The organism is Cellulosimicrobium funkei, assembly GCF_004519295.1.
GTDB lineage: Bacteria > Actinomycetota > Actinomycetes > Actinomycetales > Cellulomonadaceae > Cellulosimicrobium > Cellulosimicrobium funkei.
This window is the reverse complement of the sequence record NZ_SOZH01000003.1, coordinates 56,248-285,239: the sequence shown is the minus strand read 5'-3', so window position 1 is coordinate 285,239 and position 228,992 is coordinate 56,248. Positions and strand designations below refer to the sequence as shown.

Sequence of the window (228,992 nt, the reverse complement as noted above, 5' to 3'; positions counted from 1 at the left end):
CGCAGGAGGCGCACGACGCGCTCGTCCGTCGCGGTCGCGCCGACGGTCGCGTCGACGACGAAGAGCACCGCGTCGGCGAGGGAGATCGCGACCTCGGCCTGCTCGGCGACCTTGGACTCGATGCCCGCGACGTCGACCTCCCAGCCGCCGGTGTCGACGAGCGTGAAGCGGCGCCCGGCCCAGTCGGCGGGGTAGCTCACGCGGTCGCGCGTGACGCCCGGCTTGTCCTCGACGACGGCCTCGCGGCGGCCGAGGATGCGGTTGACGAGCGTCGACTTGCCGACGTTCGGGCGCCCGACCACGGCGAGCACGGGCAGGGGCGCCTCGGGCGCCGCGCCGTCGAGCGCGTCCTCGTCGGCGTCGAGCAGCGCGAGGTCGGCGTCCTCGAGCTCGTAGTCGTCGAGTCCGGCGCGCAGCGCGCGCTCGCGCGCCTCGTCGTCCGCGGCGTCCGCGGGCGCCAGGGGCTCCTCGGCCTGACCGACGGCGTCGGTCCGTCCGGGCGTGCCGGGCTGGGCGGGGTCGGGTGTGGTCATGGGGTCCATTCTCCCAGGCCGCGGGCCAGGCTCCGAACCGGGCCGCGGGCGCGTCGTGCGGGTGCCCGTCCGGCGCGCCCGGCGTCAGCCCGCGGCACCGTCCCGGCGTGCGGCGAGCCGCGCGACGACGGCCCGCACGACGTCGTCGGGCACGGGCTCCGCCAGCGGGAACCGCAGCGTGCCCTTGCCGTCCTGGTAGCGCGCGATGCGGCGCGCGAGCGCGTCGTCGACCTCGGGCACGGGGTAGAGCGAGACGTGGTGGGCCCAGCCCGCGAGGTAGACGACGTACCGGCCGTCGCGGGTGAAGGTCGGGATGCCGTAGCTGATGCGCTCGCCCAGGCCGGGCACCGTGTCGTGCACCACGGCGCGCAGGTGCGCGACGACCTCGCGCGCGTCCGGGGCGAGCGTCGCGAGGTACTCGTCGACGGTCGTGGGCTTGCCGGGCGGCTCGGCCATGCGTGCTCCCTCCCCCGCGGGCGGCGCCTGCCCGGCCCTGCGACGGGGCGTCGGCGCCTGAGCGCGAACCTACCGCGCGGCGGGCGTGCCCGCGAGGCGCACGAGCACGACCCCGGCGACGACGAGCACGCCGCCCGCGGCCTGCACGAGGCTCGGCACCTCGCCGAGCAGGAGCCACGCGATGGCGACGGCGAACAGCACCTCGGACAGCCCGACGAACGACGCGAGGCGCTCGCCCATGCGCACGGTCGCGGCGACGCCCGAGACGTAGGCGAACGCCGTCGCGACGAGCACGACGACCGCGAGCGGGACGTACCAGGGCGCGGGCGAGCCGAGGAGCGTGACGTCGACGAGCGGGGCGGCGAAGGGCAGCACGCCCGCGAGCGCCGCCGCGCCGAGCGCGAGCGCCCCGACGCCGAGCCCGCTCGCGGCGAGCGCGACGGGCGGCAGGCGCGTCGGGCGCGCGGACAGCACGAAGTAGGCGCCCAGCCCTACTGCAGCACCGAGCGCGAGGAGGACGCCGAGGAGGTCGGGGCGGGCGCCGCCCGGGTCGACGACGAGCACGAGCCCGAGGACCGCGACGGCGCAGCCCGCGAGCGTGAGCCGGGGCGGCACGTGGCGCGTGCGGGCCCAGGCGAGGCCGACGAGCAGCACGGGCGCGAGGTACTCGACGAGCAGCGCGATGCCGACGGGCATGCGCGCGACGGCCGCGAAGTAGCACAGCTGGGTCGCCGCGACGGCGACGAGGCCGAACCCGAGGACGAGCCGCCACTCCTCGCGCAGGAGGCGGTGGCTGCCCCGCAGGGCGACGGCCGCGACCGGGGCGAGGACGAGCGCCGAGCACAGGGCGCGCGCGAGGACGGCGGCGCCGGGCGTCCAGCCCGCCTCGAGGAGCGGCTTGACGAACGGGCCGCTCGCGCCGAACGCGAGGGCGGACGCGAGCCCGACGAGCAGACCCGTGCCCGGGCGGTCGCCCACGACGTGCGCCACCGGGCGGTCCGCCCTCACGGCGTCGGCCGGTCCCGGCGCGGGTCGTCCAGCGGCAGCGCCACGCCGGTCAGCGCGACGGTGTCGGCGACCAGCTCGGCGAGCGCGGTGCGGATGCGCTCGTTCGCGTCCTCGAGCGCCTGCTTGCCGCTCACCCCGGGCGCGCGCTCGACGGTGAGCGGCTCCCCGAAGCGGACGACGAGCCGACGGCGCAGCCCGGGGATCCGGTTGACGCCCTCGCCCGCGCGGCGCGTGCCGAGGACGGCGACCGGCACCACGCGGGCGTGGCCGTTGAGCGCGAGCCACGCGGCCCCGGCACGCGCGGAGGTGGCGTCGCCGCGCCCGCGGGCGCCCTCGGGGAAGACGCCGACCGCGCCGCCGCGCCGCAGCACGCCGAGCCCGGCCGCGAGCGCGGGGCGCCCGCCGGTGCGGTCCACGGGGATCTGCCCGGCCGCGCGCAGCACCCAGCCGACCGGCCCGGTGAACATCTCCTCCTTGACGAGGACGTGCAGCGGGCGCGGCGCGACTCCGAGGACGAGCGGCCCGTCGACGACGCCGGTGTGGTTCGCGGCGAGCACGACGGGGCCGTCGGCCGGGACGTGCTCCGCGCCGATGACGTCGGTCGCCCACGCGACGCGCGCAAGGAACCGGCCCACCCAGCGCGACCACGCCGGTCCGGCGGGCGACGGGACGCCGTCTCCCGTGCCGCGGCTCACGAGCCCTGGCGCGGGCCGACCACCCGCCCGGTGACCTGCTCGACCACGGAGAGCACCGCGTCGATCGTCTGCTCCAGGTCGAGCTCCGACGAGTCGACGGTCACGACGCCGTCGGCCGCGACGTGGAACTGCGAGACCGTCGCGTCGTCGCGGTCGCGCCGCAGCACCTGGTCCTTCGTCGCCTCGACGGCGGCCGCGTCGGCCGTCCCGTGCACGTCGAGCGAGCGGCGCGCGAGGCGGGCCTCCTCGCTCGCGGTGAGGAGCACGCGTACGTCGGCGTCGGGGGCGACGACCGTCGTGATGTCCCGGCCCTCCGCCACGACACCGCGACCGCCGGCGAAGCCCGCGGGCGTGCGCTCGGCCTCGATGACCCCGCGCTGGAGACGCCGCAGCTCCGCACGCACCGCGAGGTTGGTCGCGACGGCGCTCACGGCCGTCGAGATCTCGGTCGAGCGGATCGCCTCGCCGACGTCCGTCCCGTCCACGTGGACGGTCGGACCGGACGGGTCGAGGCCCATGACGAGCGGCATGACGCGCACCGCGTGCGCGACGGCGTCCTGGTCGGCGAGGTCCTCGCCGCGGTGCAGGCACCACCAGGTGGCGGCGCGGTACATCGCGCCCGTGTCGAGGTAGGCGAGGCCGAGGCGGCGCGCGACGCCCTTCGACACGCTCGACTTGCCCGAACCCGACGGCCCGTCGATCGCGACCGTCAGCGCGCCGTCGGCGCGACCCTCCCCCGCGCCCGACGTCCCCGCGCTCACTGGGCGAGGTCCTTGCGCAGCGCCGTCGCCCCGTGCAGGTAGACGTGCTGGACCGCCGCGCGGTCGACGTCGAGCTCCGCGTGCGCCATGAGGCGCACCACGCGCGGCAGCGCGCCGGGCACCGCGATCTCCGTCGCGCACATGAGCGGCACGTCGCCGAGGCCCATCTCGCGCGCCGCGGCGGCCGGGAAGTCGGCCACCAGGTCGGGGGTGCACGTGAAGAGGATCGAGATGAGCGCGCCGGTGTCGACGGCGTTCGCGTCGAGCACCTCCTGGACGAGCTCGCGCGTGCGCGCGAACAGGTGCTCGCGCTCGTCGGCGTCGAGCTGGGTCGCGCCCCGGATCGCCCGGACCGGCATGGATGGTGCTCCTTCGTGCGGGACGGCCCGCCTCGCGGCGGTCCGTCGGGGTGGTGGTGCGGGACGCGCGGGCCGGGCCTAGAGCCCGACGCCCGCCATGAGCGTGCCGAGCTCGGTGCGCCCGAGGACACGCGTCGTGCCGGGGCGCAGGTTGCCGAGCGCGATCGGCCCGATGCGCGTGCGCACGAGGCGCGTCACGGGGTAGCCGACCTCCTCGAACATGCGCCGCACGACCCGGTTGCGGCCCGAGTGGAGCACGACCTCGATCATCGTCTGGTCCGCGACCTGGTCGACGACCCGGTACGCGTCCGCCTGCACGACCCCGTCCTCGAGCTCGATCCCGTGCAGGAACTTGTTCGCGACGTTGCCCGCGACCTTGCCGCGCACCGTGACGAGGTAGGTCTTGGCGACCTCGTGCGAGGGGTGCGCGAGGTGGTTCGCGAGCTCGCCGTCGTTCGTGAGCAGCAGCAGGCCCTCGCTGTCCGCGTCGAGGCGGCCCACGTGGAACAGGCGCTCGGGCCGGTCGGCGACGAGCTCGGCGATGGACGGGCGGCCGTCCGGGTCGTGCATCGTCGACACGACGCCGCGCGGCTTGTTGAGGGCGAGCGTCACGCGCGAGGAGTCGAGCTGCAGGCGCATCCCGTCCACGTGCACGACGGCGCGCGCCGGGTCGACCCGCACGCCCAGCTCGGTGACCCGCACGCCGTCCACCTCGACGCGGCCCTGCGCGATGAGGTCCTCGCACGCGCGGCGCGACCCGAGCCCGGCCGACGCGAGCACCTTCTGGAGGCGCACGCCGTCCTCGACGTGGACGTCGCGCTGGGGCTCGCTGGGCTTCCCGCGCACGGGACGGCGCGGCCGGGCCGCCGCCTGACCGGCGCGGGGTGCCGACGTGCCGCGACCCGCGGCAGGGCGACCCCGACCGGCGCCCTGGCCACGACCGGCGCCCTGCTCCCGCCCGTCGCCCGCGCCGCGGCCCGCGGACGAGCCCTGCGCGGACGAGCCGCCGCGCCGGGGCGCGCCGCCCGCGCGTGCGCCGTCGCCGCCCCGCGGGCCGCCACGACGCGCGTCGCCGTTCCCGCCGCGGCGTGCGTCGCCCGCCCCGTCGCGGGGCGTGCGCCCGCGCCCTCCGTCGCCGGAGCGGCGTCCGTCCTTCGAGCTCATGCGTGTCCTTCGTCCGTCGGTTCCTGCGTGACGTCGTGCGTCACGCGGGGTGTCGTGGCGGTCGGCGCCGGTGCGCCGTCCGCGTCGTCAGCCGCGACGTCGGGAGCGTCCGTCGGCGCCGCGACGCCCGTCGGCCGCGCGGGAGCGCGCAGGTCGGCGAGACCGTCGAGGCCCTCGAGGTCGTCCATGTCCGGCAGGTGCGGCGCGAGCGGGGGGAGCTCGTCGAGCGACGTGAAACCCATGCGCTCGAGGAAGTACCCCGTGGTGCCGAAGAGGCCGGCGCCGGTGTGCGGGTCCTGGCCGACCTCGGCCACGAGCCCGCGCGCCACGAGCGTGCGCACCACGCCGTCCACGTTGACCCCTCGCACCGCCGACACCTGGCCGCGGCTGACCGGTTGACGGTACGCGATCACGGCCAGAGTCTCCAACGCCGCCTGCGTGAGCCGAGCCGTCTGGCCGCCCTGGACGAACCGGCCCACGACCTCGGCGTGCGCGGGCGCGGAGTACACGCGCCACCCGCCGCCCGCCGCGCGCAGCTCGAACCCGCGGGGCCGACCGCCGTCGTCGCCGCGGTACTCGGCCGCGAGGTCGTGCAGCGCGTCCAGCACCTCGTCGACCGGGACCGCGAGCGCCGCCGCGAGCTCGACCGGCGGGATCGGCTCGTCCGCGACCATGAGCACGGCCTCGAGCGCGGACGGCAGACCGCCCGGGAGGTCGTGCACGGCGGGCGGGCGGGTGTCGTCGGGGGCCGGGCCGTCGTCGGGCTGCGTCACGCGGGGACCTCCTGGTCGGTGGCGGCGAGGGCGGCCGCCGGGTCGGGCTCGTCGCCCTCGTCGAACTCGCTGCCGACGTCGGCGAGCGGCGGCTCGGCCGCGTCGTCGTCGCCCGACCACCGCACGGTGAGCTCGCCGAGCGGCGTCACCTGGTCGAACGCGACGAGCGCCTGGCGGAACAGCTCGAGCAGCGCGAGGAACCGCGCGACGACCACGGCGGTCTCCCCCGCGTCGGCGACGAGGGCGCGGAACGTCGTCGTGCCGTGGGTGCGCACGCGGTCGACGACGATCCCCGCCTGCTCGCGCACGCTCACGGCGGGGGCGTGCAGGTGGTCGAGCGAGACGCCGGGCGGCGGCGCCTTGGGAGCGAGCGCGCGGGCCGCGAGCACGGCGAGCTGGTCGGGACCCATGGTCCACACGAGCTCGGGCAGGAGCGCGGCCAGGTGCGGCTCGAGCTGCACGACGCGCGGGAACCGGCGCCCGGCGCTCTCGAACCGCTCGGCGAGCAGGCCCGACACGTCCTTGTACGCGCGGTACTGCAGCAGCCGGGCGAAGAGCAGGTCGCGGGCCTCCAGCAGCGCCAGGTCCTCGTCGTCCTCGACGCTGCCCGTCGGCAGCAGCCGGGCGGCCTTGAGGTCGAGCAGCGTCGCGGCGACGACGAGGAACTCGCTCGCGGTGCCGAGGTCCCAGCCGGGGTGGTCCTCCCCCGCGGCCCGCGCGACGGCGGCGGCGCGCTCGGCCGCGCGGATGTACGCGATGAAGTCGTCCGTCACGCGCGCGAGCGCGACCTCGGTGATGTCGAGCTTGTGCTTCGTGATGAGCGACAGCAGCAGGTCGAAGGGCCCGCTGAAGTTGTCGAGCCGGACCTCGAACCCGGCCCGCGCGGGCGGCTCCGTCGGTGGTGGCGGCTCAGGCGGCGTCGCCACGGGCGACCAGCTCCCGGGCGAGCTGCCGGTACGCGACGGCGCCCGGGTGGTTCGGCGCGTACACGGTGATGGGCTCGGCCGCGACGGACGCGTCCGGGAACTTCACGGTGCGGCCGATCACGGTGTGGAGCAGCTTGTCGCCGAACGCCTCGTGCACGCGCGCGACGACCTCGCGCGAGTGCAGCGTCCGCGAGTCGAACATCGTGGCGAGGATGCCGTCGACGTCGAGGCGCGGGTTGAGCCGGTCGCGCACCTTCTCGATCGTCTCGACGAGCAGCGCGACGCCGCGCAGCGCGAAGAACTCGCACTCGAGCGGGATGAGCACGCCGTGCGCGGCGGTGAGCGCGTTGACGGTGAGCAGGCCGAGCGAGGGCTGGCAGTCGACGAGGATCACGTCGTAGTCGTCCACGACCGGGCGCAGCACGCGCGACAGGACGGACTCGCGCGCGACCTCGCCCACGAGCTGCACCTCGGCGGCCGAGAGGTCGATGTTCGCGGGCAGCAGGTCGAGGTTCTCGACGTCGGTGCTCACGAGCACGTCGTGGATGTCCGCGCCGCGCTCCATGAGCAGGTTGTAGACCGTGCGGTCGAGCTCGTGCGGGTTGACGCCGAGGCCGACGGACGCGGCGCCCTGCGGGTCGAAGTCGACGAGCAGGACCTTGCGCCCGTACTCGGCGAGCGCGGCGCCCAGGTTGATGGTGGTCGTCGTCTTGCCGACGCCGCCCTTCTGGTTGCACATGGCGATGATGCGGCCCGGGCCGTGCGCGGCGAGCGAGGCCGGGACGGGGAACTCCGGAAGGGTGCGGCCGACGACGTCGACGCGCGGCTCGGCGGCGGCACGGTCCTCGGGCTGCTCGACGGGGCGGTCGGCGGGAGGCGCCGCGTCCCCCTCGGCGGAGGTCTGCGGGACGACCGGACGGACGGCGTCGCCGTGCGAGCCGTGTGCGCCGCGCGTCTCGGGCTGGGTCTCGGCCTGGCTGCTCACGTCCGCCACGGTATCGCAGGACCTCGCCGGGGCCGGTGCGTACGCGCCCGCGCGCCGCGTTCCGGGAGGACGTGGGGCGGCAGTACTCGCGGCGGTACTCGCGGCGGTGCTGCGACGGTGCTGGGGGGCGCCATGGCCCCGTCGCGGCGCGGGATCAGCCCAGCGCGCGGGGGTGCGCGGCCGCGTAGACCTCGCGCAGCGTGTCGGGCGTCACGAGCGTGTAGATCTGGGTCGTGGTGACCGACGCGTGGCCCAGCAGCTCCTGCACGACGCGCACGTCCGCGCCGCCGGCGAGCAGATGGGTCGCGAACGAGTGCCGCAGCGTGTGCGGCGAGATGCGTTCGGGGTGCTCGATCCCGGCGCGCTCGGCCGCGGTGCGCAGCACGGCCCACGCGCTCTGCCGGGACAGGCGCGCGCCGCGCGTGTTGAGGAACACCGCGGGCGTCCCCCGGCCGTTCGCGCCGAGCGCGGCGCGCCCGCGCACGAGGTAGGCGTCGAGGGCGCGGCGCGCGAACGACCCGACGGGCACCACGCGCTCCTTGCCGCCCTTGCCCAGGAGACGCACCGCGCCGCTGTCGAGGTCCAGGTCGTCGACGTCGAGGCTCACCGCCTCGGTGATGCGCGCGCCGGTCGAGTACACGAGCTCCAGGAGCGCGCGGTCGCGCAGGGGGCCGGGCCCGTCCCCGGCGCCGGACGCCTCGAGGATGCGTGCGACCTCGTCGGTCGAGATGGCCTTCGGCAGCCGTCTGCCCTGGGCGGGCGGGCGGACGTCGGCCGACGCGTCGGCGTCGGCCAGGCCCTCCGCCGCGCAGAAGCGGTGCCAGCCGCGCACGGCCGCCACCGACCGGGCGGTCGAGGACGGCGACAGGGCCGCGCCGCCGTCGGCCCCGGTCCGCAGCGCGGTGACGTAGTCGGCGACGTCGTCCGCCTCGACGTCGCGCACGGCGTGGTTCCCGCGCGACGCGAGGAACGCGACGTAGCGCGCGAGGTCGCGGCGGTAGGCCGCGACCGTGTTGGCGGACAGCCCGCGCTCGACGGCGAGGTGCGCCAGGTACTCGCGCGCGGCGCGGTCCAGCGCCTCGGGCACGTGGGCCTCGCCGGGGCTCATGGCGTCACTGCCCGCCCGGGACGACCGGGCTCACAGCGGCAGGAAGACGTCGACCGCCACCGCGACGAAGAGCAGGGTCAGGTACGTGATGGACGCGTGGAAGACCTTCATCTCCCCCACCTTGCCGCCCTTGCCGTCGGCCTTGTCGCGCGCCCGGCGCAGCATCGTCACGCACGACGACAGGAACCACGCGCCCAGGGCCGTGGCGACGACGCCGTAGACCCAGGTCATGCCGGCGAGCGGCCACAGCGCGAGGGACGAGGCCACCATCGCGACGCCGTAGAGGATCATCTCGCGCGCGACCCGGCTGTCGTCCGCGACGACGGGGAGCATCGGGACGCCCGCGTTCGCGTAGTCGCGCTTGAACTTCATCGAGAGCGGCCAGTAGTGCGGCGGGGTCCAGAAGAAGATGACGAGGAACAGCGCGAGCGCCGCCCAGCTCAGCGAGCCCGTGACCGCCGACCAGCCGATGAGCACCGGCATGCAGCCCGCGATGCCGCCCCACACGATGTTCTGCGGGGTGCGACGCTTGAGGATCATCGTGTAGCCGACGACGTAGATCGCGATCGCCCCGAAGGTCAGCCACGCGGAGACGACGTTGACCAGCAGCGCGAACCAGACCAGCGACACCACGCCGAGGACGGTGGCGAACACGAGCGCCGCGCGCGGGGTGATCTCGCCCGTGACGAGCGGGCGCCGCTTGGTGCGGTTCATGACCTCGTCGATGTCGCGGTCGAGGTAGCAGTTGTAGACGTTCGCGGAGGCCGCGGCGAGCGTGCCGCCGACGAGCGTCGCGAGGATGAGGCCCAGCCCGGGCAGCCCGCCCTGCGCCAGGAACATCGTCGGGACCGTCGTGACGAGGAGGAGCTCGATGATGCGCGGCTTGGTGAGGGCGACGTAGGCGCCGACCCGCTCACGCAGGGCGCGCGTCGCGCGGGCGGCCTCGGCCGTCGGGGCGACGGGGGTCGCGGGGGCCGTCGGGGAGGACGGCTGCTGGGTCGACGCGGCGCTCGACGGGCTTCCGGTCCCGTCGATCGGTGCCTGGCTCGTGGTGTGCACGCGCTTCGGTGTTCCGTTCTGAGGTGGGGGGCGAGCTGGGACGGACCGCCGGTCGTCCTCGCTCATCGTACGTCCCCGCCTGCGTGGGGGCCGACCGGACGGGCCGGGCGATTGTGTGACATCCGACCGAAATCCAGCACGTGGGCACCGCCCGGCCGGGAACGGCGCGCGCGTATAGGCTGGTGCCCGCGACCGTCCCGCGTCGGACCGCCCGCCACGGACGTGGCCTCCGGGCCGCGACGGGCACCGGGCCGCCCCGCCCCCAGAGGCGTGAGGCCGGGAAATGTTCAACGGTTGCTTCGAGTTGTCGCGAGGATCCGGGGCGCGCGCTCCGGACGGGAATGAGGTTCGGTGAACGCGTTGTCCCCTGCTCACACGCCCCTGGACTGGACGGACCTGGACGACCGGGCCGTCAAGACGATCAAGGCGCTCGCCGCCGACGCCGTGGAGAAGGTGGGCAACGGCCACCCGGGCACCGCGATCTCGCTGGCCCCCGCCGCGTACCTGCTGTTCCAGAAGGTCATGCGCCACGACCCGTCCGACGACCACTGGGTGGGTCGTGACCGGTTCGTGCTCTCCGCGGGCCACTCGTCGCTGACGATCTACCTCCAGCTCTTCCTCGCCGGGTACGGCCTGGAGATGGAGGACATCGAGGCGCTGCGCACGTGGGGCTCCAAGACCCCCGGCCACCCCGAGTACAAGCACACCCGCGGCGTGGAGATCACGACCGGCCCGCTCGGCCAGGGCCTCGCGTCGTCGGTCGGCATGGCGTTCGCGGCGCGCCGCGAGCGCGGCCTGCTCGACCCGTCGACCACGGCGGGCGAGTCGCCGTTCGACCACCACGTCTACGTCATCGCCTCCGACGGCGACCTGCAGGAGGGCGTGACGAGCGAGGCCTCCTCGCTCGCGGGCCACCAGCAGCTCGGCAACCTCGTCGTGATCTGGGACGACAACAAGATCTCGATCGAGGACGACACGGACATCGCGTTCACGGAGGACGTCCTCGCGCGCTACGCCGCGTACGGCTGGCACACCCAGCGCGTCGACTGGACCAACGGCGGCACGGGCTACGCGGAGGACGTCGACGCGCTGCACGCCGCGATCGAGGCCGCCAAGGCCGAGACGGGCAAGCCGTCGATCATCGCGCTGCGCACGATCATCGGGTACCCGTCGCCCACGAAGCAGAACACCGGCGGCATCCACGGCTCCGCCATGGGCGCCGACGAGATCAAGGGCCTCAAGGTCGAGCTCGGCCTCGACCCCGAGGCGAGCTTCGCGATCGACGACGAGGTGCTCGCGTACACGCGCGCCGTCGGCGAGCGCCAGGCCGACGCCCGCGCCGCCTGGGACCGGGCGTTCGAGGCGTGGAAGACGGCGAACCCGTCCGGCGCGGAGCTGCTCGACCGCCTCTCGCGCCGCGAGCTCCCGGCCGGCTGGGAGGACGCGCTCCCCACGTTCGAGGCGGGCAAGGCCGTCGCGACGCGTTCCGCGTCCGGCAAGGTCCTCACCGCGCTCAAGGACGTGCTGCCCGAGCTCTGGGGCGGCTCCGCCGACCTCGCGGGCTCGAACAACACGACGATGGACGGCGAGCCGTCGTTCGTGCCGGCCGAGCACGCGACGAAGAAGTTCCCGGGCCACGAGTACGGCCGCACGCTGCACTTCGGCATCCGCGAGCACGCCATGGGCGCGATCCTCAACGGCATCGTCCTGCACGGCGGGACGCGGGCCTACGGCGGCACGTTCCTCCAGTTCAGCGACTACATGCGTCCCGCCGTCCGGCTCGCCGCCCTCATGGAGATCCCGACGACGTTCGTGTGGACGCACGACTCGATCGGCCTCGGCGAGGACGGCCCGACGCACCAGCCCGTCGAGCACCTCGCGGCGCTGCGCGCGATCCCGGGCCTCGACGTCGTGCGCCCGGCCGACGCGAACGAGACCGCGTGGGCCTGGCGCACCGTGCTCGAGAACACCGAGCGCCCGGCGGGCCTCATCCTCACGCGCCAGAACGTGCCGACGTTCCCGCGCGGGACGGACGGCTACGCCGACGCGTCCGGCACGGCGCGCGGCGGCTACGTGCTGCTCGACACCGAGGGCACGCCGGACGTCATCCTCATCGGCACCGGCTCCGAGGTGCAGCTCGCCGTCGAGGCGCGCGAGATCCTCGCGGCCGAGGGCGTGCAGGCGCGCGTCGTGTCGCTGCCGAGCCGCGAGTGGTTCGACGGCCAGGACGACGCCTACCGCGAGTCGGTCCTGCCGTCCGCCGTCCGCGCGCGCGTCTCGGTCGAGGCGGGCGTCGCGCAGGGCTGGCGCGAGCTCGTCGGCGACGCCGGCCGCTCCGTGAGCCTCGAGCACTACGGCGCGTCCGCGGACTACCAGGTGCTGTACCGCGAGTTCGGCATCACGTCCGAAGCCGTCGCGACGGCGGCGCGCGAGTCGATCGCCGCGGCGCGCGGCGGCGACGCCCCGGGCGCCGAGCCCACCCCCTCGGAGGGCGGCACTGGCGACCTGCGCTGACCCTTCGTAGATTCCGAGGTGGGGCCGTGCACGCGGCCCCACCTCGGGGCACCCCGGACGACCGTCACGAGCGGCGACCCGGGCGCACGTCCGCAGCGAGAGCACCACGAGAGGAAGTCCGATGACGCAGCCCACCACCGTCCCCGGCCCCATCGAGCAGCTCACGGGAGCGGGCGTGTCGATCTGGCTCGACGACCTCTCCCGAGAACGGCTGCGCACGGGCAACCTCGCCGAGCTGGTGGCGACGCGCGGCGTCGTCGGCGTGACCACGAACCCCACGATCTTCGCGTCGGCGCTCGCGAAGGGCGACGCCTACGACGCCCAGCTCGCCGACCTCGCGGCCGCGGGCACCGACGACGCTGCCGTGGAGGCCGCCGTCGAGCGCATCACGACGGACGACGTGCGCGCCGCCGCCGACCTCCTGCGCCCCGTCTACGACGCCACCGACGGCGTCGACGGGCGCGTCTCGATCGAGGTCGACCCGCGCCTCGCCCACGACGCCGACGCGACGGTCGTCACGGCGGAGCGCCTGTGGCGCACGATCGACCGCCCGAACGTCTACATCAAGATCCCGGCGACCGTCGCGGGCCTCGACGCGATCACGCGCACGCTCGCGCAGGGCATCAGCGTCAACGTGACCCTCATCTTCTCCCTCGCGCGCTACCGCGCGGTCATGGAGGCGTTCGCGATCGGGCTGGAGCAGGCGCGCGCCGACGGCGTGGACCTCGCGCCCGTGGGCTCCGTCGCCTCGTTCTTCGTCTCGCGCGTCGACACCGCGGTGGACGCCGCGCTCGAGAAGGTCGGGACGCCCGAGGCGCTCGACCTGCGCGGGCAGACCGCCGTGGCGAACGCGCGCCTCGCGTTCGAGGCGTACGAGGAGTTCCGCCAGACGGACCGCTGGCGCTCGCTCGTCGCGTCCGGCGCGCAGCCCCAGCGCCCCCTGTGGGCCTCGACGGGCGTGAAGAACCCCGAGTACCGCGACACCATGTACGTCGACGAGCTCGTCACGGACGGCGTCGTGAACACCATGCCCGAGGCGACGCTCCAGGCGTTCGCGGACCACGGCGTCGTGACGGGCGACACGATCACCGGCACGGCGACCGCGTCGCGGCGCACGATCGAGACCGTCGAGTCGTTCGGCGTCTCCCTCGTCGAGGTCACCGACCGCCTCGAGGCCGAGGGCGTGCGCAAGTTCGAGGACAGCTGGACCGAGCTCCTCGCCACGACGCGCGCCAACCTCCGCCGCCTCGCCTCCTCCTGACCTCCGGCGCGCGGCCGGCGTCCCGGCCGCGCGTCCGACCTGCGGGAACGGCGGCGCACCCCGTCGCGACGCCCCTATGATCCGCAGACGCCCCAGTCCTTCTGCAGTCCTCCGACCCCTCCCCGAACGGAACGGTGCCACCAGGTGAGACCGGCCAAGATCACGCCAGAGCACAACCCTCTGCGCGACCCCCTCGACCTGCGCCTGCCCCGGATCGCGGGCCCGTGCGGGCTTGTCATCTTCGGCGTCACGGGCGACCTCGCCCGCAAGAAGCTCATGCCCGCGGTCTACGACCTCGCCAACCGCGGCCTGCTCCCCCCGGGCTTCGCGCTCACGGGCTTCGCGCGCCGCGACTGGGAGGACCAGGACTTCGCGCAGGTCGTGCACGACGCCGTCAAGGAGCACGCGCGCACGCCGTTCCGCGAGGCGACGTGGCGCCAGCTCTCCGAGGGCATCCGGTTCGTCCAGGGCTCGTTCGACGACGACGAGGCGTTCGAGCGCCTGCGCGAGACGGTCGAGACGCTCGACGCCGAGCGCGGCACGGGCGGCAACCACGCGTTCTACCTGTCGGTCCCGCCGAGCGCGTTCCCCGTCGTGTGCCGCCAGCTCGCCGAGTCGGGGCTGTCCCGCTCGGCGGAGGACGCCTGGCGCCGCGTGGTCATCGAGAAGCCGTTCGGCCACGACCTCGCGAGCGCGCGCGAGCTCGACGCCGTCGTGTCGGAGGTCTTCCCGCCCGACTCGGTCTTCCGCATCGACCACTACCTCGGCAAGGAGACGGTCCAGAACCTCCTCGCCCTGCGCTTCGCCAACCAGATGTTCGAGCCCATCTGGAACGCGAACTACGTCGACCACGTGCAGATCACGATGGCCGAGGACATCGGCATCGGGGGCCGCGCCGGCTACTACGACGGCATCGGCGCCGCGCGCGACGTCATCCAGAACCACCTGCTCCAGCTGCTCGCGCTCGTCGCGATGGAGGAGCCGGTGTCGTTCGACGCGCCCTCCCTGCGGGCCGAGAAGATCAAGGCTCTCTCCGCCGTGCGGCTGCCGCGCGAGCTGTCCCGGCACACCGCCCGCGGGCAGTACGCCGCCGGCTGGCAGGGCGGCGAGGAGGTCATCGGCTTCCTCGAGGAGGACGGCATCCCCGACACCTCCACCACGGAGACGTACGCGGCGATCCGCGTCGACATCGACAACCGCCGCTGGGCGGGCGTCCCCTTCTACCTGCGCACGGGCAAGCGCCTCGGGCGCCGCGTGACCGAGGTCGCCGTGGTGTTCAAGAAGGCCCCGCACCTGCCGTTCGAGAGCTCGCAGGCGTCGGACCTCGGGAACAACGCGCTCGTGATCCGCGTCCAGCCGGACGAGGGCGTGACGATGCGCTTCGGCGCCAAGGTCCCGGGCACCGCGATGGAGGTCCGCGACGTGACGATGGACTTCGGCTACGGGCACGCGTTCACGGAGTCCTCGCCGGAGGCGTACGAGCGTCTCATCCTCGACGTCCTGCTCGGCGACCCGCCGCTGTTCCCCACGCGCGAGGAGGTCGAGCTCTCCTGGAAGATCCTCGACCCGATCACCGCGCACTGGGCCGTGAAGGGCAAGCCCGAGCCGTACCGGTCGGGCACGTGGGGGCCGGAGTCCGCCGACGCGATGCTCGCGCGCGACGGCCGCGCCTGGCGGCGCCCGTGACCGCGCCGGCGCCCGCCGAGCGGGCCGCGCGCACCCGAGAGACCCCCCGACCCCGTCGTGCGCCGGTACGCGGCACGACCCTCCGACCGGCGAGGACCCCGCGATGATCATCGACCTGCCCGACACGACGACGAACGCGGTGAACAAGCGCCTCGTGCGCCTGCGCGACGAGGGCGGCGCGATCGCGCTGGGCCGCGTCCTCACGCTCGTCGTCATCGCGCGCGAGTCCGACGTCGAGACGTCGATCGAGGCCGCGAACGACGCGAGCCGCGAGCACCCGTGCCGCGTCATCGTCGTCGCGCCGTCGGGGCGCAGCGCGACGCCGCACCTCGACGCGCAGATCCGCGTCGGCGGCGACGCGGGCGCGTCCGAGGTGGTCGTGCTCCGCACCGCCGGGCCGCTGCTCGAGCACGCGGACACGCTCGTCATGCCGCTCCTGCTGCCCGACGCGCCCATCGTCGTGTGGTGGCCGGGCCAGCCGCCCGCGTCCCCCGACGACGACCCGGTCGGCGCCATGGCGCAACGGCGCATCACCGACTCGATCACCGCGAAGGACCCCGAGGCGACGCTCGCGCAGCTCGCGCAGACGTACGGACCGGGCGACTCCGACCTCGCGTGGGCCCGCGTGACGCTGTGGCGCGGCCTCATCGCCGCGGCGCTCGACCAGCCGCCCTACGAGCCGGTGACGAGCGTCGTCGTCGAGGGCCAGGCGAAGCACACGTCGCTCGACCTGCTCGCCGCGTGGCTGGGCTCGCGCCTGCGCTGCCCGGCCCAGGTGGTGCGACGGCGCGGCGCCGAGGCGATCACGCGCGTGACCCTCGAGCGCAAGAGCGGCCCGATCGTCCTCGACCGCCCCGACGGCCGCACGGTGACGATCAGCCAGCCGGGCAAGCCCGACCGCCGCGTCGCGCTGCCCATCCGGACGCTCAGCGAGGCCCTCATCGAGGAGCTCCGCCGCCTGGACCCTGACGAGATCTACGGCGAGGTGCTCACCAAGGGCCTGCAGAAGGTGGGCGCATGACCGCCGCGGGGCCGGGCACCCCGGCGCGCCTCGTCGTCGTGCACCCCGACGCCGGCGTGCTCGCCGAGGCGGTGGCGTCGCGCCTCGTGACCCGCCTGCTCGACGTGCAGTCGGTCCGCCGGCCCGTGCACGTCGTGCTGACGGGTGGGACCGTCGGGATCGCGAGCCTGACCGCGCTCGCGCGCCACCCCGCGCGCGACGCCGTCGACTGGTCGGGCGTGCACGTGTGGTGGGGCGACGAGCGCTTCCTCGCGTCCGGCGACGGCGAGCGCAACGAGACGCAGGCGCGCGCGGCGCTGCTCGACCACCTGCCGCACCTCCCGCCCGAGAACGTGCACCCGATGCCGGCCGCGGGCGCGGCGGCGACCCCCGAGGAGTCGGCGACCGCGTATGCGGCGACGCTCGCGGAGCACGCGCCGGACGGCGAGCAGGTCCCGGCCTTCGACGTCCTGCTGCTCGGCATGGGCCCCGACGGCCACGTCGCGTCGCTCTTCCCCGACCACCCCGGGCTCGACGTGACGGGCACCCCGACGGCGGGCGTCCACGGCTCCCCCAAGCCGCCGCCCGAGCGCGTCACGCTGACGTTCGAGGCGATCGCGCGGGCCCGTCAGGTGTGGGTGGTCGCGGCGGGCGCCGAGAAGGCCCCCGCGGTGGCGTCGGCCCTCGCCGGCGCGCCGGTGCGCGAGACCCCGGCCGCCGCGGTCGCGGGGACGGAGGCCACGCTGTGGCTCGTCGACGTCGCCGCGGCCGGCACCGGGACCCCGACCGAGACGGACGAGGGGCGCGCGTGACGACCGGCGGCGAGCACCCGGCGGACCCCGCGGCCACGTGGGACGCCGTCGACGCGTACTTCGCGCCCCTGGTGGCCGAGGACGACGTGCTCGCCGCCGCGTCGGCGCGCGCCCGGGACGCCGGGCTCCCGGAGATCCAGGTCTCCCCCGCCCAGGGCCGGCTGCTGCAGCTCCTCGCGCTCGGGTCGGGCGCGCGGCGGATCCTCGAGGTCGGCACCCTGGGCGGCTACTCGACGATCTGGCTCGCCCGGGCCCTGCCCGCCGACGGCACGCTCGTCACGTGCGAGATCGACCCGGCGCACGCCGCCGTCGCGCGCGAGTCGCTGGCCGCGGCCGGCCTCTCCGGGACGGTCGACGTCGTCGTCGGCCCGGCCGCCGACACGCTGCGGGGGCTCGTCGCGGACGGCGCCGCGCCGTTCGATCTCGTGTTCGTCGACGCGGACAAGCCCTCGAACCCGGTCTACCTCGACCTCGCGCTGCGGCTCTCGCGCCCCGGGACGCTCCTCGTCGTGGACAACACCGTCCGCGGCGGGGCCGTCGCGGACGCGGCGAGCACCGACCCGAACGTGCTCGGCGTGCGGGAGATGGCGGACCGCGTCGTCGCGGACCCGCGCCTCGACGCCACGGCCGTGCAGACCGTCGGGTCCAAGGGCTACGACGGCTTCGTGCTCGCGCGCGTGCGCGGCTGAGCCGCTACCCGTACCGCCCGGGCGGGGTTCAGCGGCCGCGGCGGGCGCGCAGCGCGGCGAGCGCCTCGTCGAGGATCGCGACGCCGTCCTCGTCGCTGCGCCGCTCCTTCACGTACGCGAGGTGCGTCTTGTAGGGCTCGTTGCGCGACGGCGTCGGCGGGTGCTCCTGGTCCTGACCGGCCGGGAACCCGCACCGCGGGCAGTCCCAGGTCTCCGGCGCCTCGATGCCCGCCTCCGACGAGAAGCTGGGTCGCGTCTCGTGGCCGTTGGCGCACCAGTACGACACCCAGAAGCGCGGCGCGATCTCGCCGCGCTCGGACTCCCCGAGCGGTCCCGCCCCGACGCGCGACCCTCGGATCGCGTTACCACCTGCCACGTGCTCTCTCCCCCGTCCGTGCCGCCGTCGGCACTCGTTCCTGCCCGGACCGCGCGACCGTGCGCGGCTTGCCCCCTGCCGACTGCGGACTCTCCTGCCGTCCCGACGACGCCCCGGTGGGCGCGTGCGGTCAGACGACCTTCTGGAGGAGACCCAGGAGCACGATGACGACGGCCCAGACGAGGGCGAACGCCACGGTGATGCGGTTGAGGTTGCGCTCGGCGACGCCGGAGCTGCCCACGGAGCTCGAGATCCCGCCGCCGAACATGTCGGAGAGGCCGCCGCCCTTCCCCTTGTGCATGAGCACGAGCAGGGTGAGGAAGGCGCTGGTCAGCACCAGCAGGATCTGGAGGATGATGCGCAGCACGTCCACGAGTACGTCCTTGAGGCTCAGGGCCGGCCCGACCGATGTCGGGACCGACCGCACGGTTGTCGTGCACGGGCGTGACCCGCGGCACAGGGGACAAGAGTAGGCGACGCGAGGCCGCCGCGGCCAACCCCGTCCGCCGTCGTCCCCGGACGGCGGCCGACGGCCCCAGGATGCGGTCCCGGGGCCGTCGGTGCGGGGTGCGAGGCGGAGGTCAGGCGCCGGTCGCGTGCGACTGGTAGCGCGCGATCTTCGCGAACTCCTCGGGGTCGAGGCTCGCGCCGCCGACGAGCGCGCCGTCGACGTCCGGCTGCGCCATGATCGCGGCCACGTTCGACGACTTCACCGAGCCGCCGTACAGGACGCGCGTCGCGTTCGCGAGGTCCGCGTCGTAGAGGTCGCCGAGGGCGCCGCGGATCGCACCGCAGACCTCCTGGGCGTCCTCGGGCGTCGCGACCTCGCCCGTGCCGATGGCCCACACGGGCTCGTACGCGATGACGAGCGTCGCGAGCTGGGGGGCGGGGATGCCCGCGAGGGCGCCCTCGACCTGGGCGAGCGTGTAGGCGATCTGCTCGCCGGCCCTGCGCACGTCCAGGCCCTCGCCCACGCACAGGATCGGGGCGATGCCCTGACCCACGGCGGCGACGATCTTCTCGTTCACCAGGGCGTCGGTCTCGCCGTGGTACTGTCGGCGCTCCGAGTGCCCGACGGCGACGTAGCTCACGCCGAGCTTGGCCAGCATCGACGCCGAGATCTCGCCCGTGTACGCGCCCTCGGCGTGCGCCGAGACGTCCTGCGCGCCGTACTTGAGCTCGAGCTTGTCCGCGTCCACGAGCGTCTGCACCGACCGGAGGTCGGTGAACGGCGGCAGCACGGCGACCTCGACGGCCGCGTAGTCGTGCTTCGCGTCCTTCAGGGTCCACGCGAGCTTCTGCACGGTGTGGGTCGCCTGGTGGTGGTCCAGGTTCATCTTCCAGTTGCCCGCCATGAGCGGGGTGCGGGTGTTCGCCACGGGTCCTTCTTCTCTCTGTGGGGCCCGCGCCGCCCGCGGGAGCGGGCGGCGCGGAGGGGTACGGGGGGCGGTCAGCCCTCGAGGACGGAGATCCCCGGCAGGTCCTTGCCCTCGAGGAACTCGAGGCTCGCGCCGCCACCGGTCGAGATGTGGCTGAAGCCCGCCTCGTCGAAGCCGAGGATGCGGACCGCGGCGGCCGAGTCGCCGCCGCCGACGATGGTGAACGCGCCGTTCGCCGTCGCGTCGACCAGGGCCTGGGCCACGGCGCGCGTCCCGCCCGAGAACGCCTCGAACTCGAACACGCCGGCGGGGCCGTTCCAGACGACGGTCTTCGCGTCGACGATCTTGCTCGCGAAGAGCTTGGCCGACTCGGGGCCGATGTCGAGGCCGATCTTGTCGGCCGGGATCGCGTCCGCGGCGACGACCTCGTGCGGCGAGTCCGCGGCGAACGCGTCGGCCACCACGATGTCCGTCGGCAGGACGATCTCGACGCCGTTCTTCTCCGCGTCCGCGAGGTAGCCCTTGACCGTGTCGATCTGGTCCTCCTCGAGGAGGGACTTCCCGACTCCGTAGCCCTTCGCCGCGAGGAACGTGAACACCATGCCGCCGCCGATGAGCAGGCGGTCCGCCTTGGTGAGCAGGTTCGCGATGACGCCCAGCTTGTCGGAGACCTTCGAGCCGCCGAGCACGACCGCGTAGGGGCGCTGCGGGTCCTCCGTCGCCTTGCGCAGCGAGTCGACCTCCTTGAGGACGAGCTCGCCCACCGCGGACGGGAGCACCTGCGCGACGTCGTAGACCGACGCCTGCTTGCGGTGCACGACGCCGAAGCCGTCGGAGACGAAGACGTCCGCGAGCTGCGCGAGGTCGCGGGCGAGCGCCTGGCGCTCCGCGTCGTCCTTCGACGTCTCGCGCGGGTCGAACCGGATGTTCTCGAGCAGCGCGACCTCGCCGTCGCCGAGTGCGGCGACCGTCTCGCGCGCCGAGTCGCCGACGACGTCCTGCGCCAGGTGCACCGGCACGCCGAGCAGCTCGCCCAGGCGGGCCGCGACGGGCGCGAGGGAGTACTTCGGGTCCGGCTCGCCCTTGGGGCGGCCGAGGTGCGCGGTGACGATCACCTTCGCGCCCGCGTCCGTCAGCTTCTTCAGCGTCGGGAGCGCGGCGCGGATGCGCCCGTCGTCCGTGATGGTCGTCCCGTCGAGCGGGACGTTGAAGTCGGAGCGGACGAGGACGCGCTTGCCGCGCAGGTCGCCCAGGGAGTCGATGGTCTTCATGCGGTCTCCTACGGTTCTGTCGCCGTCGTGCGGGACGCCGGCCGGCAGCCGGCCCGGCCCGCACATGAGGACGTCCGCGTGCGCGTCACCGGGCGGTGCCGGGACGCGCACGCGGACGCATGGTGCTACGCAGGGCTGTGCTGCGTCAGCAGGTGGCTCAGAGCTTCTCGCCGACCAGGGCGGTCAGCGCAACGAGGCTGTTCGAGTAGCCCCACTCGTTGTCGTACCAGGAGACGACCTTGACCTGGTCGCCGATCACCTTCGTGAGCTTCGAGTCGAAGATGCTCTGGTGCGGGTTGGTGACGATGTCGCTCGACACGATCTCGTCGTCGACGTACTCGAGGATGCCCTTGAGCGGGCCGTCGGCCGCCGCCTTGAGCGCGGCGTTGACCTCGTCCACCGTGACCTCGCGCGAGGCGGTGAAGGTGAGGTCCGTCGCCGAGCCGGTGATGACCGGGACGCGCAGCGCGTAGCCGTCCAGCTTGCCCTTGAGCTCGGGCAGGACGAGCGACACGGCCTTGGCCGCACCCGTCGAGGTCGGGACGATGTTCTGCGCGGCGGCGCGGGCACGACGCAGGTCGCGGTGCGGGCCGTCCTGGAGGTTCTGGTCACCCGTGTAGGCGTGGATCGTGGTCATGAGACCACGCTCGATGCCGATCGAGTCGTTGAGCGCCTTGGCCAGCGGGGCGAGGCAGTTCGTGGTGCACGACGCGTTCGAGATGATGTGGTGCGCGGCCGGGTCGTACTGGTCCGAGTTGACGCCCATGACGAACGTGGCGTCCTCGTTCTTGGCCGGGGCCGAGATGATGACCTTCTTGGCGCCGGCGTCGATGTGCGCCTTCGCCTTGGTCGCGTCGGTGAAGAAGCCGGTCGACTCGATGACGATGTCGGCGCCCAGCTCGCCCCAGGGGAGGTTCGCGGGGTCGCGCTCCGCGAGCGCACGGATCTTCTTGCCGTCGACGATGATGTTGTCGTCGTCGAAGTCCACGCTCAGCGGGAAACGGCCGAGGACCGTGTCGTACTTGAGCAGGTGCGCGAGCGTCTTGTTGTCCGTGAGGTCGTTGACGCCCACGATCTCGATGTCGGCGCCCGACTCGACGATGGCGCGGTAGAAGTTCCGTCCGATACGACCGAAGCCGTTGATACCGACGCGGATGGTCACAATGCCCTCCTCAGGGCGCGCCGGTTGTCCCGACGCACACGGTTGATGCCGAACGATCACGTACGCCGTCGTACGCAGGTGGTGATCGCGCCCGTGCCCCGCTGCCCGGATCCCGGCACAGCACCCTCCGTGCTCGTGGACCGTCACGGCGACAGCCGGGACCACCCACGCCCACGAGGGGTGTCAGCGAAGGAGCACGTCGTTGTCACCTGACACTGACGAGCCTATACCAACACCACTCCGTCATGTGACCTGAATCCCATGCTTCGGGACCATCGTCCCGCTGGTGCGTGACGTCCAGGGGGCGGGCGCCGCCGCGCCCGGCTCGCCGGCACACGGGGTTCGGACGGCCGCCCGCGCTCCTCAGAGGTCGAGCAGCTCGGGGCTCAGCCCTGCCTCCGTGTCCGGGATGCCGAGCTCGGCCGCGCGCTTGTCGGCCGTGGACAGCAGGCGGCGGATGCGCCCCGCGACCGCGTCCTTGGTGAGCGGCGGGTCGGCGAGCTGGCCGAGCTCCTCGAGCGACGCCTGCTTGTGCGCGAGACGCAGCTCGCCCGCCTCGCGGAGGTGCTCCGGCAGGTCCGGGCCCAGGATCTCGAAAGCCCGCTCGACCCGGGCGCCCGCGGCGACGGCGGCGCGCGCCGATCGACGCAGGTTGGCGTCGTCGAAGTTGGCGAGCCGGTTCGCCGTGCCGCGCACCTCACGCCGCGCACGACGCTCCTCCCACACGAGGACCGCCTCGTGCGCGCCGAGGCGCGTCAGGAGCGCGCTGATCGCGTCGCCGTCCCGGATCACCACGCGGTCGATGCCGCGGACCTCGCGCGACTTGGCGGACACCCCGAGGCGCCGCGCCGCGCCGACGAGCGCGAGGGCGGCCTCCGGACCGGGGCACGTGATCTCGAGGGCCGACGAGCGCCCGGGCTCCGTGAGCGACCCGTGGGCGAGGAAGGCGCCGCGCCACGCGGCCTCGGCCTCCTCCACGCCGCCGGAGACGACCTGCGGCGGCAGCCCGCGCACGGGCCGGCCGCGCTGGTCGAGGAGGCCGGTCTGACGGGCCAGGGACTCGCCGTCGCGCACGACCCGCACGACGTACCGGCTGCTCTTGCGCAGGCCCCCGGCGGACACCACGATCAGCTCGCTCGTGTGCCCGTAGACGTCCGCGATGGTCTCCCGGAGGCGGCGCGCGGCGATGGCGGTGTCGAGCTCGGCCTCGATGACCACACGACCCGAGATGAGGTGCAGGCCGCCGGAGAATCGGAGCATCGCGGACACCTCCGCCTTGCGGCACGAGGTCTTGTCCACCCGCAGTCGTGCCAGCTCGTCCTTCACCTGTGCCGTGAGCGCCATGCGGGACATCCTGCCACCGATGGGAGCGTGTCGCGGCGGCGTCCCGGAGCGCGGGGGCGGTCCCCGCGGTGTCCGGCGAGCACCCGGGCCAGGCCCCTCACGCACGCGCCCGCGAGGGGCGCAGGAGGCGTCGAGGTCTCAGCGGGCGGGCGAGCCGACGTCGCCGAGGACGTCGTCGAACACGTCCCGGTAGGCGGCCGCGAGGCGCAGCGCGTCGTGCCGCGGCGTGCCGTCCCCCCGGCGGACCTGGCGCAGCAGGAGCCGGGCGCCCATGCGCGCCGCGGCCTCCGCGAGCTGCTCGGTGTCCTCGACGGCGGACGGGTCGGCCACGACGGCGTCGATCCGCAGCTCCGGCGCGTGCTTGTGCAGCACCTCCAGGTGTTCCGTCGCGGTGAGACCGAACGTCTCCCCCGTCTCGCTCGACAGGTTGAGCGTGACGCACCGGCGTGCCGAGGTCTCGTGCAGGGCTCGCGCGAGCTCGGGCACGAGCAGGTGCGGCATCACCGACGAGAACCACGACCCGGGGCCGAGCACGACCCAGTCCGCCTCCTCGACGGCCCGCACCGCCTCCAGGCACGCGGGCGGGTCGGCGGGCACGAGCCGGAGCTGCTCGATGCGGTCGTGGGTGACCGCGACGCGGCTCTGCCCGACGACCGTCTCGAGCCGGCCATCCGCCCAGACGTCCGCCTCGATCCGGAGCGGCACCGCCGCCATGGGGAGCACGCGCCCCCGCGCCCCGAGGAGCTTGCCGACCCAGTCGAGACCGGCCACCGGGTCGTCGAGCAGCTCCCACAGCGCGACGATGAGCAGGTTGCCCACCGCGTGGTTGTCGAGGTCGCCCTGCGACGTGAACCGGTGCTGCAGGAGCGCGCTCCACGTGCGGCCCCACTCGGAGTCGTCGCACAGGGCCGCGAGCGCCATGCGCAGGTCTCCCGGCGGCAGGACGCCGAGCTCCTCGCGCAGGCGTCCCGAGGAGCCGCCGTCGTCGGCGACGGTGACGACCGCCGTGAGGCGGTCGGACATGAGCCGCAGTGCCGACAGGCTCGCGGAGAGCCCGTGGCCGCCGCCCAGGGCGACGACGGCGGGGTTGCGCAGGTTGACCACGGCGCCGGTCACTCCTTGCCGAGGTCGCGGGCCGTGACGATGACGCGCTGCCCCTGGGCGCGCAGGCGTGCGGCTATCGCCTCGCTGATCGCGACGGACCGGTGCTTGCCGCCCGTGCAGCCGACGGCGATGGTCACGTACCGCTTCTCCTCCCCCAGGTAGCCGGCCAGCACGGGCTCGAGCGCGTTCACGTACCGGTCGACGAACTCGAGCGCGCCGGGGCGCCCGAGCACGTAGTCGCGAACGGGCGCGTCCCGGCCGGTGAGGTGGCGCAGCTCGGTGATCCAGTAGGGGTTGGCGAGGAACCGCACGTCGACCACGTGGTCCGCGTCGAGCGGCAGCCCGTACTTGAACCCGAACGAGACGACGTTGATGCGCAGCGTCTCCGGCGTTCCGTCGGCGACGGCGGCGCGCACCTCGCGCGCGAGGTCGTGCACGGTGAGCTCGGACGTGTCGATGACGACGTCGGACCGCTCCTCCAGGCTCGCGAGCAGACGGCGCTCCTCGCCGAGACCGTCGAGGATGCGCCCCTCCCCTTGCAGCGGGTGCGGGCGCCGGACCTGCTCGTAGCGCCGCACGAGCACCTCGTCGGACGCGTCGAGGAACAGGATGCGGTAGAACACGCCGCTCTGGCGCAGGTGGTCGAGCACCTCGACGAGGTCGGTGAAGAACTCGCGCCCGCGCACGTCGACGACGGCCGCGATGCGCTCGAGCGTCGAGCCGGACCGAGTCATGAGGTCCACGAGCGGGACGATCATGCGCGGCGGCAGGTTGTCGACGACGTACCAGTCGAGGTCCTCCAGCACGGCGGCGGCCCGGGTGCGGCCGGCACCCGACATGCCCGTGATGATGAGCACCTCGGCCTCGCTCGGCTCGGGGGCGTGGGTCGCGGCCTCGATCGCGGGGATGCCGCTGGGGACGGTGGTCGGGGAGGGCTCCGGCACGCGGGCGGGCTGGCCCTGCGGGCTGAGGTCCGGGGTCGGCTCCGAGGTCATGCCCCCAGCATGCCAGCCGTCACGCGCGGGCCGCGGCCTCGTCCTGCGCCGGAGTGTCCTGCGAGGGCCGGTCGTCCGTGGTCCCGCCGCCGAGCGCCGCGACGACGGCCTGCGCCGTCCGCTCGCCCATGCCGCGGACGCTCGCGATCTCCTCGACGCTCGCGGCGCGCAGCCGCTTGAGGGAGCCGAAGTGCTTGAGCAGCGCGGTGCGTCGCGCCGGGCCGAGGCCGGGGACGTCGTCGAGCGCCGAGGCCGTCATGCCCTTGCTGCGCTGCCTGCGGTGCTGGGCGATCGCGAAGCGGTGCGCCTCGTCGCGGACGCGCTGGAGCAGGTACAGGCCCTCGGAGGAACGCTGGAGGATGACGGGGTACTCCTCCCCCGGCAGCCAGACCTCCTCGAGCCGCTTGGCGAGGCCGCACAGCGCGACGTCGTCGATGCCGAGGTCGGCCAGGGCGCGCGCTGCGGCGGCGACCTGCGGCGGCCCGCCGTCGACGACGACGAGGTTCGGCGGGTACGCGAAGCGCGCGCGCCGGTCCACGGGGGCGTCGGGGTCGACCTCGCCGCTGCGCGGCACGTAGCCCGCCGCCTCCGCGGCACGCTCCGCCCGGCGCGCCGCGGCGTCGGACCCGTCGGCGACGTCGTCGGCCTCGAGGTCCAGCTCGACCTCGCCCGAGCGCGAGCGGTCGGACAGGTAGCGCTTGAAGCGGCGCGAGATCACCTCGTACATCGCCGCCGTGTCGTCGGCCGCGCCGTCACCGTCCGGGCCGCGGACCGTGAAGTGCCGGTACTCGCTCTTGCGCGCGAGCCCGTCCTCGAAGACCACCATCGAGGCGACCTGGTACGTGCCCTGGTTGTGCGAGACGTCGTAGCACTCGATGCGCAGCGGCGCCGTCTCGAGCTCGAGCGCCTCCTGGATCTCGCGCAGCGCCTGGCTGCGGGTCGTGAGGTCGCCCGCGCGCCGCGTGCGGTGCAGCGCGAGCGCGTGCTCCGCGTTGGCGCGGACCGTCGCGGCGAGCTCCTTCTTGTCGCCGCGCTGCGGCACCCGGACGTCGACCCGCGCGCCCCGCAGTCCGGAGAGCCACGTGGTGACCTGGTCGGTGTCCGGCGGCAGGACGGGGACGAGGACCTCGCGCGGCACGGCGTCGCGCGCGAGGTCGCGCCCGGCGCGCGTCCCGGCGTCCGCCGCCACGGCCTCCTCCGCCGCGCCGTACACCTGCTGGAGCAGGTGCTCGACGAGCTCGGCGTCCGTGACGTCCTCGACCTTCTCGACGATCCAGCCGCGCTGACCCCGGATGCGACCGCCGCGCACGTGGAACACCTGGACGGCCGCCTCGAGCTCGTCGCCCACGAGCGCGAACACGTCCGCGTCGGTGCCGTCGCCGAGGACGACCGCGTTCTTCTCCGTCGCGCGCTGGAGCGCGGCGATGTCGTCGCGCAGGCGTGCCGCGGCCTCGTACTCCATCGCGGCTGCGGCCTCGTTCATCTTGCGCTCGAGCCGGCGCACGAACCGCTGCGTGTCGCCCGCCATGAAGTCGCAGAAGTCCTCGGCGAGCGCCTTGTGGTCCTCGGGCGTGATGCGCCCGACGCACGGCGCCGAGCACTTGTCGATGTAGCCGAGCAGGCACGGCCGGCCCGTCTGGTGGGCGCGCTTGAAGACCCCCGCCGAGCACGTGCGCACGGGGAACACCCGCAGCAGGAGGTCGAGCGTCTCGCGGATCGCCCACGCGTGGCCGTAGGGCCCGAAGTACCGCGTGCCGGGCCGCTTCGCGCCGCGCATCACCTGGGCGCGCGGGAACTCCTCGCCCATGGTCACCGCGAGGTACGGGTACGACTTGTCGTCGCGGTACTTGACGTTGAACCGCGGGTCGAACTCCTTGATCCACGTGTACTCGAGCGCGAGCGCCTCGACCTCGGTGCCGACGACCGTCCACTCGACCGACGCGGCCGTCGTGACCATCGTCTGGGTGCGGTGGTGCAGGTTCGCGACGTCCTGGAAGTAGTTCGACAGGCGCGCGCGCAGGTTCTTGGCCTTGCCGACGTAGATCACACGGCCGTGCTCGTCGCGGAACCGGTAGACGCCCGGCGAGGTGGGGATCTCCCCCGGCGCAGGGCGGTACGTCGCGGGATCTGCCATGTTCTCCAGCCTAGGTCAGGCCACCGACGCCGGTGGCTCGGGTGTGGGGCGACGCGGGGACGCGGGACGACGGACGCGGTGGCGCGGGGACGGCGCCGTGTGACGCGCGTCACCGGCCGTTAGGGTGGCGGCCATGAGCGCACAGCACGGCTACGCCGCGACGACCCGCTGGACCGGCGCGGGCGACCGCGGCACCGCGTCCTACACCGCCTACAGCCGCGACCACGAGGTGCTCCTCGACGGGAGGCCGCCGCTGCCTGGCTCCGCGGACCCGGCGTTCCGCGGCGACCCGACCCGGTACAGCCCCGAGGAGCTGTTCCTCGCGAGCCTGTCGCAGTGCCACATGCTGTGGTTCCTCCACCTCGCGGCGGCGGCGGGCGTCGTCGTGCGCGAGTACGTCGACGACGCGACCGGCACCATGCGGGTCGAGTCCGGGGGCGAGGGCCAGTTCACGGACGTCACGCTGCACCCGCGCGTGGTGGTCGACGACGGACCCGGCACGGACGAGGCGGCGCTGGCGGCCCTCCACCAGCGCGCGCACGACCACTGCTTCATCGCGCGCTCGGTGAACTTCCGCGTGCTCGTCGAGCCGCCGCCCGCCCGGCGCGCCGCCGCCTGACGCCGGGCGCGGCGAGCACGCGGCGAGCGCCGAGCACGCCGCGCGGGTGCGGGCCTGGTCGACCCGCACCCGTGCCACTCCGTGGCTAGGCCGCAGACGCCTTGCGGCGCCCCGTCTTCGGCTTCTCGTCGGTCGCCCGGCGCGCCGCCGCGGACCGGCCCTTCGTCGATTTGGCGGCCTTCGCCGCAGGCGCCGACACACCGGAGGACGCCGACGGCGCGGGCCCGACGGGCACGGGGTCGTGCCCCTCGAGGATCTCCGCGAGGAAGCGCCCGGTGTGGCTCGCCTCCACGCGCGCGACCTGCTCGGGCGTCCCCTGCGCGACGACCTTGCCGCCGCCGGAGCCTCCCTCGGGTCCCATGTCGACGACCCAGTCCGCGCTCTTGATGACGTCGAGGTTGTGCTCGATGACGAGGACGCTGTTGCCCTTGTCGACCAGCGACTGGAGCACGCCGAGCAGCTTGCGGATGTCCTCGAAGTGCAGGCCCGTCGTCGGCTCGTCGAGCACGTAGATCGTGCGGCCCGTCGAGCGCTTCTGCAGCTCGCTCGCGAGCTTGACGCGCTGCGCCTCGCCGCCCGAGAGCGTCGGGGCCGGCTGCCCGAGCCGGACGTAGCCCAGCCCGACCTCGACGAGCGTCTTGAGGTGCCGCGAGATCGCGGGCACGGCCGCGAAGAACTCGGACGCCTCCTCGATCGGCATGTCGAGCACGTCCGCGACGGTCTTGCCCTTGAAGTGCACCTCGAGCGTCTCGCGGTTGTAGCGCGCGCCGTGGCACACCTCGCACGGCACGTAGACGTCCGGGAGGAAGTTCATCTCGATCTTCAGCGTGCCGTCGCCCGAGCACGCCTCGCAGCGGCCGCCCTTGACGTTGAACGAGAACCGGCCCGGCGTGTACCCGCGCACCTTGGCCTCGGTCGTCTCCGCGAACAGCTTGCGCACGTGGTCCCACACGCCGGTGTACGTCGCGGGGTTCGACCGCGGCGTGCGCCCGATCGGGCCCTGGTCCACGTGCACGACCTTGTCGAGGTGCTCGAGGCCGGTGACGCGCGTGTGGCGGCCCGCGACCTGCCGGGCCCCGTTGAGCTCGTTGGCGAGCACGGTGTAGAGGATCGAGTTCACGAGCGTGGACTTGCCGGAGCCGGAGACGCCCGTGACCGCGGTGAACGTGCCGAGCGGGAAGCTCACGTCGATGCCCGTGAGGTTGTGCTCGCGCGCGCCGACCACCTTGATCTGACGGCCCGGGTCCGTCGGGCGCCGCTGCGCCGGCAGCGGGATGCTGCGACGCCCCGACAGGTACGCGCCCGTGACGGACTCCGGCGCCTCGAGCAGGCCCGCGTAGTCGCCCGAGTGCACGACGCGCCCCCCGTGCTCCCCCGCGCCCGGGCCGATGTCGACGACCCAGTCCGCGGTGCGGATGGTGTCCTCGTCGTGCTCGACGACGATGAGCGTGTTCCCGAGGTCGCGCAGGCGCGTGAGCGTCTCGATGAGCCGACGGTTGTCGCGCTGGTGCAGGCCGATGCTCGGCTCGTCCAGCACGTAGAGCACGCCGACCAGGCCCGAGCCGATCTGCGTCGCGAGCCGGATGCGCTGCGCCTCCCCGCCCGAGAGCGTCGCGGCCGGTCGCTCGAGCGAGAGGTAGTCGAGGCCGACGTCGAGCAGGAACCCGAGGCGCGCGTCGATCTCCTTGAGGACCTCGGTCGCGATGGCGCGCTCGCGCGCTCCCAGCTCGAGCGACCCGAGGAACGCCGCGGCCTCGCGCAGGGGCAGGCGGCACACGTCCCAGATGGACCTGCCGCCGACCTTGACCGCGAGCACCTCCGGCTTGAGCCGGGCCCCCTGGCACACGGGGCACGGGACCTCGCGCATGAAGGCCTCGTACTTCTCCTTCGACCAGTCCGACTCGGTCTCGGTGTGCCGGCGCTCGAGGAAGGTGATGACGCCCTCGAAGCCGGTCGAGTACTGCCGCTCACGGCCCCAGCGGTTCTTGTACCGCACGTGCACCTGGTGGTTCTGGCCGTGGAGCACGGCCTTCTTCGCGCGCTCGGGCAGTGCGCGCCACGGCGTGTCCATGGAGAAGCCCAGGTCGTCCGCGAGCGCCGTGAGGACGCGCTCGAAGTACTCCGACGAGATCTGCGCCCACGGCGCGACCGCGCCCTCGCGCAGCGACTTCTCGTCGTCCGGCACCACGAGGTCCGGGTCCACCTCGAGGCGGAACCCGATGCCCGTGCACTCCGGGCACGCGCCGTACGGGGCGTTGAAGGAGAACGTGCGCGGCTCGATCTCGTCGAGCGCGAGCTCGTGGTCGTTCGGGCACGCGCGCTTCTCCGAGAAACGGCGCTCCCGGGCCGGGTCGTCCGCGTCCGCGTCGACGAGCTCGACGACGACGAGCCCGCCCGCGAGCCCGAGGGCCGTCTCGACCGAGTCGGTGAGCCGGCGCTGGACGCCCTCGCGCGCGACGAGGCGGTCGACGACCACCTCGATGTCGTGCTTGAGCTTCTTCTCGAGCGCCGGGACGTCCGTGAGGGTGCGCACCTCGCCGTCGACGCGGGCGCGGGCGAAGCCCTTGGTCTGCAGCTCCTTGAAGAGCTCGGAGTACTCGCCCTTGCGGCCGCGCACGACCGGGGCGAGGACCTGGTAGCGCGTGCCCTCGGGCAGCTCGAGGAGGCGGTCGACGATCTGCTGCGGGGTCTGCGCGGTGACGCGCTCGCCGCACACCGGGCAGTGCTGCGTCCCGGCGCGCGAGAACAGCAGGCGCAGGTAGTCGTAGACCTCGGTGATGGTGCCGACGGTCGAGCGAGGGTTGCGGTTCGTGGACTTCTGGTCGATCGAGACCGCGGGCGACAGGCCCTCGATGAAGTCGACGTCCGGCTTGTCCATCTGGCCGAGGAACTGGCGCGCGTACGCGGACAGCGACTCGACGTACCGGCGCTGCCCCTCCGCGAAGATGGTGTCGAAGGCGAGCGACGACTTGCCCGAGCCGGAGAGCCCCGTGAAGACGATGAGCTTGTCGCGCGGGAGGTCGAGGTCGACGTTGCGCAGGTTGTGCTCGCGGGCACCGGAGATGACGAGGCGATTGCTCACCGCAGCATCGTACGGCGGACCACCCACACTCGCACAGGTGTTCGACGTCACCTCCGCACGGCACCCGGCGAACGCACACGAGCGCCCCACGTCCGGGCTCTCCGCCGTGACCCGGGTCACCGCGGCCGGGGTCGCGGCGCGCTGCCCGCCGCGAGCGGACGGCACACTGGGCGCATGACGTACACCGGACAGGTCGCCGTCGGCGGCCCGCACGACCTGCGACGCCTCGACGAGGTCGAGATCCGCAAGCTCGCCGTCGGGCCGCTCGCCAACGACGTCTATCTCCTCACGTGCCGGCGCACCGGCGCCCAGCTCCTCGTCGACGCCGCCGACGCGCCCGACGACGTGCTCGGCCTCGTGCGGGCGGGCTCGCCGTCGGGACGGCTCGACGGCGTCGTCACGACGCACCGGCACGCCGACCATCTCCGGGCGCTCGCGCCGGTCGTCGGTGCGACGGGCGCGTGGTCGGCTGCCGGCGAGCCCGACGCGGACGCGGTCGCCGCGGCGTCCGGCGTACCCGTCGAGCGCCGCCTACGCCACGGGGACGTACTGCGGGTGGGCGCGATCGACCTCGAGGTCGTGGCGCTGCGCGGGCACACGCCGGGATCCGTCGCCCTCGCCTACCGCGAGCCGGACGACGTCGCCGAGCCCGAGGCCGCGCCCGGCCGGGTGCACCTGTTCACCGGGGACTCGCTCTTCCCCGGCGGGGTCGGGAACACCGACCGCGACCCGGCGCGGTTCGCGAGCCTGCTGTCCGACGTCGTCGAGCGGGTCTTCGACCGGTTCGACGACGCCACGTGGGCCTATCCCGGTCACGGCGCCGACACGACGCTCGGTGCCGAGCGGCCGCACCTCGCCGAGTGGCGTGAGCGGGGCTGGTAGCGCGTGGCCGGTGGCGCGGGACCGGTAGCGGGCGGCAGGCAGCACGGGGCGCAGCCGAGGCGCGGACCCCGCCCCGCGCCGTCGGGCCGGCCTGGTTCACTGGTTCCATGCCGATCCACGCCGTCACCTACGTCTACGCCGACCGCAGCGCCGAGCTCGACGCCCTGCGACCCGAGCACCGCGCGTTCCTCGCCGACCTCCACACCCGGGGCACGCTGCTCGCCTCCGGTCCGCTTCCCGCCCACGAGGACGCGCCCGCCGGAGCGCTGCTCGTCCTCGACGGGGAGACGCCCGATGCCGTCGCCGCGGTCCTCGACGAGGACCCCTTCGCGCGCGCCGGGCTGGTCGCACAGCGCGCGGTCCGCCCGTGGTCGCCGGTGATCGGCGACTGGGCGGACCGCGTCTGAGCCGGGCCGCGCGCTCGCCGGCACCGCCCTCCTGGCCGGGCGCTAGCGCGCGGCGCCCCCACGAGGGACCCCGCCGCTCTGCGGCGGGGTCTCCCCCGCGGCGGGCGCCTCGTCGGTCACGGTCTCCGTGGCGTCCTCCGTGACGTCCTCCGTGGACGACGCCGCGGTCCCGGGCTCCTCGCCGTCCGCCGGCTCGCTCCGTGCGTGCAGCGCACGGGTGCGCAGCAGGCTCGCGACGGTCGTGACCGCGAGCGCCCCGACGATCACCACGAGCGAGAGCCAGATGGGGACCGTCGGCACCGCCTCGAGGTGCTCGCCGCCGTTGATGAACGGCAGCGTGTTCTCGTGCAGCGCCTCGAGGATGAGCTTGACGCCGATGAACCCGAGGATGACGGCCAGGCCGATCGGCAGGTAGACCAGCCGCTCGAGCAGACCGCCCAGCAGGAAGTAGAGCTGGCGCAGCCCCATGAGGGCGAAGACGTTCGTCGTGAAGACGATGAACGGGTCCTGCGTGAGCCCGAAGATGGCCGGGATGGAGTCGAACGCGAACAGCAGGTCGGTGCTGCCGATCGCGAGGAACACGACGACGAGCGGCGTGAACACCCGCTTGCCGTCCTCGACCGTGCGCAGCCGGCCGCCGTCGTACCGGGTGCCGAGCGGCAGGACCCGGCGCAGCGCCCGGACGGCGCGGTTCTCGTGGTACTCCTCGGGCTCGTCGCCGCCCGCCACGAGCTTGATCGCCGTGTACACGAGGAACGCGCCGAACAGGTAGAACACCCAGACGAACTGCGAGATGATCGCCGCGCCCGCCAGGATGAACCCTCCCCGCAGGACGAGCGCGACGATGATCCCGACCATGAGGACGCGCTGCTGCTGCTCCCGCGGGACCGCGAAGCGCGCCATGATGATGACGAACACGAACAGGTTGTCCACCGAAAGGCTGTACTCGGTGAGCCACCCGGCGTAGAACTCCCCGGCCGGTGCCGCGCCCCCCACCGCTCCGACGACCGCCCCGAAGACGAGCGCGAGCGCGACGTAGAACCCGACCCACAGCGCGCTCTCGCGCATGGACGGGACGTGCGGCCGGCGCCCGACGACGAACAGGTCGACGAGGAGCAGGACGGCGAGCGCCGACAGCGACGCCCACTCGAACCAGACGGGAAGTTCGTGAACCATCGGTGGTTAGCCCTCCGAGATCTCGGCCTCGCGTCGACGGTCGGCGCGGTCCTTGGCAAGGCTCGCGACCGTGGTGATCGTGAGCACGACGACGATGAACCCGAGGGACAGGGCGGTCGGGATCTCCGGGATGACGGTGATGTGCTCACCGCCGTTGATGAACGGCACCTCGTTCTTGTGCAGCGCGTGGATGAGCAGCTTCACGCCGATGAAGCCGAGGATCGCGGCGAGGCCGTAGGCGAGGTAGACGAGGCGGTCCAGCAGGCCGTCGATGAGGAAGTAGAGCTGGCGCAGGCCGAGCAGCGAGAACGCGTTGGCCGCGAACACGAGGTACGTCTCCTGCGTGAGGCCGAAGATCGCGGGGATCGAGTCGACGGCGAACAGCAGGTCGGCGCTGCCGATCGCGATCATGACGATGAGCATCGGGGTGATGAAGCGCTTCCCGTCGATCTTGGTCGTCATCTTGTCCTCGACGTACGTCTCCGTCGTCGGGAACAGGCGGCGGGTCAGCTTGAGCGCGCCGTTCTCGTGAAACTCCTCGTCGTGACCGGAGCCCGCCTTCACCTGCGTCCACGCGGTGTACAGCAGGAACGCGCCGAAGACGTAGAAGATCCAGCTGAAGTTCTCGATGAGGGCGGCGCCCAGGAGGATGAAGACCGTCCGCAGGACGAGCGCGATCGTGATGCCGATCAGCAGCACCTTCTGCTGGTACAGCCGCGGGACGCGGAAGCTCGTCATGATGAGCACGAAGACGAAGAGGTTGTCGACCGACAGGCTCTTCTCGGTGATGTAGCCGGCGAAGTACTCGCCGCCGTACGTCGAGCCCCAGACGGCCCAGACGATGCCGCCGAACAGCACCGCGACGGCGACGTAGCCCGCGGACCACCAGCTGGCCTCGCGCAGGCTCGGGGCGTGCGGCGTGCGCACGTGGCCGACGTAGTCGACGGCGAGCATCGCGAGGATCACGCCGATGGTGACGAGCCAGGCCCAGACGGGGACGTCCATGCAGAAACCTCCGGTACGTAGCACTGAGTACCGAAGGTCTCTTCCGCCACGCACCGCCATGCGCGCGCGTCCGAGACGCGGGCTGGTGGTTGCGGGACCGGTGACACCGGGCCGACGACTGCGCCGACCGTGATGACGACATCACCGTGTGGGAATACTCCCCCTCGCTGAGGAGCCAGCATAGGCCATCGCTCCTGCACGCGTGACAACACCACGCCACCGTGGACTGTTCCGCGGGCGCGCCCGCGGCGACGCCCGGCCGGCCCCCCCCAGGACCGGTCAGGCCGTCGCGGCGTGCATCTGGCGCAGCTCCTTCTTGAGCCCCGAGATCTCGTCGCGCAGCCGGGCCGCGAGCTCGAACTGGAGCTCGCCCGCGGCCGCGTGCATCTGGTCGCTCAGCTCCTGGATGAGCTCCGCGAGGTCGCTCGCCGCGGCGCCCGCGAGCCGGTTGCCCGACGACGCGCCCTCCTTCGGCCCGCCCGGTACCGGGGCCTTGCCCTTGGCACCCTTGCCCGGCTGGCGGTAGCCGCCGGCCAGGAGCTCGGCGGTGTCCACGTCCTCGCGCGCGAGCATGTCGGTCACGTCGGAGATGCGCTTGCGCAGCGGCGTCGGGTCGACGCCGTGCTCGGTGTTGTACGCGATCTGCTTCTCGCGGCGACGCTCGGTCTCCTCGATCGCCGCGGCCATCGCCGGCGTGATCCGGTCCGCGTACATGTGCACCTGGCCGGACACGTTGCGGGCCGCGCGGCCGATCGTCTGGATGAGCGACTTGGGCGAGCGCAGGAAGCCCTCCTTGTCGGCGTCGAGGATCGCGACGAGCGAGACCTCGGGCAGGTCGAGGCCCTCGCGCAGCAGGTTGATGCCGACGAGGACGTCGTACTCGCCGAGGCGCAGCTCGCGCAGCAGCTCGACGCGGCGCAGCGTGTCGACCTCGGAGTGGAGGTAGCGGACCCGGACGTCCTTCTCGAGCAGGTAGTCCGTGAGGTCCTCGGCCATCTTCTTGGTGAGCGTCGTGACCAGCACGCGCTCGTCACGGTCGACCCGCTCGCGGATCTCGTGCAGGAGGTCGTCGATCTGGCCGGTGGTCGGCTTGACGATCACCTCGGGGTCGACGAGGCCTGTGGGGCGGATGATCTGCTCGACCACGCCGTCCGCCATCGAGAGCTCGTAGTCGCCCGGCGTGGCCGACAGGTACACGGTCTGGCCGATGCGCTCGACGAACTCCTCCCACCGCAGCGGGCGGTTGTCCATCGCGCTCGGCAGGCGGAACCCGTGGTCCACCAGGCTGCGCTTGCGCGACATGTCCCCCTCGAACATCGCGCCGATCTGCGGCACGGTCACGTGCGACTCGTCGATGACGAGGAGGAAGTCCTCCGGGAAGTAGTCGAGCAGGGTGTTCGGGGGCGACCCCGCCTCGCGGCCGTCGATGTGCCGGGAGTAGTTCTCGATCCCGGAGCACGTGCCGATCTGGCGCATCATCTCGATGTCGTAGGTGGTGCGCATGCGCAGCCGCTGCGCCTCGAGCAGCTTGTTCTGCCGCTCGAGCTCGTCGAGCCGCTCCGTGAGCTCGGCCTCGATCGAGGAGATCGCGCGCTCCATGCGCTCCGGGCCGGCGACGTAGTGCGTCGCGGGGAACACGTGGATGCTCGGCTCGGAGCGGATGACCTCCCCCGTGAGGGGGTGCAGCGTCTGGATGCTCTCGATCTCGTCGCCGAAGAACTCGATACGGACCGCGAGCTCCTCGTAGACCGGGATGATCTCGACCGTGTCGCCGCGCACGCGGAACGTGCCGCGCGTGAACGCCATGTCGTTGCGCGTGTACTGCATCGTGACGAACTGCCGCAGCAGGTCGTCACGCTCCACCTGCATCCCGACGTCGAGGCGCACCATCCGGTCGACGTACTCCTGCGGAGTGCCCAGGCCGTAGATGCACGACACGGACGCCACGACGACGACGTCCCGGCGCGTCAGGAGCGAGCTCGTCGCGGAGTGGCGCAGCCGCTCCACCTCGTCGTTGATGGACGAGTCCTTCTCGATGTAGGTGTCCGTCTGCGCGATGTACGCCTCGGGCTGGTAGTAGTCGTAGTACGAGACGAAGTACTCGACCGCGTTGTTCGGCAGCAGCTCGCGGAACTCCGTGGCGAGCTGCGCGGCGAGCGTCTTGTTGGGAGCCATGACGAGCGTCGGGCGCTGCAGCTCCTCGATCAGCCAGGCCGTCGTGGCGGACTTTCCCGTACCGGTGGCGCCGAGCAGCACGACGTCCTTCTCGCCCGCGCGGACGCGCTGCGAGAGGTCCGCGATGGCCGTGGGCTGGTCGCCCGACGGCTGGTACTCGGAGATGACCTCGAACGGAGCGGTGGCGCGCTGGAGATCGGTCACGGGACGCATGTGACCACGGTACGTCCAGCCACCCACATCGTTCGCGGGAGCGCTCGACGGGCTGCGCACCGTATACACCCGAGTTCACCCGCGCGCAATTTGGAAGGCGTGGTGCCGAACCCCTAGGGTTCCCTCGACCTGCCCGCTCCCCGACGCCCGTGGAGCTCCGGTGACCGGCCGGCCACGGGCGTGGAGGCCTGCACGCAGCTCTCGTCAGCACCGTCAACGACCCCTCGACCTGGAGCCCTCATGCACCTGCACCCCGCGCGCCCCCGCGGAATCCCCCTGATCGCCCTCACCACCCTGGTCCTGTCCGCCGGCTTCGTCGCGCCCGCGAGCGCGACGCCCGTCGTCGACGCCGACGACGTCTGCTCCGCGGACGCCACGACCCGCCCCGTCGGCGTGTACGAGCTCACCGCGGTGGAGGACGCGGGCGTCGGCATCTGGGCGGGCGGCGGGCTCACCGTCGCGACCGCGACCGAGCTCGAGGGCCGCGTCGTGGTCGGCAAGGACGCCGACCTCACGGGGGCCGGCTCCCTCAACGTCGGGACCGCGGGCGGCGGCGGGTCCGCGATCACCCCCGCGGGCGGGACCGACATGCTCGTCGTCGGCGGTGACCTCGCCACCGCGCGGAACACGCAGGTCGGGTTCCACGCGTCGCGCGGCGGCAACGTCGTGGTGGGCGGCGCGATCACCGGCTCGGCGCCGAGCACCGAGAGCGCGAACGCGCTCGGCACGCACGGGTCCGTGCGCCAGGGCGTCGGCCGGGACGCGGCGCTCGCGCCCTACGACGAGCTCCCCGCGCTCGTCGCCGGCATCGCCGCCGACGCCACCGACGGCGCCGAGCAGGTCGCCCCCGAGAACGGCGTCCTGACCGTCGAGGCGGGCGCGCGGTACGCGCTCACGGCAGAGGGTGCCGCATCGCTCCGCGAGCTGCACGTCACGGGCACCGGGCCGGTGCTGCTCAGCGTCAGCGGGTCCACGGTGCGCATCCCGTCCCTCGCGTACGTCGCGTACGACGGCGTGCGCCTCTACCAGGCGACGCAGTACCTGTCGTCCCACTTCCTCTGGGCGTTCCCGGACGCGACGCAGGTCGCGCTCGGCACGAACGACCAGTTCCCCGGCACGATCGTCGTCCCGCGCGCCGACGCGACGCTCACGGTGTCCACGTCGACGAACGGGCGCGTCCTCGCGAACGGCGCGGTCGCGTACACCGGAGGGGCCGGCATCGAGCACCACAACTACCCGTTCGCGGGCCCGTGCGAGCCGGTCCCGGTCGCCGCGGAGCCGGAGCCGAAGCCGGAGCAGACTCCCGAGACTCCGACCCCAGGTGGCACCGAGACGACGACGCCTTCGACGACCACCCAGACGCCCGGCGCCGAGGTGTCGGGCGAGCCCGCCGCGGAGAGCACGCCCGCTCCGGAGGCGACGCCCGTGGCGAGCACGGACCCGATGCCGTCGGCGCCCCCCAGCAGCGAGCCGACGCCGGGGGGCGGGCTGGCCTCGACCGGTTCCTCGGTCGTCGTGCTCGCCGTGCTGGCGGCGCTCCTGCTCGCCGGGGGCGCGGCCCTGCTCGTGGTCGTCACCCGGCGCCGCGCGGCGGGCTGACGGTCCGCGACGCCCGGGGGCCGGCAGGGCGACCTGCCTGCCCCCGGGCGCCCGCTCAGCTCTCGGTGCCCGCGGCGACCCGCGGCTCGGGGGCGCCGAGGAGCGCCTGCCGCACGACGGCCGCGACGGCGGTCACCTGGTCCTCGACGGGCACCGCGCCGGCGTCGGGCACGTGCACGAAGCCCGCACGGCGGCCCGGCACGGAGCCCCAGTGGTGCATGAGGGCGTAGAACACGTCGTTGCACACGTAGGTGCCGGCCGTCCCGGAGACCTCCACGGGGACGCCGGCCTCCCGGACGGCGACGAGCGACGCCTTGAGCGGGAGCGTGGACCAGTGCCCGACGGGCGCCCCCGGCACGACGGGCACGTCGACCGGCTGCGCCCCGGCGTTGTCGGGGATCCGGGCGTCGCGCACGTTGACGGCCACGCGCTCGAGGCGCACGCGCCCGTCGCCGCCCGCGAGCCCCAGCGCCACGACGACCTCCGGGTCGTGCTCCCGGACGACGGCGTCGAGCGCGGGCCACGCCCCGGCGAACGTCACGGGGAGCCGGACGGCGACCACGCGGTCCCCCACGAGCTCCTCACCGCGCTCGGCGAGGAGCTGGGCGGTCTCCCACGACGGGTTCGTCGCGTCGCCGCCGAAGGGCTCGAAGCCGCTCACCACGACCGTCACGCCTCGCGCTCCTCGAGCTCCGCGAGCACCTCCGCGTCGACCTCCGCGCGCACGCGCGCCCAGAGCGCGTCGACCTGCGCACGCAGCGCGTCGGGCTCGCCCGAGCCGTCGAGAGTGACGTCCGCGGCCGCGAGGCGCGCCGCGTCGTCGGCCTGGGCGGCGAGCCGCGCGCGCGCCTCGTCCTCGCTCAGCCCGCGCGAGGTCACGAGGCGGTCCACCCGGACGTCCTCGGGCGTGTGCACGACCACGACGCAGTGGAACCGCGCCGGGTCGCCCGTCTCGACGAGGAGCGGGATGTCGTGCACGACGACGGCCCGCGGGTCGGCCGCACCGGCCGCGGCCTCGCGCTCGGCGGCGAGCCGGCGCACCTCGGGGTGCACGATCGCATTGAGCCGCTCACGCGCGGCGTCGTCCCCGAACACCACGCGTCCGAGCGCGGGCCGGTCGAGCGCGCCGTCCTCACCGAGAACCTCGGGCCCGAAGGCCTCGACCACCTCGTCGAGGCCGACGGTGCCGGGCGCGACGGCGTCGCGCGCGAGGGCGTCGTAGTCGACGACCACCGCGCCCAGCTCGGCGAAGCGGGCGAGCGCGACGGACTTCCCCGCCGCCATTCCTCCGGTCAGGCCGATGCGAAACATGCGTCCCATCCTGCCAGCCGGCGCACCGCCCCGCGTCGGGAGGTGAGGTGGCCCCACGTGCGGCCACCGCTCAGCGGGAGGAACCCGCCCGCGGGGAGCCTTCGGCCGCTTCGCCGTCGTCGGGCCGCTCGCCCGCGACCGCGCGCAGCAGCCGGAGCAGCTCGGCGCGCTCGTGCGCGTCCAGGCGGGCCAGCAGGGTGCCCGCGCTCGACGACCTCTCCGCCCCGACCTGCTCGACGACCTCGCGCCCGCGCGGCGTCAGCTCGACGAGCGTGGCCCGACGGTCCTGCGGGTCGGGTGTGCGGCGCACGAGACCGGCCTGCTCGGCGTCGTCCACCTTCGAGGTGACCGAGCGCGGCGCGACGTCGAGCGCCGACGCCACCGCGCCGAGCCGGCACGGGCCGTCGCAGCGGGAGAGGAAGCGCAGCATCCGGAACTGGCCGGGCGTCGTGCCCGCGGGCTCGAGCCGCTCGCTCGCCTCGCGGCGCACGCTGCGCAGCGCGGCGTGCAGGAGCGCGAGGAACTCCCCCGCCTCGTCGGTGGAGGTGGCTCGGCCGCCCGGGGCTGCGCCCGGCGTGGCAGGCTGGCTCGCGTCGGTCGTCACGAGGCCGAGCGTACCGGGACCGGGCCCACTTGTGGTATCGGCTCATTGTGAGTTAGACTCACTATCGTTGTCGCGCGAGCGATCCTCGGACCGCGCCCGCCGGACGGCCACCGCCGCCGCGGACGACGCGCCCCTCCCCCACCCAGGAGGCCCCATGTCCTTCCCCTCATCCCTTCCCGGCGCCGGCGGCGGGCGCGGCATGCGCTCCTTCCGCCAGGACGCCTCCGTCACCTCCCGACGGCTGCACCGCGGCACGATCCGCCGGGTGCTCACGTTCGCCCGGCCCTACCGGCGCCAGCTCGCCGCGTTCCTCGTGCTCATCTCCGTCGACGCCGCCGCCGGTGCGGTCACCCCGCTCCTCTTCCAGCGCATCATCGACGACGGCATCACCGCCGGCGACGTCGGCCTCGTCGTCGCGCTCTCGGCGGTCGCCGCCGGCCTCGCCGTGCTCTCCGGCGCGCTCGGCGTCGCGCAGCGCTGGTTCTCCTCCCGCATCGGCGAGGGGCTCATCGTCGACCTGCGCACCGCCGTCTTCGACCACGTCCAACGCATGCCGCTCGCCTTCTTCAGCCGGACGCGCACCGGTGCGCTCGTCCAGCGGCTCAACGGCGACGTCCTCGGCGCCCAGCAGGCGTTCACGTCGACCCTGTCGAACGTGTTCTCCAACCTGCTCACCGTCGTGTTCGTGCTCGCCGCGATGCTCTCGATGTCGTGGCAGCTGACGCTCCTCGCGCTCACCCTCCTGCCCGCGTTCGTCCTGCCCGCCCGCTGGGTCGGCAAGCGCCTCGCCGCGATCACGCGGGAGAGCTACGAGCTCAACGCCGAGGCGGCGCAGACGATGAACGAGCGCTTCAACGTGGCGGGCGCCCACCTCGTCAAGGTGTTCGGCGACCCCGACCGCGAGTCGTCCCGGTTCGCCGCCCAGGCACGACGGGTCCGCGACATCGGGGTCCGCCAGGCCATGTACGGGACCGTGTTCCGCGTCGGGCTGACCGTCGTCGCGTCCGTCGCCGTCGCGATCGTCTACGGCCTCGGTGGCGTCATGGCCATCTCGGGCTCGCTCACCGTCGGCACCGTCGTCGCGCTGACCGCCTACCTGGGCCGCCTCTACGGCCCCCTCACGGCCATGTCGAACGTCCAGGTCGACGTCATGACGGCGCTCGTCAGCTTCGAGCGCGTGCTCGAGGTGCTCGACCTCGAGCCCACCGTCACGGACGCCCCCGACGCCGACGACCTCGCCGCAGACGTCGCGCGCGAGGGCGCGAGCCTCGAGCTCGACGGCGTGACCTTCCGCTACCCGAGCGCGGCCGAGGTCTCCCTCGCGTCGCTCGAGTCCGTGGCCGTCGAGGGCACCGACCCGACCACCGACACGCTCCACGACGTCTCGTTCTCCGTGCCCGCGGGCGCGATGGTCGCGCTCGTCGGGTCGTCCGGCGCGGGCAAGACCACCGTGTCGCAGCTCGTGACGCGCATGTACGACCCGAGCGCCGGCCACGTCCGGATCGCCGGTCGCGACCTGCGCGACGTCACGCAGGAGAGCCTGCACGACGCCGTCGGCGTGGTCACGCAGGAGGCGCACCTGTTCCACGACTCGATCGCGGAGAACCTGCGGTACGCCAAGCCCGACGCGACCGACGCCGAGCTCGAGTCCGCGCTGCGGCGCGCGCACGTGTGGGACGTCGTCGCCGCCCTGCCGTCCGGCATGGGCACCGTCGTGGGCGACCGCGGCTACCGGATGTCCGGCGGCGAGCGGCAGCGCCTCGCGATCGCCCGGGTGTTCCTCAAGGCCCCTCAGCTCGTCGTCCTCGACGAGGCGACGGCGCACCTCGACTCGGACTCCGAGGCGGCGGTCCAGGCCGCGCTCGCCGAGGCGCTGCGCGGCCGGACCTCGCTCGTCATCGCGCACCGCCTCTCCACCGTCCGCGAGGCCGACCTCATCGTCGTGCTCGACGCCGGCCACGTCGTCGAGACGGGCACGCACACCGAGCTCCTGGCTCGTGGCGGGCGCTACGCCACGCTCTACCGGACGCAGTTCGCCGACTCGCCCGCGTCGTCGGGCACCGACCCGGCCACCCTCCCGGCCCCCGAGCCGGCGACGGCCTGACGGCCCGACCGCCGAGCAGGCCGCCCCGGGCCGTCGACCAGGCGGTCCCGGCTCGTCCGCGGACGCTGACGGACCAGGACCACCTGGTCGGCGCCGTGAGTGCCCGGGCACGTTCCGGGCATGGCGAAGGCCCGCCACCCCGAGGGGTGGCGGGCCTTCGTCTGCTCAGCGTGGCGTCCCGCGCGGGGCCGCCGGCCGGGTCAGTTGCCCGTGAGCTTCTCGCGGAGCGCGGCGAGCGCCTCGTCCGACGCGAGCGTGCCCGTCGCCTCGGCGGCCGGGGCCGACGAGTAGGACGTGCTGGAGGACGACGAGCTCGAGGAGCTCGTCGTCTCGCCCGACGCGGCGTCGTAGTCGGCCTTGACGGCCTCCGCGACCTGCTTGCGGTGTGCCTCCCAGCGCTCGTGCGCCTTGGCGTACTCCGCCTCCCACGCCTCGCGCTGCGCCTCGAAGCCCTCGAGCCACTCGTTGGTCTCCGGGTCGAAGCCCTCGGGGTACTTGTAGTTCCCCTGCTCGTCGTACTCGGCGGCCATGCCGTAGAGCGCGGGGTCGAAGTCGTCCGACTCCGGGTCCACGCCCTCGTTGGCCTGCTTGAGCGACAGCGAGATGCGGCGGCGCTCGAGGTCGATGTCGATGACCTTGACGAAGACCTCGTCACCGACGTTGACGACCTGCTCCGGCAGCTCGACGTGGCGCACGGCCAGCTCCGAGATGTGCACGAGGCCCTCGATGCCGTCCTCGACGCGCACGAACGCACCGAACGGGACGAGCTTGGTGACCTTGCCCGGGACGACCTGACCGATCGCGTGGGTCCGGGCGAACGTCTGCCACGGGTCCTCCTGCGTCGCCTTCAGCGACAGCGAGACGCGCTCGCGGTCGAAGTCGACGTCCAGGACCTCGACCGTGACCTCCTGGCCGACCTCGACGACCTCGGACGGGTGGTCGATGTGCTTCCAGGACAGCTCGGAGACGTGCACGAGGCCGTCGACGCCGCCGAGGTCCACGAACGCACCGAAGTTGACGATCGAGGAGACGACACCGGGGCGCACCTGGCCCTTCTGCAGGGTCTGCAGGAAGGTGGAGCGGACCTCGGACTGCGTCTGCTCGAGCCAGGCACGGCGCGAGAGGACGACGTTGTTGCGGTTCTTGTCGAGCTCGATGATCTTCGCCTCGATCTCCTTGCCGACGTACGGCTGGAGGTCGCGGACGCGACGCATCTCCACCAGGGAGGCCGGGAGGAAGCCACGCAGGCCGATGTCGAGGATGAGACCACCCTTGACGACCTCGATGACGGTGCCGGTGACGACGCCGTCCTCCTCCTTGATCTTCTCGATCGTGCCCCAGGCGCGCTCGTACTGGGCGCGCTTCTTGGACAGGATCAGACGGCCTTCCTTGTCCTCCTTCTGGAGGACGAGGGCCTCGACCGCGTCGCCGACGTTGACGACCTCACCGGGGTCCACGTCGTGCTTGATGGACAGCTCGCGGGAGGGGATGACGCCCTCGGTCTTGTAGCCGATGTCGAGGAGGACCTCGTCGCGGTCCACCTTGACGATCGTGCCTTCGACGATGTCGCCGTCGTTGAAGTACTTGATGGTCGCGTCAACGGCGGCGAGGAAGTCCTCCTCGGTGCCGATGTCGTTGACGGCAACCTGGGGTGCGGACTTCGCGGGGGTAGAGATGGTCATTGAGTTCGATGCTCCGATGCGGACAGGTGTAGTCGAGCGGGTAGGGTTTTCGGCGCGTCTCCAGCCGACGCCCCTGGACGCTCCGGCGTCGTGGTCGACGTCGTGGCTCGGGATGCAGGCAGGCGCAGCGCACCGCCGTCCACCTTATCCGGGTGTCACCCCGGCGGTCAACGCGTCTCGCGCGGCCCGCCGGGGCGTCCCGGCTACCCGTTCCGCGTCACGCGAGCACGCGGGCGACCCGCAGCAGCTCGTCCGGGACCCGCTTGGGCCGGCCCGCGACCTCCGCGAGCGGCACGAGCTCGACCCGCTCGCCCCGCAGCGCCGTCATGACGCCCGACGTCCCCGCGCTCACGGCGTCCACGGCCGCGACGCCGAAGCGGCTGCCGAGGATCCGGTCGGTCGGCGTGGGCTCGCCCCCGCGCTGCACGTGGCCGAGGACCGTGAGCCGGGTGTCGAACCCGGTGCGCTCCGCGATCTCGGCGCTCACCCGCTCCCCGATCGAGCCGGCGACGATCTCCCCGAACCGGCCGAGCTGCTGCGTGAACTCCATCGACGACCCCTCGCGCGGCACGGCGCCCTCGGCCACGACGACGATCGAGAAGTTCGCGTGCGCGCGGTGCCGGTGGCGGAGGAACTTCACGACCTGGTCGATGTCGAACGGCTGCTCCGGCGCGAGCACGACCTCGGCGCCGCCGGCGATGCCCGCGTTGACCGCGATCCAGCCGGCGTGGCGGCCCATGACCTCGACCACCATGACGCGGTTGTGGCTCTCCGCAGTCGTGTGCACGCGGTCGAGCGCCTCCGTCGCGATGTTCACGGCGGTGTGGAACCCGATCGACAGGTCCGTGCCCTCGACGTCGTTGTCGATCGTCTTGGGGATGGCGACGATCTTCACGCCCGCCTCCGCGACACGGCTTGCCGCGTGCAGCGTGCCGTCGCCGCCGATGCAGATCAGCGCGTCGAGGTGCTCGGCCTCGACCGTCGCGAGCACGGCGTCCATGCTGCCGTCCTCCTCGCGCGGGTGGAACCGCGCCGTGCCGAGCAGCGTGCCGCCCACGGGCAGGACGTTCCGGATGTCCTGGCGGCCGAGCGGGTGGACGTCGCCGTCGACGACGCCGCGCCAGCCGTTGCGGAAGCCGATGATGGTGTGCCCGTACTCCCCCGTCCCCTGCTTGACCACGGCCCGGATCGCCGCGTTCAGCCCGGGGCAGTCGCCCCCGCCGGTGAGAAGTCCGATGCGCACCTGTTCCTCCGTCTCGTCGTCGCGTCGCGCGGCCTCGCGCGCATGCCGGGCGTCGACGGAGGTGCCGACCTCCGCGGCACCGCGTCGCCCTCAACCCTAGCCACCCCCGCGCGACGGGTCATCGCCCGTCCCGGTCCGCGGGCACGCCGACGACCAAGGTCCCGACCGGACGGGCCGTGCGGCGGGGACCGGGAGAATGGGAGGCATGAGTGCGCCCTCCTCGCCCGAGCCGCCCGTCGTCGCGCCCTCCGGCGCGGCCCCCGGTCCGACCGCCGACGCCGGCTACCGCGACGTGCCCGCGACCGAGGGCGGCCGCGCCGGCCGCGGGTGGTGGGACGCCAACGCGCAGGAGTACCTCCACGAGCACGGGACCTTCCTCGGCGCGGCGGACTTCTGCTGGTGCCCGGAGGGCCTGCGCGAGCGGGACGCGCGTCTGCTCGGCGACGTCGCGGGACGCCGGGTGCTCGAGGTCGGCGCGGGCGCGGCACAGTGCTCGCGCTGGCTCGAGACGCAGGGAGCGGAGGTCGTCGCGACGGACGTGTCCGGCGGCATGCTCGCCGCGGGGGCGGCGCTGGACCGGGCGACGGGCGTGCGCGTCCCGGCCGTCCAGGCCGACGCGCGCCGGCTCCCGTTCGCCGACGCCACGTTCGACGTCGCGTTCACCTCGTTCGGCGCGATCCCGTTCGTGCCCGACGCGGCGGCCGTCCACCGCGAGGTCGCACGCGTGCTGCGGCCCGGCGGCACGTGGACGTTCTCGGTGACGCACCCGATGCGGTGGGCGTTCCCCGACGACCCGAGCGAGCGCGGGCTGACCGCGAACCGGTCCTACTTCGACCGCCGGCCCTACGTCGAGACCGACGCCGCCGGCCGTGTCGTCTACGCCGAGTACCACCGCACCCTGGGCGACCACGTGCGCGAGGTGGTCGCCGCCGGGCTGGAGCTGCGCGACGTCGTCGAGCCCGAGTGGCCCGCCGACAACACCGAGGTGTGGGGCGGCTGGGGACCGGTGCGTGGCGCCTACCTGCCCGGGACGGCGATCTTCCGCACGCGCCTCCCGGGCTGACGCGCCCGGGTCAGTGACCCGCCTCGTGCCACGTGGCACCGACGCCGACCGAGACGTCGAGCGGCACGTCGAGGTCCGCCGCCGCGCCCATCTGCGTGCGCAGCACCTCCTCGACGGCGTCGCGCTCGCCGTGGGCGACCTCGACCACGAGCTCGTCGTGCACCTGGAGGAGCAGCCGTGAGCGCAGCCCGCGCTCGTCGAGCGCCCGCTGCACGTTGAGCATCGCGACCTTGATGATGTCGGCCGCGCTGCCCTGGATCGGCGCGTTGAGGGCCATGCGCTCCGCCATCTGGCGGCGCTGCCGGTTGTCGCTCGTGAGGTCGGGCAGGTAACGGCGGCGCCCGAGGATGGTCGCCGTGTAGCCCGTGGCCCGCGCCTCGTCGACGACGCCCGTGAGGTAGTCGCGCACGCCGCCGAAGCGCTCGAAGTAGTCGTCCATGAGCTTCTGGGCCTCGCCCACCTCGATGGTGAGCTGCTGCGAGAGCCCGAACGCCGACAACCCGTACGCGAGGCCGTACGACATCGCCTTGATCTTCGAGCGCATCGCGGGCGTGACCTCGGCCGCCGGGACCTCGAACACGCGCGACCCGACGTAGGAGTGCAGGTCCTCCCCGGACCGGAACGCCTCGATGAGACCCTCGTCGCCCGAGAGGTGCGCCATGATGCGCATCTCGATCTGGCTGTAGTCGGCCGTCATGAGCGTCTCGTAGCCCTCGCCGACGACGAACGCGCGCCGGATGCGCCGGCCCGCCTCGGTGCGGATCGGGATGTTCTGGAGGTTCGGGTCGGTCGAGCTGAGCCGGCCCGTCGCCGCGATCGTCTGCTGGAACGTCGTGTGGATGCGGCCGTCGTCGGCGACGGACTTCAGCAGCCCCTCGACCGTCTGGCGCAGCCGCGACGCGTCGCGGTGGGCGAGCAGGTGCTCGAGGAACGGGTGCTGCGTCTTGACGAAGAGGTCCGCGAGCGCCGACGCGTCGGTCGTGTAGCCCGTCTTGATCTTCTTCGTCTTGGGCATCCCGAGCTGGTCGAACAGCACCTCCTGGAGCTGCTTCGGGGAGCCCAGGTTCACCTCGCGTCCGATGACGGCGTAGGCCTCCGACGCGGCGGTCGCGACGAGGTCGCCGAAGTGCTGCTCGAGCTCGCGCAGGTACGTGACGTCCGCCGCGATGCCGCGCTGCTCCATGCGCGCGAGCACCTGGGACAGCGGCAGCTCGAGGCCGGCGAGGAGCGTCGTGGCCCCCCGGTCCTCGAGCTCGCCCGCGAGGACCTCGCCGAGCTGGGCGACGGCGAGCGCGCGCACCGCGTCGCGCTCCTGCTCGCCGCTGCCGTCGAGCGAGAGGTCGAGCGCGCCCTGCGCGTCGTTGCCCGCCTCCGTGTCCGGGCGGAGCTCGCGGTGCAGGTGCCGCACGACGAGGTCGCCCAGGTCGTAGCCCCGCTGGTCGGGGTGGCACAGGTACGCGGCGAGCTCGGTGTCGAACGTGACGCCCGCGAGGTCGTAGCCGCGCGCCGCGAGCTCGTGCCAGGCCGACTTCGCGCCGTGCAGGACCTTGGGCCGTTCCGGGTCGGCGAGCCACGCGGCGAGCGCCTCGTCGTCGGCGCCCGCGACGTCGGCGAGCTCGAGCGCGACGGCCGCCCCGGCGTCGTCGGACACCGCGAGGCCCCACGCGTCCCCGCCGCCGGGCACGGCCTTGCCGGCCACCTCGACGCCCAGCGGGCGCGTGCCGTGCTCGGCCAGCCAGGCGCCCAGCCCCCCCGGCAGGACGTCGGCGAGCGCGACGTCGAACCCCGCCTCGGCCTCGACCTCGCCCTCGGGGGCGATCGCGAAGAGCCGGTCGCGCAGGGCGCGGAACTCCAGGGCGTCGAGCACGCGGTGGGCGGCCTCGCGGTCCCAGGGACGCGTCGCGAGGTCGTCGGGGCCGACCGGCAGCTCGAGGTCGCGCAGGAGCGCGTTGAGCTGCCGGTTGAGGCGGACCTGGTCGAGGTGCGCCCGCAGGTTCTCCCCCGCCTTGCCCTTGATCTCGTCCGCGTGGTCCAGCAGGCCGTCGAGGTCGCCGTACGCCGTGATCCACTTGGCGGCCGTCTTGGGGCCGACGCCGGGGATGCCCGGCAGGTTGTCGGACGTCTCGCCGACGAGGGCGGCGAGGTCCGGGTAGCGCTCGGGCGGCACGCCGTACTTCTCGACGACGGCGGCGCTGTCCATGCGCGCGAGCTCCGAGACGCCCTTCTTCGGGTAGAGCACCGTGACGTCCGGGCCGACGAGCTGGAACGAGTCTCGGTCCCCCGAGCAGACGAGCACCTCCATCCCGGCGGCGGCGCCCTGCGTCGCGAGGGTCGCGAAGATGTCGTCGGCCTCGTAGCCCTCGCGCTCGAGCGTCGGGATGTGCAGCGTCTCCAGGATCTCCTTGATGAGCGGCACCTGGCCCCGGAACGGCTTGGGGGTGGACTCCCGCGTGCCCTTGTAGCTGGGCAGGATCTCGGTGCGGAAGGACTGGCGCCCGGCGTCGAACGCGACGGCGACGTGCGTGGGCTCCTCGTCCCGCAGGAGGTTGATGAGCATCGAGGTGAACCCGTAGACCGCGTTCGTGTGCTGCCCCGTGGTCGTCGAGAAGTTCTCCGCCGGGAGCGCGAAGAACGCGCGGTAGGCCATGGAGTGTCCGTCGATGAGCAGGAGGCGAGGTCGCGCGGAGGTCGTCACGGGTGCCAACCTATCGCCCATGACCCACACGCACGGTTCCGACCAGAACGCCGCCCGGACCGGGACGCCGTCCCCCGCCACGCCGTCGACACCCGACGCCCCGCGCCACGCCTACGAGGCGATGGGCCTGCGCACCGAGGGGACGCTCATCGAGCGCATGGGCATCGAGCTGGGCGAGGTGGGAGCCGACCGTGTCACCGCACGCATGCCCGTGGCGGGCAACACGCAGCCCGCGGGGCTGCTGCACGGGGGCGCGTCCGTCGTCCTCGCCGAGACGCTGGGGTCCATCGCCGCGCAGCTGCACGGCGGGCCCGGCCGCGCGGCCGTGGGCATCGAGGTGAACGCGACGCACCACCGGGGGGTGCGCGACGGCTGGGTGCACGGCGAGGCGGTCGCGGTGCACCGCGGGCGCACGACGGCGAGCTACGAGATCGTCGTGTCCGACGACGAGGGGCGCCGCGTGTGCACGGCGCGCCTCACGTGCATGATCCTCGCGCAGGGCTGACCGGGGCGACGCCGGCCGCAGGGCGCGAGAGCCCGGCTCAGCCGGGCAGGGTCTCGCGCGTGTCGGCCGGCGTCACCACGCCCGCGCGGCTGTTGTACTCGGCCTGGAACTCGCGCAGGTCGACCGGCCCCGACATCGTCTCGGTGCGGGCGCGCCGACGGCGCGCGATGAGGTCCTCGAGGGAGCGCGTGCCCCGGCGGGCCGGGGTGAGGTCGGCCGCGAGCCGGCGCTGCAGGACCGCCGTCGAGACGACGCGGTGCCCGGCCACCGGGCCGAAGCCCAGTCGCGCGAGGAAGCGCTGCACGCCTCGGGAACCGGGGATGGGCACGGAGTAGACGTGCGTCGCGCCGGACGACGCGGCGAGCTCGGCCGTCGCGCTGAGGAGCGCGTGACCCACGCCGCGGCGCCGGGCGTCCTCCCCCACGTACACCGCCTCGACGTACAGGCTCGGCTCGTCCGCGAACAGGTGCGGGTCGAGCACGCGGGCCAGGACGAACCCGACGGGGCGGCCGTCGTGCAGGGCGACGAGCACGTTGCCGCCGGGCAGGGTGAGCAGCACCGACAGGTGCCGGACCAGGCGGTCTTCGTCGGGCGCGCAGATCTGCGCCCCGGACGCCGACTCGCGGCGTGCCTCCGAGCACAGCACAGCGATCCCCGGCAGGTCGTCACCGACCGCGGGCCTGACCTCCACTGCTGGGCGCACTGCGCTCCTCCTCGTTCGCACCGTGGGACCGGCGGCGGCACCGAGGGACGTGGGGCGTGAGAAGGTCCACGTCGCTCGGACAGCACCGTCGGCCGTCGACATGAGCACTACGTGGCGACCGTGTTCACCGCCCCGGAACTGCTGGACGCCAGTCCAAGACGATAGCCCGCCCGGAGCCCCGTGACAAAGGTCCTGATCAGGACCTCCGCGCGGCGCGCCGGGCGTGGCGGGCGGCTCAGGCGCCGCCGACCTGCTCGATGACGGCGTCCGCGACCTCGCGCATCGTGAGGCGGCGGTCCATCGACGTCTTCTGGATCCAGCGGAACGACTCCGGCTCCGACAGGCCCATCTTCGTCATGAGCAGGCCCTTCGCACGGTCGACGCGCTTGCGCGTCTCGAAGCGCTCCGCGAGGTCGGCCACCTCGGACTCGAGGGCCGAGATCTGCGAGTAGCGCGAGATCGCGATCTCGACCGCAGGCAGCAGGTCAGCCGGGGTGAACGGCTTGACGACGTACGCCATGGCGCCGGCGTCGCGCGCCCGCTCGACGAGCTCCGCCTGCGAGAACGCCGTCAGCAGGACGACCGGGGCGGCGTGCGCCTTGCCGATCTGCTCCGCCGCGGAGATGCCGTCGAGCTCGGGCATCTTCACGTCCATGACCACGACGTCGGGCTTGAGCTCGAGCGCCAGCTTCACCGCCGTCGCACCGTCGCCGGCCTCGCCGACGACGTCGAACCCGGCGTCCCGCAGCGTCTCGACGACGTCGAGACGGATCAGGGCCTCGTCCTCCGCGACGACGGCGCGGCGCGCGGCGCGACCCGACGGGGCGGGGGTGGCGGCGGGCTCGGGCTCGATCATCGGGGGCAGGTCGAGCGGCTGCTTGTCCTCGGGCTGCGCTGTCTGGTCACTCACGGGACTCATCGTAGTGCGCCGCACCGGGTGCCGTCCCCGCGTTTCACCCTCCGAGGAGTGTGATTCTCGTGAAGGCGCGCGCGTGTGGTTCGATGGTGCCCGCGCGGCGGAACCCGGCTGGACACCTCCGCGCGCGGCCCCGGTAGCCCAACCGGCAGAGGCGTTCGGCTCAAACCCGATCCAGTGTGGGTTCGAATCCCACCCGGGGCACCCCTCATCTCGGCAGGCGTACGGTGCTCGACGTCACGGCTCGTCGCGGTCGAGGAACTCCCGCGTCGTCGCGACGAAGGACTCGACGCTCGAGTACGGCAGCCCGTGCGGAGCCCCCGGGACCGTGACGAGCCGCCCGTCGGGCAGCGCGTCGACGAGGCGGCGGGCCCACGTCCCCGAGACGAGCGGGTCGCGGTCCCCGACGACCACGAGGACGGGCTGCGTGATGCTCTGCACCAGGTGGCTGACCTCGGCGCGGCGCGCCTGCTTCAGGGCCCGCACCGCCGCGACCGGACCGGCACGCAGGTAGTCCACGACGGCGATCGGCAGCAGCGACCACCTCTCGCGCGGGCCGTCGAGGAGCAGGCGCCACGCGCTCTGCCACCACCGGGGGTGCTCCGGGTCCCGGGAGGGGCCGACGAGCACGACCCGCCGGACCAGGTCGGGCCGCTCCGCGGCGAGATGGCTGACGATCTGGCAGCCCAACGAGTGCCCGACGACGTCCGCGCCCGTCATGCCGAGCCCGTCCATCCAGCGGGCCACGACGTCCGCCATCTCGGCCATCGACGGCAGGTGCGGCGGTCGGCCGCTGCGCCCGACGCCCGGCAGGTCCAGGGCGGCGGTGCGGCGGTCCGTCCCGAGCCGGCGGACGCCCGGCTCCAGGTACCGCGTCGACAGCGCGAGCCCGTGCACGAGGACCACGTCGGCGGGTACGGCCCGACCCTCCGGGCGGTCTGCCCGGTGCGGCTCCGCGACGACGGAGTACACCCGCACCCCGTCGATCAGGTCGTAGCGCTCCTGGAGGGCCGGAAGGACCGTGCCCCCCGAGGAGCGCCCGCGCCGGTGCGCTCGGGGCACGACGGACCTCGCTCTCCCACCGTCGACCGGTGGCTGGATGGTCAGCACCGAGCGGTCGCCGAGCGCTGGGCCCAGGGTAGAGGGCGAGGACGAGCGGCGCCGCGGGACTCGGGACGGGGCGGACGGGCGACGGGCCCCGCGCACGGACCGACGCCGTCTAGAGCTCGGGCCGCGCCCCGTCCAGCACGACCGCCTCGCGCGCGGCCTCCCGGGCGGCGGCGCTCGCGTCGCGCGCCGCCTGCCGGGCGATCGCCTCGTCGCCGAGGAGAGCGGCGGCGTGCGCGACGGTCGCGGACCTCAGCGCGTCCTGCGCGCTGCGCTCGGCGGCCTCCGCCACCTGATGGACCTGCTCGCAGACGCCGGCGGCCGCCTCCGCGGTCTCGCGCGCGTCGCGGCGCGCGACGAGCGCACGAAAGGTCGCCTCGCGCGCGGCGGCCGCCGCGCCGTCGGCGTCGGGGTCGCTCGCCGCCGCGTAGAGGTCCTGGTCGACGTCCTCGATCTGGTCGCTGGTCACCCACGCGAGGGTAGGGCCGACCCGCCGTGCTCGCTCGAGCGAGGCGCGCGCCCGTCGGTCACCGCCACTCCCCCGACGCGACGCCCGGCGCGCCCGCAGCCGCCGTCGAACGCGACCCCGCCGGGCCGTACCGCGCGACCGCCGACCGGAAGAAATCCCCCGCCACCGAACGCGCCGTCAGGGACCCGGCTCCCGCCACCGTCGCGGCCGCCGAGGCGGCGGCGAGCTCGTCGTCGACGAACCGGCGGAGCACGGCCGGGACCGGGCCCGCGCCCATCTCGCGCGAGACCGCCTTGAGCGCGACGAGCCCGGACGCCTCCTGCACCACCGCGCTCGGTGCCTCGCCCTCGTCGAGCAGCGTCGCGAGGCGCATGGGCGGGACGGCGTCCGGCCGCACGCGCAGCCAGCGCAGCGTCGCGGCCGGGCGCAGGACGTAGAAGAGCTTCTTGAGCGGCACGTCGTCCGCGGTCCACCAGCGCTCCCGCTGGCCCAGCGCGACGTGCAGGTAGTGGCGCCGCACGGCGGCGCGGCCGACGACCCGCTCGGCGAGCGCGAGCAGGTCCGCGCGGAACGCGGGGTCGCCGCGGTAGACGATCGGCGAGCGCAGCCACTCCAGCAGCGTCGCGTTCCCGCGCACGAGCAGCCGCACGGCCTTGACGAGGTCCCACCCGTTGACGTCCAGCACCGCGTCGAGCGGCGTCTCGACGACGTCGCGCCGCGGCCAGGGGTCGAGGTAGTCGGCCTCCGGGCGCACGTACACGAAGCGGCAGTCGTAGTCCGAGTCCGGCGACGGGAACCCCCACGCCCGGCTGCCGCTCTCCACCGCGAGCGGGACCGCGACGCCCTCGTCGCGCACGACGGCGTCCAGCCGCGCGTCGACCCGACGCACGACCGTGGGGTCCAGGGACGCAGGCACGGCTCGCATCCCGCGAGGGTAGGGGCGCGCCGGGGGCCGTGTCGCGGGCTTTCCCGAGCGCGCAGGACGACCGACGGCGGCGCCCCCGCGCAGGGGGCGCCGCCGTCGGGCAGCACGAGCGCCCGTGGCGGGCGCGCGGCGTCAGCTCCGGTGCGAGCTCCGGACGTCAGTTCCGGGTGTCGGAGTGGTCGCCGATCTTGTGCACGAGGATCGAGTTCGTCGTGCCCGGCTGGCCAACGGGGGCGCCGGAGACGACGACCACGAGGTCGCCGACCTCGGCGAGGCCGTTGGCCTGCAGGGTCGTGTCGACCTGGCCGACCATCGCGTCGGTGTTCTCCACCTCGGGCACCTGGTACGTCTGCGTGCCCCACGTGAGCGACAGGACGTTGCGCACGTGCTCGCGCGGCGTGAACGCGAGCAGCGGGATGGACGAGCGCAGGCGCGACATGCGGCGCGCCGAGTCGCCCGACTGCGTGAACGTCGCGAGGTACTTCGCACCGAGGATCTCGCCGATCTCGGCCGCCGCGCGCGTGATGGCGCCACCGCGGGTGTGCGGCGTCGAGCCGAGCGGCGCGATGCGCTCGCGGCCCGCCTCCTCCGTCGCCTCGATGATCCGGGCCATCGTCTGGACCGTGAGGATCGGGTACTCGCCCACGCTCGTCTCGCCCGAGAGCATGACCGCGTCGGCGCCGTCGAGGACGGCGTTGGCGCAGTCGGACGCCTCGGCGCGCGTCGGGCGCGGCGAGTTCGTCATGGACTCGAGCACCTGCGTGGCGACGATGACGGGCTTCGCGTTGCGACGCGCGAGCTCGACGATGCGCTTCTGGACGAGCGGCACCTGCTCCAGCGGGAGCTCGACCGCGAGGTCGCCGCGGGCGACCATGACGCCGTCGAACGCGTCGACGATCTCGGCGAGGTTGTCGACGGCCTGCGGCTTCTCGATCTTGGCGACGACGGGGACCGTGCGGCCCTCCTCGTCCATGATCCGCTTGACGTCCTCGAAGTCCTTCGCGGACCGCACGAACGACAGCGCGATGATGTCCGCGCCGAGCTTGAGGGCCCAGCGCAGGTCGTCCTGGTCCTTCTCGGAGAGCGCCGGCACGGAGACCGCGACACCCGGGAGGTTCAGGCCCTTGTTGTTCGACACCGGGCCGGCGACCTCGACGCGCGTGACGACGCGCGGGCCCTCGACGGCGGTGACGCGGACGAGCACCTTGCCGTCGTCGATGAGGATCGGGTCGCCGACGCGGGCGTCGCCCGGCAGGCCCTTGTGCGTCGTGGAGACGAGCTCCTTGGTGCCGACGACGTCCTCGGTCGTGATCGTGAAGGTGTCGCCCTCCTCGAGCCAGTGCTTCTCGTCGCCCGCGAAGCGGCCCAGACGGATCTTCGGCCCCTGGAGGTCGACGAGGACCGCCACGGAGCGGCCCGACTCGGCGGCGGCCTCGCGCACGCCGTGGTAGACGGCCGCGTGCTCCTCGGCGCTGCCGTGGCTGCGGTTGATCCGCGCCACGTCCATGCCCGCGTCGACGAGCGCGCGGAGCTGCTCCTTCGACTCGGTCGCGGGTCCGATGGTGCAGACGATCTTTGCTCTGCGCATATCTCCAGCCTCTAGTCTTCCGACCGGCCAGGAGCCGGTCGTCGCGGGGTGCCCCTCCCTAGGATGCCCCGCTCATCGTCCCGGCGCCGGACATCCGACGTCGGGGTGCACGTCAAGCGCGCAAGGACACGGTGTTCGCGCGCACGGGCGCGGGCAGCTCGGTCCCTCCCTGAAGGTAGGCGTCGACGGATGCCGCCGCCGCCCGCCCCTCGGCGATCGCCCACACGATCAACGACTGCCCACGACCGGCGTCGCCGGCCACGAAGACCCCTGGCAGCGACGACGCGAAGTCGTCGCCGCGCGCCACGAGGCCGCGCCCCGTGAGGTCCGCGCCGGTCTGGGTCGTGAGGGCAGCCGTCTCCGGTCCGGTGAAGCCCATCGCGACGAGCACGAGGTCCGCGGGGATCTCGCGCTCGGTGCCCTCCTTGGGCACGCGACGGCCATCGGGCAGGTACTCGGTCTCCGCGACGCGCAGCGCGCGCACGGCCCGGTTCTCGTCACCGAGGAACGCGACGGTCGACGCGAGGAACTCGCGCTCGCCGCCCTCCTCGTGGGACGAGGACACCTCGAACACGATCGGGTCGGTCGGCCACGGCTGGGTCGCGGACCGCTCGAGCGGCGGCTGCTTGCCGATCGCGAGCGTCGTGACGCTCGCCGCGCCCTGGCGCAGCGAGGTGCCGAGGCAGTCCGAGCCCGTGTCGCCGCCACCGATGACGATGACGTGCTTGCCCGTGGCCGTGATCTGGTCGGGCACCTCGTGCCCCGCCACGACCGCGTTCGCCTGGTGCAGGAAGTCCATCGCGAAGTGGATGCCGTCGAGCTCGCGCCCGGGCACCGACAGGTCGCGCGGCACCGTCGCGCCGGTCGCGACCACGACGGCGTCGTAGCGCGCCCGCAGGTCGTCCCACGTGATGTCGACGCCGATCTCGACGCCGGGGCGGAACCGCGTGCCCTCGGCCTCCATCTGCGCGACGCGGCGGTCGATGTGGTGCTTCTCGAGCTTGAAGTCGGGGATGCCGTAGCGCAGCAGGCCTCCGACGGCGTCGTCGCGCTCGTACACCGCGACGGTGTGCCCGGCGCGCGTGAGCTGCTGCGCGGCGGCGAGCCCGGCGGGGCCGGACCCGACGACCGCGACCGTGAAGCCCGTGAGCCGCTGGGGCACCTGGGGCGTGACGTACCCGCGCTCGAAGGCCTCGTCGATGATCGAGACCTCGACGTTCTTGATCGTCACGGGCGGCTGGTTGATGCCGAGCACGCAGCTCGACTCGCACGGCGCCGGGCACACGCGACCGGTGAACTCCGGGAAGTTGTTCGTCTCGTGGAGGCGGTCGATCGCGTCGGCCCACTGCTCGCGGTAGACGAGGTCGTTCCACTCGGGGATGAGGTTCCCGAGCGGGCAGCCCTGGTGGCAGAACGGGATGCCGCAGTCCATGCAGCGGCCCGCCTGCTCCTTGAGGAACGGCTGGCCCTCCTCGAGGTGTGCGTGCACGTCCTTCCAGTCCCGCAGGCGCACGGCCACCGGGCGGTTCGGCGGGAGCTCGCGCTCCCGCACCTTCAGGAATCCGCGGGGGTCAGCCACGGGCCACCTCCAAGATCTGGTCCCACACGCCGGGCGCGGCCGGGTCGAGACCGGCCGACTCGGCCTTCTCGAGCGCCGAGCGCATGCGGGCGAAGTCGGTCGGCAGGACGCGCGTGAAGCGCTGCACCGCCGTGGCGAAGTCCTCGAGCAGCTCGGCCGCGAGCGGCGACCCGGTCTCCTCGTGGTGACGGCGGACGAGCCGCTCGACGAGCGCGACCTCGGCGTCCTCGAGCGGGCTCAGCCCGAGCTCGCCGGTCGCGAGCGCGCTCGTGTTCACGGCGCTCTCGCGCAGGTCGAGCACGTACGCGGTGCCGCCGGACATGCCGGCGCCGAAGTTGCGCCCGGTCGGGCCCAGCACGACGACCGTGCCGCCCGTCATGTACTCGCACCCGTGGTCGCCCACGCCCTCGACGACGAGCGTCGCGCCCGAGTTGCGGACGCCGAAGCGCTCCCCGACGCGACCGCGCAGGAAGATCTCGCCCGACGTCGCGCCGTAGCCGATGACGTTCCCGGCGACGACGTTGCTCGACCCGGTGAGGACCGCGTTGCGGTCCGGCCGCACGACGATCCGCCCGCCCGACAGGCCCTTGCCGACGTAGTCGTTCGCGTCCCCGAACAGGCGCAGCGTGACGCCGCGCGGGAGGAAGGCGCCGAGCGACTGGCCGGCGGACCCCGTGAGGGTCACGTCGATCGTGTCGTCCGGCAGGCCCTCGCCGCGGAAGCGCTTGGTCACCTCGTGGCCGAGCATCGTGCCGACCGTGCGGTTGACGTTGCGGACCGGCAGCGAGATCCGCACCGGCTCGCGCCGCTCGAGCGCGTCCTCGGCCAGCGCGACGAGCTGGTTGTCGAGCGCCTTCTCCAGGCCGTGGTCCTGCGTCGTCGTGTTCCGCAGCGACGCGCCCTCGACGGGGACGGGCTTCTCGAGGATGGGCGCGAGGTCGAGACCCTGCGCCTTCCAGTGGTCGATCGCCTGGCGCGTGTCCAGGTACTCGACGTGGCCGATCGCCTCCTCGATGCTCCGGAACCCGAGGCGTGCCAGGTACTCGCGCACCTCCTCCGCGATGAACTCGAAGAAGTTCACGACGAACTCCGGCTTGCCGGTGAACCGGGCCCGCAGCTCCGGGTTCTGCGTCGCGACGCCCACCGGGCACGTGTCCAGGTGGCACACGCGCATCATGACGCAGCCCGAGACGACCATCGGCGCGGTCGCGAAGCCGAACTCCTCGGCCCCGAGCAGCGCGGCCACGACGACGTCGCGCCCGGTCTTCATCTGCCCGTCGACCTGCACGACGATGCGGTCGCGCAGGTTGTTGAGCACGAGGGTCTGCTGCGTCTCGGCGAGGCCGATCTCCCACGGCGTGCCCGCGTGCTTGAGCGACGTGAGCGGGCTCGCGCCCGTGCCGCCGTCGTGGCCCGAGATGAGGACGACGTCCGCGTGCGCCTTGGACACGCCCGTCGCGACCGTGCCGACGCCGAACTCGGAGACGAGCTTGACGTGGACGCGCGCCGCCGGGTTCGCGTTCTTCGCGTCGTGGATGAGCTGCGCGAGGTCCTCGATCGAGTAGATGTCGTGGTGGGGCGGCGGCGAGATGAGGCCGACGCCCGGCGTGGAGTGCCGGGTCTTCGCGACCCACGGGTACACCTTGTGGCCCGGGAGCTGACCGCCCTCGCCGGGCTTGGCGCCCTGGGCGAGCTTGATCTGGATGTCGTCGGCGTTCGTCAGGTACTCGCTCGTGACGCCGAAGCGGCCCGACGCGATCTGCTTGACCTTCGAGCGACGCTCCGGGTCGTACAGGCGCTCCGGGTCCTCGCCGCCCTCGCCCGTGTTCGACCGACCGCCGAGGCGGTTCATCGCGATCGCGAGGGTCTCGTGGGCCTCGGCCGAGATGGAGCCGTACGACATCGCGCCGGTGTTGAAGCGCTTGACGATCTCGCTCACGGGCTCGACCTCGTCGAGCGGCACCGCCGGGCGCTCGCCCTCGCGCAGCTCGAGGAGGCCGCGCAGCGTCATGAGCCGCGAGGACTGCTCGTCCACGCGGTGCGTGTACTCGCGGAAGATGTCGAACCGGCGCTCGCGCGTCGAGTGCTGGAGGCGGAACACCGTCTCCGGGTCGAACAGGTGCTCCTCGCTGTCGCGGCGCCACTGGTACTCGCCGCCCGTGGTCAGGCGGACGTGCGGGCGGTGGTTGCCGGAGCGGGGGTACGCGTCCACGTGGCGCGCCGCGACCTCGGCCGCGACGACGTCGAGCCCGATCCCGCTGAGGCGCGACGTCGTGCCCGTGAAGAACGCCTGCACGAGGTCGTGCGAGAGACCCACGGCCTCGAAGACCTGGGCGCCGCGGTAGGAGGAGATGGTCGAGATGCCCATCTTGCTCATGACCTTGAGGACGCCCTTGCCGAGGCCCTTGATGAGGTTCGCGACAGCCTTGGCCGGGTCGACCGCGAGGTAGCCGCGGCGCGCGAGGTCCTCGACGGTCTCCATGGCGAGGTAGGGGTTCACCGCGGCGGCGCCGTAGCCGATGAGGAGCGCGACGTGGTGCACCTCGCGCACGTCCCCCGCCTCGACGACGAGCGACACCTGCGTGCGCGTGTGACGCCGCAGGAGGTGGTGGTGCACCGCGCTCGACAGCAGGAGCGACGGGATCGGCGCGTGCTCGGCGTCCGAGTCGCGGTCCGACAGCACGATGAAGCTCGCGCCGGCGGCGACGTGCGCGTCGACCTCGGCGAAGATCTCCTCGAGCCGCGCGAGCAGCGACTCGCCGCCGCCCGCCACGCGGTACAGGCCCTTGATCGTCACGGCGCGGAAGACGCCCGCGAGGTTCGGGTCCTTGTCGACGCGGATGATCTTCGCGAGCTGGTCGTTGTCGAGCACCGGGAACGGCAGCATGAGCTTGCGCGCGTGCTCCGGGGTGTCGACGAGCAGGTTCGGCTCGGGGCCGATCGCCCCGCCGATCGACGTGACGAGCTCCTCGCGGATCGCGTCCAGCGGCGGGTTCGTGACCTGCGCGAACATCTGCGTGAAGTAGTCGAACAGCAGGCGCGGGCGCTTCGCGAGGACGGCGATGGGCGTGTCCGTGCCCATGGCGCCGAGAGGCTCGGCGCCCGTGTTGGCCATCGGCGTGAGGATGACCTTGAGCTCCTCCTGCGTGTACCCGAAGGCACGCTGGCGGCGCTCGACCGACGCGGGGCTGTGCGCGACGTGCTCGCGCTCGGGGAGCTGGTCGAGGTAGACCGCGTTCTCCGCGACCCACCGCGCGTACGGGCGCTGCGCCGCGAGCTGGGACTTGATCTCCTCGTCCTCGATGATCCGGCCCTGGCCGGTGTCGACGAGGAACATGCGGCCCGGCTCGAGACGGCCCTTGCGGACGATCGTCGCGGGGTCGAGGTCGAGCACGCCCGCCTCGCTCGCGAGCACGACGAGGCCGTCCTCGGTGACCCAGTAGCGCCCGGGGCGCAGACCGTTGCGGTCGAGGACCGCGCCGATGAGGGTGCCGTCGGTGAAGTTGAGGCACGCGGGGCCGTCCCACGGCTCCATGAGCGTCGAGTGGTACTCGTAGAACGCGCGCAGGTCCGGGTCCATCTCGGCGTGGTTCTCCCACGCCTCCGGGACCATCATGAGCACGGCGTGCGGCAGCGAGCGGCCCGACAGGTGCAGCAGCTCCAGCACCTCGTCGAAGCTCGCCGAGTCGCTCGAGCCGTCGGAGCAGACCGGGAGCAGCGGCGCGAGGTCGCCGAGGGCGTCGCTCGCGAGCGTGCCCTCGCGCGCGGCCATCCAGTTCCGGTTGCCGCGCACCGTGTTGATCTCGCCGTTGTGCGCGATCATCCGGAACGGCTGCGCGAGCGGCCAGGACGGGAACGTGTTCGTCGAGAACCGCGAGTGCACGAGCGCGATCTCGCTCGCGTACCGCGGGTCGGACAGGTCGGGGAAGAACGGCTCGAGCTGCGCCGTCGTGAGCATGCCCTTGTAGGTGAGCGTGCGCGCCGACAGCGACGCGAAGAAGAGACCGAGCTCGTTCTCCGCGCGCTTGCGCAGGCGGTAGGTCCGGCGGTCGAGGTCGACGCCGGCCAGCTCGCGCGACGGGTCGGCCACGACGACCTGACGGAACAACGGCATCGAGGCGCGCGCGCTCGGGCCTACGAGGTCGGCCGTCACGGGGACGTCGCGCCAGGCGAGGACCTCGAGCTTCTCCTCGGCGGCGATCGCCTCGACCGCGCGGGCCGTGGTGGCGGCCGCCTCGGGGTCCTGCGGGAGGAACGCCATGCCGATGGCGTAGTGCCCGGCGGGCGGGAGCTCGGCGTCGACCACGTCGCGCACGAAGGCGTCGGGGATCTGCGTGAGGATCCCCGCGCCGTCGCCGCTGTTCTCCTCGGCGCCCACCGCGCCGCGGTGGTCCAGGTTGAGCAGGGCCGTGAGCCCCGCGTCCACGATGTCGCGTCCGGGCGTGCCGCGGAGCGTCGCCACGAAGGCGACGCCGCACGCGTCGTGCTCGGCGGCGGGGTCGTACAGACCGGATGCCGTGGGAGGGGCGGACAGGGCGGGTGCCCGGTGCGCGTCCCGATACTGCGGCGTGGTCATCAACACCGTCCTCACAGGCGCCCGACCGAGACGGCCGGGCTGGTTCCAGCTGGGGGGGTTCGGGACGTCGTCGGCCCTGGTGGACATGACGGAACCACCGGGCGGTCGCCCGGCGGATTCGCCGTTGAGTGACGGAGGCTCAGCGACCGGGGTCTGGTCGCGCGGCATCTGCCTGCTCGGACTCCTCCGAGTCGTCGGAGTCCGCGGTCTTCTCGGGGTCCGCGGCGTCGGTCGACTCCTCGACCGGCTCCGTGGGCTCCGTGGCGGGCGCCTCACCCGGCGCGTCGAGGGACACCGTCTCCTCGCGCCCGGGGTGGCGACGCCCGACAACGATAAACGCTACCAACGCACCGACACCGACCAGGATCGAGGTCCAGACGTTCAGCCGGAGACCGAGGACGAGCTCGGCCTCGTCGATGCGCAGCATCTCGATCCACACCCGACCGAGCGTGTAGACGAAGACGTAGAGCCAGAATACCCGACCATGACCGAGCCGGAACCGACGGTCCAGGTAGATCAGGAGCAGGGCAGCCGCGATGTTCCAGACCATCTCGTAGAGGAACGTCGGGTGGAACAGCGTGCCCGGCGGGTAGCCGGCCGCGGCGGCGACCGAGTCGTCGACCCGCAGGCCCCACGGCAGCGTCGTGGGCGAGCCGAACAGCTCCTGGTTGAACCAGTTGCCGAGGCGGCCGACGGCCTGCGCGAGGAGCAGCCCCGGGGCGAGCGCGTCCGCGAACGCCGGGAAGCTCACACGCTGGCGCCGGCACCCGATGTACGCGCCGACCGCGCCGAGCGCGACCGCGCCCCAGATGCCGAGGCCGCCCTCCCACACGTACAGCGCGCGGACGGGGTCCCCGTTCGGGCCCCAGTACGGGTCGGGCGTCGAGAAGACGTGGTAGAGCCGCCCGCCGACGATCCCGAACGGGACCGCCCAGAACGCGATCTCCAGGACGTCGTCGGCCTCTCCCCCGCGCTCGACCCAGCGGCGGCGCGTGAGCCACAGGGCGACGCCGATCCCGGCGAGGATCGCGAGCGCGTAGGCGCGGATGGGGAACGGCCCGAGGTACCAGGTGTGCTGGGGCGGGCTCGGGATCGCCGAGGGCAGGGCGCCCGCGGCCTCCACGAGCTGCCCGACGGCGAGCGCGGCGCTCATGCGACCACCCCGCCGGGCGTCGTCGTGCCGGGCTGCTCCCGGCGGGCGGACCGCACCCCGGCCGCCAGCGAGGCGGCGACCGTGCGGAGCGCGGCGAGCCGCTCGTCCCACGGGGCGTCACCCAGCAGGGGCCGGACGAACGCCGAGCCGACGATGACGCCGTCGGCGTAGCGCGCGACCTCCGCGGCCTGCTCGGCCGTGGAGACGCCGAGGCCGACGCACACGAGCTCGGCGCCCGCCGCGCGCGTGTCGGCGACGAGCCGCGCGGCCTGGGGCCCGACGGCGGCGCGCACGCCCGTGACGCCCATCGTCGAGGCCGCGTAGACGAAGCCGCGCGACGCGCGCGCGGTGAGCCGGAGGCGCTCCGGCGTCGAGCTCGGCGCGACGAGGAACACGCGGTCGAGACCGTGCGCCTCGGCGGCGTCCAGCCACGCGCGGCCCTCGTCGGGGACGAGGTCGGCCGTGATGAGCCCGGCTCCCCCGGCCGCCGCGAGGTCGCGCGCGAACGCGTCGACGCCGTAGCGCAGCACGGGGTTCCAGTACGTCATGACGAGCACCGGCACGCGTCCGCCCGTGCGCTCCGTGACGGCCGCGACGACGCGGAAGACGTCCGCGACGCGCGCACCGCCGTCGAGCGCCGCCTGGGCAGCGGCCTGGATGACCGGTCCGTCCATGACGGGGTCCGTGTACGGGATGCCGAGCTCGAGCACGTCCACGCCCGAGTCCACGAGCGCGAGCGCCGCCTCGACGGAGCGGTCGACCGTCGGGAAGCCGACCGGCAGGTAGCCGACGAGCCCCGCGCGACCCTCCGCGCGCAGCTCGAGCAGACGGCGGGCGGTGGCCGACGCCGTCCCCGGCGTCGACGCCCCGGGTGCGTCCTGGGTCTGGGCGGCGCTCACAGCTGTCCCTCCGTGCCCGTCGCCGTCTCGGCGATCGCGTCGTCGTCCACGAGGTCGAACCACCGGGCGGCGGTCGCCACGTCCTTGTCCCCGCGCCCCGAGAGGTTCACGAGGATCACGTGGTCGGTGCGGCCCGCGGCCGCGGCCTCGCGCCCGACCCGCAGCGCGCCCGCGAGGGCGTGGGCCGACTCGATCGCCGGGATGATCCCCTCGGTGCGGCACAGCAGCCGGAACGCGTCCATCGCCTCGGCGTCGGTCACGGGCAGGTACGTCGCCCGGCCGAGGTCGTGGAGCCACGAGTGGGCCGGCCCGACGCTCGGGTAGTCGAGACCTGCGGACACCGAGTGGCTCGGCAGGGTCTGGCCGTCCTCGTCCTGGAGGAGGTACGAGCGCGCGCCGTGCAGGACGCCCGGCGCGCCGCCGCTGAAGCGGGCCGCGTGGCGGCCCGTCTCGATGCCCTCGCCCCCCGCCTCGAAGCCGAAGAGCTCGACGCCCTCGTCGTCGAGGAAGGCGTTGAAGAGCCCGAGCGCGTTCGAGCCGCCGCCCACGCACGCGGCGAGCGCGTCGGGCAGGCGCCCGATGCGGTCGAGGATCTGCGTGCGCGCCTCCTCGCCGATGACGCGGTGGAACTCGCGCACCATCTCGGGGAACGGGTGGGGCCCGGTCACGGTGCCGAGCAGGTAGTGCGTCGTGTCGACGTTGGCGACCCAGTCGCGCAGCGCCTCGTTGATCGCGTCCTTGAGGGTGCGCTGGCCGATCGTCACGGGGACGACCTCGGCGCCGAGGAGGCGCATGCGCGCGACGTTCAACGCCTGGCGCCGCGTGTCCTCCTCGCCCATGTAGACGACGCACTCGAGGTCGAGCAGGGCCGCGGCGGTCGCCGTCGCGACGCCGTGCTGGCCGGCGCCCGTCTCGGCGATCACGCGCTTCTTGCCCATGCGCTTGACGAGCAGCGCCTGGCCGAGGACGTTGTTGATCTTGTGCGAGCCGGTGTGGTTGAGGTCCTCGCGCTTGAGGAACACGCGCGAGGCGCCGGCGTGCTCCGCGAAGCGGGGCACCTCCGTGAGCGGGCTCGGGCGGCCGGTGTACTCGCGCTGAAGGCGCGCGAGCTCGGCCACGAACGCCGGGTCGTCGAGCGCCTTGCGGTACTCGGTCTCGAGCTCGTCGAGCGCGGCGACGAGCGCCTCGGGCACGTAGCGCCCGCCGAACTCGCCGAAGTAGGGGCCCTCCTGGGTCGCGAGGGAGCGCGTCAGGTCGGCGCGGACGGAGTGCGCGCCGCTCGGAGGGGTGGTCGATGGTGTCGAGTCGGGCACGGGGCCGGTCCTCCTGCGTGGTGGGGTGTGCTGGGCCGGGGCGCGGCGCCTGCGACGTGACGGACGGTGCCGTCGTGCCTCAGGGCCGCACGGACCACAGCGACGGGTGCGACCCGGCCGCGACGAGGTCGGCGACGGACGAGCGCGGCGCGTCGTCGGTCACGAGCGCCTCGCCGACCAGCACGGCGTGCGCGCCGGAGCGGGCGTAGTCCATGACGTCGTGCGGCCCGCGCACGCCGGACTCGGCCACGCGGACGACCTCGTCGGGGATCGCGGGCGCGAGGCGCGCGAAGGTCGTGCGGTCGACGTCGAGCGTCTTGAGGTCGCGCGAGTTGACGCCGACGACCCGCGCCCCGGCGTCGAGCGCGCGCGTCACCTCGTCGAGCGTGTGGACCTCGACGAGCGCGGTCATGCCGAGCGAGTGCACGCGCTCGACGAGCGACGTGAGCACCGTCTGCTCGAGCGCGGCGACGATGAGGAGCACGATGTCCGCGCCGTGCGCGCGCGCCTCCCACACCTGGTACGGCGTCACGACGAAGTCCTTGCGGAGCACCGGGACGTCGACCCGCGCCCGGACGGCGTCGAGGTCGGCGAGGCTCCCGTTGAACCGCCGCTGCTCGGTGAGCACCGAGATCGCGGCCGCGCCGCCCTTCTCGTACTCCCCCGCGAGCTCGGCCGGGTCGGAGATGGACGCGAGCGCGCCCTTGCTGGGGCTCGACCGCTTCACCTCGGCGATGACGGCCACGGCGTCCTCCGCCTTGAGGCGGCTCACGCACTCGAGCGCACCGGGGACGCGGGCGGCTCGTTCCTTGAGCTCGTCGAGCGAGGTCGTCGCCTGGCGTGCCGCGAGGTCCTCGCGCACACCCGCGACGATGTCGTCCAGCACCGTCATCGTCCCACCACTCCCCGTGTCGTCCCGCCCCCTGCCGGGCCGGTCGGCCGGCGTGCACCCACAGGTTCGGGCCGACCCGTTGACAGGGAGGTACCTGCCATCGTAGAGCCGCCCCCGAGTGACGATGACCACGGCCCAGCCCCCGAGACACGGGCGGCGCGGCAGGTCGCGGTCACGGCCGTCGGCTCAGGCGGCCACCGGGCCCAGCCACGGGACCAGGGCGGGCACGTTGCGCAGCACCCCGAAGAGCACGAGCACGGCGAGCGACGTCCACGCCACCCCCGCGGGCACGCGCGGCGCGGGGCGGCCGCGCCAGGCACGGACGAGCCACACGCCCCACAGCACGACGAGCAGAGGCGCGACGACGACCCACAGCGGGTTCATGGACCAGGCCGCGGCGAGGTCGAGGTGCACGAGGTCGTGCGTGGCCCGTAGGCCGCCGCACCCGGGGCACGCGAGGCCCGTCAGGGCGAGCAGCGGGCACGTGACGTAGTGGCCCGGGCGGTTCGGGTCGACGGCGCCCACGTACGCCGTCGCGGCGGCGACGAGCGTACCGACGGCGAGCGGCGCCACGGCCTCGCGCGGCACCAGCCGTCGGCGCACCGCCTCGGACGTCACGTGACCGCCCCGTCAGTACTGGTCGGGGATCGTGCCGACCCAGGCGAGGACGGCGGGAAAGAACACCAGCAGGAGCAGCAGACCGATCGCGGACAGGCCGATCGCGACCCAGCCGAGGATGATCCCCGCCGTCGCCATGCCGTCGTTGTCCGCCTGGCCCTCCGCGACGGCACGCTTCGCCGCGTTGCCCACGATCACCGCGGGGATGCCCGTGAAGAAGCCGCAGCTGAGCACGAACGCGGCGATGCCCAGGACGAGGGACCAGATCGCGAGGTTGTTCTTCGGGTAGTACGGCGGCGGCGCGTAGGCGCCTGCCGGGTACGGCTGGCCCGGGTACTGCTGGCCGGGATACGGCTGCCCGGGGTACTGCTGGCCCGGGTACGGCTGACCGGGCTGCTGTTGCCCGGGGTAGCCCTGGTCAGGACCCTGCGGGCCGGGGTGCTGCGGGCCGCCGGGCACCGACGCGCCGTACGGCGCCCGCGACCCGTCCTGCGGGGGCGTGCCGTCGTGCGGGCCCGGTGCCGGCGGCTGCGTCACCGCGCGTCCTGCTTCTTCTGCCCGTAGCCCATGTTGCGGAGCACGAGGCCGCCTACGAGCGCCACGGCCACGACGCCCATGCCGACCCAGAACAGCCAGACGGCGGCGACCACGACACCGATCGCGGCCACGAGGGCGCCGACCATGATGCCGATCATGGTGAACCACGCGGCGACGGTGTGGCCGTGGTTCGTGGGCGGTGCCGCGGGCGGCAGGTAGGCGATCTCGGTGGTCTGCTGGTTCTCGGCCATGAGGGTCGTGCCTTTCGTCAAGATGTGGTCAGAGCCTATCGGACCGGGCCGGGGCCCGTCCCGTCGCGGGACGTCGGCGGACGTCGCGTGGGACACGTCCGCGCTGCTCAGCGGTCCGTGGGGTCCTCGCCGCGGGAGAGCGCGTCCCACGCGTCGTGGTCGGAGACGTCCTCGGCGTCGGCGGGGCCGGCCGCGCCCTTGGCCTCGGGCGTGCCGTCCGCGGGCGTGCCGGCTGCCGTCGCGGGCGTCGCCCCGGCCCGCTCGTGCCGCGTCGAGGCGCTCGCCCACGACCGCGCGCCGAGCGCCACCCACACCACCACGAGCACGGTGAGCACGCCGAGCACGGCCGCCACCCAGGGCGCCGCGGTGAGCTCGACCGGTGCGGTCGGCTCCGTCACGCCCGTCGCCTCGGCCACCGCCGACCGGGCGGTCGGTTCCGGGTCGATCGCGACGCTCAGCGCCGACACCGTCGCGACGACGCCGCTGGCCGCCGCGACCGCCAGGACGATCCACCGGCCGACCCGTCCCACGAGGCCGAGCGCGAGCGCGGCCGCGACGAGCACGAGCGCGGCCGCGCTGACGCCGGGTGCGGCCGACGTGCCGGCCACCGCGACGTCGACCTGCGGGTCGAGCGCGGTGGCCCCCGTCGTGCGCAGCCACGTGGGCACGGCCGCCGCGAGGGTCGCGCCCCCGAGGAGCAGCAGGACCCAGATGGCCGTGCGGCGGGCCGGGCCGCCGGGGCGGCTCACGCGAGCCCCCGCAGCCGCGCCGCGACCTGCACGGCGCGGACCGCCGCGGCCGCCTTGTTGCGCGACTCCGCGTACTCGAGCGCCGGCACGGAGTCGGCGACGATCCCGCCCCCGGCCTGGACGCTCGCGCGCCCGTCGCGGATCAGCGCCGTGCGGATGGCGATCGCCATGTCCATGTTCCCGTCGAAGTCGAAGTACCCGGCCGTCCCACCGTAGATCCCGCGCGAGGCGGGCTCGAGCTCGTCGATGAGGGCGATCGCGCGCGGCTTGGGCGCGCCCGAGAGCGTCCCCGCGGGGAACGTGGCCCGGAAGGCGTCGAGCGCGGTCGCGCCGTCGCGCAGCGTGCCGACGACCGTCGAGCACAGGTGCATGATGTGGCTGAACCGCTTGGTCGCCATGAACTCCACGACCTCGACCGACGTCGGCTCGCAGACCTTGACGAGGTCGTTGCGCGAGAGGTCGACGAGCATGATGTGCTCCGCGAGCTCCTTGGGGTCCTCGCGCAGCTCCTCCCCGAGCGCGACGTCCTCCTCGGGCGTCGCGCCGCGCGGCCGCGAGCCCGCGATGGGGAACGTCGTGACCCGCCCGTCCTCGACCTTGACCAGCGTCTCCGGGCTCGACCCGACGACCGCGAAGTCGCGCCCGTCCGCGTCCGTGAGCTGGAAGTAGTACATGTACGGGCTCGGGTTGATCGTGCGCAACGCCCGGTAGACGTCCAGCGGGTCCGCCGGGCAGTCGAGGTCCAGGCGCTGCGAGAGGACGACCTGGAAGACCTCGCCCTCGCGGATCGCGTCCTTGCCCGCCACGACGGACGCCTCGAACTCGTCGCGCGTCGAGCGGAACTCGAGCTCCGGCTCGACGGCGTCGGCGGCCACGACCGACGCGACGTGCGCACCGCCCGCGACGAGGCGCGCCTGCATCGCGTCCAGGCGCCGCACCGCGTCGGCGTACGCCTCGTCGACCCGCTCGTCCGTGTCGTCGAAGTTGATCGCGTTCGCCACGAGCCACACGCTGCCCTCCGCGTGGTCGACGACCGCGAGGTCCGTCGCGAGGCACAGCGTGAGCTCCGGGACGCCCAGCTCGTCGGGCGCGTGCGCGGGCAGCGTCGGCTCCCAGTGCCGGATGACGTCCCACCCGATCGCCCCGGCGAGCCCGCCCGTGAGCGGCGGGAGGCCGTCGACCGCGGGCGTGCGCAGCACGTCGAGCGTCGCCTCCAGCACCTCGACCACGTCGCCCTCGCGCGGGACGCCCGCGGGCACGTCGCCCGACCACACCGCCCGGCCGTCGCGCGCCGTGAGGGTCGCGCGGGACGCGACGCCGACGAACGAGTAGCGGGCCCAGCGCCCGTCCGACTCCGCGGACTCCAGCACGAAGGTGCCCGGCCGCCCCTGCGCGAGGGTGCGGTAGAGCCCGACGGGCGTGACGTCGTCGGCCAGGAGGCGCCGCACGACCGGGACGACCCGGCGGGAGCGGGCGAGCGCGCGGAAGCCGTCGAGCACGGGCCACGTCGTGCCCCACGCGGGCCCGCCCGCGGGGACGGTGGTGGTTCCGGCCGGGTCGACGGTCGTGCTCACTGGTTCTCCTCCTCGGGGTCCGGTCCGACGACGGGCGCGGCCCCGGCGTCCGGGGCACCCGGCGCGGACGGCAGCTCGCCGACGACGGCGCCCAGGTCTCCGCCGGCCTCGAAGCACGTGCGGGTGCCCGTGTGGCACGCGGCGCCGACCTGGTGCACGCGCACGAGGAGCGCGTCGCCGTCGCAGTCGAGCGCGACCGAGCGCACCACCTGGACGTGGCCCGACGTGTCGCCCTTGCGCCAGTACTCCTGGCGCGACCGGCTCCAGAACGTCACCCGCCCGGTGGTCAGGGTGCGGTGGAGCGCCTCGTCGTCCATCCAGCCGAGCATGAGCACCTCGCCCGTGTCGTGCTGCTGGACGATCGCGGCGACCAGGCCGGCGTCGTCGCGCTTGAGCCGCGCGGCGACCTCGGGGTCGAGCGCGGACGGGGTCGTGGTCTGCGGGCCGGTCGTGGAGTCGGGCACCCGAGAATCCTGCCAGACGCCGGGCCGCCGCCGGTCCCCCGTCTCGCCCGACCCGGCGTGACGTCGGTCGCCCGGCCGCGCGGGTCAGCGGGTCTGGGAGACCCAGGCGTCGTGCATGCGGGCGTAGACCCCGCCCGCGCGGGCGAGGTCGTCGTGGTGGCCCACCTCCACGACGTGCCCGGCGTCGACGACGACGACGAGGTCGGCCGCCTCGGCCGTGGAGAGGCGGTGCGCGATCGTCAGCGTCGACCGGCCCGCGGTGAGCGACGCGAGCGCCCGCGCGATCCGGACCTCGGTCGCCGGGTCGACGGCGGACGTCGCCTCGTCGAGGACGAGCAGGTCCGCCTCGGCCAGGTAGGCCCGGACGAGCGCGACGAGCTGCCGCTCGCCCGCGGAGAGGGACTCGCCCCGCTGGCCGACCGAGGAGTCGAGCCCGTCCGGCAGGTCCGCGACCCAGTCGGTGAGGCCGAGCCGCTCGACGGCCGCCTCGATCCGGGCGCGACGCGCGGCGGCCGGCTCCTCCTCGGCGGCGCCCCGGAGCCCGTAGGCGACGTTGTCGGCGAGCGTCCCGTCGAACAGGAAGCCCTCCTGGGGCACGAGCACGACCCGCTCGCGCAGGGATGCCACGGACAGGTCGCGCAGGTCCGTGCCGTCCAGGAGCACGCGCCCGCCCGTCGGGTGCATGAGCCGCGTGACGAGCTTCGCGATCGTCGTCTTGCCCGAGCCGGTCGCGCCGACGACGGCGACCGAGGCACGCGCCGGCAGGTCGAGGTCGACGCCGTGCAGCACCTCGGGCCCGTCGGGGTAGGCGAACCGGACGCCCTCGAGGCGTACGTGGGCCGGGCCGCGCGGGCTGCGCACGCCGTCGGGGCCCTTGTCGACGACCTCGACCGGCGTCTCCAGGACCGCGAGGACGCGGCGCCAGCCCGCCACGGCGTTCTGCAGCTCGTTGAGGATCTCCGTCGCCATCTGGACGGGGCCGGTGAAGAGCTGGACGAGGAACAGGAAGGCGAGGAGCTGCCCCACCGAGATGTCGCCCGCCACGCCGAGCAGCGACCCGACGACCACGACGACCGCGAGCACGAGGTTCGCCACGAGCACGCCGCTCGAGAACACGACGGCGACGAGCTTCTGCGCCCGGACCATCGCGCGCCGCGTCGCGTCGACCGCGGCGTCGATGCGGCGGGCCGTCCGGGCCCCGGCGCCGTACGCGCGGATGGTCTCCGCGCCGACGACGGACTCCGAGATCGCGCCGAGCATCGCGCCGACCCGCGCGCGGACCTGGGTGTACGCGTCGTTGACCCGCGCCTGCGCGGGGCGCAGGACGAGGAACAGCGGCACGAAGCACGCCCACACCACGAGCGTGAGCTGCCACGAGTAGACCGCCATGAGCACCGTCGCGACGCCGATCTGCAGCACCGAGACGAGCAGCATGATCCCGCCCCACTGCACGAACAGCGAGATCGTGTCGACGTCGCTCGTGACGCGGGAGACGAGCGACCCGCGCCGCTCGGAGTTCTGGGTGAGCACCGACAGGTCGTGCACGTGCCGGAACGCGCGCACGCGCAGCGCGGCGAGGCCCGCCTCGGTCGACCGGAACAGGCGCACGTTGACGAGGGCCGAGCACAGCCCGGCGAGGACGAGGATCCCGGCGGCGACGCCCACGAGCACCGCGACGCGCGTCGTGTCCGGACCGCCGTCGGCGAGCACGCCCGTGTCGATGGTCTGCTGCACGGTCACGGGCACGACGACCCGGCCCAGCGCCGCGGCGACGGCGAGGCCGAGGGTCACCCAGATGCCGGCGAGGATCTGCGGCGACACCTGCACGCCGCGACGCAGCGTCGCGAGGACGCCCAGGGCGCTCGCCGAGGCGATGCGCGCGTCGCCGGTGCGGACGTCCGCGCCGCCGTCGACAGCGGGACCCGCGCCCCGGCGGGGCGACCGTCCGGGTCGTTCGGTCGTGGTCCGGGTCATTCCTCCAGCGCCCCCGTCTCGACGTGCCGCACGACGTCGTCCTCCTCCGTCTCCTCCTGGCGCACGAGGTCGTCGTCACGGTGACCGTCGCGGACCTGCTCGTCCTCGCCCGCCTCGCGCACGGAGTCGTCCGTCGCGTCGGCGCGCTCGTTCTCCCGGCGCTCCGCCTCGCGCGCGTACGCGGTCGCGAGCTCGCGGTACCCCGGGTCGCGGGCGAGCAGCTCGTCGTGCGTCCCGACGTCCACCACCTGCCCGGACTCCACGTGCACGACGACGTCCGCGAGCGCGACGCTCGACATGCGGTAGGCGACCATCACGACCGTCGGGCGGTCGTCGCCGCCCCGCGCGACGCCCGCGAGGATCTCCTGCTCGACCCGCGGGTCGACGGCCGAGGTCGCGTCGTCGAGGACGAGGAGGCGAGGACGCCGGACGAGCGCGCGCGCGATCGCGAGACGCTGGCGCTGGCCACCGGACAGGTTGGCCCCCCGCTCCCCGAGCGGGGCGTCGAGGCCCTCCGGGAGCCGCTCGACGACGTCGTCCACGCGCGCGAGCCGCAGGGCCGCCCAGACCTCCGCGTCGTCCGGGCCGGGGTCGCCGTCGTCGACGAGCGTGACGTTCGCGCGCACGGTGTCCTCGAACACGAACGCCTGCTGCGCGACGAGGGCGACCTGCGTCGTGAGGTCCGCCTCGCGCACGTCGCGCACGTCGGTGCCGTCGAGGAGCACGCGCCCGCGCGTCGGGTCCGAGAGCCGCGCGAGGAGCGAGACGAGCGTCGTCTTGCCGGCGCCCGTCGGGCCGACGACGGCGACCGTCGTCCCCGGCGCCACGGTGAGGTCCACGCCGTCGAGCAGCGTGAGCTCGCGGCCGCCCGCCCGGACGTCGACACCGACGCCCTCGAGCCGCACGCCCAGCCCGGCACCCGTCCCGCTCAGGGCCGACGTCCCGGGACGCAGCACGCCCCCGGCGTCGACGACGCGGCTGATGCGCTCGTACCCGACGAGCGCGCGCGGGAGCTCGCCGAGGACCCAGCCGAACGCGCGGACCGGCACGGCCATGACGGTCAGGAGGTACGCGGCGGTGATGATGTCGCCGGGCGCGACGTCGCCCGCGGTGAGGCGCACGGTCCCGACGCCCAGCACGAGGAGCGTGCCGAGCGACGGCAGGAGCTCGATGACGGGGTCGAAGAACGCGCGCACGACGCCGACCCGCACGTTCGCGGCGCGCAGCTCGTCGGTGCGCTCGGCGAAGCGGCGCTCCTCGCGGTCCGCGGTGCCGAGCGACGTGACGAGGAGCGCGGCCTCGAAGCTCTCGTGCGCGACGTCGGACACCTCGGCGCGCAGCTGCTGCGCCCGCGTGATGGCGGGCGACATGTAGCGCTGGAACACGATGTTCACGGCGACGGCGACAGGGATCACGACGAGCGCCGCGCACGCGAGCCAGACGTCCACCCGGAAGAGCATCACGGCGGCGACGCCGATCATGACGACGACGCCCAGCGCGAACGGCAGCGGGTTGAAGACGCCCGTCGCGGCCTCGACGTCGGAGTTCGCGTTCGACAGGAGCTGCCCGGCCGGGTGCGAGCGGTGCCACGACATCGGCAGGCGCAGGTACTGGCGGGTCACCGCGGTGCGGTGGCGTGCCTGCAGCGCGGCGTACCCGTTGCCCGCGAAGATGCGCCGCGCGGCGACGCTCACCGCGAGCGAGAGCGCGATCCCGGCGAGCACGAGGCCCGCGACCCAGATGCGGCCGCGCGCAGCCTCGTCGCCCGCGAGCGCGGGCACCACGACGTCGTCGGTGACCCGGCCGACCGCGCTGCTCACGGCGACGGTCAGCGCGCCGAACAGCGCGGAGGACCCGATCGCCAGCACGTAGGTGCGCGGCTCGTCGCGGATGCCGCGCCCCATGAGCGCGAGCGAGCGGCGGACCCGGGAGCCGGTGAGCGCGTGCGGTCGGCGGACCGACGGCTCGGCGGGGAGCCGGTCGCGGGAGCGGTCGTGCCGGGCGGCGGTGGCCGGCGGGTCGGTCGGGGCGGGCGGGGCGTCGGCGCCGGTGGGGCGCGTCCTGCTGCCGGGCACGGGACGGTCCTCGTCTTTCGTTCAGGGGGTGGCCCGATCCTCTCACGGGCTCCCGACACCGCCGCCGGGCGTCCGCGCCGGTCAGCGCACCCGCACGCCCTCGGCCCGCATCGCGTCCTTCACCTGGCCGACGGTGAGGGCGCCGAAGTGGAAGACGCTCGCGGCGAGCACCGCGTCCGCCCCGGCGCGCGCCGCCGCCACGAAGTGCTCGGGCGCGCCCGCCCCGCCGCTCGCGATCAGCGGCACACGCACCTCGGAGCGCACCGCGGCGAGCATCTCGAGGTCGAACCCGGCGGTCGTGCCGTCCGCGTCCATCGAGTTGAGCAGGATCTCGCCCGCGCCCAGCCCCGCTGCGCGCGACGCCCACTCCACGGCGTCGATCCCCGTGCCGCGACGCCCGCCGTGGGTCGTCACCTCGTAGCCGGACTCCGTCCGCACGTCGCCGGTCGTGCGGCGCGCGTCCACCGAGAGCACGAGCACCTGGCTGCCGAAGCGGTCCGCGATCTCCGCGATGAGCTCCGGGCGGGCGATCGCCGCCGTGTTCACGCCGACCTTGTCCGCGCCCGCGCGCAGGAGACGGTCCACGTCGTCCGCCGAGCGGACCCCGCCACCGACGGTGAGCGGGACGAAGACCTGCTCGGCGGTCCGCCGCACGACGTCGTACGTCGTCTCCCGGTTGCCGGACGACGCCGAGACGTCGAGGAACGTCAGCTCGTCGGCGCCCTCGGTGTCGTAGCGGGCGGCGAGCTCGACGGGGTCGCCCGCGTCGCGCAGGTTCTCGAAGTTCACGCCCTTGACGACGCGTCCCGCGTCGACGTCGAGGCACGGGATCACGCGGATCGCGACGGTCATGGGGAGTCTCCTCGGTCGGCCGGCGCTCCGCCGGTCGTGTCGGTGCCGGCCGTGCCGGTCGTGTCGGTGCCGGTGTCGGTGCCGGCTGTGTCGTCGGCCGTTCCGGTGTCGCCCGCGCTCTCCTCGGTCACGGGGAACTGGGCGTCGAGGATGTCGACGACGTAGACGAGCGTCTCGCCGGCCAGCGGGTTGGCGGTCGCGCCGTAGGCGAGGTCGGGCGGCACGACGAGGAGCACCTGGCTCCCCACCGACTGCTCGAGGAGCCCCTGCTCCCACCCCTCGATGACCTCGCCGATGCCGATCATCACCGACAGGGGCGCCGCGCCGTCGGTCCACGTCGAGTCGAAGACCTCGCCGTCGGACCAGCGCACGCCCGAGTACCGGACGGTGACCACCTGACCGACCTCGACCTGGCGCCCGTCGCCCCGGACGAGCGGCTGCACCACGAGGCCCGCGGGCGCCGCGGCCTCCGACGGGACGGTGACGCTCGGTGCGCCCTGCTCGTCGAGCGTCACCGTGGGCAGGCCGTCGACCGGCTCGACCGGCTCCCCGGACGCACGCGTCGGCAGGACGTCGACGACCAGGGCGACGGGGACGCCGTCGTCCACCTCGAGGCGCAGCAGGCGCGCCCCCACGCGCTGGCCCCGCAGAAGGTCACGCAGCTCGCGGCCGACGGACTCGTCGGTCAGCGTGCGCCAGCGCGGCGCGTCCGTGTACGTGTTCTGCAGGACGGTGCCGTCGCGCAGGTCCTCCGCGTAGAGGTTGAGCAGCAGCGGGCCGCCGTCGACGAGCTCCGCCCCGGCGCCCGGCCACACCACCTCCGACCGCGCGTCCGGCACGTCGAGCGGCGCGCGGTACTCCAGCGCCGGCGGGGCGCCGGACGACCCGGCGACCGTGAGGTCGGTGTTGAGCGGCGTCTCCGTCGCGTCCTCCGGCTCCGTGCACGCACCGAGCACGAGCGCCGCGAGGAGCGCCACGAGCAGCACGAGCGCGGCCCGGGACGCGGGCGCACGACGAGCGCGCCGGACGCCCCGAGGGCGCCCGGCCGCGAGGGCCAGGTTCGTCACATCACGTCCTGCATCACATCGACTCGATGAGGCGCTCCACGCGCTCGTCGACGTTCCGGAACGGGTCCTTGCACAGTACGGTGCGCTGCGCCTGGTCGTTGAGCTTGAGGTGCACCCAGTCCACCGTGTAGTCCCGGCGGGCCTCCTGGGCGGCGCGCACGAAGTCGCCGCGCAGCTTCGCGCGCGTGGTCTGCGGCGGGACGGCCGTCGACTCGAACACCTCGAGGTCCGTGGTCACCCGCTCGACCATGCCGCGCGCCGCGAGCAGGTTGTACAGCCCCTCGGTGCGCGAGATGTCGTGGTAGGCGAGGTCGAGGCGCGCGATCCGCGGGTCGTCGAGCTCGAGACCGTGCTTGGCCTGGTAGCGCTGGATCAGGCGGTACTTGATGACCCAGTCCAGCTCGCGGTCGACGAGCGAGAGGTCGCCCGTCTCGAGGGCGCGCAGCCCGCGCTCCCACAGGTCGAGCACCTGCTTGACGACGGGCGTCGGCGCGACGTCCTGCTCGACGAACTCGCGCACGCGCTGCAGGTACTCGCCCTGGAGGTCGATCGCGGTGACCGTCCGGCCGCTCGCGAGCTGGACGGGCTGCTTGCCCGTCATGTCGTGGCTGATCTCGCGGATCGACCGGATGGGGTTCTCGAGCGCCAGGTCCCGCATGGGGACCCCCGCCTCGACCATGCGCAGGATGAGGTCGGTCGAGCCGACCTTGAGCATGGTCGTCGTCTCCGCCATCGAGGAGTCCCCGACGATGACGTGCAGGCGCCGATAGCTCTCGGCGTCGGCGTGCGGCTCGTCGCGCGTGTTGATGATCGGGCGCGACCTGGTCGTCGCGCTCGACACCGCCTCCCAGATGTGATCGGCGCGCTGGGACAGGCAGTACACGGCGCCGCGCGGCGTCGCGAGGACCTTGCCGGCGCCAGTGAGGACCTGGCGCGTGATGAGGAACGGCACGAGGACGTCCGACAGGCGAGCGAAGTCGCCCTGGCGTCGCACGAGGTAGTTCTCGTGGCAGCCGTACGAGTTGCCCGCCGAGTCGGTGTTGTTCTTGAACAGGTGGATCCGGCCGGGCAGTCCCTCGTGCTCGAGCCGCTGCTGCGCGTCCGCGACGAGGCCCTCGAGGATCCGCTCGCCGCCACGGTCGTACGCGACGAGCTGACGGACGTCGTCGCACTCCGCCGTCGCGTACTCGGGGTGCGAGCCGACGTCCAGGTACAGCCGGGAGCCGTTGCGCAGGAACACGTTCGACGAGCGGCCCCAGGCGACCACCTTGCGGAAGAGGTACCGCGCGACCTCGTCCGCCGAGAGCCCGCGCCCGTCGTCGGACGCGCACGTCACGCCGTACTCGGTCTCCAGCCCGAAGATCCTGCGGTCCATGCGGCGCTACCCCTCGTCCGTCGGGCCGGTGCCCGTCGTGTCGTCGGGCGCGCCCTCGGCGGTCCCGTCGGTGGTGGTCGCCGCGTCGTCGTCCGCGAGGAGGCCCTCGAGGACGGAGCCCGTGAGACGGCGGAACGCGCGTCGGGGCCGGGTGCGGTCCAGGACGGCCACCTCGAGCTGCGCGGCCGGGATGGTGCGGGCGTCGTCCGCCTCGCCGCCGGACGCGAGCGCGTGCACCGCCAGGCGCAGCACCTCGGCGAGCCCGAGACCGGGCCGCCACGCGTCCTGGAGCACTCGACCGAGCTGGTCGGCCTGGCCGCCCATGACGACCACGCCCTGCTCGTCGGCGACGGAGCCGTCGTAGGAGATGCGGTAGAGCTGGTCCTGCTCCGCCGTGCGACCGACCTCCGCGACGACGAGCTCGACCTCGAGCGGCTTCGACTCCGTGGTGAACACCGTGCCGAGCGTCTGCGCGTACGCGTTCGCGAGACCGCGCGCGTTGACGTCCGTGCGGTCGTAGGAGTAGCCGCGCAGGTCCGCGTACCGCACCCCGGCGACGCGCAGGTTCTCGAACTCGTTGTACTTGCCCACCGCGGCGAACGCGATGCGGTCGTAGATCTCCGAGATCTTGTGCAGCGCGCGCGACGGGTTCTCCGTCGCGAACGCGATGCCGTCCTCGTAGGCGAGGACCACGACCGACCGGCCGCGCGCGATGCCCTTGCGCGCGAAGTCCGCCCGGTCCTTCATCAGCTGCTCGGGCGAGACGTAGAAAGGCATGTTCACGCGTCGTCACCTCCGGTCGGGCCGTCCTGCGGGCGGTCGTGCGGGACGGCCTCGGCGTTCGTCACCGGGGGACGGCCGCGCTCCACGCCCGCCCCGGAGCGCTCCGCCACGATCTGCTCGACGACCGCCGCGAGCTCGTCGTCCGGCACGCGCTCGTAGCCGTCGGCCGTGACGACCGCGACCACCGGCCAGATCCGGCGGACCGGGTCCGGGCCGCCGGTGGCCGAGTCGTCGTCCGCCGCGTCGTAGAGCGCCTCGACCGCGACGCGCACGGAGGCCGCCCGGTCGAGACCGGTGCGCCACAGCTTCTTCAGTGAGCCGCGCGCGAAGACCGAGCCCGATCCCACCGAGTGGTACGCCCGCTCCTCGTACCGCCCGCCCGTGACGTCGTACGAGAAGATCCGGCCGGCGCCGCGGTCGAGGTCGAACCCGGCGAAGAGCGGCACGACCGCGAGGCCCTGCATGGCGAGGCCGAGGTTCTGGCGGATCATCGTCGACAGGCGGTTCGCCTTGCCGTCGAGCGAGAGCAGCGCGCCCTCGATCTTCTCGTAGTGCTCGAGCTCGAGCTGGAACAGGCGCACGAGCTCGACGGCGATCCCCGCCGTCCCGGCGATACCCACGGCCGAGTACTCGTCGGCCGGGAAGACCTTCTCGATCTCCCGGTTCGCGATCATCGAGCCCATCGTCGCGCGGCGGTCCCCCGCCATCACGACGCCCGCGCCCACGCCCTCGGCGCCGAACGTCAGCGCCACGATCGTGGTGGCGTGCGGCGCGTCCGGAAGCGTGCCGGACGCCGCGTGCCCGGCCACGCGGTGCGACGGCAGCAGGTCGGGGGCGTGCCCGGACAGGAACTCCAGGAAGGACGACGACCCGGGGGTCGTGAACGCGTCGGGCAGGCGCCCGGGCTGGTCCGTGCTCATCGGGTTGCCGTCACCCTTCCTACTCGCCGCCCTTCTGCACGAAGCCCCGGACGAAGGACTCCGCGTTCGTCTCCAGGACCTCGTCGATCTCCTCGAGGAGCGCGTCCACCTCGGCGTCGCGCGACTGCGCCTGCGGCGCGACCGGGGTCGCCGGGGCCTCGGGCTCGTCGTCGGGACGCCGGTCCTCGTGCGACGCGTGCGTGCGTTCGGTACCCGCCATGGCTGCCTCCTCGTCCGTCGGCCGGCCTCGCGCCGACGCTCTGTCCGTTCCAACCCCGTCCGGGCTCGCGCCCTTCCCGGCTCTGCTCGCACGCGGCGCCCCTCCCACGGAGGGCGGGCGCCGTCGTGCGTCCAGCCTAGTCGCCGCCGGTCACGACGGGCCTGCCAGACCCGCCAGCAGCGCGGCGGCGTCCGGGCTCGCGTCGAGCAGCGCCCCGATGTGGGCGCGCGTCCCGCGCAGCGGGTCCATCATCGGGACGCGCTGGAGCGACGGCGCGCCCGGCACGTCGAAGATCACCGAGTCCCAGCTCGCCGCGGAGACCTCGTCGCCGTAGCGCGCCATGACCTCGCCGCGGAAGAACGCGCGCGTGTCCTCGGGCGCGTGGTGCACCGCCGCGCCGACCTCGCGCTCGGTGACCACGCGGTCCACGGCGTCGGCGGCGAGGAGGCGGTGGTAGATGCCGCGCTCGGGCCGCACGTCGGACCACTGGAGGTCCATCGCCGCGAGGCGCGAGTGGCCCCAGTCGAGACCGTCGCGCTCGCGCAGGCGGTCGAGGAGCCGCAGCTTCGCGACCCACTCGACGTCGCGCCCGCACGCGTCGCGGTCGGTCGCCAGACGGTCGAGCACCGAGCGCCACCGCGCGAGCACGTCGCGCGTCGGGGCGTCGACCCCGTCCGGTCCCGCGAGGCGCTCCGCCGCGTCGGCGGCGACCTCCAGGTACTCGCGCTGGATCTCGCGCGCCGTCAGCTCGCGCCCGTCGGCGAGGGTGAGGCGACGCGTCAGGTCGAGGTCGCGGCTCACACGCTGGACGTCCGCGACCGGGTCCGCGAGGCGCAGCCCGGCCAGGCGGGCGCGCACCTCCGGGCCGAGCTCTTCCAGGTGCTCGACGACGAAGAGCACGAGCGACGTCGTGCCCGTCTTGAGGTAGGTCGCGGTCTCGAACATGTTCGCGTCGCCGATGATGAGGTGCAGCCGGCGCCAGCGCTGCCGGTCCGCGTGCGGCTCGTCGCGCGTGTTGACGATGGGGCGGCGCAGCGTCGTCTCCAGCCCGACCTCCGCCTCGACGTAGTCAGCGCGCTGAGAGATCTGGAACCCGTGCTCCTCCCCCGCCGGGCCGAGCCCCACGCGCCCCGAGCCGCCGAACACCTGCCGGGTCACGAGGAACGGCGTGAGCATCTCCACGAGGACGCCGAACGGCACCTCGCGGTCGACGAGGAAGTTCTCGTGGGTCCCGTAGCTCGCGCCCTTGCCGTCGACGTTGTTCTTGTAGAGCACGACGCCGCCGCCCGGCACCTGGGCCAGCTCGCGCGCCGCGGCGAGCATGACCCGCTCCCCCGCGACGTCCCAGCACACGACGTCGTGCGGCACCGTGACCTCGGGCGAGGAGTACTCGGGGTGCGCGTGGTCGACGTAGAGCCGGGCTCCGTTGGTGAGGATGACGTTCGCCGCGCTCGGGTCGTCGTACTCCTCCGTCGTCGGTCGCGCGACCTCTTGGAGGGAGGCCCCGGCGGCGCCGCCCTCCGCGGCCCGGTCGACCGGCCCCGACGGCGCGGGGCGCGACGGGTCGTCCGTGAGGAGGGAGGGGTGCGCCGACGCGCGCGGCACGTGGAACCCCCGCGCGTCCTGCAGCGGGTCCTCGTCGTCGTAGTCCCAGCGCGCCCGGCCCCGGGCGCCGTCGCTGCGCGCGGCGAGCGCCCGGTACGTGGTGACGACCTGGCTCGACATGAGCATCGGGTTCGCCATCGGCTTCCCCGGCTGCAGGACGCCGTACTCCGTCTCGATCCCCATGACCCGTCGTACGCTCACACGCTCACCCTATGTCCGCCCTCCGACGCCGCGCCGCGCCGTCCACGGGGCGGCGCGACCACCCCTGCTTACAGGTACTGGCCGGTGTTGGTGACCGTGTCGATGGTGCGCGGCGAGCCGCCCTCCCCCTTCTTCTGGACGATCGTGCGGATGAAGACGATGCGCTCGCCCTTCTTCCCGCTGATGCGCGCCCAGTCGTCGGGGTTGGTGGTGTTCGGCAGGTCCTCGTTCTCCTTGAACTCGTCGACGCACGCGGCGAGCAGGTGGTCGACGCGGATGCCGCGCTGGCCCGTGGCCAGGAGGTCCTTGATCGCCGACTTCTTCGCGCGGTCCACGACGTTCTGGATCATCGCGCCCGAGTTGAAGTCCTTGAAGTACAGGATCTCCTTGTCGCCGCTGGCGTAGGTGACCTCGAGGAACTGGTTCTCCTCCTCCTCGGAGTACATGCGCTCCACGACCGAGCGGATCATCGCGTCGAGGGCCTCGCGCTGGTTGCCGCCGTGCTCGGCGAGGTCGGCCGCGTGGATCGGCAGGTCCTCCGTGAGGTACTTGGCGAAGATCTCCTTGGCGCCCTCGGCGTCGGGCCGCTCGATCTTGATCTTCACGTCGAGGCGCCCGGGCCGCAGGATGGCAGGGTCGATCATGTCCTCGCGGTTCGACGCCCCGATGACGATGACGTTGTCCAGCCGCTCGACGCCGTCGATCTCGGCGAGGAGCTGGGGCACGATCGTCGTCTCGACGTCGGACGACAGGCCCGTCCCGCGGGTGCGGAACAGCGATTCCATCTCGTCGAAGAACACGACGACGGGCGTCCCCTGCGACGCCTTCTCCCGAGCGCGGGCGAAGATCAGCCGGATGTGCCGCTCGGTCTCGCCCACGTACTTGTTGAGCAGCTCGGGGCCCTTGACGTTGAGGAAGTAGCTGCGCGCCGCGCCCGAGCCGTCCTCCACCTGCTCGCCGCGCGCCCGCGCCACGGTGTGCGCGAGCGAGTTGGCGACGGCCTTGGCGATGAGCGTCTTGCCGCACCCGGGCGGCCCGTACAGCAGGACGCCCTTGGGCGGGTGCAGGCCGTGCTCGCGGAACAGGTCGGGGTGCGTGAACGGCAGCTCGACGGCGTCGCGGATCTGCTCGATCTGCGGGCCGAGACCGCCGATGTCCTCGTACTCGATGTCCGGGACCTCTTCGAGGACGAGCTCCTCGACCTCGGACTTCGGGATGACCTCGAACACGAAGCCGCTGCGCGTGTCGATGGTGAGCGAGTCGCCGACGCGGAGCGTCGTGCGCGCGACCGACCCGGCGAGCCGCACGACCCGCTCCTCGTCGGCCCGGCCGACGACGAGCACGCGGTCGGCGTCGAGGATCTCCTTGACCGTGACGATCTCGCCCGTGCGCTCGTAACCGCCCGCGGCGACGACGGTCATCGCCTCGTTGAGCTTGACCTCCTGGCCCGGGCGCAGGCGCTGGACGTCGAGGCTGGGGCTCGCGCCGACGTGCATCTTGCGCCCGGCGGCGGACACGTCGACCGACCCGTCCGGGTGCGCGGCGAGGAACACCGCGTACGTGCCCGGCGGCTTGGCGAGGTCGTCGATCTGCCGCTTGAGGTCGAGGATCTGGTCCCGGGCCGCGCGCAGCGCCTCGGCGAGCCTCTCGTTCTTCGCGGACAGCAGCGCGAGCTCGCGCGCGCCGTCCTGCGGGGCCTGGTCGCTACGGCCGAATGTCTCGCTCATCGGGTGTCCCTCTCGCCGCCGGCTCGCCCGACCACGGGTGGACGGCGGACGACGGGCCTCGCGAGGCGCCCGTGCCGACCATCGTCCGGCGGTCGGGTGTAGACCTTAGGCACAAGTCTCGCCCGTGCACACGGACGACACCCAGGGTGAGACGGCGGCGCCCCGATCGTTACCGGACCGTCACGCGCCCGACACGTCGGGCGCCCCGCCGGCCTCGTCCGCGCCCTGCTGCACGCCGTGCTCCGCGCCACGGTCCGTGCTCTGCTCGGCGCCCGGACCGGTCGTCTGCTCGGGGCCCTGGCCGACGTCGCGCCGCACGCGCCGGATCTTCTTCTCGGAGACCGGGCGCTCGCCCAGCTCCTCGGGCGACCACTGCTCCGCGTCGGTCGGGTACGCGCCCTTGGCCGGGCGGCGCTTGCGCTCGGGCGGCGCGACGCCGTCCGCGAGGCGCCGTGCGGTGAGCAGGAACCCGGTGTGCCCGATCATGCGGTGCTGCGGCCGCACCGCAAGACCCTCGAGGTGCCAGCCGCGCACCATCGACTCCCACGCGACGGGCTCCGCGTAGCGGCCGTCGGCCCGCAGGTCCTCCGCGAGGCGCGAGAGCTGGGTCGTCGTGGCGACGTAGCACACGAGGACGCCGCCGGGCACGAGCGCGCGCGCGACGACGTCGAGGTTCTCCCAGGGCGCGAGCATGTCGAGCACGACGCGGTCGACCGTGCCGTCCTCGGCGACGGTCGGGAGCACGTCGGCGAGGTCGCCCACGGACAGCGTCCAGGCCGGGTGCTCGCCGCCGAAGAACGTCTCGACGTTGCCGCGCGCGATCGCGGCGAAGTCCTCGCGCCGCTCGATCGAGTGCAGCTCGCCCGCGTCGCCGACGGCGCGCAGCAGCGACATCGTCAGCGCGCCCGACCCGACGCCCGCCTCGACGACGCGCGCGCCCGGGAAGATGTCCGCCATCGCGACGATCTGGCCGGCGTCCTTCGGGTAGACGACCGCCGCGCCGCGGGGCATCGAGAGCACGTAGTCCGCGAGGAGCGGGCGCATCGCGAGGTACTCGATCTCGGCGGTGTTGCGCACGACGCTGCCCTCGGGGCGGCCGATGAGGTCGTCGTGCCGCAGGTAGCCCTTGTGCGTGTGGAACGTCGCGCCCGGCGCGAGCGTGATGGTGTGCAGGCGACCGCGCGGGTCCGTGAGCTGGACCTTGTCCCCCACGCGGAGCGGGCCGCGGCGCTCGTCCGCGCCCGTCGCGCCGGGGCGGTCGGACGCGCCGTGCGCGGGGGCGGCTGCGCCGTCCCCACCGGGCTGCGGGGTCGGGTGGCCGGGCGTGGTGGCGGGCTCGGAGGTCACGGGCGACCATCCTACGGGCCGCCCGCCCCGCGCCCGACGCCGGTCGGTCGCGCGCGCGGACGACGCGCCGGTCACCGTCCGCGTCGGGCGTCCCGCAGTGCCGCGACGACCCGGGCGACCTCGAGCGCGCCGACGACGCGGCCGCCGTCGGTCACGACGACGACCGCCGCGTCCCGCCCGACGCGCGAGAGCTCGGCGAGCATGTCCTGCCCCGCACCGTGGGCGTCGATCGTCGCGGCCCCGGGCAGGGGCACGGCGACGGCGCCGACCGGGGTCGTCTCCGCGGCGTCGGGCGGCACGGCCGCAGCCGCGGCGGGATCCACGTACCCGAGGGGCCGGCCTGCGCCGTCCACCAGGACGGCCACCACGTGCGGACCGCCCGCGAGCGCCACCGAGCGCCCGACCGCGCCGACCGTCGCCGTGGACGGCACGGCGACCGCGGGGCGCGCGAGGCTGCGGACGGTGAGCCCGGACACCGCCTCGCGGGTGCGCCCGAAGGTGATGGCCTGCCCCGCGCCGCTCCACAGGAACGCCCCGATGAGCGCCGCCCAGGCGACGGTCCACAGGTCCGGCCGTCCGCCGTAGGTCAGCGGCCACACGAGCGCCCACGCGACGACCCCGACGGCGACCGCGCGCCCGACCCATCCCGCTGCGACCGTGCCCTTCGTCCGCGACCCGGTCGCGGCCCACACGGCGGACTCGAGGATCTGGCCGCCGTCGAGCGGGAGGCCGGGCAGGAGGTTGAAGAAGCCGACGAACGCGTTGGAGAACGCGGCCGCGTACAGCAGGAGGGCGGGCACGGAGAAGGTCGGCTGCGCCTGGAACGTCACCCAGAACACGACCGCGAGCGCCAGGTTGGTCAGCGGTCCGACGACCGAGACGAGGAAGCCGTCGAGCGGGCGCGCCGACGTCCCGGAGTACGCCGTGTGGCCGCCCCAGAGCGTCACCGCGAGCTCGGTCACGTGCTGACCCCGGGCGCGCGCGACGAGCGCGTGGGCGACCTCGTGCAGGAAGACGGACGCGAAGAGCAGCAGCACGAACGCGAAGGACACGAGGTAGATCTCGGGGCCGAGGTGCGGGGCGAGCCGCTGCACCGTCGGCGCGAAGAGGACCGTGAGGATCGCCGCGGCGAGGAACCACGACGGCGTGAGGATCACCGGTGCGCCGACGACGCGGCCGATCACCCAGCCCTTCGTGCGCGGGCCTGCCGGTGCGGGCGTGCGGGGTGCTCGAGGTTCGGGTCCGTCCACCCTGAGAGCCTATGCGCTCGGCAGGTCCGTCCCCGACGGCCCGCGCACCGTCGGGCAGGCCGTCCGGGCGCCTCAGGCGGCGTCGTCCTCCATGAGGTCGACGACGTCGCCCGCGACGAGACGCGCCAGGAGCGCGACGTCGACGAGCTCGAGCGACGGCGTCCGGCTCAGGCCCGGCGCCGGGAGCACCGGGACCACGGCCTCGACGCCCAGCGTCGCGGCCCCTGCGGCGCGGGCCGAGGCGATCCCCGCCGGCGAGTCCTCGATCGCGACGCAACGCGTGACGTCTACGCCCAGGCGCTGCGCGGCGAGGAGGTAGGGCTCCGGGTCGGGCTTGCCGCGCTCGACCTCGTCGCCGCAGACCAGCACCTGGAACGCGTCCGGCGGCGCCATCTCGGCGACGGGCTGGGCGAGCTCGCGGTAGGACATCGTGACGAGCGCGCAGGGCACGCCCGCCTCGCCCAGCGCCGTGAGGAGCTCGCGCGCGCCGGGCTGCCACGGCACCTCGACCCGCACCTGCTCGATCACGCGCCCGATGAGGAACGCCACGATCTCGTCCACCGGCAGGTCGACGCCGCCGCGCTCGCGCAGGATGCGCGCCGACTCGCGCAGCGGGTTCCCGACGAGCGACATCGCGTCCTCGTGCGTCCACGTGCCGCCGTGCGCGGCGACGAGCTCGTGCTCCGCCGCGATCCAGTAGGGCTCGGTGTCGACGAGCGTCCCGTCCATGTCCCACAGGACTGCCTCGGGCAACGCCGGGGCGTCGGGACGCTCGGCAGAGCGCTGACCTGCGGACGTGCTGTCAGGGCGAAAAGGCAAAGCGGTCTCCATCAACGGTCGTACGACGAACCCCTGCACCCTCGACCCTAACCGGGCGGCTCCGCCGCGGGCGCGCCGCCGTTCCTGGGCGTGCGGTCGCGCGCGACGGCTTCTGGCGACGCCGCTCCCGAACTCGCGCGCCGGTCGACAGAAGCGTCCGGCTTCCCTAGGCTGCTGAGCGCCCGCCACCGCCGTCGGGCCCGACGAAGGAGTCGCCATGTCCGCACCCCCCGTCCGCCGCCCGCTCGCGCTCGCCCTCGCCGGGGTGCTCGTGCTCGCCGGGACCGCGCTCCCCGCGAGCGCCGCCGTCCCCGACCCCGTGGTGACCGGCCCGGTGCCCGCGACGACGGCGCCCGGCGATCCCGCCCATGGATATCCCTTCCTCGCGACCGACTACGACCTGGCCGCGCGCGGCTACGTCGAGGAGGAGTTCTTCGTCGAGGGCGAGGCGACCCGCTACCAGGCGGACGGCGTGACGGACGCGACGGTCCTCAGCACCGGGCACGCGTTCCGGACCCGCGTCGTGGTGCGCCGGCCCGTCGACCCCGCGACGTTCAACGGCACGGTGATCGCCGAGTGGTACAACGTCTCGAACCAGTGGGACCAGGAGGTCGACTGGTTCCAGACGCACGAGCACCTGGTGCGCGAGGGCTACGCGTGGGTCGGGGTGTCGGCGCAGCGGGCGGGCGTGCACTCGCCCACCGGCCTACGGGCCTGGAACCCCGAGCGCTACGGCACGCTCGACCTCACCGACGGCGGCACCGTGACCGACGACACCCTCTCGTGGGACGTCTTCAGCCAGGCCGTGGCCGCGGTGCGCGACCCCGCGGGCACGGCGCCGCTCGGTCCGCTCGAGGCGGAGCGCGTCGTCGCGACCGGGCACTCGCAGTCGGCGGGGCGGCTGTGGTCGTACGTGAACTCGGTCGACCCGCTCGCGGGGGTCGTCGACGCCGTCGTGCTGCACGGCGGGGGCGGCCTGCTGCGCGACGACCTCGAGACGCCGGTGTTCAAGATCAACAGCGAGACCGACGTCGCGATCGACCTCCTCGGGGCGGCGCAGCGCCAGCCCGACACCGACCTGCGGCGCACGTGGGAGGTCGCGGGCGCGTCGCACGGCGACTGGAAGCTCATCACCGACTACGGGCGGCTGCGGATCCGCGACGTCGGCTCCGCGCCCGGCGGCTACCCCGGGACGCCGCAGACGTGCGAGGAGCCGTCCGGCTCCCGGGTACCTCAGCACCTCGTCCAGGCGTCGGTGTACGACCACGTGGCCGCGTGGGTCGCGGACGGGACGACCCCGCCGTCGGCGGCCCCCATCACGCTGTCCGACCAGGCGCCGCGCCAGGTGGTGCGCGACGAGCGCGGCCTGGGCCTGGGCGGCGTCCGGCTCGCTCAGCAGGACGTCCCGACGCGGATCAACTCCGGCGCCAACGCCGGGCCCGGGTTCTGCTTCCTCGACGGCGGCTCGCGCCCGGTCGACGACGCCACGCTCGCGGCCTGGTACCCGGACGTCGAGGACTACCGCGACGCCGTCGTCGCGTCGACCCGTGCCGCGGTGGAGGCGGGCTTCGTGGGTGCCGACGTCGCGGCCGACCCCTCCTGGTACACCGACGTCGTCGACCTCGTCGACGAGCGCGTCGCCGCGGGCACGGTCGAGCCGGAGGCCGGGGCGCAGGTCCAGGTCCGGATGCGGCGCGCGCTCGAGGCCGCGGACCGGCGTGACTGGGACGCGGCGCAGACCCTGGTCCAGGACGCGCTCGCTCTCGGCTCCACGGCGATCGAGGACGCCGGCGCGTCGGCGAGCGTCGTGCGGTCGACCACGGCCGTGCTCGGCGTCCTCGCGCTGTCCGCCGCCCTCGACGGCCCCGACGTCTCCGCGACCGCCGCCCCGCGGTGCCTGGCCGGGCGGGCGTACGTCGCGGTCCGCGCGACGAACGACGGCGCGGTGCCCGCGGACGTCACGCTGAGCACGCCGTTCGGTGAGCGCACCGTGGCGGGCGTCGCGCCCGGCGCGTCCGCGTACCAGTCGTTCTCGGCGCGCTCGGCCACGCTCGACGCGGGCAGCGCGCTGGTGACGGCCACGGGAGACGGGCGGTCGTCGTCGGACGACGTCGCCTACCCGGCGCTCGACTGCGGCTGAGGCGGCTACGCCGGGCGCGAACCCGCCCCGACGCCGTCGGGCCCGGCCGCATAGGCTGGGGTGATGACCGAGAACGCGACCGAGGGCACCCGCCAGACCGTGATGATCGCGGCGTTCGAGGGCTGGAACGACGCCGGGAGCGCCGCCACGGCCGCCCTCCAGCACCTGCACGAGGTGTGGGGCGCCGAGGACGTCGACGAGCTGGACCCGGAGGAGTACCACGACTTCCAGGTGAACCGCCCGGTCGTCACGACCGACGACGACGGCCGCCGCGAGATCACGTGGCCCACGACGACGATCGCGTCGGCGGTCCTGTCGCCGACGGGTCGCCGCGTGGTGCTCGTGCACGGCATCGAGCCGTCCATGCGCTGGCGCCGGTACTGCCGCGAGCTGCTCGACGTCGCGGAGGAGCACGGCGTGCGCACGGTCGTCACGCTCGGCGCGCTGCTCGCGGACGTGCCGCACACGCGGCCGATCCCCATGACGGCGACGTCGGAGAGCGTGGGCCTGCAGGCCGTGCTCGACGTCGAGCCGAGCACGTACGAGGGCCCGACGGGCATCGTCGGCGTCCTCCAGCACGCCGCGGCGGAGCGCGGGATGCAGTCCGTGTCGCTCTGGGCGGCCGTGCCGCACTACGTGGCGCACCCGCCGTCGCCCAAGGCGACGCTCGCGATCCTCGCGCGCATCGAGGAGCTGCTGTCCGAGCCGATCCCGCTGGGCGACCTGCCGGAGGACGCCGAGGCGTGGCAGCACGGCGTCGACGAGCTCGCCGCGGAGGACGCGGAGATCGCGGAGTACGTCCAGCAGCTCGAGGAGGCGAAGGACACGGCCGAGCTCCCCGAGGCGAGCGGCGAGGCCATCGCGCGCGAGTTCGAGCGCTACCTGCGCCGCCGCGACCGCGGCAACCCGGGCAAGGGCCCGACCGTCTGACGCACGGCCCGCCTCGCGGGCGGCGGTGTCAGCGCGGGGCGGCTCGTCAGAGCCGGACGCCCAGCAGGGCGTTCACCGCGCGCGCGACGACGCCCGGGGCGCCCTCCTCGTCGCGAGAGGTGTCACGACCGGGGCGCAGCGACTCCGCGGCCCAGGCGTCCACGACGGCGAGCGCCGTCGGGGCGTCGAGGTCGTCGGCGAGCGCGGCGCGCACGGCCGCGAGCGTCGCGGTCGCGTCCGGGCCACCGTTGCCGGACACGGCGTCGCGCCACGTCTCGAGACGTCGCACGCCCGCGGGCAGGTCGTCGTCGGTCCACTCCCACTCGCCGCGGTAGTGGTGCGCGAGCAGCGCGAGGCGGATCGCCATCGGGTCGACGCCCGTGGCCCGCAGGTTCGACACGAGCACGAGGTTGCCGCGCGACTTGCTCATCTTCTCGCCCTCGTACGCGACGAGTCCGGCGTGCACGTGCGCGCGGGGCGCACCGCCGCCCGCGAGCATGCGGTCGTGCGACGACGACATCTCGTGGTGCGGGAACAGCAGGTCCGCTCCCCCGCCCTGCACGTCGAACGGCAGGCCGAGCCCGTCGCGCGAGATGACCGCGCACTCCACGTGCCAGCCGGGGCGGCCGGTGCCGAGCGCGCCGCCGTCCCACGCGGGCTCGCCCGGGCGCTCGCGGCGCCACAGCAGCGGGTCGAGCACGTCCTTCTTGCCCTCGCGGTCGGGGTCGCCGCCGCGCTCGGCGAAGAGGTGCTCCATGACGTCGCGCGCGAGCCGTGAGACCGAGCCGAACGCGCGGTCGGCCGAGAGGTCGGCGTAGACGTCGCCCAGCCCGGGGTCCGTGCCACCGGCGCCGGGCTCGACCGGGACGCGGTACGCGAGGCCCGCGTCGAGGAGCTGGGTCACCGCGTCCACGACGGCGGGGATCGTCTCCACCGCGCCCTCGTAGACGTCGGGCGGGACGACGCCGAGCGCCGTCATGTCCTCGGCGAACAGCGCGGTCTGCTCGACGGCGAGCGCGCGCCAGTCGACGCCGGTCGCGGCGGCACGCTCCAGCAGCGGGTCGTCGACGTCGGTGACGTTCGACGCGTAGCGCACGCGGTGCCCGGCGTCCGTCCACGCGCGCACGAGCAGGTCGAACGCGACGTAGGTGGCCGCGTGGCCGATGTGCGTCGCGTCGTAGGGCGTGATGCCGCACACGTACAGGGTGGCGTCCTCGCCCGCGGCGGCGACGACGAGCTCACGGGTCGACGAGTCGTGCACCCGGACCGGGAGGCCTCGTCCGGGGAGCTCGGGGATCTGCGGGGCGGGCCAGCTGTGCACGCGTCAACCTTAGCCGCCGGGGCGCCGCCGTCGGACCGCCGTCCGGCACGCGGGCGAGGCGCGGCGCCGCGCCCGACGGCGACCGGGCAGGTCCGTGCGGGGCGCGGGACAATGCGGACGTGACGAACCCCACCGAGCCGCGGACGGGCACCCCGCCCGACGGCGCGCCCGCCCCCGCGCCCCGACGACCGACCGTGCGCGCCGTCGCGGCGTGGACGGTCGAGCCCGGCGCCGACGGCGTGCACCCGGCCGATCCCGGCACCCTGGACACGCCTGGCGACCGGCACGCCGCCCGCGCCACGGTGACCTGGGCGCGTCTGGAGGACCTCGACGCCGTGCTCGACGCCGCGGCCCAGGTCACGACCGGGGTGGGCCCGACGCGGCAGGACCTCGCGCGGCACAACCGCCACCCCTTGGCGCACGTGCGCCGCGTCGCGGCGGACTGGCTCCTCCTGGTGACCCCGACGGCATGGTTCACCGAGTCGGACCGCCAGGTGCACACGGGCCAGTTCGCCGCGCTGCTCGGCCCGGGCCTCGTCCTCACCGCCGAGGAGGGCGACGCGGACGTGCACGCGATCATGCTCGACAAGGTCGCCGCGCCCGGCGACCCCCACGGCTCGCCCGTCCAGCGGATCGTCTCCGCCGCGGTCCTCGCCATCGTCGGCGGCGCCTCGCAGGTCGAGCTGGGCCTGGGCGACGCCGTCGCCGACACCGAGCGCGTGGTGTTCGACCAGCAGCGCGAGGACCCGGTCGAGCGCATCTACGACCTCAAGCGCGAGATCACCGAGGCGCGGCGCGCCCTGATGCCCGTCACGGCGGAGCTGCCCGAGCTGCTCGACCCGGACGTCCCCGACCACCTCGGGGTGAACCGGCGCATGCTCGAGCGCGTCGTGACGACGGTCGAACGGATCGACCGGCACCTCGACGCGCACGACGACCTGCTCTCGGACATGCTCCAGGTCCACATGACCCAGGTCTCGGTGCGGCAGAACGAGGACATGCGCAAGATCTCGGCGTGGGCGGCGATCCTCGTGTACCCGACGATCGTCGCGGGCGTGTACGGGATGAACTTCCGCAACATGCCGGAGCTGCACTGGGCGTTCGGCTACCCCTTCGCGCTCGCCCTCATGGCGGGCGGCTGCGTCGTGCTCTACCGCGTCTTCAAGCGCGTCGGCTGGCTCTGACCGCGGCCCGAGAGGGTCACGGCGTCGAGACGGCCGTCCCGCCCGGCTCCAGCACGCCCACGAGCAGGAGCAGCACGACGAGCGCCGCGAGCACGAGGCGGTAGACCACGAACGGCGTGTAGCTGAAGGTCGAGACGATCTTGAGGAACGCGATGATGACGAAGTACCCGACGACGAACGCGACGAGCGTCGCGATGAGGGTCGCCCCGGCGCCGGGGGCCCCGGGGGCCGGCTCGTCCGCGGACTTGAAGAGCTGGTAGAAGCCCGAGCCCATGACGGCCGGGATCGCGAGGAGGAACGAGTAGCGCGCCGCCGCCTCGCGCGTGAAGCCCATGAGCAGGCCGGCGGTGATCGTGCCGCCCGAGCGCGAGACGCCGGGGACGAGCGCGAGCGCCTGCGCGAAGCCGAACGCGACCGCCTGCCCGGCCGAGAGCTCGCGCAGCGTGCGCCGCTTGGCGCCGATGCGGTCGGCCCAGCCGAGCAGGAGCGCGAACACCGCGAGCATGAGCGCCGTCAGGTAGAGGTTCCGGAACGTGTTCTCGATCGCGTCCTGGAACAGCAGGCCGAGCAGCACGATGGGCACCGAGCCGAGCGCGATGTACCAGGCCATCGCGGCGTCGTGGTCGTGCCGGCCGAGCCGCGCCCGCCAGTCCGTGCCGTGGTCGCCGCGCACCGAGCGCCACCACGCGGAGCAGATGCGCGCGATGTCCCGCCGGAAGTACAGCAGCACCGCCGTCTCGGTCCCGATCTGCGTGATCGCCGTGAAGGCGGCACCCGGGTCCTGCGACCCGATCAGCTCGCCGACGATGCGCAGGTGGGCGCTCGACGAGATCGGGAGGAACTCGGTCAGGCCTTGGACGAGGCCGAGGAGGACGGCTTCCCACGCGTTCACGAGCGGTCACGATACCCGCTCGGGGCGCGGCAGCCGCGCACGTGCGGGCCCGAGGCCGAGCGGGTGAACCTGGGCCGACCAGGTCCCCGACCGCGCGCCCCGACGGTCGCCCGCGGGCCCCCGCCGGTACCCTCGGCAACCATGGAGAACCGCCACCTCGGCAGCACCGGCCTGCGCGTGTCCGAGCTCGGGCTCGGCACCATGACGTGGGCCCGGGACACGGACGAGCTCGACGCGGCCGAGCAGCTGCGGGACTTCGTGGACGCCGGCGGCACCCTCGTGGACACGGCCGCCTCCTACGCCGACGGCGACGCCGAGTCGCTCCTCGGGTCGCTGCTCGGGGCGAAGGTCGACCGGCGCGACGTCCTGCTGTGCACCAAGGCGGGGGTGCGCCACACGCCGTCGGGCCCCGTGGTCGACGCGTCCCGCGGCGCGCTCCTCGACTCGCTCGACGACTCGCTCGCGCGCCTGGGCACCGACCACGTCGATCTGTTCCTCGTCCACGCGCCCGACCCGCGCACGCCGTTCACCGAGACGCTGTCGGCCCTGCGTCACGCGGTGACGTCCGGGCGCGCACGCTACGTCGGGCTGTCCAACCACCCGGGGTGGGCGACCGCGCGCGCCGCGACCCTGCTCGGCGGGACCGACGACGTCGGCCTCGCCGCCGTGCAGCTCGAGTACTCGCTGCTCCAACGCGGTGCCGAGCGCGAGGTCGTCCCGGCCGCCGAGTCGCTGGGCCTGGGCCTGCTCGCGTGGTCCCCGCTCGGGCGCGGCGTCCTCACCGGCAAGTACCGGCGCTCGCTCCCCGCCGACTCGCGGGGCGCGTCCCCGCACCTCGCCGGGTTCGTCGAGCCGTACCTCGACCACGCGTCGTCGGGGATCGTCGAGGCCGTCGTCACCGCCGCGGAGGGCCTGGGCCGCGCGCCGCTCGACGTCGCGCTCTCCTGGCTGCTGGGGCGCCCCGCGGTCGCGAGCGCGGTCGTCGGTGCGCGCACCCCTGCGCAGCTGCGCACGTCGCTCGCCGCGACCGACCTCGTGCTGCCCGACGCCGTGCGCGCCGCGCTCGACGACGTGAGCGCGCTCGACGTCGGCTATCCCGAGCGGTGGTGACCCCGCCCCTCCCTCGCCGGCCTCGGTCGGCTCAGCGCGCGCCGTCGGTCTCGAGCTCGCCGGAGAGGACGTCGTCGTCGAGCGTGTCGTCGAGGTCGTCGTCCTCCTCCGCGTCGTCGTCCTCGTCGTCCTCGTCGTCGTCCTCCTCCGCGAGGTAGAACGGCGTCGCCTCCCCGTGCACCTGTCCCAGCGCCTCGTCGTACACCTCGAAGGCGTCCCCGAGGACGTAGTAGGCGTCGTCGACCGCGGGGTCGTCCTCCCCGCGACGTGCGGCGACGGCGTTGTAGTGGGCTTCGAGCGCGGCGATGAACCGGTCGAGCGCGGCACGCGGGTCAGCGGTCATACCCTGACGGTAGCGCCGAGAGGGGCACAATGGCACTCGTTGGCCGGGTCGGTCCCACCACCCGGCCCGCGACCGAGACAGGCGAGAGAGGACGGTGGCACGTGGAGGAGAGGCCGACGTCACGCCGGAGGTCCGGATGGGCCGCGCACGGCGGGCAGTACGAGTACCGCGTCCTGACGATCGACCGCTCCACGAGCCGGTCGGACGCGAGCAGGCTCCTCACCGACGAGGCGGAGTACGGGCGCTGGGAGCTGGCCCGCACCCGGCTGTACGTCGGGGGCGAGCGCCGGGTCTGGCTGCGGCGCAAGATCATCCGGGTCAGCTCGACCCTGTGAGTCACGACCCGGTGAGAGCGGCGCGGTGAGCGGCGAGCACGCGGAGGCGTCGGACGTCTTCACGAAGTCGCGCGCCGCGGCTCCGGCGGGGTTCTTCCGCTGCGAGGCCGCCGGGCTGGCGTGGCTCGACGTCCCGAGCGGGCCGCGCGTCGCCCGGGTCCTCGACGTCGCCCCCGACCACCTCGACCTGGAGCGCGTGCCGACGACCGCACCGACCCGCGAGGCGGCTCGGGCGTTCGGGCGGGCGCTCGCCGTCGTGCACGACGCCGGGGCGCCGGCCTGGGGCGCGGCTCCGCCCGGGTGGTCGGGCGAGGCGTTCTTCGGCCCGCTCGACGACCCGCTGCCGCTGCCCACGGGTGCGTGGCCGGACTGGCCGACGTTCTACGCCGAGGCGCGCCTCCTGCCGGTCGCGCGGCAGGGACGCGACCGGGGCGCGCTCGACGCCGAGGACGCGCGGCTGCTCGACCGCCTCGCCGAACGCCTGCCCGACCTCGCCCGCCCCGCGCTCGACGACGCGCCCGCGCGCGTGCACGGCGACCTGTGGTCGGGCAACGTGCTGTGGGCGCCTCGCCGTCCCGGTCCCGGGGGTGGGCCCGACCGCGGCACGTCCGGCGCCGTGGAGGCGGTGCTCATCGACCCGGCCGCGCACGGCGGGCATCGCGAGGCCGACCTCGCGATGCTCGCGCTGTTCGGCGCGCCGTTCCTCGACGAGATCCTCGCCGCGTACGACGCCGCCCACCCGCTCGCGCGCGGGTGGCGCCACCGCGTCGCGCTGCACCAGGTGTACCCGGTCGCGGTGCACGCGGTGCTGTTCGGCGGCGGGTACCGCGCGCAGCTGCGCTCCTCCGTCCGGGCGCTGCTCGGCGAGACCTGACCGCGGTACGCCCGCCGGTCAGCAGGTGCGCAGGAGCCGGTCCAGGACACGCACGCCGAACCGCAGCGAGTCGACGGGCACGCGCTCGTCGACGCCGTGGAACATGCCGGCGAAGTCGAGGTCCGCGGGCAGGCGCAGCGGGGCGAAGCCGTAGCCCGTGATCCCGAGCCGGGCCAGCGACTTGTTGTCCGTGCCGCCGGACAGCGTGTACGGCAGCACCGTCGCCTCCGGGTCCTCCGCGAGCAGCGAGTCGACCATCGCGTCCACGAGGTCGCCCTCGAACGGCACCTCGAGCGCGATGTCGCGGTGGATCTCCTCGACCCGCACGTGCTCGCCCGCGAGCGCGCGGAGCGTCGCGAACCCGTCCTCCTCGTGGCCCGGGAGGAGGCGCGCGTCGATCGCGGCCTCGGCGCGGCCGGGGATGACGTTCGCCTTGTAGCCCGCGGAGAGCTGCGTCGGGTTCGACGTGTGCCGCACGGTGGCCCCGACGAACCGCGACGCCGGGCCGAGCGCGGCCACGAGGGCCTCGATCGTCCGGGAGTCCTCGGGGTCGTAGCGCAGGCCCGTGAGGTCCGCGACGCCGCGCAGCAGCTTGTCGACCGTCGGCGTGAGCGTGTTCGGCCAGTGGTGCGCCCCGATGCGCGCGACGGCCTCGGCGAGCCGCGTCACCGCGTTGTCGTCGTTCACCTGCGACCCGTGCCCGGCGCGGCCCTCCGCCACGAGGCGCAGCCAGGCGATGCCCTTCTCCGCCGTCTGGAGCAGGTAGGCCCGCCGCCCCCCGACCTCGACCGAGAACCCGCCGACCTCGCTGATCGCCTCGGTCGCGCCCTCGAACAGCTCGGGCCGGTGGTCGACGGCGTAGCGCGCCCCGTAGGCACCGCCCGCCTCCTCGTCCGCGAAGAACGCGACGACGACGTCGCGCGCGGGCTTGCGGCCCTCGCGCACCATCTGGCGCACGACCGCGAGGATCATCGCGTCCATGTCCTTCATGTCGACGGCGCCGCGCCCCCACAGCAGGCCGTCGATCTCCTCTCCCGCGAACGGGTCCACCGACCAGTCCTCCGCCTGCGCGGGGACGACGTCGAGGTGCCCGTGGAGCACGAGCGCCGGTCGCGTCGGGTCCGCGCCCTCGAGCCGCACGACGACGCTCGCCCGGCCGGGCTCCGACTCGAACAGCTCCGGCTCGAGCCCGACCTCGTGCAGCAGCCCCATGACGTACTCCGCGGCGGCCCGCTCCCCCGGGCCCGACCCGTCGCCGAAGTTCGACGTGTCGATCCGCAGCAGCTCGCGGCAGATCCGCACCACCTCGTCCTCCGCCCGCGGCACCGTGCCGGAGGGGACGTCGACGGTCGCCGGGGTGCGGGCGCTGGCCAGGGAGTCCGGGTGCGGAGCGGTCATGGCGACACGCTACCCGCCGCCGTCGGCCCGGCCGACCGACCCCGCCGCCCGCTCACATCCCGGACGTCCGTCGCCGGCCGAGCACGGGTCGCCGCTCGTCCGGCGCTCGGATCGGGCGGTAGCCGCACGCTCGGCCCCCGGGTCAGTGGCCGCCGTGGGAGTCGTGGGCGAGGCGGCGTGGCCCAGTGCCGTCGCCCGGGAGCGCGTCGGCGTCGTGGTCGGGATGGGTGCCGCCGTCGGGGACGTCGATACGGGACGGCGCCTGCTCGCCCGGGGCGACGACGGCGAGCTGGCCCATCATGCCGCGGTCCTCGTGCGTGAGGAGGTGGCAGTGGAACATGTACGGGGTGGTCGGGTCGGTCGTGCCCTCGGCGGCGTCGAACCGGACGAGCAGGCGCGTCACGTGCCCCGGCCGGACGTAGACCGTGTCCTGCCACCCGGCGAGGTCCGGCCCGGGCGGCTGCCCGGCGACGTCGAGGACGCGGAACTGGACGTCGTGCACGTGGAAGTTGTGCGGGGTGTCGTCGAGCCCGGTGACCTCCCACACCTCGGTCTCGCCGACCGTGACGACCTCGTCGATCCGCGCCATGTCCATGGAGCGTCCGTTGATCGCGGCCCCGGCGAGCTGGAAGCGGCGGGTGCGCACGGCGTCGGACTCGTCGAGTGCACCCGCGGGGTCGGCGGCGCCGAGCGTGCCCGGGACGTCGGGGCTCGGCTCGAGCGTGCCGGCCGCGCGAAGCTCGAGGAGGTCGAGGGTGTCGTCACCGCCCGAGAAGCGCTCGAACAACGGGTTGACGCCCAGCTCGGGCGGGAAGCTGCGCAGGACCGCGCGCTGCCCCGGAGCCATGGTCACGACGACTTCCGCCCGGTCGCCCGGGGAGAGGCGCACGCGCTCGACAGACTGCGGGACGGGTAGCAGCCCACCGTCGGTCCCGACGAGCTGGACCGTGCCGCCGTCGGCGAGGCCCACGTCGTAGACGCGCGAGTCGGAGCCGTTGAGCAGGCGCAGGCGGACGCGCTCGGTCGTGACGTCGAGGTAGGGCCCCGGTGTGCCGTTGACGAGCACCCTGTCGCCGAGCGGGCCGACCGGCGAGAGGAAGGAGACGGCGTCGTCGAGCCGCCCGTCGGCGTGAAAGCTCTTGTCCTGGAGGATGACGGGGACGTCGTCGACGCCGTACTCGTGCGGCAGGTCGGCGGCCGGGCCGTCGGCGGCGGCAGGGTCGTCGATGAGGAACATCCCCGCGAGCCCGCGGTACACCTGGCTCGCGGTCTGCCCGTGCAGGTGCGGGTGATACCAGAGGGTCGCGGCGGGCTGGTCGATCGTCCACGTGGGCGACCACGTCTCGCCCGGCTCGACCATCTGGTGGGGGCCGCCGTCCATCGCGGACGGCAGGTGCATGCCGTGCCAGTGGAGCGTCGTCGTCTCGTCGAGGGCGTTCGTCACGTCGACGCGCACGCGCTCCCCGCGCGCGGCCCGCAGGGTGGGGCCCAGGTAGTCGCCGTTCAGCCCGATCGTCGGGGTCGGGGCGGACGCGCCGAGGTCGGCGACGCCCTCGCGCGCCTCGAGCTCGAAGACGCGCACGCCGTCCTCCACGCGTGACTCCGCGCGCGGCGGGACGGCGAGCGGCCGCGTGAACTCCACGGCTCCCGCCGTGCTCGTCGCGGCGCGCGCCCACGCGACGCCCACGACCGCGGCGACGGCTCCGACGAACAGGACGACGACGAGCCCGAGCACGAGGAGGACGCGGGCGAGCGGGCCACGCCGCCGTCGCGGGCGACGCCCGGGCGGTCCGACGGGTGCCCCGGGGGTCGGGGGGACGGCGGGCGGCGGGGTGGTGTACGTGGTCGTCATCGGGTCTTCTCCAGGGTGGACGACGGCGGGCGGCGGGTGCGGTTCGACGGCGGCCCGGCGGTGCGGGCGACGCTGTCGACGCTAGGGACCGGGCGGTGCCGGGCGCGTCCGCTCGGAAGCGTACGCGCGCCCGGAACCGACCCCGAGCGCGCGCGGTCGCGGCTCGGGGTGGTGCCAGGGACGGGGCGGTCGCGGAGTCGGGGAGGCGGGGTGGCGCCGCGAGACGTCGGCTGGTCGGGCCTCAACGACGTCGGGTCGCGAGGAGACCGAGCGCCACGGCCCCCGCGAGCGCGCCCCAGGCCGAGTTGGTGAGCAGCATCGGGACGATCGCGACGGGGTGCGCGACGGGGCCCTGGAGCTCGCCGGTGAGGATCGGCGACAGCACGGCGCTGAGGAGCAGCGCGAGGACGCCGTAGGCGAGCCCGACGGCCACGCCGGTCGCGAGCGGGTGCGCCGGGTGGGCGACGACGATCGCGCCGACCCACACGACCGTGAGCACGAGGGTCGTGAGCAGGGGCGCGGCGGGCCTGCCGATCGTGTCGTCGAGGCCTGTGACGCTCAGGAGCGGTCGGACGAGCGCGAGCGCGCCGAGCCCGAGGACGAGCGGCCAGCTCAGCGAGGAGACGATCTCGCCGAGCGTGGAGCGGGGAGTCGGGTTCATGGCGTCGACGCTAGGGAGCCGCGGTGCGGCGCCGCGTCCGCCCCGGCGCGCGACGCGATGCGTCGTCCCGCGCCCCGCGCGTACGCGTCTCGACGTAGTCGACCCTGACGTGGACCCGCCCCGCGACGGACGCGCGTCGGGGTGCGTCTTCCTAGACTCGGTGGTCGTGACGTCCCGCGATCTCCCGCACGACCGGCCCGCCGGGTCGCCTTCCGCGACCCGGCCGTCGCGCCCGTCGCCCCCGCCGTGGCTCATCGACGCCCTGCTGGGGTTCGCGGTGTTCGACGTCGTCGCGTTCGCCATCGCCGCCGACGTCGGGGGCACGCGGGCCGACCCGTGGGTCGCGTACCCGATCGCCCTCGTGCTGGGTCTCCTCGTGCTCGGCCGGCGCCGCTTCCCCGTCGGGGTCCTCGTCGCGACCGCGCTGGTCATCTGCGCCTACTACACGCTCGACCTGCCCGCGATCGGCCTCGCCCTGCCCGTCTCGGTCGCCCTGTACTCGGCGGCCGTCGCGGGCCGGCTCGGCTGGGCCGTCGGGGTCGCGGCGGCGCTCGTCGTCGCCTCGACGTACTTCCGGCTCGCCGAGGGCGACGACGTCCGGTACGTCGTCGGCTACGAGCTGGCGACGACCGTGGCGCTCATGGCCGCGGCGATCGCCCTCGGGCATGGGTCGTTCACCCGCCGGCAGCGCGACGAGCAGCGGCGCCACGCGGACGCGCTGCGCGAGCAGACGCTCGAGCTCGAGTCCGCCGACCGGCTCGCGCACGACCGGGAGGCCGTCGCCCGCGACCTGCACGACGTCGTCGGGCACCACCTCGCCGTCGTCTCCCTGCACACGAACGTCGCCCGCGAGGCACTCGACGACGTGGAGGCCGTCGGTGCCGCACAGTCGGACGCGCTCGCGGCCGCGCGGGCCGAGCTCGAGCTCGTCCGGACGGCCACGACGACGGCCCTGGCGGACCTGCGCGCCACGGTGCGCGCGCTGCGCGGGACGGCCGCGCCCGCGGGGCTCGCGGACCAGGCGCGCATCGACCGGCTCGACGACCTCGCGCGCACGGCCCGGGCGGCCGGGCTCGACGTCACCCTCGACGTCGACCTGCCCTCGGGGACCGCGGAGGGCACCGCCGCGGGCGCGGCGGCGTACCGGGTCGTCCAGGAGGGCCTGACCAACGTGCTGCGGCACGCGGGGGCGCGCGCCGCCGTCGTCCGCGTGGCGCTGGAGCGCTCGCCCGGTGCACCGGGCGACGTGCTCGCGGTCGAGGTGCGCGACGACGGCCCCGGGGCTCGGGGCGAGGGGGACGCCACGGACCGTGGCGGGTTCGGGCTGCGCGGCCTGCGCGAGCGCGTCGCGGTCCTGGGCGGCACCGTCGAGGCCACCACGCCCGACAGCGGTGGGTTCCGGCTGCGGGCACGCGTGCCGCTCACGCCCGGCGCCGCGGTGAGCGGGACGGATTCCGCGCGGCGACCGCAGTCCTCGGGCGGGGGTGCCCCGTGATCCGCGTCGTGCTGGTCGACGACCAGCCCCTCGTCCGGACGGGCATCCGCGCGCTGCTCGAGCGGGCGGACGACGTCGAGGTCGTCGGCGAGGCGCCCGACGGCCGCGAGGGCGTCGCGCTCGTGCGCCGCGTGCGCCCCGACGTCGTCCTCATGGACCTCCAGATGCCCGTGCTCGACGGGATCGCGGCCACGCGTCAGATCGTCGACGATGCGGCCCCCGGCTCGGGGCTGCCGGGCGTCGCGACGGGGGCGGACGGTGCGGTGCCCGGACCGCGCGTCGTGGTCCTCACGACGTTCGACGACGACGCGAACCTCTTCGCGGCGCTGCGGGCCGGGGCGTCGGGCTTCCTGCTCAAGGACGCGAGCCCGGACGAGCTGCGCGGCGCGGTGCGCACGGCCGCCGCGGGCGACGCGCTGCTCTCCCCCGCGGTGACGGCGCGCGTGGTCGCGCAGGCGGTCGACGCCGGGCGGCGTGACGACGCGCTCGCCGCCGCGGTCGCCGACCGGCTCACGGACCGCGAGCGCGAGGTGCTCGCGCACGTCGGCCGCGGACTGACGAACGACGAGATCGGCGCGGCCCTGTTCATGAGCCCGGCGACGGCGCGCACGCACGTGGGCCGCATCCTCGCCAAGCTGGGGGTGCGGGACCGGGCCGGTCTCGTCGTCGTCGCCTACGAGACCGGCCTGGTCCGCCCGGGCACCCCGCCCAGGTAGAGCCGAGGTCCGCGAGGTAGAGGCGTGGTCACCACCACACCTCTACCTCGCGCTGCCACGGCTCTACCTCGCGACGGGAGTGGCCCCACCTCAGGCGTCGAGACCGCGACGCGCGAGGAGCGGCGCGATGTCGGCGTCGCGGCCGCGGAGCTCCCGGAACGACTGCAGCGGGTCCTGCGAGCCGCCGCGCGCGAGCAGCACGCGGCGGAAGCGCTCGCCGTTCTCGCGCGACAGGCCGCCGTTCTCGCGGTACCACTCGACCGTGTCGGCGTCGAGGACCTCGGACCAGATGTAGGAGTAGTACCCGGCCGCGTACCCGCCCCCGAACACGTGGTTGTAGTACGTCGTGCGGTAGCGCGGCGGGACGGGCGCGAACGCGACGCCCGCCGCCTCGAGCGCGGCGGCCTCGAACGGTACGACGTCGGCCTCCGACGCGGGGACGCCGTCGGGCCCGACCTGGTGCCAGGCCTGGTCGAGCAGCGCAGCGGCGAGGTACTCGGTCGTGCCGAAGCCCTCGTTGAACTGGCGCGAGGCGAGCATCGTGTCGACCCACTCGGCGGGCATCGGCTCGCCCGTGACGTGGTGCACCGCGTAGGAGCGCAGGACCGTCGGCTCCCACGCCCACATCTCGTTGACCTGCGAGGGGTACTCGACGAAGTCGCGCGGCACCTCGGTGCCGGACTGCGACGGGTAGCGCACGTCGGAGAACAGGCCGTGCAGCGCGTGCCCGAACTCGTGGAAGAGCGTGATGACCTCGTCCCAGACGAGCAGCGTGGGCTGGCCGGCCGGCGGCTTGACGATGTTGAGGTTGTTGACGACGACCGGCTTCTGCCCGAGCAGGTGGTTCTGGTCGACGAGGTTGTTCATCCAGGCGCCACCGCGCTTGGACTCGCGCGTGTACCAGTCGGCGAGGAAGAGACCCAGGCCCTGGCCCGGCTCCCCCGGCGTCTCGGCGTCGAACACCTCGAAGACGCGCACGTCCGGGTGGTACCCGACGAGGTCGTGGCGCTCGGCGAAAGAGATGCCGAACAGGCGGTTCGCGGCCAGGAACACGCCGTCGTGCACGACGCGCTCGAGCTCGAGGTACGGGCGCAGCAGCGCGTCGTCGAGCGCGTAGCGGTCCTTGCGCACGCGCTCGGCGTAGAACGACCAGTCGGACGCGCGCAGCGTCGCGCCCGGCTCGTCGGCCCGCAGCGCCGTCTCGAGGTCGGCCGCCTCGCGGCGCGCGTTCGCGACGGCGGCGGGAGCGAGCCGCCCGAGCATCGCGTTCACGGCCTCGGTCGTCTTGGCGGTCGCGTCCTCCGCGACGTACGCGGCGTGGTGCTCGTAACCGAGCAGGCGTGCGCGCTCGGCGCGCAGGCGCACGGTCTCGAGCACGATCTCGCGCGTGTCGTGGTCGTCGCCGGTCGCACCGCGCGACTCCGACGCCTGCTGCACGCGCTCGCGCACGTCGCGACGCGCGAGCGAGGCGAGGACGCCCTGCTGGGTGGGGAGCTGCATCTCCAGCAGCCACGCGCCCTCGTGCCCCCGCGCGGCGGCGGCCGCCGCCGCGCCCGCGACGGCGTCCTCGGCGAGGCCGTCGAGCTCCGCACTGTCGGTGACGAGCACGCTCGCGGCGTTCGCGCCCGCGAGCAGCTTGCGGCCGAACGCGGCCTCGAGCGTGGTCAGGCGGCCGTTGAGCGCGCGCAGGCGCTCCTGCTGCTCCGTGTCGAGCTCCACGCCCGAGCGGCGGAACCGGACGAGCAGCGTGCGGAGCAGCCACGCGGCGTCGGGCTCGAGGGTCTGCTCGCCGGCGTCCGCCGCGTCCTGGAGCGCGCGGGCGCGGGCGTAGAGGCGCGCGTCCATGTAGATCGCGTCGTGGTGCGCGGCGAGCTCCGGCGCGAACTCCTCCTCGATCTGCTCCAGGCCCGGCGTCGCGTCGGCCGAGAGCTGGTTGTAGAACGCGTTGAGCACGCGCGCGAGGTCGCGGCCCGACCGCTCGAGCGCCTCGAGCACGCTCGCGGCGGTGGGCGGCGCGTCGTCGGTCGCGACCGCCTCGATCGCCGCGCGCTGCGCGGCCGTCGCGGCCCGCAGCGCCGGGAGGTAGTGCTCCTCACGGATCGCGTCGTAGTCGGGCAGCTCGTACGGCAGCACCGACGGCGCCGCGAACGGGTTGGCGGGGTCGAGGTCGAGAAGGGCCGGCGCGGTGGTGGGCGCGGGCGCGTCGGCGCGCGTCGTGGGCTCGGAGGTCATGGTGCCCATCTTGGCCCGCGGGCGGGCACGACGGAAACGGATACCTCGCCGCCCGGGAGCTCCGTGGCGGTACGGCGTCAGGCCGCGCGGCCCGACGGCGGCGCGTCCGCCGGCCACGGCTCCGCCGGCTCGCGCGGGTCGTCGGGCAGGAGCGTGCCGAGCCACGCGTCACGTCGCTCGCCACGCTGCAGCGCGAAGCCGCGCACCGTGCCCTCGACCCGGAAGCCGAGGCGCCACGCGGTCCGGCGCGAGGGCCAGTTGCCGACGTACGCCTGCCAGAAGAGCCGCGCGAGACCCGCCCCCTCGGGGTCGAAAGCCCAGTCGACGACGAGGCGGCCCGCAGCCGTCATGAGGCCCCGGCCCCGGGCACCGGGGGCGGTCCAGTAGCCGATCTCGGCCGACCGCCGGCCCTCGGGCGCGTCGTCGAGGCTCAGGCCGATCATGCCGAGGACCGGGCCCACGCCGTCGGGACCGGGGATGCCCGAGCGGCCCGCGCTCTCGCGCACGCCCCACGTGAGGACGTCCCCGCGCTCCCACCCGGGACCGACGTACTCCTCGACGAACTGCACCGCGTCCGCGCGCGTGTACGGCGACGGCACCACCGTCCATGCGGCGACGTCCGGGTCCTGGCACGCGGCCGTGATCGCGTCGACGTCGTCGAGGGTCGGGGTCGACAGGTGGACGTGGCCGTCGTCGAGGGCGAAGGGGTGCACCCGCCCGAGCCTGGCACGCCGCGCCGCACGGCGTCACCCGGATTCCCGGCCCGGGGACGCGCAGCGACGTCCGCTCTCGACCGTCCCGGACCCGGGTGCGTCACCGGCGCAGGGCGTCCTCCACGGGCGTCCACGGCAGGTCGTGCGCGGCGGCCACCGCCGCGTTGAGGAGCGTGCCGCGGTGGGTGGACGCCCCCGACCGCAGGAGCGGGTCCTCCCGCAGCGCGTCGACCCCGCCGTCCGCGAGCGCCGCGAGGTACGGGAGCGTCGCGCTGGTCAGCGCGAGCGTGCTCGTCACGGGAACCGCGCCGGGCATGTTCGCGACGCAGTAGAACGTGGTGCCGTGGACGGCGAAGGTCGGGTCGTCGTGGGTCGTGGGCCGCGACCCCTCGAAGCACCCACCCTGGTCCACGGCGACGTCCACGAGCACGGCGCCGGGCCGCATCCGCGCGACGAGGTCGTCGGTGACGAGGCGCGGGGCGCGCGCCCCCGCGACGAGCACGGCGCCGACGACGAGGTCGGCCTCCAGCACCTCGCGCTCGATCGCGTACGCGCTCGACACGACGGTGCGCACGTGCCCGGAGAACTCCCGGTCGACGGCGCGCAGCACGGGCAGCGCGAGGTCGACGACCGTGACCTCGGCGCGCATGCCGACGGCGATCTCGGCGGCGTGGCGCCCCGCGGTGCCGCCCCCGAGCACGACGACCCGGCCGGGTCGCGTCCCGGGCACGCCGCCGAGCAGGACGCCGCGGCCGCCTGCCGGGCGCTGGAGGAGCCACGCGCCGACCTGGGTCGCCATGCGTCCGGCGACCTCGCTCATGGGCGCCAGGAGCGGGAGGGTGCCGTCCGGGGCCCGGGCGGTCTCGTAGGCGACCGCGGTGGTGCCGGCGTCGAGCAGGGCGCGCGTGCACGCCGCGTCGGCCGCGAGGTGGAGGTAGGCGAAGAGCAGGAGGTCGTCGCGCAGGAAGCGGTGCTCGCTCGCGACCGGCTCCTTGACCTTGCAGACGAGCTCCGCCTCGCCCCAGACCTCCTCGGCGGTCGGCACGATGCGCGCTCCCGCGCTCTCGAACTCCGCGTCGGGCAGGTGGGAGCCGGTCCCGGCCCCGGACTGGACGAGCACGTCGTGCCCGGCCCGTACGAGGTGGTGCGCGCCGGCGGGGGTGAGCGCGACGCGGTCCTCGTGGTTCTTGACCTCGGTGGGTATCCCGATCCTCATGGTCCAGTGTGGCCGCAGGCTGCCGTCGTGCGCAGGGTGGCAGGATCTTGTGCCTGCGTGTCCTGCCTGCCACTCGTCCGGCCCCGCCGTCGTTGCCAGGGTGGGCGGGTGGCCCCGACGACCTCCCGCACAGCCCGGCCCGCCCCGACGGGCGGCCCGGCCTCCCCCTCCGGACGGGATCTGCCCGCCAGCCCGCTCGACCGGTCCCCGACGGGCACGCTGGGCCTCGCGCGCGGCAGCGCGCTCTATGTCGCGAGCGTCCTCGGGACCGGCGTCCTCGCGCTGCCGGGCCTCGCGACGCGCGTCGCCGGGCCCGCGTCCGTGCTCGCCGTCGCGCTCGTCCTCGTGGCGAGCGTGCCGCTCGCGGGGACGTTCGCCGCGCTCGCCGCACGGCACCCCGACCGGGGCGGGGTCGCGAGCGCGGTGCGTGCGGCGCTCGGCCCGACGGCGGCCCGCGCCACCGGGTACTGGTTCTCCTTCGGCGTGTGCGCGGGCGTCCCCGTCGTCGCGGTGCTCGGGGCCGAGTACGTCGTCGCCGTCGTCGGGGCGGACCGCGCCGTTGTCCCGGTCGTGGCGGTCGCGCTCGTCGTCGTGCCGGCGCTCGCCGTCGCGCTCGGCGTGCGCGTGGCGGGCGCCGTCCAGCTCGGCCTGACGACGCTCCTGCTCGCGGCCGTCGTCGTGGTCGTCGCCGCGGCGGCGCCGGCGGCGAGCGCCGAGCGCTTCACGCCGTTCCTCAGCGAGGGGTGGTCCGGCGTGGGCTCCGCCGTGAGCCTGTTCGTGTGGGCGTTCGCGGGGTGGGAGGTCGGCACGCACGTCTCGGCCGACTTCCGCGACCCGCGGCGCACGATCCCCGCCGCGACGGGCGTGGCGCTCGTCGTGGTCGGCGTCGCGTACCTGGCGCTCCAGGTCACGACGGTCGGGGTGCTCGGGACGGACGCGGGGACGGGGACGGTCGCGCTCCTCGACCTCGCGCGCGTGGGCGCGCCCGGCGCGGGTCCGGTGCTCGTGGGCGTCGTCGCCGCGGTCGTCACGTCCGGGGTGCTCACCGCCTACCTCGCCGCGTTCGCGAACCTCGGGCAGGCGCTCGCCCGGGACGGCGACCTCCCGCGCCCCCTCGCCGCGCTCTCGGGCCGTGGCGGGGTGCGGCGCCGCGCGCTGGCCGTCACGCTCGCTCTCGCTGCGGGCTACCTCGCGGTGCTCGTCGCCACGGGGCTCGACCTCGAGCCGTTCGTCCGCGTCCACACGAGCAGCATGGTGGCCGTCTACGCGCTGGGCATGGTGGCGGCGCTGCGCCTGCTCCCCCGACGCTCTCCCGGCTGGTGGCTCGCCGCGGTCGCGACGGCTCTGACGGCGGTGCTGCTGCTCCTCGCGGGGGCGTCGCTCGTCGCACCGGCGCTGCTCGCCGCGGCCGCGATCGTGGTGACGCTCGTCCGCCGCGGCGGCGGGCGCGGACGGGCCGACGGCCGGTCGGCCGGGCCCGAGGCCGGCTGACCGGGCCGCGCGGAAATCGCCCGGACGGCCCGTTCCCCGCGTCCGCGCTCTCCGCTACGGTCGACGCCATGCCCACGTGGACGGACCCCGGCCCGGTGGAGTTCGACGCCGTGGTGGTCGCCGCCGGGACGCGGTCGGGAGCGTTCGTCGCGCTCCCCGTCGACGTCGTGGACCTGTTCGGGACCCGCGGCCGGGTCCCCGTGCTCGCAGCGGTCGACGACGTCGCGTACCACGCGTCCCTCGTCGCCTACGGTGGCCCGCACCTGCTCGCGGTGCTCCGGTCCGTGCGAGCCGCGACCGGCAAGGACGTCGGGGACACCGTGCACGTCTCGGTCCGGCTCGACGCGGGGGTCTCCGCCGTCCCGCGGTGATCCCGGCGGCGGTCAGCTCGTCGCGCCCTCCGGGGGCGGCGTGACGCCCGGACCGACGTCCCCGAGGGCGATCTCCTTCGCCGTCGGCAGCTCGTCCTCCATCGGTGGGTCCTTGTGCCGCAGGTGCGAGAACACCGACCACGCGACCGCGACGAGCGGCACCGACACGACCGCGCCGAGGATCCCGGCGAGCAGCGTGCCCGCCGTCACGGCGATCGCGACCACCACCGGGTGGAGGGACACCTGCTTGCCCATGACGAGCGGCTGCAGCACGTGGCCCTCGAACTGCCCGATGAGCGCGATGCCGATCGTCACGATCAGCGCGATGAGGAAGCCCTTGGCCGCGAGCGCGACGATCGCGGCGATGATCATCGCGAGCGGGGCGCCGATGATCGGGATGAACGCCCCGATGAACACGAGGACGGCGAGCGGGGCCGCGAGCGGGACACCGAGGATCGCGAGGAAGATCCCCGCGAGGATGCCGTCGACGAGCGCGATGATCACCGTGCCGCGCGCGTAGCCGGAGAACGTGTACCAGCCGGCGCCGCCCGCGATCTTCCAGCTGTCGCGCGAGCGCGACGGGAGCTGGTTGAGGAACCACGTCCACATGTCCTTGCCGCGGGCGAGGAAGAACACCGTGCAGAAGATCGCGAGCGCGATCGCCGCGAACGCCTCGAAGACCGAGCCCGCGCTCGCCGCGGCCTGGCTCGCGATGTCACCGCCGTGCTCCGTGAGCCACTGACGCCCGTTGTCGATCCAGCCGTTGACGTCGTCCGCGGTGATCGTGACCGGCAGCGGGCCGTTCTCGAGGAAGTCGAAGATCTGCTCGATGCCCTGGTCGAACTGCTCCGCGAGGCTCTGCCACTGGCCCGCGACCGACGTGATGACGTACGTCAGCAGGCCGGCGAAGAAGAGCAGGGCCGTGAGGATCGCGAGCCCTGTGGCGAGGCCGCGCGGCATGATCCTGCTGTAGAAGTCGGTCACCGGCCGCAGGACGGACGTGATGACGAGCGCGAGGAAGACCGCCACGAACACGAGCTGCACCTGCGCGGTCGCGAAGAAGACGAGCGCGACCGCCGCGACGATCATGAGCAGGCGCCACGACCAGCCGGCCGTCGTGCGCAGCCAGGCGGGGACCGTCTCGTCGTACCCCACCACCGACGGGTTGCGGCGCGCCCCGGCGACCTTGCGCGCCGCGCTCGACGCCCCGGCGAGGTGTTTGACCGACGCCGCCGAGCGGTCAGCACCGGTGCCCGGCCGTGGCGTCGGTGCCGGGCCTGCTGCGGGTCGCTGCTCGTCCGTCACGCGTGCCTCCGTCGCGTCGTGGCCACCATCCGCCCAGTCTGCCCCAGGTCCTCCCCGCACGCCGGGCGCCGCGCACGGCCCTGGCCGGGGTCGTGGACGAGGTCGCGGTCGAGGTCGCGGCCCTGGTCCGGGGCGTGACGGCGATGTGAGAACCAGCCCCGAACCGTGCTATGTTTTTCCCCGCACCGGAACGGCGGAAACGCCGGGAAGGTCCACTCGTCCGGGTGGCGGAATGGCAGACGCGCTAGCTTGAGGTGCTAGTGCCCTTTATCGGGCGTGGGGGTTCAAGTCCCCCTCCGGACACCATGATCGAGGCCCCTGGCCTGCGGAGACGCAGACCAGGGGCCTTTGTCGTCCCCGGGCCACGCACCAGTCCCCGGTGCGCACGTCGTGTCAGCGCTCCGGCGGGAGGACGACGTCGTCGCCCGAGGTGAGGATCGTCACGGACTCGTCCGCGGGGAGGCCTGGCACGACGACGACGCTCGTCGACGGCGCGGTGTCGAGCGTGCAGGGGCGCTCGTCGGTGCCCGCCCGGCGACCGAGGCGGAAGCTCAGCGCGCGCTCCTCGGCGTCCCACGTGTAGTCGACCGGGACGAGCGGGCACGAGCTCGACCCGAACGTCACGACGTTCACGGTCTGCGGCTCGCCGCCGCGCGCGTAGCCGACGGCCGGGGTCTCGGCGTCGGACCACGGGTGCACCTCGCCGCCCTCGGCGGGCAGCCCGAGATACGTGTGGTCCGCGACGGACGGGTCGATGGGGTCGGTGGCCGCCGCGCACGCGACGAGGACGACCGTCGCACCGATGCTCAGCACCGAGATGCCGACGAGACGGGCCGTGCGGACGAGGACGGGCAGCTGCGGGTCGATGGCGGGCATGGTGCTCACGCTCGTCCTGAGGCACCCCGTCCCGGATCGGCCGAACGCGCCGTCCCGACCGCCCCGGGGCCTCAGCGCGTGCCGCACCTCCTCAGGACCGGCCGCTCCGAGCGTGAGGTGCCCGAGCACCGGAGGCGCCGCGCCCCGCTCGTCGGCTCACGCCGTGACGTTGGCGCTGTCGCCGCCGGTGACCGCGAGGCTCGTGCCGCTGATCATGGACGCCTCCGGCGAGGCGAGGAAGACGACGGCCGGGGCGACGTCGTCCGGCGCGAGCCACGGCACCCCGAGGGGGAGCTTGCTCGCCAGCCCGGCGGCGGCCGCCTGCTCGTCGTGGGCGACGTCGCCGGTGGGCGCCTTCCCCGACGACTCCAGGGCCTGGGCGTACCGCTCCTCGTGGCGCGTCAGGGCGGTGTCGATCAGGCCGGGGATCACGGCGTTGACGGTGATCCCGTGGGGGCCGAGGTCGAGCGCCGCGGACTTCATCAGGCCGATGAGCGCCCACTTGGACGCCGAGTACGCGCTGCCCTCGAGGGTGCCGTGCTGCCCCTGGGTCGACGAGGTGAGGACGATCCGCCCGCCGCCGCGCTCGACGAGGAGCGGCGCCGCGGCGCGCAGCACGTTCGCGGTGCCGGTGAGGTTGACGTCGATCGTGTCGTGCCAGAGCTCGTCGCTCATGTCGAGGACCGAGGCGAAGCCCTGAATCCCGGCGTTGGCGAACACGACGTCGAGGCCGCCGAACCGCTCGACGACCTCCCCGAGCGCCGCGCGCACGGCAGCAAGGTCACGCTGGTCGGCGACCAGCGGCAGCCACGACGCCCCGGCCTCCGCCACAAGCTCGCCGGTCCGCGCGAGGTCGGCCGGGCTCGCGGGCTCGTACTCGAGCGCGCGGCTCGCGACGGCCGCGATGTCGAGGCCGGCGACCCGGTAGCCCGCCCGCGCGAACGCGACCGCCGTCGCGCGCCCGATCCCGCGCGCCGCGCCGGTGACCACGACCACTCGTCCCTGGCTCATCCCGCTCTCCCTCCGAGGGTGCCGTCCCGCGAGGCTAGCCGCGGGACCGCGGGCTGGCAGCCGGAGCCGCCGACCGCCCGGCGAGCCCGTCGTGCGCGTCAGCGCGGCGCCACGGCGTCGTGGCGGCGGGCCAGGGCGAGCGTCGTCGTGCCGACCGCGACGAGGACGCCCGCCAGCAGCAGGCCGGCCGCACCGGACCACGACCGCACGACGACGGCGCCGACGGCCGCGCCCGTGCCCATCGCGAGCACGGCGCCCGCGCGTCGGGCCGCGCCCTCTCCGGACCCGCCCGCGAGCGGGCTGCTGAGAGCGAGGTTCACGAGCGTCGTGGTGACGACGACGGTCGAGACGTCCTGGACGTGGGCGCCCCGCGCGGCGACCGCCTGGGCGCCCATCACGAGCGCGAGGGCGGCGGTGAGGGCCAGCACCCCGGGCGTGGGCAGGCGCCCGACGGCGAGCCACAGCGCGCCGCCCGCGACCACGAGCACCGCTCCCCCGGCGAGCACGCCGAGCGCGCGCCGCGGCATTCGCGCGTCGTCGGCGCGCCCGCGGAGCAGCGCCCCGCACAGGGCGGCGCCGAGGACGAAGGCGACGAGCGCGACGACGTTGTTGAGCAGCGGGATCCCGCCCGCACCGGCGGCGGCGAACCCGACGAAGAGCACGTTGCCCGTCATGTTGCCGGTGAACACCTGGTCGAGCGCGAGGTAGCTCACCGCGTCGACGACGCCCGTCGCCACGGTCAGGACGAGCAGGCCGGCCACGTACGGCCGGTCGCGCGGGTCGGTCATCGTCCGACCGTACGGGCCGGGTCCGTACGCGGCGCGGCGGCCGGGCGCCGCCCCGAGCCCGCGCGCGGCGTCACCCGCCGGCCGCGCGGTCCTCCACGTCGTCCGTCGGACGGTCGGCGATGACGACGGCGTCGTCGACGTAGCGAGGTCGGCAGGCGAACCAGCCCGCCACGACCCCGGGGACGGCGGTCGCGGCGAGCACGACGAGCGGGACGGACCACGAGCCGGTCGCCTCGCGCAGCAGGCCGAGCCCGAGGGGCCCGAAGCAGGCGATCCCGTACCCGATGCCCTGGACGAAGCCGGACACGGCCGACGCCCCCTGGGCCGTCCGCGTGCGCCGGTTGATGAGCGTCATGCACAGGGGGAAGGTGCTCACCCCGATGCCGAGGGCGCACACCCACACCACCGTGCCGTCGAGCGGGGAGAGCAGGAGTCCCAGGTACCCGGCGACCAGCACCACCGAGCACGCGACCACGACGACGAACGGGTTCGTCATCCGGGTGGCGACCTGGGGCACTACCAGCGCCGCGAGCACGCCCCACGCCGAGTACAGCGCGACCATGGAACCGCCGAGCGCGGCGCTGCCCCCGGCGTCGGTGAGGACGGCCGGCACCCACGTGATGATCGCGTAGTTGGACAGCGACATCATGGCGAAGAGGCCGACGAGGCCCCACGCGGTGGACGACCGGCCCACCCGGAGGCGCGCACCGGCCGCCGCGACGGGTGCGGGCGCGTGATGGGCGGCGGGCAGCCGGAGCGCGAGCAGGAGCCAGACGACGGCGGCCACGGCGGCGGGCCCGGCCCAGAGCCCCACGGACACGCGCCAGCTGCTCGCCTCGGCGACCGGGACCGCGAGCAGCGGGGCGACGAACTGCCCCGTCTGCATGAGGAGGAGGTAGAGCGAGGTCCACAGCGCGAGCCGGTCGGAGAACCACGCCTTCACCAGCGGCACGATGACGACGTTGGCCGCCCCGATGCCCGCGAGCGCGAGCACCGTCGACAGGACGAGCACGGTCGTCGTCGGGGAGGACGCGCGCAGCACGAGAGACAGCGCGGTGAGAGCGAGGGCCACGGTCGCCGTGCGCTCGAGCCCGAACCGCCGCGTGACCGCGGGCGCGAGGAAGCCGAACACGGCGAACGACGCCGCGGGGACCGTGCCGAGCAGCCCCGCGACGGCGACCCCGAACCCGAGGTCGGCGCCCACCATCTCCAGCAGCGGGGTGAACCCGGTGACCGCCGTCCGGAGGTTGAGGGCCGTCAGCGCGACGGCGAAGCCCGCCCAGAGCGTGAGGCGTCCGGGGCGCACGCGGGGTCGGGAGGGAGAGAGGGTGGTCACGCTACACTCCACACTGAGGTCGGCGGATGATGGGATCATGGGATGAATCTGGAGCAGTCTGGCACAGGCGGACCGATGCGTCGAGTAGGCCTCATCGACCAGGCCGCGGCGCGCTTCCGGGACGAGATCGTCTCGGGTCGCTGGGCGGTCGGCGAACGGATCCCCACGGAGGCCGCGCTCGTGGCGGAGTTCGGCGTCGGGCGCAACACCGTGCGCGAGGCGCTGCAGTCGCTCGTCCACGCGGGGCTGCTGCGCCGCGAGCAGGGCCGCGGCACGTTCGTCATCTCGAGCTCCGAGCTGACCGGCACCCTGGAGCGCCAGCTCGCGGGCGGCAGCCGCCGCCACTACCTCGAGCTCCGCCTCGCCCTCGACAGCACCGCCGCCTCGCTCGCCGCGGCGAGCCGCTCGGACGACGACGTCGAGCACCTGCGCGAGCTGCGCGACCGGCGGGAGGCGGCCTGGGAGGCCGACGACCGCGACGCCCGCGCGCGCGCCGACCTCGACCTGCACCGCGCGATCGTGGCCGCGACGCACAACCCGCTCTACGTCACGCTCTACTCGAGCATGCTCGACGTCTTCACCGTGCACATGCGCGACGAGGAGAACGCGGACGACGAGGCGGCGCACCGTCACCACCACGAGCTGGTCGAGGCCGTCGCACGGCAGGACGCCGCCGGGGCCGCGGCAGCGGTCGCCGCGATCTTCGACCCGTTCCTGCCGCTCGCGGACGCCGGACCCTCCCCCATCCGCTGAGGCACGGCGCCCGGCCGGGCGGCAGGACGCGCCGGGACAGCGAGAGGCCCCGTCGTGTGGAGCGACGGGGCCTCTCGATCCGCTGTCTCATTCGGATCCCGCCGGCGCTCTCACGCCGGAAGCATGCCCCCGAGCCTACCGCTCCCGCGCGGACCCGGGTGCCGTAGCGTCGGGGCGTGACCGCGACCACGCCCGGCGACGACAGGGCGGAGCTCCTCTGGCTGCCCGTCGGGGCGGGGGGCCACGTCGTCCGCCGCACGAGCGCCGCGTGGGAGCGCGCCGCCGCGCTGCTCGCGCGGCGGCGTCCCCGCCCGCTGTTCCACGCGGCGCTGGGACTGCGCTGCGACGGGGTGCCGTACGTCGTCGAGATGACCCCCGCGTGGGGCGGCCCGCCGTGCGACCGGGGCGTCGTCGTGACCGGCCCCGTGGGTCTGCGGCCGCTGGGCCGCTCCCGCTGGTTCCGGTACGAGGTGCGCTGCTGGGCGCACGGCGCCCTCCCCGACCGGGAGCACGCCGTCGGGCCACCCGTCGTCGTCACGCGCGACGCCGCCGCGGTCGTGCGGATCCTGCGGGCCGTGCGTGGCGTCCCGCCGCTCACGTGGGGTCGGCGGCCGCCCGGCGGGGGCGAGATGTGGAACTCGAACTCGCTCGTCGCGTGGTCCCTCGCCCGGGCACGACTCGCGACCGACCACGTCCCCCCGGGCGGCGGGCGCGCACCGGGATGGGACGCGGGCGTCCGGATGGCCGCAAGGACCGCCACCGCCTGACCGTCGTCGTGCCCGCCCGCGCCGCGCCCCGTCCGCCCGGGCAGGACCGTCCCTCCTGGGCACGCTCGTCCCACCCCGGCACGACCTCCTCCTCCCCGAGGAGGAGGCGGGAGGGTCGCGGATCTCCGCCGACCGCCCGAGCCGGGGCCCCGCAGGCGTCCGTAGCGTCGACGGCGGCGGTGCCCGACGACCGGGCCCGCGGACGACGGGAGGACCGATGATCCAGGTGGAGGCGCTGACGAAGCGCTACGGACCCACGACGGCGGTGGACGGGCTGACGTTCACGGCGCGGCCCGGGACCGTGACGGGCTTCCTCGGCCCGAACGGTGCCGGGAAGTCCACGACGATGCGCGTCGTCGTCGGGCTGGAGCGCCCGACCTCCGGCACGGCGACCGTGGACGGCCGCCGGTACGCGGACCTGCCGGCGCCCCTGCGCGCGGTCGGGGTCATGCTCGACGCGCGCTCCGTGCACCCGGGCCGCACGGCGTTCCGCCACCTGACGGCGCTCGCCCGCACCCACGGGATCGGGCGGGCGCGCGTGGACGAGGTGATCGGGATGACCGGCCTCGAGAGCGTCGCGGGGCGGCGTGCGGGCACGTTCTCGCTCGGGATGGGCCAGCGCCTCGGCATCGCGGGCGCGCTCCTCGGCGACCCCGGGACGCTCGTCCTCGACGAGCCCGTCAACGGCCTCGACCCCGACGGCGTGCTGTGGGTGCGCGGGCTCGTGCGCGGTCTCGCGGCGGAGGGCCGCGCGGTGCTGCTGTCGTCGCACCTCATGCACGAGCTCGCGCTGTGCGCCGACCGCGTCGTCGTCATCGGCCAGGGCCGGCTGCTCGCCGACGCGCCGGTGCAGGAGCTCGCGGGCGCGGCGGGCTCGCTCGAGGAGGCGTACCTGCGGCTCACCGCCGACGCCGTCCAGTACCGCGGCCGTGCCGCGGGCGAGACCGGTCTGGCGTCGGCCGGAGGTGCCCGATGACCGCCCCCACCGCACCGACCGCGTCGTCAGGGCGTGCGCACCCGGCGGTGCCCCGGCCCGCGAGCGCCGGTGGCCCCACGCTCCCCCGCGCCGTCGCCGCGGAGTGGACGAGGCTGACGAGCCTGCGCTCGTCGTGGTGGGCGGCCGCCCTCACCGTCGTCGTCTCGGCTGTGCTGACGTACCTCTCGGCCCAGGCGTCGTCCGTGGACCCGGGGTTCGACCCGCTCGGCTCCCTCACGTCGGGCCTGCTGCTGGCCCAGGTGCCGCTCCTCGTCCTGGGCGTCCTGGTCGGGACGGGCGAGTACAGCACGGGCACGTTCCGCACGACGTTCGTCGCCGAGCCGCGGCGCTGGCCCGTGCTCGTCGGGCAGACGGCGGCGACCGCCGCGTTCGCGCTGCTCACCGCGGTGCTCGCGGTCGGGGCGGCGGTGCTCGCGCTCCTGCCGTCGGCCCGTGCGCGCGGCCTCGCGCTCGACCTCGGCCGGGACGGTACGCCGCAGGTCCTCGTCGGGATGGCGCTCCTGCTCGTCGGCATGGCCCTGCTCGGCCTCGCGCTCGGCGCGCTCGTGCGGAGGCCCGTCCCCGCGCTCGCCGCGGCGGTGCTCGTCGTGCTCGTGCTGCCGGTCGCGCTCGTGCTCGCGGCCGACCTGTCGGGCGACCCCCTCGCCGCACCCGCGGGCGTCTCGTCCGCGCAGGCGGCGGTGAACACGGTCGTCACGTTCCTGCCCACCGGGGCGGCGTCCCTCCTCACGGGCGAGGGCGCGGTCGAGGGCGCGCCCGACCTGGGCGCCGTCGGCGGAGGCCTCGTCCTCGCGGCGTGGGTCCTCGTCCCGCTCGCCCTGGCCGCCGTCCGCCTGCGCACGCGGGACGTGGTCTGACGTGGCCGCCACGATCCCCCCGACGGCCTCTGCTCCGACCCGCACCGCGCCCGCGCCCGACCGGCCGCAGGTGACCCTGCCCCGGGTGCTCGCGGCGGAGTGCGACAAGCTGACGAGCCTCCGCTCGACCGCCTGGCTCGCGCTCGCGACCGTCGCCGCGGCGGCGGGGACGGCGTGGGCGCTGGGCGCGTTCGCCCGGCCCGACGCCGGGTCCTCCGGGGCGCCGCTCGCCGTCGCGGGGTCCGTGCTCGCCCAGCTCGGCTTCCTCGTGCTCGGCGCGGGCGTCGGCGCCGGCGAGTTCCGGACCGGGACCGCGCGCGTGACGTTCGCCGCGGTGCCCCGCCGCCTGCCCGTGCTCGCGGCGCAGGCGCTCGTGACGACGGCGGCCGCGCTCGCCGTCGCCGTGCTCGCGCTGGGCGCTGCGCTCGCCGCGACCGCCGGGCAGCGCGCCGACGCCGCGCTCGTGCTCGACCTCGCGGACCGCGAGACGCTGCGGGTGCTGGCGGGCTTCGTGCTCTACCAGACCGGGGTCGCCCTCGTGGGCCTGGGCCTGGGGGCGCTCGTGCGGCGGCCGGACGGCGCGCTCGTCGGCGGGGTCGTGCTGCTCGTCGTGCTCGACCACGTGCTCGCGACGAACCCGGGACGCGTCGCGGACACGGCGCGCGCGCTGCTGCCCGGCGCGGGGGCGCGCCTGCTGCAGGACGACGCGCGCCTCGCCGCGCTCGACGCGACGACCCTGGGACCGCACCTCGGCACGTGGGGCGGAGCCCTCGTCCTCGCGGCGTGGGCCGCCGCGCTGCTCGCCGCGGCGGCGTACCGGCTGCGGCGCCATGACGTCGTCTGACGCGCCGCGCGACGGCCGATGGGAGAGTAGGCCCGTGCCCTCGTCGCCCCTCGCCCTCCCGTCCGCGCCCGGGGCGCACGACGGCGGACCGCGCGCCGAGCCCGACGTGCGGCGGCGCGGCGCCGTCGGCCGCGTGCTCGCGCGGCACCCGTGGGCGACCGACCTCGCGCTCGCAGGCGCGGTCGCGCTGCTCGGGCTCGTCACCGCGGCGGTCGCGCTCACGACGGTCGAGGGGTCCACCGGGCTGGGGCTGTTCCGCCCCGACGAGCCCGTGGCCCAGGTGGTCGTCACGGCCTGGCTCGTCGGCGCCGCCCTCGGGGCGGCCCTGCTCCTGCTCCGGCGGTCGCGCCCGCTGACCGTCACGGCGGCCCTCACCGTGCTGGCCGTCACCTCGCTCGCGACGGCGGGCGTGCTCGGCGTGCTCGGCGTGTGCCTCGCGTGCGCGGTGCACACCGTGGCCGCCGAGCGCGCGCCCCGCACGGCGTGGGTCGTGTGCGGGGCGGTGCTCGCCGTCGTCGTCGCCGCGCTCTGGTGGTGGCAGGACATCGGCCTCGCCGAGATGCTGCTGTGGAGCGACCCGATCGTCCTGCCGGACGGCGACCCGGTGCGCGACCTCGCGCAGCCCCCCTTCTCCCCCGGCCGGCGCTCGGTGTCGGTCCTCCTCCTGCTCGCGCTCCTGCTGCTGGGGATGGCCACGGGGTCGGGGGCACGCGCACGGCGGCTGCACGACGAGGACCTCGTCGCGCGCTACCGCGCCATGGCGCGCGACCGCGACCAGAGCGCGGCGCTCGCCCGGGCCGCCGAGCGGGCGCGGATCGCGCGCGAGATGCACGACGTCGTCGCGCACAGCGTGTCCGTGATGGTCGCGCTGTCCGACGGCGCGGGCGCGGCGCTCGACCGGGCGCCGGACCGCTCGCGCGAGGCCCTGCACGAGCTGTCCCGCACGGGACGGGACGCGCTGGCCGACATGCAGCGCGTCCTCGGCGCGCTCGACCCCGAGGAGGGCGGCGACGGGGCGGGCACCCCGGTCGAGCCGACCGGGACGGACCTTGCGGCCGTCGTCGCACGGTTCCGCGCGGCGGGCGTGCCCGTCGCCGCGAGCGGCCTCGACGTCGCGCTGCCTGCGGACACGTCGCTGCGGCTCGGGGCCGTGCGCATCGTGCAGGAGGCCCTGACCAACGTGCTGCGGCACGCGCCCGGGACGCCCGCGGCCGAGGTCGTGGTGCGGCGCACCGCGCGCGCGGTCGAGATCGACGTCCGCGACGAGGGCGGCACGCGTCCGGCGACCGGCGGCGGGACCGGGCGCGGGATCGTGGGCATGCGCGAGCGCGCCGCGCTGCTCGGCGGCGTCGTCGAGGCGGGGCCGCGACCGGGCGGCGGTTGGGCGGTGCACGTGGTCCTGCCCTGCGATCCGGGCGAGGTCGGGGCGCGGAGCGCCCCCGAGCAGGAGCACCCGCACCGCGACGTGCACGACGACGAGGGAGGACGACCGTGACGACCGTGCTGCTCGTCGACGACCAGGCGCTGCTGCGGATGGGCTTCCGGCTCGTCATCGAGTCCGAGCCCGACCTCGAGGTGGTGGGCGAGGCCTCCGACGGACGCGTCGCGCTCGACCAGGTCGCGGCCCTCGCCCCCGACGTCGTCGTCATGGACGTCCGGATGCCCGGCATGGACGGCATCGAGGCGACCCGGCGCGTCGTCGCCGAGCACCCCGGGACGCGCGTGCTCGTGCTCACGACGTTCGACGTGGACGAGTACGCGTTCGCGGCGCTGCGCGCCGGGGCGAGCGGGTTCCTGCTGAAGAACGCGCGCCCGCACGAGCTCGTCGAGGCGATCCGCACCGTCGCGGCAGGCAGCTCGGTCGTCGCGCCCCGCGTGCTGCGCCGCATGCTCGACCTCTTCGCACCGCACCTGCCCGCGGGCGAGCAGCCGGCCGTCGACGACGGCCTCGACCCCCGGCTGCGCTCCCTCACGCCGCGCGAGCTCGACGTCCTGCGGTGCGTGGCCGAGGGGATGTCGAACGCCGAGATCGCCGACCGCCTCGTGCTGTCCGCGACGACCGTGAAGACGCACGTCGGCAACCTGCTGGCCAAGCTGGGCGTGCGCGACCGGGTGCAGGCCGTGATCGTCGCGTACGAGAGCGGGCTCGTGGGGTCGCGCGGCTGAGGCCCGGGCGGCACGCGCGTCGAGCGCGGGCGTCGGCGGCACGTCGCGCACCGGTGCCGCGCCGCCGCGGGGCGTTCACCCCCGCCGGGTGAGGACCCCGCCCGAGCCCGCTGCGACGGTGGGACGAGCGCCCGAGAGGAGCCGAGGATGACGGCTGCACCGATCCCCCGACAGCAGGCACCGGCCCCCACGGGCCCCTGGCACACGGCACCGCCCGAGGCGGTGTGCGCGGCGCTCGACGTCGACCCGGCCGTCGGGCTGACGTCCGCGCAGGTCGCCGAGCGGCGCGCGCGCTACGGGCCGAACGCGCTCGCGCAGGAGCGCAAGGAACGGCCGTGGCAGGCGTTCCTGCGCCAGTACCGCGACCTCATGCAGCTCGTCCTCGTCGGCGCGGCCGTCGTGAGCATCATCGCGCTCGGGGACGTGACGACCGGCGTCGTCGTGCTCGCCCTCACCGTCCTCAACGCGCTCATGGGCCTGCACCAGGAGGGCAAGGCGGCCCAGAGCGTCGCCGCGCTCCAGCAGATGCTCGTCATGACGGCCACCGTGCGCCGCGACGGGCGCCAGGAGCAGGTGCCCGCCGAGGAGCTCGTGCCGGGCGACGTCGTCGGGTTCGAGGCGGGCGGCAAGATCCCCGCGGACGGGCGGCTGCTCGTCGCCGCCTCGCTCGAGATCGAGGAGGCCGGGCTCACGGGCGAGAGCACGCCCGTCGCGAAGGGCGTCGCGGCGGTCACGGCGGACGACGCCCCGCTCGGCGACCGCACCGACATGGCGTACATGAACTCCCAGGTCACGCGCGGGCGCGGCGAGATGGTCGTGACCGCCACGGGCATGACGACCGAGGTGGGCCGCATCTCCGGGATGCTCAGCGGGGTCGAGCAGGACAGGTCGCCGCTCACGCGCCAGCTCGACCGCATCACGGTGATCATCACGGTCATGGCGGCGGTCGCCCTCGTCGTGGTCGTCGTGCTGGGGCTCGTGCGCGGCGAGGACTTCGACAGCCTCTTCGTGGTCGGGATCAGCCTGGCGATCGCCGCGATCCCGACGGGGCTGCCCGCCGTCGTGACGATGCTCCTGTCGCTCGGCACGCGCCGCCTCGCCGAGGAGGGCGCGATCGTCAAGCGGCTCAAGTCCGTCGAGACGCTCGGGTCGACGTCGGCGATCTGCTCCGACAAGACCGGGACGCTCACGCTCAACCAGATGACCGCGCGCCGGCTCGTGCTCGCCGGGCGCCGGTTCTCCGTCGACGGCGAGGGCTACTCCACGACCGGCCGCATCCTCGCGGCGGCCGGGTCGACCGACGTCCCGCTCGAACCGGTCGCGCTCCCGCTGGCGCTCGCGAGCGATGCCGTCGTGCGCGACGGCGAGTGCATCGGCGACCCCACGGAGGGCGCGGTCGTCGTGCTCGCGGCCAAGGCCGGGCTCGACGTCGAGGAGACGCGCGCCGAGCACCCGCGCGTCGCGGAGGTCCCGTTCGACGCCGCGTACAAGCTCATGGCGACGTTCCACGAGATCGACGGCGAGCTCGTGTGCTTCGTCAAGGGCGCCCCGGACGTGCTGCTCGCCCGCTCGGCCCGGTACCTCACGGCCGACCGAGGGTCGGCGCCCCTCGACGACGAGGGCCGCGCGCGCGTCCTCGCGGAGAACGACGCGCTCGCGGGCGAGGGCATGCGCGTGCTGGCCGTCGCGCGGCGCACCGTCGCGCGCGACGAGCTCGGGGGCGACCTGCTCGACGCGGTGCGCGACCTCGAGCTCCTCGCGCTCGTCGGGATCGTGGACCCTCCGCGCCGCGAGGCGCGCGACGCCATCGCCGAGTGCCGCGACGCCGGCATCCGGGTACGGATGATCACGGGCGACCACGTCACCACGGCCGCCGCGATCGCCGGGCAGCTCGGGATCGAGGGGCGCGCGCTCACGGGCGCCGAGTTCGCCGCGATGTCCGACGCGCAGCTCGAGGCGGAGGTCGGCGAGATCGGCGTGGTCGCGCGCGTGGCGCCGGAGGACAAGGTGCGGCTCGTCGACGTGCTCAAGCGCAAGGGCGACGTGGTCGCGATGACGGGCGACGGAGTGAACGACGCCCCCGCCCTGACGCGCGCGGACATCGGCGTCGCGATGGGGATCACGGGCACCGAGGTGACGAAGGACGCCGCCGAGATGATCCTCACCGACGACAACTTCGCCACGATCGTGGCGGCGGTCGAGGGCGGCCGCGGCCTCTACGACAACCTCATGAAGTACATCCGCTTCCAGATGGTCGTCCTCGTCGGGTTCATCCTCACGTTCGTCGGCGCGGGCATCTTCACCGTGGCCGGGGGCACCCCGCTCACGCCGCTGCAGATCCTCTGGGTCAACTTCGCGATCGACGTGCTGCTCGCCGTCGGCCTCGGCTTCGACGCCGCGACGCCCGGCCTCATGCGGCGTCGGCCCCGCCCGCCCACCGAGCCGGTCATCGGGCGCGCGCTCGGCGTGCGGCTCGCCGTCGGGGGCGTGCTCATCGCCGTCGGCACGCTCGTCGCCGTCGCGTGGGGAGAGGCCGACGCCGACCTCGCGGTCGCGACGACGATGGGACTCACCGCGATGTCGCTCCTGCACGTCGTCGCCGCGCTCGAGTGGCGCGACCCGCGGGCGAGCATCCTGTCGTCCGAGACGCTCGCGAACGGCCGCTTCGTCGTGCTCCTGCTCGCATCCCTCGGGCTCACGTTCCTCGTCACGACGCTCGACGGGCTGCAACGGATCTTCGGCACCGTCGACCTCGACGGCGGCCAGTGGGGCGTGTGCGCGCTCGTCGCGCTCGCCTTCCTCGTCCTCGTCGAGCTCGGGAAGCTCGTGCTGCGCACGGTGGACCGGCGCCGCGCCTGAGCGCGTCTCCTCGGCAGACCCGTCAGGGCACGACGCCGAGCTCCCGGCCGCGCCGCACCGCCTCGCGCCGCGAGCCGACGCCGAGCTTGCGGTAGACCGACTTCAGGTGCGCCTTGACGGTGTTGACCGACACGAAGAGGTCGGCGGCCACCTCGGCGTTGCTCGCCATCGACGGCAGGACGGCGAGGACCGCGAGCTCGCGCTCGGTGAGCGGCTCGACGAGCGGGACCGGCTCCGGTGCCCGGCCCGGTGCGTCCAGGTGGGTGCGCAGCAGCGCGGCGAGCGCGTCGTCGCGGCGCGCGACGGCGCGCGCGAGCGGCTCGTCGAGCTCGGTGCCCCGGACGGCGAGGAACGGTCGGACGACCCGCTCGGCGGCGGCCAGGTCGAGGGCCCGTCCGAGCGCGGCGTCGACGCGGTGCGTGCCCGCCCGGGCGAGCGCGGACGCCTCGACGAGCGCCGCCTCCACCCGCACGACGACGTCCGCCTCCTCCCCCGGCGCGTCCCCGAGGCCCGCCACGGCACGCTCCGCCGCCCCGGAGCGGCCCGCCGCCAGCAGCTCGCGCGCACCGCAGGCCGCGACGACCGCGGCGCTCCCGAGGCGTTCGCGCGCGAGGCGCGCCCCGAGCGCCGGGCCCGTGCCGTCGTCGACCAGACGCGCGGCCGCCGTGGCGCGCACCCACAGGTCCGCGAGCACGGGGGGCGTCGCGGACCGCCCCAGGGCGCGGTCGGCGGCGACGAGCGCCTGCCGCGCGGCGCGCGCGTGCCCGCGGTCCGCGGCGACGAGCGCCTGCAGCAGCCGCACGGCCGCCTCGGACGCGGGCTCGCGCCCGCCGGCGTCCGCCGCGAGGGCGTGCGCGAGGTGCCGGTCGAGCCCGTCGTCCGACGCCCGGAGATACCGCACCCACGCGCGCGCAGCGTGCGCGGGCCGCACGTGCGCGTACCCGTCCCAGCCGCGGCGCTCCGCCTCGACGAGCACCTCGCGCGCGGCGCCGTCCCCCGCGTCGAGCCGACCGGCCGCGACGGCGAGGAGCGCCGCGGCGGCGCGCGCCCCGAGGACGTAGAGCTGCGGGGCGCGGGCGGCGAGCGTCCCCGACGTCGTCTCCCCCGGCGGCTCGGGGCCGACGGCGCACCACGCGAGCCCTGCCGCACGGTGCGCCCGCGCGAGGCCCCGGTACGTCTCGAGGGCGGGGAACGGGTACGGCACCGCGTCCGCCGCGGCGAGCGCGGCGCCCGCGGCCGTCGCGAGGCCCCGCACGTCGCCCGTCGAGCGCGCGACGGACGCGGCGAGCAGCTCGAGGAGCACAGCCGCCGCCGGGTCGGCCACCAGGTCCGTGGCGGGGGCGAGCAGGTCGCGCGCCCGCGCGACGTGGAGCCGCACGGCGTCGAACCGCTCGTCGACGGAAGCGAGCGCGCCCGCGCACAGGTGCAGGCGGGCGTCGGGCCGCAGGGTCGCGTACGGCACGCGCCGCAGGACCTGGGCGACGGTCTCGCGGTGCGGCCCCGCGAGCTCCGCGGCCGCGCCCTCGACGAACACCTCGCCGAGCAGCGGCCAGTCCTCCGCGGCCGCCGCGTGCTCCAGGGCGCGCAGCGCCTGCCCGTCCTGCGCGAACCAGCGCGCCGCGGCCTGGTGGGCCTCGCGCAACCCCGGCGGGTCCTCGATCCGCAGCTGGTGCAGGAGCATCTCGCGCAGGAGCGGGTGGTAGCGGTACCAGGTGCGTCGGCCGCCCGACGTCATGACGAAACCGTCCGCCGCGGCGAGACCCGGGAGCAGCCGGTCCGTCGGCGCCCCCGGGTCGAGGACGGCCGCGAGGTCGGGGCACACCGCCGACGCCACGCTCGTGCGCAGGAGGAAGCGCCGGGCCTCGGGCCCCTGGCTGTCGAGGACCTCGGCGAGGAGGAACTCCGCCGCCGAGCGGGCGGCGCGCGCCCGGCTCGTCGCGTCGTGCTCCTCGACGCGCAGCCGCACCCCGACGGCCCAGCCGCCGGTCTCGCCGACGACGCGCCCGGCGTCGTCCGCGGCCAGGTCGCGTCCCTGCGCCGTCGCCAGCGCCGCGACCGCGGGGGCGTCGAACGCGAGCTCGGCGGCACCGACCTCCGTCATCTCGCCCTGCGCGCGCAGGCGCTGCAGGCGCAGGAGCGGGTCGACGCGGGTGAGGACCACGAGGTGCAGGGGCAGCCGGTAGCGCAGGAGGTCGTCCACCGTCGCCGCGACCTCGGCGCACGCGGCGTGGTGGAAGTCGTCGAGCACGAGGACCACGGGCTCGGGCAGCGCCTCGATCGCCGCCAGCACGCGGCGCAGGAGGGCGGGCGTGAGGCGCGGCGGCACGACGAGGGTCTCGAGCGGGTGCCCCACGGGCACCGCCCCGGCCGCACGCAGCGCCGCGAGCACGTCGGCCCAGAAGGCCGCCGGCTTGTCGTCGAACGGCTCGAGCGTCAGCCACGCGACCCGCGGGCCGGTGCCGCCGCGCGCCCACCGCGCCGCGACGGTCGTCTTCCCCCAGCCCGGGCCCGCCGACACGAGGGTGAGGCGGCGCGTGGCCGCCGCCGCGACGAGAGCCTCGACCTCCGGGCGGCCCACCGTGGAGGGCGGCAGGTCCGGGACGGTGGTGCGGGCGCGCGAGGTCCCGGAGGCGTCCGTGACGCGCGTGACGTCCTCCGGCTCGGCACGGGGCTCGACCGAGGCCATGGGGGCAGGGTATTCCCGGGGCCCCCGGACCGCAGGGCGAGCGGAGCGCGCCCTCGCCACGCGCCTCAGGCCGGCCCGGGGCCGGGCGGCGAGGCGACGACGGCGGGCGGCCGGGCGAGGATCTCCACGACGACGAGCACGAGTCCCGCGACGAGAGCGACCCCGACGACGAGGCCCGGCGTCAGCGTGCCCGCGAGCAGCAGGACGAGCGCAGCCGCCGCCACGACGAGGACGCGCACGAACGCCTTGTGCCGGCCGAGCCAGTCGCCGACGGGACCCGTCGAGACGCCCCGGCCCTCGCCCCAGCCGCGCACGGCGGCGCCCGCGCGCCCGAGCCCCGCGCGCAGGCTGCGGGCCGACGCGCTCGGCCCGCCCACGTACGCCGCGAGCGCGACCACGAGGCCCAGCACGCCGACGGTGCGCAGCGTGAGGCGCAGGTAGCCGACGGTCTGGTCGAACACGACCTCCGCGGCGTCGAGCCGCACCACCTGGCCCGAGAGCGCGCCGAGGTACAGGCCCCGCGCGACGGCGAGCCCGACGCCCAGCGCGACCATCGCCCCCGTGAGGGCGAGCCCCGCCACGACGAGCGCGCGCGAGCGGTGGTTCGCGACGAGGACGCCCGCGGCCAGCAGACCGAGCACGACCCACGGCAGCCACGTCGTGAGCGTCACGACCTGGGCGTACCGGTTCTGGAGCATGACGAGCTCGGCGGACTGCGCGACGGTGAACGTCGCGTCGACCGACGGGATGCGGGCCGCGACGTCCAGGCCGCGGTCCACGAGGCGTTCCTTGAGCAGGTCGATCAGGCCGGAGAGCTGGATGGACAGGCGGCCGTCGTCGCTCACCTGCAGGACGTCGCCGTCCTCGCCGCGCATCACGGCGACGAGCTGCTCGTGCGCCACGCGGTTCGCCTGGAGCCAGGCGCCCTCGAACGCGTCGCTCTCCACGAGCCGCGTCGCCGTCTCGTGCACGAGCGACTCGACGCCGCTCGTGAGCGGCGCCTCCAGCGCGGCGAGCGCGCGGGTCGCGCGCGGCGGGACGTCGCGCTCCTCGAGCCCGCCGACGAGGTCGTCGACGAGCGCGGCCACGTCGATGCGCGACATGACGACCTCGGTGAGCCGCCCGGCGACCGCGGACTGCACGACCGGGTCGCCCGCGAGCGGTCCGACCGTCGCGACGTAGCGGTCGGTGTCCGTGAGCTCGCGCTGCGCCCACGCCGACACCGCGCCGAGCGGCGCGAGGAGCGCCCCGAGCGTGATGAGGACCGCGCACGCGGCGGCGCGCAGCCCGCGCCGGGGCCGCCGCGCCGCCTCCGGCGCGGTCGCGTCGCCGTCCGGGCCCGCGGGCGCCGCGGCGGCCGGCCGCTCCTCGAGCCGGTGCCGCAGCTCCGCGTTCTCGCGCTCGAGCGCGGCGAGGCGCGCGGCGACGTCGGACGCCTCGCGGCCCGGCGCGGTCTCGTCAGCCATCGCGCGTCCTCAGGCGAGCGCTCGGGCCTTGAGCCGGGCGAACTCGTCGGCGTCGATCGTGCCGGCGTCGTACAGCGCCTTGGCGTCCGCGATCTCGCTCGCGGGAGACCTGCCGGTGCCGGCGGTGGCCCGCACGTAGTCGTCCATGACCTGCCGGCGCGCCTGCTGCTCCTCCGCGTGCCGCTCCGCCATGCCCCGCCCGCGCGCGATGACGTAGATCAGCGCGGACAGGTAGGGGACGAAGATCAGCGCGACGATCCACAGCGCCTTCCACCAGCCGCTGAGCGTCTTGTCGCGGAACAGGTCCGCGACGATCTGGAACAGCACGACGAGGTAGGCGATGAAGAAGAACCACCACACCATGAGCCAGAACCAGTCCCAGAATCCGTCCATCGGGCACCCCTCGTGTCGGGTCACGGCGGTCCCGTGACGCTCCCACTGTGGAGCGGCCCCGGCATCCGCGTGCTCACCCGTCGGGGGTAGTCGACCGCCCGGCGCCGCGGGCCACCCCCGCCGGGTGATCCCGCCCGGGTCCGTGCCCGCGCATCCTGGACCGACGTGGGCGAGCCGGGAGAAGGACGCATGGACCGCACGACGCTGGTCGAGGTGACGGTGCTGGGGCCGGTGGTGCTGCCCGAGCCCGACCTCGCCGAGCTCGGCGTGCGCCGGTCCGTGGAGTGCACGCGGCTGGAAGCGCGGGTCCGCGACCAGGCCGCGCTGTACGGCCTCCTCCAGCGGCTCGCGGCGCTGGGGCTCGACCTCGTCGAGCTGCGCACCGCGGCACCCGACGACCGGCCCGACGTCGAGCTCGTCGTCCGCGGCCCCGTGGGGGCGCTCGTGCAGCAGATGCTGGACGACGTCGGGCGCGCCCACCCGGCGTCGAGCACGACGTACCGCGTGCAGGACTCCGACCTCGTCGGCGTGCTCGGCGCCGTGACCGGGCTGCCCGACGACGACCGGTCCGGCGCGCACGTCGGGCCGCACGGCGGGGCGCACGACCCCGGGCACGGCGGGACGGCCTCCGGCGGCGCGTCCGCGATGGACGTGCGCATCGCGCAGCTGCGCGACCTCGCCGCGCTGCGGGACCGGGGCGTCCTCACCGACGCCGAGCTCGCGGAGCAGAAGGCGCGCGTCCTCGGGCCGTGACGACGGCAGACCGGGCGGGCGGGCCGCGCACGGCCGGCCGATGCCCCGTTCGGGGTTCTTTCGCGTTACGTCGTCCCACTCAGCGAGACGATGGGGACCACGCTGGGGCCAACTGATGCACTAGCGCATAGTGGCAAGCACATCACGGCGCGCTTGCTCGTGTGTCAGACCCCAGGAGGACTCATGGCCATCTCACGCCGCTCGTCGGTCACCATCTCGCTCGTCGCGGCGGCAGGGATCCTGGCGGGCTGTGCGGGCGGGAGCGACCCGTCCGGCGGCGGGGACGACGCCGCGCCGCAGATCTCGTTCCTCTACTCCCCCTACGCGGACTACGCGCCGTTCTTCCTCGCGGAGGACAAGGGGTACTTCGAGGAGGCGGGCGTCGACGTCGAGCTCCTCGCCAAGGGCGGGACGTCGGGCGAGACCTACCAGCTCGTCAGCACGAACAACGTCACGGCCGGTGGCGCGACGTGGGGCGCGGGCCTGTTCAACGCGACCGAGGCCGGCGCGTCGCTCTCGGTCATCGCGAGCGTCTCGCGCGTGCCGGAGAGCGGGCCGAACCCGGCCCCGTTCGTCGTCGCGGCCGACTCCGGCATCACGTCGATCGAGCAGGTCGCCGGCAGCCGCGTCGGCATCCCCGGCGACGGCGGCTTCGGCATCTACTCGGTGGCCAAGGCGCTGGAGGCCGGCGGCCTCACGCTCGACGACGTCGAGCTCGTCAACGTCGGCCCGCCGGAGACGGGCCCCGCGCTCGTGGGCGGCTCGGTCGACGCCGCCTGGTCGATCGAGCCCATCTCGTCGTCGCTCGAGAGCGAGGGCATCGCGTCCGAGATCCTCCCGATCGACTACCACGCGGGCACCGAGCTCGGCGCCCTGGTGTTCAGCACCGAGTACGTCGACGAGCACCCCGACGCGGTCGTCGCGTTCACGGCCGCGTACCTGCGCGCCGCGGCGGAGCTCGAGGCGGGCGGCTGGGACGACCCGGCGAACCAGGAGATCATCGCGCGGTACACCGAGCTGCCGGTCGAGACGCTCACGTCGCTCGCGCTCACGGAGCAGGACCCGACGGGCGAGATCGACTGGGAGGACGTGCACGCCCAGGAGCAGTTCTTCCGCGACCGCGGCACGCTCGAGTACGAGGGCGAGGCGGACGTCGAGAGCATCTTCCGCGCCGACCTCCTCGAGCAGGCGCGCGAGCGGGCCGCGGAGCTCGGCTCGTGACGGCCGTCTCCGTCGAGGGCCTCTGGAAGGGGTTCCACGACCGTCGCCGGGACGACGTGCTCGTCGCGCTCCAGGACGTGTCGCTCACCATCGAGGACAACGAGTTCGTCTGCGTGCTCGGACCCTCCGGGTGCGGCAAGAGCACCCTCCTGCGCATCCTCGCGGGCCTGGAGGAGGCCGACCGCGGCACCGTGACGATGACCGAGCGCCCGTCCGTCGTCTTCCAGGACCACGGCGTGCTGCCGTGGCTCACGGTCGAGCAGAACGTCGAGTACCCCCTGCGCCTGCGCGGTGTGCGGCGCTCGGCCCGGCGCGAGCGCGTCGCCCCGCTCCTGGACATGGTGGGCCTCACGGAGTTCCGCGGCTTCTACCCGCACCAGCTCTCGGGCGGCATGCGGCAGCGCACGTCGGTCGCGCGGGCGCTGGCCGACGACGGCGCGACCCTCCTCATGGACGAGCCGTTCGGCGCGCTCGACGAGCAGACGCGCGTCGTGCTGCAGCAGGAGCTGCTGAAGATCTGGTCGCAGACCTCGCGGTCGGTGCTCTTCATCACGCACAGCGTCGACGAGGCGCTCGTGCTCGCGGACCGCGTCGTCGTCATGTCCGCGCGGCCCGGGCGCATCCTCGCCGACGTGCGGGTCCCCTTCGACCGCCCGCGCGACATCCTCGAGCTGCGCCGCGACCCGCGCCACGGCGAGATCACGTACGAGCTGTGGCGGCTCCTGCGGGACGCGGAGGCACAGGACGCCGCGGTGCAGGACGCGGCGGGGGCGGACGAGCGCTCCGCCGCGGGCGTCCGGGAGGCGGTCGCATGACGACCCCCACGGACGAGCGCGCCCCTGTCCGCCCGGGCGGCCACGCCGCGCCGGGCGGCGCCCCGGACGCGCCCCACGACGCCGACGACCGCACGGCCGAGATCACGCGCGAGCTGACCGAGGAGCTGCGCCGCCGGCGCACGGGTCGCCTCGTGCGGGTCGTCGGGCCCTTCACGCCGCTCCTGCTCCTCGCGGTGTGGGAGCTCGCGAGCCGGACGAACGTGCTCGACGCGCGGTTCTTCCCGCCGCCGTCGTCGATCGCCGAGACGTTCGCGCAGCTCGTCGGGAGCGGCGAGCTCTTCGAGCACGCGGGCATCACGCTCACGCGCATCGCGATCGGGTTCGTGCTCGGCGCCGTGCCCGGGCTGGTCCTCGGGATCGCGCTCGGGTCGGTCACGACCCTGCGCACGCTCCTCGGGCCGATCTTCGCGAGCCTGCTGCCCGTGCCGAAGGTCGCGATCTTCCCGCTGCTGCTCCTCGTGTTCGGCCTCGGCGAGGCGAGCAAGTACGTGATCGTCGCGATCGGCGTGTTCTTCTACGTCTTCTACAACGCGATGGGCGGCGTGCTCCAGACGCCGCAGATCTACTTCGACGTGGCGACCGCCAACGGCGCGGGCCGGCTCCAGCGCTGGCGGACGGTCGCGCTGCCCGCCGCGCTGCCGAGCATCTTCACCGGGCTCAAGCTCGCGGTGGGCGGCGCGTTCGTCATCATCGCGGCCTCGGAGTTCGTCGGGTCGCGCAACGGCCTGGGCTACCTCATCTGGAGCTCGTGGACGACGTTCGCCGTCGCGAAGATGTACGTGGGCATCGTCACCATCTCCGTGCTGGGCTACCTCTCCACGACCCTGGTCACGGTGCTCGAACGACGTCTCGTGCCCTGGTCCCGTCAGTAGGAGGCAGCATGAACCCACCCCACCACGACCCGTCCCGCGTGCCCGGGGCCGGCGCATGAGCGTCGTCCCGGCCGCGGACCGGATCTACCACGAGCTGCGGCGCCGGATCATCTTCACCGAGCTGCGCCCCGGCGAGGAGATCGACGTCACCGAGACGGCGTCCGAGTTCGGGACGTCGCGCACGCCGGTGCGCGACGCGCTGCACCGCCTCGACCACGACGGCCTCGTGGACGTGCGCCCGCGCGCGCTGTGCCGCGTCGCCCCGGTCACCCTCAAGACGCTCGTCGACGTGCTCGACGTGCGCGAGGCGACGGGACCGATGGCGACGCGGCTCGCGGCCGCTCACGCGAGCCCGGCCGAGGTCGACGAGCTCGCGGCGATCGCCGAGGGCACGTACCCGCAGGCGCAGGACGTGCAGTCGATCCTGTCGGCGTCGCACCTGTTCCACTGCCGGGTCGCGAAGTACTCGCGCAACCCCCGGCTGCACGCGATCACCGAGCTCGCGCTCGAGGACCTGGAGCGGGCCTTCCGGCTCTGCGGGCGCCAGCCCCTGGAGCCCGGGCCGCCGCTCGACGACCACCGGCTCCTCATCGAGGCGCTCCGCGCGGGCGACGGCGAGCGTGCCGCCCGGCTCGAGCTCGAGCACATCCGCCGGGGTCGCAGCGTCGTCATGGGCCTCGCGATCGACTCCGGGGCGTTCTTCGGCGACGACTGAGCGTCTCTCCCGCGTGACGGCCCGCGCGTCCCGCCCCGCCCGCACGACCCGACCCGCCGCCACCACCCGAGAGGACCGCCGTGCCCGCCACCCCCACCGTGCGCGTCGACGCTGCGGACGCCCGTGCCCGGGCGCGCGCGGCGCTCGCCGCCCACGACCCCGCCGACGCCGACCTGGCGGCCCGCGCCGTCGTCGCGGGGGACGCGTCGGGTTGGCCGGAGTTCGGCCTCGCGCTCCTCGTCCGCGAGCTGCGGGACGCGCGCGAGCGGACGACGACGGGGCGCGCCGGGACCGGGGCGCCGTCCGCCGTCGTGACCGGGGCGACCGCGACGCTGGACGCGTACGACCTCCCCGGGCCGGTCGCGCTCGCCGCGGCGGTCCGCCGGGCCGCGGGGCTCGCCCGCGCGCTCGGCGTCGGCGTGGTCACCGTGCGCCACGCGGGCGGGACGGGGCGCGTCGGCGCGTACGTCCGCGCGCTCGCCGAGGACGGGCTGGTCGGGGTCGCGCTCGCCCAGTCCCCCGCGACCGTCGCCCCGTACGGCGGGACCGTCCCCGTGGTCGGCACGAACCCGCTCGCCGTGGCGGTGCCGCGGGCCGGGCAGGGTCGTGCGCTCGTCGTGGACGCCGCGACGAGCGCCGTCACGCTCGCCGACGCGCGGCGCCGCGCCCGGGAGGGCACGCCCCTGCCCGACGGCGCGGCGCTCGGTCCCGACGGCGAGGCCACCCGGGACGCGGGCGCCGTCGGCGCGCTGCTCCCGGCGGGGCTGCTCGGGTCCCTCCTCGGTCTCACGGTGGAGGCGCTCGCCGGACTGCTGACCGGGGCGCGCGGCGACGCCGTGGGCCGCGGTCTCTGGGTGCTCGCGCTGGACCCCCGCGCGTTCGGCGCCGAGGACCTCGCCGACCGGGCCGACCGCCTCGGCGACGACTGGACGCGCGCCGGAGGCCGCGTCCCGGGCGCCCGTCCGGACGCGGAGACGTTCGTCGTCGACCGCGACGTCTGGGACGCGCTGGCCCCGGCGACGGGAGGCACGCCGTGACGCTCCGGCTCACCGTCAGCCCCGCCGACGACCTGCTCGACGTCGCCCGCCGCATCGAGGTGAGCGGCGCCGCGCCCGGCGCGCTCGTCACGGTCCGCGCGACGACGGACCGCGCCGGGACCGCGTGGTCCGCCCGCGCGACCTACCGCGCGGACCGGTCAGGCACCGTCCGGCTCGACCGCGACCCGCCGATGACCGGCGACTACGGGCGCGTCGACGGGATGGCGCTCCTCACGTCGCAGCGGCCCGACCCGACGCCCGGCACGACGCCCGGCCGGCCGGCCGCGACCGACGTCTCGCGCCCGCTGCGCACGCGCCTCGAGGCGTGGGACGAGTCCGACGCCACGCAGCGCGCGACGGCCGACCTCGTGCAGCGCTGGACCGGGCCCGGGGTGCGGCGGCGCGAGGTCCGCGAGGACGGGCTCGTCGGCACGCTCTTCGTGCCGGCGGGCGACGGTCCGCACCCGACGATCGTCGTGCTCAACGGCTCCGGCGGGGGGATCAACGAGCAGCGCGGCGCGCTCTACGCGTCGCGCGGCGTGCAGGCGCTCGCGCTCGGCTACTTCGGCGTTCCCGGCCTCCCCGACCACATCACCCGAACGCCGCTGGAGTACTTCGAGACCGCGCTGCACCACGTGCACCGCGAGCTCGCGCCGCGCGCCGGCGTCGTCGTGGTGAGCGGCCAGTCGCGGGGCGGTGAGCTCGCGCTCCTGCTGGGCGCCACCTACCCCGGCCTGGTGGGCGCCGTCGTCGCCTACGTGCCCGGGGCCCACGTGCACGGCTCCCAGGGCGCCGCGGACCCCGCGCAGGGGTGGGACTCCCCCACGTGGACGCTCGACGGCGAGCCGCTCCCGCACCTGTGGCAGGACAACCCCGGCGTGACGTGGCAGCCGTGGACCGGCGGGCCGCCCCCGGACCGGTACCGCGACGTCTACGTCGACGGCCTGCGCGACCGCGAGTTCGCCGCCGCGTCGCGCATCCCCGTCGAGCGCGTCGCGGGCCCCGTCGCGTGCGTCTCCGGCATGGCCGACGGCCTGTGGCCCTCGAGCATGTACGCGCGCCAGGTCGTCGAGACGCTGCGCGCCGCGGGCCACGCCCACGAGACGCTGCTGCTCGACTACCCCGACGCGGGGCACTCGATCGCCCTGCCGCACCTCCCCGTCGCGCAGGGCCCGACGCGCCACCCCGTCTCCGGCATCGAGCTGTCGGCCGGCGGGACCCCCGCCGGCAACGCGTTCGCCGACGCCGACTCGTTCGCGCAGGTGCGCGCGTTCGTGGAGCGCGCGACGCGCGTGCCCTGACCTGCACCCCGGACCCTGTGACCCGACCTGTGACCCGAACCATCGACGAGAGGACCGACATGTCCGCAGTGAGCGCCGAGTACCGCCAGGAGTGGGAGCGGTGGCACCGCGCCCGGATCGACGAGCTGACGAGCCCGTACGGGTGGATGTCCATGGTCAGCCAGGACTGGCTGACGGGCGACGAGCCGCTGCAGGTCGAGGGCGTGCCCGGCACCTGGTCGGTCCAGGACGACGAGGTCGTGTACACGCCCGACGGCAGCGGGGAGACGGTCACGCTCGACGGCGCCCCCGTGACCTCGCCGACGCCCGTGTCGACCGGCCACAAGTACTCCCTCGTGCCCGCGTTCTACGGCGACCTGCGCGTCGAGACCATCCGCCGCACCGACGCGACCGGCCGCCAGATCTTCGGCGTGCGCGTCCGCGACCCGCGCGAGGCGGCCCGCAAGCGCCTCGACGACATCGAGACGTTCCCGCTCGACGAGCGGTGGGTCCTCCCGGCGCGGTTCACGCGGACGGCCGAGCAGGCGTCGGACTACCCGACGGTGGAGCGGGGGGTGTTCGAGGAGCAGCGCGTGATCGGCACCGTGACGTTCACCCTGGACGGGACGGAGCACACGCTCCTCGTCGCCGGGCGCCCGGACGACGACACGGGCATCGAGCGCGGCAACGCGCACTTCACCGACACCACGAGCGGCAAGGAGACCTACGGCAACGGCCGGCTCGTGCGCGTCCCCGACACCGAGCGGGACGGCGACACCGTGGTCGACCTCAACCGCGCCTTCTCCTTCCCGTGCGCGTTCACGAACTTCGTCACGTGCCCGCTCGCCCCGGCGCAGAACCGGCTGCCGGTCGCGGTGACCGCGGGCGAGAAGAAGCCGCCGCTCCAGATCGACCGCATCCAGACCTTCGCGCAGGCCTCCTGACCCGTCCGCGCGACGCCCCCGACGGCGGGCGACCGGCACGTCCGGTCGCCCGCCGTCGTCGTCCCGGCGGCCTCCCCGGCGTCAGCCGGCCGTCAGCACCGCCACGCCGCGCCGCAGGGCGAGCACGACCGCGCCCGCGACGAAGTAGTCGCGGTCGTCCTCGCGGCGCGCCGCCCGGACGCCGTCGTGCAGCGCCTGCGTCCGCGCGGAGAGCTCGCGGAGCGCGTCCGTGTCGGCGGGCTCCGTGCCGACGGACCGCAGCGCGCCGGCGTAGGCGTCCAGGGCGCGGGCCGCGAGCGGCCGCAGGCGCGCGCCGAGCGCGAGGTCGTCGCGGTCCTCGCGCTCCCACTCGACGAGCAGCCGCACGAGCGACCCGACGACGTCGGCCGACCCCTCGAGCTCCTGCGCGCGCCGCACCTGCGACGCGGCCCAGTCGCGGTGGCGACGCAGCCGGATGTTGGCGCGCGCGGCCTCCCGGGTCCGCGCGACGGCGTCGCGCGCGCGGGTGAGCGTGGGCTCCACCTCGCGCCGCCGCTCCTCCCACTCCTCCGCCGACGGCGGGCGCTCGCCCGCGAGACCGTCGCCGAGCGCCTCGACCTGGTCGACGAGCGTGTCGCGCAGCCCGTCGAGGGCCTCCTCGGTCGGGGTGAGGGGCAGCGGGGGGACGAGCAGGTTGATGACGACGCCGATGCCCGCACCCACGACGACGAGACCGGCGTACGCGCCGACGAACTCGACCTTCGCGGCGTTGCCGATGATGAGCACGAACAGGGCGGACGTCACCGCCCACGTCCCCATCTCGCCGAACCGCCGCCACCCCGCGCACAGGAGCGCGAGGCCCACGACGACCGCCACGGACAGCGCGCTCGGGGCGAGGACGAGGTCGACGCCCCGGGCGATCGCCGCGCCGACGAGGATCGCGAGGATCGCCTGGGCCGACTCGCGGACGGAGCGCGCGAGCGTGCTCGTCGTCGCGACGACCGCGCCGAGCGGGGCGTAGTAGGGGTACTCGGAGAACGGGGCCGGGGCGAGCACCCCGACGTACCACGCGACGGCCGCCGCGAGCGCGCCCTTGACCGCCAGCGACCACCGGGGGTGGCGCACCCACTGCCGCTGCGCGGCCGTGACCGCGCGGCGCGCCCGTGTCCCCGCCTCCACCACCCGGGGTGCCCGGGGCGCGGGCCGGGTCGGTCCCGTCCTGCTCTCGTCTCGTGCCACGGCACGAGGGTCCCCCGCCCGACGGGAGCCCGCACGCGCGCCCGGCCGACCCCGCGCCGGGCAGCGGGCACGAGCAGCGGCTCGACGTGTGAGCGGGCAGAGCCGGTGCTTCACTGGCGGCGTCGGTGCAGCCAGACGCCGACGCCGTCGAGCACCACGGTGGCGTCGCGCACCCCTGCCGTCCGCCCCGTTGCTCCCACGAGGAGGCAGATGATGGTCCGCCGACGCGGCGCGGCAGCCGCAGGAACGAGCATGGTGGTCGCCGCACTGGCCCTGACGGGCTGTGCGCAGGGCACCGGTGACGACGGCTCGGACGTCGACTTCACGGCCGACGGGTCGCCCTCGGGCGAGCTCTCGGTCATGGGTTTCGGGACCGGCGACGAGATCGGCGAGGTCCGCTACGACCGCGCCGTCGAGGGCCTCGACGGCGTCGACGTGCGCCTCTCGGAGGGCGAGCTCGACATCCAGGCCTTCCTCTCGGCGGTCGCGTCGGGCAACCCGCCGGACGTGGTGTACGCGAACCGCGACCAGATCGGCACGTTCGCGTCGCGCGACGCGATCCTCCCGCTCGACGAGTGCGTCGCGGCCGAGGAGATCGACCTGGACGCGTTCGTGGACACCGCCGTCGACCAGGTGACGTTCGACGGCAGCGTGTACGGGATCCCCGAGTTCAACCAGGTCCAGGTGACGATGGCGAACGCCGACCTGCTCTCCGCGGCCGGGCTCACCGTCGAGGACGTCAACGGCTCGGACCGCGAGGCCGTCACGGCGGCGAACGAGGCGCTCCTGCGCACCGACGGCGGGGCGCTGAGCGTCATCGGGTTCGACTCGAAGCTGCCCGAGTTCCTCCCGCTGTGGTCGAAGGCGGTGGGCGCCGACCTGCTCTCCGAGGACGGCCGCACCGCGCAGCTCGACGCCCCCGAGGTCGTCGAGTCGCTCGAGTGGGCGGTGGGGATCTACGACGCCCAGGGCGGCTTCCCGGCGGTCAAGACGTTCCGCGACTCCGCCGACTTCTTCGGCGCCGGGAACCAGTTCGCGACCGACGCGCTCGGCGCGATGCCGATGGAGCAGTGGTACATCAACGTGCTCAACGAGTCGTCCCCGGACGCCCCCATGGCGTTCGACGCCGTGCGCACGCCCGACGGCGACGCGATCGCGTTCGCGTCCGGCTCCGCCTGGGCCGTCCCGCGCGGGAGCGAGAACCCCGCGGCGGCGTGCCGGTTCGCGCGCCTCATGACGGAGACGGACGCCTGGGTCGAGGCGGCGCAGGCGCGCGCCGACGCGCGTGCGCAGGACGGCCTGGTCTTCACGGGCGTCCTCACCGGCAACGAGGAGGCGGACCAGCAGATCCGCGACGACCTCGTGCCCGACGACGCGCCCCAGCCGTGGCAGGACGCGATCGACGCGATGTACGAGGCGAACGACGCGACCTTCGCGCTCCCGGCGAACCCCGCGGACAACGAGTTCGAGACCGCCTGGCAGGACGCGGTGAACCGCGTCCTCAACGGCCAGCAGGAGCCGGCCGAGGCGCTCGCGCAGGCCCAGGACGAGGCGCAGAAGGCGCTCGACGACGCCTGGGCGCAGTGGGACGAGGAGGACTGAGGTGGCGGCAGCCGACGTCGCGCCGACCCTGCCGACCCCTCCCCCGGCGTCGGACGGCCACCGCACGGCGCCGGGCGGTCGCCGCCCGCGCCTGAGCGCGTCCGCGCGGCGGGAGCGCAACGCGGCGCTGCGCTTCATCAGCCCGTGGATCGTCGGGTTCCTCGTGTTCACGGCGTGGCCGATCCTCTACAGCGCCTACCTGTCGCTCACGGACTACGACGTCATCAACGACCCGACGTTCGTCGGTCTCGACAACTACCGGGAGATGGCGCAGGACCCGAAGGTCGCGCTGTCGCTGTGGAACACGCTCGTCTACACGGTGGTCCAGGTGCCCCTCTACACGGTCGTGGCGCTCGCGCTCGCTCTGCTCCTCAACCAGGCGGGCCGGTCGGCAGGCTTCTTCCGCACCGCGTTCTTCATCCCCAAGATGACGCCGCCGGTCGCCGTCGGCGTGCTGCTCCTGCTGCTGTTCAACGGCCAGTACGGGGTCGTCAACCAGGTGCTGTCCTGGTTCGGCGTCCAGGGACCGTCGTGGACGACCGACCAGGCCTGGATCAAGCCCGGGCTCGTGCTCATCAGCCTCTGGACCGTCGGGTCGGCCGTGATCATCCTGCTCGCCGCCCTGCGCAACGTGCCGAACGACCTGTACGACGCCGCGCGCGTCGACGGGGCGGGGTTCTGGCGCCGGACGCGCGCCGTCACGGTGCCGATGATCAGCGGCGCGCTGTTCTTCGTCGTCGTCATCAACACGATCGCCGGGTTCCAGATGTTCACCGAGGCGTACTCGGCCTACTTCGGCGCCGGCAACTCCACCTACCGCAACGACGCCGCGCTGTTCTACGTGATCTACCTCTTCCAGGAGGGGTTCCAGGAGCTCCACATGGGGTACGCGTCGGCGCTCGCGTGGCTGTTGTTCGTCGTCATCATGCTCGTCACGCTCGTCCAGCTCGTCGTGTCCCGACGGCTCGTCTACTACGAGGGGGAGCAGCGATGACCACCGCACCCTCGTTCCCCCGCCCCGCCGTGAGCGGCCCGGGCGCCGCGCCGGACCCGGCCACGGGTGCGCCCGAGGCGCAGGGGCCGCCGCCCCCCGCCCGGACGCGCGGCGCCGGGCGCGGGCCGCGCCGCCGGTGGCTGCGCGCCGTCGTGCTCGCCGCGCTCGTGCTCGCCACGGTCGCGTTCGTGTACCCGCTGCTGTGGCTGCTCTCCGCGTCGTTCAAGCCGCGCGCCGAGGTGTTCGACAACCGGCTCGTGCCGCGCACGTTCACGCTCGACAACTACGTGACCGTCTGGCAGGAGGCACCGCTCGCGCTGTGGCTCGGGAACACCGTCGTCGTCACCGTGCTCGCCGCAGGCCTCGTCACGGTGTCGAGCGCGCTCGTCGCGTGGGGCTTCGCGTTCTTCCGCTTCCGCGGCCGCGGCGCCCTGTTCGCGCTCGTGCTCGCGACCATGATGCTGCCGGGCGCCGTGACGATGATCCCCACGTTCCTCATCTGGAACCAGCTCGGGCTCGTGGGGACGAACGTGCCGCTGTGGGCGGGGAACCTGTTCGCGAGCGCGTTCTACGTGTTCCTGCTGCGGCAGTTCTTCCTCGGCCTGCCGCGCGAGCCGTTCGAGGCCGCGCGCCTCGACGGCGCGAACAACTGGCAGATGTTCTGGCGCATCGCGGTGCCGCTGTGCCGGCCCGCCCTCGTCCTGACGCTCCTCTTCGAGGCCCAGGCGGCGTGGACGGACCTCATGCGCCCGCTCGTCTACCTGCAGGACTCGTCGACGTTCACCATCCCGCGCGGCCTCAAGGCGCTCATCGACCAGTTCGGCCCCGGCGGCGAGTCGCAGTGGGAGGTCGTCGTCACGGCCTCCGTCATCACGACCCTCCCGATGATCCTCCTCTTCTTCCTCGGCCAGCGGCACTTCGTCGAGGGGGTGGCGACGACGGGGAGCAAGGGCTGAGCCCGCCGTCCCCACCACGCACGCGCACCACGCACCACGCACACGCACCACCCACGGAAGGACGGCAGCACCATGCGAGCACTGACCTGGCAGGGACGCGAGAAGGTGAGCGTCGAGGACGTGCCCGACCCCCGGATCGAGCAGCCCACGGACGCGATCGTGCGCGTCACGTCGACCGCGATCTGCGGCTCCGACCTGCACCTGTACGGGGTGCTCGGGATGTTCCTCGACTCCGGCGACGTCCTGGGCCACGAGGCCATGGGCGTCGTCGAGGAGGTCGGGCCCGAGGCGGGGAACCTCCGGGTCGGCGACCGCGTCGTCGTCCCGTTCAACATCGCGTGCGGGCACTGCTGGATGTGCGAGCGCGGGCTGCAGACCCAGTGCGAGACGACGCAGGTCCGGTCGCAGGACAAGGGCGCCGCGCTCTTCGGGTACACCAAGCTCTACGGCCAGGTGCCCGGCGGGCAGGCCCAGTACCTGCGCGTGCCGCAGGCCCAGTACGGGCCGGTCGTCGTGCCCGACGACGGCTCCCCGGACGAGCGCTACCTCTACCTCTCCGACGTCGTGCCCACCGCGTGGCAGGCCGTCGAGTACGCCGACGTGCCGCCCGGCGGCACGGTCGTGGTGCTGGGGCTCGGCCCGATCGGGCAGATGTCCGCGCGGATCGCGCGGCACCGCGGCGCGTCCCGCGTCGTCGGGATCGAGCGCGTGCCGGAGCGGCGCGCGATGGCCGAGCGTCACGGCGTCGAGACCCTCGACCCGTCGGCGGTCGACGACCTCGTCGGCGCGGTGCGCGACCTCACGTCGGGCCGCGGCGCGGACTCCGTCATCGACGCCGTCGGGATGGAGGCGCACGGCTCCCCCGTCGCCGAGGCCACCCAGAAGGTCGTCGGCGTCCTGCCCGACGCGCTCGCCGCGCCCCTCACCGAGCGCGCCGCGACCGACCGCCTCGCGGCCCTCTACACCGCGATCGACCTCGTCCGCCGCGGCGGCACGATCTCGATCTCCGGCGTCTACGGCGGGGCGAAGGACCCGCTGCCCATGATGCAGCTCTTCGACAAGCAGGTGACGCTGCGCATGGGCCAGGCGAACGTGCGCCGCTGGACCGACGACGTCCTCCCCCTCGCCGCCGACGTCTCCGACCCGCTCGGCGTGCTGGACCTGCGCACGCACCGGCTGCCGCTCGAGTCGGCGCCCGACGCGTACCGCACGTTCCAGCGCAAGGAGGACGGCTGCATCAAGGTCGTGCTCGACCCGTGGGCCTGACCACCGTCGACGCCGTCGTGGTCGGGGCGGGGCCCAACGGCCTCGTCGCCGCGAACGCGCTCGCCGACGCCGGGTGGGACGTGCTCGTCCTCGAGGCGCAGGAGACGTACGGCGGCGCGGTCCGCTCCGCCGAGGTCGCGGCGCCGGGGTACGAGACGGACCTCTTCAGCGCGTTCTACCCGCTCGCGGCGGGGTCGCCCGTGATCCGGGGCCTGCACCTCGAGGAGCACGGCCTCACGTGGTCCCGCGCCCCGGACGTCCTCGCGCACGCCCTCGACGACGGCGGTGCCGCCGTCCTGCGCGCCCGCGCCGAGGACACCGCCGCCGGGCTCGACGAGGTCGCACCCGGCGACGGCGACGCGTGGCTCGAGCTCGTGGCGGGCTGGGACCGCGTGCGCGACCCGCTCCTCGACGCGCTGTTCAGCCCGCTCCCGGCGGCCGGGCCGGTGCTGCGCGTGCTGCGCCGGCTCGGCGCGGCGGGCACGCTCGACCTCGCCCGGCTCGCCGTCCTGCCCGTGCGCCGCCTGGCCGACGAGACGTTCCGAGGCGAGGGGGGCGGCCTGCTGCTCACCGGCAACGCCATGCACGCCGACGTCCCGCCCGACGCCGCGGGCAGCGGCGTGTTCGGCTGGCTGCTCGCCATGCTCGGCCAGGACGTGGGCTTCCCCGTCCCGACCGGGGGTGCCGGACGGCTCCCCGACGCGCTCGTCTCGCGGCTGCGCGCCCGCGGGGGCGACGTCGTCACGGGCGCGCGGGTCGAGCGCGTGCACGTGGTGCGCGGTCGCGCGGTCGGCGTGAGCACGGCCGACGGGCGGCACGTGCGCGCCCGCCACGCCGTGCTCGCCGACGTCAGCGCGCCCGCGCTCTACCTCGACCTCGTCGGCGCCGACCGGCTCCCGGCGCGGCTCGTGCGCGACCTCGGCCGGTTCCAGTGGGACCACCCGACCGTGAAGGTGAGCTGGGCGCTCGACCGGCCCGTCCCGTGGACCGCGCCCGGGGCGCGCGGTGCGGGCACGGTGCACCTCGGCGTCGACCGCGCGGGGTTCGTCGACGTCGCGGCCTCGCTCTCGCGCGGCCACGTCCCCGAGCGGCCGTTCCTCGTCCTCGGGCAGATGACGACGTCGGACCCCACGCGGTCGCCCGCGGGCACCGAGTCGGCGTGGGCCTACACGCACGTGCCGCACGGCGTGCCGTGGACGCGCGAGCGCGTCACGGACGAGGTGCGCCGCGTGGAGGACGCGGTCGAGCGGGTCGCGCCCGGCTTCGCCGACACGGTCGTGGGTCGCTTCGTGCAGACCCCGGCCGACCTGGAGGCGGTCGACGCGAACCTCGCGGGCGGGGCGATCAACGGCGGCACGTCGGCCGTCCACCAGGAGCTCTTCCTGCGCCCGACCCCCGGCCTCGGCCGCCCCGAGACGCCCGTCGCGTCGCTCTACCTCGCGAGCGCCTCCGCCCATCCCGGCGGCGGGGTCCACGGGGCGTGCGGGTGGAACGCGGCGCGCGCCGCTCTTGCCGCCGCCGGACCGCGCGGGTCGCTGCGCCGCGCGCTCGTGCGCACCGCGTGGGCACGGCTGCTGCGCGACCCCTGACGCGGGGGCGATGGGGGCGATGGGGGCGATGGGGGCGATGGGGGCGATGGTGCTGCCGCGCTACGGGGTCCGGCGCTCCGCGAGGTGCGCGAGCCGGCGCAGGGCCTCGACGTTCCGGGGGCCGATCACGGCGCTGCGCACCGGTCGGGGCACGAGCGTGCCCGGACCCTTCTCGGCGTCCTCCGTGATCCGCACGGTGCAGCCCTGCTCCGTCGGGCGCACCTCGATCCGCACGCGCGCCTCGCCCGCGGGCCAGCCGCGCGCCTGGAGGTCGATCCCCCGGTCCGGGTCCCAGGCGCGCACGACCGTCTCGTCGTCGAGCAGCGCGGGCCACAGCCCGACCGAGTGCAGGATCCGCGACCCGGGCGCGGGCCACGTGTCGTCGACGGCACGGATACGCGCCGTCCCGACGACCCACGTCGAGTACGACCAGCCGTCCGCGAGGACGCCGAGCACCGCGTCGGAGGGGCATCGCACGGCCCGAGTGACGGTCACCATGAGGCGACGCTAGTCGCGCGCCCCGCACTGGCAACCGCTCGCGCACCCCGGCGCGAGTGCGCGCGAGCGGGAGGCGCCCACCGTAGCGTGAGGACCTGCCCGCGTGGGCGCGGGCGCCGACCGCCAGGAGGGCACGATGGGCATCGCCAGCTTCCCGCAGGAGCTCGCGGACCGGGCCGCGACGATCCTCGGCCACGGCCTCGAGGTCAGCATCACGATGCGCCAGGCCGGCGTGAGCGTGCGCGCGGGCAGCAGCACCGACGCCGCGGCGCGCTGCGACCAGGCCGAGGCGCTCGACGACGCCGGCCCCTGCATCGACGCGATGGAGGACGGCGGCTCCCGGCTCGTGCCGTCCGTCGAGGAGTCCGTCGGCTGGGAGCGCTGGGCACGACAGTGCGCCGAGGAGGGCTTCGTCTCCTCGGTCGCCGTCCCCGCGATCGTCACCGCGGACGTCGCCGTCGCGCTCAACCTGTACTCGCGCGCACCCGATCCGTGGACGCCGGAGCTCCTGACCGCCGCCGACGCGTACGCCCAGCTCGTGGCGTCCGCGGTCGGGCTGCGGCTCGAGCTGGCGGTGCTCGAGGACTCGACCGCGGGCTTCTACCGGGACATGTCCGACGCCGTCGCCACGGAGCGCGCCGTCGGCGCGATCATGCAGACCAACCAGTGCTCCGCCGACGAGGCCCGCCGCATCGTCGACTCGGCGGCCCGGCACCGGAACGTGAGCCCGCGCGAGGTCGCCGAGTCCCTCCTGCGCGCGCTCGTCGTCGAGGACGCGCCGGACCCCGCCGACGACGACCCGGGACGCTCGTGAACGGCCCGGCCGACGCGGCGCGCGCGCACGACCGCCGGACCGTCCTGTCGGGCGTCCTGTTCGGCGCCGGGATCGCGGCGTCGATCATCGACCTGTTCGTGTTCCACCTGGGCCTGCAGTGGCACCACTTCTACGACCTGTCGACGACCCAGGTGGCGCTCGCCGCCGACGGCGTCTTCCACGCGGTGGGCTGGTTCGTCACCGTCTGGGGGCTGTTCCTGCTCGCCGACGTGCGCCGCCGCACGGAGGTGTCGTGGTCGCGCTGGGTCGGGGCCGTGGTCGTCGGCGTCGGGGGCTTCGAGCTCCTGGACGGCGTCCTCAACCACAAGATCCTCGGGATCCACCAGATCCGGTACGGCGTCGACCTCCTGGTGTACGACGTCGTGTGGATCGGGACGGCGGTCGTCGCGCTCGTCGTCGGGCTGGTCGTCCTGCGCCGCGCGCGGCCCGCTCGTGCGGACGCCGCCGGGAGCGCGTGATGCCCCCGCACCATCACGTCGCGACCGGCGGGCCCGCCCTGCTGACGGTCGTCGCGGTCGTCGCGCTCGCCCTGGGCGCCGCCGCCTACGCCGCCGGGCTGCGGGCGACGCGGTCGCGCAGCCGGTGGCCCGTGCGGCGCACGCTGTCCTGGTACGCGGGGCTCGCGTGCGCGGGCGTCGCGACCGTCGGGCCGCTCGCGGAGGCGTCGCGGTCGAGCTTCACGGCCCACATGGTCGGGCACGTCCTGCTGGGCATGCTGGCGCCGCTGCTCCTCGTCCTCGCCGCGCCCGTGTCGCTGCTCCTGCGCGCGCTGCCGCCCGCCCGGGCGCGTCGCGTCAGCGCGGTGCTGCGCTCCCCCGTGCCGCGCGTCGTCGGCCACCCCGTGGTCGCGGGCCTCCTCGACGCGGGCGGGCTCTGGCTCCTGTACACGACAGGGCTCTTCCACCTCGCCCACTCCTCCGCCGTCGTGGGCGTGGTCGTGCACGCGCACGTCCTGCTCGCGGGCTGGTTGTTCACCGCGTCGCTCGTCGGACCGGACCCGCACCCGTCCCGCGCGTCCTTCCGGGTGCGCGCGGGCGTGCTCGTCGCCTTCGTCGCCGCGCACTCCGTGCTCGCGAAGTGGCTCTACGCGCACCCGCCGGCGGGCGTCTCCCCCGCCGACGCGCGCACGGGCGCGCAGCTCATGTACTACGCGGGCGACGTCGTGGACGTCACGCTCATGGTGCTCCTCGTGGCCGGGTGGTACGCGGCGATGCGGCCCCGGGAGATCCCGGCCGCGTGCGTGCGCACGCGACCCGGGCTCGCGTGACGGCTCCGCTCCTCACGTGCCGTCGTCGCCCGCGTCGAACGCCTTCCGGTAGAGCCGGCCCGCCTCCTCGACGACCCGCGGGTCGAGCGACGCGGCCGGCACGACGTCCACGAGGAGCGGCTCGCTGTCCGGGCCGCGCCCGGCGACCTCGCCCGTGAGGAGCCACGGGAAGCGCTCCGGCGTCATGAGGTGCGCGTACTGGCAGAGCTGGCGCGCCACCCAGTGCTCCACCGGGCGGTCCCACCACGGTTCGGGCGTCAGCGGGTTGACGCTGAGACCGGGCAGCAGGCACCCGCTCTCGTGGTCGCGGCTCACGCTCTCGGCGTCCTGCTCCGGACCGCCGCTGAACCGCACGTAGAGGGGGCGCACCACCTCCACGAGCCCGGCGACCTCCGCGAGGCTCCGCAGGCGGGGCAGCGTGTCGAGCATGCTGGGCGCGTCGGGCATCGGGACCTCCTGGGCTGGCGTCGCTGCGTGCCGGCGGGGCCCCTTCTCGACTCTCCGTGACGGACGGGACCTGCCGGTCACGCCCGCCGTCCCCAGGCTACGAGCGGGTCGACGGCCAGGCATCCCCAGCCCTGCGAGCGCCGGGAGGTCGTGCGACGGTGACAGGACGCGCCGCCCGTCCGGGGCGCGAGACCCGCACGAGAGCCCGACCGAGGAGGCCGACATGAGCGAGAACGACGAGCGCGGCTACGACCCCGCCGAGGACCCGGACGCCGACCCGCGGTCGCTCAACCCCCGCGAGGGGCGCCAGGCGAGCGGGTCGGGGTCGGAGGACGCGGACCCGGACGCCGAGCCGGGGAACGTCAACCCGCGCACGGGTGGGGAGGCGTCGGGCGACGCCTGACGCGCGGCAGCACGAGGGCCCGGGTGCGGCGCACCCGGGCCCTCGTGCTGTCTGGGCAGTGTCTAGGCGGTGTCTAGGCGGGCGCGCTCGGGGCGAGCTCGCCCTCCCGGCGGGCCGTCTCGCCGCGCAGCCCGAACCGCAGGCCGAGGTGGTCCATCGTCGGCGGGAGCGGGTCCCGGGCGAGGTAGCGGCCGCGCGCGACGGCCAGGTCGAGGCGCGCGACGCGCGCGAGCGTGTGCGACGCCAGGAGCAGCACGACGTTGCGGCCGGGGCACGACACGGGACCGCCGCTGAACGGGACGAGGCCCCAGTCGGCGTCGGCCCGGCCGTCGAGCCACGCCTCGGGCGTGAACGCGTCGGCGAACGACAGGCGGTCCGCGTCCCGGTGGAAGAACGCGCTGAGCACGACGAACCCGGTGCCCGCCGGGAAGGTGCGCGCGCCCCAGCGCACGGGAGCCGTCGCGTCGCGCAGGATCGCGAGCGTCGTCGGCCACAGCCGGACGGACTCGAGCACGCACCCGCGGGCGTACGGGAGGACGGCCGGACCCTCCCCGGCGGTCGTCGGCTCCGCGAGCAGCCGGTCGCGCACGGTGGGCCGCGCCGCGGCGACCGCGAGCGCGCGGAACGTCGCGGCGCCCGCCGCGTCGAACGCGAAGAGCCAGTGCGGGATCTGCCGGCGCACGGCGTCCGCCCCGCCGGTGTCGCGGCCGCGCGCCGCGAGGGTCCCCGGCTCGGCGACCGCGACGTGCTCGGCGATCCGTCGTTCCAGGGCGGCGCGGAGCCAGGGCCGGCGCGGTCGGAACCACGACCAGTTCCCGTCGCGCCGCAGCGCGTCGAGGATCGCGACGAGGCGCTCGTCGTCGCGCGCCGCCCGGCCGAGGACGACCGTCCGCACGGTGCGCCACCACGACGCGGCGAACGTGTCCCAGTCCAGCCGGCCCGACGCCTCGACGATCGCGACGAGCGCGCGGGTCTCGTGCTCGACCGCGGCGACGAACGCGTCCCCGTCGCGGTGCACTGGCTCGGACATGTCGAGCACCGCCTCGTTGTACGGGCGGCGCACCAGCCGCTCCGGGAGCGGCGAGATCAGCACGCCGTCCGGCTGGAAGTGGGCGAGCGCGCCCCGCTTCTCCCAGGACGCCGGCGTGAAGGGATCGGGGGAGCCCGCGAGGACGCGCTCGACGTGCTCGGGCCGCGTGGCGAGCACGAGCCGCCGGCCCCCGAGGCGCACGACGAGCGGCGCGCCGTCGTACCGGGCGCGCAGCCGCTCGAGCACCCGGCGCGACGTGCGGTCGACCTGGCGTCGCTCCGCCCAGGCGGTCGCGCGGGGACGCCGCACGATCGCGCCCTGGGCGACGAGCGGACCGAGCACGTCCCGCAGGACGCGCCCGGTCTCGCTCGCCGTCAGGTCGACCGGGGTGTCGGTCACGCGGTCTCCCCTCAGTCCTTGTGCAGGGCGTCCTTGACGGCGCCCTTCGCCTTCTCGAGCGTCGAGGGCTTCCCGGTCGTGCCGTGGAAGCGCTCGTCCGGCGTCGTGGGCGGCGGCATCGGGACGCCCGCGGGCGGCTCGGCGACGTAGGTGAACTCGCCCTTGCCGTCGGGGGTCGGGCCGCTCGCCCAGCGCCCCTCGGACGCGTGCTCGCCGTCGGAGAAGTTGATGTACTGGTAGGACACGTCGCGGTCCTCCTTCGACAGCGGGAACGTGCTGGGCACCGGGAGCTCCTCGACGCCCTCGTCGCACAGCTCCTGCGCCGCCGCGAGCCACTGGTTCTGGTGCATCGTGTCGCGCGCGAGCAGGAACGCCAGGAGGTCCTTCACCCCGGCGTCGTCGGTCATGTGGTAGAGCCGCGCCACCTGCACGCGGCCCTGCATCTCGGCGTTGGCATTGGCCGTGAAGTCGGCGAGCAGGTTCCCGCTTGCGGTCACGTACCCGGCCGACCAGGGGTTGCCGTTCGAGTCGACGGGCCGTGCGCCGGCCCCCGCGACGATCGCGTGCTGCGGGTCCGTGCCGCCGATGATCGCCGCCACGGTCGGGTCGTTCTGGACCGCTCCCTCGACGGCGCCGACGGGCGCCTTCTCGAGGAGCTGCGCGATCATCGTCGCGAGCATCTCGACGTGCCCGAACTCCTCGGCACCGATGCCGTAGAGCAGGTCGCGGTACTTGCCGGGGATGTGGGCGTTCCAGGACTGGAAGCCGTACTGCATGGCCACGGTGATCTCGCCGTACTGCCCGCCCAGCACCTCCTGGAGCTTGCGGGCGTAGACGGCGTCCGGGCGGTCCGGCGTGGCCTGGTGCTGGAGCCCTTGACGGTGGAAGAACATGGTCTCTCCCTCGGGAGGTCGCCTCCCGGGCACGAGCGTGCACGGGAGGACCACGGCACGCGCCCCGTTCTCGACGCGTCGAGCGTCCTCCCACCCTGTGGCCGTCCGCCGCCGGTCGCATCTGGGGCGGCCGGACCACGACACGCCGGATTTCACCCCCGGCGGGGAAGGCCGCCGAGGGAGCCGAGCCCCTAGCGTGGTGCCCGTCGCGGGGCAGCCGGTGAAGAAGACCGCCGCACGCCTGCCCCGCGGCGAACCGCCCTCGTCCGGGCCCGCCGGGACGAGGGCGACGTGCGTCCGGGCCCACGCGCGCGAGCGCGCGCGAACGTGCCTACGGTCGACGCAGCTTCGAGAACGGGAGCTCGACGAGACCTGAGGAGCCACCATGCCCGACGCCCCCGGCACCGCCGCCCGCGACGACGACTCCCCCGTCCTCCTGCGCCTCGCCCGGCGGCTCGAGGACTCCCCCGCGCTCGACGGGCTCTCCGGCACCGTGCGCGGCGTCGCGCTCGCCCTCGTCCCCTCGCACGGACGGCTGCGCGAGGAGCTGCACGGCCGCTCGCTCGGCCACGCCCTGCACGCGACCCTCACCGACGTGCCCGTCGGTCTGTGGACGAGCGCCGCCGTGCTCGACCTCGTCGGGGGCGAGCGCAGCGCGCCCGCGGCGCAGCGCCTCGTCGGGCTCGGCGTGCTCGCGGTCGCGCCGACCGCGCTCACGGGCCTCGCCGACTACCTCGACGTCGACCGCCGCGCGCGCCGTGTCGGCGCGGTCCATGCCGCGCTCAACTCCGGCGTCGCGCTGCTCTACGGCGCGTCGTGGCTGCTGCGCCGCGGCGGCCGGCGCCGGTCGGGCGTCGCCGTGTCGCTCGCCGCCTACGGGCTCGCCGGGGCGAGCGCGTTCCTCGGCGGCCACCTGGCCCAGGCGCTGCGCGAGCCGCCCGCCGAGGTCGCGCTCGGCGACGACGACGTCCCGGACCTCCCGTGACGCCGCGTCCCCCGGCGGTCGTGCGGGACCGCGCGAACGCGCTCGTGACGGGCGCGACGAGCGGCATCGGCCGCGCGCTCGCGCACGAGCTCGCCCGGCGGGGGCACGACGTCCTGGTCGTCGCCGACCGCGACGTCGACGCGACCGTGGGCGATCTGGCCGCGCACGGCGGGACGCACGAGGGCCTCACGGTCGACCTCACGACGCCGCGCGGCGTCGAGGCCACCGCCCGGCGGGCGCGCGAGCTCGGCGTCTCGACCGTCGTCCTCAACGCGGGCGTCGGGGTGCACGGCGCGTACGCGCGCACCCCGCTCGAGGCGCAGCTGCGGCTCGTGGACCTCAACGTGCGCTCGGTCGCGCACCTGACGCACCTGCTGCTGCCCGACCTCCTCGCCGAGGGGCACGGGCGGCTGCTCGTCACGGCGTCCGTCGCCGGCGAGATGCCGGCGCCGCACTTCGCGACCTACGCGGCGTCGAAGGCGTTCCTGCGGTCGTTCGCGTGGTCGTTGCGCGGCGAGCTCGCCGGCACGGGCGTGACGGTCACCGCGCTCCTGCCCGGGCCCACCCGGACGCCGTTCTTCCGGGAGGCCGGGATGGAGCGCACGCACGTGGGGCGCCTGCCGAAGCCCAGCGCCGCCGCGGTGGCGCGGCAGGCCGTGGACGCGCTCGTCCACGGCCGGCCCGAGGTGGTCCACGGCGTCCAGGGCAAGGCCATGCTGGCGGTCGCCCGCGTCCTGCCCCAGCCGGCGCGGGCCGCGTTCCACGGCTGGTTCTACGCGCCCGTCCCGCCGTCGCTGGCGGTCCCGCGCGCCCCGTCGTCGGGCTCGCCGCTGCGGTAGCCGTTCACCTTGTGCGTCCCGTCGCACCACGGCGGGATGGCCGTGCCGCCGCAGCGGCACAGGGCGACGGTCGCGCGGTGCCGCTCGATCTCGCGGCCCTGCTGGTCGACGAGCCGCGCGGGTCCACGGACGAGGAGCGGCCCGTCCGGGCACGCCGTGACGGTGACCTCCTCCGCCCGCGACCCCGCCCGGGACTCCTCGCGCGACGCGCGCCCGGCGCCCGTCACGCGGCCACCGCCCGCGTCGACGCGCCGCGCAGCGCGGCCGTCGGGTGCGCGGCCCGGCGGATCCGCGTGCCGGCGTACGGCACGCCGCCGCGGACGCGCCAGGCGACCGCGACCCACACGCACACGGCCCGCTCGACCAGCCACGCGGGGGCCCAGAGCGCCGACGACGCGGGCCACGCCGCGGTGCCCCCGGCGCGCCGTCGCCCCGCCTCGGCGAGCGCGACGGCGCCCGCGAGCAGCCCCACCAGGGTCCCCAGCCACGCGGCGCGCGCCGGCCCGCGGCGCCGCACCACACCGGCGACGCACGCGCCGAGGAGCGGGGCGAGCGCGAGCTCCGCGGCGAGCCGCACGGGGTGCGCGAACGAGTCGTACGCCTGGCGCACGCGCTGCTCGACGAACTTCCGCGTCGGCGGCGGGCGCCGGGCCACGAGGAGGTCGGGACGGTGCACGACCGTCCCGCCGCGGGCGCGCACGGTGCGCTCCAGCTCGAGGTTCTCGAACAGCACGCGGGCGTCGTACCCGTCGGGGCCGAGCGCGTCGCGTCGCAGCACCACCGTGCCCGCCCAGTCGTGACCGAGCGCGCGGTTCACGAGCGAGCGCGCGGTGTCCCAGCGCGCGTGCCACGGCAGCGGGTCGAACACGTTCTGCGGCACGACGGCGTCGGCGTCGTCGAGCGCCGCGAGCGCCCGGTCGAGCGTCGCGGCGTCCCAGCGCACGTCGTCGTCCGCCACGACGACGCGCGGCGCGGTCGTCGCGGCCAGGGCGGCGAGGACGCCGACCACCTTCCCGTTGCAGCCCGGGGGCGGCGGGCCGACGGCGACGGTGCGCGCCGCGCCGCCCCACGCGGCGGCGTGGCGGTCGCGGACGGGACCGGGCGACCCGTCCGCCACGACGACCTCGACGTGGCGCGCGAGGTCGTGCAGGTACGCGGACAGCTCGGCCGTCGCCGGCTCGTCGGGCTGCTCGCGGCGCAGCGGCAGCACGTAGGTCACGTCAGCCACGCGGCGCGTCGCCCTCCTGCGCCGCGGCGGGGCCGGTGCCCTGCTGCGGCTCGACGGCGGGGGCGAGCGGCACGCGCAGCGCCGACGCGCCCTGCTGCCAGCGCTCGAGCGCGTGGGCAGCCACGTCGCCCTCCACGGCCAGGCACGCGGCCGCGCCGAGCAGGACGTCGTCGCGCAGCGCGGGCTCCTGCTCGACGAGGCGCCCCGCGAGGTCGCGCGCCGCGATCTGCTCGTGCACCGCGTCCGCCTCGACGTGCTCGTCGAAGTACCAGGTGGTGTCCGCGTCGTGCCCGAGGCGGCGGAAGCCGTTGCCGTACAGGCGGCTCGGCACCGACGACGTCATCTCGAACGCGGCGAGGTGGCCGACGATCGCGCCCCGCAGGCGCCGGTGCAGGCCGAAGAGCGACATCGTGTTCAGGGCCGCGAGCACGACCGCGGGCACGGCGTCGACGTAGCGTCCGTACGTGTCGTCGAGCCCGACGCCGCGCATCGCCTGCGCGAACAGCTCGGCGTGCATGCGGCCGGGCCGACCGCCGCCGTACTCGTCCGCCTGGATCTCCACGAGCGCCGCCTTTGGCACGCCCGCGAGCCGCGGGACCGCCCACGTGTGCGGGTCGGCCTCCTTGAGCTGGTAGAGGGACTTCAGCGCGAGGAGCTCGCGCGCCTGCCCCGCGTCGGCGCGCTTGGCGACGTACCGCGACAGGCTCGGGCCGTCGTCGGCCGCCGCGAGCTCGAACAGCCGTCGCGCGACGCCCGCCGCGTCGGTCGCGTCGCACGCCGGCCGGCCGGCGCGCCCGCGCACCGCGGCCTCGAACGGGGCCTCGAGACGAGCCCGCACCGCGAGCAGCGCCGGGTCCCACTCCCAGTCGTCGTCGACGCCCTCGACCCCGCGGTAGTGGAGCTCGTAGAGGAGGGTGAGGGTGAGCTGCACGTCCTCGTCGCGCAGGATCGTCCCGGCCGCGGCGTCGAGCGCCGGCCCGACGGCGTCCTCGACCGGCCGCAGGTCGGCCGCACCCGGGGGCTCGACGAGCGCGGCGAGGAGCGCGGCGCTCAACGGGCCCCGCGGACGGGGCCGCGGCAGGCGGCCCGACCCCGGTGCCGGCGAGGCTCCGGGCGCGGGCTCGTCCGCCGGGCCGGTGGTGGTCGCCGACCCGGCGGTGGGGACGTGGGCGGGGAGGGCGGTGGAGGTCATCACGTGTTCCTGACGCTCGCGCGGACGGCGCCCCTGCTCGACGCCACCGCCATGCTCCCCACGGACCGCCCGACTCGCGAGCCGAACCGGCTCCCGAGCGGGCGGCCGGCGGTGCATCAGCCCTGCTGGGAGCCCTGCGGGGACGTCGCGGACGTGCCGTCCTGGGTCAGGTCGGCGAGGAAGCGGTGGCACTGCTGGGCCCGCTCGGAGTCCTCCGCCATCACCTTCTCGAAGAACGCGGCGATCTCCTCCTTGCCCGCGTTCCGGGCGTCGCGCACGTACTGGCCGTAGTCGTGCCCGGCCTTGAGCGAGTGGTACTGCACCGAGATGAGGTCGAACGTGACGTCGTCGAACCCGGTCTCTCCTGTGGCCATGGTCGAAACCTCCTGCGCCCGGGGGCGCCGTCGTGCTGCCGGGCCGGGCCCGGCGGGGGCGGCCGGCTGCTGGACCGCCTCCCACGGTCGCAAGGCCCCGTCCGCTCGCAACCCGCGGGGCGACCCCCGTTCCAGTTGTGTGCGCGCGGCCCGCGCCTAGCGTGGGAGGTGGTCCAGGAGGTGGCCGTACCGGCGGAGCGAGAGCCCGGCACGGCTACCGCTCCGTCATCAGTCACGCCGCACGAGCGGCGACGACGACGGGAGTCCGACCATGAGCGAGACGAACGTGCCGTACGGCTCGGGGCCCGGTTCGCCGGGTGTCGGGACGGCGCAGGGCACCGGGGACGGCGGCGGCGCCGCGTCCGGGGTGAAGCAGCGCGCGAGCGAGGCCGCGTCCCACGCGGGCGACGCCGGACGCGAGGTCGCGCAGGACGCGAAGGAGAAGGCGCGCGACGTCGCGCACGAGGCCACGGACCGCGCCCGCGGCCTGGTCGACCAGACGAGGACGGAGCTCAGCGACCAGGCGCGCACGCAGCAGGAGCGCCTCGCGAGCGGGCTGCGGTCCCTCGGTGACGAGCTCCGCCAGATGGCGGACGGCACCGAGGACCCGGGCTACGCGACCGACCTCGTGCGGCGCGCCGGGGACGCCACCGGGCAGGTGGCGCAGTGGTTCGAGGACCGCGAGCCCGCGTCGGTGCTGCACGAGGTCGAGGACTTCGCGCGGCGCCGTCCGGGCACGTTCCTCCTCCTCGCCGCCGGCGCCGGCCTGCTGGTCGGGCGCCTTGTGCGCGGGATGAAGGACGCACCGGACACCGGCTCCGACCGCGCGCAGAGCGGCGGCACCGGGTCGACGCCGTCCGCGACGCGCGGCGCGCACGCCGCACCGCTCGGCACGACCACGGGCACGGGCACGACCACCGGCGCGACGACCGGGACCACCGGGACCGGCACGACCGGGACCACCGGCGTGCCGGGCACGACCGGCGGCACGGGCACGACCGGCGCGCCGGACATCGGCACGGCGGGCGCGTACCCGGGCCTCGCGAACGACCGCCTGGCGCACGACCCCGACGTCGCGACGTCGGCCGAGGGCGCTCCCCCGGCGCCGTCGTACCCGCCCACGACGCCCGGCTCGGGCGCCCGGCCGGGAGGTGGCCCCGATGTCGTACACCCCTGACCCGTTCGCTGCGGCGGGCACCGGTCGGCACACGACGGGCAGCGGCCCCGACCCGGGCCTCGCGGCCACGCCGCAGCCCGTGCCGACGTCGGCGGACCAGCAGGCCGAGCAGCAGAGCCTCGGCGAGCTCGTCGCCGAGGTGAGCCGCGACCTGTCGACCCTCGTGCGCCAGGAGGTCGAGCTCGCCAAGGCGGAGGCCAAGCAGTCCGCGCAGCGCGCCGGGAAGGGCGCCGGGATGCTCGCCGGCGCCGGGGTGGCGGGCCACATGGTCCTGCTGTTCCTCTCCGTGGCGCTGTGGTGGGCGCTCGGCGCCGTCATGGGCCGGGGCTGGTCGGCCGTCGTCGTCGCGGTGCTCTGGGCGATCGTCGCCGCGGTGCTCGCGGCGCGCGGACGCAAGGAGCTGCGCACGGTCGAGGGCATGCCCGAGACCACGGACACCCTCAAGAAGATCCCGAACGCCGTCCGAGGACACGAGGAGAAGAACTCATGAGCACCAGCGATCCGGAGGAGATCCGGGCGGACATCGAGCGCACGCGGACCGAGCTGAGCCGCGACGTCGACGCCCTCGGGGAGAAGGTCAAGCCCGGCAACGTGGCGCGCCGCCAGGTGGACCGCGTGCGGTCGGGCGTGACGAGCGTCAAGGACCGCGTCATGGGCAGCGCGCACGACACGGTCGACTCGGCCCGGGACACGTCGCACGGCGTCGCCGAGCGCGGGCGCGAGGCGGCCTCCTCGGTCGCCGACTCGGCGCGCAGCACGGCGTCCTCGGTCGCCGACACCGTGGGCTCCGCCCCGCGGGCGGTGCGCGCGCAGACGCAGGGCAACCCGCTCGCCGTCGGCCTCGTGGCCTTCGGCGTGGGCCTCGTCGTCGCCTCCCTCCTCCCGTCGAGCCGCGCCGAGCAGCGCGCCGCCGTCGGGGTCAAGGAGAAGGCGGCCCCGCTCGTCGAGGACGTGAAGTCCACGGCGCAGGAGGTCGTGCAGGACCTCAAGGAGCCCGCGAAGGAGGGCGCCGAGGCCGTCCGCGACGCCGCGAAGGACGCCGCGCAGTCCGTGGGGCAGCACGGCAAGGAGGCCGCGGCGGAAGTCCGCGACCAGGTGAAGGAGGGCTGACAGGCCCGCACGACGGCGGCCCGGGTGACGCGTGCGTCACCCGGGCCGCCGTGCGTCCGGAGCGGGTCGGTGCCCGGACGCGCGAGCGCCGGGTGAGGCGGCGTCGGACGTCCGCCTCACCCGGCGCTCCTGCGCGTCAGGCCGGTGTCAGCCGCACGACAGCGCGTCGTGCTCGGCCGTGACCGTGGCCGTCCTCCCCTCGGCGTCGGTGGCGGTGACCGTGGCGGAGCCGGCCTCGACCTCGCCGGAGCGGACCGCGAACGACTGGTAGGCGTTCGCGCCCGGGGCGACGTTCTCGACCGTCTTCGTGCCGTACGGCGTCTCGAGCGTCACGGTGAGCGGCACGTCGTCCTCGTTGAGGGCACGGACCGCGACGTAGGTCTTGCCCGCGAGGCAGCGCGCCTGCGCGGTCGCCGTGACGTCGGGCCCGGTCTCGCCGGCGGGGACGCCGGTGAGGTACTCGAAGCCGTGGGCCGCGAAGTCCTCGCCGTCGGGCGCCTGGTCCCACTCGAGGACGTAGTACGCGACGCCGGCCTCCTGCGCCGCCGTGAGGATCTCCTGGAGCGGCACCTCGCCCTCGCCCAGGTTGGTGAACGACGGGCGGCCGCCCGCGTTCAGGCCCGTGGCGTCCTTGACGTGGAGCAGCTCGATCCGGTCGCCGTACTGCTCGATGAGCGCCGGGACGTCGACGCCCGCGTGGGCGGCCCACGCGACGTCGAGCTGGAACGTCACGTACTCGGGGTTCGTCTCGCGGACCAGGATCTCCCAGGCCGAGAGCGTCTCCCCCTCGTGCTCGTACGTCGTGCGGAACTCGCCGTCGTGGTTGTGGCCGAAGAACTTCGTGAAGCCGGCGTCGACCGCCCGCTCCCCGAGCCGGTTCATGGCCTCGGCCGTCGCGAGCGTGTTCTCGTAGGTGCCGATCCCCGGTGCGGGCCAGCCGCCCGAGCCGACGTACTCCTGGCCGAGCGTCCCCACGTAGTCCAGGGTCGCGTCGAACGTGGCCTCGTCGACGTTGTAGTGCGACGACTTCACGCTCAGGCCGTAGGAGTCGGCCAGCGCACGGAACTCCTCGGCGGTGTAGCCGGAGAAGTTGCCGCCGAAGGGCTCGATGTTCTTGAAGCCGATCTCCGACAGGCGCTCGAGGACGGCCGGGAGGCCCGCCTCGTTGACCCACGGGATGAGCGAGAACATCTGGATGGACACCTGCTCGGCCGGCACGACGACCGGCTCGGTGCTGCCCTCGCCCACGGCGAACGTCACCGCGTCGACGTCCACGCCGCCGGTGGTCGTCACGACGACCGAGCCGGTGCCCTCGGGCACGCTGCTCAGCGTCTGCGTGACGTCCTGCCAGCCCTCGCCCGTGAAGGCGAAGTCGGCCAGCGGCTCGGAGGACTCGGCCCCCGCACCCTGCCAGCTCAGCGTGACGGTGCCCTCGCCGCTGCCGCGGACGGTCACCTCGTCGACGGCCTCGCCCGTCGGGGCGTGGACGAGCGCGAGCGGCCGGTAGGTGAACGAGTCGCCCTCGTCGAACGAGGTGACGTAGCGGCCGGCGTTCGCCGCCGCGTCCTCGACGACCTCGACGCCCTCGGCCGCGTCGTACCACTCGGCCTGCTGCGCCTGCGGCTTGAGGATGTGCGTGGCCTCGCCGGTGATGGCGGGGACGTCACCCTGGGCCTTGTCCGTGTAGGTCACGACGAGCGTGCCGAAGATCTTCTCGCCCTCGCCGTGCTCGACGGCGTCGGGGCTCGTCTGGATCGTGAAGCCGCAGCCGTCCTCGGTGACCGCGGCGCGCCCGCTCACCTCGGGGTGGGCGTGCTCGTTGTGGCCGAGGCCGAACGTGTACTGGATGTTGGTGCACACCGGCTCGTCGCCGTCCTCGGCGTCGTGCACGGCGACGGTGTACGGGACGGCGTCGCCCCAGTCGAAGACCGCGCCGTCCGGCTGGCTCAGCGTGATCTCCGGGGCGGTGTTGCCGACGGTGACCTGCTGGATCGCGAGGCCGAAGTTGCCCTCCGGGTCCGTGACGCGCAGCTGCACGGCGAACCGGCCGCGCTCGGTGAACGTGTGCGTCACCGTCTCGCCCTGGGCGTCGTACTCGCCGTCGGCGTCGAAGTCCCAGTCGAAGGTCAGGCCCTCGTTCGGGGTCTCCGCGTCCGTGGTCGCCGAGGCGTCGAACGTCACCTCGAGCGGTGCGTCGCTGCCCGACACCGGGGTGGCGGAGATCGCCGCGCGCGGGGTCTTGTTCTCCGACCCGTAGGTGATGCGGTACAGCCCGGCGTCCGGGTTCTGGCGGAAGAAGCCGTCACCGTACTCCAGGACGTACATGGACCCGTCCGGACCGAACTCCATGTCCATGACGTTGTCCCAGATCGGCTGGTTCACCGTCTCCAGGTGCGCGTTGGGCAGGAAGTCCTCGACGGCGGTGACCTCACCGGCCGACGAGAGCTCGTCGAGCGTGAACGCGACGACGTAGTCCTGGGAGAACTCCGCCATGAACGGCTTGCCGTCCCAGTACGCGGGGAACTTGCCCGGCGCGTCGGGGTAGTCGGCGGAGCGGAAGATCGGGCCGCCCATGGGCGCCTGGCCGCCGCCGCCCAGCTCGACCAGCGGGTCGAGCAGCTCCGGCTGGTCGCCGGGGCGGTCGCCGTAGTAGACCTGCGGCGCCGTGGCCGGAGGGACGACGTCCAGACCGGTGTTCCACGTGGAGTTGTTCTTCGCGCCGGCCTCGCAGTCGAACCACTCGCCGGGCGTGCCCGTCGCGAAGTCCCACTCGTTGTAGTTCGCGTTGGGGCCGTGGCAGTAGGGCCAGCCACCGTTCATCGGCTCGGTCGTGAGCTGCCACTCGACGTAGCCCATGGGGCCGCGGTCGGGGTTGGCGTTCGCCGCGTCGGGGCCGTAGTCGCCCCAGACGAGCGCGCCGGACTCGAGGTCGTAGTCGATCCGGAAGGGGTTGCGCACCCCCATCACGTAGATCTCCTCGCGCACCAGGTCCTCGGAGCCCTCGTACTGCGGGTCGTCGAAGAGGTTGCCCTCGGGGATCGTGTACGTGGTGCCGGGCCCGACCTCGGTGCCGGGGGCGATGTCCTCGATCGGGTTGATCCGCAGGATCGCGCCGCGCAGGTCGTTCGTGTTGCCCGCGCTGCGGCGGTCGTCGAACCCGGGGTTCATGCCGGGCGCGTTGTTGTTCGGGGCGTACCCGTCGGCGCCGGGGGCACCGGCCGGGGTGTTGTCACCCGTGGACAGGAAGAGGTTGCCCTCCGCGTCCCATGCCATGTCGGCGCCGACGTGGCAGCACTGGCCGCGCTGCGCGTCGACCTTGAGGATCGCGCGCTCGCTGTCCAGGTCGAGCGTGCTGCTCTCCGCGTCCCACGTGAACCGCGAGAGCTGGTTGTAGCCCAGCCACCGGTCCCAGTAGCTCTCGTCCTCACCCGCGGGGAGCGAGTTCGGCGCGCTGCCCTGCGGCGTCGTCTCGGGGTACTCGACCCCGGTGGGCGAGGTGCCCTCCATGACGCGGGGCGCGTACACGAGGTAGACGAACCCGTTCTCCTCGAAGTCCGGGTCCAGGGAGATGCCTTGCAGCCCGTCCTCGGAGTTCGCGTAGACGTCGAGCTTCGCGATCTGCGTCGTCCGCCCGGTCGCGGTGTCGGTGAGACGGACGACGCCGTCGCGCGCGGTGTGCAGGACCCGCGAGTCCGGCAGCACGGCGAGGTCGATCGGCTCACCGGTGTCCTTGCTCAGCAGGACCTTCTCGTAGTTGTTCCAGTCGAGTGCCGCGTCGTCCTGCGCGGCCTCGGCGGCGGTCTCGCTCTCGTCTCCGCCGTGGCCGGGGTGCGCGCTCGCCCCGCTCATCGCGAGCGGGACGAGCAACGCGGCGGACAGCGCCGCCGCGGCACCTCGGGCGAGCCTGCGTCGGCTCGTGGATGGTCTGTGCACAACGTCCTCCTTGACGTGGATCGAGGAGCCCGTGGTCCCCGACCAGCAGCGCGGCACCTGTGCTCGGTGCCGCTGCTCGACGATCGCCGCTGATCGGTCGACCCGGATGGGTGGACGGCCCCAGGGACCGGGGCCTGCGCGGCGCCGTCCTGGCCCCGCGCTGCGTTCGACCCTAAGCGCGACTTTCGCTGATGCCAAGTCAGAAGTTGAAATATCCAGACGAAAAGTTGGGCCGGACCCCTCACGAAAACCGACCACAAGGTCGCTGTTCGTGGTGGGTCGCCGGGCGGGCCCCCACGGTGGGCACCCGCCCGTCAGTCGACCCGGAGGTCGACCGTCGCGCCCCGCGCCACGGGCCGGATCTCGACCCCGGGCAGCTCTGGCGACCGCGCGAGGAAGTCGCGCAGCGGGCTGCGGAACACGCCGTAGTCGTCGTGGTGGATCGGGACGACGAGCGGCACGCCGACGCGCCGCACGAGGTCCGCCCCCTGCACGTCGTCCATGGTCACGGTCCGGCCGAGGATGCGCGTCCCGCCCAGGTGCGCGACCACCGAGTCCAGGTGCGGGAACGCGTCCGCGACGACGTCCACGTGGTCGCCCGTGAGCGTGTCGCCCGTGACGTAGACCTGGGTCTGGCGGTCGCCGTCCACGCGGTGGGTGTAGACGGTGCCCATGACCTCCGGCAGCAACGAGCGCATGACGCCGCGCGCGTGGATCGCCGGGACCGACTCCACGTCGAGCGTCTCCTTGCCCGAGCGGAACGTCTCGATCGTGCCGGTCGGCATGCCGACCGTCGCGAAGTGGTACCGCGCCAGGCGCCGCGCCGCGGACGGCGTGGTGAGGAGCGGCACCTGCCGCGTCAGGCCGCGCCGCGCGACCCGGTCGAAGTGGTCCCCGTGCAGGTGGGACAGGACGATCGCGTCGAGCGGCGGGAGGCCCGTCGGCCCGAGCGCGGGCTGGGTGCGGCGCCGCGACGCGAGGCCCTTGCCGAGGTAGGCCCACTGGCCGCGGTGCAGGAAGTTCGGGTCGGTGAGCACGGTGAAGCGCCCGAACCGCAGGAGCGCCGTCGCCGTCCCGCCGAACGTGAGCGTCGCGCTCGCACGGCGGCTCACGGCTCCCCCAGCGCTTCGAGGTGGACGGCCTTGCGCACGGTCATCTCGTCGAGCAGGTCCGGCCCGTACCCGGCCCCGCCGCCGCTGCCGCGCCGCGGGTCGGCCGACCCGCCCGGCGCGCCCCCGAACACCGCGTTCACCTTGACCGTGCCGACGTCGAGCACGTCCGCCGCGCGCAGCGCGTGGGCGAGCGACGGCGTGAGCACGGTCGCCGCGAGCCCGTACGCCGACGCGGACGCGCGGCGCAGGCACTCGTCGAAGTCGGCGACGCGCACGACCGGCGCCACGGGGCCGAACGTCTCCGTCGTGAGCAGGTCCACGTCGTCCGGGCACCGGTCGAGAACGGTGGGCGCGTAGTACGACCCGGCCCGGTCGAGCCGCCGGCCGCCCGTCACGACCTCGGCCCCCGCCGCGAGCGCCCCCTGCACGTGCTCCTCGACGACGGCGAGCTGCGCGTCGTCGACGAGCGGTCCCATGGTCGTCGCGCCGTCGGCCGGGTCGCCCACCACCACCTCGTCGGCGAGGCGCGCGAGCTCGGCGACGACCGCGTCCGCGACCTCCTCGACGACGTACGCCCGCTCGACGGCGGTACACAGCTGGCCGCCGTTGGTGAACGCGCCGGTCGCGATCTGCCGCGCGGCGAGCACCGGGTCGACGCCCGCGTCCACGACGAGCGGGTCCTTGCCGCCGTTCTCGAGCAGCACCTTCGCCCCGCGCGCGCCCGCGGCGGCGGCGATGCGCCGGCCCGCGGCCGTGGAGCCGACGTGCGCGACCAGGGCGACGTCGTCGTGCGCGACGACGGCCGCGCCCGTCCCGCCGTCGCCGCTGACGACGCGCAGGACGTCCGGCGGGAGCGAGCCCGCCACGATCTCGGCGAGGCGCACCCCGGGGGCGTCGCTGCGCTCGGACGGCTTGTGCACCACGGTGTTGCCGGTGACGAGCGCCGCGGCGAGCAGCCCGGCGGCCGCGGGGTAGGGGTCGTTCCACGGCGTGATCACCGCGACGACGCCGCGTGGCTCGCGGCGCACGACGTCCAGCGCGGCGGGGTCGCCCGCGAGCACCCTGCCCGCTCGGCCGAGGCCTGCCACGGCGGCCTCGTCGAGCAGGTCGGCGGCGACCTCGGCCGACGCGCGCGCCTCGGCCCGCAGCCGTCCGGTCGTCGTGCACAGGAGGTCGCCGAGCTCGTCGACGGCGGCGCGCACCGCGCGGGCGGCGGCGCGCAGGGCACCGGCCCGCTCCCCCGGCGGGGTCGCGCGCCACGCGGGCCAGGCGGCCGCGGCGGCGCGCACGGCGGCGTCGACCTCGTCGGCGCCCGCGCAGCGGACCGGTGTGGCGGGCCTACCCGTGGCCGGGTCGGTCCGGTCGAGGTGGCGCTCGCCCGCGGCCGGCGCGGCCGGCTCGGGCTGGGTGGTGGGTGCGGTGGTCGTGGTCATGCAGGCCTCCCGGGAATCACACGAAGAGAACTACCCATGGGTGCGACGTCGGCGTGCGAGAACCGCTTCTCCGGGTCAGGGTGAAGTCGGGTTGCAGCAGAGCCGACCCGCACGCGTCAGGTGGAGTGCCCCCGGTTTCTCGAGGCGCACCACGAGCCTGACCCGAACGAGGAAGGCTCGCAGCCTATGCGCGTCCTCGGAGTCAACGCCCTGTTCCACGACCCGTCCGCCGCCCTCGTCGTCGACGGCCGGGTGGTCGCCGCCGCGGAGGAGGAGCGCTTCTCGCGGCGCAAGCACGGCAAGCGACCGCTGCCGTTCGCGGCGTGGGAGCTGCCCGAGAAGGCGATGGCCTGGTGCCTCGAGGAGGGCGGGCTGCGCCCCCAGGACCTGGACGCCGTCGCGTACTCGTTCGACCCGGCGCTGGCCAAGCCCGCCGAGGAGATGGGCCTGCCGGACCCGTGGGACTGGCTCCGCGTGCAGTACGCCGAGCGCGCGCCGCAGTTCCTCGCCACCGCCCTGCCGGGCCTGTCCCCCTCGACGGTGCGGTTCGTGCCGCACGAGGTCGCGCACGCGGCGTCGGCCGCGCTGGCGTCGCCGTTCCCGGTCGCGAGCGTCCTGTCGCTCGACGGCCGCGGGGAGCGCTCGTCGCACCTCGCGGGCCGGTACGACCACGGCCGCCTCGAGGTGCTCGCGAGCCAGGAGCTGCCGCACTCGCTGGGGCTGGTCTACGAGTCGCTCACCGAGCACCTGGGCTTCCTGCGGTCGAGCGACGAGTACAAGGTCATGGCGCTCGCGTCGTACGGCGAGCCGCGCTTCCTCGACGACCTGCGCGAGGTGCTCTACGCGACCGGCGACGGCGGCTTCGTCGCCGAGGTTCCCGACTGGGAGCGCTGGGCGCCGCGCCGCACGGACGACGGCACGTGGGGCACCGCGCACGGCGGCCGGGCCGAGCACGCCGACCTCGCGGCGTCGGTGCAGGCGCGGCTCGAGGAGGTGCTCGTCGACCTCGCGACGTGGCTCCACGGGCAGACGGGCGACCGCGTGCTGACCATGGCGGGCGGCACGGCGCTGAACTGCGTCGCGAACTCGCGGGTCTGGCGCGAGTCGCCGTTCGAGGAGGTCTGGGTCCAGCCCGCGGCGGGCGACTCCGGCACGGCGCTGGGCGCCGCCCTCCAGCTCGCCGCGGAGGCGGGCGACACCGTCGAGCCGATGGGCTCGGCGGCGCTCGGCCGGGCGTGGGGCGACGAGGCGCTCGCCCGGTGGCTGCGCACCGCGCAGGTGCCGTTCACGACGCCCGACGACCTGCCCGCCGAGGTCGGACGCATCCTCGCCGACAACGGCGTCGTGGCGTGGTTCGACGGCCGCGCCGAGCTCGGACCGCGCGCGCTGGGGCACCGCTCCCTGCTCGCGCACCCGGGACCGGTGGAGAACCTGGAGCGGCTCAACGACGTCAAGGGCCGCGAGCAGTTCCGGCCCGTCGCGCCCATGGTCCTGCTCGAGGACGCCGCGGAGATCTTCTCCGGCGGCCCCGTCCCGAGCCCGTACATGCTCTTCGTGCACGAGGTGGCGCCCGCGTGGCGCGACCGGATCGCTGCCGTCGTGCACGTGGACGGCACCGCGCGCATCCAGACCGTCGACGACTCGACCCCGCGCCTGCAGGCGACGATCCGGGCGTTCAAGGAGCTGACCGGGCTGCCGGTCGTCGTCAACACGAGCCTCAACACCGCGGGGCGCCCCATGGTCGACGACCCGCGCGACGCGCTCGAGCTCTTCGGGTCCGCCCCCGTGGACGCGCTCGTGCTCGGCCCGCACCTCGTGCGCCGGCCCGACGTGTTCGCCGCTCCGTCCGGGGCGACGGCGTGAGCGCGCCCGCGGGCCGTCCCGCTTCCCCGGTGCCGTACGCCGTCGTCGTGCCCTCCATCGGCCGCCCGTCGCTCGACCGGCTCCTGGAGACCCTCGTCGCCCAGGCCGACGGCCCGGGCTCCCCCGGGCCGGCCGAGGTCGTCGTCGCGGACGACCGCCGCCTGCCGCCGCCCGGCTCGACCGACCCGGTGCCCGACCCGCTCGACCTCGGGGACGCCGGCCGTGCGCTCGGCGCACGCGTCGTGCGCACCGGGGGCCGGGGCCCGGCCGCCGCGCGCAACGCCGGGTGGCGCTCGACGACCGCGCCGTGGGTCGTGCTCCTCGACGACGACGTCGAGCTCCCCGCCGGGTGGGCGCGCCTCCTCGCGCACGACCTCGCGGCGGCGACGCCCCGCACCGGCGGCGTGCAGGGCCGCCTGCACGTGCCGCTGCCCGCGCACCGCCGTCCGACGGACTGGGAGCGCGGGACCGCCGGGCTCGAGCGCGCGGCCTGGGCGACCGCCGACATGGCGTACCGGCGCGCCGCGCTCGAGCAGGTCGGTGGGTTCGACGAGCGCTTCCCCCGCGCCTACCGCGAGGACGCCGACCTCGCGCTGCGCGTGCGCGAGGCGGGCTGGGAGCTCGTGCGCGGCACGCGTACGACGACGCACCCCGTGCGCCCCGCGGACGACGCGGTGAGCCTGCGCGTGCAGGCCGGGACCCGCGACGACGCGACGTTCCGCGCCCTGCACGGGCCGGGGTGGCGCGAGCGTGCCGAGACCGGCCGCGGCCGCCTCGCGTGGCACGTCGCGACCGTCGCGGCCGCCGCGGTCGGCGTCGGCGGGCTCGTCGCGCGGCGCCCGCGCGTCGCGGCGCTCGGCGTGCTCGGGTGGGCGGCCCTCACCGCGCAGTTCCTCGGGCGCCGCCTCGCGCCGGGGCCGCGACCGGGCGACGACGCGTTCGGGCCCGAGCTGCGGCGCATGGCGTGGACGAGCGCCGCCATCCCGTTCGCCGCGGTGCGGCACCGCGTCGCGGGCGCGCTCGCCGCCCGGCGCGGGCTCGAGCCGTGGCCGCCGCCGCTCGCGGCCGTGCTCCTCGACCGCGACGGCACGCTCGTGCACGACGTCCCGTACAACGGCGACCCGGCGGCGGTGCGTCCCGTCGAGGGCGCCCGCGCCGTGCTCGACGACCTGCGCGCCCGCGGGGTCCGGCTCGGCGTGGTGTCCAACCAGTCCGGCGTCGGGCGCGGGCTCCTCACACGCGCGCAGGTCGACGCCGTGAACGCGCGCGTCGAGGAGCTGCTGGGCCCGTTCGACACGTGGCAGGTCTGCCCGCACGCGCCGGACGACGCGTGCGCGTGCCGCAAGCCCGGTCCCGGCCTCGTGCTCGCCGCGGCGGCCGACCTCGGCGTCGAGCCGTGGCGGTGCGCCGTCGTGGGCGACATCGGCGCCGACGTGGCCGCCGCGCTCGCCGCGGGCGCGACCCCGGTCCTCGTGCCGACGCCCGTGACGCGCGCCGAGGAGGTCGCCGCCGCCCCGTGCGTCGTGCCGGACCTCGCTGCGGCGGTCCGCGCGCTCGACGACCGCCTGCCCGGCTCGCGCCGGGAGCACTCCCCCGACGCGTCGGTTCCCGGCGCGTCCGCGGCGGCGCCGGGCGAGGAGCGTGCGGCATGAGCGCCGACGTGCTCGCCGTGCGCCTCGACAGCGACGGCGACGTCCTGCTCACGGGCCCCGCGGTCCGGGCGATGGCGCACGCGACCGCGCGCGACGGCGGCCGCGTGGACGTCCTGGCGGCCCCCGCCGGGCGCGCGGCGGCAGAGCTGCTCCCGGACGTGCGCGACGTGCTCGTCTTCGACGCCCCCTGGTCCGGCTACCGGCCCCCGCCCGTCGACCGCGCGAGCGTGCTCGACCTCGTGGCGACCCTCGCCGAGAGGCGCTACGCCGCCGCGGTCGTCTTCACCTCGTTCCACCAGAGCCCGCTGCCCGCGGCGATGCTGCTCAAGCTCGCGGGCGTCGGGCGCGTCGCCGCCGTGAGCGAGGACTACCCGGGCTCGCTCCTGGACGTGCGGCACACCCGCGCGGACGGCCTGCACGAGGTCGAAGCAGCGCTCGACCTCGTCCGCGCTGCGGGGTTCGGCGCGCCGCCCGACGGCGACCGGCTGCGCGTGCGCGGGCCGCTGCCCGACGTGTCGTCGCTCGTGCCCGCGGGGCCCTACGTCGTCGTGCACCCCGGCGCGTCCGTCCCCGCCCGGGCGCCCGCGCCCGACCACGCGCGCGACCTCGTCGCGGCGCTGGTCCGCGCGGGCCACGAGGTGGTCGTCACGGGCGGGCCCGGCGAGACGGACCTCGCGGCGCACGTCGCCGCCGGGCGCGCGCGGGACCTGTCGGGGCGCACGGACCTCGCGGGCTTGGCCGCGGTGCTCGCCGGCGCCCGGTGCGTCGTCGTCGGCAACACGGGGCCCGCGCACCTGGCCGCCGCGGTGGGCAGGCCCGTCGTGTCCCTCTTCGCCCCCGTGGTCCCCGCGGAGCGCTGGGCGCCGTGGGGCGTGCCGACCGTCCTGCTCGGCGACCAGGAGGCCGCGTGCCGCGGCACGCGCGCCCGGGTGTGCCCGGTGCCCGGCCACCCGTGCCTCGGCGTCGACCCGGACGACGTCGTCGCGGCCGTCGACCGGCTCGTCGTCCCGCACGTCGTGGGGACGCCCGCGCCCCGCGCGACACCGCTCCGGACCGTGGGGGTGACCCGATGAGGATCCTCGTGTGGCACGTGCACGGGTCGTGGGCGACGTCGTTCGTCGCCGGCGGCCACGAGTACCTGGTCCCGGTCGTCCCCGACCGCGGGCCCGACGGCCGCGGCCGCGCGCGCACCTGGGACTGGCCGCCCGGGGCGCGCGAGGTCGCGCCGGACGAGCTCGCCGACCTCGCGGCGGACCGCGCGATCGACGTCGTGGTGCTCCAGCGCCCCGAGGAGGTCGAGCTGCTGCGGCGCTGGACCGGGCTCGTGCCCGGCCGCGACGTCCCGGCCGTCTACGTCGAGCACAACGCCCCGACCGGCCACGCGGCCGCGACCCGGCACCCGCTCGCCGACCTGGACGTCGTCGAGGAGGGCCTCGTGCCGATCGTGCACGTCACGGCGTTCAACGCGCTCATGTGGGACACCGGCGACGCGCGCACGCTCGTCGTCGACCACGGCATCCCCGACCCCGGCCCGCTGTACACCGGGGAGCGGGCGAGCGTCGGGGTCGTCGTCAACGAGCCCGTGCGGCGCTGGCGCGTCGCCGGGACCGACGTGCTCGTCGGGCTGGGGCGGCACGTGCCGCTCGACGTCTACGGCATGGGCGTCGGCAAGCTCGCCGAGCACCTCGCGGCGCCCGGCGCCGCGCCGCACGACCCGCCGCACGACCTGCCGCACGACCTCCCGCACGGCCTGCACGACGACGTCCCTCAGGCCGCGATGCACGCGCGGCTCGCGACGTCGCGCGCCTACCTGCACCCCTACCGCTGGACGAGCCTCGGGCTCTCCCTGCTCGAGGCGATGGCGCTCGGGATGCCCGTCCTCGCGCTGCCGACCACCGAGGCGCCCGTCGCGGTGCCCCCGGCCGCGGGGCTCCTCAGCGCCCGTCCCGACGAGCTCGCCGCGACCGCGCGGCGCTGGCTCGCCGACCCCGACGACGCCCGCGAGCACGGCCGGGCGGCCCGCGCCCACGTGCTCGAGCACTACTCCCACGCCGCGTTCCTGCGGCGCTGGGACACGGTCCTGACGGAGGTGACCTCATGAAGATCGCGATGATCTCGGAGCACGCCAGCCCCCTCGCCGCCCTGGGCGGCGTCGACGCCGGCGGGCAGAACGTGCACGTCGCGTCGCTCGCCACGCGGCTCGGCGCGCAGGGCCACCGCGTGGAGGTGTTCACGCGCCGCGACGACGCGTCCCTCCCGGAGCGCGTCCCGCTCTCCCGCGGTGTCGAGGTCGTGCACGTGGACGCCGGTCCGCCCGTGCCCGTCCCCAAGGACGACCTCCTGCCCCACATGGACGCGTTCGGCGCCGACCTCCTGCGGCGGTGGATCGAGCCCGGGCCCCGGCCCGACGTCGTCCACGCCCACTTCTGGATGTCCGGGATCGCGGGCCTGCTGTCCGCGCCCCCGCTCGGGGTCCCGCTCGTGCAGACCTTCCACGCGCTCGGCTCCGTCAAGCGCCGCCACCAGGGCGCGCACGACACGAGCCCCGCCGAGCGGGTGGCCCGCGAGCGCCTGCTGTGCCGCGCGGTCGACCGGATCGTCGCGACGTGCGCCGACGAGGTCGCCGAGCTCGTCGCGCTCGGCGCCGACCCCGACCGCATCGACGTCGTGCCGTGCGGCGTGGACCTCGGCCGCTTCCTGCCCGACCCGGACCGCACCGAGCACCTGCACCGCGAGCCCGGCCGCCTGCGCCTGCTCTCGGTGGGCCGCCTCGTCGAGCGCAAGGGCGTCGACACCGTCATCGAGGCGCTCGCCGCGCTGCCGGGCGCGGAGCTCGTCGTCGCGGGCGGCCCCGCGCCGGGCGCGCTCGACGACGACCCGGAGGTCCTGCGGCTGCGCGCGGTCGCGGTGGCCTCCGGCGTCGCGGACCGCGTGCGGTTCGTGGGCAGCGTGACGCAGGACGACGTGCGCGACCTCATGCACGCCGCCGACGCCGTCGTGTGCGACCCCTGGTACGAGCCCTTCGGGATCGTCCCGCTCGAGGCCGCCGCGTGCGGCCGTCCCGTCGTGGGCGCGGCCGTGGGCGGGCTGCTCGACTCGGTCGTCGACGGGCGCACGGGCCTGCTCGTCCCGCCGCGCGACCCCGGGGCGCTCGCCGCCGCGCTGCGCCGGCTCGCCGACGACCCGGCGTTCGCGGAACGCCTCGGCTCGGCCGCGCGGCTGCGCGCCGAGCACCTGTACGGCTGGGTCACGGTCGCCGAGCGCACCGCCGAGTCGTACGAGCGCGTCACCACGACCCGCCAGGCCGAGCGCGGCCGAGCCCGGCCGGTGGCGGCCGGGCGCACCGCCCTGCGGGCGGTGAGCGCACCGTGACCGCGCCCCGGACGCCCTCCGGCGACACGCCCGGTGCCGGGTCCGGCGACGGCCCGCACGACGCCGCGCGCCGCTGGCTGCGCGCGCACGCCGACGACCTGCACGACGGCCTCGACCTGCTCACCGCCGAGGCGGGCCGGATCGACGCGTGGGGCGCGCGGCTCGCCGACACCGTGCTCGCGGGCGGGCGGCTGCTCGTCGCGGGCAACGGGGGCAGCGCCGCCGAGGCGCAGCACCTCACCGCCGAGCTCGTGGGCCGCTTCGACGGCGAGCGCACCCCGCTGTCCGCGATCAGCCTGCACGCGGAGACGTCGAGCCTCACGGCGATCGTCAACGACTACGGCATCGCCGAGATGTACGCGCGCCAGGTCGCGGCGCACGGTCGCCCCGGCGACGTGCTCGTGCTCCTGTCGACCTCCGGCGAGAGCGAGAACGTCGTCGCGGCGGCCCGCCGGGCCCGCGAGCTCGGCCTCACCACGTGGGCGCTCACGGGCCCGCGGGACTGCGCGCTCGCGGCCGCGTGCGACGACGTGCTCGCCCTGCGCGGCGCGTCGACCTCGTCCGTCCAGGAGCTGCACCTCGTCGTCGTGCACGCGCTGTGCGCCGCGCTCGACGCGCACGTGCGCCACCGCGAGGCGCGCGCCGCGGCAGACCTCCCGGGCGCCGGGTCGGCCGACGACCGGCCGGCCCCGGCACCCGCACCGGCCTCCGCGGCGGGGACCGGACCGCAGGTCGTCGTCGTCGGGGACGTGCTCCTCGACCGCGACGTCGACGGCCAGGTGACCCGCTTCTCCCCCGACGGTCCCGTGCCCGTCGTCGACACGCTCGGCGTCCGGCGCAGCCCGGGCGGCGCGGGGCTCACCGCGCTCCTCGCGACCGACGGCGCGAGCGTGCGCCTCGTCGCGCCGTTCGGCGACGACGACGCGGGCTCCGAGCTGCGGGCCCTGCTGCGCCCGCACCTCGACGTCGTCGCGCTGCCGCAGGTCGGCACGACGCGACGCAAGACCCGCGTGCGCTCCGGCGGCCAGACCGTCGTGCGCGTCGACGACGGCGGCCCCGCCCGACCCGGCGACCTGTCGGAGCGCGCGGCGCGGGCGGCGCTCGCGGGCGCGGACGTCGTGCTCGTGTCCGACTACGGCGCGGGGACGACCCACGCCGGGCCGGTCCGCGACGCGCTCGCGCACGCGGCCCGCACCGGGACGCTCGTGTGGGACCCGCACCCGCGCGGCGGCGCCCCGGTGCCCGGGACGGCGCTCGTCACGCCCAACCTCGCGGAGGCGCTCGACGCCGCGGAGGCGCTCGGCCTGGACGCGACGCCCGACGACCCCGGGGGCCTCGCGCGGTCGCTCGCGGCCGCGTGGGACGTGGGGGCGGTGTGCGTCACGGCGGGCGACCGCGGGGCGTTCGTCGCGCGCGCGGACGGCGAGCCGGCGTACGTGCCCGCGACCGTGGCGCACGGCGACCCGTGCGGCGCGGGCGACCGCTTCGCCTCGACGGCCGCGCTCGCGCTCGCCCGGGGCGAGGGCCTCGTCCCGGCGGTCGTCGCCGCCGTCGCCTCGGCCTCGGCCTGGGTCGCGGCGGGCGGCGCGGAGGGTTACCGGCGCCGGGCCGACTCCCCCGCCGACCGCACGCCGGGCGCGGCCCGGGAGCACGCGACGGGTCCCGCGTCAGGGGCCCCGACCCCCTCCGGCGCCACGCAGGACGCCCCGCCGTCGGACCCCGACGCGCCCGAGGCCGTGGCCGCCCGGCTGCGCGCCGCGGGCGGCACCGTCGTCGCCACGGGCGGCTGCTTCGACATCCTGCACGCCGGGCACGTCGCGACGCTCGAGGCGGCCGCGCGCCTGGGCGACCACCTCGTCGTCCTGCTCAACGGCGACGCGTCGGTGCAGCGGCTCAAGGGGCCGCAGCGCCCCGTCGTCGGGCAGGCCGACCGGGCCCGGGTCCTCGCCGCGCTCGACTGCGTGGCCGCCGTCGTCGTGTTCGACGAGGACGACCCGCGCGCCGCGCTCGACCGCCTGCGCCCCGACGTCTGGGCGAAGGGCGGCGACTACACGGAGGAGACGCTCCCCGAGGCGGAGACGGTCCGGCGCCACGGCGGCCGGGTCGTCGTCCTGCCCTACGTCGACGGCCGCTCCACGACCTCGATCCTCGAACGCTCCGGGCGGTTCGCGCCCGGGGTCCCCACCCTGACGGAGGAGACCACCGCATGACCACCACCACGTCCGCCCAGCGGACCGACGTCCCCGTACCCCGCGAGCTCGGCACCGTCTACGTCACCGGGGGCGCGAGCGGCCTGGGGGCCGCGCTCGTCGAGGCGGTGACGGCGGCGGGCGGCAAGCCGGTCGTCCTGGACCGGGTCGCGCCCGCCGACGGCGTGCCGCACGCGGTCGTCGACCTGTCCGACTCCGCCGCCGCGGCCGCCGCGGTCGAGCGGCTCGCGCTCGAGGTCGGGCCGCCCGACGCCGTCGTCACGGCCGCCGGCACCGACGCGTGCGGGCGCCTCGACGAGATCGACGTCGAGACGTGGGAGCGCGTCGTGCGCGTCAACCTGTTCGGCACGGTCGCCGTCGTGCGCGCCGCGCTGCCGTTCCTCGAGGAGCGCCGCGGCACGGTCGTCACGGTGGCGTCGACGCTCGGCCTCAAGGGGGTCTCGGACGCGACCGCCTACTGCGCGTCGAAGTTCGCGGTGCGCGGGTTCTCCCAGGCGCTCGCCGCGGAGCTCGCGGGACGCGTCGGCGTCACGTGCCTCGTGCCCGGAGGGATGCGCACCGCGTTCTTCGACGGCCGCACCGAGCAGTACAAGCCCGGGCCGGACGCCGACCTCAACGACCCGCGCGCGACCGCGGCGGCCGTCGTGACGGCGCTGCGCCAGCCGGTGGGCTGCGAGATCCGCGAGATGCTCGTCATGGCGTCCGGCGAGACGTCGTGGCCGTGACGGCGGGCGCGACGGAGCTGGCACCCGACCTGCCGGGGCGCGCGGGGCAGGACGAGGGGACCGTCCTCGTGCTGCGCGCGCTCGGGCTCGGGGACGCGCTGACGGCCGTGCCCGCGCTGCGGGGAGTGCGGCGCGCGTGGCCCGGTCGGCGCGTGCTCCTCGCCGCGCCAGCGGAGGTCGGCGGCTGGCTGCGCGACCTCGGCCTCGTCGACGGCGTCGTGCCGACCCGCGGCCTCCAGCCGCTCGTCTGGGCGCAGGAGGCGCGGACGCTCACCGGCGCGGACGCCGTCGGGCACGTGGCGGTGAACCTGCACGGCAGCGGTCCCGAGAGCCACCGGGTGCTGCTCCACACCGCCCCGCAGCGGGTCGTCGCGTTCGCGTCGGGCGACGCGGGGGTCGACGGGCCGCACTGGGACCCGGACGAGCACGAGGTCGACCGCTGGTGCCGGCTCGTCACCGCGGCGGGCGGCGCGTGCTCGCGCGAGGACCTGCGGCTCGACCCGCCGGGGTCGCGCGGGCGCCACGTCGTCGTGCACCCCGGCGCGGCGTCCGGCGCGCGCCGCTGGCCCGCGGACCGCTTCGCCGCGGTCGCGCGCGACCTCGCGGCCGCCGGTCACGACGTCGTCGTCACGGGCGGCCCCGACGAGCGCGACCTGTGCGCGCGGGTCGTGGCCGACGCGGACGCCGCCCTCGGCGGCCCCGCGGGGGCGCCGGACGGGACCGGCAGCGTGACCGACACGGCCGGGACGCTCGACCTGCCCGCGCTCGCCGACGTCGTCGCGACGGCCCGGCTCGTCGTCTGCGGGGACACGGGCGTGGCCCACCTGGCGACCGCGTACGGCACCCCGTCGGTGGTGCTGTTCGGCCCGACGCCGCCCGCCACGTGGGGCCCCGCCGTGGACCCGGAGCGGCACGCGGTGCTCTGGCACGGCGACACGGAGCAGAGGCCGGCGCACGCGCCCGACGACGCGGCGCGCGGCTACCGGGGTGACCCGCACGCCGCCGACCTCGACCCGGCGCTCGGCCGCATCACCGTCGCCGAGGTCGTCGCGGCCGCGCGGTCGCTCCTCGCGGGGCCGCAGGACCCCGCCGAGATGCGTGCGGGCGACGAGGCCCTGAGCGTCGAGGCATGACCTCCCCCGATCTCGACCCCCGCACCGACGGAAGGACCGCACCATGACCGGACCCGCCTCCCCCGATCCCGACCCGCTGGACGCCTCGCACCGCTCGTCCGCGGCCGACTTCTCGGCGAGCGGCGACGTGCAGCCCGGCGAGACCCCGCCCGCGGAGGACCAGGTGAGCGCGCCGCAGGGCCACGAGGAGCACGGCCCGCACCGGGCCGTGCCGTGGGTCTGGATCGGGGTCGTCGGCGTGGTCGCCGTCGTGACGGCCCTGTTCTTCGTGGGCTACGCCGTGGGGCTGCTCGGCTGAGGCCGGGCCGCGCGCGGCGCGGCGACCCCGAGCGAGCGCACGTCCCACCCGGCAGCACGCCACCGCGCGCCGTCGACGGCGTTGCGCGCGTCCACGAGGCGCGGCGACCGCACCACGTCGGCCAGAGCACCGGGGTCGAGGTCGCGGTACTCGTCCCACTCGGTCGCGAGGACCACGACGTCGGCGCCGGTCGCCGCCTCGCGCGCGTCCGTGGCATACCCGAGCTCGGGAGCGGCCGCCTGCGCGAGCGCGAGGGCCTGCGGGTCGGTGACGACGACGTCGGCCCCCTCCGCGGCGAGCGCCCGGGCCAGCGCGAGGGCGGGCGAGCTGCGCACGTCGTCGCTGTCCGGCTTGAACGCGGCGCCGAGCACCGCCACGCGTCGCCCCGCGAGGGAGCCGCCGCACGCGGTGCGCGCGAGCACGACGGCGCGCTCCCGGCAGCGGTCGTTGATGGCGTCGACCTCGTCGAGGAACGACACCGCCGGGCCGACGCCGAGCTCGCGCGCCCGGGCCGCGAACGCGCGGATGTCCTTGGGCAGGCACCCGCCGCCGAACCCCAGGCCCACGCCCAGGTACTCGCCGCCGATGCGGCGGTCGAGCGCCATGGTGCCGACGAGCGCGACCGCGTCGCCGCCCGCGGCCTCGCACACCTCCGCGACCGCGTTGGCGAACGAGATCTTCGTCGCGAGGAACGCGTTGGCGGCCACCTTCGCGAGCTCCGCGGTCGCGAGGTCGGTCACGAGGCGGGGCACGCCGTCGTCGAGCAGCCGCGCGTAGACGGCGTCGAGGCGCTCGACCAGCGCGTCGCCGTCGTCGGGCACGCCGTAGACGAGCCGGTCCGGGTGCAGCGTGTCCGCGACCGCGTGCCCCTCGCGCAGGAACTCGGGGTTCCAGGCGAGCCGGACGCCGTCGGGCAGGTCCGTCGCGAGCCGGGCCGCCGTGCCGACGGGGACGGTCGACTTGCCGACCACCACCGACCCCGGGCGCAGGTGGGGGCGCAGCGCCGCGAGCGCCGCCTCGAGCTGCTGCAGGTCCGCGACGCCGCTGCCCGCCGACTGCGGCGTGCCGACGCACAGGAAGTGCACGTCGGCGACGCCAGCGTGCGCGACGTCGGTCGAGAACGTGAGCGACCCCGCCCCGCCCGGGTCGGCCAGGAGCGCGGCGAGACCTGGCTCGAAGAACGGGGCCCTGCCCTCGGCGAGCGCCGCGACGCGCGCCGGGTCGACGTCGATGCCGACGACCTCGTGCCCCAGGCGCGCGAGGGCCGCCGCGTGGACCGCCCCGAGATAGCCGCAGCCGTGCACCGAGACCCTCATGCCGGCTCACCCGCCTCGTCGGTGGCGCCGCCGCGCGCCGCACCGACCGCGACGGGCGTCTCGCCGCCGCCATCGGAGCGGAACCACTCGACCGTCCGGGCGAGGCCCTCGGCCCACGGCGTGCGGGCCCGCCAGCCGAGCGTGCGCTCGGCGAGGCTCGTGTCCGGTCGACGGCGGCGCGGGTCGTCCTCGGGCAGGTCGACGTGCACGATCCCGGCGTCGCTCCCCGTCGCCGCGAGCACGTCCCGCGCGACGCGCTCCACCGTGAGCTCCGTCGGGTCGCCAAGGTTCACCGGGCCCGGGTGGTCGGTGCGCGCGAACGCGAGGATGCCCTCGACGAGGTCGTCCACGAAGCACACCGACCGGGTCTGCGACCCGTCACCCGCGACGGTCAGCGGCTCGCCCGCGAGCGCCTGCCGCACGAACGTCGGGACCATGCGGCCGTCGTGCCCCCGCATCCGGGGCCCGTACGTGTTGAAGATCCGCACGATCCCCGTGTCCACGCCGCGGCTGCGGCGGTACGCGGCGGTGGTCGCCTCCGCGAACCGCTTGGACTCGTCGTAGACGCTGCGCGGCCCGACGGGGTTCACGTGGCCCCAGTAATCCTCGCGCTGCGGGTGCACCTCCGGGTCGCCGTACACCTCGGACGTCGAGGCGAGCACGAACCGCGCCCCGGCACGCTCGGCCAGCTCGAGGCCGTGGCGCGTCCCCGCCGAGCCCACGAGCAGGGTCTCGAGCGGGAGCCGGAGGTAGTCCACGGGCGAGGCGGGCGACGCGAGGTGCAGCACAAGGTCGACCCGCTCGGGGTCGGGCACGTCGATCCCGGCGCTGACGTCTCCCTCGACGAAGCGGAACCGCGGCTCGTCGCGCAGCGCGTCGAGGTTGCGGACCCGCCCGGTCGACAGGTCGTCGACGCACACGACCTCGACGCCCTGTCCCACCAGCGCCTCGCACACGTGGCTGCCCACGAACCCGGCACCGCCCAGCACGACGGCGCGGCGCACGGTGCGGGCCGCGCTCGAGGTCTCCGGGGTGTCGCTCATGCTCGTCTCCTCGCGACGGAGCGCGACGCAGGCACGCGGGGACGTTCCGTCCCGCCGGTCGCGCTCGTGCGGACGGGCTCGTGGCTGGACCCGGGGCTCCCACGCTCACACGCCTCCTGTCGGCTCGCACGGCGGCTCGCACGCCGTGCCCGCGCGGGTTCGTCCGGGCGCACGGGACGGGCGCACGTGGCGGGCGCACGGTCCGGCACCGGGCGCGAGCGATCCGGGGCCGTGGCACGGTGACGCGATGAGCGCACCGACCGCACCCCAGCAGCAGGCCGCCGACCCGGACACCAAGCTGTCCCGTTCGGTCGGGGGACGGCTCCTGTACCTCTTCATCCTCGGCGACGTGCTCGGCGCGGGCGTCTACGCGCTCGTCGGCGAGATGGCCGGCGAGGTGGGCGGCGCCGTCTGGCTGCCGCTCCTCGTCGCCCTCGGCCTCGCCCTGCTGACCGCCGGGTCGTACGCCGAGCTCGTGACCAAGTACCCGCAGGCCGGCGGCGCGGCCGTGTTCGCGGACCGCGCGTTCCGCAGCCCGCTCGTGTCGTTCCTCGTCGGGTTCTCCATGCTCGCCGCAGGCGTGACGAGCGCCGCGGGCCTCTCCCTGGCCTTCGCCGGCGACTACTTCGCGACGTTCGTCGACGCCCCCGACCGCCTCGTGGCCGTGCTGTTCCTCGCCGTCGTGGCCGCGCTCAACGCGCGCGGCATCAAGGAGTCGCTGCGCGCCAACGTCGCGATGACCGCGATCGAGCTGTCCGGGCTCGTGCTCGTCGTCGTGCTCGCCGCCGTCGTGCTGGGGCGCGGCGAAGGGTCGCCGGGCCGCGTCACGCAGTTCGCGGAGGGCACGACGCCGGCGCTCGCCGTCCTCGCGGCCGCCATCCTCGCGTACTACTCGTTCGTCGGGTTCGAGACGTCGGCGAACCTCGCCGAGGAGGTGCGCGACGTGCGCCGCACCTACCCGCGCGCGCTGTTCGGCGCGCTCGTCACCGCGGGCGTCGTGTACGTCGCGGTGGGCGTCGCCGCGGTCGCGGTCGTCGACCCCGAGACGCTCGCCGGCTCGACCGGGCCCCTGCTCGAGGTCGTCGACGCGGAGGGGTCGGTGCCCGCGTGGGTGTTCTCCCTCGTCGCGCTGATCGCCGTCGCGAACGGGGCGCTGCTCACGATGATCATGGCGAGCCGGCTCGCGTACGGCATGGCCGAGCAGGGCCTGCTCCCCGCCACGCTCGGGCGCGTGCTCCCCCGCCGTCGCACGCCGTGGGTCGCGATCGTCGTGACGACCGTGGTCGCGATGGGGCTCGTGTTCACGGGCGACGTCGCGGGCCTCGCCGAGACCGTCGTGCTGCTCCTGCTGCTCGTGTTCGCCTCGACGAACGTCGCGGTCCTCGTGCTGCGCCGCGACCCCGTCGACGCGCCGCACTTCCGCGTCGCGACGGTCGTGCCGGTGCTGGGCGTGGCGTCGTGCGTCCTGCTCCTGACGCAGCAGGACGCCATGACGTGGCTGCGCGCGGGTATCCTGCTCGCCGTCGGCGCGGTGCTGTACGTCGTGATGCGCTGGACCCGCCGGGCCGCGGACGCACGCGCGGCGTGACGGCGCGGCGCTCGGCTCGGCTCGGAGGAGGACCGTGGACCCGATCGGCCGAGAGCGTCGCCTGGTCCGCGCCGCCCGGCTCCTGGCCGCCGGCGTCGTGCTGCCGCTCCTCGCCTGGTGGCTCACCACCTGGGAGGGGAACTACCACCTCGGCTCGGTCTGGCACTACGTCAACCAGGCGGAGAGCCGGGCCGAGCCGTGGAGCGCGGCGGCGATCGAGTCCAACCGGGAGCACCTGGTGGCCGCCGCCCTCCTGGCCGTCGCCGGCCTCGTGTGCCTCGTCGCCGGCCTGACGGTGGCCGTCCGGGCACTGCGCGTCCCGGCGGAGGACCGCGAGCAGGACCGCTAGGAGAACGGGACGAACGGGGGTTGCTCCGGTCCTGACAGCGTCGACTGGAGCACGAGCGCCACGGTGAGCACCGCGACCGGGATCGCCACACCGAGGAGTGCGCACCGAGCCGCGACCGCGGCCGTCAGCCCGCCGCGAGCCCCGGCGCGGACCGCCAGGCCGACGGCGGAGAGCGCGACGACCAGCAACAGGACGGCACCGACCAGCGCGCGGACGGCGACCGGCCGGTCGGGCACCCCGTCGAGCAGCCCGCTCGACCCGGCGTCCAGCCACCACAGCTCCCACAAGTACTCGCTGGCCGCCCGGCCCAGCAGGACGGCGGGCACGGCGGCGGCGAGCGCGGCACCTCCCACGACGAGCGCGGCACCCCGCCGACCTCGGCCCGGCCCGTGCTCCGACCCTGCGCGTGACGTCATGGCGGAAAGGTACCAACAGCGCAGAACGGACGAGCCGCGCTGTTCCCGCGACAGCAGACCTCCGTACCCCTGGGTGGCCCGACGTGCCGCCGTCAGAGAGGCGTCGCCCCGCCGACCGCCTTCGACGCGACGAGCTCGGCCTTGAACCCCGCAGAGTTCTCGAGCCATCCGGCGTAGTGGTCGGGACCGCCGGCGTGCGGGTAACGGTCGTGGTAGAGCGGGCGCCACCCGTGGTCGGGCGCGGCGACCATGAGCGCGTCGACCGTCGCGGGAGCACCGGCCCGGAACGCGAGGTGGTTGACCCCCGGGGCCCGGCGGTCGTGCGTCGCCCCGGTGAGGTTCGGGGACGTCGTGAACGTGAGGTAGGCCCCGCCACCGGCCCACGACTCACCGTCCGGCCACTCGCTGCGGCGCGAGAACCCGAGCGCGCCCAGCAGCCAGCCCCACTCGGCTCGGGCCGTCGCGAGGTCCGCGACCCAGATCTCGACGTGGTGCAGCCCGGTCACGGCACGCACCGCCCGCTCCCGGCGAACACCCCTCAGCCGTCCGCGGGCCGGGCGACCGAGCCGCGCACGACGAGGTGCAGCGGCAGCACGGTGCGCGCGGGCGGGACCGCGGGCGGGGTGCCGGTCATCGATCGCTCGATCGCGTCCATCGCGGCGAGCGCGAGCGCCACGACGGGCTGCTCGAGCGTCGTGAGCTTGGGGCGCAGCCACTGGCCGACACGGATGCCGTCGCACCCGACGACCGAGAGGTCCTCGGGGATGGAGATCCCGTGCAGCTCGGCGGCGCCCAGCATCCCGACGGCCACGATGTCGCTGCCGACGAACACGGCCGTCGGCGCGTTCCCGGGCCGCGTGAGGTAGGGGAACGTCGAGGCGCCGAACTGCTCGGTGTACGGGCCGTGGCGCACGAGGTCCGGGTCGACGTCGAGGCCGGCGTCGTGCATCGCGTCGACGTAGCCGCGCAGGCGGTCCTGGGTCGTGGACAGCTCCGCGGGCCCGGCGACGTGGGCGATGCGCCGGTGCCCCTGCTGCACGAGGTAGCTCGTGGCCTGGTAGGCGCCGCCGTAGTTGTCGACGGTGATCGTCTCGACGGGCAGGTCGAGGTCGACCTCCTCGTCGATGACGACGACGGGCAGCCCGTCCGCGACGGCGCGCGCGAGCCGGTCGTCGGTGCGGGACATCCCCACGTAGACGACGCCGCCGAGCGAGCCGTCGCTCGCGAGGAGCTGGCCCAGGCCGGACTCGGCGTCGCCGTGCCGCGTCGACAGCGCGACGACGAGCGGGACGCGGCGGTCGCCCGCGAGGCGCGCGACCTCCTCGGCGAGAGCGGTGAAGAACGGGTTGACGAAGTCGGGCACGACGAGCGCGACCACCCCGGTGCGACGCTCGTCGTCGCGCGCGGCGGGACCGGGCGCGGGGACGACGTACCCCACCTCGCGGACCGCGGCGTCGATCCGCGCCGCCGTCTCCGGCTGGACGTTGAGCTGCCCGCGCAGGTAGCGCGACGCCGTCGAGGCCGACACGCCGGCACGTTGCGCAACACGCGTGAGCGTCATGGCTCCCCTTCCTCGGGGCGGTCCCCCAGATCCCCTGCACTCTACCGGGAGCGTCGGGCCGCGCACGGTGTTGACAGCCGCGCCGCTCGCCCCCTACGGTCTTGCGCAAAGCTACACAACGTTGCGCAACGTCGTCGAGGACGTCGCCGCGCGACCTGATCGCAAGGAGGCCGGGATGAGCCGGGTTCTGCTCGCCGGGGAGTCGTGGATCAACGCGACCACCGACTACAAGGGGTACGACGCGTTCCCCCACGCCCAGCTCGAGATCGGGTGCGCGCGCCTGCTCGAGGCGCTGGCCGCCGAGGGCCACGAGGTCACGCACCTGCCCTCGCACCTCGTCGCCGAGGACTTCCCCTCCACGCTCGACGCGCTCGACGCCTACGACGTCGTGATCCTGTCCGACATCGGCGCCAACTCGCTCCTGCTCCCGCCGGTCGTGTTCTCCCAGGGGCGCCCGTTCCCGAACCGGCTCAAGCTCCTCGCCGAGTGGGTCCGCCGCGGCGGCGGCCTCATGATGGCCGGCGGCTACCTCAGCTTCCAGGGCTTCCAGGCCAAGGCGAACTACCACGGCACCGCGGTCGAGGCCGTCCTGCCCGTCGACATCCTCCCGTACGACGACCGCGAGGAGACCCCCGAGGGCATCGGCGGCACCCTGACCGACGTCGAGCACCCCGTCACCGCCGGCCTCGACCGCGAGTGGCCGATCCTCCTCGGCTACCAGCGCCTCACCGCCAAGGCCGACGCGACCGTCCTCGCCACCATCGAGGGCCGCCCGCTCGTCGCCGTCCGCAGCGAGGGCGAGGGTCGCACGCTCGCGTTCGCCTCCGACATCTCCCCGCACTGGGCCCCGCGCGAGTTCATGGACTGGGCCGGCTACGGCCCGCTGTTCGGCCAGGCCGTCACCTGGCTCGCGGGCTGATGACGCCCGAGGTGGTGGTCGTCGGCAGCCTGAACATGGACCTCAGGCTGACCGTCGACCGCCTGCCCCGCTCGGGCGAGACCGTCTCCGCGACGGGCCTCGTCCGCTCCCCCGGCGGCAAGGGCGCCAACCAGGCGGTCGCCGCCGCCCGGCTCGGCCGCCGCGTCGCCATGGTCGGCGCCGTCGGCGACGACGACGACGGCCGCGCGATCCGCCGCCGCCTCGCCGTCGAGGGCCTCGTCCTCGACGGGCTCGCGACGGCGGACCGCCCCACCGGCGTCGCCGTCGTGCTGTGGGAGCAGCCCGAGTCAACGATCGTCATCGAGCCCGGCGCGAACGCCGTCGTCGACGAGGCGTTCGTCACCGAGCGCGCCGACCTCGTCCGCGACGCGGCCGCCGTCCTGTGCCAGTGCGAGACGCCGCTCGGCGCCCTGCGCGCCGTCGCCGCCACCGCGACGGGCACCACGGTGCTCAACCCGGCGCCCGCCGTCCCGCTGCCCGCCCCCGTGCGCGCCGCGTTCCGCGTGCTCGTGCCCAACCGGTTCGAGCTCGCGACCCTCGTCGGCGCGAGCGACGAGCCCGTCGGCACCGACGCCGTGCTCGCCATGGTCCGCGCGCTCGACCACCCCGGGGACGTCGTCGTCACCCTCGGGGCCGACGGCGCGCTCGTCGTCCCCGCAGGAGGAGCACCCGTCACCGTCCCGGCGGAGCGCGTCGACGCCGTCGACACGACCGCCGCCGGCGACTCGTTCTGCGCGGCGCTCGCGGACGGCCTCCTCCACGGCGGCGACCTCGTCGAGTCCGCCCGCTGGGCGGCGCACGTCGCCGCCTCCACCACCACCCGCCACGGCGCCGTCGACTCCCTGCCGCGCGCCACCGACCTGGCCCCCGAGGGCACCAGGATTCCGCTCCACAGCTAAGTCCGACGTACCGTCGGAGGAAGGCACGGTCACGCAATGAAGCACACCACGCCGGCGACCACCGGTTCCCCGTCCGGCACTCAGGGAGGTGCTGTGAGCTCGTCAGCCCGCCGCAGCAGGGTCAAGGACACCGCGACCGCCCTGCTCGTCGTCGCGACCGTCCTCGCGGGGGCCCTCGGCCCCATGCAGGCGGCCGTCAACGGCCAGCTGGGCAAGACGATCGGCGACGGGCACGCCGCCGCCCTCATCTCGTTCGGGACCGGCCTGGTCCTCATGTTCGTCGTCGTGTTCGCGCGCCCCACGACCCGGCGCGAGGCGCTCGCGATCCCCGGCCTGATCCGCTCGCGCACCATCCCGTGGTGGAACTACCTCGCGGGCCTGTGCGGGGCCGTCATCGTCCTGTCCGAGGGCGTCACCGTGGGCGTCCTGGGCGTCGCGACGTTCCAGATCTCGCTCATCTCCGGCCTCGTCATCTCGGGCGTCATCTGCGACCGCCTCGGCGTCACGGCGTCGGTCAAGCAGCCGCTCACCACCACGCGCCTGCTCGGCGCGGCGCTCGCCATCGCGGCGACCGTCGTCGTCATCTCGCCGAGCTTCTCCGTGCCGCACACGATCGTCCTCGCGATCATGCCGTTCGTGGGCGGTCTGCTCGCGGGCTGGCAGCCCGCCGGCAACGCGGCCGTCGCCGACGTCACCGGGTCGATGCTCGTCTCGATCGGCTGGAACTTCCTCGTGGGCTTCACCGCCCTGCTGATCGCCTACCTCGTGCGCGCGGCCGTGGGCGGCGTCGACTTCCAGCTCCCGAGCGAGTGGTGGATGTACCTGGGCGGCCCGCTCGGCCTGCTGTCCATCGCGCTCATGGCGCTCCTCGTGCGCGGCCTCGGCCTGCTCCTGCTCGGCCTCGCCTCGGTCGCGGGCCAGCTCGTCGGCTCGCTCGTCCTCGACGCCGCGATCCCCGCGCTCGGCCACACCGTGCACGTCGCGACCGTGATCGGCACGGTCATCGCGCTCGTCGCCGCCGGGATCGGCATGATCCCGTCCGGCAAGGCCGCGCACGCCGACGACCCGGACGCCCCCGGCGGCCCTGGCGGACCCGACGCGGGCGTCGCGGCGGCCGTCGCGGGCGGCGAGGCCGGCGAGACGAGCGCGCGATGAGCGTCACGCCCGCCGGCCACGTCCAGACGGTCACCGGCCGCGCCGCGGCTGCGGACCTCGGCCTCACGCTCCCCCACGAGCACCTCTTCAACGACCTGTCCGGGGTGCTCGACCCGCCGAGCTACCGCTTCTCCGAGGCGGTCGTCGAGGTCCCGGTCTCTGCGTCGGTCGCGTGGGCGCTGCGCAAGGACCCGTACTGCTGCGCGGACAACATCGCCGACAAGCCGGTCGCCGCGGTCGCGGCGGAGCTCGAGAGCTTCGCCGCGCTGGGCGGGCGCACGATCGTCGACGCGACGTCGAGCGCCGCGATCGGGCGCAACCCCGAGCGCCTCGCGGAGGTCGCGCGCCGCACGGGCCTGCACGTGGTCGCGGGCTGCGGCGCGTACCTCGAGAAGTTCGAGGGCGACCGCATCGCCGCCGCGGCCGTGGACGCCCAGGCGTCCGCGATCGTCGCGGAGCTCGCCGACGGGATCGGCGGGACCGGCGTGCGGCCCGGCATCATCGGCGAGATCGGCGTCTCGCCGTCGTTCACGCCGGGCGAGGCGGCGTCGCTGCGCGCCGCGGCTCTCGCGCAGCGCGAGCACCCGCACGTCGCGCTCCAGGTGCACCTGCCCGGCTGGCAGCGCCGCGCGCACGAGGTGCTCGACCTCGTGCTCGACGAGGTGGGCGTGCGCCCGGAGAAGGTCGTGCTGTGCCACATGGACCCGTCCGCCGACGACCCGGGCTACCAGCGGTCCGTGGCCGAGCGCGGCGTCTGGCTCGAGTTCGACATGGTCGGCATGGACATCACCTTCCCGAAGGAGGGCGTGTCCCCCGACCCGCACACGACCGCGACCGCGGTGCAGCGCCTCGTCGAGGCCGGTCACGCGGGCCAGGTGCTGCTCAGCCACGACGTGTTCCTCAAGCAGATGTGGGTGCAGCACGGCGGCAACGGGTTCGCCTACGTCCCGACGGTGTTCACCGAGATGCTCGCCGCGCGCGGGGTGCCGCGCGACGTGCTCGCGCGCCTCACCCACGACAACCCGGTGGCGATGCTCACCGCGTGACGCGACGCCGTCCGCCACCCGCACGGCCGGGGCCCGCCAGGGTCCCGGCCGTCGGCGCGCCCGGGACCTCCGACCCTGGGCACGGCGTCGCGCTCTGAGAGGATCGGCGCATGAGACGACGTGCCCTCCCGACCCTCGTGGCCGCCGTGGCCGCCACCGCCCTCGTGCTCGCCGGCTGCTCCGGCGGGTCCCCGGAGCCCTCCGCGCTGGACGCCCTGCTCGACCGCCACGACCTCACCGGGCTCAGTGGCCAGGAGGTCGTCAACCGCCTGGAAGGGCTCGAGACCGCCGACCGGCCGACCGACCTCGTGGCCTCCGTCCGCGCGGCGGAGCTCGTGCTCGCCGACGAGTCGTACGAGACCACGGTCCCGCTGCCCGAGGACACGTTCTACCTCTCCGTCGCGCCCTTCGTGGACGAGACGCACGAGTGCTTCTACCACTCGCTCACCACGTGCCAGGGCGAGCTCGCCGGGGAGCCGGTCTCGGTGACGGTGGTCGACACGGCCACCGGCGACGTGCTCGTCGAGGAGAACACGACGCTCGGCGCCAACGGCTTCGTGGGCTACTGGCTCCCGCGCGACGTCGACGCAGAGCTGCGCGTCGAGCACGACGGCCGGGTCGGTACCACGGCCGTCTCGACGCGCGACGACGACCCCACCTGCCTCACGACCCTCCAGCTCGCCTGACGCGCAGCGGGCGCGCCCGGCGGCGTCCCGCTCCGCGCACGACGACGCCCGCCGCACCGGGGTGCGACGGGCGTCGTGCCTGCTGGGCCGGGGAGGCGTCAGGCGGTGCCGCTGAAGTCGACCACGAGCTCCTCGGTGACCGTCTCGCCGTCACGCTCGGCGGTGGCGGTGACCGTCACCTGCCCCGCGGGCACCTCGACGAGGCGCGTCGCGAAGGCCTGGTAGGCGTTCTTGGTCGGCGCGACGGCCGCGAACTCCTTGGTCCCGTACGGCGTGGTGACCGTGAGGTCCACGGCCGCGTCGTCCTGGTTGACCACCCGGACCGCCAGGTACTGCTTGCCGCCCATGGTGCGCAGCTCGGCCTCGGCCGAGAGTTCGAGCGCGGGGCCGTCGTCGACGAGCGCCGACTGCCAGTCGACGAGGTCGTCGATCTTCGTGCCGAGCAGCGCGCGGTCGCCCGCCGCCGCCGACAGGTGGTCGACGAGCGACCGCGCGCCGCCGAGCACCTGGACGGCCGTCGCGGGGTCGTCCGCGTCGGCCGCGCTGCGCGCGCTGCCGAGCAGGGACGAGATCGCGCCCGCGATGACGCCGTCGCCCACCGCGGAGGTGTTCAGGCCCGCCACGAGCTCGTCGACCTCGCCGAAGGTGACGCAGTTGCCGCCGCCCTCGACGACGCCCGCGGTCCACTCGACGCCCTTGAGGACGTGCTCGAGGAACAGCGGGTCGGTCCACGAGGCGTCGGTGTGCCCGGCGCCCTCGTACCAGGAGCGACCGCCCTCGAAGTTCTGGCACCACGCGATCGGGTGGTCCTCGCCCATCGCGTTGTTGCCCGGGTTGTACGTCGACTCGTCGAGCGTGATGAGGACGTGGACGTCCTCGCGCGGGTTGGTCGTGTAGTTGTACCACTCGTCGAACCGCTCCCAGACGGCCGGCAGGTGCGCCGTCGAGGGGTGACCCGGGCTCTCGACGCGCATCGTCGCCGTCTGCTGCTGCGGGTGGCTGACGAACCGCGCGCCGCCGCCCGTGAGCTGGCTGTACCAGGGCACGGTGTGCATCGTGTCGGTCGCCGCGTGCAGGCCCACGAACCCGCCGCCGCCCCGGATGTAGCCCTGGAACGCGGCGAGCTCGGCGTCGTCCAGGAGGCGCGGCGTGGCCGGGTTGAGGGAGTTGGTGTTGTCGACCGGCGACGCGAAGACGATGGTCGCGTACTGCGCGAGGTCCTCGGCGCTCGTGAACGGCGAGGAGTCCATCGTCAGGTCGGGCTGGCCGGGCGAACCGCTGCCCCACCACCCCGCCGAGCTGTTCGGCGGGTCCCACACGTCGACCGTGAAGCCGTTGTCGGCGCCGAGCTCGATGAGCGCGCGCGTGGTGTCGTCGATGTGCGAGTGGCGGAAGCCGAGCGTCTCCCCCACGACGAGGATCTTGTAGTCCTCCTCGTCGGCGGCCGCCGGGCCCGCGGTCATGAGCGTGGCACCGCCCACGAGCGGCAGCGCGGCGGCCGCAGCCACCGCCCGCCGGAACGTCATGCCGCTGAACAAATCCATGCGTGCTTCTCCCTCGTCGTCGAGAGCGCGAGCCGGAGGGTCGCCGACGGCGACCCCACGGGGCGACGCGCGCACTCCTGCGTGCGTGGACGTCGGCTGCTGCCGATGCAGCGAGTTTTGACGGCAGGCGCACAAAAGTCAAGGTTTCAACGACTCGCGACTGCGGTTTCTCACCCCGGCCCGCGGCGCGCGTCGGGCGGCGGCCGGGCCGGCCTCGGGGCACAGCGAGCGCACAGGGTCACCACAGGCACGCCTCCGCGTCGCGCGCGACCCTGGGAGCATGACCACAGCCCCCGCCCCCGTCGGCCGCCCGGACCAGCCGCGCCTCACGCGCCCGGACGGCTCCCCCGTCCGCGTGCTCGTGGTCGACGACGAGCCGAACCTCGCCGAGCTGCTCACCTCGGCGCTGCGGTACGAGGGCTGGGACGTCTCCACCGCGCTCGACGGTCACACCGCGATCCGCACCGCGCGGGAGACCGGGCCGGACGTCGTCGTGCTCGACGTCATGCTCCCCGACATGGACGGGCTCACCGTCCTGCGCCGCCTGCGCGAGCGCGACGCCGACGTGCCCGTGCTGTTCCTCACCGCGCGCGACGCCGTCGAGGACCGCGTCGCCGGGCTCACCGCGGGCGGCGACGACTACGTGACCAAGCCGTTCAGCCTGGAAGAGGTCGTCGCCCGGCTGCGCGGGCTGCTGCGCCGCGGCGGTGCGACCGCCCAGCGCGAGGACTCGGTGCTCGTCGTCGGCGACCTCGAGCTCGACGAGGACGCGCACGAGGTGCGGCGCGCCGGCGAGGAGATCCGGCTCACCGCGACCGAGTTCGAGCTCCTGCGGTACCTCATGCGCAACCCGCGCCGCGTGCTGTCCAAGGCGCAGATCCTCGACCGCGTCTGGAACTACGACTTCGGCGGCCAGGCCAACATCGTCGAGCTCTACGTCTCCTACCTGCGCCGCAAGATCGACAAGGGCCGCGCGCCCATGATCCACACGCTGCGCGGGGTCGGGTACGTGCTCAAGCCCGCCGCCGACGCGGAGAGCGCCCGTGCCTGACCTCGGCACGACCCGCCCGACGGCCACCGGCAGGGAGCGGCGGCCCACCGCGCTGCGCCGGCGCCTCGTGCTCGTGCTCGCGGCCGTCGTGCTGCTCGTCACCGTCGGGCTCGCCGTCGCGTCCGCCGTCGTGCTGCGCACCCAGCTTGTCGCCCAGGTCGACCACGAGCTGCGCCAGGCGAGCGACCGGCTCGCCCGCGGCGACGGCCCCGCGCAGCCCCCGGACGGCACCGGCGACGCGTCCGGGCCGGAGCCCGGCGGGCCCGACGACCCGTCACGCTTCCCCGCGGGCACCGGCCCCGGCAGCGCCGTGCTGCGGTACGACGGCGGCGAGCTCGTCCTCGCGGAGTACGTCACCCCGGACCTCCGGCGCGTGGCGCTCGACGACGCCCAGGTCGCGGCGCTCGAGGCCGTCCCCGTCGACGGCGCCGCGCACGACGTCGACCTCCCCGACCTCGGGTCGTTCCGCGCCGTGCACCGCACCACCGCGGACGGGCAGCCCGTCGTCGTCGCGTCGAGCACCGCCCAGGTCGACGCGACGGTCGAGAGCTACGTGCTCGTCGAGGCCGCGCTCGGCGCGGCCGGGCTCCTCGCGGCCGTGCTCCTCGGCACCTGGCTCGTGCGGCGCTCGCTGCGCCCGCTCGACGACGTCGCCGCCGCCGCGGGCCGCGTCTCCGAGCTCGAGCTCGCGCAGGGCGAGATCGACGCCATCCCGCGCGTCCCGGACGACCTCACCGACGAGCGCACGGAGGTCGGCCAGGTGGGCGCCGCGCTCAACCGGATGCTCGAGAACGTCGAGACCTCGCTCCAGGCGCGCCACGACTCCGAGACCCAGGTGCGGCGGTTCGTCGCCGACGCGAGCCACGAGCTGCGCACGCCGCTCGCCTCCATCCGCGGGTACGCCGAGCTCGTGCGCCGCTCCCCCGACGACGTGCCGCCCGCGACCGCGCGCTCGCTCGACCGCATCGAGGCCGAGGCCGTGCGCATGACCGGCCTCGTCGAGGACCTGCTGCTCCTCGCCCGGCTCGACGCCGGACGCCCGCTCGACCGCGCGCCCGTCGACCTCGCCGTGCTCGCCGTGGACGCCGTCACGGACGCGCACGCCGCGGGACCCGACCACGACTGGGCGCTCGACCTGCCCGGCGCGGACGACCTCGACGTCGACCCGGCGTCCGGCGCCCCGGACCCGGACGACCTGCCGGACGACGCCGTCGACCTCGAGGTGACCGGCGACGAGGCCAGCCTGCGCCAGGTGCTGGCCAACCTCCTCGCCAACGCCCGCACGCACACCCCGCCCGGGACGCACGTGGACGTCCGGCTCTCCGCGGACGCCGACGCCGTCGTGCTCGCCGTCGCCGACGACGGGCCCGGCATCCCCGCGCCCCTGCGGCCGACGCTCCTGCGTCGATTCTCGCGCGGCGACGACGCCCGCAACCGCACCGGCGGCTCCACGGGCCTCGGGCTCGCGATCGTGGACGCGATCGTCACCGCCCACGGCGGCACGATCACGGTGACCTCCACGACGGCGGACGAGCCCGGCCCCACCGGCACCACCGTCGCGGTCCGCCTCCCCCGCGACCGCTCTTGATGTCACCGCGCCACCACACTGCGCCGGAGGCCGCGCCCGCACCATGGCAGAAAACTGAAGGCCTTGGATCGCGCTCGACCTGACACGTCACAGCCCGCTCGAGAGGGCTCCATGCGGCGGTCGCTGTCGGTGGCTGCCGGAATGCTCTGTGCATGTTCTGGGATGCGCGCCGGCCTGAGATCGCCTACCTCGTCGGCCTGCTCCAGACGGACGGATGTCACGACGGCGACCCGGATCGCAAAGGCCGCATCGCTCTCGAGCTCGCTGTGCGCGACCGCGACGTGCTCGACGGGATCTCCTCACTGCTCCCTTGCTACTCGTCTGTCCGCCTCAGGCACCGGACGACGAACTTCAGTTCGGACCACGTGTCCGCAACGCTCGGGTTCTTCGACCAGACCGCGCGGCGAGAGCTCGCCGCGCTCGGTGTCACGCCGGGGCGCAAGAGTTCGACCATCGGTCCGCCGCCTGCACCGTTCGCCGAGGCCGACTACACGCGCGGAATCCTTGACGGCGACGGCTCAGTGGGGTTCACGAAGACCGGGATGCCCTTCATCAGCCTCGCCACCGCGAGCCCGTCCCTCGCCGCGTACTTCTGCTCCGTCATCGCGGAGGTGTGCGGCGTGCGGAGGAGCGCCAAGCCCAACGCACGTGACGGCGTCATGAACATCATGGTCGCGAACGTCGCCGCCGCCACTCTCGCCCGTTGGGCGTGGTACTCGCCAGACGCTCTGTGCATCGGCCGCAAGCGCCGACTCGCCGAAGCTGTCGCCGCGTGGCGTCCGGAACCCGGCCGCGAGAGCAGGTACGCGATCGTCCGCAAGGGCTGGACCCCCGATCAGGACGCGATCGCGCTCGAGCTCCCGCTCGAGGAAGCCGCCGCAACCCTCGGACGAAGCGTCCGAAGCGTCTCCGTGCGGCGTTGGCGGCTCTCCACGCAGCACTCCGCAGGAAACGCCGGGTGAACCTCCCCTCGAAGCCTGGGGACTCGGTGCGCGCGGGAGGACTCGAACCCCCGACGCCCGGCTCCGGAAGCCGGCGCTCTGTCCGCTGAGCTACGCGCGCTGGTGCTCCTTAACGTCGAGCAGACGGGACGCGAGGCGTCCAGGTGCCCTCGGAGGGAGTCGAACCCCCGTCTCCGCTTCCGTAGAGCGGCGTCGTGTCCGTTGGACCACGAAGGCAGTGCTTTTCCCCGCAGGCGCACGACAAATGCGCGCCGACGGCGGAGAAAACAGAAGGGCAGCACGATCAATGCACCCCGGCCGGGTGCATTCCCGCACAAGAAAAAGGCCGCTCCGGCGATGTCCGGGGCGGCCTGTCGTGACGACGCTGTGGTCAGACGACAGGACCGCCGGGGTCGCCGGCGAGGAACGGGGACACGCGGAGATACGCCACAGGCAGCACGACGCGCGCCTGCTCGCAGGGCAGGACGGGACGTCGCCGGTCCTGCTGGACGGGTTCGCGCACGGCACTGCTCCTCTCGGTCGTGTCGGGTGGTCCACGCACCGGAATGTCGTCGACCGAGGTAGACCGTACGCGCCTTTCCCGAACCGCACAACCCCATTTCTCGAATTCGTCGGAGAATCTTCGACCGCGGCCCGCGCACCACCCGGTTATCCCGTCTGTCGGCCTTTCCTCACCGCAGACGAGCTCGCCCGCCCTGCGCCCCCGTGCCACCCCCGGCTCCCCGCGCACCCTCCGCGCAGGACACGGCCTCCGCCTCCGCCGTCAGGGCTCGGTCGGCCGGGCTCCAGCGACCGGCCCGGGCTGATGCTCGGCCGCTTGGCACACTTTTCTCCTCGCGGGCGCGAAGGTCCTCGGCGTTCCGGGCGACCGACCGACGCTGTCGGCGGCACCGGGTAGGGTTCCGGACGTTCCGGACAGACCTCCTGACGCCGACGAACCGCGCGCGGGCCTGACGACAGGAGATGCGCCGCCATGATGGGTGCCAACCACGCCGCGACCGGTGCGGCGGCGTGGATCGCCGTGACGTCCACGGCCCCGTTCGCCCTCGGCTGGCACCCCGTGTCGTCGGTCGGGGTCATGACGGGTGCGGTCGTGTGCGCCGGGGCCGCGCTCCTCCCCGACGCCGACCATCACAACGGCACGTTCGCGCACTCGCTGCCGCCCGTGAGCGAGTGGGTGTCCGACGCCGTGGAGACGGTCGCGGGCGGGCACCGCCAGGGCACGCACTCGTTCCTCGGCATCGCGGTGTTCACCGCGCTCGCCTGGCTCGCGGGGCTCGTCACGGTCGAGACGGCGAGCTTCGGCACGGTCTACGTCGGCGGCGGGCTGCTCGCGGTGCTGCTCGTCGCGCTCGCGCTCAAGGCGCTCAAGCTCACGCGGCGCGGCAAGCTCGTGCCGTGGGTGACGTCGCTCACCGTCGCCGTGCTCGTCGCCCTGTTCTCCCCGGAGGAGTGGAACTGGCTCCCCGTCGCGGTCGGGCTCGGCGTCGCGATCCACATCCTCGGCGACGTGCTCACGACCAACGGCGCCCCTCTGCTGTGGCCGGTGAAGATCCGCTCGCCGCGCTGGGTGCGGCGCTCGCTCGTCGTCGACGACGTGTGGCGCCCGAGCGGGAGCTTCGCCCTCCCCCTGCTCGGCTCCACGGGGTCGGTGCGCGAGTGGATCCTCGCGACGGCCGTCGGGATGTACGCGACGGTCGGGTTCGTGTGGTCGGCGCTCGACCAGATGGGCTTCGACACCCTGGGCACGTACGAGCGCGTGGTGGCGGCGATCCAGGTCCTCGCGTCCGGGGCGGCCTGAGCCCGTCCTCAGCCGACGGCGCGGGCGCGGGGGACGCGCGCCGTCGACCACCGCAGCGCCTCGGTGAGGAGGATCGCGAGCGCGCCGCACGCCAGGCCGACGCCGAGCGTCCCGGGGTCGGAGACGTCGAGCGACAGGAGCTCCCTCGCCGCGGGGATGCTGAAGAGCGCCACGTAGAACACCGCGCAGAAGCCGACCAGGAGGACCTTCCACGCCGTGTACGGGCGCGCCACGACGGCGAGCACCCACAGGGCACCCACGAGCAGGGTGACGAGCGCAGCGGTGGACGCGCGGACCTCCGCCGGGGCGAGCGTGTCCGTCGCGCCGCCCAGCGACGCCCCGCCCGCGCCCGGGTCCACCACGAGATAGCACAAGAAGGTCATGACGCCGATCGAGACGCCCGCGGGCACCGCGAGCCGGAGCACCCTCGGCACGAAGCCCGGGCGCGCCCGCTCGTCGTTGGGCGCCAGGGACATGACGAACGCGGGGACCCCGATGGTGAACCACGCCGCGACGGTCACGTGGATCGGCAGGAACGGGTAGGAGACGGGCGCGGCCCCGAGGAGCCGGGCGCCGACCCCCGCGAGGCCGACGAGGACGGCCAGCACCACCGCGTACACGGTCTTGGTGAGGAAGAGGTGCGCGACCCGTTCGATGTTCCCGATCACCCGGCGCCCTTCCCCGACGACGGACGGCAGCGTCGCGAAGCGGTCGTCCAGCAGGACGATCTGCGCCACGGACCGCGCGGCCGGGCTCCCGGACCCCATCGCCACGCCGATGTCCGCGTCCTTGAGAGCCAGCACGTCGTTCACGCCGTCCCCCGTCATGGCGACGGTGTGCCCGCGCGCCTGCAGCGCCCCGACGACGGCCCGCTTCTGGTCCGGCCGCACCCGGCCGAACGTCGTGGCACCCTCCACGACCGTCGCGAGCTCCGCACGGTCGACGGGCAGGCTCCGGGCGTCGACCGACGTCTCGGGACCGCCGAGGCCGAGGGACCGCGCGACCGCGGCGACGGACACCGGGTTGTCGCCCGAGACGACCTTCACCGTGACGCCCTGGGCGTCGAAGTAGTCCAGCGTCTGCCGAGCGTCCGCGCGCACCCGCTGCTCGAGCGCGACGAGCGCCCGCGGGACGAGGCGCCCCGGAGCGCGTCCGTCCGGGGCGGCGGCGTCGACCGGGGCGTCGGTCGACGCGAGGAGCAGCACCCGCAGGCCGTCGGCGCCGAGGGCCGTCGCCTGGTGCGCCACGGCGGACCGGGGGTCCAGCAGCACGTCGGCCGCGCCGAGCACCCAGCTCCCCTGCGGGCCGTCGGCGTCCACGAAGGACATGCCGGACCACTTCGTGGCCGACGAGAACGGGACGACGGCGGTCGCCCGCCAGCCCGGTGCATCCGGGAACGCCTCCGCGACCGCGGCGACGGACGCGTTGGGCCGCGGATCGAGGGCGGCGAGCGCCGCCAGGGCGCGCTCCACCTCGTCCCGGGGGCCGTCGAGCACGTCCACCCGGGCGAGGCGCATCCCGTTCTCCGTGAGCGTGCCCGTCTTGTCCGCGCACACCACGTCGACGCGCGCCAGCCCCTCGATGGCCGGCAGCTCCTGGACGAGGCACCGACGCCGGCCGAGCCGGACCACCCCGATCGCGAAGGCGACGGAGGTCAGGAGCACGAGGCCCTCGGGGACCATGGGCACGAGGGCGGCGACCATGCCGAGCACGGACTGCCGGAACCCCTGCCGCGAGATGACGAGCTGGTTCACCACCGTGAGGACGCCCGCGGGCACCAGCAGCCACGTGATGACCCGCAGGATCGAGTCGATGCCGGACCGTAGCTCCGAGCGCACGAGCGTGAAAGCGCTCGCCTCGTGCGCGAGCCGCGCGGCGTACGCGGCCGGGCCGACGTCCGTCGCCCGGTAGGCGCCCGACCCGGCCGCCACGAAGCTCCCGGACAGGAGCCGGTCCCCGGGCCTCTTCACGACGGGGTCGGCCTCGCCCGTGAGGAGGGACTCGTCGACCTCGAGCGACGCGGACTCGACCACCGGGCCGTCGACCACGACCTGGTCCCCGGCGCCGAGCTCGACGACGTCGTCGACGACGACGTCCGCCTGGTCGACCTCCGTCACCGCCCCGTCGCGGCGCACGCGCACCGGCGCCCGCGCCACGATCGCCAGCGCGTCCAGGGTGCGCTTCGCGCGCAGCTCCTGGACGATCCCGATGCCGGCGTTGGCGAGGATCGCGAGACCGAAGAGGCTGTTGATGAGCGAGCCCGTGCTCAGCGCCAGGACGAGGAGCACCCCGAGCAGGGCGTTGATCCGCGTCGCGGTGTTGGCGCGGACGATGTCCCAGGTCGTCCGCCCCGAACGGGGCGGCAACCGGTTGACCCTGCCGTCGGCGACGCGTTCTTCGACGTCTCGTGACGTCAGTCCCGCAGCCCTCGTCGACGGCGCCGTCATGGGCGCGATCGTATCCGCCGTAATTCCGTTGCGCCGGGCCGCGCGGCGATGAGACGGTCCAGCACGTCGCCCGCGTCGTCGGGCACCGGAGGAGAGGAGGAACGCCATGAGCTGGACGACCCCCGCTCGCGTGTCCACCACCCCCGGGAGCACCCACCGCCGCTGACCGGTCCACGACCGCTCGCGACGACCGTCCCCGACCGCCGCCCGGCGGCCGCGGCGACGCGCGCTCCCCTCCCCCGAGGAGCCCCCCGTGCCCGAGCACGACCTGCCGTACCCCGACCTCTCCCTCCCGCCCGCCCTGGCGCGCGACCCCCGCACTCCCCCGCCGCGCCGCCTGCGGCGCCTCGCCGACCTGGCCGACGCCGAGGCCGAGGCCGGCGTCCTCGACGCGGCGCTCGGCGACGACCAGCGCTGGTCCACGTGGTCCGCTGTCGAGAAGGGACAGCGCGGGCCGGAGCCGCGCCCCGACTGGGTGGTGACGGCCGACGCGGCCCTCGACACCGAGCTCGGCCTGCTCAAGACCGGCAAGGAGGCGGACGTCTTCCTCCTGGAGCGGGCCGTCCCCGGCGACCCCGCGCGCCGCAGCCTGCTCGCCGCGAAGCGCTACCGCGACCTCGACCACCGCTCGTTCCGGCGCGACACCGTCTACACCGAGGACCGCCGCGTGCGCCGGACGCGCGACCGTCGCGCCCTCGACCGCAAGTCGCGCTACGGCCGCCAGGTCGCGGCCGGGCAGTGGGCCGCGGCGGAGTTCGCCGCGCTGTGCGAGCTGTGGTCGGCCGGTGCGCCCGTCCCGTACCCCGTCCAGATCGACGGCGACGAGATCCTCATGGAGTTCGTCGGCACGTCCGACGGCGTGTCGCACGAGGCCGCACCTCGGCTCGCGCGCACGCGGCCCGACCGCGACCTCCTCGCGTCGTGGTGGGACCAGGTCCGCGACGCCATGGCCGTGCTCGCCCGGCTCGGCTACGCGCACGGCGACCTGTCGCCGTACAACGTCCTGGCGGACGGTGAGCGGATCGTCGTCATCGACCTGCCGCAGGTCGTGGACCTCGTGGCGAACCCGTTCGGCACCGAGCTCCTGCTGCGCGACTGCCGCACGATGGCCGCGTGGTTCGCCGGGCGCGGGCTCGAGACGGACGCCGACGAGCTCTTCGCGGTGCTGCTCGCCCAGGCGTGGTGACGACCGGGCCCGGACCAGCGTGCGACGATCGACCGCGTGCTGCGCCTCGGCCTCGTCGGTCTCGACTCGTCCCACGCCGACCACTACGTACGGCTCGTGGCCGCCGAGCGGCGCTGGCCGGGCGTGCGGCTCGTGGCGCTCGTCGACGGGGAGCCGGACCGCCGGGCGGAGCTGGCCGCGGCCGGCGGGCTGCTCCTGGACGCGGGCGACACCACCGTGCCCGACGTCGTCGGGAAGGTCGACGCCGCGATCGTCGCCCACCGCGCGGGGCGGCGGCACGGCGCCGCGACGCGTGCGCTCCTCGCGGCGGGCGTCCCGGTGCTCGTGGACAAGCCGTTCGCCGCGTCCGTGGCCGACGCGCGGGCGACGCTCGACGTGGCGCGCGCGCACGGCACGGCCGTGACGACGGCGTCCGCGCTGCGGTTCGCCCCCGAGGTCGCGGCGGCGCACGCCGCCCTCGCGTCCGCCGCCGGAGGTTCCGTCACGCCGCTCGTCGCCGGGGCACCCACGGCGCCACCCGGGCCAGCGGCGTCGCCGCCCGGGCTCGCCGTCGAGGTGTCCGGCCCGGCGGACCCGCACGACGAGCGCGACGGGCTGTTCTTCCTCGGCATCCACGCCGTCGAGGCCGCGCGCGCCGTCGTGGGTGCGCCGCCCGGGTCGGCGTGGTCGCCGCCCGTCGTGACGCGCTCGGCGGACGGGATCGTCGCCACGACGCGGCTGGGCGGTGTCGACGTCCGGCTGCTCCTCCTGGACCCGGGCGCCCACCCCACCGCGGGGTTCGCGGTCGCGGTGCGCACGCCCCGCGGCGTCGAGCGCACCGAGGTCGCGCTCGACGCCGACTACCTCGCCCCGGTGGTCGAGCACGGGCTCGCGGTCCTCGCGCCCGGGACCACCACGACGACGCCTACCGCGGCGCGCACGACGGCGTACCCCGCCGACGACGCGGGCCGGATCGCCGACGACGCGGGCCGGATCGCCGACGAGCACGCGACGATCCTCGCCGACCTCGCGCTCCTCGAGCAGGTCGGGGCGGCGCTGCGGCCCTGACCCCGGGGACCGCGGGCCTCGCCGCCCGCGCCGGGGCGCGGCGGACGGGGTAGAACGGGACCATGGAGCCCTCCACCGAGTCCTTCGATGCCGACGACGTCCGCACGTTCCTCACGACCTACGGCGTCGCGCTCTCGACGGGCGACCTCGACACGATCGGCGAGAGCTACGCCTTCCCGGCGCTCGTCGTCGGCACGACGGGCTCGGTGCTCCTCGGCGACCCCGAGGACGTCCGCGCGTCGACGGCCGAGATCGCTCGGGGGTTCCGCGAGCGCGGGCTCGTCGGCGTGGTCGCGCACCTCGTCGGGGTCGAGGAGGTCGGCGACGCGCTCGTCTGGGCGCACGCGCGCTGGAGCTACCGCGACGAGTACGCGAACGAGCAGGAGGCGCAGGAGGTGCGGTACCTGCTGCGCCGCGCACGGGACACGTTCGAGGTGTGCGTCGCGGTGCCGGTCGGCCCGTAGGCCGCGCCGACCGCGCCCGCACGACCAGCCCCCGCACGACCGTGCCCGTCCACCGGCCGCGAGCGCCCGGGTCAGGACAGCCGGTTGTCCCGGTCCTCCCACGGCGACGCGGCGGGCGACCGCCCGGGGGAGGCGACGTCGTCGGGCTGGAGCGCCCGCACGACGAACGACCCCGCGGCGAGCACGACGCCCCCGGTGAACGCGACCTGCAGCACGGTGAGCAGCACGCCCACGAACCAGGTGCCGACGAACGCGTAGGTGACGTTCATGAGCCCGATGTTCTGGACGAGCGCGCTCCCGACGGTCAGGCCGAGGCCGGTCCAGAGCATCGTGCGGGCGGTGAGACGGGGCGGCATCACGGGTTCCTCTCGTCGGCGAGACGGTCCGGGCCCGGACGTCGGCGGACGCGCGGCACCCGGTCCGTTCCTACCACGCCGTGCGGGGCGCGGCGGTCCCGCCTCCCGCGTCAGCGGAAGTCGCGCGAGGTCGTGCCGACCTGGAGCGAGAGCGGCGCGAGGTGCTCCGCGACGAGGTTCGTGGCGCCGTCGGCCCGCTCGAGCCGCCCGCGCACGACGAGCGCCGCAGACCCCCGCGCGACCTTCCGGAACCGCTGCCACAGCCCGGGCGAGCACACGACGTTGAGGATGCCCGTCTCGTCCTCGAGCGACAGGAACGTCACGCCCCCGGCGGTCCCGGGCCGTTGCCGGTGCGTGACGACGCCGCCCACGGCGACGCGCGACGACGGGTGCGGGCGCGTGCCCGGCACCTCGCCCGCCGCGCGCTCCGCCTCGTCGACCTGCTCGATCTCGCGCGACACCGCCACGGCGCCGACGACGGTGAGCACCCCGGCCGCGGTGAGGCCGTCGCGGACGTACTGCGTCGGGTAGGAGTCGGTCGACACGCCCGTGGCCCAGACGTCGGCGACGGCGGTCTCGACGTCGGTCATGCCGGGCAGCGCCGGCGCCTCGACGCCGACGCTCACGCCCGGCAGCGTCCCCGGACCCTCCTGCGCGAGCGCGCCGGCCGCCCACAGCGCCTCGCGTCGCGTCACGCCGAGGCCGTCGGTCGCGCCGGCGGTCGCGAGCCCCTCGAGCTGGGCGGTCGTGAGGTCGACGCGCCGCACGAGGTCGCGCAGGTCGCTGAAGGCCCGCCCCTCCCCCGGTGCCCCGCGCGCCGCGACGACGCGCTCGGCCGCGTCCTTCCCGAGCCCGCGCACGCTCGCGAGCCCGAGCCGCACCGCGAGCCCGAGATCGGGCGCCGGCCCGTAGCGGGTGTCGACCCCCACCGCTCCGCCGAGCATGCGGCTGTCGCCCGTCCGGGCGTCCTGATGGTCGGCACCCGTATGGTCGGCGGGCGCACCCGTATGGTCGGCGGGCAGCCGCTCGACCGTCGCCTCGACGTCGGACGCGTTGACGTCGGGGCGCAGCACGGTGACGCCGTGGCGGCGCGCGTCCGCCACGAGAGACTGTGGCGAGTAGAACCCCATGGGCTGCGCCGCGAGCAGCCCCGCGTAGAACGCGGCGGGGTGGTGCACCTTGAGCCACGAGCTCGCGTAGACGAGGAAAGCGAACGAGTACGCGTGCGACTCGGGGAACCCGAAGTCGGCGAACGCCTTGAGCTTGTCGTAGATCTCCTCGCGCACGGCCGGGTCGGTGACGCCCTTCTCCCGCATCCCGTCCATGAGCCGCCCCCGCAGCTCCTCCATGCGCTCGACCGACCGCTTGGACCCCATCGCGCGCCGGAGCTGGTCGGACTCCTTCGGGGAGAAGCCCGCGACGTCGATCGCCATCTGCATGAGCTGCTCCTGGAACAGCGGCACGCCCTTCGTCTTGCCGAGCGACTTCTCCAGCAGCGGGTGCAGGAACGTCACCTCCTCCCGGCCCCGCGCCCGGTTGATGTACGGGTGCACGGAGCCGCCCTGGATGGGACCCGGGCGGATGAGCGCGACCTCGATGACGATGTCGTAGAACGTCCGGGGCCGCAGGCGCGGGAGCGTCGCCATCTGCGCGCGCGACTCGACCTGGAACACGCCGACGGTGTCGGCAGCGCACAGCAGGTCGTACACCGCCGGGTCGTCCTCGGGCAGCGTGTGCAGCGCGAGGCGCGGGCCGCCCTCGTGCCGTTCCACGAGGTCGAACCCGATGCGCAGCGCCGTGAGCATCCCGAGGCCGAGGAGGTCGAACTTCACGAGCCCCGCGTCCGCGCAGTCCTCCTTGTCCCACTGCAGGACGGTGCGGCCCTCCATGCGCGCCCACTCGACGGGGCACACCTCGATGACGGGGCGGTCGCACATGACCATCCCGCCCGAGTGGATGCCCAGATGCCGCGGGAGGCGCAGCATCCGGTCGGCGAGGTCGAGCACCGCGTCCGGGATCTCGCCCTCCTGCGCGGCCGACGGCGGCCGGTGCGCGGGCACGACGTCGTGCGTGTCGTCCGCGCGCAGGACGTCGCCCTCGTCCACCGCGAGCGGGTCGACGACGCGCGCGCCCCGGCCGGTGAGGTCGGGCGACCAGTCCCGGCTCCCCCACAGGCGCGACGTCGCGGCGTCCTTCCGGGCGGTGCGCGTCGTGACCCGCGGCGCGGCCGGGCCGGTGGAACCCGGGGTCTTCGCCGCGATCGCCCGCTCCTTCGCCGCCCGGTCGGCCGCGGGCGACGACGGGTCGGGACCGCGCAGCGACCCCCACCGCTCGATCGACTTGCTCCACGCGTCGGCCTGCCCGACGTCGTACCCCAGCGCCCGGGCCGCGTCGCGCACCGCCGACTTCGGCCGGTAGGAGATGACGTTCGCGACCTGCGCGGCGTGCGTGCGCCCGAACGTCTCGTAGACGTGCTGGATGACCTCCTCGCGCCGCGCCGACTCGATGTCGATGTCGATGTCCGGCGGGCCGTCGCGCTCGGGCGCGAGGAAGCGCTCGAACAGCAGGCCGTGCTTCACCGCGTCGACGGCCGTGATGCCGAGCGCGTAGCAGACCGCGGAGTTCGCGGCCGACCCGCGGCCCTGGGCGAGGATCCCGTTCCTGCGGCAGAACTCGACGAGGTCGTAGACCACGAGGAAGTACCCCGGGAAGTGCAGGTCCTCGATGACGCGCAGCTCGTGGTCGATCTGCGCCCACGCGCCCGTGATCTTCTCCTGGCCGCGCGGCCCGTACCGGTCTTCGCCGCCGCGCCGCACGAGCTCGCGCAGCCAGGTCGCCTCGGTGTGCCCGTCCGGCACCGGGTAGGGCGGCAGGTCGGGTGCGACGAGGTGCAGGTCGAACGCGCACTCGTCCCCCAGCGCGGCCGCGGTCGCGACGGCCTGCGGGTGCCGGGGGTGGCGCGCGAGCATCTCCGCCGCGGAGCGCAGGTGGGTCGTCGGGGCACCGGGCAGCCAGCCGTCGAGGTCGTCGAGCGACGAGCGTGCGCGCACGGCCGCGAGCGCCCCCGCGAGGTCGGCGTCGCGCGGGTGGGCGTAGTGCGCGGCGGTCGTCGCGACGAGCGGCAGGCGGGCGTCGGCGGCGAGGTCGGCGAGCGCCGCGTGCAGGTCGGCGTCGCGCGGGTCGTCGGTCGTGGTGATCTCGACGGCCACGTTGTCGGCGCCGAAGAGGGCGACGAGACGGTCGAGCTCGCGGCGGGCCGCGGCGCGCCCGGACGTGACGAGCGCGCGCCGCACCGCGCCCTTGCGGCACCCGGTGAGCACGAGCCACTGCCCGGCGGCCTCCGCCGCGAGCTGCTCGAGGCGGTAGTCGGCGGCGCCCTTGGTGCCCGTCGCGAGGTGCGCGGTCGCGATCGCGCGCGACAGGTTGCGGTAGCCCTGCGTGCCGCGCGCGAGCACGAGCAGGTGGGTCGAGCGCGGGTCGGGGAGGCCGGTGGGCGGGTCGAGCACGGGCGCGCCGGTCGCGGTCGGCGCGGGCAGGTGCAGCTCGGACCCGAAGACGGTGGGGAGACCGACCTTGCGCGCGGCCTCGGCGAAGCGCACGACGCCGTACAGGCCGTCGTGGTCGGTGACGGCGAGCGCCGACAGCCCGAGCCGCGCGCCCTCGGCGGCGAGCTCCTCGGGGTGGGACGCGCCGTCGAGGAAGCTGAACGCGGAGTGCGCGTGGAGCTCGGCGTAGCGCGGGCCGGTGGTCCGGTCAGTCATACAGGCCCTCCACGGTCCACCGCCCGCGCGCGCTCGCGAGGAGCAGGCCGCGGCCGTCGTCGAGCAGGACCTGGACGTGCACGCGGCGCCGGGGCGCGGGCGTCCACCAGCGCTCGGCGAGCGGCCACGGCCCGGCCCAGTCCACGACGGCGCGCGCGGACCCGGGCCCGGGGAGCGCCGTCTCGTCCCGGGGCGGCACCGCACGGCGCGGGCCCTCCTCCGGCGCGGGGGCCGGCCACCGCACGGTCGCGGGCTCGCCGCTCATCGCGAGGCGCGCGTCGACGACGACCGGCCGCCCGGCGTCGTCGAGCACGACGACGTCCTGCGGCTCGACGGGCACGAGCGCGGGGGCGGGGCTCGGCAGCGCGCCGGGCCACGGCAGGGCCGGGTCGCGCGGGCGCACGACGTCCTCCCCGAACGGCACGAGGTGCACGCGGTCGGTCGCGTCGCGGCCGCCCTGGACCTGGACGCGCAGGACGGCGTCGCCGCCGAGGATGCCCTGCACGCGCCCGAGCGCGCGGTGGGCCCGCGCGTCCTCGCCGCTCGACGCGCCCCACAGGCGCGGCTGCTCCGCCCCCGCGGGGACGACCTCCTCGGCCGTGAGGGACAGGCGGGCCAGCGGCGCGACGCCCGGGACGACGTCGGCCCCGCCGGGCGAACCGTGCTCGCCGCCACGGCGCGCGGCCCGGGCCGCGCGCCCGGCGCGGACGGACGTGGTGGTGAGCCAGCCCTCGAGCTGCCACCGGACCTTGTCCGTGAGGCGTGCCGGGCTCATCGCGCCCGGCCCGTCGAGCCGCCAGGTGCGCTCGAGGTCGTCGCCCTCGACGGTCCGCGCCGTGATGCGCAGGCGCCCGGCGACGAGCGAGCGCGCGACGAGCTGGTCGTGCAGGTCCTCGGAGAGCCGACGCGCGGCGAAGGTCGCGACGTCGACGCGCTCGGCGGGCGGGTCGAGCTCGGCGCTCACCGCGACGTCGGGCTCGACGCGGCGCCGCGCGGGCGGGCGCAGGTCCTCGCCGCGCGCGAGCCGGTGCGCCCACGCGCCGAGGTCGCCGAAACGCCCCTCGACGGTCGCGGGCGGCAGGGCCGCGAGCGCCCCGAGGGTGCGCACGCCGAGCCGGCCCAGGAGGTCCACGAGCTCGTCGACCGCGACGGCGGCGTCCGGCCGGGCGGTGACGTGCACGAGGTCGCGCGCGGGCCGCGGCGCGAGGAACGCGGCGGAGCGGCCGGGCGGGACGACGGCGGCGTCCCGCGCGGCGAGCACGGCGGCGAGGATGCCGTCGGCGACGCCCACCTGGCTCTCGTGGCCGGTGCGCTCGGCGACGCGCGCGACGAGCGCCTCCGCGAGCGCGGCGTCGGACCCGTGGTACCGGCTCGCCCCGGCGGCGGGCAGGAGCAGCAGGCCGGGCCGGGTGATCTCCAGCCCCGCGACGACGGTCTCGGCCGCGAGCGCGACGGGCTCGAACTCGCGGGCGTCGCGCGCGTCGTCGACGTCGAGCAGCTCGAGCTCGGGGCAGCACTCGCGGGCCCGACGGCGGCGCATGCCCCGGCGCACGCCGTGGGCGCGCGCGGTCGCGGAGACGGCGACGACGCGGCGGCCGTCGTGCGTCGCGGCGGGGACGTGCGCGGGGACGTCGCGCACCGCCATCGCCGCGAGCACCGGCCAGTCCGGCACCCACAGGGCCGCCGTGCGGGTCGGGCTCGTGGTCATCCGACGAGCCGGAGCCGGGAGGGCCGGTCGGGGTCGTCGGCCCGGGCGGTCTCGTGGGCGGTCTCGGCGGTCCCGGCCGCGACGGCGCCGGTCCCGGCCGCGGGCCGGGGGCCGCGGGCGTCCTCGGCGAGGAACGCGGGCCAGTCCTCGTGGACGAGCGGGAGCTCGACCTCGAGCCGCGCGGGGCGCGCGGCTCCCCCGCGGCCCGCGCGCTCGACGACGAGGGTGCGACGGCGCAGCCAGCCCGCGCCGCGGTCCGCCCCGGACCAGCCGCCGCCCGTCACGGTGAGCGCGACGTGCGCGCCCGGCCACGTCCCCGCGGCGACGAGCAGCGCCCCGCGCTCGCGTGCCCGCGCGGCCAGGCGTCGTCGGTCGGGGTCGGTGAGGGCGGCGTCGGGCCCGACGACCACGACGTCCAGGCCGTCGACGAGCGCCGAGATCGCGAGCGCCGCGTCCGGGCCAGGCCGCGGGACGAGCACGACGCGGTCGAGGTCCGCGCCGGCGTCGGCGGCCGCGAGCAGCCCGACGGCGGGGAACCCGACGGCGGCGGTCCACGCCCCGGCCCGCGACGGCCGCGCGACGAGCGCGAGCAGGAGGCTCGTCGAGCCGCGCACCGCCAGCACGGTGCCGCGCTGGAGGGCGCCGAGCGGGAGGAGCGGCGCGAGCGCGTCGTGCACCGGCCACACCCGCTCGTCCGTGCCCGCGTCCCGGCTCGCGCCCGAGGTCCGGACGTGACGGGTGCGGGCGCGCGCCGGAGGGTCGGGCGGGGCGGGGGCGGGCCGCACGACCGGGGAGGCGGCGGCGTCCGCGAGCGGGGCGACCTCGGCGAGGAGGGCGGTGCCGGCGCGCGGGACGGTCTCGGCGCGACCGGCGCGCGGGGCGGTCCCGGTGCGCGGGACGACGGTCGGTGCCGCCGGGGCGGTGACCGGTTCCGGGGCCGCGGGGGCGACGACGGGACGGTGTCGGCGGACGCCCGTACGCTCCTCCGCACGACGCAGGGCGGCGCGGGCGCGCTCGGCCTTGTCGACGGCCGCACCCGTCGGGCCTGGTGCCCCCGCCCGCTCGGCGGGGTCGGCGAGAAGGGTCATCTCGCCTCCCGGGATGCTGCTCGGACGGGACGCGCACCGCGCGTCGACTGCTGCGGGCGGTGTGCTGCACCCGCTGGGCGTTCGAACAAACGTTCGAACGCTTCCAGTGAACGACCGCCGCTCCGAGGTGTCAACTCCGCAGGTCGGAGGCGCCTGCTTCGTCCGAGATGCCCACCCCAACCTTCGACCCCCACTGGAGACTTGCCCGAAACCCTCGACCTCTACCTGACCCTCCTCCCCCGCCGGCCATGCGGCTGTCGCCCGTCCGGCGGGCGGCACGGGCTGCGACCGCATGCTCGGCGGGCTCGAGGGGCTCCGGGGGCGTGTTCGGCATCCGGCCTCTCCCGCGCGGCGGCCCGCCGGGGTGGCAGGCTGGCGGCATGGACGCCCGCACGACCCTGCCCACGCTCGGCTCGCTCACCTGGGAGCCGGCGCTCGACCACCTCGACCTCGTCGCCCCCGTGACCGCCGACGCGCTGCGCCGGTGGGCCGACGCCGACCCGGACGTCGCGACGCTCGTCGCCGTGACGGAGATCGACCCCGACCTCGCCGACACCGCGACGCTCAACACCGCGTTCGACCTGCCCGTCGAGGCCTCGGCGAACTGCGTCGTCGTGGGCGGCACGCGGGCGGGCGACGAGCGCGTCGCCGCCGCCGTCGTGCGGGCGCACACGCGCGCCGACGTCAACACGCGCGTCCGCAAGCTGCTCGACGTGCGCAAGGCGTCGTTCCTGCCGACCGACCGCGCGACGGCCGAGTCCGGGATGGAGTACGGCGGCATCACGCCCGTCGGGCTGCCCGAGGGGTGGCGCGTGCTCGTCGACTCCCGCGTCGTGACCGACGGCGCGCTCGCGCTGATCGGCAGCGGCGTGCGGCGCTCGAAGCTGCTGCTCCCCGGCGACCTGCTGGGCCGCCTGCCCGGTGTCGAGGTCGTCGAGGACCTGGCCGTCCCGGTCGCCTGACCCGTCCCCCTGCCGAGCACGACCTGGCGGTCGCCACGGGCGGCCTGACGACCGCCAGGTCGTGCTCGACGCCCGGTGCTCAGCGATCCAGGACGACGAGCCGCTGCGTCGCGCGCGTCATCGCGACGTAGCGGTCGACCGCGCCCTCGACGCCGTCGCCGAACGCCTGCGGCTCGACGAGCACCACGAGGTCGAACTCGAGGCCCTTCGCCGTCTCGGGCGTGAGCCACCGCACCCGCGCGGCCCCCTCGCCCTCGCCACCGACGCCACCGACCCTGCCGTCCGACTCCTCGCCGGACGGCCCGGACGGCCCGGACGACTCGGTGGCGGCGATGACGCACACCGTGCCGTCCGCGTGCTCGGCGAGCCACGCGCCGAGGACCGCGTCGAGGTCCGCGACCGCCCCGTGGGCGACGGGCACGCCCGTGCTGCGCACCGACGTCGGGACGTTCGCGTCCGGGATCGCGGCCCGGACGACGGGCTCCGCCTCGGCCATGATCTCCCGCGGCGTGCGGTAGTTGACGCTCAGCGACGCCTCCTCGACGCGGGCGAAGCCCACGCGCGCGAGCCGCTCACGCCAGCCCTCGGGGAAGCCGTAGCGGGCCTGGGCGCGGTCCCCGACGACCGTGACGCTGCGCGACGGGCAGCGGCTGAGGACCATCTGCCACTCGGCGTCGGTGAGCTCCTGCGCCTCGTCGACGACGACGTGCGCGAAGGGCCCCGCGAGGCGGTCCGGCGTCGCGACGACGAGCGCGCCGTCGTCCACGAGCGCGTCGCGCAGGTCCTGGCCGCGGAGCATCTGCATGACCCCGAGCTCGCTGTCGTCGGTCGCCACGAGGTGGTCGACGACGTCGTCCATGCGCGCGCGCTCCGCCGCCACGGCGGCCTCGTTGCGGCGGCGGCGGCGCGACGCCTCCGGGTCGCCGAGCCGACGGCGCGCGGCGTCGAGCAGCGGGAGGTCCGCCGTCGTCCACGCGTGCGCGTCCGGGCGCTGGAGCGCGCGCACCTGCTCGGGCGTGAGCGACGGCGCGCACAGCCGCAGGTAGGCGGGCACGGACCACAGGTCGGCCACGAGGTCCGTCGGCTCGACGAGCGGCCACGCGCGGTCGAACGCGGCACCGAGCGCGCGGTGGCCGCGCAGGGCACGGCGCACGTCGTCGGCCTCGACGTCCACACCGTCCTCCGCGGCTCCCCCGCAGGCCTTGTCCACGAGGATCTCGACGAGCGCGGCCCAGACGTCGTCGCGCGCCTCGTTGTGCGGGGTGCCCGGATCGACGGACTCGAACGCCTCGGCCCAGTCGGCCGGGGAGAGCCAGACGTCGGCCCACGGCGTCTCGACCTCCCTGCCCTCGGCGAGCGGGCGTTCGGAGAACCGTACGGCGGGCTCGATCGCGGCGACGAGCGCGGCGGACGCCTTGAGTCGCGCCACCTCGGGGTCGGTCTCGGCGCGCGCCGTCGCGCCCTCGGGGACGAGGTCGCGCAGCGTGCAGGTCTGCACGCCCTCCTCGCCGAGGCCGGGCAGCACGTCGGCCACGTACGCGAGGTACGGACGGCCGGGCCCGACGACGAGCACGCCGCCGCGCCCACCACCGCTCCCGCCACCATGCCCACCACCGTGCCCGCCGCCCACGTGCGGGTCGGCGTACAGCAGGTAGGCCGCGCGGTGCAGCGCCACGACCGTCTTGCCCGTGCCGGGGCCGCCGTCGACGACGAGCGCGCCGCGCGAGCCCGCGCGCACGATCGCGTCCTGGTCGGCCTGGATCGTGCCGAGGACGTCGCGCATCCGCGGGGACCTGCTCGCGCCGAGGCTCGCGACGAACGCCGACTGGTCGTCGAGCGCCGCGCTCGACCCGGCGCCGTCGGGCACGAGCTCCTCGTCCCAGTAGTCGGTGACGCGCCCGCGCGCCCACCGGTACCGGCGCCGCGCCGCGAGGCCGAGCGGCCGCGCGGGCGTGGCCGCGAAGTACGGCTCGGCGGCGGGCGAGCGCCAGTCGACGAGCAGGCGCTCCCCCGCCGGGTCGGTGAGGCCCACGCGGCCCACGTACACCGGGGCGGAGCCGTCGGCGAAGGTCATGCGACCCAGGCACAGGTCGACGCCGTAGCGCTGGAGCAGCCGCAACCGGCTGCTGAGGCGGTGGATCTCCTGGTCGCGCTCGAGCGCCTCGGTGCCGCTCCCGCCCGGCGCGCGCCGGGCCGCGTCGAGACGCTGCGCGAGGTCCGTCACGGAGTGCTCGAGGCTCGCGGCGATCGCCGCGAAGTGGCGCTCGTCGGGGTCGACGAGCGACGGGTCGGCCTTCGCGGCCAGCCGCGCGGGCAGGTCGAAGAACGGCGCGGGCCGTGGGTCCTGGTCCGCGGTCGGGCGGGCCGACGGGCGGCGGGACGGGTCGGTGGTGGCGGTCACGGGGGCGTCGGGCAACGTCATCAGCTCCGGTCCGGGTCCTGCGGAGGGACGCACGGGCCACGACGACCCGCGCACGAGCGGAGATTCTGCGCCCCCGAGGGGGCCTTGCCGCAAGACCCCCGGTGCGCTATACCTTGGAAAGGGAGGCCGGTCGAGCCTCCCTTTCTCGTTGCCGGACGTCGTGCCGGTGCGCTCGGTGCCGACGCTCTGGGTACCGACGTCGACCGCGCAGCGTCTGTGCGGCGCCGCACAGCCGAGATGCGAGAAGTGGCCCCCTACCGTGCTCGGTGGGGGCCACTTCTCGTGTCTCGACGGGACCCTCGACAGGATCCCGGGAACGCCTCAGCTCTCGGCGCGGCCCTCGCGCCAGTAGCCCATGAACGCGACGGCGCGGCGGTCGACGCCGAGGTCGGCCACGAGGTGGCGGCGCAGCGTCTTGATGGCGCTCGCCTCGCCCGCGAGCCACGCGTAGAGGACGGTCTCCTCGTCGAGGAGCCCCGGGACCTCCCAGAGGATCGACGCGTCGACGTCGACGTCCTCGAGGTCCTCCGCGGTGCGGCACTGGACGGGCGGGTCCGTCCCGAGGACGCCCGCACCGAGCATGCGCGCGGCGGCCTCCTTGACGGCCGGCACGAGGCGCGCGCCGTGAGCGTCGTGGGGCCCGCCGGGGACGTCGTCGCGCGCGAGGAACGTCACGCGCACCCCGGGCGGGGTCACGAGGTCGCGCGCGTCGCCCACGTGCGGGACCTCGACGTAGACCTCGCCCCACGCGTCGGCGGGCAGGTCCTCGCAGATCGCCGCGAGGGCGGGCAGCGCGGTCTCGTCGCCCGCGAGCAGGAGCGCGTGCGGGCGGGTGGGCGGGCGGAACTCGATGCCGCCGGCCGGGCCGCCGAACGTGGCGTCGGGGCCGAGCAGGACGAGCGGCGTGCCGACCTCGGCGGCGAGCGCCCAGCGCGACGCGGGGCCGGCGTCGCCGTGCAGCACGACGTCGACGTCGACCTCGCGCGCCTCGGGGCGCACCGCGACGGTCGTGTAGGTGCGCAGCGGGTTGCGGCGCTCCTCGGGCTGGTCGCGCCACGCGGCGTACCAGGACTCGGCGTCGCGCACGAGGTGCTCGTAGCCGCCGTCGGGCGCGGGGAGCACGAACTTGATCCGGACGTCGAGACCCGGGTCGCCGAAGAGGTCGAGCTCCGGGCCGGTGAAGGTGAAGCGGCGGAAGCTCGGCGAGAGCTGCTCGACCCGCGCCACCTCGACGTCGAAGAAGCGCCAGGGGGCGGTCGCACGGGCGACGGGACGACGAGCGCGGGTGCGGGGTGCGACGACGGTCTGGCTCACACAGGTGAGGCTAACCTACGCGCCCACGGCGGGGTCAACCCGTCCGGGACGCGGACCTGCGCCCGGCGGGGTGAGACACGTCACGCTCCGCGGCCGCGGCTGCGCCAGAGCAGGTAGACGAAGTACGGCGCGCCCAGCAGCGCGGTGCCGAGACCCGCGGGGATCTGCCCGGGCGCGATGACGACGCGGCCCAGCGTGTCCGCGACAGACACGAGGAGGGCCCCGAGCAGCATCGCGACAGGCACGACCCGGGAGTGCCGGGAGCCGACGAGCGCGCGGGCGGCGTGCGGCGCGACGAGGCCGACGAACGCGAGCGCCCCGATGGCGCACACGGCCGCGGCGGTGAGCAGCGCGGCGACGCCGAGCAGGAGCAGCCGCGTGCGGTCGAGCGCGACGCCGAGGACGCGCGGCGTGTCGTCGTCGAGCGCCACGACGTCCAGGTCGCGCCGGAACACCGCGGTGAGCGGGGTGAGCACGAGCAGAGCGAGCGCGACGGGGATCAGCTGCTCGAGCGTGCGCCCGTACGTGGAGCCCGACAGCCACGTGAGCGCGAGGTTCACGTCCCACGGCGCGACGACGACGACGAGCAGCGTGATGATCGCCATCACCCCGGCCTGGGCGCCGATGCCGATGAGCACGAGCCGGTCGGAGCTCAGCCCGCCCCGGTAGGAGAGCCCGTAGACGAGCCCGAACACGGCGAAGGCCCCGACCGCGGCGGCGGCGGACATCGGCCAGATCCCGACGCCGGGGACGAGCAGGATCATCGTCACGGCACCGAGGCCGGCGCCCGACGTCACGCCGAGCAGGCTCGGCTCCGCGAGCGGGTTGCGGCACACGGCCTGCACGATCGTGCCGGCGAGCGCGAGCGCGGCGCCCGCGAGGAGGGCCGCGAGCACGCGCGGGACGCGCTGGTCGAGCACGAACGTCACGTGCCGGCCGGCGACGCCGGCCCACCAGTTCGCGACGTCGCCCAGCAGCACGACCCGGTCGCCGAGCAGGAGGCCCGCGACGGCGGCCGCGGCGACGGCGAGCGACAGGACGACCACGACCACGACGACCGCGCGCCGCGAGCGCGGCCGGCTCAGCGCACCGTGCCCGCCGCGCGACGACGCGGGCCCCGAGTCGCGCAGGCGGCGCGCGAGCCACACGAGCAGGATCGCGCCGAGGACGGTCGTGACGATGCCGGTCGGCACCGCGATCGAGAGCGTCCCGGGCAGCAGGAGGCGGAGCAGGACGTCGGCGCCGAGCACGACGACCACGCCGACGAGGGCCGCGAAGGGCAGGAGGAGCACGTGCCGCCCGAGCCCGGGCACGCGACGCGCGACGAGGCGGGCCACGACGGGCGCCGCGAGACCGACGAACCCGACCGGCCCGGCGACGGTCACGGCGATCGAGGCGAGCAGGACGGCGACGAGCACCGAGGCGACGCGCGTGCGGCGCACGTCGACGCCGAGGACGGTCGCGGCGTCGTCCCCGAGCCCGAGGAGGTCGAGCCGGCGCGCGAGGACGAGCGCGGCGAGGACGCCGACCACGACGACGGGCGTGGCCAGCGTGACCGTGCGCGTGCCCGACTGGACGATCGAGCCGCTCCCCCACGCGAACAGGCCCATCGTCTCCTGCTCGAACAGCACGAGGAGGACCGTCGTCAGCGAGTGGAGCGCGAGCATGATGGCCGAGCCGGCGAGCACGAGCCGGGTCGGCCCGTCGGCGCCGCCGCGCGCCAGGACGAGCACGAGCCCGGCCGCGGCGAGCCCGCCGAGGAACGCGAGGCCGCCCTGGAGGTAGAACGGGACGGAGAGGCCGAACGCGGCGACCACGACGACCGTGAGGTAGGCGCCCGCGTTGACCGCGAGCGTGTCGGGCGACGCGAGCGGGTTGCGCGCGACCGACTGCAGCACCGCCCCGGCGACGCCGAGCGCGACGCCCAGCAGCAGGCCGGCGAGGAGCCGCGGCACGCGCGACGCGACGAGGACGGCGACCGTCTGGTCGACCCCGTCTCCCCCGGTCGCGAGGCGCAGCAGGTCGAGCGGGCCGACGTCGGCCGTGCCCTGCGTGAGGTGCACGGCGGCGAGCACGAGCGCGACGACGGCCGCCGCGAGGAACGCGCCCGCGACCCCGAGGCGCGACGTCCGCGCGCGGGGGGCGGCCGCCGTCGGGCCCGGGGCGGTGCCGGTGCCCGGAGGGACGCCGCCCTCCGGGCCGTCCGCGCCGGGGACGACGGCCGGAGCCGGGTCCTCCAGGAGGAGGGTGTCCGGCTCCGGCGCGGTGCGCTGCTCTCGCCTGCTCACAGTGGGTCTCGTCAGCCTTCTCGTCGTCCTGGCGGGGTGCGCGCCCGGGTGCCGCGTCAGGCCGTCAGGGCCTCGACGACCGCGTCGGCGTAGGCCGCGGCGGACAGCGGGCCGCCGAACATCCAGATGCCGTCGGGCAGACGGTGCACGTCGCCGGCCGTGACGAACGGGAGCTGCTCCCACACGGCGTTGCCGGCGAGGCCCTCCTCGAACGGGTTCGCCTCGGAGTCGCTCGCGACGTAGAGGAACTGCACGTCGCCGAGCTGGGTGAGGCCCTCGACGTCGGTCTGCGCGAGGCCGTAGTCGGGGTCGCCGCCCTCGGTCCAGGCGTTGACGAGGCCGATCTCCTCGCCGATGGCGCCGAAGAACGAGCCCGGCGTGTACATGCGGATCGAGACCGCGCCGTTCGTCACCCAGCCGTCGGCCATCGTGAACTCGGCCCCGGCGAGGCCCGCCTCGTCGAGCGCGGTGGTGGCCTCGGCGATCTTCGCGTCGTACTCCTCGAGCGCGGCGGCCGCCTCGTCCTCGCGGCCCGTCACGGTGCCGAGCGTCTCGACCGTGGAGCGCATGTAGCCGATGGGGTCCTCGCCGTCGGAGCCGCGCAGCGCGAGCACCGGCGCGACCTCCTCGATCTGCGCGATGACGTTCTCCGGCAGGTCCGTGGTCGTCACCACGAGGTCCGGCTCGAGCGCGGAGATCGCGTCGAGGCTCGGCTCGCCGCGCGTGCCGACGTCGGGCGTGCTCGCGTCGATCGGCGCGACGGTGTCCCACGTGTTGTAGCCCTCGACGTCCGCCTGGCCGACGGGCTCGACGCCCAGCGCCACGAGGTTCTCCGTGAGGCCCCACTCGAGCGAGACGATGTCGGTGGCCGGGGCGTCGAGGGTGACCTCGCCGCGCTCGTCGGTGACGGTGACCGGGCCGGACGCGGCGTCGGTCGTCGCGCCGTCGGACGAGCCGCCGGTCGCGGGCTCCTCGGTCGTGCCGCACGCGGTGAGCGCGAGCGCGGTCGCGAGCGCGACGGCGCCCACGGCGAGGGAACGGGTGGTCGAGCGCATGGGTGTCCTTCGGGTTCGGTGCGGAGACGGTGCGGAGGAGTACGAAGAGGTGCGGAGAGTCGCGGCCCGGCGGCGGACGCCGCGGTCAGACGAGGACGGCCGCGTCCAGCCGGGCGGCGTGCCGACCGAGCGGCTCGCAGCACGTGCGCCCCGTGAGGGGATGCGTGTAGACGTCGACGTGGATGCCGTAGACCTCGGTGAGGAGCTCGGTCGTGAGCACGTCCTCGGCCCGGCCCGTGGCGCGCACGACGCCGCCGTGGAGCAGGACGACGTGGTCGGCCACCGCGGCGGCCTGGTTGAGGTCGTGCAGGACGACGCCCACGGCCACGCCGTGCTCGCTCGCCAGGTCGCGGACCAGGTCGAGCAGCTCGACCTGGTAGCGCAGGTCGAGGTACGTCGTCGGCTCGTCGAGCAGGAGCACCTTCGTGTCCTGCGCGAGGCACGTCGCGAGCCACACGCGCTGCAGCTCGCCGCCGGAGAGCTCGTCGACGCCGCGGTCGGCCATCGCGGTGATGCCGGTGACGTCCATGGCGTGCGCGATCGCGCGCGGGCCGTCGGGGTCGTTCGAGCGGAACCGGCCACGGTAGGGGTGACGTCCGTAGGCGACGACGTCGCGCACGCTCACGCCCGACGGCGTGGGCCGGCTCTGCGACAGGAGCGTCACGCGCCGCGCGAAGTCCTTGGCGTGGAGCGCGAGCGCGTCGGGCTCGTCGTCCAGGGCGACGGTCCCGGCGTCAGGCCGGTGCAGGCGCGCGAGCGAGCGCAGGAGGGTCGACTTGCCCGAGCCGTTGGGCCCGATGAGGGCCGTGACGGCCCCCGGGGCGAGCTCGAGCGCGGCGCCGTGGACCACGGTGCGGTCGTCGTAGGACAGCCGCAGGTCGTGACCCGCGAGCGCCGGGGCGCCGGGCAGGCCCGGCGCGACCGAGGCAGCTGAGGTTCCACTCACAAAGGTGAGGCTAATCTATGTCGCCCGCCCGGAACCAGCCCCTCACGTCCGTGTGACGGGGCTCACGAACGGCCTCGCGGTCAGCCCTCGGCGGCCCGGCCGGCCCGCCGTCGCGGCTCTCCCGCGCCCGCGGTGGGCGGCGCGTGGTCCTCGTCCGCCGCGTGCGCGCGGGTCGGGGACGCGTGCCGCTCCCCGCCGAGCGCGACGGGCACGACGAGCGCCCGGTGGTCCGACAGCCCCGTGTCGACCGCGACGGCGGGCGCCGTCGCCCGGACCGGGCCGTGGGCGAGCACGTGGTCGAGCTGGCGCGCGGGCTCGCCGACGGGGAACGTCGGCGCGGAGGCGAGCGGACGCCACCCGCTCGTGCGCGCCGCCTGGGGCGCCTCGATGTTGAGGTCGCCGAGCAGGACGACGGGCTCGCCGTCGGGCACGTCGGCGGCGAGCTCCCGGGTGAGCCGCACGAGCTGCGTGAGGTTGCGCCCCGGCACGAAGGTCAGGTGCGTACACACGACCGTCACCGGCCCGCCCGGCGCCTCGACGCGCGCGACGAGGGCCGCGCGCGGCTCGTCGCGCACGAGCGTCGGCAGCCGGCGCCCGGGGAAGCGCACGGGCACGCGCGTGCGCGGCGCGGGCAGCAGGACGGTGCGCCACGCGGTGACCGGGTACCGGCTCACGACGGCGATCCCGTAGGCGGCGCGCCCCGGCTGGTGCTCCCCCGTCGGCGCGGTCCACACGCCCGGCTCGCCGACGAGCGTCGCGACGAACCGGTGGTCGACGGCGCCCGCCGCCTCGGCCGCGACCGCGGTGAGGTCGGCGCGGTGCGAGCGGGGCTGGTCCCGGTCCACCTCCTGGAGCGCGAGGACGTCCGCGTCGAGGGCCCGGACGGCACCGGCGAAGCGGTCGACGTCGACGCGGTCGTCGACGAGCGACCGCCCGTGCAGGATGTTGAACGTCGCGAGGCGCACCCTCCCGATTGTGGGGACCACGGCCCGACGCCGCACGCGCTCCGCGGGGCGACAGCTCCCCCGTGGCGACGTGCCAGCACCCCCGGGGTGGTGTAGACCCTGGGCATGGTGGACGACAGGGACGCACTGCACGACGGCCTCCGGATGACCGCCGCGGCGCTGGCCGAGGCCGAGATCCCGCACGCGCTCGTCGGCGGCTACGCGGCGTGGGCGCGCGGGGCGCCGGAGCCGAGCCACGACGCCGACTTCGCAATCCGCGAGGTCGACGTGGACCGGGCGCGCGAGGTGCTGCGCGAGGCGGGGCTCGAGATCACGGAGCCGACGGAGAACTGGCTCTTCAAGGCGTACCACGGGGGCGAGCTCATCGACGTCCTGTACCGGATGGTCGGCGAGCCGATCGACGACGACCTGCTCGCGCGCACCGACGAGCTCGAGGTCCTCGCGGTCCGCATGCCCGTGCTGTCCGCGACCGAGATCATGGCGTCGAAGCTGCGCGTCCTCGGCGAGCACTACTGCGACTTCTCGCGGCTCCTGCCGGTCGCGCGGGCGATGCGCGAGCAGATCGACTGGTCCGACGTCCGGGAGCGCGTGGACGACAACCCGTACGCCCGCGCGTTCCTGTTCCTCCTCGACGAGCTCGCCGTCGTGGACGCGCAGGACATGGGCGACGACTCCCTCGGCTCGCGCACCGACGCGGCCGAGCCGGCGTCCGGGGACCCGTCGAGCGCGCTGGAGTGAGCCCGACCCCCGTTCGCCGCGCGAGCGGGACGGACCCCGGGAAGGGTGTGGTCGTACCGCCCGCCAACCACAGGAGGTATCACCGATGAGCACGGTCACCCAGTCGATCGACGTCGACGTCCCCGTCCGCACGGCCTACGACCAGTGGACCCAGTTCGAGGAGTTCCCCCGCTTCATGGAGGGCGTCGAGGAGATCCGCCAGCTCGACGCGACGCACACGCACTGGAAGACGAAGATCGGCGGCGTCGAGCGCGAGTTCGACGCGGAGATCACCGAGCAGCACCCCGACGAGCGGGTGGCGTGGAACAGCACGTCGGGCCCCGACCACGCGGGCGTCGTGACCTTCCACCGGCTGAACGACACGCAGACCCGCGTCACGGTCCAGCTCGACTGGACGCCGGAGGGGGTCGTGGAGAAGGTGGGCGACGTCCTCCAGCTCGACGAGCGCCGCGTCAAGGGCGACCTCGCCCGGTTCAAGGAGTTCATCGAGTCCCGCGGGGCCGAGACGGGCGCGTGGCGAGGAGACGTCAGCTGACGACCCGGAGCACGTCGTCGGCCACGGCCGGCGACGACACCCAGCACGTCACGGAGCGGGTCCGGTTCGCCCGGGCCCGCTCCGGCGCGTCGTCCGCGCCGTCGACGGTGTCGGCGGCGTCGGCGGCGTCGGCGGCGGCGGCGGCGGCGTCGGCGGCGGCAGCGTCGGCGGGCACCGCGGAGGTGCGCTGCGCGGTCGGCGATCTCACCGCCGTCGTGCACGTGTCCGGGGCGGACGCGCCCGACGTCGTGGTCGTGCTCGTGCACGGCGTCGGGTCGTCGGCGCGCGCGTTCGACCCGGTGCGGCGCGCGCTCCTGCGGCCGGGCGCGCTCCCCCGGGTCGCGGTGCACGCGATCGACCTGCCCGGCTTCGGCGCGGCGCCCCGCGCGCCGCGCGACGTGTCGATCGAGGAGCACGCGGCCGTCGTCGCGGAGCACGTGCGCCGCCATGTGCTCGACCTGCCCGACGGCGCCCCGCGCCCCGTCGTCGTGCTCGTCGGCCACTCGATGGGCGCGCAGGTCGTCGCCCAGGCCATGGCCGACCACCCCCGCGAGGCGCCCGCGGGCGTGCTCGTCGGGCCGACGGCGGACCGCCACGCCCGCAGCGCGCCGCGCCAGGCGCTTCGGCTCGCGCGCGACGCGGTGGGCGAGCGGCCGCGCGCGCTCGCGACGCTCGCCGTCGACTACGTGCTGCGCTGCTCGCTGCCGCACTACGCGCGCCAGGTCCGGCACATGCTCGCGCACCGGCTCGAGGACGTCGTGCCGCACGTGCCGGGGCGTCTCGTCGTGGTGCGGGGCGCGCACGACCCGATCGCGCCGCGCCGGTGGTGCCGCGAGCTCGCGCTCGCCGCGCCGCGCGGCATGTTCCGCGAGGTCCGGGGACGCCACCACGCGATGGACGCCGACCCGGAGGGGATCGTCGCGGCCGTGCGTGCTGCCGGTGGACTGCCGCGCGGACTGCCCCGGGACCTGCCGTGAGGGCGCCCCGCTGGCCCCGCTCGCTGCGGCTGCGCGACCGCGCGGTGGACTACGCGTACGTCGCCGCGCGCCAGGTCCAGGGCGCCCTGCGCGCGCGCCGACCCGTCCCGACCGGCCCCGGCGGTGCGAGCCCCGTCGTGCTCCTTCCCGGCGTCTACGAGACGTGGCAGCTCCTCGGGCCGATCGCGACGGCCCTCGCCCGAGCCGGGCACCCCGTGCACGCCGTGCCCGGCCTCGGCTACAACCGGCGCCCGTTCGCCGAGGCTGCCGACCGCACGGCGGCGTTCCTCGAGCGGTCCGACCTGCGCGACGTCGTCCTCGTCGCCCACAGCAAGGGCGGCCTCGTCGGCAAGCGCGTCATGCTGTCGGCCGCCGGGCCGCGCGTAGCCGGCATGGTCGCCGTGGCGACGCCGTTCCGCGGCTCGCGCTACGCGCAGTACCTCCTCGGCCGCACGCTGCGCGCGTTCTCGCCGCGCGACGCCGCGCTGGTCGCGCTCGCCGCCGAGCGCGGGGTCGACGCGCGCATCACGGCCGTCTACCCGCGCTTCGACCCCCACATCCCCGAGACCGGCCGCCTCGAGGGCGGACGGAACGTCGAGCTGCCGCTCGCCGGGCACTTCCTCCCGCTCGGCGACCCGGCGCTCGTCGAGGTCGTGGTGCGGGAGGTCGACCGGTTCGCCCGGTCGGCGCCCTCGGACTGAGCGCGGCCCTCAGGCCGAGCGGGTGGGCTCGCCCACCGCGACGCGGACGAGCTCCTGCGTGCACCGGGTCATCGCCACGTACAGCCCGTTCCACCCGCGCGGCTCGGCGGCGACGCCGTCGGGGTCCACGACGACGACCGCGTCCCACTCGAGGCCCTTCGCCTCGGACGTCCCGAGGACGGGCACGCCCTGGACCGCCGCGCGCAGCGTCGCGAGGCGCGCGAGCGGCGCCACGACGCCCACGGTCCCGCCGTCGTACCGGGCCGCGAGGCGTGCGACCTCGGCGGCGACCGCCTCATCCAGTCGTCCCGGCGTACCGCCCGGCACGACGACGTCCCGCGGCTCGACCCCCGCGTCCCGCACCGCGCACGGCGGGTCGTTCCGGCTGCCCGCGGCGCGCAGCACCGGCCCGACGAGCGCCATGACCTCGCGCGGCGTGCGGTAGCAGATGGTGAGGTCCGCGCGCCGCCAGCGGTCCCCGAGGACCGGCCCGACGGCGTCCGCCCAGTCCGTGTGGCGGTGCGGCGCCTCGGTCTGGTCGACGTCCCCGACGGCCGTCACGGACCGCGTCGGGCAGCGTCGCAGGACCATGTGCCACTGCATGGGCGAGAGCTCCTGCGCCTCGTCGACCACGACGTGCCCGTAGACCCAGTCGCGACGCGCGGCCGCGCGCTGCGCGAGGAACTCGCCCTGCTCGCCGGGCGCGTCGGGAGCCCCCAGCGCGTCGGCGAGCGCGTCGAGCAGCGGCACGTCGCTCGGTGCGAGCGCGGGCGGCCCGCTCGTGACGCGACGCACCTCGGCCGCCGTCAGGTCGGGCGCGTGGCGCGCGAGGAGCGCGGCGTCGCCCAGCAGGTCCGCGAGCGCGGTGCGGACGTCCGTGACGGGCCACCAGGCGTCGACGGCGGCCGCGAACCCGGCGTCGCGCGCGAGGTCCTCCCGGAGCCGGTGGAGGTCCTCCTCGGTGAGCTCGCCGTCGACGTCGCCGCCGCGCGCGCCGGTCGTGGGGGCGCGGTCGTCGCGCGCGGCGAGCCCGGCGTCGAGCTTCCCGAGCACGTCCTCGAACCCCTCCTCGACCCGTTCGAGCATCTCGGTGTGGCGTTCCGCGGCCTCGTCCACGAGAGCGTCGAGCAGCAGGTCCACGGCCCGGCCCCGCGCGGCCAGCACGCTGCGGCCTCCCGCGCGAGAGGCACGCAGGACCTGGGCGACGCGGGCCGGGTCGAGCGTGAGCGGCTCGCCGTCGAGGCGGACCGTCAGGGCTCGCGCGTCCGGGACGAGGGAGTCCGCGTACCGGGCGACGACGTCCTGCCACAGCGCGCGCCCCTTGATCTCCGCGACGTCGCGCCCCTCCTCCCGCTCGGGCGCGACGCCGGGCACGAGCGTGTCGCACGTCGCCGAGACGACCGCCGTCTCCCCGAGCGCGGGCAGCACCTGCGCCACGTACTCGAGGAAGCGCGACGACGGCCCGAGCAGGAGGACGCCCCGCTCCGCGAGGTGCGGGTGGGTGAACAGCAGGTACGCGACGCGGTGCAGCGCGACGACGGTCTTGCCCGTCCCCGGGCCGCCCTGCACGACGAGCACCTGGTCCGCCGGAGCGCGCACGATCGCGTCCTGCTCCGTCTGGAGGGTCGCGACGGCGGTGCCCATGCGCCCGGTACGGCGCTCCGACAGCGCCGCGAGCAGCGCGCCCTCGCCGACGAGCCCGTCCTCCTGCTCCGCCCCGGTCGCCGAGCCGTCGAGCGGCTCGTCGTCCACGCCGGTGACCCGGTCCCCCGCGGTCCGCACGTGCCGACGCCGCGCGAGACCCTGCGGTTCACGCGCTGTCGCGGTGTAGAAGGCGCGTGCACCGTCAGCACGCCAGTCGAGCACGAGCGGGTCCGCGTCGTCCTCGGGCGCAGTGATCCCGACGCGCCCGACGTGGCGCGTGACCCCGTCGACGGTGTCGACGCGGCCGAAGACGAGCCCGCTCTCCGCGCGCTCGAGCTCCGTGCGACGGCGGCGCAGCCCAGCGCGCCGCGCGCGCTCGACGACGGCCTCGGCCCCGGGCGGGCCCGCGGCCGGGACCCGGTCGGCGACGTCGTCGGCAGGGGCGGCGAGCTGCGCGTCGAGCTCCGCGAGGAGCTCCGCGCGGCGGGCGAGCGCGGCGTCGAGGTGCTGCTGCTCCTCGGCGACGGCATGCGCCGCGGCGTCGCGCAGGCGGTCAGGACGGGTGGTGGCACGCAGGGACGGGGAGGGCTGGACCGGCACGGGACCTCTTCTCGTACGACGTACGGACACGGGCCCAACGCGTCGGGGAGCACCGTTGTTCCCGTCGCTCCCGCCGCGACCGACGAGTCAGGGGACGCGCGTCGCCCAGAACGCGACAGCCGACGCCGCGGCGACGTTGAGCGAGTCCACTCCCCCCGCCATGGGGATCGTGACGACCCGGTCCGCCGCCTCGATCGCACCGTGCGACAGGCCGTCGCCCTCCGTGCCGAGCACGAGCGCGAGCCGCTCGGGCGGGTCGGCCACGATGTCGTCGAGGCTCACCGCGTCGTCGGCGAGGGCGAGCGCGGCGACGACGAAGCCCTCGTCACGCAGCAGGTCGAGGCCGCCCGGCCACGTCTCGAACCGCGTCCACGGCACCTGGAACACCGTGCCCATGCTCACGCGCACCGAGCGGCGGTAGAGCGGGTCGGAGCAGCGCGGCGAGACGAGGACGGCGTCGACCCCGAGCGCGGCGGCCGACCGGAAGATCGCACCGACGTTGGTGTGGTCCACGACGTCCTCCAGCACCGCGACCCGCCGCGCACCCGTCCCGCCGCGCGCCGCGGAGAGCAGGTCGCGCACGGGGACCAGCGGCGGGCGGTGCATCGCCGCGAGCGCCCCGCGGTGCAGGTGGAACCCGGTGATCGCCTCGAGCACGTCGGGCGCACCGACGTACACCGGGACCTGCTCGCCCGTGCCGCCCGGGGCGTCGTCGACCGGCAGCGCGGCGATGTCGTCGGCGAGGTCGTCGAGCCAGCGCTCGGCCATGAGGAACGACCGGGGCCGGTGCCCGGCGGCGAGCGCCCGCCGGATCACCGTCGAGCTCTCGGCGATGTACAGCCCCTTCTCCGGCTCGTGCTTGGACCGCAGCGCGACGTCGGTCAGGCGGTTGTAGTCCGCGAGGCGGCCGTCGGCGGGGTCGGTGACGTGCACGACCCGCAGGCCGGCTCGGGTGCTGGTCTCGCTCACGTCGTCGATTCTCCCAGGCATGCCACGCGCCTTGATCCCCGGCTCCGTCCTGTCTAGTCTGTCCAGACAGGACGAGGAGCGGGGGTCCCATGAGCTGGCAGGTGCAGGACGCGAAGCAACGCCTGAGCGAGGTCTTGCGAGAGGCCGAGAACGGTCCACAGGTCATCACCCGGCACGGCAAGGAGATCGCCGTCGTCGTCGGGATCGACCTCTACCACGAGCTCGCCGGGGTCCGGGTGGAGCTCGCCGACTATCTCCTCGAGGCACCCACGGCGGACGACCTCGACCTCACCCGTGACCGGACTCCGTTGCGCGAGATCGATCTCGGGGCCGACGCGTGAGGTACCTGCTCGACACGAACGTCGTGTCCGAGCTCGTGCGAACCCGACCGGACGAGCAGGTCGTCGCGTGGCTCCGCGGGCTGCGGACGCCTCAGATCTACATATCAGTGCTGACCGTCGGCGAGATCCGCACCGGGGTCCAGCGCCTCATGTCTCGCGACGCCGCGCGGGCGACCGCGCTCGAGACGTGGGTCCACGGTCTCGAGGAGACGTACGGGGACCGCATCCTCCCCGTCACGCTCGAGATCGCGCAGCGATGGCCGGCCGTGCACGCGGCGCGCCCGCTGCCCGTCGTCGACTCCCTGCTCGCGGCGACCGCGCTCGCCCACGGGCTCACGGTGGCGACCCGGAACACCCGGGACTTCGTCGACAGCGGCGTCCCCGTCGTCAACCCGTTCTCCTCACCCTGACCGCTGACCGCCGGCCGCCGGCGTGTCGCGGGTCACGGTCCTTCGCCCCTCGCGCGATCCGGGCATCGGGGGTCGAATAGGGGCATGGGATCCGCGCCGGACGCTGCACCGACCCCCGCCACGGCGGCCTCCTCGACCTCGGCGAGCACGACCGAACGGTCGCTCGACGCGCCGTGGTCGCGCCCGCCCGACGCCGTCCTCGCCGAGCTCGGCACGGACGCGGGCGGCCTCTCCAGCGCCGACGCCGCGACGCGGCTCGCGGAGGTGGGGCCCAACCGGCTGCCGCCGCCGCAGCGCGACCCGCTGTGGAAGCGGATCCTCGTCCACTTCGACGACATCCTCATCTACATCCTGCTCGTCTCGGCGGTGCTCAAGGCGATCCTCGGCGACTGGGTCGACTTCACGGTGATCCTCGCGGTCGCGGTGATCAACGCGGCGATCGGGTTCATCCAGGAGGGGCGCGCGGAGAGCGCGCTCGAGGGCATCCGGAACATGCTGTCCGTCAACGCCGAGGTGCGGCGCGACGGCGCGTGGGCCCGCGTGGACGCCGACGACGTGGTGCCCGGCGACGTCGTGCGCGTGCGCTCGGGCGACCGCGTGCCCGCGGACGTGCGGCTGATCCAGGCGACGAACCTGCGCGTCGAGGAGTCGGCGCTCACCGGGGAGTCGGTGGCCGCGGCGAAGAAGGTCGACGCCGTCGGGGCGGACGCGGGCGTGGGCGACCGGTCGAGCATGCTGTTCTCGAGCACGCTCGTGGCCGCCGGACAGGGCGTGGGCGTCGTCACCGCGACCGGGACAGCGACCGAGATCGGCCGGATCCAGACGATGATCTCGGAGGTCCGCAGCCTCGCGACGCCGCTGACGCGCCAGCTCGACCGGTTCGGCAAGCTGCTCGCGGTGCTCATCCTCGCGATGGCCGTCGTCATGGTCATCATCGGCCGGGTCGTGCACGACTTCTCGGTGCCCGACCTCATCTCGGCGTCCATCGGCTTCGCGGTCGCCGCGGTGCCGGAGGGCCTGCCCGCGCTCGTGACGATCACCCTCGCGCTCGGGGTGCAGCAGATGGCCCGACGCCGCGCGATCACGCGCAAGCTCCCCGCGGTCGAGACGCTCGGCTCGGTGACCACGATCTGCTCGGACAAGACCGGCACGCTCACCAAGAACGAGATGACGGCGCGCACGGTCCGCACGAGCGGGCGCACGTTCGCGGTCGCAGGCGCGGGGTACGCGCCCGTGGGAGACGTGACCGTGCCCGACGACGCACCCCGCCCCGGGGCGACCGGCGCACCCGGCGAGGTGGACGGCGCGGGCGAGGGACCGGCGTCGGGCACCCGGCACGCGGACCTCGCCGACGACCGCGACCTCGCGGCCCTCGCGACGGTCATGATGCTGTGCAACGACGCGCGGATCGTGCCCGACGGCGAGGACACCGACGGCTGGCGGCTCGTCGGCGAGCCGACGGAGGGCGCGCTGCGCACGCTCGGCATGAAGGCCGGCGTCGACCCGACGGGGTGGCGGCGCGTCGCCGTCGTGCCGTTCGAGTCCGAGAACAAGTTCATGGCCACGCTCGACGCAGACCCCGACGGCGACCTGCACGTGCACGTCAAGGGCGCGCCCGACCGCGTCCTGGACCGCTGCGCGACCCAGGTCGCCCCGGACGGCGGCAACGAGCCGCTCGACCGCGCGTTCTGGGACGCGCAGATCGACGCGCTCGGCGGGCAGGGGCTGCGCGTGCTCGCGGCCGCGCGACGCCCGGCCGCCGACGGTACGGCGGACCTCGACGTCGCCGACGTCGCGGACGGCCTGGAGCTGTGCGGGCTCGTCGGCATCGTGGACCCGCCGCGCCCCGAGGCGATCGAGGCCATCGCCGAGTGCCGCGACGCGGGCATCCGCGTGAAGATGATCACCGGCGACCACGCGGGGACCGCGCTCGCGATCGGCCGCGAGATGGGCATCGTCGACGCCCACGACGGCTCGTCCGCGCCGGCCGTGCTCACCGGCCCCGAGCTCGAGGAGATGAGCACGGAGAAGCTGCGCCAGGTGGTGCGCGACGTCGACGTGTACGCGCGCACGAGCCCCGAGCACAAGATCCGGATCGTGTCCGCGCTCCAGTCGCACGGCGAGGTCGTCGCGATGACGGGCGACGGCGTCAACGACGCCCCCGCGCTCACCCAGGCGGACGTCGGCGTCGCGATGGGCATCAAGGGCACCGAGGCGACCAAGGAGGCCGCCGAGGTCGTGCTCGCCGACGACAACTTCGCGACCATCGAGCGGGCCGTGAAGGAGGGGCGGCGGATCTACGACAACATCCGCAAGTCCGTCCTGTTCCTGCTCCCGACCAACGGCGCGCAGTCGCTCGTCATCCTCGTCGCGGTCCTGTTCGGCCTCACCCTGCCGCTCCAGCCGGTCCAGGTGCTGTGGATCAACATGATCACCGCGGTCACGCTGTCGCTCGCGCTCGCGTACGAGAAGGCGGAGCCCGACGTCATGCGCCGCGCCCCGCGCGACCCGAAGGCGTCGATCCTCGACGGCGCGTACGTGCGCCGCATCCTGCTCGTGTCGCTCCTCATCGGCGGCGCGACCATCCTGCTGTTCTACGTCGAGCGGGCGCAGGGCGTCCCGCTCGCCGAGGCGCAGACGACGGCGGTCACGATGCTCGCGCTCGGCCAGCTCGCCTACCTGTTCAACTGCCGGTTCCTCGACCGGTCGAGCCTCACGCTCGACGTGCTGCGCGGCAACCGGGTGGTCTGGGTCTCGGCGGCGACGCTGCTCGCGCTGCAGGCCGTCTTCGTCTACGCGCCGTTCATGCACTCGTGGTTCGACTCGGCACCCATCGCGCTCGCGGAGTGGGGCAAGACGCTCGGGCTCGCGCTCGTCGTCTTCCTGCTCGTCGAGGTCATCAAGTGGGTCGGCCGGCGCTGGACGGCGCGCGACCACGTGCCCGCCCTCGTCGAGCGGCACGACGCCCCCTAGGGCGTGTCCCTCGCCGATGTGCGTGCCGCTGCTGGACGGCTCCGGGTCCCTCGGGCGGGGGCGGGACGACCGCTCACCACCCCGGACGCCGTGCTGGGCGACAGTGCGCTGTGGCCTACGGGGACGCTGCGCGGTCGAGCGGTTCTTCAACCGTGTCAAGCAAGGGCGAGCACCCGCGACCTGCTACGACCAGCACGCCGCGACCTCCCGTGGCGCGGCGTTGCTCGCCGCCCTGCTCCCCGGGCTCGAGAACTGACACGAGTACGTTCTCCTCATGGACTCGATCGATGATCCGCTCGCGCCCTGGAGAGAGCTGGAAGCGCAGCGCGAAGCCCTACCGCTCGAGGACCAGGCAGTCTTCATCCTCATCTGCGTCGAGAGCATCCTCTCGATGCACCCGGCACGAGACGCCGCAGGCCAGGAGTTTCTCCACGCCATCTGGGACGCGATCGGCGCAGACCGTTCAGAGCTCTCGACGATCGCCGAGGCCCTCGCCCAGCGCCCAGACATCGACGACCACGATGAGTTGGCCGCGCTTCTCCATGCGGTCGAAGCCCTCCGCGGATCCCACGTCGCCGCGACGTGGGGCGCTCGCCGCCTTTCCGACGACGCCTACGAACGCATCCCGAGAGACGGCAGCGACCCCTTCTTCCCACCGCTTGCCGATGACACCACGCACGAAGTCGTCCAGGACGAGCTCCGCTGGCAGCGCTCAGTCCTCGCATCACTCAGCGTGGGCGACCGTGCAGCGCGAATCGCTGACCTCCGCGCGCAAGCACAGGCGCGCGGCGCGGCCAGTCACCAGGGAGACCCGCAGTAGAGGTCCTGACCCGCTGCGTTGCCGGCGCGGTCGACAGGGCGAGCCCCGTCGATGCCGAGGTGTGTCGGTTCATGGTGTCGTGCTCGAGCAACGAGGCAAGGCGGCGGCGCGCGCGGTGTTCGAGGACCAGACGCGGGTGCAGGCTCACCTGGTGGCGAAGGCCCGGTCGTCGAGCACAACGATCAACGAGTCGGCGCCACGATCCGTGGCAGGTGCTGCTCGATGATCTCGGCTGCTGCTCCGTCCACGGTGAGCTCGAGCAGGTCGGGCAGCTCGAGCACTTCGGCTGCCTCAGGGTCCAGCTCGAGCGCGAGGACGTCGCCCCGCACATCGAACCGGACGAGCCCGCCGTAGTGCACGACTGCGCCACCACGGACGATCGCGTAGGTATCCATACCGAGCCGCACGTCCTGCGGGTCGTGGGTCAGCGAGCGTTGAAACTCGATCGTGTCTCCCGACTCCACGTCCAGCAGCACGATCGCCTCGTAGTCGTCCTGGATGCTGCGCGTGAAGCCAACCCTGATCACGGCCACGATTCTGCCGTACCGAGGACACCGGCCCGGGACCTCCGACGTGAGAGACCAGTGAGCGACCTCTCACGCTCGCGGCTTGCCAACGCAGATACCCCCCGGGGTATCGTCAGAGCATGATCCCCTCGACCCCCGGCTCGACGACCCACCCGTCCGACCCCGACGGCGCCCGCCGCATCGTCGTCGTCGGCGGCGTCGCGGGCGGCATGAGCGCCGCCGCGCGCGCCCGCCGTCTCGACGAGCGCGCGTCGATCATCGTGCTCGAGCAGTCCGACCACGTCTCGTTCGCGGGCTGCGGCCTGCCGTACCAGGTGGCGGGCGAGATCGCGGAGCGCGACGCCCTCCTGCTGCACACGCCCGCCTCGCTCCGCGCGAGCCTCGACCTCGACGTGCGCACGCGTCACCGCGTCACCGCGGTCGACCGCGCGGCGCGCACGGTCACCGTCGCCGCCGAGAACGGCACGTACGAGCTCGGTTACGACGCGCTCCTCCTCGCGCCCGGCGCGACCACCGTCCTCCCGCCCGTCGCGGGCCTCGACCACCCGGCCGTGCACACGCTGCGGACCATGGCGGACCTCGACGCCCTGTCGGCCCGGCTCGCGCAGCTCGAGGCGGAGGTCGCCGCGGGCCGCACGGCCCCGCTGCGGGCCGTCGTCGTCGGCGCGGGCTTCATCGGGCTCGAGGCCGTGGAGGCGCTCGTCGGCCGCGGTCTCACGGTCGACGTCGTCGAGCGCGCCGACCAGGTGCTCCCGCCGCTGGAGCCCGACCTCGCGCCGCTGCTCGCGGACGAGCTCCGCGACCACGGCGTCGGTCTCCACCTCGGGACCTCCGCGAGCGCCGTCGTGCCGCAGCCCGAGGGCGCGGACCACGCCGTCGCGCTCGAGCTCGCGGACGGCACCGTCCTCGACGCCGACGTGGTGCTCGTGAGCGTCGGGGTGCGGCCCGCGAGCGACCTCGCGGCGGCGGCCGGGCTCGCGCTCGGCGAGCGCGGAGCGATCCGCGTCGACGCCGACCAGCGCACGTCCGACCCGCACGTGTGGGCCGTCGGCGACGCCGTCGAGGTCGTGCACGCGGTCACCGGCGCGACGGGCCCCGTCCCGCTCGCCGGCCCGGCCAACCGCCAAGGGCGGCGCGCCGCGGACGCGATGACCGGGCACCGCACCACACCGCAGGCGCCCGTGCTCGGGACGGCGATCGTGCGCGTGTTCGGCCTCACCGCCGCCGTGACCGGGCCGAGCCACGCGACCCTGGCGGCGGCCGACGTCGCGCACGAGCAGGTGCGCGTCCACGCGGCCCACCACGCGGGCTGGTTCCCCGGCGCCGAGCCGGTCCACGTGACGGCGAGCTTCGCGCCCGACGGCCGCCTGCTCGGCGCGCAGGCCGTGGGCCGCGCGGGGGTGGACAAGCGCATCGACGTGCTCGCGACCGCGCTGCGCGCCGGGCTCACGGCCGACGACCTCGCGGAGCTCGAGCTCGCGTACGCCCCGCCCTTCGGCGCCGCCAAGGACGTCGTCAACATGCTGGGCTTCGTCGCCCAGAACGTGCTCGACGGCACCATGCCGCAGTGGCACGCGGCCGACCTCGACGAGGTCGTCGCGACCTCGCTCGTGCTCGACGTCCGGTCGCGCGCCGAGCACGCCGGCGGCCACCTCGACGGCGCCCTCAACGTGCCGCACACCGAGCTGCGCGAGCGGCTCGACGAGGTGCGCGCCGCCGCGGCGGGGCGCCCGGTCGCCGTGCACTGCGCGAGCGGTGTGCGCTCCTACCTCGCGACCCGTGTCCTGCTCGCCGCCGGGCTCGACGCGCGCAACCTCTCCGGCGGCTGGCTCACCCTGACCACCACGCCGCGCGCCGCGCGCACCCTCGAAGGAGTCCCCGCATGATCGACCGCCTCCGCCGCCTGTTCTCCCGCTCGTCCGACGACGGCGGCGTGCGCCCGACCGTCGACGCCGCCACCGCGGTGCAGCTCGTCCGCGACGGCGCGACGCTCCTCGACGTGCGCGAGCGCGACGAGTGGCGCGCCGGGCACGCGCCCCAGGCCGTGCACGTGCCGCTCGCCGACGTCCCGTCGGCCGCGCCGCGGCGCCTGCAGGACGGCGCGACCGTCGTCGTCGTGTGCGCGTCGGGGATGCGCTCGCGCACCGCGGCACGCCAGCTCCGCTCGCTCGGCTACGCCGCGACGAGCCTGTCCGGGGGGCTCGGCGCGTGGCAGGCCGCGGGCGGAGCCGTGCGACGCTGATCCTGCGCCACCACGCACGGGCCGCCCCGGCCCCGCCGAGCCCCGACCCTCGCACCCCCGATCGACCCCCACATCCGAGGAGACCCACCATGTGCAGTCCCGCCCTGTGCCGCACCTGCGGCAAGACCACCTGGACCGGCTGCGGCATGCACGCCGACGAGGTCATGGCCGAGGTGCCGCCCGAGCAGCGCTGCACCTGCGCCTGACCAGGCGCGCCGCGACGACCACCGACAAGAACACCGACGAACGCAGGAGGACGACCGTGGAGCTCGACCCCACCGACATGAGCAAGGTCGCCAACCGGCTCAAGCGCGCCCAGGGCCAGCTCGCGGCCGTCGTGCGCATGCTCGAAGAAGGACGGGACTGCGAGGACGTCGTCACGCAGCTCTCCGCCGTCTCGCGCGCCCTGGACCGGGCCGGGTTCGCGATCATCGCGTCCGGCATGCGCCAGTGCCTCACCGATCCGACCGAGGACGGCGAGGACCCGACGCTCGACGTGGCGAAGCTCGAGAAGCTCTTCCTCTCGCTCGCCTGAGCGCGACGGCCGGAACGCACGCGGCCCGCACCTCGCCGCACCCCTCGGGGTGGGCGCGGTGCGGGCCGCGGCGTGTCAGCGTCCCGCGGGAGCGCCCACGCCCTCCGGGTCCTCCGCCTCGGCGTCGAGCGGCGCTGCGAACTGGCTCTCGTACAGCCGGGCGTAGGCGCCGCCCGCTGCGAGCAGCTCGTCGTGCGAGCCCTGCTCGACGATCGAGCCGTGCTCCATGACGAGGATCGTGTCTGCGTCGCGGATCGTCGACAGGCGGTGCGCGATGACGAACGACGTGCGGCCCTCGCGCAGCGCGTTCATCGCCTGCTGCACGAGCACCTCCGTGCGCGTGTCGACGGAGCTCGTCGCCTCGTCGAGCACGAGGATCGCCGGGTCGGCGAGGAACGCGCGCGCGATGGTGAGGAGCTGCTTCTCCCCCGCGCTCACGCTCGACCCCTCGTCGTCGATCACCGTGGCGTACCCGTCGGGCAGCGTGCGCACGAACGGGTCGACGTGCGTCGCACGCGTCGCGGCGAGGAACGCCTCGTCGTCCACGGTGCGGCCGTCGCGCACGCCGTAGCGCAGGTTCTCCTCGATCGTGCCCTGGAAGAGCCACGTGTCCTGCAGGACCATCCCGATGTCGGAGCGCAGGTCGTCGCGCGTCATGTCCCGCGTGTCCACGCCGTCGAGCGTGATCCGGCCCCCGTCCACGTCGTAGAACCGCATGAGCAGGTTGACGAGCGTCGTCTTGCCCGCGCCCGTCGGCCCGACGATCGCGATCGTCTGGCCCGGCTCCACCACGAGGTCGAGGTGCTCGATGAGCGGGACGTCCGGGTCGTAGGAGAACGAGACGTCCTCGAACGCGACGCGGCCACGCACCGGGTCGACCGTCTTCGCGGGCGACGGGTCCGGCGTCTGCTCCTGTGCGTCGAGCAGGTCGTACACGCGCTCCGCCGACGCGACGCCCGACTGGAGCAGGTTCATCATCGACGCGATCTGGGTGATGGGCTGCGTGAACTGCCGCGAGTACTGGATGAACGCCTGCACGTCGCCGAGGGTCATCGTGCCCGACGCGACCCGCAGGCCGCCCACGACCGCGACGATCACGTAGTTGAGGTTCGCGAGGAAGCCCATCGCGGGCTGGATGGTGCCCGAGATGAACTGCGCGCGGAAGCTCGCGTCGTAGAGCGCCGCGTTCTCGCGCTCGAAGTCGTCGATCGCGGCCTGCTGGTGGCCGTACACCTTGACGAGCGTGTGGCCGGTGTACATCTCCTCAATGTGCGCGTTGAGGCGGCCCGTCGCGGCCCACTGCCGGATGAACTGCGGCTGGGAGCGCTTCGCGATCTGCGCCGTGACCAGGACGGACAGCGGCACGGTCACGAGCGCGACGACCGCGAGCAGCGGCGAGATCCAGAACATCACGCCCAGCACGCCCACCACCGTGAGCACCGACGTCACGAGCTGCGACAGCGTCTGGGTGAGCGTCTGGGAGATGTTGTCGATGTCGTTCGTCACGCGCGAGAGGATCTCGCCGCGCGCGTTGCGGTCGAAGTACGACAGCGGCAGGCGCGCCAGCTTGGCCTGCACCTCGCCCCGCAGCCGGTAGACCGTGCGCTGCACGACGATCGCCGTGATGCGCCCCTGGAGCCAGCCGAAGAGGAACGAGCCGACGTACACGGCGAGCACCCACGCGAGCACGGTCGCGAGCGCGGTGAAGTCGATGCCCTCTCCCGGCACGAGCCCCGGCACGCCCGAGACGAGGTCGGCGACCTGGTCCTGGCCCTGCGCCCGCAGCGCCTCGACGGCCTGCTGCTGGGTGACGCCGGCCGGGAGCTGCGAGCCGACCACGCCCGCGAAGATGATGTTCGTCGCGTTGCCGAGGAGCTTCGGCCCGGCGACCGCGAGCGCCACGGACACCACGCCGAGGATCACGACGGCGACGATCGGCACGCGCTCGGGGCGCAGCGATCCCACGAACCGGCGCAAGGAGCCCTTGAAGTCGAGCGCCTTCTCCCCGGGGACGCCCATGCCGCCCATGGGGCCGTGCCCGCCGCCACCGCGGGGTCGGCCCGCGAGCCGGGTCGCGGCGACGTCGCGCCCGCCGGCCGCCGCGGGTGCGCCGTTCTCGGGAGCGCCGTCGCGCGACGTCGCGGGCGTGCGCGAGGCGTCCTGCTCGCCGCTCATGCTGCCTCCTCGATCGAGAGCTGGGAGTAGACGATCTCCTGGTACGTCTCGTTGGACTCGAGGAGCTCGGCGTGCGTGCCGCGACCGACGATGCGGCCGTGGTCGAGCACGAGGATCTGGTCGGCGCCCCGGATCGTCGCGACGCGCTGCGCCACGACGATCACGGTCGAGCGCCGGGTGCGGGGCGCGAGCGCCGCGCGCAGGCGGGCGTCCGTCGCGTAGTCGAGCGCGGAGAACGAGTCGTCGAACAGGTAGACCGCCGGGTCGCGCACGATCGCGCGGGCGATGGCGAGCCGCTGACGCTGCCCGCCCGAGAAGTTCGTGCCGCCCTGCGC

Annotated in this window: 203 protein-coding genes, 4 tRNA genes and 1 pseudogene (2 of these 208 only partly in view); 90 read left to right on the top strand and 118 right to left on the bottom strand. The window is 75.2% G+C overall.

Annotated features, from left to right (window positions below):
* The 12 genes and pseudogenes from der to E1O70_RS04235 form a co-directional block, all read right to left on the bottom strand.
* Positions 1–542, bottom strand: the start of a protein-coding gene (gene der, locus E1O70_RS04290; RefSeq protein WP_082774637.1) for a ribosome biogenesis GTPase Der. 994 nt of this gene lie to the left of the window's left edge; only the first 542 of its 1,536 coding nucleotides appear in the window; its start codon is at positions 540–542; the stop codon falls past the left edge of the window.
* Positions 543–617: 75 nt separating this feature from the next.
* Entirely contained in the window at positions 618–989 is a 372-nt protein-coding gene (locus E1O70_RS04285; RefSeq protein ID WP_043656988.1) for an iron chaperone, read from the bottom strand.
* A 69-nt stretch (positions 990–1,058) separates the two neighbouring features.
* Positions 1,059–1,979, bottom strand: coding sequence for an EamA family transporter (locus E1O70_RS04280; protein WP_082774640.1), 921 nt, complete (start codon positions 1,977–1,979; stop codon positions 1,059–1,061).
* 14 nt (positions 1,980–1,993) lie between these two features.
* Positions 1,994–2,692 carry a lysophospholipid acyltransferase family protein gene (locus E1O70_RS04275; RefSeq protein ID WP_128957504.1) on the bottom strand — a complete coding sequence of 233 codons (699 nt, stop codon included), beginning with the start codon at positions 2,690–2,692 and terminating at the stop codon, positions 1,994–1,996.
* Positions 2,689–3,453 (bottom strand): (d)CMP kinase, encoded by a 765-nt coding sequence (cmk, locus tag E1O70_RS04270; RefSeq protein WP_061268489.1) that lies wholly within the window; start codon positions 3,451–3,453, stop codon positions 2,689–2,691. Before cmk ends, E1O70_RS04275 begins: the two co-directional genes overlap by 4 nt.
* A complete protein-coding gene (aroH, locus tag E1O70_RS04265) occupies positions 3,450–3,812 on the bottom strand; it encodes a chorismate mutase (protein ID WP_043660429.1) in 363 nt (120 codons plus the stop codon). The genes cmk and aroH overlap by 4 nt, the downstream gene beginning before the upstream one ends.
* Before the next feature lie 78 nt (positions 3,813–3,890).
* A complete protein-coding gene (locus tag E1O70_RS04260) occupies positions 3,891–4,976 on the bottom strand; it encodes a pseudouridine synthase (RefSeq protein ID WP_128957503.1) in 1,086 nt (361 codons plus the stop codon).
* Between the two features lie 164 nt (positions 4,977–5,140).
* Positions 5,141–5,749, bottom strand: a pseudogene (gene scpB, locus E1O70_RS04255) (SMC-Scp complex subunit ScpB); the annotation flags it as partial.
* Positions 5,746–6,675 (bottom strand): segregation and condensation protein A, encoded by a 930-nt coding sequence (locus E1O70_RS04250; protein WP_061267771.1) that lies wholly within the window; start codon positions 6,673–6,675, stop codon positions 5,746–5,748. The gene E1O70_RS04250 and the pseudogene scpB, both read right to left, overlap by 4 nt.
* Entirely contained in the window at positions 6,659–7,660 is a 1,002-nt protein-coding gene (locus E1O70_RS04245; protein WP_082774463.1) for a ParA family protein, read from the bottom strand. Before E1O70_RS04245 ends, E1O70_RS04250 begins: the two co-directional genes overlap by 17 nt.
* A gap of 154 nt (positions 7,661–7,814) precedes the next feature.
* Positions 7,815–8,768, bottom strand: coding sequence for a site-specific tyrosine recombinase XerD (xerD, locus tag E1O70_RS04240; protein WP_061267770.1), 954 nt, complete (start codon positions 8,766–8,768; stop codon positions 7,815–7,817).
* A gap of 30 nt (positions 8,769–8,798) precedes the next feature.
* Positions 8,799–9,827: a heme o synthase gene (locus E1O70_RS04235; protein ID WP_255218746.1), complete on the bottom strand. Its 1,029-nt coding sequence runs from the start codon at positions 9,825–9,827 to the stop codon at positions 8,799–8,801.
* A gap of 351 nt (positions 9,828–10,178) precedes the next feature.
* On the opposite strand from E1O70_RS04235, the gene tkt reads away from it, so the two are divergent.
* From tkt to E1O70_RS04205, 6 genes are all read left to right on the top strand, one after another.
* The gene (gene tkt / locus E1O70_RS04230) at positions 10,179–12,341 is read left to right on the top strand and encodes a transketolase (protein ID WP_061267769.1); all 2,163 of its coding nucleotides are present in this window, start codon (positions 10,179–10,181) and stop codon (positions 12,339–12,341) included.
* A gap of 121 nt (positions 12,342–12,462) precedes the next feature.
* Positions 12,463–13,602: a transaldolase gene (gene tal, locus E1O70_RS04225; RefSeq protein ID WP_061267768.1), complete on the top strand. Its 1,140-nt coding sequence runs from the start codon at positions 12,463–12,465 to the stop codon at positions 13,600–13,602.
* Between the two features lie 144 nt (positions 13,603–13,746).
* Positions 13,747–15,288: a glucose-6-phosphate dehydrogenase gene (gene zwf / locus E1O70_RS04220; protein WP_061267767.1), complete on the top strand. Its 1,542-nt coding sequence runs from the start codon at positions 13,747–13,749 to the stop codon at positions 15,286–15,288.
* A 103-nt stretch (positions 15,289–15,391) separates the two neighbouring features.
* The gene (gene opcA, locus E1O70_RS04215; protein WP_034655766.1) at positions 15,392–16,309 is read left to right on the top strand and encodes a glucose-6-phosphate dehydrogenase assembly protein OpcA; all 918 of its coding nucleotides are present in this window, start codon (positions 15,392–15,394) and stop codon (positions 16,307–16,309) included.
* Entirely contained in the window at positions 16,306–17,100 is a 795-nt protein-coding gene (gene pgl, locus E1O70_RS04210) for a 6-phosphogluconolactonase (protein ID WP_061267766.1), read from the top strand. Before opcA ends, pgl begins: the two co-directional genes overlap by 4 nt.
* The gene (locus E1O70_RS04205) at positions 17,097–17,789 is read left to right on the top strand and encodes an O-methyltransferase (protein WP_061267765.1); all 693 of its coding nucleotides are present in this window, start codon (positions 17,097–17,099) and stop codon (positions 17,787–17,789) included. The genes pgl and E1O70_RS04205 overlap by 4 nt, the downstream gene beginning before the upstream one ends.
* Positions 17,790–17,817: 28 nt before the next feature.
* On the opposite strand, the gene E1O70_RS04200 is transcribed toward E1O70_RS04205, so the two are convergent.
* The 9 genes from E1O70_RS04200 to uvrC all read right to left on the bottom strand — a co-directional run bounded on the left by E1O70_RS04200 (position 17,818) and on the right by uvrC (position 27,554).
* On the bottom strand, positions 17,818–18,165 hold the full coding sequence (locus E1O70_RS04200) for an RNA polymerase-binding protein RbpA (protein WP_021481809.1): 348 nt from the start codon (positions 18,163–18,165) through the stop codon (positions 17,818–17,820).
* Positions 18,166–18,295: 130 nt separating this feature from the next.
* Positions 18,296–18,538 (bottom strand): preprotein translocase subunit SecG, encoded by a 243-nt coding sequence (secG, locus tag E1O70_RS04195; protein ID WP_021481808.1) that lies wholly within the window; start codon positions 18,536–18,538, stop codon positions 18,296–18,298.
* Positions 18,539–18,746: 208 nt separating this feature from the next.
* The gene (tpiA, locus tag E1O70_RS04190; RefSeq protein WP_082774458.1) at positions 18,747–19,544 is read right to left on the bottom strand and encodes a triose-phosphate isomerase; all 798 of its coding nucleotides are present in this window, start codon (positions 19,542–19,544) and stop codon (positions 18,747–18,749) included.
* Between the two features lie 71 nt (positions 19,545–19,615).
* Entirely contained in the window at positions 19,616–20,815 is a 1,200-nt protein-coding gene (locus E1O70_RS04185) for a phosphoglycerate kinase (RefSeq protein ID WP_021481806.1), read from the bottom strand.
* A 157-nt stretch (positions 20,816–20,972) separates the two neighbouring features.
* Positions 20,973–21,977, bottom strand: a complete 1,005-nt coding sequence (gene gap, locus E1O70_RS04180) for a type I glyceraldehyde-3-phosphate dehydrogenase (RefSeq protein WP_061267764.1) — start codon at positions 21,975–21,977, stop codon at positions 20,973–20,975.
* A gap of 363 nt (positions 21,978–22,340) precedes the next feature.
* Entirely contained in the window at positions 22,341–23,321 is a 981-nt protein-coding gene (whiA, locus tag E1O70_RS04175; protein WP_034655142.1) for a DNA-binding protein WhiA, read from the bottom strand.
* A 138-nt stretch (positions 23,322–23,459) separates the two neighbouring features.
* On the bottom strand, positions 23,460–24,425 hold the full coding sequence (locus E1O70_RS04170) for a gluconeogenesis factor YvcK family protein (protein WP_061267783.1): 966 nt from the start codon (positions 24,423–24,425) through the stop codon (positions 23,460–23,462).
* Positions 24,426–24,433: 8 nt separating this feature from the next.
* Positions 24,434–25,420 (bottom strand): RNase adapter RapZ, encoded by a 987-nt coding sequence (gene rapZ / locus E1O70_RS04165; protein WP_061267763.1) that lies wholly within the window; start codon positions 25,418–25,420, stop codon positions 24,434–24,436.
* Between the two features lie 19 nt (positions 25,421–25,439).
* The gene (gene uvrC, locus E1O70_RS04160) at positions 25,440–27,554 is read right to left on the bottom strand and encodes an excinuclease ABC subunit UvrC (RefSeq protein WP_061267762.1); all 2,115 of its coding nucleotides are present in this window, start codon (positions 27,552–27,554) and stop codon (positions 25,440–25,442) included.
* A 133-nt stretch (positions 27,555–27,687) separates the two neighbouring features.
* Here uvrC and E1O70_RS04155 point away from each other — a divergent pair, with 133 nt between their 5' ends.
* Positions 27,688–28,173 carry an OsmC family protein gene (locus E1O70_RS04155; protein ID WP_061267782.1) on the top strand — a complete coding sequence of 162 codons (486 nt, stop codon included), beginning with the start codon at positions 27,688–27,690 and terminating at the stop codon, positions 28,171–28,173.
* Positions 28,174–28,258: 85 nt separating this feature from the next.
* Here E1O70_RS04155 and uvrA read toward each other — a convergent pair whose 3' ends face one another.
* Positions 28,259–31,255: an excinuclease ABC subunit UvrA gene (gene uvrA / locus E1O70_RS04150; RefSeq protein WP_061267761.1), complete on the bottom strand. Its 2,997-nt coding sequence runs from the start codon at positions 31,253–31,255 to the stop codon at positions 28,259–28,261.
* A gap of 174 nt (positions 31,256–31,429) precedes the next feature.
* Here uvrA and E1O70_RS04145 point away from each other — a divergent pair, with 174 nt between their 5' ends.
* Positions 31,430–32,137: an MBL fold metallo-hydrolase gene (locus tag E1O70_RS04145; protein WP_043651202.1), complete on the top strand. Its 708-nt coding sequence runs from the start codon at positions 31,430–31,432 to the stop codon at positions 32,135–32,137.
* A gap of 107 nt (positions 32,138–32,244) precedes the next feature.
* On the top strand, positions 32,245–32,544 hold the full coding sequence (locus E1O70_RS04140) for a YciI family protein (protein WP_061267760.1): 300 nt from the start codon (positions 32,245–32,247) through the stop codon (positions 32,542–32,544).
* Positions 32,545–32,586: 42 nt separating this feature from the next.
* Here the strand turns inward: E1O70_RS04140 and E1O70_RS04135 are convergent, their stop codons facing one another.
* From E1O70_RS04135 to uvrB, 3 genes are all read right to left on the bottom strand, one after another.
* Positions 32,587–33,720, bottom strand: a complete 1,134-nt coding sequence (locus tag E1O70_RS04135) for a TerC family protein (protein ID WP_082774456.1) — start codon at positions 33,718–33,720, stop codon at positions 32,587–32,589.
* Between the two features lie 6 nt (positions 33,721–33,726).
* The gene (locus E1O70_RS04130; RefSeq protein WP_061267759.1) at positions 33,727–34,725 is read right to left on the bottom strand and encodes a TerC family protein; all 999 of its coding nucleotides are present in this window, start codon (positions 34,723–34,725) and stop codon (positions 33,727–33,729) included.
* 279 nt (positions 34,726–35,004) lie between these two features.
* The gene (gene uvrB, locus E1O70_RS04125; RefSeq protein ID WP_031315536.1) at positions 35,005–37,113 is read right to left on the bottom strand and encodes an excinuclease ABC subunit UvrB; all 2,109 of its coding nucleotides are present in this window, start codon (positions 37,111–37,113) and stop codon (positions 35,005–35,007) included.
* Between the two features lie 240 nt (positions 37,114–37,353).
* Between uvrB and E1O70_RS04120 the strand changes: the two genes are divergently transcribed.
* Positions 37,354–38,712: a collagen-binding domain-containing protein gene (locus tag E1O70_RS04120; protein WP_061267758.1), complete on the top strand. Its 1,359-nt coding sequence runs from the start codon at positions 37,354–37,356 to the stop codon at positions 38,710–38,712.
* A gap of 55 nt (positions 38,713–38,767) precedes the next feature.
* Here E1O70_RS04120 and E1O70_RS04115 read toward each other — a convergent pair whose 3' ends face one another.
* The 3 genes from E1O70_RS04115 to E1O70_RS04105 all read right to left on the bottom strand — a co-directional run bounded on the left by E1O70_RS04115 (position 38,768) and on the right by E1O70_RS04105 (position 40,627).
* Positions 38,768–39,385: a pyroglutamyl-peptidase I gene (locus tag E1O70_RS04115; protein ID WP_061267757.1), complete on the bottom strand. Its 618-nt coding sequence runs from the start codon at positions 39,383–39,385 to the stop codon at positions 38,768–38,770.
* Complete coding sequence (gene coaE, locus E1O70_RS04110) at positions 39,382–40,023, bottom strand: dephospho-CoA kinase (protein WP_061267756.1); 642 nt, start codon at positions 40,021–40,023, stop codon at positions 39,382–39,384. Before coaE ends, E1O70_RS04115 begins: the two co-directional genes overlap by 4 nt.
* A 70-nt stretch (positions 40,024–40,093) precedes the next feature.
* Positions 40,094–40,627 carry a MarR family winged helix-turn-helix transcriptional regulator gene (locus E1O70_RS04105; RefSeq protein ID WP_061267755.1) on the bottom strand — a complete coding sequence of 178 codons (534 nt, stop codon included), beginning with the start codon at positions 40,625–40,627 and terminating at the stop codon, positions 40,094–40,096.
* 154 nt (positions 40,628–40,781) lie between these two features.
* Here E1O70_RS04105 and E1O70_RS04100 point away from each other — a divergent pair, with 154 nt between their 5' ends.
* The gene (locus E1O70_RS04100; RefSeq protein WP_061267754.1) at positions 40,782–42,731 is read left to right on the top strand and encodes an ABC transporter ATP-binding protein; all 1,950 of its coding nucleotides are present in this window, start codon (positions 40,782–40,784) and stop codon (positions 42,729–42,731) included.
* A 200-nt stretch (positions 42,732–42,931) separates the two neighbouring features.
* On the opposite strand, the gene rpsA is transcribed toward E1O70_RS04100, so the two are convergent.
* A complete protein-coding gene (gene rpsA, locus E1O70_RS04095; RefSeq protein WP_021483115.1) occupies positions 42,932–44,413 on the bottom strand; it encodes a 30S ribosomal protein S1 in 1,482 nt (493 codons plus the stop codon).
* Positions 44,414–44,630: 217 nt separating this feature from the next.
* Positions 44,631–45,656 carry a 6-phosphofructokinase gene (locus E1O70_RS04090; protein WP_061267753.1) on the bottom strand — a complete coding sequence of 342 codons (1,026 nt, stop codon included), beginning with the start codon at positions 45,654–45,656 and terminating at the stop codon, positions 44,631–44,633.
* A 205-nt stretch (positions 45,657–45,861) separates the two neighbouring features.
* On the opposite strand from E1O70_RS04090, the gene E1O70_RS04085 reads away from it, so the two are divergent.
* Entirely contained in the window at positions 45,862–46,719 is an 858-nt protein-coding gene (locus E1O70_RS04085; RefSeq protein ID WP_082774455.1) for a class I SAM-dependent methyltransferase, read from the top strand.
* A gap of 10 nt (positions 46,720–46,729) precedes the next feature.
* On the opposite strand, the gene polA is transcribed toward E1O70_RS04085, so the two are convergent.
* Entirely contained in the window at positions 46,730–49,435 is a 2,706-nt protein-coding gene (gene polA, locus E1O70_RS04080; protein ID WP_061267752.1) for a DNA polymerase I, read from the bottom strand.
* 100 nt (positions 49,436–49,535) lie between these two features.
* Between polA and E1O70_RS04075 the strand changes: the two genes are divergently transcribed.
* A complete protein-coding gene (locus E1O70_RS04075; protein WP_043651213.1) occupies positions 49,536–49,919 on the top strand; it encodes a hotdog fold thioesterase in 384 nt (127 codons plus the stop codon).
* Positions 49,920–49,956: 37 nt separating this feature from the next.
* On the opposite strand, the gene E1O70_RS04070 is transcribed toward E1O70_RS04075, so the two are convergent.
* Positions 49,957–50,622 (bottom strand): GNAT family N-acetyltransferase, encoded by a 666-nt coding sequence (locus tag E1O70_RS04070; protein ID WP_021482502.1) that lies wholly within the window; start codon positions 50,620–50,622, stop codon positions 49,957–49,959.
* Between the two features lie 235 nt (positions 50,623–50,857).
* Positions 50,858–51,478, bottom strand: coding sequence for an ANTAR domain-containing response regulator (locus E1O70_RS04065; RefSeq protein WP_044144409.1), 621 nt, complete (start codon positions 51,476–51,478; stop codon positions 50,858–50,860).
* A 190-nt stretch (positions 51,479–51,668) separates the two neighbouring features.
* On the opposite strand from E1O70_RS04065, the gene E1O70_RS04060 reads away from it, so the two are divergent.
* Positions 51,669–51,742: transfer RNA gene (locus E1O70_RS04060), tRNA-Leu, on the top strand.
* A 33-nt stretch (positions 51,743–51,775) separates the two neighbouring features.
* Here E1O70_RS04060 and E1O70_RS04055 read toward each other — a convergent pair.
* The 29 genes from E1O70_RS04055 to E1O70_RS03915 form a co-directional block, all read right to left on the bottom strand.
* On the bottom strand, positions 51,776–52,600 hold the full coding sequence (locus E1O70_RS04055) for an alpha/beta fold hydrolase (RefSeq protein ID WP_061267750.1): 825 nt from the start codon (positions 52,598–52,600) through the stop codon (positions 51,776–51,778).
* A 157-nt stretch (positions 52,601–52,757) separates the two neighbouring features.
* Positions 52,758–53,114, bottom strand: a complete 357-nt coding sequence (locus tag E1O70_RS04050; protein WP_061267749.1) for a hypothetical protein — start codon at positions 53,112–53,114, stop codon at positions 52,758–52,760.
* Positions 53,115–53,172: 58 nt separating this feature from the next.
* The gene (locus E1O70_RS04045) at positions 53,173–54,039 is read right to left on the bottom strand and encodes a nucleotidyltransferase domain-containing protein (RefSeq protein ID WP_061267748.1); all 867 of its coding nucleotides are present in this window, start codon (positions 54,037–54,039) and stop codon (positions 53,173–53,175) included.
* A gap of 157 nt (positions 54,040–54,196) precedes the next feature.
* Positions 54,197–55,627, bottom strand: coding sequence for a pyruvate kinase (pyk, locus tag E1O70_RS04040; RefSeq protein WP_061267747.1), 1,431 nt, complete (start codon positions 55,625–55,627; stop codon positions 54,197–54,199).
* Between the two features lie 112 nt (positions 55,628–55,739).
* The gene (locus tag E1O70_RS04035) at positions 55,740–57,206 is read right to left on the bottom strand and encodes a glutamate synthase subunit beta (RefSeq protein WP_061267746.1); all 1,467 of its coding nucleotides are present in this window, start codon (positions 57,204–57,206) and stop codon (positions 55,740–55,742) included.
* Entirely contained in the window at positions 57,199–61,782 is a 4,584-nt protein-coding gene (gene gltB / locus E1O70_RS04030; protein WP_061267745.1) for a glutamate synthase large subunit, read from the bottom strand. The genes E1O70_RS04035 and gltB overlap by 8 nt, the downstream gene beginning before the upstream one ends.
* 139 nt (positions 61,783–61,921) lie before the next feature.
* Positions 61,922–62,935, bottom strand: a complete 1,014-nt coding sequence (lgt, locus tag E1O70_RS04025) for a prolipoprotein diacylglyceryl transferase (RefSeq protein WP_061267744.1) — start codon at positions 62,933–62,935, stop codon at positions 61,922–61,924.
* Entirely contained in the window at positions 62,932–63,834 is a 903-nt protein-coding gene (gene trpA, locus E1O70_RS04020; RefSeq protein ID WP_082774452.1) for a tryptophan synthase subunit alpha, read from the bottom strand. The genes lgt and trpA overlap by 4 nt, the downstream gene beginning before the upstream one ends.
* On the bottom strand, positions 63,831–65,087 hold the full coding sequence (gene trpB / locus E1O70_RS04015) for a tryptophan synthase subunit beta (RefSeq protein WP_061267779.1): 1,257 nt from the start codon (positions 65,085–65,087) through the stop codon (positions 63,831–63,833). The genes trpA and trpB overlap by 4 nt, the downstream gene beginning before the upstream one ends.
* A 139-nt stretch (positions 65,088–65,226) precedes the next feature.
* Entirely contained in the window at positions 65,227–66,039 is an 813-nt protein-coding gene (gene trpC / locus E1O70_RS04010) for an indole-3-glycerol phosphate synthase TrpC (RefSeq protein ID WP_061267743.1), read from the bottom strand.
* 186 nt (positions 66,040–66,225) lie between these two features.
* Positions 66,226–66,657 carry a DUF2752 domain-containing protein gene (locus tag E1O70_RS04005; RefSeq protein WP_061267742.1) on the bottom strand — a complete coding sequence of 144 codons (432 nt, stop codon included), beginning with the start codon at positions 66,655–66,657 and terminating at the stop codon, positions 66,226–66,228.
* Positions 66,658–66,669: 12 nt separating this feature from the next.
* Positions 66,670–67,194: a DUF4190 domain-containing protein gene (locus E1O70_RS04000; RefSeq protein WP_061267741.1), complete on the bottom strand. Its 525-nt coding sequence runs from the start codon at positions 67,192–67,194 to the stop codon at positions 66,670–66,672.
* Positions 67,191–67,466 (bottom strand): HGxxPAAW family protein, encoded by a 276-nt coding sequence (locus E1O70_RS03995; protein ID WP_228075274.1) that lies wholly within the window; start codon positions 67,464–67,466, stop codon positions 67,191–67,193. Before E1O70_RS03995 ends, E1O70_RS04000 begins: the two co-directional genes overlap by 4 nt.
* 86 nt (positions 67,467–67,552) lie before the next feature.
* Positions 67,553–68,194 carry a Trp biosynthesis-associated membrane protein gene (locus E1O70_RS03990; protein ID WP_061267740.1) on the bottom strand — a complete coding sequence of 214 codons (642 nt, stop codon included), beginning with the start codon at positions 68,192–68,194 and terminating at the stop codon, positions 67,553–67,555.
* The gene (locus E1O70_RS03985) at positions 68,191–69,768 is read right to left on the bottom strand and encodes an anthranilate synthase component I (protein ID WP_061267739.1); all 1,578 of its coding nucleotides are present in this window, start codon (positions 69,766–69,768) and stop codon (positions 68,191–68,193) included. Before E1O70_RS03985 ends, E1O70_RS03990 begins: the two co-directional genes overlap by 4 nt.
* Positions 69,765–70,232: a phosphoribosyl-AMP cyclohydrolase gene (gene hisI / locus E1O70_RS03980; RefSeq protein ID WP_061267738.1), complete on the bottom strand. Its 468-nt coding sequence runs from the start codon at positions 70,230–70,232 to the stop codon at positions 69,765–69,767. The genes E1O70_RS03985 and hisI overlap by 4 nt, the downstream gene beginning before the upstream one ends.
* An 84-nt stretch (positions 70,233–70,316) precedes the next feature.
* On the bottom strand, positions 70,317–72,206 hold the full coding sequence (locus tag E1O70_RS03975) for an ABC transporter ATP-binding protein (RefSeq protein ID WP_082774451.1): 1,890 nt from the start codon (positions 72,204–72,206) through the stop codon (positions 70,317–70,319).
* Positions 72,203–74,110 (bottom strand): ABC transporter ATP-binding protein, encoded by a 1,908-nt coding sequence (locus tag E1O70_RS03970; RefSeq protein ID WP_061267777.1) that lies wholly within the window; start codon positions 74,108–74,110, stop codon positions 72,203–72,205. The genes E1O70_RS03975 and E1O70_RS03970 overlap by 4 nt, the downstream gene beginning before the upstream one ends.
* Before the next feature lie 252 nt (positions 74,111–74,362).
* A complete protein-coding gene (hisF, locus tag E1O70_RS03965) occupies positions 74,363–75,133 on the bottom strand; it encodes an imidazole glycerol phosphate synthase subunit HisF (RefSeq protein WP_061267737.1) in 771 nt (256 codons plus the stop codon).
* Positions 75,130–76,200: an FKBP-type peptidyl-prolyl cis-trans isomerase gene (locus tag E1O70_RS03960; protein WP_240696589.1), complete on the bottom strand. Its 1,071-nt coding sequence runs from the start codon at positions 76,198–76,200 to the stop codon at positions 75,130–75,132. Before E1O70_RS03960 ends, hisF begins: the two co-directional genes overlap by 4 nt.
* Before the next feature lie 13 nt (positions 76,201–76,213).
* Positions 76,214–77,575: a Pup--protein ligase gene (pafA, locus tag E1O70_RS03955; RefSeq protein WP_021479769.1), complete on the bottom strand. Its 1,362-nt coding sequence runs from the start codon at positions 77,573–77,575 to the stop codon at positions 76,214–76,216.
* A gap of 6 nt (positions 77,576–77,581) precedes the next feature.
* Positions 77,582–78,358 carry a proteasome subunit alpha gene (gene prcA / locus E1O70_RS03950; protein ID WP_082774449.1) on the bottom strand — a complete coding sequence of 259 codons (777 nt, stop codon included), beginning with the start codon at positions 78,356–78,358 and terminating at the stop codon, positions 77,582–77,584.
* On the bottom strand, positions 78,355–79,278 hold the full coding sequence (gene prcB / locus E1O70_RS03945; RefSeq protein ID WP_082774448.1) for a proteasome subunit beta: 924 nt from the start codon (positions 79,276–79,278) through the stop codon (positions 78,355–78,357). The genes prcA and prcB overlap by 4 nt, the downstream gene beginning before the upstream one ends.
* Positions 79,279–79,297: 19 nt before the next feature.
* Positions 79,298–79,498, bottom strand: coding sequence for a ubiquitin-like protein Pup (locus tag E1O70_RS03940; protein ID WP_021479766.1), 201 nt, complete (start codon positions 79,496–79,498; stop codon positions 79,298–79,300).
* Between the two features lie 150 nt (positions 79,499–79,648).
* A complete protein-coding gene (dop, locus tag E1O70_RS03935) occupies positions 79,649–81,286 on the bottom strand; it encodes a depupylase/deamidase Dop (protein ID WP_061267736.1) in 1,638 nt (545 codons plus the stop codon).
* 86 nt (positions 81,287–81,372) lie between these two features.
* Complete coding sequence (gene arc / locus E1O70_RS03930) at positions 81,373–83,031, bottom strand: proteasome ATPase (protein ID WP_021479740.1); 1,659 nt, start codon at positions 83,029–83,031, stop codon at positions 81,373–81,375.
* A 180-nt stretch (positions 83,032–83,211) separates the two neighbouring features.
* Positions 83,212–84,243 (bottom strand): tRNA (adenine-N1)-methyltransferase, encoded by a 1,032-nt coding sequence (locus E1O70_RS03925; RefSeq protein WP_228485415.1) that lies wholly within the window; start codon positions 84,241–84,243, stop codon positions 83,212–83,214.
* Positions 84,244–84,449: 206 nt separating this feature from the next.
* Positions 84,450–85,628, bottom strand: coding sequence for a site-2 protease family protein (locus tag E1O70_RS03920; RefSeq protein WP_061267735.1), 1,179 nt, complete (start codon positions 85,626–85,628; stop codon positions 84,450–84,452).
* Positions 85,629–85,700: 72 nt separating this feature from the next.
* Complete coding sequence (locus tag E1O70_RS03915; RefSeq protein ID WP_255218745.1) at positions 85,701–86,381, bottom strand: HAD family hydrolase; 681 nt, start codon at positions 86,379–86,381, stop codon at positions 85,701–85,703.
* Between the two features lie 283 nt (positions 86,382–86,664).
* Between E1O70_RS03915 and E1O70_RS03910 the strand changes: the two genes are divergently transcribed.
* Together E1O70_RS03910 and E1O70_RS03905 are read left to right on the top strand one after the other, a co-directional pair.
* Entirely contained in the window at positions 86,665–88,587 is a 1,923-nt protein-coding gene (locus E1O70_RS03910) for an alpha/beta hydrolase domain-containing protein (protein ID WP_061267733.1), read from the top strand.
* Positions 88,588–88,650: 63 nt separating this feature from the next.
* Positions 88,651–89,517: a PAC2 family protein gene (locus E1O70_RS03905; protein ID WP_021482086.1), complete on the top strand. Its 867-nt coding sequence runs from the start codon at positions 88,651–88,653 to the stop codon at positions 89,515–89,517.
* A 46-nt stretch (positions 89,518–89,563) separates the two neighbouring features.
* On the opposite strand, the gene mshC is transcribed toward E1O70_RS03905, so the two are convergent.
* Positions 89,564–90,838 carry a cysteine--1-D-myo-inosityl 2-amino-2-deoxy-alpha-D-glucopyranoside ligase gene (mshC, locus tag E1O70_RS03900; protein ID WP_061267732.1) on the bottom strand — a complete coding sequence of 425 codons (1,275 nt, stop codon included), beginning with the start codon at positions 90,836–90,838 and terminating at the stop codon, positions 89,564–89,566.
* 119 nt (positions 90,839–90,957) lie between these two features.
* On the opposite strand from mshC, the gene E1O70_RS03895 reads away from it, so the two are divergent.
* A complete protein-coding gene (locus E1O70_RS03895) occupies positions 90,958–92,022 on the top strand; it encodes a CorA family divalent cation transporter (protein WP_061267731.1) in 1,065 nt (354 codons plus the stop codon).
* Positions 92,023–92,038: 16 nt separating this feature from the next.
* On the opposite strand, the gene E1O70_RS03890 is transcribed toward E1O70_RS03895, so the two are convergent.
* Positions 92,039–92,914, bottom strand: coding sequence for an undecaprenyl-diphosphate phosphatase (locus E1O70_RS03890; protein ID WP_061267730.1), 876 nt, complete (start codon positions 92,912–92,914; stop codon positions 92,039–92,041).
* Between the two features lie 141 nt (positions 92,915–93,055).
* Between E1O70_RS03890 and E1O70_RS03885 the strand changes: the two genes are divergently transcribed.
* Positions 93,056–94,024 (top strand): aldo/keto reductase, encoded by a 969-nt coding sequence (locus E1O70_RS03885; RefSeq protein WP_061267729.1) that lies wholly within the window; start codon positions 93,056–93,058, stop codon positions 94,022–94,024.
* Between the two features lie 31 nt (positions 94,025–94,055).
* Here the strand turns inward: E1O70_RS03885 and E1O70_RS03880 are convergent, their stop codons facing one another.
* Positions 94,056–94,367 (bottom strand): hypothetical protein, encoded by a 312-nt coding sequence (locus tag E1O70_RS03880; protein ID WP_034651396.1) that lies wholly within the window; start codon positions 94,365–94,367, stop codon positions 94,056–94,058.
* A gap of 101 nt (positions 94,368–94,468) precedes the next feature.
* On the opposite strand from E1O70_RS03880, the gene E1O70_RS03875 reads away from it, so the two are divergent.
* Positions 94,469–94,702 (top strand): DUF5703 family protein, encoded by a 234-nt coding sequence (locus E1O70_RS03875; RefSeq protein ID WP_009861400.1) that lies wholly within the window; start codon positions 94,469–94,471, stop codon positions 94,700–94,702.
* A gap of 25 nt (positions 94,703–94,727) precedes the next feature.
* On the top strand, positions 94,728–95,576 hold the full coding sequence (locus E1O70_RS03870; RefSeq protein WP_061267728.1) for a fructosamine kinase family protein: 849 nt from the start codon (positions 94,728–94,730) through the stop codon (positions 95,574–95,576).
* An 18-nt stretch (positions 95,577–95,594) separates the two neighbouring features.
* Here E1O70_RS03870 and E1O70_RS03865 read toward each other — a convergent pair whose 3' ends face one another.
* The 3 genes from E1O70_RS03865 to E1O70_RS03855 form a co-directional block, all read right to left on the bottom strand.
* Positions 95,595–96,974, bottom strand: a complete 1,380-nt coding sequence (locus tag E1O70_RS03865; protein ID WP_082774445.1) for a M20/M25/M40 family metallo-hydrolase — start codon at positions 96,972–96,974, stop codon at positions 95,595–95,597.
* Between the two features lie 142 nt (positions 96,975–97,116).
* Entirely contained in the window at positions 97,117–98,826 is a 1,710-nt protein-coding gene (locus E1O70_RS03860) for a multicopper oxidase family protein (RefSeq protein ID WP_082774444.1), read from the bottom strand.
* A 241-nt stretch (positions 98,827–99,067) separates the two neighbouring features.
* Complete coding sequence (locus E1O70_RS03855) at positions 99,068–99,487, bottom strand: hypothetical protein (protein ID WP_061267727.1); 420 nt, start codon at positions 99,485–99,487, stop codon at positions 99,068–99,070.
* Between the two features lie 166 nt (positions 99,488–99,653).
* Between E1O70_RS03855 and E1O70_RS03850 the strand changes: the two genes are divergently transcribed.
* Both E1O70_RS03850 and E1O70_RS03845 read left to right on the top strand, forming a co-directional pair.
* Complete coding sequence (locus tag E1O70_RS03850) at positions 99,654–100,982, top strand: sensor histidine kinase (RefSeq protein ID WP_205688607.1); 1,329 nt, start codon at positions 99,654–99,656, stop codon at positions 100,980–100,982.
* Positions 100,979–101,698: a response regulator gene (locus tag E1O70_RS03845; RefSeq protein WP_061267726.1), complete on the top strand. Its 720-nt coding sequence runs from the start codon at positions 100,979–100,981 to the stop codon at positions 101,696–101,698. Before E1O70_RS03850 ends, E1O70_RS03845 begins: the two co-directional genes overlap by 4 nt.
* 90 nt (positions 101,699–101,788) lie before the next feature.
* On the opposite strand, the gene E1O70_RS03840 is transcribed toward E1O70_RS03845, so the two are convergent.
* From E1O70_RS03840 to ald, 3 genes are all read right to left on the bottom strand, one after another.
* Positions 101,789–103,930: a M3 family metallopeptidase gene (locus E1O70_RS03840; RefSeq protein WP_061267773.1), complete on the bottom strand. Its 2,142-nt coding sequence runs from the start codon at positions 103,928–103,930 to the stop codon at positions 101,789–101,791.
* Between the two features lie 77 nt (positions 103,931–104,007).
* On the bottom strand, positions 104,008–104,643 hold the full coding sequence (locus tag E1O70_RS03835) for a GNAT family N-acetyltransferase (RefSeq protein ID WP_061267725.1): 636 nt from the start codon (positions 104,641–104,643) through the stop codon (positions 104,008–104,010).
* Positions 104,644–104,743: 100 nt separating this feature from the next.
* A complete protein-coding gene (gene ald / locus E1O70_RS03830) occupies positions 104,744–105,859 on the bottom strand; it encodes an alanine dehydrogenase (RefSeq protein ID WP_061267724.1) in 1,116 nt (371 codons plus the stop codon).
* Between the two features lie 108 nt (positions 105,860–105,967).
* Here ald and E1O70_RS03825 point away from each other — a divergent pair, with 108 nt between their 5' ends.
* Both E1O70_RS03825 and E1O70_RS03820 read left to right on the top strand, forming a co-directional pair.
* Positions 105,968–107,350 (top strand): APC family permease, encoded by a 1,383-nt coding sequence (locus E1O70_RS03825; RefSeq protein ID WP_061267723.1) that lies wholly within the window; start codon positions 105,968–105,970, stop codon positions 107,348–107,350.
* 68 nt (positions 107,351–107,418) lie between these two features.
* Positions 107,419–107,721 carry a DUF1905 domain-containing protein gene (locus E1O70_RS03820; RefSeq protein WP_061267722.1) on the top strand — a complete coding sequence of 101 codons (303 nt, stop codon included), beginning with the start codon at positions 107,419–107,421 and terminating at the stop codon, positions 107,719–107,721.
* Between the two features lie 12 nt (positions 107,722–107,733).
* Here E1O70_RS03820 and E1O70_RS03815 read toward each other — a convergent pair whose 3' ends face one another.
* Positions 107,734–109,026: an AI-2E family transporter gene (locus E1O70_RS03815; protein ID WP_082774441.1), complete on the bottom strand. Its 1,293-nt coding sequence runs from the start codon at positions 109,024–109,026 to the stop codon at positions 107,734–107,736.
* A 218-nt stretch (positions 109,027–109,244) separates the two neighbouring features.
* Here E1O70_RS03815 and E1O70_RS03810 point away from each other — a divergent pair.
* Positions 109,245–109,332, top strand: a tRNA-Leu gene (locus E1O70_RS03810).
* 87 nt (positions 109,333–109,419) lie between these two features.
* On the opposite strand, the gene E1O70_RS03805 is transcribed toward E1O70_RS03810, so the two are convergent.
* From E1O70_RS03805 to E1O70_RS03790, 4 genes are all read right to left on the bottom strand, one after another.
* Entirely contained in the window at positions 109,420–109,911 is a 492-nt protein-coding gene (locus tag E1O70_RS03805; RefSeq protein ID WP_128957502.1) for a hypothetical protein, read from the bottom strand.
* A 147-nt stretch (positions 109,912–110,058) separates the two neighbouring features.
* Positions 110,059–110,913: an SDR family NAD(P)-dependent oxidoreductase gene (locus tag E1O70_RS03800; RefSeq protein ID WP_061267720.1), complete on the bottom strand. Its 855-nt coding sequence runs from the start codon at positions 110,911–110,913 to the stop codon at positions 110,059–110,061.
* 98 nt (positions 110,914–111,011) lie between these two features.
* A complete protein-coding gene (locus E1O70_RS03795) occupies positions 111,012–111,701 on the bottom strand; it encodes a YoaK family protein (RefSeq protein WP_061267719.1) in 690 nt (229 codons plus the stop codon).
* 70 nt (positions 111,702–111,771) lie between these two features.
* Positions 111,772–113,037 (bottom strand): MFS transporter, encoded by a 1,266-nt coding sequence (locus tag E1O70_RS03790; RefSeq protein ID WP_167496841.1) that lies wholly within the window; start codon positions 113,035–113,037, stop codon positions 111,772–111,774.
* 75 nt (positions 113,038–113,112) lie between these two features.
* Between E1O70_RS03790 and E1O70_RS03785 the strand changes: the two genes are divergently transcribed.
* From E1O70_RS03785 to E1O70_RS03750, 8 genes are all read left to right on the top strand, one after another.
* Positions 113,113–113,790 carry a FadR/GntR family transcriptional regulator gene (locus E1O70_RS03785; RefSeq protein WP_061267717.1) on the top strand — a complete coding sequence of 226 codons (678 nt, stop codon included), beginning with the start codon at positions 113,113–113,115 and terminating at the stop codon, positions 113,788–113,790.
* A gap of 176 nt (positions 113,791–113,966) precedes the next feature.
* On the top strand, positions 113,967–114,557 hold the full coding sequence (locus E1O70_RS03780) for a hypothetical protein (RefSeq protein WP_061267716.1): 591 nt from the start codon (positions 113,967–113,969) through the stop codon (positions 114,555–114,557).
* A 217-nt stretch (positions 114,558–114,774) separates the two neighbouring features.
* Entirely contained in the window at positions 114,775–115,533 is a 759-nt protein-coding gene (locus E1O70_RS03775; RefSeq protein ID WP_061267715.1) for an ABC transporter ATP-binding protein, read from the top strand.
* The gene (locus E1O70_RS03770; RefSeq protein WP_061267714.1) at positions 115,530–116,411 is read left to right on the top strand and encodes an ABC transporter permease subunit; all 882 of its coding nucleotides are present in this window, start codon (positions 115,530–115,532) and stop codon (positions 116,409–116,411) included. The genes E1O70_RS03775 and E1O70_RS03770 overlap by 4 nt, the downstream gene beginning before the upstream one ends.
* Before the next feature lies 1 nt (position 116,412).
* Positions 116,413–117,255, top strand: a complete 843-nt coding sequence (locus tag E1O70_RS03765) for a hypothetical protein (RefSeq protein ID WP_240696588.1) — start codon at positions 116,413–116,415, stop codon at positions 117,253–117,255.
* Positions 117,256–117,289: 34 nt separating this feature from the next.
* Positions 117,290–118,750 carry a sensor histidine kinase gene (locus E1O70_RS03760; protein ID WP_061267713.1) on the top strand — a complete coding sequence of 487 codons (1,461 nt, stop codon included), beginning with the start codon at positions 117,290–117,292 and terminating at the stop codon, positions 118,748–118,750.
* A complete protein-coding gene (locus E1O70_RS03755; protein WP_061267712.1) occupies positions 118,747–119,421 on the top strand; it encodes a response regulator transcription factor in 675 nt (224 codons plus the stop codon). The genes E1O70_RS03760 and E1O70_RS03755 overlap by 4 nt, the downstream gene beginning before the upstream one ends.
* Positions 119,422–119,568: 147 nt before the next feature.
* Positions 119,569–122,280, top strand: a complete 2,712-nt coding sequence (locus tag E1O70_RS03750) for a cation-translocating P-type ATPase (RefSeq protein WP_061267711.1) — start codon at positions 119,569–119,571, stop codon at positions 122,278–122,280.
* A 22-nt stretch (positions 122,281–122,302) separates the two neighbouring features.
* On the opposite strand, the gene E1O70_RS03745 is transcribed toward E1O70_RS03750, so the two are convergent.
* The 3 genes from E1O70_RS03745 to E1O70_RS03735 form a co-directional block, all read right to left on the bottom strand.
* Positions 122,303–124,966: a winged helix-turn-helix domain-containing protein gene (locus tag E1O70_RS03745; RefSeq protein WP_061267710.1), complete on the bottom strand. Its 2,664-nt coding sequence runs from the start codon at positions 124,964–124,966 to the stop codon at positions 122,303–122,305.
* 65 nt (positions 124,967–125,031) lie between these two features.
* Positions 125,032–126,432 carry a hypothetical protein gene (locus tag E1O70_RS03740; protein ID WP_128957501.1) on the bottom strand — a complete coding sequence of 467 codons (1,401 nt, stop codon included), beginning with the start codon at positions 126,430–126,432 and terminating at the stop codon, positions 125,032–125,034.
* 9 nt (positions 126,433–126,441) lie between these two features.
* Positions 126,442–126,825 carry an SHOCT domain-containing protein gene (locus E1O70_RS03735; RefSeq protein ID WP_034654895.1) on the bottom strand — a complete coding sequence of 128 codons (384 nt, stop codon included), beginning with the start codon at positions 126,823–126,825 and terminating at the stop codon, positions 126,442–126,444.
* Between the two features lie 189 nt (positions 126,826–127,014).
* On the opposite strand from E1O70_RS03735, the gene E1O70_RS20335 reads away from it, so the two are divergent.
* The 8 genes from E1O70_RS20335 (at position 127,015) to E1O70_RS03695 (ending at position 134,483) form a co-directional block, all read left to right on the top strand.
* Positions 127,015–127,578: an SHOCT domain-containing protein gene (locus E1O70_RS20335; RefSeq protein ID WP_061267425.1), complete on the top strand. Its 564-nt coding sequence runs from the start codon at positions 127,015–127,017 to the stop codon at positions 127,576–127,578.
* A gap of 183 nt (positions 127,579–127,761) precedes the next feature.
* Positions 127,762–128,799, top strand: coding sequence for an ABC transporter substrate-binding protein (locus E1O70_RS03725; RefSeq protein WP_021482976.1), 1,038 nt, complete (start codon positions 127,762–127,764; stop codon positions 128,797–128,799).
* Positions 128,796–129,614, top strand: coding sequence for an ABC transporter ATP-binding protein (locus tag E1O70_RS03720; RefSeq protein ID WP_061267424.1), 819 nt, complete (start codon positions 128,796–128,798; stop codon positions 129,612–129,614). The genes E1O70_RS03725 and E1O70_RS03720 overlap by 4 nt, the downstream gene beginning before the upstream one ends.
* Complete coding sequence (locus E1O70_RS03715) at positions 129,611–130,507, top strand: ABC transporter permease (protein ID WP_081600323.1); 897 nt, start codon at positions 129,611–129,613, stop codon at positions 130,505–130,507. Before E1O70_RS03720 ends, E1O70_RS03715 begins: the two co-directional genes overlap by 4 nt.
* 55 nt (positions 130,508–130,562) lie before the next feature.
* A complete protein-coding gene (locus E1O70_RS03710) occupies positions 130,563–131,222 on the top strand; it encodes a GntR family transcriptional regulator (RefSeq protein WP_021483335.1) in 660 nt (219 codons plus the stop codon).
* Positions 131,223–131,302: 80 nt separating this feature from the next.
* Positions 131,303–132,259 (top strand): Ldh family oxidoreductase, encoded by a 957-nt coding sequence (locus E1O70_RS03705; protein ID WP_061267423.1) that lies wholly within the window; start codon positions 131,303–131,305, stop codon positions 132,257–132,259.
* Positions 132,256–133,560: an acyl-CoA thioesterase/BAAT N-terminal domain-containing protein gene (locus E1O70_RS03700; protein WP_061267422.1), complete on the top strand. Its 1,305-nt coding sequence runs from the start codon at positions 132,256–132,258 to the stop codon at positions 133,558–133,560. The genes E1O70_RS03705 and E1O70_RS03700 overlap by 4 nt, the downstream gene beginning before the upstream one ends.
* Positions 133,561–133,619: 59 nt before the next feature.
* On the top strand, positions 133,620–134,483 hold the full coding sequence (locus E1O70_RS03695; protein ID WP_021480896.1) for a DUF1684 domain-containing protein: 864 nt from the start codon (positions 133,620–133,622) through the stop codon (positions 134,481–134,483).
* A gap of 81 nt (positions 134,484–134,564) precedes the next feature.
* Here the strand turns inward: E1O70_RS03695 and E1O70_RS03690 are convergent, their stop codons facing one another.
* Together E1O70_RS03690 and E1O70_RS19815 are read right to left on the bottom strand one after the other, a co-directional pair.
* Entirely contained in the window at positions 134,565–135,701 is a 1,137-nt protein-coding gene (locus E1O70_RS03690; RefSeq protein WP_128957500.1) for an FUSC family protein, read from the bottom strand.
* A gap of 110 nt (positions 135,702–135,811) precedes the next feature.
* Complete coding sequence (locus E1O70_RS19815; protein ID WP_163187287.1) at positions 135,812–135,955, bottom strand: hypothetical protein; 144 nt, start codon at positions 135,953–135,955, stop codon at positions 135,812–135,814.
* On the opposite strand from E1O70_RS19815, the gene E1O70_RS03685 reads away from it, so the two are divergent.
* From E1O70_RS03685 to E1O70_RS03665, 5 genes are all read left to right on the top strand, one after another.
* Positions 135,954–137,303, top strand: coding sequence for an extracellular solute-binding protein (locus E1O70_RS03685; protein ID WP_240696587.1), 1,350 nt, complete (start codon positions 135,954–135,956; stop codon positions 137,301–137,303). The two genes, E1O70_RS19815 and E1O70_RS03685, sit on opposite strands and share 2 nt — an antisense overlap.
* A 1-nt stretch (position 137,304) precedes the next feature.
* Positions 137,305–138,297, top strand: coding sequence for a carbohydrate ABC transporter permease (locus E1O70_RS03680; RefSeq protein WP_232322557.1), 993 nt, complete (start codon positions 137,305–137,307; stop codon positions 138,295–138,297).
* Positions 138,294–139,253: a carbohydrate ABC transporter permease gene (locus E1O70_RS03675; RefSeq protein ID WP_082774373.1), complete on the top strand. Its 960-nt coding sequence runs from the start codon at positions 138,294–138,296 to the stop codon at positions 139,251–139,253. Before E1O70_RS03680 ends, E1O70_RS03675 begins: the two co-directional genes overlap by 4 nt.
* A 72-nt stretch (positions 139,254–139,325) precedes the next feature.
* Positions 139,326–140,519: a zinc-dependent alcohol dehydrogenase gene (locus E1O70_RS03670; RefSeq protein WP_061267419.1), complete on the top strand. Its 1,194-nt coding sequence runs from the start codon at positions 139,326–139,328 to the stop codon at positions 140,517–140,519.
* The gene (locus E1O70_RS03665; protein WP_240696586.1) at positions 140,510–142,108 is read left to right on the top strand and encodes a phytoene desaturase family protein; all 1,599 of its coding nucleotides are present in this window, start codon (positions 140,510–140,512) and stop codon (positions 142,106–142,108) included. The genes E1O70_RS03670 and E1O70_RS03665 overlap by 10 nt, the downstream gene beginning before the upstream one ends.
* Positions 142,109–142,168: 60 nt before the next feature.
* Here the strand turns inward: E1O70_RS03665 and E1O70_RS03660 are convergent, their stop codons facing one another.
* Complete coding sequence (locus tag E1O70_RS03660; RefSeq protein WP_061267418.1) at positions 142,169–142,606, bottom strand: SRPBCC family protein; 438 nt, start codon at positions 142,604–142,606, stop codon at positions 142,169–142,171.
* 136 nt (positions 142,607–142,742) lie between these two features.
* On the opposite strand from E1O70_RS03660, the gene E1O70_RS03655 reads away from it, so the two are divergent.
* The 3 genes from E1O70_RS03655 to E1O70_RS03645 are packed head-to-tail and all read left to right on the top strand — an operon-like array spanning position 142,743 to position 144,708.
* Positions 142,743–143,420 (top strand): GAF and ANTAR domain-containing protein, encoded by a 678-nt coding sequence (locus E1O70_RS03655; protein WP_128957499.1) that lies wholly within the window; start codon positions 142,743–142,745, stop codon positions 143,418–143,420.
* Positions 143,417–143,899 (top strand): DUF2243 domain-containing protein, encoded by a 483-nt coding sequence (locus tag E1O70_RS03650; RefSeq protein WP_061267416.1) that lies wholly within the window; start codon positions 143,417–143,419, stop codon positions 143,897–143,899. The genes E1O70_RS03655 and E1O70_RS03650 overlap by 4 nt, the downstream gene beginning before the upstream one ends.
* On the top strand, positions 143,899–144,708 hold the full coding sequence (locus tag E1O70_RS03645) for a cytochrome c oxidase assembly protein (protein ID WP_082774376.1): 810 nt from the start codon (positions 143,899–143,901) through the stop codon (positions 144,706–144,708). The genes E1O70_RS03650 and E1O70_RS03645 overlap by 1 nt, the downstream gene beginning before the upstream one ends.
* 12 nt (positions 144,709–144,720) lie before the next feature.
* Here the strand turns inward: E1O70_RS03645 and E1O70_RS03640 are convergent, their stop codons facing one another.
* Positions 144,721–145,155 carry a DUF6098 family protein gene (locus E1O70_RS03640; protein ID WP_061267415.1) on the bottom strand — a complete coding sequence of 145 codons (435 nt, stop codon included), beginning with the start codon at positions 145,153–145,155 and terminating at the stop codon, positions 144,721–144,723.
* Positions 145,156–145,378: 223 nt separating this feature from the next.
* Between E1O70_RS03640 and E1O70_RS03635 the strand changes: the two genes are divergently transcribed.
* Positions 145,379–145,558 carry a hypothetical protein gene (locus E1O70_RS03635; RefSeq protein ID WP_061267414.1) on the top strand — a complete coding sequence of 60 codons (180 nt, stop codon included), beginning with the start codon at positions 145,379–145,381 and terminating at the stop codon, positions 145,556–145,558.
* 73 nt (positions 145,559–145,631) lie between these two features.
* Here the strand turns inward: E1O70_RS03635 and E1O70_RS03630 are convergent, their stop codons facing one another.
* Positions 145,632–146,987 (bottom strand): cytochrome P450, encoded by a 1,356-nt coding sequence (locus E1O70_RS03630; protein ID WP_061267413.1) that lies wholly within the window; start codon positions 146,985–146,987, stop codon positions 145,632–145,634.
* A gap of 11 nt (positions 146,988–146,998) precedes the next feature.
* The gene (locus E1O70_RS03625; RefSeq protein ID WP_061267441.1) at positions 146,999–147,880 is read right to left on the bottom strand and encodes a manganese catalase; all 882 of its coding nucleotides are present in this window, start codon (positions 147,878–147,880) and stop codon (positions 146,999–147,001) included.
* Between the two features lie 385 nt (positions 147,881–148,265).
* Between E1O70_RS03625 and E1O70_RS03620 the strand changes: the two genes are divergently transcribed.
* On the top strand, positions 148,266–148,865 hold the full coding sequence (locus E1O70_RS03620) for a DUF2231 domain-containing protein (protein WP_061267412.1): 600 nt from the start codon (positions 148,266–148,268) through the stop codon (positions 148,863–148,865).
* A complete protein-coding gene (locus tag E1O70_RS03615) occupies positions 148,862–149,704 on the top strand; it encodes an SDR family NAD(P)-dependent oxidoreductase (RefSeq protein ID WP_061267411.1) in 843 nt (280 codons plus the stop codon). The genes E1O70_RS03620 and E1O70_RS03615 overlap by 4 nt, the downstream gene beginning before the upstream one ends.
* Here E1O70_RS03615 and E1O70_RS03610 read toward each other — a convergent pair.
* The 4 genes from E1O70_RS03610 to E1O70_RS03595 form a co-directional block, all read right to left on the bottom strand.
* Positions 149,638–149,931, bottom strand: coding sequence for a CDGSH iron-sulfur domain-containing protein (locus tag E1O70_RS03610; RefSeq protein WP_061267410.1), 294 nt, complete (start codon positions 149,929–149,931; stop codon positions 149,638–149,640). The genes E1O70_RS03615 and E1O70_RS03610 overlap by 67 nt on opposite strands.
* A complete protein-coding gene (locus tag E1O70_RS03605; protein WP_061267409.1) occupies positions 149,928–150,932 on the bottom strand; it encodes a glycosyltransferase in 1,005 nt (334 codons plus the stop codon). The genes E1O70_RS03610 and E1O70_RS03605 overlap by 4 nt, the downstream gene beginning before the upstream one ends.
* Entirely contained in the window at positions 150,925–152,124 is a 1,200-nt protein-coding gene (locus E1O70_RS03600) for an iron-containing redox enzyme family protein (RefSeq protein WP_082774372.1), read from the bottom strand. The genes E1O70_RS03605 and E1O70_RS03600 overlap by 8 nt, the downstream gene beginning before the upstream one ends.
* Positions 152,125–152,240: 116 nt before the next feature.
* Positions 152,241–152,498 carry a hypothetical protein gene (locus E1O70_RS03595; protein ID WP_034654615.1) on the bottom strand — a complete coding sequence of 86 codons (258 nt, stop codon included), beginning with the start codon at positions 152,496–152,498 and terminating at the stop codon, positions 152,241–152,243.
* Positions 152,499–152,769: 271 nt separating this feature from the next.
* Here E1O70_RS03595 and E1O70_RS03590 point away from each other — a divergent pair, with 271 nt between their 5' ends.
* The 3 genes from E1O70_RS03590 to E1O70_RS03580 are packed head-to-tail and all read left to right on the top strand — an operon-like array spanning position 152,770 to position 154,785.
* Positions 152,770–153,675, top strand: a complete 906-nt coding sequence (locus E1O70_RS03590) for a hypothetical protein (protein WP_061267408.1) — start codon at positions 152,770–152,772, stop codon at positions 153,673–153,675.
* Complete coding sequence (locus E1O70_RS03585) at positions 153,659–154,165, top strand: phage holin family protein (RefSeq protein WP_082774375.1); 507 nt, start codon at positions 153,659–153,661, stop codon at positions 154,163–154,165. The genes E1O70_RS03590 and E1O70_RS03585 overlap by 17 nt, the downstream gene beginning before the upstream one ends.
* Positions 154,162–154,785, top strand: a complete 624-nt coding sequence (locus E1O70_RS03580; RefSeq protein ID WP_061267407.1) for a DUF3618 domain-containing protein — start codon at positions 154,162–154,164, stop codon at positions 154,783–154,785. Before E1O70_RS03585 ends, E1O70_RS03580 begins: the two co-directional genes overlap by 4 nt.
* A 147-nt stretch (positions 154,786–154,932) precedes the next feature.
* On the opposite strand, the gene E1O70_RS03575 is transcribed toward E1O70_RS03580, so the two are convergent.
* The 3 genes from E1O70_RS03575 to E1O70_RS03565 form a co-directional block, all read right to left on the bottom strand.
* Entirely contained in the window at positions 154,933–158,718 is a 3,786-nt protein-coding gene (locus E1O70_RS03575; protein WP_128957497.1) for a PQQ-dependent sugar dehydrogenase, read from the bottom strand.
* A 314-nt stretch (positions 158,719–159,032) separates the two neighbouring features.
* A complete protein-coding gene (locus tag E1O70_RS03570; protein WP_034654591.1) occupies positions 159,033–159,830 on the bottom strand; it encodes an MBL fold metallo-hydrolase in 798 nt (265 codons plus the stop codon).
* A complete protein-coding gene (locus tag E1O70_RS03565) occupies positions 159,827–161,263 on the bottom strand; it encodes an aldehyde dehydrogenase family protein (protein WP_061267405.1) in 1,437 nt (478 codons plus the stop codon). The genes E1O70_RS03570 and E1O70_RS03565 overlap by 4 nt, the downstream gene beginning before the upstream one ends.
* Before the next feature lie 186 nt (positions 161,264–161,449).
* Between E1O70_RS03565 and E1O70_RS03560 the strand changes: the two genes are divergently transcribed.
* Genes E1O70_RS03560 through E1O70_RS03520 form a run of 9 tightly spaced genes read left to right on the top strand, consistent with a single transcriptional unit; the run spans position 161,450 to position 172,516 of the window.
* Positions 161,450–163,126, top strand: coding sequence for a carbamoyltransferase family protein (locus tag E1O70_RS03560; RefSeq protein ID WP_043660497.1), 1,677 nt, complete (start codon positions 161,450–161,452; stop codon positions 163,124–163,126).
* 47 nt (positions 163,127–163,173) lie between these two features.
* Positions 163,174–164,778, top strand: a complete 1,605-nt coding sequence (locus tag E1O70_RS20650) for an HAD-IIIA family hydrolase (RefSeq protein WP_306303304.1) — start codon at positions 163,174–163,176, stop codon at positions 164,776–164,778.
* Positions 164,775–165,851 carry a glycosyltransferase family 9 protein gene (locus tag E1O70_RS03550; RefSeq protein ID WP_061267404.1) on the top strand — a complete coding sequence of 359 codons (1,077 nt, stop codon included), beginning with the start codon at positions 164,775–164,777 and terminating at the stop codon, positions 165,849–165,851. Before E1O70_RS20650 ends, E1O70_RS03550 begins: the two co-directional genes overlap by 4 nt.
* Positions 165,848–166,879 carry a glycosyltransferase gene (locus tag E1O70_RS03545; RefSeq protein ID WP_061267403.1) on the top strand — a complete coding sequence of 344 codons (1,032 nt, stop codon included), beginning with the start codon at positions 165,848–165,850 and terminating at the stop codon, positions 166,877–166,879. The genes E1O70_RS03550 and E1O70_RS03545 overlap by 4 nt, the downstream gene beginning before the upstream one ends.
* The gene (locus E1O70_RS03540; RefSeq protein WP_061267402.1) at positions 166,876–168,150 is read left to right on the top strand and encodes a glycosyltransferase; all 1,275 of its coding nucleotides are present in this window, start codon (positions 166,876–166,878) and stop codon (positions 168,148–168,150) included. The genes E1O70_RS03545 and E1O70_RS03540 overlap by 4 nt, the downstream gene beginning before the upstream one ends.
* Positions 168,147–170,360: a PfkB family carbohydrate kinase gene (locus E1O70_RS03535; RefSeq protein ID WP_082774370.1), complete on the top strand. Its 2,214-nt coding sequence runs from the start codon at positions 168,147–168,149 to the stop codon at positions 170,358–170,360. The genes E1O70_RS03540 and E1O70_RS03535 overlap by 4 nt, the downstream gene beginning before the upstream one ends.
* Positions 170,357–171,085, top strand: a complete 729-nt coding sequence (locus E1O70_RS03530; protein ID WP_034652895.1) for an SDR family oxidoreductase — start codon at positions 170,357–170,359, stop codon at positions 171,083–171,085. The genes E1O70_RS03535 and E1O70_RS03530 overlap by 4 nt, the downstream gene beginning before the upstream one ends.
* Positions 171,076–172,218, top strand: a complete 1,143-nt coding sequence (locus E1O70_RS03525) for a glycosyltransferase family 9 protein (protein ID WP_082774369.1) — start codon at positions 171,076–171,078, stop codon at positions 172,216–172,218. Before E1O70_RS03530 ends, E1O70_RS03525 begins: the two co-directional genes overlap by 10 nt.
* Before the next feature lie 43 nt (positions 172,219–172,261).
* Positions 172,262–172,516 carry a DUF6480 family protein gene (locus E1O70_RS03520; protein ID WP_240696585.1) on the top strand — a complete coding sequence of 85 codons (255 nt, stop codon included), beginning with the start codon at positions 172,262–172,264 and terminating at the stop codon, positions 172,514–172,516.
* Here E1O70_RS03520 and E1O70_RS03515 read toward each other — a convergent pair.
* Positions 172,492–173,832: a UDP-glucose dehydrogenase family protein gene (locus E1O70_RS03515; RefSeq protein WP_061267401.1), complete on the bottom strand. Its 1,341-nt coding sequence runs from the start codon at positions 173,830–173,832 to the stop codon at positions 172,492–172,494. The two genes, E1O70_RS03520 and E1O70_RS03515, sit on opposite strands and share 25 nt — an antisense overlap.
* Positions 173,829–174,875: an NAD-dependent epimerase/dehydratase family protein gene (locus tag E1O70_RS03510; RefSeq protein ID WP_061267400.1), complete on the bottom strand. Its 1,047-nt coding sequence runs from the start codon at positions 174,873–174,875 to the stop codon at positions 173,829–173,831. The genes E1O70_RS03515 and E1O70_RS03510 overlap by 4 nt, the downstream gene beginning before the upstream one ends.
* Positions 174,876–175,122: 247 nt before the next feature.
* On the opposite strand from E1O70_RS03510, the gene E1O70_RS03505 reads away from it, so the two are divergent.
* Together E1O70_RS03505 and E1O70_RS03500 are read left to right on the top strand one after the other, a co-directional pair.
* Positions 175,123–176,463 (top strand): APC family permease, encoded by a 1,341-nt coding sequence (locus E1O70_RS03505; RefSeq protein WP_061267399.1) that lies wholly within the window; start codon positions 175,123–175,125, stop codon positions 176,461–176,463.
* A 34-nt stretch (positions 176,464–176,497) separates the two neighbouring features.
* Positions 176,498–176,812 (top strand): hypothetical protein, encoded by a 315-nt coding sequence (locus tag E1O70_RS03500; protein ID WP_061267398.1) that lies wholly within the window; start codon positions 176,498–176,500, stop codon positions 176,810–176,812.
* Here E1O70_RS03500 and E1O70_RS03495 read toward each other — a convergent pair.
* The 3 genes from E1O70_RS03495 to E1O70_RS03485 form a co-directional block, all read right to left on the bottom strand.
* Positions 176,809–177,228 carry a hypothetical protein gene (locus E1O70_RS03495; protein WP_128957496.1) on the bottom strand — a complete coding sequence of 140 codons (420 nt, stop codon included), beginning with the start codon at positions 177,226–177,228 and terminating at the stop codon, positions 176,809–176,811. The genes E1O70_RS03500 and E1O70_RS03495 overlap by 4 nt on opposite strands.
* 92 nt (positions 177,229–177,320) lie before the next feature.
* On the bottom strand, positions 177,321–177,734 hold the full coding sequence (locus tag E1O70_RS03490; protein ID WP_061267435.1) for a VOC family protein: 414 nt from the start codon (positions 177,732–177,734) through the stop codon (positions 177,321–177,323).
* Positions 177,735–177,766: 32 nt separating this feature from the next.
* Positions 177,767–178,789: a LacI family DNA-binding transcriptional regulator gene (locus tag E1O70_RS03485; RefSeq protein WP_061267396.1), complete on the bottom strand. Its 1,023-nt coding sequence runs from the start codon at positions 178,787–178,789 to the stop codon at positions 177,767–177,769.
* A 175-nt stretch (positions 178,790–178,964) separates the two neighbouring features.
* On the opposite strand from E1O70_RS03485, the gene E1O70_RS03480 reads away from it, so the two are divergent.
* The 5 genes from E1O70_RS03480 to E1O70_RS03460 all read left to right on the top strand — a co-directional run bounded on the left by E1O70_RS03480 (position 178,965) and on the right by E1O70_RS03460 (position 183,515).
* Positions 178,965–179,708, top strand: a complete 744-nt coding sequence (locus E1O70_RS03480; RefSeq protein ID WP_061267395.1) for a glutamine amidotransferase — start codon at positions 178,965–178,967, stop codon at positions 179,706–179,708.
* The gene (locus E1O70_RS03475) at positions 179,708–180,628 is read left to right on the top strand and encodes a ribokinase (RefSeq protein WP_043653989.1); all 921 of its coding nucleotides are present in this window, start codon (positions 179,708–179,710) and stop codon (positions 180,626–180,628) included. The genes E1O70_RS03480 and E1O70_RS03475 overlap by 1 nt, the downstream gene beginning before the upstream one ends.
* Before the next feature lie 93 nt (positions 180,629–180,721).
* Positions 180,722–181,783, top strand: a complete 1,062-nt coding sequence (locus E1O70_RS03470; protein WP_082774368.1) for a DMT family transporter — start codon at positions 180,722–180,724, stop codon at positions 181,781–181,783.
* Positions 181,780–182,829 (top strand): phosphotriesterase family protein, encoded by a 1,050-nt coding sequence (locus tag E1O70_RS03465; RefSeq protein WP_061267394.1) that lies wholly within the window; start codon positions 181,780–181,782, stop codon positions 182,827–182,829. The genes E1O70_RS03470 and E1O70_RS03465 overlap by 4 nt, the downstream gene beginning before the upstream one ends.
* A 110-nt stretch (positions 182,830–182,939) precedes the next feature.
* A complete protein-coding gene (locus tag E1O70_RS03460; RefSeq protein ID WP_061267393.1) occupies positions 182,940–183,515 on the top strand; it encodes a CueP family metal-binding protein in 576 nt (191 codons plus the stop codon).
* Between the two features lie 98 nt (positions 183,516–183,613).
* Here E1O70_RS03460 and E1O70_RS03455 read toward each other — a convergent pair whose 3' ends face one another.
* Positions 183,614–185,059: a ThuA domain-containing protein gene (locus tag E1O70_RS03455; RefSeq protein ID WP_082774367.1), complete on the bottom strand. Its 1,446-nt coding sequence runs from the start codon at positions 185,057–185,059 to the stop codon at positions 183,614–183,616.
* A 280-nt stretch (positions 185,060–185,339) separates the two neighbouring features.
* Here E1O70_RS03455 and E1O70_RS03450 point away from each other — a divergent pair, with 280 nt between their 5' ends.
* The 3 genes from E1O70_RS03450 to E1O70_RS03440 all read left to right on the top strand — a co-directional run bounded on the left by E1O70_RS03450 (position 185,340) and on the right by E1O70_RS03440 (position 188,660).
* Positions 185,340–186,110, top strand: a complete 771-nt coding sequence (locus tag E1O70_RS03450; protein ID WP_061267391.1) for a response regulator transcription factor — start codon at positions 185,340–185,342, stop codon at positions 186,108–186,110.
* Positions 186,103–187,698 (top strand): sensor histidine kinase, encoded by a 1,596-nt coding sequence (locus E1O70_RS03445; protein ID WP_061267390.1) that lies wholly within the window; start codon positions 186,103–186,105, stop codon positions 187,696–187,698. The genes E1O70_RS03450 and E1O70_RS03445 overlap by 8 nt, the downstream gene beginning before the upstream one ends.
* A 152-nt stretch (positions 187,699–187,850) precedes the next feature.
* Positions 187,851–188,660 (top strand): hypothetical protein, encoded by an 810-nt coding sequence (locus tag E1O70_RS03440; protein WP_061267389.1) that lies wholly within the window; start codon positions 187,851–187,853, stop codon positions 188,658–188,660.
* Between the two features lie 27 nt (positions 188,661–188,687).
* Here E1O70_RS03440 and E1O70_RS03435 read toward each other — a convergent pair.
* From E1O70_RS03435 to E1O70_RS20555, 3 genes are all read right to left on the bottom strand, one after another.
* Positions 188,688–188,760 (bottom strand) — tRNA-Arg (locus E1O70_RS03435).
* Between the two features lie 44 nt (positions 188,761–188,804).
* Positions 188,805–188,876: transfer RNA gene (locus E1O70_RS03430), tRNA-Arg, on the bottom strand.
* A gap of 154 nt (positions 188,877–189,030) precedes the next feature.
* Positions 189,031–189,162: a hypothetical protein gene (locus E1O70_RS20555; RefSeq protein WP_255218743.1), complete on the bottom strand. Its 132-nt coding sequence runs from the start codon at positions 189,160–189,162 to the stop codon at positions 189,031–189,033.
* A 471-nt stretch (positions 189,163–189,633) separates the two neighbouring features.
* Between E1O70_RS20555 and E1O70_RS03425 the strand changes: the two genes are divergently transcribed.
* A complete protein-coding gene (locus E1O70_RS03425) occupies positions 189,634–190,461 on the top strand; it encodes a metal-dependent hydrolase (RefSeq protein WP_061267388.1) in 828 nt (275 codons plus the stop codon).
* Between the two features lie 8 nt (positions 190,462–190,469).
* Here E1O70_RS03425 and E1O70_RS03420 read toward each other — a convergent pair whose 3' ends face one another.
* Positions 190,470–192,908: an HAD-IC family P-type ATPase gene (locus tag E1O70_RS03420; RefSeq protein ID WP_061267387.1), complete on the bottom strand. Its 2,439-nt coding sequence runs from the start codon at positions 192,906–192,908 to the stop codon at positions 190,470–190,472.
* A 355-nt stretch (positions 192,909–193,263) separates the two neighbouring features.
* Between E1O70_RS03420 and E1O70_RS03415 the strand changes: the two genes are divergently transcribed.
* The 3 genes from E1O70_RS03415 (at position 193,264) to E1O70_RS03405 (ending at position 195,605) form a co-directional block, all read left to right on the top strand.
* Positions 193,264–194,094: a serine protein kinase RIO gene (locus E1O70_RS03415; protein ID WP_061267434.1), complete on the top strand. Its 831-nt coding sequence runs from the start codon at positions 193,264–193,266 to the stop codon at positions 194,092–194,094.
* Between the two features lie 36 nt (positions 194,095–194,130).
* Entirely contained in the window at positions 194,131–195,141 is a 1,011-nt protein-coding gene (locus E1O70_RS03410; RefSeq protein WP_061267386.1) for a Gfo/Idh/MocA family oxidoreductase, read from the top strand.
* 62 nt (positions 195,142–195,203) lie between these two features.
* A complete protein-coding gene (locus tag E1O70_RS03405; protein ID WP_061267385.1) occupies positions 195,204–195,605 on the top strand; it encodes a hypothetical protein in 402 nt (133 codons plus the stop codon).
* 71 nt (positions 195,606–195,676) lie between these two features.
* Here E1O70_RS03405 and E1O70_RS03400 read toward each other — a convergent pair whose 3' ends face one another.
* The 4 genes from E1O70_RS03400 to E1O70_RS03385 all read right to left on the bottom strand — a co-directional run bounded on the left by E1O70_RS03400 (position 195,677) and on the right by E1O70_RS03385 (position 202,518).
* Complete coding sequence (locus E1O70_RS03400) at positions 195,677–195,961, bottom strand: hypothetical protein (protein WP_061267384.1); 285 nt, start codon at positions 195,959–195,961, stop codon at positions 195,677–195,679.
* Between the two features lie 110 nt (positions 195,962–196,071).
* Complete coding sequence (locus E1O70_RS03395) at positions 196,072–199,722, bottom strand: error-prone DNA polymerase (RefSeq protein WP_061267383.1); 3,651 nt, start codon at positions 199,720–199,722, stop codon at positions 196,072–196,074.
* Positions 199,715–201,430: a DNA polymerase Y family protein gene (locus E1O70_RS03390; RefSeq protein ID WP_061267382.1), complete on the bottom strand. Its 1,716-nt coding sequence runs from the start codon at positions 201,428–201,430 to the stop codon at positions 199,715–199,717. Before E1O70_RS03390 ends, E1O70_RS03395 begins: the two co-directional genes overlap by 8 nt.
* Positions 201,427–202,518: a hypothetical protein gene (locus E1O70_RS03385; RefSeq protein WP_061267381.1), complete on the bottom strand. Its 1,092-nt coding sequence runs from the start codon at positions 202,516–202,518 to the stop codon at positions 201,427–201,429. The genes E1O70_RS03390 and E1O70_RS03385 overlap by 4 nt, the downstream gene beginning before the upstream one ends.
* Positions 202,519–202,898: 380 nt before the next feature.
* On the opposite strand from E1O70_RS03385, the gene E1O70_RS03380 reads away from it, so the two are divergent.
* Positions 202,899–203,480: a YbaK/EbsC family protein gene (locus E1O70_RS03380; protein ID WP_061267380.1), complete on the top strand. Its 582-nt coding sequence runs from the start codon at positions 202,899–202,901 to the stop codon at positions 203,478–203,480.
* Between the two features lie 79 nt (positions 203,481–203,559).
* On the opposite strand, the gene helR is transcribed toward E1O70_RS03380, so the two are convergent.
* The 6 genes from helR to E1O70_RS03350 form a co-directional block, all read right to left on the bottom strand.
* Positions 203,560–205,797 (bottom strand): RNA polymerase recycling motor ATPase HelR, encoded by a 2,238-nt coding sequence (gene helR / locus E1O70_RS03375; protein ID WP_061267433.1) that lies wholly within the window; start codon positions 205,795–205,797, stop codon positions 203,560–203,562.
* Positions 205,798–206,223: 426 nt separating this feature from the next.
* Complete coding sequence (locus E1O70_RS03370; RefSeq protein ID WP_082774366.1) at positions 206,224–207,216, bottom strand: siderophore-interacting protein; 993 nt, start codon at positions 207,214–207,216, stop codon at positions 206,224–206,226.
* A gap of 80 nt (positions 207,217–207,296) precedes the next feature.
* Positions 207,297–209,504 carry an iron ABC transporter permease gene (locus tag E1O70_RS03365; protein ID WP_240696584.1) on the bottom strand — a complete coding sequence of 736 codons (2,208 nt, stop codon included), beginning with the start codon at positions 209,502–209,504 and terminating at the stop codon, positions 207,297–207,299.
* A gap of 56 nt (positions 209,505–209,560) precedes the next feature.
* On the bottom strand, positions 209,561–210,559 hold the full coding sequence (locus E1O70_RS03360) for an ABC transporter substrate-binding protein (RefSeq protein WP_043656895.1): 999 nt from the start codon (positions 210,557–210,559) through the stop codon (positions 209,561–209,563).
* Positions 210,560–210,644: 85 nt separating this feature from the next.
* A complete protein-coding gene (locus tag E1O70_RS03355) occupies positions 210,645–211,505 on the bottom strand; it encodes an ABC transporter ATP-binding protein (protein WP_051876422.1) in 861 nt (286 codons plus the stop codon).
* Positions 211,506–211,585: 80 nt separating this feature from the next.
* A complete protein-coding gene (locus E1O70_RS03350; RefSeq protein ID WP_082774365.1) occupies positions 211,586–212,470 on the bottom strand; it encodes an endonuclease/exonuclease/phosphatase family protein in 885 nt (294 codons plus the stop codon).
* Positions 212,471–212,575: 105 nt separating this feature from the next.
* On the opposite strand from E1O70_RS03350, the gene E1O70_RS03345 reads away from it, so the two are divergent.
* Together E1O70_RS03345 and E1O70_RS03340 are read left to right on the top strand one after the other, a co-directional pair.
* A complete protein-coding gene (locus E1O70_RS03345) occupies positions 212,576–213,208 on the top strand; it encodes a nucleotidyltransferase family protein (RefSeq protein WP_076404711.1) in 633 nt (210 codons plus the stop codon).
* Between the two features lie 85 nt (positions 213,209–213,293).
* Positions 213,294–213,743, top strand: a complete 450-nt coding sequence (locus E1O70_RS03340) for an SRPBCC family protein (RefSeq protein ID WP_021483430.1) — start codon at positions 213,294–213,296, stop codon at positions 213,741–213,743.
* Here the strand turns inward: E1O70_RS03340 and E1O70_RS19810 are convergent.
* Entirely contained in the window at positions 213,736–213,951 is a 216-nt protein-coding gene (locus E1O70_RS19810) for a hypothetical protein (RefSeq protein ID WP_167496842.1), read from the bottom strand. The two genes, E1O70_RS03340 and E1O70_RS19810, sit on opposite strands and share 8 nt — an antisense overlap.
* A gap of 7 nt (positions 213,952–213,958) precedes the next feature.
* Between E1O70_RS19810 and E1O70_RS03335 the strand changes: the two genes are divergently transcribed.
* Both E1O70_RS03335 and E1O70_RS03330 read left to right on the top strand, forming a co-directional pair.
* Positions 213,959–214,720 (top strand): alpha/beta fold hydrolase, encoded by a 762-nt coding sequence (locus E1O70_RS03335; protein WP_167496843.1) that lies wholly within the window; start codon positions 213,959–213,961, stop codon positions 214,718–214,720.
* Entirely contained in the window at positions 214,717–215,421 is a 705-nt protein-coding gene (locus tag E1O70_RS03330; RefSeq protein ID WP_082774364.1) for an esterase/lipase family protein, read from the top strand. The genes E1O70_RS03335 and E1O70_RS03330 overlap by 4 nt, the downstream gene beginning before the upstream one ends.
* 9 nt (positions 215,422–215,430) lie before the next feature.
* On the opposite strand, the gene E1O70_RS03325 is transcribed toward E1O70_RS03330, so the two are convergent.
* Both E1O70_RS03325 and E1O70_RS03320 read right to left on the bottom strand, forming a co-directional pair.
* Positions 215,431–217,665, bottom strand: coding sequence for a HelD family protein (locus tag E1O70_RS03325; RefSeq protein ID WP_240696583.1), 2,235 nt, complete (start codon positions 217,663–217,665; stop codon positions 215,431–215,433).
* An 87-nt stretch (positions 217,666–217,752) separates the two neighbouring features.
* Positions 217,753–218,634 carry a TrmH family RNA methyltransferase gene (locus E1O70_RS03320; RefSeq protein ID WP_240696582.1) on the bottom strand — a complete coding sequence of 294 codons (882 nt, stop codon included), beginning with the start codon at positions 218,632–218,634 and terminating at the stop codon, positions 217,753–217,755.
* 89 nt (positions 218,635–218,723) lie between these two features.
* On the opposite strand from E1O70_RS03320, the gene E1O70_RS03315 reads away from it, so the two are divergent.
* The 4 genes from E1O70_RS03315 (at position 218,724) to E1O70_RS03300 (ending at position 223,178) form a co-directional block, all read left to right on the top strand.
* Entirely contained in the window at positions 218,724–218,975 is a 252-nt protein-coding gene (locus E1O70_RS03315) for a type II toxin-antitoxin system Phd/YefM family antitoxin (RefSeq protein ID WP_043653923.1), read from the top strand.
* A complete protein-coding gene (locus E1O70_RS03310) occupies positions 218,972–219,385 on the top strand; it encodes a type II toxin-antitoxin system VapC family toxin (RefSeq protein ID WP_043653925.1) in 414 nt (137 codons plus the stop codon). The genes E1O70_RS03315 and E1O70_RS03310 overlap by 4 nt, the downstream gene beginning before the upstream one ends.
* Before the next feature lie 84 nt (positions 219,386–219,469).
* Positions 219,470–222,358: a cation-translocating P-type ATPase gene (locus E1O70_RS03305; RefSeq protein ID WP_061267376.1), complete on the top strand. Its 2,889-nt coding sequence runs from the start codon at positions 219,470–219,472 to the stop codon at positions 222,356–222,358.
* Between the two features lie 274 nt (positions 222,359–222,632).
* Positions 222,633–223,178 carry a hypothetical protein gene (locus E1O70_RS03300; RefSeq protein ID WP_061267375.1) on the top strand — a complete coding sequence of 182 codons (546 nt, stop codon included), beginning with the start codon at positions 222,633–222,635 and terminating at the stop codon, positions 223,176–223,178.
* A gap of 182 nt (positions 223,179–223,360) precedes the next feature.
* Here E1O70_RS03300 and E1O70_RS03295 read toward each other — a convergent pair whose 3' ends face one another.
* The gene (locus tag E1O70_RS03295; RefSeq protein ID WP_167496844.1) at positions 223,361–223,705 is read right to left on the bottom strand and encodes an Imm10 family immunity protein; all 345 of its coding nucleotides are present in this window, start codon (positions 223,703–223,705) and stop codon (positions 223,361–223,363) included.
* 119 nt (positions 223,706–223,824) lie between these two features.
* Between E1O70_RS03295 and E1O70_RS03290 the strand changes: the two genes are divergently transcribed.
* The 3 genes from E1O70_RS03290 to E1O70_RS03280 all read left to right on the top strand — a co-directional run bounded on the left by E1O70_RS03290 (position 223,825) and on the right by E1O70_RS03280 (position 226,482).
* Entirely contained in the window at positions 223,825–225,591 is a 1,767-nt protein-coding gene (locus tag E1O70_RS03290; protein ID WP_061267373.1) for an FAD-dependent oxidoreductase, read from the top strand.
* Complete coding sequence (locus E1O70_RS03285) at positions 225,588–225,947, top strand: rhodanese-like domain-containing protein (protein WP_043653933.1); 360 nt, start codon at positions 225,588–225,590, stop codon at positions 225,945–225,947. Before E1O70_RS03290 ends, E1O70_RS03285 begins: the two co-directional genes overlap by 4 nt.
* Before the next feature lie 262 nt (positions 225,948–226,209).
* Positions 226,210–226,482, top strand: coding sequence for a metal-sensitive transcriptional regulator (locus E1O70_RS03280; RefSeq protein WP_061267372.1), 273 nt, complete (start codon positions 226,210–226,212; stop codon positions 226,480–226,482).
* A gap of 75 nt (positions 226,483–226,557) precedes the next feature.
* Here the strand turns inward: E1O70_RS03280 and E1O70_RS03275 are convergent, their stop codons facing one another.
* Together E1O70_RS03275 and E1O70_RS03270 are read right to left on the bottom strand one after the other, a co-directional pair.
* Positions 226,558–228,657 carry an ABC transporter ATP-binding protein gene (locus tag E1O70_RS03275; RefSeq protein WP_061267371.1) on the bottom strand — a complete coding sequence of 700 codons (2,100 nt, stop codon included), beginning with the start codon at positions 228,655–228,657 and terminating at the stop codon, positions 226,558–226,560.
* Positions 228,654–228,992, bottom strand: partial view of an ABC transporter ATP-binding protein gene (locus tag E1O70_RS03270; RefSeq protein ID WP_021483161.1) — the 3' portion only. It continues 1,395 nt past the right edge of the window; only the last 339 of its 1,734 coding nucleotides appear in the window; its start codon lies off the right edge, out of view — the gene reads right to left on this strand; it ends in the stop codon at positions 228,654–228,656. Before E1O70_RS03270 ends, E1O70_RS03275 begins: the two co-directional genes overlap by 4 nt.

What these genes read in the sequence shown, in the direction of transcription:
- E1O70_RS03545 (WP_061267403.1), top strand. Translation starts at nt 165,848, where the DNA reads ATGAGGATCCTCGTGTGGCACGTGCACGGGTCGTGGGCGACGTCGTTC.
- aroH (WP_043660429.1), bottom strand. Translation starts at nt 3,812, where the DNA reads ATGCCGGTCCGGGCGATCCGGGGCGCGACCCAGCTCGACGCCGACGAG.
- E1O70_RS03475 (WP_043653989.1), top strand. Translation starts at nt 179,708, where the DNA reads ATGACGCCCGAGGTGGTGGTCGTCGGCAGCCTGAACATGGACCTCAGG.
- E1O70_RS04100 (WP_061267754.1), top strand. Translation starts at nt 40,782, where the DNA reads ATGTCCTTCCCCTCATCCCTTCCCGGCGCCGGCGGCGGGCGCGGCATG.
- E1O70_RS03560 (WP_043660497.1), top strand. Translation starts at nt 161,450, where the DNA reads ATGCGCGTCCTCGGAGTCAACGCCCTGTTCCACGACCCGTCCGCCGCC.
- pafA (WP_021479769.1), bottom strand. Translation starts at nt 77,575, where the DNA reads ATGGACCGCAGGATCTTCGGGCTGGAGACCGAGTACGGCGTGACGTGC.
- E1O70_RS03485 (WP_061267396.1), bottom strand. Translation starts at nt 178,789, where the DNA reads ATGACGCTCACGCGTGTTGCGCAACGTGCCGGCGTGTCGGCCTCGACG.
- E1O70_RS03620 (WP_061267412.1), top strand. Translation starts at nt 148,266, where the DNA reads ATGCCCGACGCCCCCGGCACCGCCGCCCGCGACGACGACTCCCCCGTC.
- E1O70_RS03910 (WP_061267733.1), top strand. Translation starts at nt 86,665, where the DNA reads ATGTCCGCACCCCCCGTCCGCCGCCCGCTCGCGCTCGCCCTCGCCGGG.
- polA (WP_061267752.1), bottom strand. Translation starts at nt 49,435, where the DNA reads ATGGGCGATAGGTTGGCACCCGTGACGACCTCCGCGCGACCTCGCCTC.
- E1O70_RS03865 (WP_082774445.1), bottom strand. Translation starts at nt 96,974, where the DNA reads ATGACCGCTCCGCACCCGGACTCCCTGGCCAGCGCCCGCACCCCGGCG.
- E1O70_RS03635 (WP_061267414.1), top strand. Translation starts at nt 145,379, where the DNA reads ATGAGCGAGAACGACGAGCGCGGCTACGACCCCGCCGAGGACCCGGAC.
- E1O70_RS03785 (WP_061267717.1), top strand. Translation starts at nt 113,113, where the DNA reads ATGCGTCGAGTAGGCCTCATCGACCAGGCCGCGGCGCGCTTCCGGGAC.
- E1O70_RS03600 (WP_082774372.1), bottom strand. Translation starts at nt 152,124, where the DNA reads ATGACCTCCACCGCCCTCCCCGCCCACGTCCCCACCGCCGGGTCGGCG.
- E1O70_RS03400 (WP_061267384.1), bottom strand. Translation starts at nt 195,961, where the DNA reads ATGCCGCCCCGTCTCACCGCCCGCACGATGCTCTGGACCGGCCTCGGC.
- E1O70_RS03735 (WP_034654895.1), bottom strand. Translation starts at nt 126,825, where the DNA reads ATGGACGGATTCTGGGACTGGTTCTGGCTCATGGTGTGGTGGTTCTTC.
- E1O70_RS03745 (WP_061267710.1), bottom strand. Translation starts at nt 124,966, where the DNA reads ATGGCCTCGGTCGAGCCCCGTGCCGAGCCGGAGGACGTCACGCGCGTC.
- coaE (WP_061267756.1), bottom strand. Translation starts at nt 40,023, where the DNA reads ATGTTTCGCATCGGCCTGACCGGAGGAATGGCGGCGGGGAAGTCCGTC.
- E1O70_RS03565 (WP_061267405.1), bottom strand. Translation starts at nt 161,263, where the DNA reads ATGACCACGACCACCGCACCCACCACCCAGCCCGAGCCGGCCGCGCCG.
- E1O70_RS03695 (WP_021480896.1), top strand. Translation starts at nt 133,620, where the DNA reads ATGTCCGCAGTGAGCGCCGAGTACCGCCAGGAGTGGGAGCGGTGGCAC.
- E1O70_RS03385 (WP_061267381.1), bottom strand. Translation starts at nt 202,518, where the DNA reads ATGACCCTTCTCGCCGACCCCGCCGAGCGGGCGGGGGCACCAGGCCCG.
- E1O70_RS03710 (WP_021483335.1), top strand. Translation starts at nt 130,563, where the DNA reads ATGAGCGTCGTCCCGGCCGCGGACCGGATCTACCACGAGCTGCGGCGC.
- E1O70_RS03460 (WP_061267393.1), top strand. Translation starts at nt 182,940, where the DNA reads ATGAGACGACGTGCCCTCCCGACCCTCGTGGCCGCCGTGGCCGCCACC.
- E1O70_RS03520 (WP_240696585.1), top strand. Translation starts at nt 172,262, where the DNA reads ATGACCGGACCCGCCTCCCCCGATCCCGACCCGCTGGACGCCTCGCAC.
- E1O70_RS04065 (WP_044144409.1), bottom strand. Translation starts at nt 51,478, where the DNA reads ATGATCGAGCCCGAGCCCGCCGCCACCCCCGCCCCGTCGGGTCGCGCC.
- E1O70_RS03340 (WP_021483430.1), top strand. Translation starts at nt 213,294, where the DNA reads ATGAGCACGGTCACCCAGTCGATCGACGTCGACGTCCCCGTCCGCACG.
- E1O70_RS03440 (WP_061267389.1), top strand. Translation starts at nt 187,851, where the DNA reads ATGTTCTGGGATGCGCGCCGGCCTGAGATCGCCTACCTCGTCGGCCTG.
- E1O70_RS03820 (WP_061267722.1), top strand. Translation starts at nt 107,419, where the DNA reads ATGCCCACGTGGACGGACCCCGGCCCGGTGGAGTTCGACGCCGTGGTG.
- E1O70_RS03530 (WP_034652895.1), top strand. Translation starts at nt 170,357, where the DNA reads ATGACCACCACCACGTCCGCCCAGCGGACCGACGTCCCCGTACCCCGC.
- E1O70_RS04045 (WP_061267748.1), bottom strand. Translation starts at nt 54,039, where the DNA reads ATGCGAGCCGTGCCTGCGTCCCTGGACCCCACGGTCGTGCGTCGGGTC.
- E1O70_RS03315 (WP_043653923.1), top strand. Translation starts at nt 218,724, where the DNA reads ATGAGCTGGCAGGTGCAGGACGCGAAGCAACGCCTGAGCGAGGTCTTG.
- E1O70_RS03970 (WP_061267777.1), bottom strand. Translation starts at nt 74,110, where the DNA reads ATGGGGCGCGGCATCCGCGACGAGCCGCGCACCTACGTGCTGGCGATC.
- uvrB (WP_031315536.1), bottom strand. Translation starts at nt 37,113, where the DNA reads ATGCGTCCCGTGACCGATCTCCAGCGCGCCACCGCTCCGTTCGAGGTC.
- E1O70_RS03775 (WP_061267715.1), top strand. Translation starts at nt 114,775, where the DNA reads ATGATCCAGGTGGAGGCGCTGACGAAGCGCTACGGACCCACGACGGCG.
- E1O70_RS03880 (WP_034651396.1), bottom strand. Translation starts at nt 94,367, where the DNA reads ATGACCGCTGACCCGCGTGCCGCGCTCGACCGGTTCATCGCCGCGCTC.
- E1O70_RS03940 (WP_021479766.1), bottom strand. Translation starts at nt 79,498, where the DNA reads ATGGCGGGTACCGAACGCACGCACGCGTCGCACGAGGACCGGCGTCCC.
- E1O70_RS03590 (WP_061267408.1), top strand. Translation starts at nt 152,770, where the DNA reads ATGAGCGAGACGAACGTGCCGTACGGCTCGGGGCCCGGTTCGCCGGGT.
- E1O70_RS04260 (WP_128957503.1), bottom strand. Translation starts at nt 4,976, where the DNA reads ATGAGCTCGAAGGACGGACGCCGCTCCGGCGACGGAGGGCGCGGGCGC.
- E1O70_RS19815 (WP_163187287.1), bottom strand. Translation starts at nt 135,955, where the DNA reads ATGCTCGTTCCTGCGGCTGCCGCGCCGCGTCGGCGGACCATCATCTGC.
- E1O70_RS03390 (WP_061267382.1), bottom strand. Translation starts at nt 201,430, where the DNA reads ATGACCACGAGCCCGACCCGCACGGCGGCCCTGTGGGTGCCGGACTGG.
- E1O70_RS03380 (WP_061267380.1), top strand. Translation starts at nt 202,899, where the DNA reads ATGGACGCCCGCACGACCCTGCCCACGCTCGGCTCGCTCACCTGGGAG.
- prcB (WP_082774448.1), bottom strand. Translation starts at nt 79,278, where the DNA reads ATGAGCACGGACCAGCCCGGGCGCCTGCCCGACGCGTTCACGACCCCC.
- whiA (WP_034655142.1), bottom strand. Translation starts at nt 23,321, where the DNA reads ATGGCGCTCACGGCACAGGTGAAGGACGAGCTGGCACGACTGCGGGTG.
- E1O70_RS03420 (WP_061267387.1), bottom strand. Translation starts at nt 192,908, where the DNA reads ATGACGGCGCCGTCGACGAGGGCTGCGGGACTGACGTCACGAGACGTC.
- hisF (WP_061267737.1), bottom strand. Translation starts at nt 75,133, where the DNA reads ATGACCGTCGCGATCCGCGTGATCCCGTGCCTCGACGTCGACGCGGGA.
- E1O70_RS03655 (WP_128957499.1), top strand. Translation starts at nt 142,743, where the DNA reads ATGGGCATCGCCAGCTTCCCGCAGGAGCTCGCGGACCGGGCCGCGACG.
- opcA (WP_034655766.1), top strand. Translation starts at nt 15,392, where the DNA reads ATGATCATCGACCTGCCCGACACGACGACGAACGCGGTGAACAAGCGC.
- E1O70_RS03975 (WP_082774451.1), bottom strand. Translation starts at nt 72,206, where the DNA reads ATGACCCGGACCACGACCGAACGACCCGGACGGTCGCCCCGCCGGGGC.
- E1O70_RS03290 (WP_061267373.1), top strand. Translation starts at nt 223,825, where the DNA reads ATGATCCCCTCGACCCCCGGCTCGACGACCCACCCGTCCGACCCCGAC.
- E1O70_RS03795 (WP_061267719.1), bottom strand. Translation starts at nt 111,701, where the DNA reads ATGACCGACCCGCGCGACCGGCCGTACGTGGCCGGCCTGCTCGTCCTG.
- E1O70_RS03675 (WP_082774373.1), top strand. Translation starts at nt 138,294, where the DNA reads ATGACCACCGCACCCTCGTTCCCCCGCCCCGCCGTGAGCGGCCCGGGC.
- E1O70_RS04285 (WP_043656988.1), bottom strand. Translation starts at nt 989, where the DNA reads ATGGCCGAGCCGCCCGGCAAGCCCACGACCGTCGACGAGTACCTCGCG.
- E1O70_RS20335 (WP_061267425.1), top strand. Translation starts at nt 127,015, where the DNA reads ATGGACCGCACGACGCTGGTCGAGGTGACGGTGCTGGGGCCGGTGGTG.
- E1O70_RS03395 (WP_061267383.1), bottom strand. Translation starts at nt 199,722, where the DNA reads ATGACTGACCGGACCACCGGCCCGCGCTACGCCGAGCTCCACGCGCAC.
- gltB (WP_061267745.1), bottom strand. Translation starts at nt 61,782, where the DNA reads ATGACCACGCCGCAGTATCGGGACGCGCACCGGGCACCCGCCCTGTCC.
- rpsA (WP_021483115.1), bottom strand. Translation starts at nt 44,413, where the DNA reads ATGACCATCTCTACCCCCGCGAAGTCCGCACCCCAGGTTGCCGTCAAC.
- xerD (WP_061267770.1), bottom strand. Translation starts at nt 8,768, where the DNA reads ATGAGCCCCGGCGAGGCCCACGTGCCCGAGGCGCTGGACCGCGCCGCG.
- E1O70_RS04085 (WP_082774455.1), top strand. Translation starts at nt 45,862, where the DNA reads ATGAGTGCGCCCTCCTCGCCCGAGCCGCCCGTCGTCGCGCCCTCCGGC.
- uvrC (WP_061267762.1), bottom strand. Translation starts at nt 27,554, where the DNA reads ATGGCAGATCCCGCGACGTACCGCCCTGCGCCGGGGGAGATCCCCACC.
- E1O70_RS03905 (WP_021482086.1), top strand. Translation starts at nt 88,651, where the DNA reads ATGACCGAGAACGCGACCGAGGGCACCCGCCAGACCGTGATGATCGCG.
- E1O70_RS03360 (WP_043656895.1), bottom strand. Translation starts at nt 210,559, where the DNA reads ATGCGCTCGACCACCCGTTCCCTCGCCGTGGGCGCCGTCGCGCTCGCG.
- tal (WP_061267768.1), top strand. Translation starts at nt 12,463, where the DNA reads ATGACGCAGCCCACCACCGTCCCCGGCCCCATCGAGCAGCTCACGGGA.
- E1O70_RS03725 (WP_021482976.1), top strand. Translation starts at nt 127,762, where the DNA reads ATGGCCATCTCACGCCGCTCGTCGGTCACCATCTCGCTCGTCGCGGCG.
- trpC (WP_061267743.1), bottom strand. Translation starts at nt 66,039, where the DNA reads ATGACGGTGCTGGACGACATCGTCGCGGGTGTGCGCGAGGACCTCGCG.
- E1O70_RS03515 (WP_061267401.1), bottom strand. Translation starts at nt 173,832, where the DNA reads ATGAGGGTCTCGGTGCACGGCTGCGGCTATCTCGGGGCGGTCCACGCG.
- E1O70_RS03405 (WP_061267385.1), top strand. Translation starts at nt 195,204, where the DNA reads ATGGAGCCCTCCACCGAGTCCTTCGATGCCGACGACGTCCGCACGTTC.
- dop (WP_061267736.1), bottom strand. Translation starts at nt 81,286, where the DNA reads ATGGGGATCGAGACGGAGTACGGCGTCCTGCAGCCGGGGAAGCCGATG.
- E1O70_RS03580 (WP_061267407.1), top strand. Translation starts at nt 154,162, where the DNA reads ATGAGCACCAGCGATCCGGAGGAGATCCGGGCGGACATCGAGCGCACG.
- pyk (WP_061267747.1), bottom strand. Translation starts at nt 55,627, where the DNA reads ATGCGCAGAGCAAAGATCGTCTGCACCATCGGACCCGCGACCGAGTCG.
- E1O70_RS03425 (WP_061267388.1), top strand. Translation starts at nt 189,634, where the DNA reads ATGATGGGTGCCAACCACGCCGCGACCGGTGCGGCGGCGTGGATCGCC.
- E1O70_RS03345 (WP_076404711.1), top strand. Translation starts at nt 212,576, where the DNA reads ATGGTGGACGACAGGGACGCACTGCACGACGGCCTCCGGATGACCGCC.
- E1O70_RS03450 (WP_061267391.1), top strand. Translation starts at nt 185,340, where the DNA reads ATGACCACAGCCCCCGCCCCCGTCGGCCGCCCGGACCAGCCGCGCCTC.
- E1O70_RS03285 (WP_043653933.1), top strand. Translation starts at nt 225,588, where the DNA reads ATGATCGACCGCCTCCGCCGCCTGTTCTCCCGCTCGTCCGACGACGGC.
- E1O70_RS03305 (WP_061267376.1), top strand. Translation starts at nt 219,470, where the DNA reads ATGGGATCCGCGCCGGACGCTGCACCGACCCCCGCCACGGCGGCCTCC.
- E1O70_RS04140 (WP_061267760.1), top strand. Translation starts at nt 32,245, where the DNA reads ATGCCGATCCACGCCGTCACCTACGTCTACGCCGACCGCAGCGCCGAG.
- E1O70_RS03480 (WP_061267395.1), top strand. Translation starts at nt 178,965, where the DNA reads ATGAGCCGGGTTCTGCTCGCCGGGGAGTCGTGGATCAACGCGACCACC.
- E1O70_RS03595 (WP_034654615.1), bottom strand. Translation starts at nt 152,498, where the DNA reads ATGGCCACAGGAGAGACCGGGTTCGACGACGTCACGTTCGACCTCATC.
- E1O70_RS03740 (WP_128957501.1), bottom strand. Translation starts at nt 126,432, where the DNA reads ATGGCTGACGAGACCGCGCCGGGCCGCGAGGCGTCCGACGTCGCCGCG.
- E1O70_RS03625 (WP_061267441.1), bottom strand. Translation starts at nt 147,880, where the DNA reads ATGTTCTTCCACCGTCAAGGGCTCCAGCACCAGGCCACGCCGGACCGC.
- E1O70_RS03640 (WP_061267415.1), bottom strand. Translation starts at nt 145,155, where the DNA reads ATGCCCGACGCGCCCAGCATGCTCGACACGCTGCCCCGCCTGCGGAGC.
- E1O70_RS03660 (WP_061267418.1), bottom strand. Translation starts at nt 142,606, where the DNA reads ATGGTGACCGTCACTCGGGCCGTGCGATGCCCCTCCGACGCGGTGCTC.
- E1O70_RS04130 (WP_061267759.1), bottom strand. Translation starts at nt 34,725, where the DNA reads ATGGACGTCCCCGTCTGGGCCTGGCTCGTCACCATCGGCGTGATCCTC.
- E1O70_RS03670 (WP_061267419.1), top strand. Translation starts at nt 139,326, where the DNA reads ATGCGAGCACTGACCTGGCAGGGACGCGAGAAGGTGAGCGTCGAGGAC.
- E1O70_RS03550 (WP_061267404.1), top strand. Translation starts at nt 164,775, where the DNA reads ATGAGCGCCGACGTGCTCGCCGTGCGCCTCGACAGCGACGGCGACGTC.
- E1O70_RS03840 (WP_061267773.1), bottom strand. Translation starts at nt 103,930, where the DNA reads ATGACCTCCGAGCCCACGACGCGCGCCGACGCGCCCGCGCCCACCACC.
- E1O70_RS03540 (WP_061267402.1), top strand. Translation starts at nt 166,876, where the DNA reads ATGAAGATCGCGATGATCTCGGAGCACGCCAGCCCCCTCGCCGCCCTG.
- E1O70_RS04075 (WP_043651213.1), top strand. Translation starts at nt 49,536, where the DNA reads ATGGGCCTGCGCACCGAGGGGACGCTCATCGAGCGCATGGGCATCGAG.
- E1O70_RS03855 (WP_061267727.1), bottom strand. Translation starts at nt 99,487, where the DNA reads ATGAACCCGACTCCCCGCTCCACGCTCGGCGAGATCGTCTCCTCGCTG.
- E1O70_RS03715 (WP_081600323.1), top strand. Translation starts at nt 129,611, where the DNA reads ATGACGACCCCCACGGACGAGCGCGCCCCTGTCCGCCCGGGCGGCCAC.
- E1O70_RS03495 (WP_128957496.1), bottom strand. Translation starts at nt 177,228, where the DNA reads ATGACGTCACGCGCAGGGTCGGAGCACGGGCCGGGCCGAGGTCGGCGG.
- rapZ (WP_061267763.1), bottom strand. Translation starts at nt 25,420, where the DNA reads ATGACCTCGGAGCCGACCCCGGACCTCAGCCCGCAGGGCCAGCCCGCC.
- E1O70_RS03885 (WP_061267729.1), top strand. Translation starts at nt 93,056, where the DNA reads ATGGAGAACCGCCACCTCGGCAGCACCGGCCTGCGCGTGTCCGAGCTC.
- E1O70_RS04185 (WP_021481806.1), bottom strand. Translation starts at nt 20,815, where the DNA reads ATGAAGACCATCGACTCCCTGGGCGACCTGCGCGGCAAGCGCGTCCTC.
- E1O70_RS03465 (WP_061267394.1), top strand. Translation starts at nt 181,780, where the DNA reads ATGAGCGTCACGCCCGCCGGCCACGTCCAGACGGTCACCGGCCGCGCC.
- E1O70_RS03510 (WP_061267400.1), bottom strand. Translation starts at nt 174,875, where the DNA reads ATGAGCGACACCCCGGAGACCTCGAGCGCGGCCCGCACCGTGCGCCGC.
- E1O70_RS03585 (WP_082774375.1), top strand. Translation starts at nt 153,659, where the DNA reads ATGTCGTACACCCCTGACCCGTTCGCTGCGGCGGGCACCGGTCGGCAC.
- E1O70_RS04145 (WP_043651202.1), top strand. Translation starts at nt 31,430, where the DNA reads ATGACGTACACCGGACAGGTCGCCGTCGGCGGCCCGCACGACCTGCGA.
- E1O70_RS03860 (WP_082774444.1), bottom strand. Translation starts at nt 98,826, where the DNA reads ATGACGACCACGTACACCACCCCGCCGCCCGCCGTCCCCCCGACCCCC.
- E1O70_RS03800 (WP_061267720.1), bottom strand. Translation starts at nt 110,913, where the DNA reads ATGAGCCAGGGACGAGTGGTCGTGGTCACCGGCGCGGCGCGCGGGATC.
- E1O70_RS04155 (WP_061267782.1), top strand. Translation starts at nt 27,688, where the DNA reads ATGAGCGCACAGCACGGCTACGCCGCGACGACCCGCTGGACCGGCGCG.
- E1O70_RS03275 (WP_061267371.1), bottom strand. Translation starts at nt 228,657, where the DNA reads ATGAGCGGCGAGCAGGACGCCTCGCGCACGCCCGCGACGTCGCGCGAC.
- E1O70_RS03770 (WP_061267714.1), top strand. Translation starts at nt 115,530, where the DNA reads ATGACCGCCCCCACCGCACCGACCGCGTCGTCAGGGCGTGCGCACCCG.
- E1O70_RS03685 (WP_240696587.1), top strand. Translation starts at nt 135,954, where the DNA reads ATGGTGGTCGCCGCACTGGCCCTGACGGGCTGTGCGCAGGGCACCGGT.
- E1O70_RS03300 (WP_061267375.1), top strand. Translation starts at nt 222,633, where the DNA reads ATGGACTCGATCGATGATCCGCTCGCGCCCTGGAGAGAGCTGGAAGCG.
- E1O70_RS03645 (WP_082774376.1), top strand. Translation starts at nt 143,899, where the DNA reads ATGCCCCCGCACCATCACGTCGCGACCGGCGGGCCCGCCCTGCTGACG.
- lgt (WP_061267744.1), bottom strand. Translation starts at nt 62,935, where the DNA reads ATGAGCGCCGCGCTCGCCGTCGGGCAGCTCGTGGAGGCCGCGGGCGCC.
- pgl (WP_061267766.1), top strand. Translation starts at nt 16,306, where the DNA reads ATGACCGCCGCGGGGCCGGGCACCCCGGCGCGCCTCGTCGTCGTGCAC.
- E1O70_RS04135 (WP_082774456.1), bottom strand. Translation starts at nt 33,720, where the DNA reads ATGGTTCACGAACTTCCCGTCTGGTTCGAGTGGGCGTCGCTGTCGGCG.
- E1O70_RS03455 (WP_082774367.1), bottom strand. Translation starts at nt 185,059, where the DNA reads ATGGATTTGTTCAGCGGCATGACGTTCCGGCGGGCGGTGGCTGCGGCC.
- arc (WP_021479740.1), bottom strand. Translation starts at nt 83,031, where the DNA reads ATGAGCGAGACATTCGGCCGTAGCGACCAGGCCCCGCAGGACGGCGCG.
- E1O70_RS03505 (WP_061267399.1), top strand. Translation starts at nt 175,123, where the DNA reads ATGAGCGCACCGACCGCACCCCAGCAGCAGGCCGCCGACCCGGACACC.
- ald (WP_061267724.1), bottom strand. Translation starts at nt 105,859, where the DNA reads ATGAGGATCGGGATACCCACCGAGGTCAAGAACCACGAGGACCGCGTC.
- E1O70_RS04120 (WP_061267758.1), top strand. Translation starts at nt 37,354, where the DNA reads ATGCACCTGCACCCCGCGCGCCCCCGCGGAATCCCCCTGATCGCCCTC.
- E1O70_RS03750 (WP_061267711.1), top strand. Translation starts at nt 119,569, where the DNA reads ATGACGGCTGCACCGATCCCCCGACAGCAGGCACCGGCCCCCACGGGC.